The organism is Chitinophaga sp. YR627 (genome assembly GCF_900114995.1).
GTDB lineage: Bacteria > Bacteroidota > Bacteroidia > Chitinophagales > Chitinophagaceae > Chitinophaga.
The window spans coordinates 115,344-346,029 of the sequence record NZ_FOUX01000007.1 but is presented as its reverse complement, the minus strand read 5'-3'; the positions used below and the strand labels follow the sequence as shown (position 1 = coordinate 346,029).

Below are 230,686 nucleotides of genomic sequence, written 5' to 3'. Positions count from 1 at the left end.
ATCCTGCCACCATTAAATAAGATCGTTTGTCAATGTGCGTATTTCAGCCGGACGGATGGTTTAGAAAAGAAAACAGAGATCTCGCTACAGGCCATCGGACTGGATCCGCTGGACCTCCTGTATATGCTGAATGCGCTGGATACGCAATCACTCAATGAGCTGGACGACCGTCTGCTCTTCTACATACATACAACTGCCGATCCGATCATTGACAGTGCGATCACCTTTAACTATATCGAAGAACCAGCAGATACCAGTAAACTGTCTGTCTTCCAGGTCATGCCGCTGGTGAAGAGTCTGCGTGCACTGATCATTGAATCGAGTCCGCTGACACCCGGAGACGTTGCACTTCCGAATGAAGTAGATAAAAATGATCTGCCGGCGCCGGAACTCGCTTCACAAAGAGTGACGGGCTTACGCGATAAACTGGCTGGTGATCTGGCTGCTGCCAAAGGAGCTGGTGGCATTCTCAAAGCCCTCCAGGACCTTCCTGTTTTTGATACGCTAACCGATCCGCAGGCAGAAACGATCCGGCAGGATGCGGATACCACCATGCAACGCTTTGCGGCATTCCTGCTGACATTAAGTAGCTATGGATTACCGCAGACCAGCATTGGCGGCATCTATGCACAGCAGCAGCAATGGTACGTATCTTTAAAAAATAAGGTAAAGGAACTGGGAGACCGCTGGGCACAGAAAGCAACTGATTATACAACTTTGCTCGCTGCCAATCCGGTACCAACCGAAGAGGTGTTACTCAACCTTGAAAGATTGATTTCTTCTACTACCACGACGGGTGTGACCTTAGCGGTTGTTCAAGGTAAAAAGAGTCTGTTCGATGCGGAACTGAGTAAACTGGCGAACATTCTTAGTACCCGGTACAATAGTGTGTTTGCGCTTATACAGGACATCCGGAACGTCAATACGGAGCCGTTTGATAACGTGACACTGAATATCAGCGATGAACTGCGGCAGATACCCGTATTCATCTATGACTTGCAGGCCCGCGCAACAGCATTGCTGACTGAACTGGAAACAAAGAAAATCCCTGCTATCAATACCATATTGGGAGCTCTGCCGACATTGAGTCCGGCAGACCAGGCAAAACAGGTAGAGGCGGCTGTCCGTATCATTCTCGGTGATCAGTTCAAGCTGTTCCCCCGTTATGCATTGCCCCCTTCCCAGCAGACAGAGATCAGCAATTCCTGGAATGATACCAACGCCCTGCTGAATCATCTGACCACTACCGCGGGCTATCTGAATCCGGTAGAGGATTGGTTGCACGGTATGGCGCGTGTACACGATAAAATGAAGCACCTGGAGAACTGTGTGCTCATACGGGAGGCTTTTGGTATGGCAGAGGGAGATATGCTTCTTCATCCCGTGCAATTGCCTTATCTGACTGAAAAGTACCACTGGATGGCGATGCCGTTCCCGCAGGCGGATGTAGACCTGGAAGCACAGAATATCCTACTGTATACGGCTTACACACCGACTTTGGCAATGGCGCCGAATGAGGTCTGCGGAGCGCTGGCAGATGAATGGACAGAGATCATTCCCGCTACGGAAGAGACGACAGGCATTACTTTCCATTATGACCGTCCGAATTGTGAAGCGCCACAGACCCTGCTGCTGGTGACACCATCCCGGCATACGGGCAACTGGGACTGGAATGACCTGGTTGATTCACTGACGCACACACTGGAATCAGCCAAGTTGCGCGCAATAGGACCAGAACAGTTCAAGGACACCGCGTTTGCTACCTTATTGCCAGCCGTTATTGCTGTAGAGAGCCTGTTTCCCTACTCTATTGTGCTGGATAACAAATTACATTACACCACTACCGCTTAACCTTCGTTTATGTTAATACCTGCCGAAGTCGAACTGAAACAGATCACCAAAGCAAAGGCATTCCCCATCTCCTACTCCTGGAGCCGGCTGGAAGGACGTCCTGTTACTGATAACTTTGACCGTGCGTTGAAAGCGGAGGTAAGAGACGCCCTGTGGATGCTGACCCGGCAATGGCAGCTGGGTGAGTTTGAAGGAGATGATGCAGGATCGCCTGTTACCGCGAAACTATGTACATCTACGATTGAAGTGAATAAATACAAGGCGGATGATCAGACCGTGCAGTCATTCAATAAGAATGTACCTTTTGAAGCGACCGTTGAACAACGCCCTGTTCCTTTCAATACGTTGCAACAGGACCTCTCTCTGGACCTACGGCTCATCATGGGACGACGCTGGTTACAGCTGCTAAAGAACAAGAGCTTGTTAGACGCGCCGATGAAACAGTTCTTCCTCGACCATTACAGCATCCGTAAACCTGTGCCTACCAATACCGCTGATGCCGGTATCTGTGCACATCCGGAGACCTGGCAACAATATGCAGCGGTCGCCGGTCGCATGATCGATGGCGGTAAATTGTATCTTGAGCTGAAAGATAATACTGTTCCACACTACTACGACCTGCCTGATTTTCCGCCTGCAGATCATACCGTATTGGATGGAATAGAAAAAGATTTCCGCGCCTGGTTTTCGAATCTGTTATACCAGCCGGAAGATCCCATCAATGATGCCTGGAAACCGGAACAACTGGAATACCAGTTTGCTATTTCTGCTCCTGCGGGTAATGGAGAAAAGGTGCTGCATGCGGAGGAATATTATCATGGTCACCTGGACTGGTATAATGTCGATGTAGCAAAGGATACGCCTACTTTAGGCGAATTACCGCCCGATGCACCACCCGCACCGGTACCGGTTAAAACGACGCAATCATTAATCCCCGCACCGGTTCAGTTTGAAGGCATGCCGAATACACGTTGGTGGGCATTTGAAGACTCACGGACAAACTTCAGTTATGTCAAACCAGATACAGCGGAACTGGCAAAACTCCTGCTCATCGAGTTCGGGCTGATCTATGCCAATGACTGGTACCTGATCCCTTATAAACTACCTGTAGGCACCCTGACCAGCATCAAAGGTCTGACGCTAACCAATTCTTTTGGAGAGAATTTCTGGATAGACGCTGCCGGTAAAGGGGACACGAATGATTTCCTACGCTGGAATATGTTCTCCATGAAAGTGGATAGTACGACTCCTGTGCCTACGGATAATGATCTGCTTTTATTACCGACTGTCGCTAAAATACAGGAAAGTAAAGCCCAGGAAGAAGTCCTTTTCATCCGGGACGAAATGGCTAATATGGTGTGGGGGGTAGAAACGATCATTCCTCTGCCTGGCGGTACCAGTAAATCAGGCTTCGAAGCTGCCGCAGAGTATCATTCCTTCCTGCAAAAACTGATCGATGATAGTGGTGTGGTACTGCCTCCTGGTCCGCCGGTGAAGGATGGCGATGAAGAAGCCCGCATACGATATGAGGTCATGAACGCCATACCGGAGAACTGGATCCCATTCGTACCTGCGCATGTGGAAGGGAGTAACCGGGAGGTGCAGCTGCAAAGAGCCGCTATGCCAAGGATATTGAATAATGACCCTAAAACAAGGCCGGATAAGATCCGTCCGCGGACGTCATTGTTGCAGTATAAACTGGCGGAGAAAGGGGCTTATTTTATTCATGAGGAAGAAGTGCCGAGGTCCGGCGTGAGGGTCGCACAGTCTTATCAAAGGACGCGGTGGAATGATGGGAAGGTGTTTGTGTGGTTTGGGGTGAGGAAGACTACGGGGAAAGGTGAAGGTAGTAGTGGGTTAGGGTTTGACAGGATTGTGAACAGGCCGGCGGATACCCCCTGATATGGATGCACAGCTTTCTTCAGGACTCATATTAAAGAATAATTCAGGATCAGCTGTATTGATCACCATTTCCTGTAGTTTATCTGCCGGATAGATCTTAGGTCTGTTCTTTTGCGCATCATAGCAAAAGATGAAACTCTTTGTTCTGCCTACATAGTAAAATGTGCTATCGGAAATAATCCTATTTCCGTCAAAAACCATTTCTGTTCCGCTGTACAAATAACGATCCTTTACAAGTCTTGCATTTAACATGCTATCCAGGCTGGTTAATAAAATGGATGAGATAAACATAAACACCAGCAATTTCCATTTATAGACCGGATGTTTCCGGAAGAATTGCAGTTCACCTTTGGCTGTGTGATTGAAAAAAACAAGTGCCACAGGCAGGTATAATACTATACAGATTACCAGGAATTGCCCTCTTGCCTGCGTATTTGTATCAGATGTGATAAGATGTATTAACAGCAGGAAAAAAGAAAGTAATACATTGAATGAAAAGCGCCATCCGGATAAAAGTACAATCAACGGGATCAGCAATAAGAGATAGTTCGGGAGCTGATGCAGGAACAGCGAGCCTATTTCGGAAATATCGACGTAGTCAATAATGGGTATATTGAAAGTGTAATAATAAGTGACAAGGTTCACGACGCTTACGAGGATCATGAGGAATGAACACTTCAGGAAAAGGTCGAGTGAAGAGGACACCTGTTCCTGATTATCGGTAGGTTGTTGGGGGTATTGTGTGTAGATACTCATTGGTTAATTAATATTCATGCAGATCATACAGTTCACTTAACGTTACCTGCAGTGATACAGCAAGCTTTATTAAAGTAGTAAAGGCAACATTGATCTTACCATTTTCTATTTGGGATATATCCCCTGCAGTTATTCCACTGACCATTTCCAGGTCAAGCTGAGTCATATTTTTGCGCTTTCTTATTTGCCGGAGGCTATTTCCCAATGTTTGTAATATTACCTTATTATCTTTCATTGCGAAGAAAATTACGGATATCCTCTCAATTGCTCAGCTAAGCACAGGCTTCAACTCTCTTAAAAAAAGCCGACAACTCAAGATTAAAATAACTGCATAATGCTGATAACGTACTAACACCTAGATTAGCATTCGCTGTTTTTATTCTTCCAATATGGATATTAGTATCATTATATACATCCTCTTGAGTGAAACCGTTTTCTTCCCGGAGCTGCTTCAACACAATGGCAATTTTCTTTAATAATTTGATGTCACGTATATGTGCCAAAGGACAATGAAAATGAGAATAAAGATCCTTTTGTTTAATGACAATAATGTCATTATTTTCTTTTTTTACAAAAAAATGGTATCGATATAATTGATTACTACTATCCCAAATACACAGTTCCCTCCTTAATAAAGCAAGTAAAAAATATATTAGCCATCAATCATTTACCTATCCTTCTATGTAACAAAATATGTGAAGAATGTGGATAGAGCATTCCCACACGACTACACCCCTGAAAACACGGGCCACTCCGGCTATAAACGTGGACTTGTACCGGAGTTAATATGCTTGCCTGGCCCGGCAGATATTGATAGTAAATAAAGGAGAAAACGCCCCTTAAGGCAATAGAAGATTATTACAGGGACCCTGTTTAATAAAATAGTATATCATTCACGTACAACAATCAATAGTAAAATTCAACCCAAATACATGCCTATAGCGAATACCCGCTATTCCAGCTGAATAAACGTCTGCCCGCAACCCTCATATGCAGAAAAGACCATCAACGACGGGACTTCATCTAATCTTTTATATTGCGGAGACACCACATTGTTAGTCACCTCTTTCGGCTCAGGCAGCTCCACCCCAACAATATCCGCCGCCATATGCTTCCTGTTACCGGAAGGCAATTCATTGTACAATCCTCTAACTTGTACAGTTACTATCAATACACCGTCTCCCGGCACATCCAAAGGCAACTCAGCACCAGCAAACGCCTCCCCGGTCCTGATAACCAGCCGGACAGCATCGGTAGCTATTATTTTATGTTCCGAAAAACCGATACGGGCGCCCATTACTTTCACCTCCAGCGCCGTTATTCCCTCCAGCGCCGGTAATACCTGGGATGGAATAGACAAAGTGCTGTTGTTGACGTAAACCGGCATTTCGATGAAGAAACGATCTATCCCCGTACTTTGATTAAAACGGAAGCCTTTCAGGCGTGTAATACTCCCCGTTTGAATAAGCGCCTTATTCAGTCTGTTCACCCGGGTCGTATCGCAACGAATATCCAGTTCCTCCGCAAAAGCCCTGCGGATCAATGCGCCTTTTTTACTCGCCAGACCGAAGCGTTGCGCCGCCCGGCGGGTAGCCGCTGTTTGTCTGACGGTTTCCGGTTTACTACGCAACAGGTATTGCCCTTTGCGTTCATAGCCGATCATGTTGCCCAGTTTACCGGTAAACGTGATCAGAGAAGTTTGTTTTGCCATATTACATAAATTCGGGTGATGGTATGAAAATACGACATTCCCAAGGGCAGGGTCTGCCTGTTTACTGAAGACTTTTTAACTTTATTCGAAGTATTATTCACATTTCTTCAGAAATATCAGTTGCAACACCCATTCGTATCCAATGCGGGGCGAACAAACATTAACAAATTAGAAAATCCGGGGCATGACGCATGCTGATAAAAGGTTTCAGCGCGAAAGTGGCCAAACAGTAACACCGGAATCTCCCCGGCCTCATGCGTTGATAAAAAAAATAATACATAATTAAATAATTTAGACATAAATTGGGTGAGGATTCTTTGATTTGAGTATTTTGCTTGCGAACTATTTTTGCTATTTTAATAGTAACTAATCCTTCTCATCTTTAGCTCTCGCCTTAGTCTTCTTTTTTACGTTCAATCTTATATGTCAGGAACTATTCAAGCCTACAAATATTATTACTCAGGGGATTTTGCCTGTAAAAATCCTGTGCTCACTTATTAAATACAACTTAGAAGCATGTCCTTTATCGAAAACGTATTGGCCCGTCCCAGTTATGGATGGAAGAACGAAGATGGTTCATTTATCAAACCAACGCCGAAACAACTGTTTTCTGAGTTCTTCAGCAGATTGGACATTACCGCATCGCGTAAGAACTGGTTACCATTTTTCTCATGGCTGAAGATCCTTAGTCTGTGTCCGTTCTTCTTCATATTCATTGCAATGGAAATAAACGACTTTAGCATCTGGCACCTGGTAGCGGGGTTCGTTTACGGTATGATATTTATGGGCACCCATGGCACTATCTGGTACCACCGCTATGGTACACACCAGGCGTATCAGTTCAGTAATAAATTCTGGCGCTTTTTCACCGGTAATCTGGTAATGAAGATGATTCCGGACGAAATCTATATTGTTTCGCATCATGTGCATCACTCTCTGTCCGACAAACCAGGTGATCCTTACAATGCAGAAGGCGGGTTCCTATATTGCTTCCTGGCCGATGTAAACCATCAGCCGATCGCAAAGGACCTGAGCGAAGAAGATTATAAAAAGGCTGTAGGGCTGATGAGCCACACCGGCATCAAAGCAAACAGCTATGAAGAATACCAAAAGTGGGGCTCTATTGCCCGTCCGGTAAATACAATATTGGGAACGATCGCTAACTGGGCTTTCTGGATCACCGTTTTCTATCTGATCGGTGGACTTTATCTGACAGCAGCGATATTAACCGGCGTCTTCATCTGGGGTGTGGGTGTAAGAACCTTTAACTATGAAGGACATGCAAAAGGTGAAATAAAACACGTAGAAGGTTTTGATTATCATTTCAAAGATAAATCTATCAATCAGTGGTGGCCTGGTATCGTTGCCGGTGAATGGCATAACAACCATCACCTCTACCCTGCCAGTGCAAGATCAGGTTTTCTGAAAGGACAGATCGATTTCGCCTGGTATTATATCAGAACATTGAAGTTCATCGGTGGTGTAAGCTCTTTCAGAGATTCAAAGCAGCAATTCATGGAAAATTACAGGAAGCCTTACCTGGAAGAATTAGAGCGCATGAAAGCAGCTGCAAAACAGCCCGTAATAGCAGAATAAATAAAAAGTTATAACGAAAGGTGTTTGGCAACAATAGAATATTTTCTATTTTGCGAAACACCTTTCGTATTTTAATTAAATAATCCAAAATGTTCGACACCCTTACCAGTCTTATAGGACTGCCTATCTCTGATGACCGTATCATAGCATTTATTGAAAAAAACGGATTCAAATATCCCAAAAAGCCAACTATCTCTAACCGCTCTACTGACACCACCTATTGGGTAGAAAATAAGAAACTCGGCTTCGACCTCTTATTCAGTGCACAGGTTTTCCTGGATAATTATCCTTTAATAGCCGGAGATAAAAAAGGTATTTTTATTCCCATACTGAGCAGTGTCAGATGGCATAATAACAAATCAAAAACTCGTTTTCCCCATGACCTGGATTTCAGCTTCAAATTTGATGCATTGAAAAACATACTGGGAGAACCAACCCTGAAAAGTAGTGATATTGCACGGGTATGGATAAATGATGACGGGAGTGAGAGTTTTTACCGTTGGTATTTGCCCGTAGACACTGAAAAAGATATTTACTGGGGATTACAGTATGACGATGATGACAGCATCCGCGATTTTAGTCTGGGTCTGCCATACGACATGCCTGTTCTTGAGTTTTATGATAAATTCATGAGTGAAAACTTCGCTACCTTCTCAAAAGCAACAGGATTCTACAGAACCGCTAAGTTAATGTTCCTCCAGTGGGCTATCGAGCGGGACCTGCTGAAACTCGATACTGAAAAGGCGAAAATCGCAACTGCCATTAAGGAAAGAAAAGCTCCCATAACAGACATGATCAAAGCGCTTGACAGAGGCTATGTGCTAGAAGATGACTTTTCCGCAGAAAATAGCTTTGCCCGTATCTATACGCATAACTTAAGTGGCTTTAATATACTCTATACGCAGGACGTGGCATTTACGTACCTCCAGGATGCTACGCTGAGAGAGAATTACTTCGGAGAAGCTGCCAGAGAGGTACTGAGTACGTTCGTGTATAATGAGGAGAATTATCAGATCGTAAAAGGCATCATTGACAACCGGCTGGCAGAATATAAAAGCCATAAATTCAGTAAAAGTAAACAGCTGGCTTAATTACCAGCTCAATAACGATATCAGCTATAAGCCATCTCCTACCCACGGGGATGGCTTATTTTATGAGAAGAAATGTAAATTGCAGGCATGAAAGAAAAAACGATCAGGGCGCTATATGATGAGGAATCGATCACTGTATATCAGGCATACAATGGCCTCATTGCAAAAAGAGCGGTAGAAGCGCAGACATTCACAACGCCTCCGTTCAAGAGGGATAGAATGACCTGGATCAAACCTTCTTTCTGCTGGATGATGTATCGTTCCGGATGGGCTACTAAAGAAGATCAGGAGCATATCCTGGCGATTAAAATAAAGCGTAGCGGATTTGAATGGGCCTTCCAAAATGCAGTCCTGTCTAAATTTGACCATAAGATCCATGGCACCACTAATGACTGGAACAGGTTACTGAAAGCATCTCCGGTAAGGGTACAATGGGATCCGGAAAGAGATATTTATCTGCAACCTACCGATCAACGTGCTGTTCAGATTGGCATATCAGGTACTGCCGTTGACCAATATATTAATGAATGGATCATCGGGATAGAAGACATCACCGCTTATTCGCAAAATATCGGACAGCTAGTGAAGGCACGCAAGATAGATGAAGCGATGGCACTGCTTCCGGAGGAACGCCCTTATCCTTTGCCAGAATAAGGCATTTTGAGCGCGCACCATCGCATACACATGTTATATTCTTACTTTATCAAGCGTAGTTGTATTTTACACCGTCAATGCACCACGGAAGCCTCTTGCCGCATAGTAAGATTCCGCACCATTGTGATACGTGAAAATATGGTCGTAACGGCGATCACAGAAGATGGCGCCACCTAGTTTTCTGATCTCAGCAGGTGTTTTTACCCAGCTGGAGGTCTTCAGATCAAACTTTCCCAGTTCCTGTAAAGCACGGTATTGCTCTTCCGTCAGCATCTCTATGCCCATCTCTTCCGCCATATTGATGGCACTATCTTCAGGTTTGTTTTCCTTCCTGGATGCCAGCGCCTCACTATCATAACAGGTGCTTCTGCGTCCCTTCGGACTTTCAGCTGAACAATCAAAGAATGTATATTCGCCGGTCTTCTTATCATGTGCTACTACATCCGGTTCACCACCTGTTTCTTCCATTGCATTGAGCGACCACAATTTAGCTGTACTGGCTTCCAGTTTAGCGGCCACCGCTGCCCATTCAATTCCTTTATGGCGGGCTGTATTCTTCTCAAAACGCGCTTTCAGTGTTTTGAGCAACTCTTCCTGTTGTGCGGATGACAATTTCTTTTTGGTGTTCATAGCTTGAAATTTATTGTTGATAAGATAGACCCGGCATTATGTAGTCAAGTGACTACAAATATACATGTAGCTATTTAGCTACGCAAATTTTTCTAAGAGAAACCAGTAAATTAATTGAAATACGAGTAAATAATCCTGCTCAGGACGGACGAATAATCCTTGTATAAACGTCATATTGGGCTGCTTCCTCTATCACACGGGCAGGACCAGCGCTCCCCACATTCCTGACTTCGTTCCATACCAGCATCAGGGTCATGTGCTCGCTTCCGTTTGTCAACGCATCGTGCAACATGCGGACGTTCAGTTGCTGGAAAACATTCGTTTTACGTTGTTCTGCTGCCTGTTTATCCAACATGACTACCGGCAGCATAGACAACAAGCGGTCAAAACGCTGATCCCATTGCTGTCCGGCAAATGATACTGATTTCTGTTTAAATACGGCAGGTGTCATTGGCAGATACAATGTAGCCGGAATACCCAGTTCCAGACATACCTCCAAAAAAAGAATATCACCACCGCAGGCACCGGAGGCAATGCCGTGTAACTGTTCCCGCTGTACTAATTCTTCTTTCAATTGTGCTGTAATGTCTGCCTTCACCCGCTGTTCGTTGGATGCCGGGAATCTGGGTGTCAATGTTCTGTCCGGGCCATCGATCATGTGTCCCGAAAATAAAATACGATGGGTCATTGTTATTGCTATTGCTGATGCAGCATCACTGCTGTGACAATCTGTTTAAAGATACAGATAACTGATCCAGTCGCCAAACACGTTATTGGTGCAGGAAACCACGGCCGCTATTGCTTGAAATCAGCCGCTAAATGCCTATATTAGAGACAGGTATTACCCAAGCCAGCGATGATTGAAATATTTCAGAATATCCGGGAGATCTATGACTTTAAAAAGCCAGCTGAAGAACTGGCCCACTTCGTCGAATTCTTCTCAGAATCATCTCCCTCCGGCTTTGACCAGTACTTTGCCAAAGGGCATTCCCAATCGGGCATGTTTGCCAGCTGGACACCCACTTTTTATATTAATCTGGGCGCTCCCTACCAGATCGAACTGGATAAGGTTTTTCATCATATCGGTGCCACAGACGATATACTGATCCTGCGAAACGGTCAGGTGACAAGACATATCCTGCCGACAGACCGGATCTTTACGGTGAAGTTCTATCCCGGCGGACTGGAAGCTGTTCTTGGTATCAGTCAGACCAGACTGGATGACCGGGTCATTCCCCTGGAACAGGTATTACCTCCTATCTTGCTGATGAAGATGAAACAACCCATCTCCTTTACAGAACGGGTGCTCATCATACAGGAATATCTCCTGCTGCAAAGGGCCAAACGCACGAAGAAAGACCATTACCTGAAAATAGTCAATGACGCTATCGGAGAGTACCATACGACCGGTATGTAACTCAACACTTCCCAGGTAGCCGAACGGCTGTTCCTGACCTCCAAAAGCATCAACCGCTATTTCTCCAAAGTGATCGGTCTCCCGCCCAAGGCCTACTTTTCCATTCTGCGAACGCGTGCTGCCCTGACGGACTTTATCCAGGCCAGGGAAACGTTTGACCCATGGGACTATGGTTATTATGACCTCAGCCACTTCTCCAAAGATGTGGCCAAACTCACAGGTCAACGCCTGAGCAACGCCCTGTAAATTGTCCGTTTTTTACTTTCTCAGCGATCCCCTTGTTACGTTCTTTGTGTTATGAAAAAGATATTCCATACGCTATTTATCCTTTTGGCGATCAGCCAATTATCATATGGCCAACAATATCCTGTTTCCATTACGCCTTACCCGCAACTGATAAAGGCCGATCCCCGGCTCATACTGCAAACGGGTTATCTGGTGGTACCCGAGAACCGCAGTAAACCCAATGGCCGTAAAGTGAAACTACCTTTCTTCTTTGTACGCCGACCCGACCAGGATGCCAGTAAAATGGTAAGTCTGTATATGACAGGAGGCCCCGGCTACAGTACAATCGACTTTATCGACAGTATCAGCTATAATTCCGGTTTCCTCCGTTATGGTGGTTTCATCGCTATTGATCAGCGGGGCACCCGTAAAGCACAACCCTGCCTGGAATGCTTCGAAGTAGACGCCGCCATCAAACAAAGCTACCGGGAAAACAAAAATAAGGACAGTCTGATACGGATAGCAGCCAGACAATGCCGGGAAAAACTGCTCCGACAGGGCATCGATCTGTCAGCATATAATACCACAGAAACAGTAGAAGACATTAACGATCTCCGCCTGGCCCTGCATATAGACTCCCTCAATCTTGTCGGTATCTCCTACAGCGGAGGCCTGATGATGGCAGTTGCCAAAAACCATCCAGAAGCAGTACGCGCCCTCATCCTGAACTCTCCGCTACCCAGCTTTACCCGTTATGAAGAAGAAGCTATGCTCAATATCAATGAAGCACTGGAACAGGTGTTTACAAACACCGCGACCGATTCCCTGAACAAACCGGCATACGCAGACCTGCGTAACCGTTTTCACCAATACTTTACGGATATACAGGGCAGGAAGTTTAGCATCCGGTACCAGGAGAAGGGACATAGTGACAGCATTGACATTACCTATACAAAAAATGAATTGCTGGATGCTGTCTTAGGTCATATGAATAACGCACAGATAAATGCCGTTCCTGCCGTGATGAATGACATTATCAATGGCCAGCATCAGCCTTATATAAAAGAAGTCCTGGATGGCTATTTTACGACAGACACACATCTTTCAATGGGGATGCGCTATTCTGTCTACTGTAGTGAACAGATCCAGTATTCAAACCCTGCATTGATCAAAAAACAGGATGAGGTACTCCCCTGGCTGGCGGGTTATGCCTTTAACAATGTCGATCACTCTGTGTGTGATTGCTGGAAGGTCAATCCGGCGCCTAAAACAATGAAAGACCCTTTGTATTCATCGGTACCCGCGCTGATCTCTGCCGGTGATATTGACCGCTGGTGTCGTCCGTTTTACAACCGGCTTATCAAACGTTATCTGCCTAACAGTCAACTGCTGATCCTGCATAATAAAGGACATGGCGCTGGTTTCGCAATAGATGGGGTTTCCTATGTTGACGGTTTTATCAGTGAGCCTTATAAAAAGCTGGTCTCTCAGTCTAAAAATCTGATCGTGGAATAAAGAACTATAACAAAAGGGTAGTATTTTGACTGATGGAAATAGCTTTTGAATCAAAAGGTAAAGTCCTGTCCAGAAATGAACTGTTTTCGTTCGCTATCGAACAATCAGACAATCGCCAATCCCACTATGCATCAGAGAGATAAGCCTTTCGGGAGGTGGCATGAGTCTTGAGCGAGCTCAGAAACGTCATCCGCTATGCTGAACAACTACTTTAAAATCGCCTGCCGGAATATTGTCCGCAATAAAGCCTTCTCCGCCATCAATATCATGGGGCTAGCCCTCGGTATTGCGTCAGGTCTGATACTGTTGTTATGGGTACAGGATGAATTACGCACCGGCAGACAGTATGCAGATATCGGGCGTTTGTTCCGCATTATGGAGCATGAAATAGCCGATGGAAGGATCGTAACTGATGAGGACACACCGGGTCTGCTGGCAGATGAAGTCAAATCAAATATACCGGAAATTGCCTACGCAGCAGGTATCTCTTCAAATGAAGAACATGTGCTGAGTGCGGGAGAGAAATCCTCCCGCTTAACGGGTTGTTTTGCAGGAGCGGACTGGTTCCATATCTACAATATCCCTTTACTCGCCGGGACCGCTACATCTGCACTGAGCATGCCTGATAACATTGCAATTTCCCGTAAGGTAGCTGCTGCGTTCTTCAATGAGCCCCATACTGCCCTTGGAAAGAATATCCGTTTTGACGGTGCAGATTATAAAGTAGCGGCTGTCTTTGAAGATCTGCCGCAGCAATCAACTGATAAATATGATTATCTGCTGAACTGGCAACGTTACCTGAAAAGAGAACCCTGGCTCACCGTATGGGAGAATACAGGACCAGGCACACGTATTCAGCTGAAACAAGGTACTGATCCTAAAAAAGTGGAAAGTAAGTTAAAGACCTTTCTGAAAGGACGCAATAAAGATATCAGTGCCGCTTACAATATCGAATTGTTCTTACAACCTGAGGCAGACGTATACCTGTATTCCAATTTCAGCAACGGACAACGCGATGGCGGCCGTATCGGATATGTACGGCTCTTTATTATTGTAGCCGCTTTTCTGCTGCTGATCGCCACCATCAATTTCATGAACCTCTCTACTGCACGTTCCATTAAACGGGCAAAAGAAGTAGGTGTCAGAAAAGCGATTGGTGCACAACGCCTGTCACTGATCTGGCAGTTTATGCATGAAGCATTGCTAATGACGGTGATTGCCACCATCCTGGCAATTGGTATTGTATGGTTAAGTTTACCTTTCTTCAACCAGCTGACCGACAAAACGCTGTCATTACCTTTTGGAGATCCCTCTTTCGGCCTATTGCTTTTAGGAATACTCATCGTCACAGCCCTGTTATCCGGCAGCTATCCGGCATTCTTCCTTTCTGCCATCAAACCTGTACGGGTGCTGAAAGGAACACTGCAAACAGGTCCCCGGGCACAATTATTCCGACGGGGACTGGTGGTCTTTCAGTTTGTATTGTCCATCCTTATGATTGTCGGTACGATCGTCGTTTATCAGCAAATGAAATATGTGCAGCGCAAGAACCTGGGATTTGATCGTGAAAACCTGATCATTATGCGCGGTGAAGGTTCTATCGCGATGCACTTCCAGACCTTTAAACAGGAACTTCTGCAGCAACCGGGCATTCAATCCGTCTCACATATGCAAACCAATCCCTTGCGTAATCGCAATACCACGGATGTCGTAAGCTGGCAGGGGAAAGACCCTGGTCTGGCGATTCAGTTCAATAATACGGCGGTAGGATATGATTTCGTTAAAACGATGCACTTACAAATACTCCATGGAAGGGACTTTTCACCTGCCTATGGCGCCGATTCGGCTAATTACCTGATCAATGAATCAACAGCGAAACGTCTGGGGTATAAAGACCCTATCGGGCAACCATTGACATTTGGCAAACAGGCAGGTACTATTGTAGGCGTATTGAAGGACTTTCACTTTAATTCACTGCATGTACCCATCCGGCCTATTATAATCCGTTTGAATGAAAAGCAGATCTATGATAATATCCTGATCAAAACACAACCGGGTCAAACGAAACAGGCGCTTGCCAGTATTGAGGGGCTTTGCCGGAAAATGAATCCTGATTATCCATTTACATATTCATTCCTGGATAGTGACTTTCAGAACAGCTATAAAAGTGAAACCATTGCCGGTAGCCTCATCGCCATCTTTGCCTGTCTTTCGATATTTATCGCCTGTCTGGGTTTGTTTGGTCTGGCAGCATTCATGGCCGAACAGCGGACAAAGGAAATCGGTGTGAGAAAGGTACTGGGCGCTTCCGTAACAAGTATTGTCAGACTGCTATCCGGTGATTTCCTGAAACTTGTCTTCGCCGCTATTATCATTGCGTCTCCCTTAGCCTGGTATACCATGCATCAGTGGCTCGATACATTCAGTTATAAGATATCCCTGTCCTGGAGCGTGTTCCTGCTGGCAGGATGTATCGCCATAATAATCGCGATACTAACAATTGGGTTTCAGAGTGTAAAAGCGGCGTTACTGAATCCGGTAAAGAGTCTGAAAGAAGAATGAGATGGATGAATACTACCTCCTATGGCTGAAAAGTTATACTTTTAGCCTACATTAAAATGTAACTCCATCCTATGAGTATGACCGTCAAGCTTCTCCGGGTAACACAAGCCGAATTTGAAGCTTACCAAAAAAACAGTTCCTTACTGGGAAACAGGTTCTACAGTGATTCAGAAACAGACTCCGCCCTGATTTACCTTGATAAATCCTGGGAAGGTATCCTCTTCCTGCTGACCGGCCAAGGCCTTAAGAAAAACCGGCATCCCATGTTAAAGGTTTTCTTCAGCGAACAAAACGTAGACGATAATATGGACCTGGGATATGGTCCGGCGGAATACCTGACAGCGGAAGAAGTAAAGCAGCTATATGCTGAATTATCCAAAATAACAGAGGAAGAACTGACAGCCAGATTCGACCCCGCGCGCATGACTGAATTACATATTTATCCGGAGATATGGGACGAAGAAGGTATCCTCCATTATCTGCTTGCTTTCTTTAATGAATTACTTGGTTTCTACCGGCAGGCCGCAGCGAACGATCAGATAGTTATCAGCGGGATACTGTAATCTTATCATAGAAGAAGGCTTGCTAATACAGCAAGCCTTCTTCTATGATAACTTATGTAATTAGATCTTATTTCTTAACGTTAATACAGTGTGTAACAATATGTGCTACCGTCTTGTATGACTTACCATTGTGTGTACCAGGCGTCTTTTCATTCGCAGATACCTCCAGCAGATACTGACCTGACTGCAATGGTGCAAAAGAAGCTTCGCCTTTATCATTGCTTTTGAATTCCTTTACCCAACCATCCGGAGAGATCGCTTCGATCTTGGCGGCAGCCAGTGGCTGTTTGTCGCGTAATACAGTCAGACCTACCGTACCCTGACCCTTTGCCTCTTCAACAGCTGGTACCACCGCCAGTGCGGTACTTGCTGATAATTGCGAAGGCGTTTCCTTCCCTACGATCACAGTAGCCGTTGCGTAATATTCTATTTTGGTTTCACCATAAATTGTTTCTACTGTATGGCTGATAGACAGTGTATAATTACCATCGGTCGCTGGTGTGAAGTTACCTGCCAGATGATTCCCGTTTTCTTTAATAGCAATTTCCTCCCGCTTGCCATCCGGCGCTGTCACATAAAGCTTTACATCCTTTAAATTGCTGAACCAGTGACTAACGGAGTCTCTTTGATTTTCTGCATATTCGCCTAAGTAGACGCGGACATCCTGCGACTTATTCTTTGTGCCTTTCAGCGCGGTTTCAATCCAGACTGCATGTGCGGAGGCAAGGAAAGCGCATAACATCAGCGCAATGCTCAATGTGATTTTCTTCATCTTATATCGGATTAGCATTATTAGTAGGAAGACCAGTCATGTATTGTGTACAAATGACCAGGCGATCCTGATTTACATTTTGCGGGGCAAAAATGCACTAATCCGGATGGAGCAGTTACGCGAATCGGAAATTTGTTTTACGCAAAAGGGAAATAGATGGATATATAGACGTTTTATCACATCTTTTGTTTGATCCGGTCCTGTGTAGACCCGATCAGGCCAATCGCCTCCTGCAGACGACTATAGGCTGCACCATTATCCAGGGCCAGCTCTTTCTTAGTTACTTCCTTCCCCGTCAGAAAAGCCTCCAGGTAAGACAGGAAGACCGTCCCATCACTGTTCAGCACATTATAGATCTGGTCATTCAGGCGATCGCCCTCTGCACGCAGGTCGTTATTGGTCAGGTCCGTCACACCCCGCATCTGGCGGAGCACTTCGCCCATCTGTGTTTTTAATACTTCTGTATTTCTGGGGTCCGGAGTACCGGGAGCAATATTCTTACGGAAAATACTGTCAGACAAGTTCTTCCTTGTCTTCGTATAAGCCGCAAGATAAGTTTTGAGCAATTCCAGGTTACGGACAAGCTCCGCCCCCTTATCACGGGTAAAGTATTTGTCTACATTGGAGTGGAGGTGCTGGGTCCAGGTCAACAGATTCTTTGAGACGTCTTCTACCGGAACAGACTGTGCATAGCTACCTGTTGCTGAGAACAGGATTATCATTAGTATGAAGAGTGGGCGTAACATCATTTTTATTTTGAAAATAAGAAAAATCCGGGAGACACTGTGAACCAGCAGTGGCAGTCACAGCTATTGCTATTTATCGGGTTGTAATGACAGGCGCATGAATGCTAAAACTTCCTCATTCACATCTTCTGCCGCCAGCATTCTGAAATGATGATTAAACTGATGCGCGTCTCCCGGTACAGGTGCTATCTTCTGAAAGCAAAGATTATCGCTGTAAGGCTGCGTAAAAGGGAATACCACGTGTACGAAGCTTTTACCCAGTTGTGTGATCCAGGCGACCCGTTTATCTCCTATCCCAATCCCCAGCATAGATTTGGTGGGATACAGGTAAATATCCCCCAATTGCTGATATTGCGTGATAAAATGAGATAACAACGTTAAGGTCTGTTCAGACTTGCCGGCAGTGAATGCCTGAAAAAGCGATTCCGTGGATTTATCCTGTATCAGTTTCGATAACATGTTTTTAAATAAATTTGCGGTTGACAAGACATTGTCTTATGCATCTCTGATCTTTGTAATAAAGATATCAAATTTGCAGCGTATCAGCGACAGGACCAGATAATGATCTCTTATTAAATGAAACAGGGTGCCTGGATGATAGGAAACGGGCAGCTATATAAAATACTAACATGCATGTAACAACGGAAAGACTGGTATTAAGACCGATCCAGGCTGACGATAAAGATCAGATCTTCGCATACAGATCAGATGCGGAGACCAATCAGTTCCAGGGTTGGATACCTGCTTCTCTGGAAGATGTAGAACGCTTTATTGACAAACAGCCAGCCGTGTTTAATACACCGGATACCTGGTTTCAGCTGGTGATCGTTGAAAAGCCCCGGGGCCTTATTATCGGCGATATTGGTATTCACTTTATCGGCAGTGAGCAGTTCGAATTTGGCATTACTATTCATAGACACTACCATCAACAGGGATATGCTGTGGAAGCACTCCGTGCAGTGATCAGCCACCTGTTCAATGACCTGCATAAACATCGGGCAACGGCTTCTATTGACCCGGATAACCATCATTCCATACGACTGGTGGAACGACTTGGACTCAGGAAGGAAGCACATTTTAAAGAAAGTCTCTTTTTTAAAGGCAGATGGGTAGATGACATGGTCTATGCCGTGCTTAAAAAGGAATGGACATCCAATCAACACTAACAAATGGAATTTACAATAACACCTGTCAGCAAAGCTGATTATAGCGAGATTATTACTGTATGGGAAAAGTCAGTACGTGCAACACATCATTTTCTGCAGGAAGAAGATATTCAATATTACAAACCGCTCATTCTGAATACCTACCTGGATGCCGTAGAACTACGCTGTGCAAGGAACACCGAGGGTATCGCAGGCTTTGTAGGTGTTGCAGAGAATAATATAGAGATGTTATTTATCGACCCGGCATACCGGGGTAAGGGAGTTGGTAAACAATTACTGGATTATGCGATCCGGACACTACATGCCGGCAAGGTAGATGTAAATGAGCAGAATGAACAGGCAGTAGGGTTTTACCTGCATTGTGGCTTTGAGATCATCGGCCGATCGGAGCTGGATCCAAGCGGGAAACCTTTCCCGATCCTGCATATGCAGTTGCGGCAGCGAGATTAAAACAAGCGGCACTAAGCTATAGCCTTAGTGCCGCTGTTGTTTTATGGTATATCAACGCGACACCTGAATATCAGGGCGCTCAATTCCTGTGATATCTGGAAATTATCGAAAGCCATATTCGCAGCATGTGTACGGATACCGGCCTTACCACTGATCAGCGGAGCCAGATCGGTATAATCGATCGCCGGTGCAGACATATCGTTCAGATAGACCTTGATATTAGCGCCATTCAGCACGGCTCTTAGTTTATAGGTTTGGCCCGGACTCAAGGCCTGTGTTTTGGATGCCAGGGAAGTCCAGTTATAGTTCTGTTTCCCTAACACGATACCACCAGCGTCTATGCCGGCATAATAGCCCTGGAAGTAGTCAGAACTAAGGGCATTGGAATTGCCGAATTCTGCGGCAGCCGGATTTCTCACCCGGAAGATCAGTCCACCGTTACCGCCTGAAGGACATTGTACATCCGCTTCTACTGTATAATCAGTCCATCCCACGTTACCCATCAGGCGTTTCCCAAATCCGTCAATAGTTGCCCTGCCGGATGTAATAGCGTAATTACCATTATCGTAATTCCACAAGCCGGAGAAACTACCGGAATTGAAGTTATCCGAACCATTGGGCGCTGTTGTTGTCCCTGATTCGAACTTCAATGAAGAGAAATCGAATTCTCCTTCTACTGTCTCCAGACGAATAGTATGATTACCTGCCGGGAGATTAAGATTCTTCAGTACTGCCGTACGCCAGGCAGACCAGTCACCGGTAGCAGGGATCGCCACGATACCGGATACATCAGCGCCGTCACAGGATACCCGGACTTTACAGGCCGTATAGGTAGTAGCGTACCGGAGCCCTAAATGGTAAGGACCGGCCGTCTGCACATTTACATTGTACTGGTACCATTCGCCGGTCTGATTCCAGCCGATATTCTCTCCGCCTTCTTCACAATCACGGATATCGACCCTGTCTGTCCGGTATTTGCCACCGGTATTTTCGATGGTCTGGTCGTGATAGCCCACGCCTTCTCCCCCTTCGTTATAATGCACAGCCGGGATAGTGCCAGGTACCGGTTTATAAAAACTGAATACGCCGCTGCCATTCACACGGTTACTGAAGGCTGTATATCCAAAGTCTGCGTGGTCGTTATATGTGCTTACCCCGATCTTACCACCGGCAGTAATATTAGCCGTACGGGTTGATTTCAGCATCCCATCCAGATAGATCCTGAAAGTAGTGCCCTGTTTTTCGATACGTATGACGTGCCATTTCTGGTAATCCCAGCCAGCAGGTAAAGGAATCGCACTTACGCCGATAGCAACACCATTCACCTTAATATCTGTTTCCAGGGTATTATTAAAACTACTCAGCATTGCGGAACCGAAGGTATTTTCATCCACGTAGGAAAACACCGCGCCAAAGCGTGCGCCATTACCGCCTCTGCTCATTTCTTTCATATTGAATTCAGCCGTATAGTCAGCCGCCGAAGTAGCAGTGGTTACCTGACGATACCATTGCGTAGTCGTCTTGTTATCCTGCCACATCAACTCCTGGTTGAAGATACCCCAGTTACCGCCATTGATGTTTGTCCAGTTACTACCAATAGCGGTACGGTCAAAACGGTCATAAAAGGCCGGTAATGCCGGTGAGGGTTGTGTCCAGTAAGTAGGACCATATACCAGCAGTTTGTCACCGTTAAAGCCCATAGGATCGATATTCAGCTTCCTGTTAGGCCCTACGATACTACTTTGCCCCAGGAGGTTGTGATAAGCGATAAACCAGGTGTCCAGGTCCGGACCGATCACGGAACCACTGTGTCCCAGTCCGAAGAAGCTTCCCTCCGTATTCAGGACAATAGGATTGTTTGCACCTCCTGTATAGGTACCCAGGGGCGCTGTGGAAGTCGCATAATGCACCCGGTAGCCTCTGCTGAAGACATGATTACCGGTATAGGTCATGTAATAGATACCGTTGCGTTTAAAAAGCGTAGAGCCTTCTGTCCAGCCATTCAGTGAAGTACCGCTCAACGTACTACCTGCGCCGGTGATCGCTAAAGGACCACTCATAGTAGCACCCTGTATACCGGAGCCGCCGGCATAGGTGAAGTACATTTGTGCATTGTCGTCAATGAATACGGAGCCATCGATGGTATGTCCGATGTTGCCGGTTTGTACAGTAAAAGGACCTGTAGGACTGGCGGCAGACAAAATATAATGTCCATTACCTGCCGGGGACGTGTACATGTAAAAGGTACCGTTCCAGTAGATCACCTCCGGTGCATAGGCCCCTTTGGTGATGGTGACGGTATTATCTACACAAAGTCCTTCGTAGGTCCAGTTGGCGAGGTCCCAGCTGCTCCAGCATTTAACCCCGCTCTGGTCATCGCGGGTGCTGCAATACAGATAGAACTTACCTCTGAACTTAAGGATATAGGGATCTCCTATACCGTATTCCCCCCATTCCTGTGGAAGTGTACGGGGATTGATGACCTGACTGTAAACCTGCGTGGAACAAAGGATAACACTACATAATAACGTAAACAGGTGTCTTACAATGGTATTTTTTCTCTGGATCGTGCACCTTTTGAGCCAGGCCACGAAAAAGTGTGAGGGCATAAAATAGGTTTTCATCAAAAAATGTGATTTCCCGGATAAGATAAATCTTTAAACCGACTCATTCTATCGAAATAGCGAGTATCCTGCCCCAATAGGTTAATCTTAATTTAACACCCGTTTTGTTTAACTCAATTAAACTTTGTTTAGTATTGCTATTATAGATAAAGCATTGATCATCTATCTGCATTGATCCATGAAGCCAACAATTTACTACTACCGCCTCATGACAATGGCAATCACAATCTGCTGACATGAAACAGTTTTTACGGTCTGGTCTTGAGAAATGGCCTTATAGTGTCGTGGCTGTTATTACAGCCCTTGCTGCATTTGGTGCATACACGAGCATGTATGCGTTCCGGAAGGCTTTTTCCGCAGCAACATTCGAAGGCGTACAATACCTGGGGGTAGATTATAAAGTATGGCTGGTCATTTTCCAGGTAATCGGTTATACCTGTAGTAAGTTTTATGGGATCCGGTTTATTGCGGGTATTGATGGGAGTAAAAGAGGTCGTGCTGTGCTTTTCCTGGTAGGCATTGCCTGGCTGGCGTTGTTGTTCTTTGCGCTTGTTCCTGCTCCCTGGAATATCCTGTTCCTCTTTGCCAATGGCTTTCCCCTGGGGATGATCTGGGGACTGGTGTTTGGTTACCTGGAAGGCAGACGGGCGACGGAGTTTATGGCAGCGGTCATGTCCGTCAGCCTCATATTTGCTTCAGGCTTTGTCAAAACTGTTGGCCGTACCTTATTAGATCAGTTTCACGTCAGCGAATACTGGATGCCTTTTCTGACGGGTCTTTTATTTGCCGCTCCGCTGATCATCTTCACTACTATACTGGATTGTCTGCCACCACCTTCTGCCCTCGATCAGCAATTACGGTCGGTAAGAAAACCCATGACTGCGGCAGATCGTAAAAGCTTCATTCACAACTTTGCACCAGGCATCGTATTAACACTGATCATTTATATCGTACTCACAGTCACAAGAGACTTACGTGATAATTTCGAAGTAGAGATCTGGCACGACCTCGGTATAAAAGATGTACATATATATACCCTGACGGATTCCCTGATATCGATACTGGTATTGATCGCACTGAGTCTGCTAATCCTTATCAGGCATAATTTCAAAGCCTTCAAGGTGATCCATCTGATGATCATCAGCGGGTGTATGCTCACCGGTATTTCACTGTTGCTGTTCCGTATGCACCAGATAGATGGTATCACCTGGATGAGTCTTGCGGGACTGGGTTTGTATATGGCTTACATTCCCTACAATGCCATCTTCTTTGAAAGGATGATTGCTGCCTTTCAGGCAAAGGGTAACGTAGGCTTTGTGATGTACATCGCAGATGCAGCAGGCTACCTGGGCAGTGTGACAGTCCTCCTTTACAAGGAATTTGGCAACAATGCAGGCGTAAGCTGGAGTCATTTCTTTCAGCAAAGCCTTACGGGTGTTGCCCTTATAGGTAGTATTGCCGGCATCTGTTCGCTTGCGTTCTTCGTACACAAAAAGAAAGTAAGAAATACGGACATGCCAATATTGGCAGCATAAATAAGATCCAACAGTACCGCAGCATATGAATAGTCTGAAACATACAATGACACTGCTCTTTGCGGCAGGCAGTCTTTCTGCTATTGCACAAAAAGACAATCAACTTTATCCCGAAGGGATTCAGCATGTGGTCGTAATAGGTGTAGACGGTCTGAGTCCGGATGGTATCCGGCAGGCAGCTACACCCGTTTTACACAGGATGATCACGGAAGGCAGTGTAAAATGGAACGTACGTACCGTATTACCCTCTTCCAGCAGCTCCAACTGGGCATCCATGATCATGGGTGCTGGTGTTGAGCAGCATGGTATCACAGACAATGACTGGGAACGTGAATCTCATTCATTGCCCGCGATCGTACGCAACGAGGAAGGTATCTTTCCGACGATCTTTGGCGTGCTACATAATAAATATCCCAAAGCAGATATAGGCGCGGTATATCACTGGGGAGGATTTGGCCGTCTGTTTGAAAAGCATGCGGTATCCTTCGACAAGACTTTCTCCACAGAAGATTCCACTACACAGGCTTTCGCTGCTTACCTGCAACAGAAACCCTTGTTTGCTTTCCTGCACCTCGACCATGTGGATGGCGCCGGTCATGAGTACGGACATGGTTCGAAAGAATATTATCAGGCAGTTGCCAAAACTGATTCCTTAATCGGAGAGGTATTGACCGCCATTAAAAAAGCAGGTATCGCACAGCAAACACTGGTCATCGTCACAGCGGATCATGGCGGTGTAGGATACGGACATGGCGGCGCTACGCCGGAAGAAGCAGAAATTGCTATGATCCTGCATGGTAAAGGCATTAAAAAAGGATATGTGATACCAGAGCAGGTAGCTACTTACGATCTTGCAGCTACAATTGCTTTTGCATTGAAAACAGTACCACCGTATGTCTGGATCGGCAGACCAGTCAAAAGTGCTTTTGAAGGCTTTACTGCTCCATCCAATCTCTGGTTGGGCAAATCACTGATCTCCACGCCGGTTATCGCACCCAAAAAGTACCTTTACCAGCAGGCAGGAGGTTTGTATATCAATACCAACGCAACTGTCAGCATCACAACTACCGCACCCGATGCAGTAACCCGATATACCCTGGATGGCACTAAACCGGATAGTGCCTCTCCCCGCTATACAACACCTTTTGAACTGAAGAAATCTACAGTGGTAAGGGCTGCCTCATTTGACAAAAAAGGGAATGAAAGCAGTACGGCTGTCGCTTACTACAGACTGGTGGATAGTACCCATGCTAATGGTCTGCGGGTACAACTCTATACCGGACAGGGATGGAAATATCTGCCGCTATTTAAAGACCTTACCCCCGTGAGAGAATGGCAGACATATGAGTTTGCGTTAAACCGCGAACAATTACTGTCTATCCTCGATAAACAAAACGGCGTTTTCGGTATTGTCTTCACCGGTTATCTGCAAATAGATATCCCCGGAGAATATACCTTCTACAACAGCTCAGACGATGGCAGTAAACTTTTTGTAGATGAAAAAGAAGTCGTAAATAACGACGGCAATCACGGCGTAACAGAACGCTCCGGGAGTATTCAGTTAAGTGCCGGCAGACATCCGGTACGTGTAGAGTTTTACAATGGCGAAGGTGGTTTCTGGCTGGATGCTTTCTATAAGGGACCAGGACTTTACAAACAACTGATTCCGGCAGATAAACTTTTCTTAAACAGACAATAACCATTCAAAATACAGACTTATGCAATTGAACAGACAGGAGATCGAAGCGCGTATAGAGAACATCTTCAATCTGTATAACAGGTACGGTCAGGAGGAATATGGAGAAGGCGTCACGCAATTAATGCACATGGTGCAGGCGGGTAAACTGGCGCAACTGGAAGGTTATGATGACGAAATGATCCTGGCAGCTTTTTATCATGATATCGGGCATTTCCTGGAACATGGTGAAAGCATGGGCGTATACGGGAAGATGGCACATGATCAACTGGGTAAACAATACCTGGCAGAAAACGGTTTTCCTGAGAAGATGGGCATTCTGGTCGCAAGCCATGTAGACGCCAAACGGTATCTGACTTACAGCAACGCCGCCTATTATGACCTGCTGTCCGAAGCTTCCAAAAAGACACTGGAATACCAAGGGGGGCCGATGACGGCGGAAGAAGCCGCAGAATATGAGAAAGACCCGCTCCTGGACAGCTATATCAAACTGCGTTACTGGGATGATCAGGCCAAAGAGATCGATGTACCTGTCGACCCGGCGGATGTACAAATGTTCCGGGAGCTGACGCTGAAATACCTGCTGGCCTATCATGGGCAGACGGCATAAAGCGACAAAACAGTCAACTTAGCAGACTTTTTCAGCAGGAGTATTTTGTTTACGAATGAGTTCTATTATATTGGAGGTTGAATTCACATCAACGTAAACAGATCCATGCTGAGAAACATCTTATTGTCAGGTCTGCTGTTGGGGACACCCCTTCTTGCCACAGCGCAGCAGCCTAAAACCCAAACCAATATCTATAACAGGTCGCCACTGTCCTCCGATAGCTATGTGCAGCTGCCACTGGGGAGTATCAAAGCCAAAGGATGGCTGTTGAAACAACTGGAGTTGCAGCGTGACGGCGCAACTGGTCATGCAGAAGAATTATATCCGGAAGCAGACAATCTCGGCCCCGCCTCTGACTGGCTGGGTGGTACCGGTTCCGGTTGGGAACGTGTCCCCTATTATGTAAAAGGGCTGATCGCACTCGCGTATACGTTGGACGACCCGGCACTAAAAGCCCGTTCTCTCAAATGGATCAGGTGGACATTGGACAACCAGCATGCGGATGGCTCTTTCGGTCCGGCGAAAATGAAAGACTGGTGGCCACGCATGCCGATGATGTACGCCTTACAGAGCTACTACGAAGCTACCGGCGATCAAAAGGTGATCCCTTTCTTTACCCGGTATTTCAAATATGAACTGGCCAACCTGGATTCCGTTCCATTGTACGAATGGAGTAAATCCAGGACCGGTGACAATATCGAAATGGTCTTCTGGCTGTATAATAAAACCGGCGACAAGTTCCTGCTGGAACTGGCTCAGAAGCTGGATAAACAAGCCTATCCCTGGGCGAATATCTATACGAATAACGCCTTTTATCATCTTGGAGGCGACTTCCATACGAAACATAGTGTAAGCGTCGGACAGGCCCTGAAATTCCCTGTGCTGTATGCACAACTGAACCATGATGATGTATACCGCCAGGCTACACAGAAAGGCATAGCCCATCTGTTGCGGGACCACGGACTGGCAGGCATCATTGCTTCCGGTACAGAATTCCTTTCGGGTAAAAGCTCCTTCCAGGGTGTAGAAACCTGTACAGTGGTAGAATGGATGCAAAGTCTGGAAACTGCCGGCAGGATCGTACATGATGCAGGGATCGGGGATCAGCTGGAAAAGATCGCCTTTAATACCTTACCGGCACAATTCAGCCGGGATATCAAATCTCATTTATACTATACCCAGCCTAATCAGCTATTCTGCAAACATGGCAACAGCGGTTTTGATGAAGACTATGATGGCGGTATCCTGCTGAGTCCTTACTCAGGGATGGGTTGCTGCCGTTATAACATGCACATGGGCTGGCCTTATTTCGTTAAGAACAGCTGGGCGCTGACGGCTGATAAAGGTCTGGCAGTGATCGCCTATGCACCGGTGGAAGTGAATACGTTTGTCGGACAAGGCGTTGCGGTTAAACTCAATGTGGAGACCAATTATCCCTTCGAAGAAAAGATCCGTATCCATGTAGATCCAAAGAAAGCAGCAACATTCCCACTGACGCTGAGAATACCCAACTGGTGTAAATCTCCGGAGGTAAGCATCAATGGCGTAAAACAAAACGGCGTAGCTGCCGGTAATATGCTCACACTAAACCGTGGCTGGAAAAAAGGAGATGTTGTATTGCTGCATTTCCCGATGGAAGTACATTTCTCTGACCAGGTCAATCAGTCGGTAACCGTGGAACGCGGTCCGCTGGTATATGCCCTGAAAATGGACGCTGCCTATTCCGTTCGTAAAGAACATCCGGTAAAGGGCTTCTTTGACTATGAAGTTAAACCCACCTCTCCCTGGAACTATGCACTGGCGGTCGACCGTAATCAGCTAGCCCAATCAGTAAGCGTAGAACAACAGGCGATGCCGGAAAACCCTTTTGTACAGGCGACGACGCCTGTACGGTTGAAACTGAAGGCACAAAGGCTGTCCTCCTGGAAAGTCTCTGATAATGAGATGCATGCGGAAGAAGTGCCGAATAGTCCGGTGAGCTCAACCGCAGCAGTGGAAGAGATCACCCTGGTCCCTTACGGTTCCGAGAATATCCGGATCAGTAATTTCCCGGTGACCGGTACGCCCGCGGCACCTGCGACCAGCTTCAATGAAGACTTTACAAATGCGACGCTGAATACCTGGATCAATTACGGACAATGGTTCATTAAGGACGGTGCTATCCACGCAGCCTCCAACAAAGGTTCCTGGGGATATGGTATCCATGGTGTAAAATGTATCCCTTCCAATACCTGGTTCGGCGATCTGCGTTATGAAGCATCCGTGAAATTAGGCTCTGCCGGCAATGCAGGTATCATTTTCCGCGTTTCTTCCCAGAACCTGGGTGCAGATGCCTATAATGGTTATTACGTCGGTATAGATGCTGAAAATGGCAGGATACAACTGGGTAAATCCTCCGGCAGGAAGTGGACCTTACTGAAGGAGTATCCGCAACAACTGGAAAAGGACAAAGCCTATACGATCAGGATACATGCCAAAGGCGATCAGATCATGGTTTACTTTGAACAGGGCAGTACGCCTGTGATCACGGTAACAGATAGTGAATTTGCGGCAGGAACGATCGGTGTCCGGTCTTTTGACTGTATGGCAACGATAGACGACATTAAAGTAACAGCTTTATAATAAGAGGCAAAGGCCCGGAAGCGCTATCCGAGCCCTTGCTTTTACGCTTTTTAACCCATTGATAGTCATTCCCTATACTATCAATTCATAAAAAAGACTCCACTGCGCAAAAACAGTGCGCACCCACGCTCTAATATTGCTATCATTAAAGCCATTGCGATGATCAGGAAATTTTTACAGCGTATATCCGGAACAAATAATAACCCAGCCGAATGGCGGACAGACAAGTCCCTGTTCGATTTTATTGCGACACACATCACACCGGATGGACGACTTGACAAGGCAGCCTACGATTTACCCGACCGGAAGAAAGAACCGGACCAGATCCAGTTTGCACCCGGCCTCCTGGATGCGATGGTCAGCGGAAATCAGTCTGAGGAGTCACAGGCACTGGTGGAAGAACTGATGGAGCACCTGAAGGCGATCGCTATCAGTGGCGATAAAACCAGCGAGCATGCTTTCTATACGCTCATTACCGCACATGAAGGGATTAATGATGTGGTGGATGATCTGCTGGAAGCGGCCGCGGAATCAGCCTTACCATTAGATCCATATCTGGTTCCTTTTGTGCTGGACCTGATCACAAGGTCCGGCCACCGGAATGCTGTAAAAATGGGTATTTCCATCGGCGGTTTATGCAGGGATACATCCATCCTGTCAGCCATCAAAATCCTGGCGCTGCATGATGAATTTACGCTCTATGCAGCCATTGCGCTCTTTAACGGCTCCGCAGCACCTGTTGGTGACCTGTGGGACCTGGCAAAGAAAGTGGACGGTTGGGGTAAAATTCAACTTGTCAGCAGACTGGCCACCCTGGACTTATCTGAAGAGATCAAAGACTGGCTTATTCTTGAAGGCTATAAAAATAGTATTATGATTGAGTATCTGGCTTATACCTGCGCGACCTATGGTCAGTTGCAGGAAAAACTAGCCGCATCAAATATCGATGATGCTCTTTTCAAGGCATCAAGTGAAATTATTGGCGCCATGATCTATGGCGGACCGGCAGAAGACATTTCTATGTATACGGACGCTCCGGCTACCGTAGAAAACTATATCCGGCACGCTGCCGAACATGCTGATGATATCACTGACTTTGTCGATCTGGAGAAGTTAAAACAATTCCTGACCAGACTGACAGAAGATATTGGCGAACATGCAAAAAACGGATGGACAGATGATATCATCTCCAACTGTCTGATCGATCTGTTAAAGATCCTGCATAACGATAAATGGAAAAGGCTTGCGATCGAAGCACTGGCAAGCGATAATGACGGTACTTACTGGCATGGTAAGATGGCGGCTGCTTCACTGGGTATCGATATCTGGGATACATCCTGGAAACGACTGCAGCAACAACCCCTGAATAGTTCCTGCTGGTATGACGTTGCTCATCAGGCCCCGGCTGATATGACTGATACCGTGATTGATTTTGCGCTGACACATCTGCCGTTACAGGCATGTGCAACCGGACCTAAAGATGCAATGGGCTTTGGCGAACATTTTGACAAATACCAAAGCCTGGAACATGTAGTAACATTCCTGGAAAATCATCCTCAAAAGGGGGAAACGATCATCCTGGCAGCACTGGATAGTCCGGTGACAAGGAACAGGAATATGGCCATCAGGACCCTGCAGCAATGGACGCCTGAATTTTGGTCTGCAGCTATATTGGCAAAGGTAAAACGTCTGAAAGAGATAGAGCCAAATACCAATACCAGAGAGACGCTGGAGAAACTGCTGCAGGAACATCAGCTGTAAGGCAGGATCAGACTTACAGGCCTCCTCCTGTACCAATAATACAACAGGGATCATTCCAGTGGGGATGGTCCCTGTTTTGTCTGGACCACTATCTGCAAAGAACTTAGATACATTATTTGTACTTTTACCACAGCAGGATAAGTATACACCTCGATGAAAAAGCCCGCAATCATAATACATACAGAAGAGCTGAATAACAAAGGCGTCGATATCAGTCCGATAGGCGAGCTACAGGACTATGCGCAGATCGCTCACCGGGATGATCATTATATGTTCATTCTCCAGCAGCAGGGGCGCTTCATATGGGAACTGGATTTCTCAGAAACACCACTGAAAGGCCCTACCCTGTGTTTTGTGACGCCGGGTCAGGTGCATAAATATATTAGCTACGCCAATTGCAAGGGATGGATGGTATTTGTCAATGCAGAACGCATCCCTAACCAATACCGGGAGATCTTTGAGACGTATGTGAATACACGCCAGTCTGTCGCTGTAAAGAAAGATGACGCGGCATTCCGCGTAGCGGCTATACTGGAAGAAATACTGGCGCAGCCGGCCTTACCATTAAGGGCTACGCTGATCGATTCAGTGGTAGACACCTTAGCAGGACTGATCGCTTCCGGCATTGTGCAATCGCAGCAGTCCCCTGCGTTGGTCGGCGGACAGAAATACAATACCGTCATCCGTTACAAGCAACTGATCATTGCGCAGTGCAGGACATTAAAACAGGTGAAAGCATATGCCTCCCTGCTCAATATTACACCGCTTTATCTCAATGAAGTCGTCAAGGAGATCACCGGATTTCCCGCGAGTTACTGGATCAATCAGGAAATACTGCTGGAAGCCAAACGGCTCTTATACTATACCCCGCTTGATGTAAAAGAAATCGCCTTTGACCTGGGCTATGAAGACCACGCCTATTTTTCCCGTTTTTTCAGAAAGAATACCGGTATGACGCCTACCGAATTCAGGGGATAAAACCATTATTTGTCCTATCATAACCATTGATCAGCTATCCTACCTTGTAAGCTGCTGTCCTAGTTTTGCATCGTTAAATTTATCTGAATGAATACGATACAAAACGTAAGCGACAAACAAAGCAGCCTGGCGCCGGAAACATTTCCCTCGTCTGGCGTACCTGCTGAAAAGACATTTTCACAGATCATCATCCCGATTATCACTTCGGTTTTTGCCATATATCTGACTATTGGTATGACACTGGGCTCCATACCAGGTTTTGTCAAAAACGACCTGCAGGCGGGTAGTCTGATAGTTGGACTGGCTATTGGGCTGCAATCACTGGCCACCTTACTGACCAGAGCCTATGCGGGCAGGATCACGGATACCAAAGGAGCTAAAAGAAGCAACCATCATGGCGTATTGCTTATTATGGTGGCAGGCCTCATCTATATGCTCTCAGCTGCTTTTAGTCAGCAGACAACTATTGCGCTTGCCCTGGTCTTCCTGGCGAGGATCATACATGGGATCTCTGAAAGTCTGTCGATAACCGGTGCACTTACCTGGGGTATTGGTCTGGTAGGTACTTCCAAATCAGGTAAGGTCATGACCTGGAATGGCATCGCCATGTATGCCGGCATAGCTATCGGGGCGCCTGTGGCGATATGGATGAAAGGAGCGCTGGGCGTCAGTTATGTATTCGGATTGATCATCTTACTATCTGTTATCAGCTGGCTGGCAACCGTTAAACTGGAAGATCTCCCGGTAGATGCCGCGCATGTAAGACCACCTTTCTACAAAGTGATCGGTCTGGTCACCGGACAAGGTCTCGGACTGGCATTTGCGTCTATTGGATTTGCCTGTATTTCATCTTTCATTTCACTGTTGTTTACAGAAAAGGACTGGGGCAATCCTTCGCTGGCATTCATAACATTCGGCAGTTTTTATATTCTGACCCGTGTGTTCTTTTCTTCTTTCCCTGATAAATACGGTGGATATCGCGTTGCCCTGGTATCATTATTAGTGGAGGCATTCGGTCAGCTGCTGATAGGCACTTCCTCCACTGCGATGATGGCTATTGCAGGTTGTAGTCTGACGGGAATGGGTTTCTCCCTGATGTTCCCTTCCTTAGGCGTACTGGCTATTAAAAAAGTATCGCCACAAATGAGAGGTACTGCCCTGAGCGCTTATTCCGCATTCTTTGACCTCTCGCTGGGACTGGCCGGTCCTATTGCAGGTCTTATAGCGGGATGGTTCAATTATGAAGCGATTTACCTGTTCGGTACTGTTAGTTGTCTGCTGGCAGTGATGATATTGTTCTTTAACAACAAAAAACGATAACATCATCATATCCGGGGTAAATAATACTAAAACATCCGGGGAGACATCTTATATTCGTTATAAGAAATTAGTCCCTCTATGAAATCAATGCTCATTGGTCTGCTGATGATGTTAACCTTATCGGCGGTTGCCCAGGAAACAAAGGAAGAGCTCCTTGCAACACTATTCAACGCAACACAGCAACTATATAAGGAAAAAAGATATGATGAAGCACTGTTCGTTGTAAACCGCATCATAAAGTCAGACGCTAAAAATGCAGACTATTATGACATGCGGGCCAGAATATACTATTATAAAAATCTTAACGATTCTGCCCTGATCAATCACAACATGGCAATACTGCTGGAGCCGGATCAGCCCACCTATTATGCTAACAGGGGATTATTCTTTTACAACATGCAGATGCCCGACGAGAGCATAGATGATCTCACCCTGGCGTTAAAGTATGAGAAGACCGATTCGCTCAGACATTTGATAATCTGTAACAGAGGCGCTGCCCGTAACATGAAAAGAGATTTTCAGGGCGCTTATAAAGATTTTAAATCAGTATATGATGAAGACTCGACGAATATTCAGGCTTTATCTAATCTAGGTATGGTACTTGACGACCTTGGGCGGATCAATGACGCCATCATGTACCTGGAAAAGGCACTCCACATCGATCCTAACGAGACAGCGGTCCTTTGTAATCTTGGTTATCGCTATATGGATCTGGGTGATTATAAAATGGCCATCAGGCAGTTTAAAAGAATGCTTGAAGTGGCACCTGACGATCCCTTAGGATACAATAATATGGGATATGCGAAATATAAAATGAATGATCTGAAAGGCGCACTGAAGGATATAGAGCACTCAATACAGCTACTTCCAGAAAATTCATATGCTTACAGAAACAGGGCGCTGGTCTATCTGGCCATGAAAGAAACTGACAAAGCATGTGAAAACCTGCATAAAGCTGTTGATCTTGGTTACACACCGATGTATGGCGATGATGTGCAACAGCTACTGGAGAAACACTGTCTCTTTAAAAACCTTTAGCTGTGGCCACTATGGCGAAATATTACTACTTTTGCCATCCAATCAACGACGAACTAAATTATGGCATCGGGCATTTTTGCAATTTTAGATGATATAGCCAGCTTAATGGATGATGTTTCTGTAGCGGCCAAAGTAGCAACAAGAAAAACAGCAGGGATCTTAGGAGACGACCTGGCAGTAAATGCAGAAAAAGCGACAGGCTTTCTTGCTTCCAGGGAATTACCAGTTTTGTGGGCCATCACCAAAGGTTCTCTGCTGAACAAGCTCATCATCGTTCCGATCGCCTTATTATTAAATGCATTTTTTCCCATTGCCATTAAGGTTGCACTGGTGCTCGGTGGATTTTACCTGGCGTATGAAGGTGTAGAAAAGATCATCGAATATTTTTTCCACCACGAAGCGGGTGGTCATGAAGAAGCTGAAGCGGTGAAGCTGAGTGACAGTGAAGCTGAAAAAGCGAAGATCAAATCTGCGATCGTGACGGACTTTATTCTCTCTGTAGAGATCGTCATTATTGCCCTGGGATCGGTACTGGAACAGGGACTGATCACACAGATCGTTACCGTTTGCATCGTTGCCATACTGGCTACGATCGGTGTATACGGTATCGTTGCCCTTATTGTCAGAATGGACGATGCCGGATTTAAACTGATCAAACATTCCGGTAATAAAGGCGCCTTATCTGTATTGGGTGGTTTGCTGGTAAAGGCACTTCCATTGATTATCAGGTTGCTGGCAGTTGTGGGAACCATTGCTTTAATCCTCGTTTCCGGTGGCATTTTCGTCCATAATATCGACTTTCTGCATCATCTGGTACCGTCCTGGCCATCCTTTATTAAAGAGGCGGCAATCGGTCTGCTGGCTGGTTTATTGACGGTGGGCATTGTTACCGGTGGCAAAAAGATCGTAGCTCTGGTAAAGCGCTAAGCTGCAAGGACATACGAAATAGTATTTCGCTGTAAATAAGTAGCCGGCTGCACATAGCAGCCGGCTTTTTTATGCACTGATCCCATAAGTTGGTTATATTTCCCGAAACATTGCAAATCAAATGACCACCGAAAAGCTTTCCTCTGATAACATCAACCACCTGATTCCCCTTGTCCTGAAATTATGGCCGGACTGTGTGGCGGAAGAAGAACATGTATATTTTAGCGGGATGATAGCTGCTGAGCAGGATGTTTGTTATCTGGTAAAGTTTGATCATGTATATATCGCATTCATACATGTGTCAGTCCGTAATGACTATGTGGAGGGCGCTGAAGATCTGCCGGTTGCATATATTGAAGGTATTTATGTAACACCGGATTATCAGCGGAAGGGCGTCGCAAAGCACCTTGTAAAGGTGGCTGAAGATTGGGCGCTGGAGAAAGGCATAAAGCAGATCGCGTCTGATACGAGTGTGAGCAATGATCAGGCGATTGCCTTTCACAAAGGTCTTGGTTTCAGTGAGGTGGAAAGAATTGTCTGTTTTATAAGAACTTTATAATATCTGTCAGATAGTGCTTTGATGATACTCATCCTTCATTCATCCTTCGTTTATCAACGAAGGATGAATGAAGGATGAGTATCATCAAACTATCATCAAAGCTTAGTTTTATAATATCTCTACATAGCCTTCTGTACCATTCACCCGGATACGTTGTCCATCTTTGATCAATTTAGTCACATTATCTGCACCTACCACTGCAGGCAAACCATATTCACGCGCAATCACTGCACCATGTGTCATCAATCCTCCGACTTCAGTGACCAGACCTTTTATCGACACAAATAAAGGCGTCCAGCTGGGATCTGTGAAAGCGGTCACCAGTATATCCCCTTCTTCCAGATCAGCGTCTTCCATGTTCAGTATCACACGTGCCCGCCCTTCTATTATGCCGGAAGAAACGGCCATACCCGCTATGGCATTGGCCGGAAGGTATGTATGTTTATATTTACCTGTAATGATCTCACCATCAGATGTTATCACACGCGGCGGTGTAAGCTTGTCATATAGCTTAAAGGCAGCCTTTCGTTCGGTGATGATTGCGGTATCCAGTTTAGATGTACGCACAACTTCCTGCAGTTCATCAAAAGAGAGGTACCAGATATCTTCTTTTTCCTGGATGACATTCGCCTGTACAAGGGTCTCTGCCGCTTTCAGTAATGCCTGTTTATAAATAAAATAGCGGTTGACCATACCGTATTTAGGATACTCTCGATAGCCGATAAAATTCCGGAGACGGCTGATCATTTCCTTGGTCTCTCTGGCTTTTCGTTTACCATTGGGTAATTGCAGTAAGCGGGCTAATAATTCCTGTTCTTTCCGGAGAGCATCCTGCTGACCTTCTTCAAATTTCCGCAGACCCGCACCAGGTTCAAAGTTTTTGATATTACTGAGAATGGCAGGCAATAATATCGCAGGCTTTTCACGCCAGCGGGTTTTTGTGATGTCAATTTCTCCGACACAGCGCATACCATATTTATCAAGGAAAGCGAGAATGGCCGTACGGGCTTCCTGTCCGCCGTCAATCGCAGGTAATGCGTCCAGAAAGTTATCGTCTTTTGTTTGTTGCAGATAAGCCACTACATCCGGATAAGGGCGGATAGCATCGGCAACATGCAACAGTGCCAGTCCCATTTCAGAAGTGATATTATTGGCAACAGACTGCGAGAGTATATCTGCGGCGCCTTTTTCACCCAACCACTTATTCATTTTATCATTGAGCCATTCCGTCGCATTGATCCCGGCCATGATCACTGCCATACTTTGTACTTTGAACATGGCTGCTTTTTGTTGCCGGATATCTTCCAGGATAAAATCCAGACTTTCTGCTACAGACAGGTGCTGTATATTTTCTTTTAAAGTTGCGATCGATGCCTGTGTGGTCCTGATCAGATCTGTAACAATTGCCGGATCATTTTCAATGGGTGTTTGCGCAGCAGCAAGCGGATGCACTTTAGCAGGTGCATTGGGATCATCAGGTAACATCCTGATAAAATCATTCCGCTTTGTTATTGTGAGGAGCGCATCTTTTATCAGCGGATGTGATTTTCCCAGCGTTTCTATTACACCTTTCCTGCTGGCCGGTTGCGAGAGTTGCCGGGTAATGTCTATAAAGATCCTTCCTCCTGCTACCCGCATAATGGCAGGCGTCATCAACAGGAAAAAAGAGAGTCCTAATGGCTTCATCGCATCCGTCATCATCTGGTTATGCCCGACAGAAACATAGACGCGGTTTTCGGTATCATCTGCCTGTGGGATTGGATACAAGGTGGTGATGGGGCGGCTCTGGACGATATAAAATGTACCGTTTGCCAGACACCATTCTATGTCCTGCGGCTGTCCAAAGTGTGCCGCGATCTTTTGTCCCAGCTCACTTAATGTGAGCACCTGCCTGTTGGTCAGTGAGGGAGTCTGTTGCTTTTCGGGATGGATTTCCTGTTCAGCAGTACCACCAGCTGCCAGCGAAAAAATGGCCTGTTTCTTTACAGCGATCTTTCTGCTGATCACCTTACCACCAAGTACTTTATAGTTATCCGCGTTAACGATACCGGATACCAGGGCTTCGCCCAATCCGAAACTGGCATCGATGGAGAGCACTTTTCTGCTGGACGTTACAGGATCGGCTGTGAACATAATACCGGCTACCTCAGGGAAGATCATCTGCTGAATAACGACAGCGAGAGATACCTGTTTATGATCAAAGCCATTTTGCAGCCGGTAGGTGACTGCCCTGTCAGTATAGAGAGATGCCCAGCAGCGGCTTATATGTTGCAGAACAGCCTCTTTTCCTATGATATTAAGATAAGTATCCTGCTGACCAGCAAAGGATGCAGTGGGCAGGTCTTCCGCAGTAGCACTGGAGCGCACCGCGAATGCCTGTTTATCACTAAATCTGTCCAGGTATGCACTGATTTCAGCTGTGACATCATCCGGGATGGCTGTATTTTCGATCAATGTACGGATCGCTTTACAGCTATCACTGATGCCTTTGCGGTCATCCGCTTTCAGGGTATTCAGCTGCTCCAGCAAATCACCAAGCTCCTGATTACCCGCTGTAACCGCCTTATAAGCCGCTGTACTGACACAACAACCTTCCGGCACATTAATCCCCTCCAGATGAGATAAAACGCCCAGATTGGCCCCTTTACCCCCTACAAATGCAAATGCCGAAGCATCTATCTCCTGCAATCCAAGTATGTAAGTATGCATATCCTGCCGCTTTTATGGTTATTTACTATTGAGTTGATCCGTCGTTTCCTGCATGATCTCAATCGCCTGGGAGAAATAACTTTCAAGGATGCTGCGTTCGCTCTCAGAAAAGGAGGCCAGGAGTTTTTCCGACTGACTGCGAAAGCTTTTATACAATGGCGTCAGTAGTGCCATGATATTTTCGGTGATGGGTTCAATCAGCACCTTACGCCGGTCGTCTTCTGCAAATCGCCTTTTTACCAGCTTTTTCTTTTCAAATCTGTCGATAAGACCCGTTACTGCACCGGTAGTCAAACCCGTCAATGTGGATAGCTCTCCTGCTGTCATCTGCCCCTTTTCCATCAGGAAACCGAGGTATTTATGGTCAGTACCGGAAAGTCCGGCTTTGCGGGCAACCGCCTCATGCAGCTGAATAGAAGTATATGCATACAGCTGGCTCAGCTTTCTTACCTGCCTTATCTGATCTTTATCCATATTATATCTTATTGACTAAATATCTTAGTCGCTAAGATAATATTATTTGGCAAATCAGGTGGCATAATTCCAGTTAATTATTGGGGTATTAATAAGCTAGATAATTTGAAAGCGTGCGGTTCACTGACACTCGGTTCGCATTGCTATAGGCAATCGCGGCATGCAGAAAGTTTTTATTTTCCAGTAGCAGCTCCGCCTGTTCAATCTGCTGGCTATAGGACCGGGCAACTACTATGGGTACCTGTACATAACAAACAGGCAGCCAGGAAACGGGAGATTTTCATATTCATAAAGATACCGTGAAATACTATTGGGTTATGAGTGTCTTCTTTCCGTTCCAATACTAGTTATTTCCCCAGTAACTTTATTATTCCCCATGCATAAGTATGCATTACCGGTATCACTACTATTCCGGAAACTAAGATGAACGCAACAGCTGCTGCTAAAAGTTTATTTTTGCAAAAGAGAACTGAAAAAAGATGCGTAAAACAAAGCAGTCCATTCCTGTCAATCACTTCGATGACGAGCATAATTCGGGGATGTCTATTGAAAAAATATTCATCAAAAACTTACGCTCTTTAGAAGAATTAGCCGAGGTCGAAGATATTGGTACGATTGAGGGAATCGCGCAGGCGCACCGGCATGACCGTCACTCCTTCTACCTGGTTGAAAGCGGTACCCTGTCGATGGATATTGACTTCGAGCATTATAAGATCAAGCCTTCCTCCATCATGTACATGCATCCTGATCAGGTACACCGTACGATGGAGTTTAAGAATGTAACGGTTGTCAGTCTGGCGATCAATAACGAGCACCTGCATCCTGAATATCTGCAACTCCTGGAGGATATGACTCCTGTAAAACCGTTGGTATTAAAAAAAGAAACGTTCACCGTCCTGTCAGAAGCGGCAGCGCTCTTCATAAAATTATCCGAACTATCTTTTAATAAAAAAAATCATACTTTATTAAAAGACTGTTGTAATGCCTTCGTGGGATTGATTATCGGACAATATCTGGAACAATCCAAACCAGCTGATAAACTCTCCCGCTTTGAAATTGTCACCCAATCCTTCAGAAAGTTATTAGACCGTGAATATGCGACGATAAAGCGTCCCACGGAATACGCACAACAATTAAACTTATCTACTCCCTACCTGAACGAGTGTGTCAGGAACACTACTGGTTACTCCGTTTCCCATCATATACAGCAACGTATTATTTTAGAAGCCAAACGGCTGCTTTATCATTCCGACAGGTCTGTAAAAGAGATTGCTACGATATTGGGTTATGATGATTATCCCTACTTTTCACGTCTGTTTACCAAGGTGACTGGTATGACGCCCCTGGCTTTCCGGAACAAAAACCTCGATTAGTCCAATACTTACTCCGTTTTACCATTTTACAGTCCGGCCATCGTTCGTTCCTTTACAGCGTAAAAATAAATGGTATAAGCAATGGACCAATTTAAACAGCAAAAAGTACTTGTTTCGGGTGCTAGTTTCGCCGGACTTTCAACCGCTTACTGGATGAATAAAATGGGCTACGATGTTACCGTCGTAGAAATCTCACCCGATCTTAAGAGAGGTGGCACACCTGTCAATATACGTGGGAACACGATCGATATCGCTCATCGTATGGGCATTCTTGAACAGATAAGGGCCAACAGGCTGCATCTGGAACTATGTGAATTCAAAGATGCGGATGATGTGACAGTAGGATCGATGTTGCTGAGACAGGCAGGTGAAACGCTGCCGGATGATGATTTAGAAATTGAACGGGATGTATTACTGGATATTCTGTTCAATACGATCAAAAACGATGTTACATTTATTTTCAGCAACAGCATTACTGCCATCGATGAAACTGCGAATGGTATCCAGGTGATATTTAAAGATGGTTCCCAGCATTCATTTGACCTGCTCTTTGGTTGTGATGGTATACATTCAGCGGTAAGAAGACTTTGGTTCGGCCCGGAATCTGATTACATCCACTTTCTCGGACAATACTTTTCTATTACGATCGTCAATAAACTCCTGATAAAAGAAAATACGGCGCAGTTTTATAATGTGCCAGACAAGGGCATTATGCTGAATGCGTATAACAATAAAACTGACATCATTTTCTGTTTCCGTTCGGATACCGATATCCCTTATGACTACCGGGATGAAGCGCAACAAAGGGCTATTATGGCTACACAGTTTGAAGGTGAAAGCTGGAGAAGTGCTGAACTCATGGAAGAAGTGAAGAATTCCAGGACCTTTTATTTCGACAAACTGTGCCAGATAAAAATGCCTTCCTGGACGAAAGGCAGAGTGGCCCTGGTCGGTGATGCCGCCTATTGTGCCTCTCCTGCTGCCGGTATGGGAGGATCACTGGCAATAGATGGTGCTGCTGCCTTAGCAGATGCAATGTATGCACACAAGGATGACCTTGCGCTGGCATTTCAGGAGTACAATACGAGTTTCCGTCCTTTTATTGAGGAAATTCAGGAAGAGGCGGTAACAAATGGATTAGAGTCCTTTGTGCCCAGAACCGAAGAAGCTATTCAGAAAAGAAATACGGTCGGCTTTTAAGATGGTATAAGCTACTTGACATTCCGATACGAAAAGCATATGTTTGTACATACATAATAATATTCCATGTACAGACATATATACATTATTATCGTTATAGTCTTCTTTGCTTCCTGTGTGAGTCAGCGGGAAAACCTGTCACAATACGTGGACCCGGGTATCGGAACTGCCCATAGCCGCTGGTTCTTCTACACGCCGGCGGCCTTACCACATGGTATGGCTAAACTGGCCCCTTCGACAAACGGGCATGATGGTAATCCCAGTGGATGGGAAGCCGTTGGTTATGACACCCGGCACCGGTCTATAGAAGGATTTGCCCATTTTCACGAATGGCAGGTAGGCGGGATTGTTGTGATGCCTGCGACTGGTCAACGGATACTGACACCAGGCACGCTGGAAGATGCGGAAAAAGGGATTAAAAACGGATACAGGTCCCTGTTTGACCATAAAAACGAAGTAGCCAGGCCAGGATATTACAAGGTAAAACTGGATGACTATAACATCACCGCCGAACTGACCGCCACTGAACGGGTAGGTTTTCACAGATATACCTTTCCGGCAGCCGCTGATTCAAGGATCATACTGGATATCGGCAATAAACAAGGGGAAAGCGGCGAGGTGCTGGATGCTGCTGTACATATGACCGACGAAAGGCATTTTGAGGGATTTGTGACTACCTATCCGGCGTATATCAAAAAGTATGATCCGCAGGGAAAGATATCCATGTATTTCTATGGAGAGATCAGCAAGCAACCTGCGACTGTAGGTGCATTTAATGCCAGTGGCGTACAGGAAAACAACCGGGAAAGTAAAGGCAAAGGTGCGGGCCTATTCCTTGAATTTTCCACTACTGATCAGGAAGTTGTTGAACTAAAGATCGGTCTTTCCTATACTTCTACCCTGCATGCACAAAAAAACCTCGAAGCGGAGGCTACTGGTCTTGACTTCAAAAAGGCACAGCAACTGGCAGCAAGGACCTGGGAGGGTGAACTGGGCAAGCTGAGGGTCAGCGGTAAGGATGTAAAGGATAAGACAAAATTTTACACCGGACTGTATCATGCACTTTTAGGACGTGGTATTATCAACGACGCCGGACAGCCTAATTTGTATAATACGGACGCTATCTGGGGCGCCTTCTGGAATCTGACACAGCTCTGGGCACTGGCTTATCCGGAGCATTACAATGACTATGTACGTTCACAGATGGACGTGTATCAAAAACGGGGTTGGTTTGCCGATGGCGTCTCCAATGGTCAATTTACCTCCGGCGTCGGTACCAACTTCGTAGGACTGGCTATTGCGGCTGCCTATCAATGTGGTATCCGGGACTATGACACCACACTGGCCTACAAGGCGATCAGGGCAAATGAAACTGATGGCACTGACAGACCTGTAGGGTCGGGAAAACTGGATGTGGCAGCTTTCAATCAATATGGCTACTCCCCTTATCTTGACGCCGATAATACTGATTCAACCGGTTCAAGGTTCTCTGCTTCCCATACACTCGAATATAGTTTTAGTGCCTTCGCTACAGCGCAAATGGCAAAGGCCATGGGTAAAACGGCGGACTATGACTATTTCATCAAAAAATCCAGGGGCTGGGAGCTGCTCTTTAATACGGCATCAAAGCTGATACAACCCAAAACGGCCAATGGTCAGTTTATTGACAAATTTGATCCATTGGAGCCTTGGCGGGGATTCCAGGAAGGAAATGCGGTACAGTATACTTTCTATGTACCGCAAAATCCGGCTGGTCTGATCGCTGCTATCGGCAGAGAGGAGTTTAACACCCGGCTTGACAACATCTTTACGGTTGCTCAGCAAAACAGCTTTGGAGGCGGGAAGACGATCGATGCATTTGCAGGTATCAAGGCTAGTTATAATCATGGGAATCAGCCTAACCTGCATGTCAGCTGGTTATTCAATTATGCCGGTAAACCCTGGCTTACACAAAAATGGACCCGGGCTATCTGTGATGAGTTCTACGGTACCGAAAATATACATGGCTACGGATATGGTCAGGATGAAGACCAGGGACAGCTTGGCTCCTGGTATGTGATGGCGGCATTAGGGCTGTTTGACGTGAAAGGATTAACAGACCTGCGACCAGTGATTCAGCTGGGTAGTCCGCTGTTTGACGAGGCCACTATCCAACTGGGTAAAAGCAGGACCTTACAGATCGTCACTGAAAATAACAGCAAAGAAAATGTATATGTGCAGGAGGCCCGCTTTAATGACCAGCCGCTTGACAAAGCGTGGCTGTATCGGGATGAACTGATGAAAGGGGGGAAACTATGGATGAGAATGGGCAGAACGCCCAATGAAAAATGGGGTAGTCAGGCGCCACCACCTTCTGTACAATAAGATGGCCTGACGCCTGTTGGATAAGTGACTATCGCAATTCGCTTTGATACTATTAACATTGTTAGCATTTTTTTCATTCTATACCAGGTAATTCAGGTTTCATCACATTTTGCATGCCTGATGGCATTTCCCCTATACATTTAGGTATCGTATTGCAGTTGTGAAACCTTTATTAACCTGATCATGATAGGAAGCTACATCAAAACCTCTGTACGCAACTTACTGCGCAACAAACTATTCTCATCCATCAACATCATTGGCCTTGCTATCAGTGTGTCTGTCGGCTTATTACTGATTGCGTTTGTCCTGGATCTGCACACTTACGACAGGTTCCATAAGAACGGTAAGCGGATCTATCGCATCTCCAGCGCGGCTACTTTCAAAGGAGAACAAGGTGGTAAATATGCCTCTGCATCGATAAAGACCGCACAGCTCATCCGGGAAAGGCTAACCGGGATTGAGGCAGTGAGTATTTTACGTAATGATTTCTCACAGGATGCACAGGTTGGCGACAACATTCTTCCTGTAAAGGGCTTTTGGGCTGAGCCCTCGTTGTTCCGCATCTTTTCATTTCCAATGCTGGAGGGTAATCCTGCAACAGCATTAAAAGACCCTTATTCGGTTGTGCTTACAGAAACGGCTGCCAGGAAACTCTTCGGCAGCAAAGATGCGGTTGGCAGGATGATCAGGTTTGATACACTTGATTATCGTGTGACCGGAGTCATGAAAGATGTTCCTTTCTTTTCACACATCAGTTTCGAAGTACTGGTATCACTGTCAACAGCAGAGCAGCTTAACAAAAACGATCCGCATTTCGGGGAATGGACAAATATATGGCCCAACTTCGTATACATCCTGCCGTCGAAAAATGCGGATATGGTTGCTATTCAGTCACAGCTCGACGCAATTGCAAAAGAGGAAAACAGGGCTGAGAAAGACACCAGAATTGAACTGGAACCGCTTCCTCTATATAATATTGTGGTTGGCGAAAATCTGCGTCGTTCAGAGGGAGGACCGGGCTTTACAGGACCGCACGTTTCGCCGGTTGTCCTCTGGATACTCGGAGGACTTGGATTCATAGTGATACTGTCGGCCTGCTTCAATTATACCAATCTTTCCATCGCACGTGCCATGCGCCGCTTTAAGGAAATAGGTATCCGTAAAGCAATTGGCGCCGGTGCCCGTCAGGTAAGGCATCAGTTTCTGGCTGAGTCGATACTTATCTCTCTGACAGCGCTTTTACTTTCATTCCTGCTCTTTCTTCTGTTACGCCCGCAGCTGATAAACCTGGCTCCGGAGATGCAGCGAACCGTGAAACTTGAGCTGACTCCGTCCATGATCGCGGCATTTATTGTCTTTTCGGTCATCATAGGCATTATTGCCGGTTTTATGCCTGCGATCTTCTTTTCAAAAGTCAATGCTATCAATGCACTCAGGAATGTATCATCTGTTAAGGTCTTCAAACACCTGACGCTCAGACGTGCTTTAGTCGTCATTCAATACACCGTCACATTGATCTTTATTACCACGACCTCAGTGGGCTATGTACAGTATAAAAATATCCTTTCATTCGACCTGGGATTCCGTACAGCAAACATTCTGAACATCTATACGCAGGGGAATAAACCCGATGTACTGCTTAATGAACTGGAAAAGATACCTGAAATAACAGCACTATCCAGGTCTTTAATTGTGACAGGAATCGGGAATTACTGGGGTGGCAATATGAAGTACAAAGATGCCAACGACTCTACCCTTGTCATGACCAATCATGTTGACGAAAACTATCTGTCGCTGCATGGATATAAACTTGTTGCCGGTGGGAATTTTATTGCAAGACCCAAAACCGCGGAAGCTGTCAGTGAGGTGATTGTCAACGAACAGGTATTGAAGCGATTCAATATAAGCTTCCATGCACCCGAAAAAGCGATCGGAGAGCAAATAATCCTGAATGGACGTACATTGACGATTGTTGGCGTCATGCAGGACTTTCATTATGGTAAGGTTGAGAACCTCATCGGACCTGTGGCATTTACCTGCTGGACACCGGAGGACAGAACAGTCATTAATGTAAAGATACAAAGTGATGATATGCCGGCGACGATGGCGAAGATAGCATCCACGTGGAAAAAGATCGATCGTGTCCATCCATTCAGTGCTGAATTTTATGACCAATCGATAGCAGATGCCTATAGTGAATTTTCGATTATGATCAGGATCATCGGCTTCCTTTCGTTTCTTGCCATTTCTATTGCTTCGATGGGATTGTTTGGAATGGTGGTATTTACTACCGAGACGCGACTCAGGGAGATCAGTATCCGGAAGGTGATGGGCGCCAGCTTCAGCAATCTTATCTACTTATTGAGCCGTAGCTTCTTCGTGCTACTATCAATCGCGGCAATCATCGCGCTGCCTGTTACCTATCTTTTCTTTGAAAACGTTGTACTCAGTCATTTTCCGTACCATACACCTGTCCAGCTTATGGAGTTGTGCATTGGCTTACTGACAGTGTTCCTGATCGCAATTATTATGATTGGATGGCAGACGATGAAGGCAGCAGGGACGAATCCCGTTGAAGTACTGAAAGGTGAATAAGGAAATTCAATTTCGACCTCAGAACAGACAAAAGACCTCGTAAATCTTACGATCTACGAGGTCTTAACGTTTTGTATCCCAGGCATCTGCACCTCGGACCAAATCATACAAAATTTACTTCCTTCATTTCTACAAATAAGCCAGCATAAGGTTTCCTGCTGATTTACCATTTGGCATCGCTAACTTGAACAAAATTATTTGCCAAATCTATCAAACTGCGTAGTTACAGATGACAATTAGGGCAGGTTGTTTGGTCCAGGGAAGTCAGACAAACATCTCCTTTAGGTTTTGGTTGACTGAGATTAGCAATTTTGATTTTCACGAGCTGGAGTTTCTTTGGAGTTGTCTTCTTTTTCATGGTGATAATGTTTAATAAATAATCCTCTCCTGTCTTTAGCTGGGAAGCGATGCCATGGAGTGGTTGTTCGGCATATAATCGGAGGGCTGAAGCATTTCAGCTTTAGTTATTACAGGTAATATGCAGAATGATGGGCTAATACCAGGGGTAACAGCAAGTGGACATTATCCTTTATCGGGTTAAACATTTAGGCGACTAAAAAGAATAATAGCCATTACTAATTTAGGGGAATTTTTTCAATATTGAAGACCGTTCCTAAAAAGACCAGCAGGTAGATTCCCGGGGTAGAATAAACCGTTGATCAGGAAAAGCAGCAAGAATCGCTACCTATTGATTAACAGATCGTTAACCGATTTAACGAAATAACAATGTACCTTTGCACTCAGGAAGATACATGGATCACCGATTGCCACAAATAGTCACCTGAATCGTTCCGACATCCCAACAGCCAACTACCAATATACAAATCCTGTATCTATTTTAACACTGAGTAATACCGCCACCACGTCTTAAAAATCACAAAGATGCAATGTGAGAAATGCCGTCAACCAGGATCAAAGCAATATCTCCTGCTGCTGCTTATACTAGCGTTTTCCTTACCGTCATACGGACAACTCCCCAAGGTGCTCAAAGATGCCGGAGATGCGCTTAAAACCGGCACAGAAACCATGAGAAGTCTTAACGTGTTTATCGACGCTACCAAAAGAACTACCGCACAGTTCAACAAATCGGTCAAGGTAGTAAAGAGTAATAGCCCGGCGCCAGCTGTTCCGGCGGATCAGGTTACAAAGCCTAAATACAAAAAAGGAGAATTTACCAATTTCAAGTGGGAGCCTATTGCTTATTTTGACGGGCAGATATTTCCATCTATGGTCATCAGTATGGCCAATTACAATGGGGATATTGATAATGCTTTCATGAACTCCGTTAAGAGCAGTGCGCTTGGCTTCCGGTTTCTGAGTGACAAATCATATATTCCTGTGAAATGGGAAATCGAAAGCAGTGATAAGTCCTATTTCGATAAAGTAAGTGGTGATTTCATGTCACAACAGGCAGGTCAGGAAGTCTATTTTATGCCCAATATTCCCTGGAATATGTCGACGCTTACCAAACAGATTTCCAGTTCCCCGATCAACATTATATTCAGGGTATTTGATGAAGATGGTAATAAATCAGAAAAATCTATTCCACTGTTTATGCGCAGTATCAACGACTGCATTTACCGTTACCATGAACAAAAGTTTGATTTCCTGTTCACTGCCTTTATCCAGGAACAGCATCCGGAGATCGACAAGATCCTGAAAGAGGCATTGAATACCAAACTGGTTTCCGCGATCAGCGGCTACCAGGGGGATGATGTGAACACGATCCTCCAGGTAGCAGCCATCTGGAAAGTATTACACGACAGGGGTTTTCAATATAGCAGTGTCACCACCACCTCTACCAATAGTACCAATATTATCGCCAGTCAGGCTGTTCGTACATTTGACAACTCCATGAAGACCAATCAGGCCAACTGTGTAGATGGAACGGTGGTCTTCGCTTCTCTGTTAAGGGCCATCAATATATCCACCGTCATGGTGCTCACCCACAATCATTGTTTCCTTGGGTTTTATACCAGCAGAAAAAAGAATAAAATCCTATACCTGGAGACGACCATGCTTTCCAATGCTGACATTATTGATCAGGTCAAACCCCCTTCCAAAAAGAACCAGGCGTATGTTGATCAATTTATGCAGGCAGTCAAATATGCTTCGAATAAAGAATATCCGGAGTATAAGGCAGCGAATGATCTGGTAGAGATTGATGTTGATTACTATAGGAATTTTGTCAGACCGCTACCCTTCTGAGCATATAACGCACAATCCATTCATGCGTCTTCAATATGAGCAGTGAGCTGTTTAGTGTTGTAGTTATCTTTTCAGGGCATTTCTGGTGTGATGCAGGATGATGTCCAGGGGCTTCATCACAAGTCTTTGGCGACTTATCTTGCCTTTTCCTGTAATCCGGTGAGTGTTTTCAGATTCCTTTGCTTTTCCTCTTCTTCTGTGAGCAAATCTGCTGCGGTTAGTTGCAGGAACTGCGTATTACACTCCCTCAAAAAGTCCTTTAGATCATCCAGATAAAGCGTTGCATTCTGAGGATGACTATTTACATAATCCGATAACCATTTTCGCTTTGCTCCGCAATTCGTAATCAGTTTGCTTTCCGAGTCAGCCGGAATTTCCAGGCTTCCATAAGTTATGTCATAAGTGGCATAATATTTATCTTTCAAATACCTGAAAGATTGTCCATATGTGGCATCCGGGATAATGTATACGATGCGTTTCATACGTGTTACCAGCAATGCAGATGTGCAAAACGGGCAGGGCTCCAGTGTGGTATAAATAGTCGCCCCTTTGGTAAAATCACCTGCTGAATTGGACTGATTGAAGAGTTCATCACGATAGTAACTCTCTACTGATTTTTCCTCTGCATCCCTGGGCCGTTTGATATTTAATCTTTCAATAGCCTCTTTTAATGTCAATTGTTCTGCATGTAACATTGGGTTGCATTCCGCATGAATATGGTTCTGCCGTTGTCCGATAAGCTCTCCATCACAGTTATCTATAATTGCGGCAAAAATATTCAGGCCGTCCTTATGCGTCGGCTTGCCATCTTTGTGAATAAACTGTGTATCAAAATTTTTAAAAGCAATTGCCATAAGGCCTAAAAATACAATTGCATCTTTTTCAATGATAGGAGTAAGCATAATTTTGGTGTTAGTTTTACCTGTTAGCAATTATTGGGGTATATGGAATTCGAAATAATCAGGAGGGCGGTCTTTTAACTCAACATCTTCCGGCATCGGCCTACAGATAATAAACTTAGTTAATTATCTACAATAAAAAAAAGATAGCTTCTTATTATAAATCCGGCATCGAAATATCATGCCGCACTTAACTATTGAACCACCACAATAAATAGCTTCGCTTTTCGAGTAGTTTATTAGCTGAAATTATCGCATATTGCAGCCCAATTACAACTTTAACGATTAAACTTTTTTTCATCAAAGAAGTGTACAATAAAAAAAGAATATGCCAGCAGAAGAATGATTATCAGACCGTATTGACGCCATATCCCCGTCTATCCTAAGGACTGTACCCAGCATCCACATCACATACCATCATTTAAATTTTTAATACAAGCCAATTAATGAAAGAGAAAAAATTAATATCCCTCGTCGTTACAGCAGCGCTGGTAATATTTATAACTTGTGTAAGGCTACGTGAAACATCCGCTAATAAGACGACAGATAAACCGAAAAAAACCAATACCGAAAAAACATCGCACAATACAACAACAAAGTCTTCCCGTAATACAACAAAGCCATCTCAGGGAACAACTGCTTCACGGACAATTGTACCTTCATCATCCGACAATTGCGATACCCGTGTAAAGAACACCAGTGACAACAATCACCTGCTGTTAGGTAATCCGTCTGATGCACAGCCCTGCATGGCACTTATCAGCAATTATCTCATCGACAGAAGTTACTATGTAGCCTCTTACAACAGTCAGCGTGGTATCCCTAACTGGGTAAGCTGGCACCTGGATGCCAATGATCTCGGCAAAACTAACAGAACCGATAACTTCAGAGCAGATACTGAGTTACCCAACAACTTTTATCAGGTAGAAGGCACCGACTATGTCAACTCCGGTTTCGATCGCGGACATAACTGTCCTTCCGGCGACCGTAGCAATAATACCAGTGCCAATGAATCTACCTTTCTGATGAGTAATATGATTCCACAGGCGCCCAGAAACAACAAACGTGCCTGGGCCGGCTTTGAGGAATATACAAGAAATACACTCGTGAGACCCGGTAATGAATGTTACATCATTATGGGAAGCTATGGTATTGGTGGTACCGGATCAAAAGGCAAGGTTAAAACGATCGATCAGGGAAAAGTGACAGTACCTGCACGCATCTGGAAAGTGGTAGTGGTTATTCCTGCCGGTGATAATGACCTGGAACGTCTCAGCAGCAGCGACGTTACTGTGGTAGCTATCGATACACCGAATAATAATAAAACAGTTGATAACAGCTGGAGGAAATATATTACTTCTGTGAGAGCTATTGAAGATTCAACAGGCTATCATTTGTTATCAAATCTGCCGAAGAAAGTACAGCTGGCACTGAAATCAAAGGTATATGTGCCGTAGTTGGGGTATATCAATTACAAATACATATAAAAACGGCCTGGATCAATGATCCAGGCCGTTTTTATATGTATCCAGGGAAAACTTTATTCGAATCTTCGAATAACCAAAATCAACAAAACTATTGAAACTTTCTGTTCAGACAGAAAGGGCGACACCGAATACAACCGTATTTCCATCGGGATCGTTTACGGCGAAATCACGCAACCCATATATGCGGTCTTCAGGTGCATTGAGAATAAGGGCACCCCGCGCGCTCAGGATGCCATGAAAACGATCTACTTCGTCACATTCAATACATAACAATGTGTTACCCGGCATCTTTTTAATGCCCTGGTTTTGGGGCCCGCAAAGATGAATGAGGATGTGATCATAGTACAAACCGGCATAATCTCCCAATATGAAATCTTCTGCAAATCCTAAAATCTCTGTATAGTATTGTAAGGATAGCCTTACATCTGAGACATGAAAGACTGTCGTGCAGCTTAAAGCTTTCATAATATTGGTTTTAATGATGTTAGATCTTGCTGTGAGACTGACATATGACTATCTTCTCCATTCTGGCAAATTATCCTTATCAAACCATGTTTGTATTGTTATCAACCCATGGTTTTTCTCCTTCGGAAAATATGAGAATAATAACTCCACTCCTAACTCAGGCATTTCAAAGAAAACTATCTTATCCATTGCTATTTTAAAACGCCAGTTGATTTCACGCTTGTTTAGGAATGCCGCCATCTGATCAACTTTTATTTGTTTCAAGCTCAGTTTTTTCCCGCTCTGTTTAATAATATGCCGCCCTTTCTGATCATGCAGGTATATCGTAAACGCTTCTATCTTTTTATCCGGTGTTACGCTCACATTTACGGCGATACCTTCCAACTCTCCTTTATACAAAGAAGGTTCCCCATTTTTATGTGTATGTGTAGATACCAGCCAACCTTTACGCTCTTCCCAGGCCATTCCAATCTGCAAATGTGCGAGTTTACCTGTCGTGATAAATTGAGCTAACAATCTACTTTTCTTCATAGTATTACTGATATGCATTTACCTCAATTAATCACTCCATTGCTAATTTTCCATTCCTGAATATACCTGTCCATTTCTTTAGCAGGTCGTCAGATATCACAGGCTGCGTAACCATAACACTGATCATATGTATAGAAGAATCTGTCAGCAATAAATAATACAATCCAGATTCTGACGTCGGCGTATCCGGCTCCACCTTAAATATACTCCAATTATCTCCTTTCGACAATACGGTAAAATGCGCCTTGCCATTTTGACCTTTTATCTGATCCTTATAGGTAGAAAGTACCTGCTCAATACTTTGCTGCGACTTTTGTTTAACTGTTTCCAAATTGATAAAGATCGTCCATTTATCTGCTGTTTCATCAGAAGGCATTACCTGCATAAAGTGCGCCGTTGAATCATCGGTTTCATTCTGGATCTTCCATGCTCTATCCGCAGGGAAATCTATTTTTAATGATTCATGCAGTGGAGGAAGGGGAACTTTGAAGGACTGTGCGACCTGATGAAACAATTCCCGGGATGTGAAAAATCGTGAAGCAGCTGCCGTACAGGTAATCATATATACTTTACTATCATGGTATAGAATAAAATCACTTGCACATAGTGTATCTGTGACGTTTTTGACTAAATGGACTCTGTCGGCTTTACTATGTCCTTGCATTAAAGCCTACGTCCTATCCTTTCGAGGTCTTTTTATCTGTAACTGGACAAGAACAGAATAATGACGATTACTTCTTTCTTAACTAATCGGTAATAATGGTACAAAAAACGGTAATCTGTATACTAATTTGCCTACCAGGCTACAGATCTTTGAGAAATCTACGTTCCGGTATGTAGGAGCAGAATTGTATTATGAGAGATACTATAATTGATAAAAATGGAATAATTGCAAAGGAAATATAATTATTCTTTAATCGCTCTATATAACCGCTCAAGACTATTCAGTTAAAAAAATACGAAAAATGACCCATCAGAAAACTCCGATGAACAGGCGATCGTTTTTAAAATCATCTACACTCGCTGGTGGCGGGCTGATGATAAGTTTTACCTGGTTGTCAGCATTTAAGTATGATGATAAATTGAATGAATCAGACCTTCCCCAATGGAATGAGTTAAATGGATATATCAAAATTACCTCGGATAACCTTATTAAGATTATCAATCCAAACCCGGAATTTGGACAGAATGTGATGACTTCGTTCCCAATGATCGTAGCGGAAGAACTAGATGTAGACTGGGAAAAAATAGTGGTAGAGATGGGGCCGCATGACAGTGTTAAACTAGGGCCGCAATTTACTGGCGGAAGCAATTCCGTAAGGATGTACTGGAAACCGCTTCGTCAGGCGGGGGCAACAGCCCGGCGTATGTTAATGCAGGCGGCGGCGCAAACCTGGTCTGTACCTGTTGAGGAAGTAACCACTGAAGCAGGAATGCTCTATCACAAAAAAAGTGGCAAATCGGGTACTTATGGTCAGTTCGCGTCAACAGCGTCAGGTATTCCCGTACCAAAAGAGATAAAACTGAAAGATCCGAAGGAATTTAAAATAGTACGGAATTCAAAGAAAAACGTAGAAGGGGCGAAAATTGTAAGCGGTCAGCCACTCTTCGGACTGGATTACAAACATGAAGGAATGCTGATCGCTATGATCGAACATCCACCGGCTTTTGGTATGAAATTGAAATCTTTTGATGCCTCTCAATCATTGAAAATGCCTGGTATCAAAAATGTTTTCCGCCTTGAATTATACCCGGAGGGTTTCGAACAGGGTGGTTTCGACACAAGAACATTCAATGACTTACTGGTAGTGCTAGGTAATACAACATGGGAGGTTATGCAGGCCCGTAAAAAATTGGTAGTGACGTGGGAGCCTAAAGGGGATACCGTTGATACTATGGGGAGCAGAAATGGGAAAAAAGCAGTTAATGTACCGGGACGGCTGGAGAGTACAAGCGCTCAGCTTTCAGAGATGAAGCAATATGCGGACAAACCAGCACAACAATTGAGAAAAGACGGTGATCCGGAAACAGCTTTTAAAAATGCAGCCCAGATTATAGAACGTACATACAATGCGCCGTTTTTAGCGCATAACTGCCTCGAGCCAATGAATTTCTTCGCCCATGTAACAGAGGAAAAGGCCTTATTAGTAGGTCCGTTACAAGCTCCAGGATGGACAGAACCTACATTATCAAAAATTCTGAACCTGCCGGCTGAAAAAATAGAGATTCAAATGACCCGCATGGGCGGTGGTTTTGGACGCCGTGCATATGGACACTATTTGGTAGAAGCTGCGCTGATTTCAAGGCAAGCCAAAGCACCAGTTAAGCTTGTTTACAGCCGTGAAGACGATATGACATACGGCATCTACCGTCCTATGTATACAGCTACTTACCGTGCAGCATTAGATGCAGATAAGAATCTTTTGGCATTGCATATAAGAGGCGGCGGTATTCCAGAGAATGCGATTCATCCGAACAGATTTCCAGCCGGTGCAATTGATAACTACCTCGCTGAAGGATGGCAGATTCCTTCCAATATAACGATTGGAGCATTCAGAGCCCCACGCTCGAACTTTAATGCTGCGGCTGAGCAGTCCTTCCTGGATGAACTGGCAGAAGCAATGGGAAAAGATCCGATTGAATTAAGGCTCGAACTTTTAAAAAGGGCGAAGGAGAATCCTGTTGGCAAAAACAATGAATACGATGCTGACAGGTATGCAGGCGTATTGAAACTTGTCAAAGAAAAATCTGGCTGGAATAGTCCGACTGATAAAAAGTACAAGCGTGGCGTAGCCGCCTATTTTTGTCATAATTCCTACGTGGCACATGTTGCCGACATGGTGGAAAGAGACGGACAACCTTATGTAGAAAGGGTATTTAGTGCAGTTGATTGTGGCATCGTTGTGAATCCCGATGCAGCCACTAATATGGTTCAGGGGGCAGTTATCGATGGAATAGGGAATGCGCTCTACGGAGAGTTAACGCATAAGGAAGGAGCTGCAGTACAGAAGAATTTTAGTCAATATAGAATAATTAGGTTTCATGAGGCGCCTAAGAAGATTGAAGTGCATTTTGTGCAGAATGATATTGACCCTACCGGATTGGGTGAACCGCCCTTCCCTCCGGTATTCGGAGCGGTGGCCAACGCATTATATAAAAGCACGGGTAAGCGATTCTATGATCAGCCCTTTATTACGAAACTGAATGAACTTTCAAAATCTTAATTATTTAACCTTCATTGTTTTATGCAACTATGATCTCATTAAATATAAATAATAAAACTTACAGCCTGGAGGCAGACGCTGATACCCCTTTGCTTTGGGTACTCAGAGATATTGTAGGTCTTGTTGGCACAAAATACGGATGTGGTGTGGCACAATGTGGCGCATGTGTTGTTCATTTAAATGGAGAAGCCGTACGGTCTTGTGTAACGAAAGTGAGCAGGGCTATCGGACAAAAAGTGGTAACGATTGAAGGGTTATCCGAAAAAAACGATCATCCATTACAAAAAGCATGGTTGGAATTGGATGTTGCACAATGCGGATATTGTCAGGCGGGACAAATCATGGCAGCAGCAGTACTGCTTAAAGAAAATAAACAGCCAACGGATGCGGATATTGACATTGCGATGGCAGGTAATATTTGCCGTTGTGGTACTTATTTACGTATTAGAGAGGCCATTCACCTGGCTGCTGATATTCAACAAAAGTCCAAAAAGAGATAAACATGGCTAAAAGATATTACTGGCCTAAGAAAGCCATATTTTTAATAACGACATTATTAATTTTTATGGTGATAGTGATGTCCGCTTTTGACAGAGAAGTTCCATATACCAAAGATGATCAGACACATGATAGTATAGCTTCTGTAACTGCATTTACACAAGTGTATAAAGTGCTGATGAGTCCACGATGTATGAATTGTCATCCTTCAGGAGATGTGCCTCTACAAGGTGATGATAGTCATTTGCACACAATGTTGCCACGTAGGGGAAAGGATGGGAAAGGATTGTATGCTATGAAATGCACGAATTGTCACCAGCCGGAAAATACACCTGGTGTGCGTACGCCTCCCGGCAACGCTAACTGGCATTTGCCTCCGGCTGATATGAAAATGGTGTTTCAGGGCAAGACTGCCCATGAACTTGCGAGACAACTGGTTGATCCCAAACGTAATGGTCGCAAGAATATGGCGCAGCTGATAGCGCACGCTGATGATGATCTTGTACTTGCAGGGTGGAATCCCGGAGAGGGAAGAACTTTACCACCTATTAGCCATGCGGAATTTAAGAAAGCCTGGCTTACCTGGATCCGTAACGGAGCTTTTGCGCCAGCTCCTTAGTTAATTTAATGTTCTAAACTCATTTGGTGTTAGCCCCACACGTTGTTTAAAAAAACGATTGAAATGCTGAGGGTATTTGAATCCTAATTCATATGCAATTTCTGTTACGGTTTTTGTGCTGCCGTATATTTTATTCTTAGCAACTTCAATAATTTTATACTGGATATATTCCTGTGCGGTTTTACCCGTTTCCTTCTTAATCATATCTCCAAAATACTTAGCAGAGAAATGTAATTGATCAGCACAATATGCGACAGACGGAAATCCAATAGTATATGGTTGTTCAGATGCGAAGTAATTATTTAACAATTCTTCAAATTTCTCAATCACACCTTTGTTGACTGTTTCCCTGGTGATGAATTGCCGGTCATAAAAACGATCGCAATAGTTCAGTAACAGTTCAATGCTGGATGCAATAACCCGTTTGCTGTGTTTATCAACCGGCTGCTGGAGCTCAACATCAATCTTTGCAAAAAGATCCAGTACCAATTGTCTTTCTTTGACAGAAAGATGCAGTGCCTCACTCGTATTGTAGCTGAAAAAATTATATTCTGCAATGCTTTTACCTAAAGAGGTACCCAGAAGTATATCAGGGTGGAATACCAGGCCATGCCCCATTGGCTGATAATAATCTATTTTATTTTGTACATCGATCACCTGCCCCGGTGATATAAAAACGAGGGTACCTTCCTGATAGTCATAGTACTGACGACCATATTTCAAATCACCACATTTTACATCTTTTAAAAAGATGCAGTATACGTCAAATAACATTTTTGAACCTGTTCTTTCCTTTGCTTTGGAAAAGTCCAGGACGCTAACCAGCGGATGGTTAGTCTCATGGTTATTGAAAGCGTTGTATTCGCTGATTGACTGAAAGTGGTATTCCTTTTCCATAATCCTGCATTTGATGATACAAAATTACTGATTAAAGATGGGCCTTCTGCCTGCGAGATGCCAGATCGGTAATATTGGTAGTAAAACCCGGAATCTGTCCACAGTTCCCCCCACTTTCAGGTGGATATTTGTATCCGTGAATTGTATTGACATACCCCTATTAATGTTAATCAGTCTGAAAGTTAATATATTATGAGAAGGATTCTAGTAATTATCATGTTATTTATCACACACGCGGCGTATGCCAGGCAAACGGCAAATGAACAGCATAACCGGCAGGTTACGGGACCGCTTGTTCGTACAGCTTCCGGCATACTGCGTGGCACAACTGAAGGAGACATATCAAGTTTTAAAGGTATTCCTTATGCTGCTGCACCCACAGGCGCTAACCGCTGGCATCCGCCTCTGCCATTTCCAACATGGAAAGGCGAGCGTGATGCAACGAAGTTCTGTGCAGACTGTGCGCAGATGGGATGGCCACGCACCGGTACCTCCATTTCAAAAAGCTCGTCGGAAGATTGTCTGTTCCTGAACATATGGAGACCTTCAGGCATATCAAAAGGTGCAAAATTACCCGTGATGGTATGGATACATGGTGGCGGATTTGTTGGGGGCAGCGGTGCCTTACCAGACGCCTCAGCTGCTTCATTTGTAAAACAGGGTGTAATTCTTGTTGCGATTAATTACCGTCTGGGACGGCTCGGATTTTTCGCTTTTCCCGCATTAAGCAATGAGAAACCGAATGAGCTGAAAGGTAACTATGCTTATATGGACCAGATTGCAGCACTTAAATGGATAAAGAATAATATAGCCGCTTTCGGTGGCGACCATAGCAATGTGACTATTTTTGGGGAGTCTGCCGGCGGCGTATCTGTTCATTCACTGCTTACAATTCCCCATGCGAAAGGGTTGTTTCAAAAGGCCATTATTGAGTCTGGCGGCGGCCGCGATGGTGTGCTCACCGGACGACCAATCAATAAAAATAATGCGGATAGCTATTACCCTGTATCAGCAGAGGTCATAGGCGTCAACTATGCAAAGAAGCACGGAATAAATGACACGGATGCTCAGGCACTTGAAAAACTACGCGCTTTAAGTGTGGATGAAATTATAGACGGAGGCCAGGAAACCGATGGAGCAGGCGGAGCTTTAACCTATTCCGGTCCGATACTCGATGGCAAATTAGTTGTGGAAACGGCTCAGACAGCTTATGAAGCCCGTCAACAACCACGCATTCCACTAATAATAGGGTCGAATAGTGCAGAAGTTCCCGCCGGATTTGTGAATGCTGGTTCGAAAGAAGAATTATTGTACTTGTTTGGGAGTATGAAAGCAGAAGCAAAAGCAGTGTATGATCCTGATAACAATACGGAATTTGCCAAAATGCTTTCGATGGTTAACACTGATAAAGTATGGGCAGAACCCGCACGATTTACAGCGCGAGCATTTACTGCTAACGGTTCTCCGGCATACGTCTATCTTTTCTCCTATGTGTCCCCATCAATGCAGCAATGGATGCCATATGGTGCGGCACATGCGTCCGAAATAGCGTATGTGTTCGGTAACCCTGGTAGCAGGAATGGCGGCACTATTGCAACAAAGGACCTGGAGGTTGCTAAGTTGATGAATACCTACTGGTCAAATTTCGCTAAAACCGGCAATCCGAACGGAAAAGGATTACCTGAATGGCCACTATATAATGCTTCAAAAAACGAACTTCTTGAGTTTAGGTCTGATGGCTCAGCGGTTGGTAGCCCGGACCCGAAGAAGGCGAGAATGGACCTGATAGAAAAAGCGGTTACAACTAAAAATTTGCATTAAATAACAGAACAATAAACCAATGAAGACTGTAAAATTGAACAATGGTGTAGAGATGCCAATCTTAGGATTTGGCGTGTTCCAGGTTACCGACCTGGAAGAATGTGAAAGAAGTGTAGTGGATGCGATTGAAACGGGCTATCGCCTCATTGATACTGCTCAGTCGTATATGAACGAAGAAGCAGTTGGACGCGCAATCAAACAAAGCGGTGTAGCAAGAGAGGACCTATTCATCACTACGAAGCTCTGGATACAGTCAGAAGGATATAAAGGTGCAAAAGATGCTTTCGAACTTTCTTTGAAAAAACTGCAACTGGATTATCTCGACCTTTATCTGATACATCAGCCGTTCGGCGATGTGTATGGTGAATGGAGAGCAATGGAAGAACTGTACAAAGAGGGCAAGGTCAGAGCCATCGGAGTAAGTAACTTTCACCCTGACCGCCTGATTGATCTGATTATTCATAACGAAATTGTTCCGGCTGTTAATCAGATAGAAACACATCCATTTCACCAGCAATCAGATACACAGGACTTTCTGAATTCCAACAACGTGCAGATCGAATCCTGGGGGCCCTTTGCTGAAGGTAAGAATAAAATTTTCTCTAATCAGCTGCTGGGTGAAATTGCTGCGAAGTATGGTAAAAGTATTGCTCAGGTAATATTGCGCTGGCTGATACAACGTGGCATAGTAGCAATACCAAAATCAGTACGCAGGGAGCGTATGGCTGAGAACTTCGACATTTTTGGTTTTCAGTTGAGCACTGAGGACATGGAATCAATTAAAACATTGGATACGAAATCCAGTGCCTTTTTCGATCACCGTGATCCAGCAATGGTAAAATGGCTGGGCGAAAGAAAACTTAATAATTGACACCGTAAACAGTAACAAATGAGAAAGAGAATATTAGGTAATAGTGGATTATAAGTGTCTGCATTAGGGCTGGGATATATGGGCCTAAGCTTCGGTTATGGCCCTGCTGCTTTAATTTTTAGTGGCCAGTTGGCATATGCACAGACGTCTTCCACTACAGATTTTACTACCGCTGAACAAAACATCGTTAATCTGTCTAAAATGAAGTGGCAATGGATGTCATAAGAATGTTGACTCGCTGTCTGCCCTTTTTCAGGAAAAATCTGTCTTTGTTCATATGGGAGGACGCTGGGAAAGGAGCAGGAGATCAAAATCATCAAGAATGGGGGGATTCATTACAAAAAAGCCGACATCCATTCGGTCAGTCAATATAATCGGGAATACTGCTATTTTGTTAAATAACATCACATTATTGGCCGTAGCAGGAGGAATGAAGTGACAAACCCATTCATCGTAACCGAAGTGTATATCAAAGAAGATGGAAAGTGGACGATGGGATCACCATTTACCGATCCGATTAATATGGAGGTAGCTGATGTCCTGTCTAAATGGCTGAAACAAAAACAGCCGGATAAGTAATTCTGGTAGTCATTTCCGTAATCCATCTACAATTGCGGTCTCTTATCTCCGGAACCTTGTGTCATAAAGCAATGCAGATGAAAAAGATCATGGTTTATTGTGGCCTCATTACCCTATTCAGCTGTGTGCTGTCAGGTTGTTCGAAAGCGCAGAAGCGCCAGGAAGAACGGCAAACAGCTTCAGCTGTGAAGAAAGTACTGATTGTTTACCTCTCACGTACGGGCAATACAAAAGCTATCGCCGAAATTATATATAAACACGTTGGTGGTAATTTGGTTGCACTTGAACTGGAAAAGCCATATCCTCAGAACTACCAGGCAACCGTGCAGCAGGTTGCGCTGGAAAACGAATCCGGTTTTCTGCCACAGCTAAAAACAAAAATTGATAGCATTGAGGGCTATGATGCTGTGTTTGTGGGGTTCCCAACCTGGGGCATGCAATTACCTCCACCAATGAAAAGTTTTCTTCACAGCTATGATCTGAGTAATAAGATGGTCATTCCATTTAATACAAATGGCGGCTACGGCATTGGGAGTAGCTTTGACAAAGTAAGAGAACTGTGTCCTGATAGTGATGTGCCGGAAGGGTTCACGATGACGGGGGGATCGGAACGAGATGGCAAGTTGCTGGTGATTACAGGCAGTAAAGTTGTTGAAGCTGAAACCGAAGTGGTTAAATGGCTGCGAAAAATCAATCTAATAAACTGAAATGATGATGAAATTTCAAAGGATAAAAATAATGATGTTGCTGTTTTCTGCTGCTTGGAGTAGTACGACAGCATACGGACAGCACAACGACGAAAATATATTCAATGCGAAAGACGAAAGTATCGTGCCTATTGCGGCACACATGGCTACCGGTGATCTGAACGTTCTTAAAGAAGCATTGATTCAGGGGCTCGATAAAGGAATAAGCGTAAGTGAGATTAAGGAGGTACTTGTTCAACTGTATGCTTATGCTGGATTTCCCCGTAGTCTGAATGCAATAAGCACATTAGAGAATGTGGTGAAGGAACGGAGAGAGAAAGGCGTATATGATGTAGAAGGCCGGGTTTCATCAGCGCTCACATTCAAATCATCCAGATATGAATATGGGAAGGATGTCCAAACCAAATTGACTGGTAGCACGGCTATAGGTCCGCCACAGAAATTTATGCCTGTTATAGATACATTTTTAAAGGAACACTTGTTCGCCGATATTTTTGGACGGGATGTTCTCGACTATAAAGCGCGGGAGATCGCAACAATATCAGCACTGGCTAGTATAAGTGGGGTGACAGGCCAATTAAGATCACACCTGAATGTGGGTAGGAATATTGGTCTTACGGAGCCACAGTTAAGACGAATTGCCTTTTTAATAGCCACGAAAATAGGCTGGCAACAAGGAAGAACTATGTCACTATATCTGGACACCATTTTTAAAACTGAAACCAGCAGGGCCGTTGCAGGAAATAACGACGTAATTGTAGAGAAGGTAGTTTTTCCAAACCGAACAATCACTGTTGTTGGCAATCTATTTTATCCAAAGAATTTCCAGAAAGGCAGAAAATATGCCGCAATATTGATTGGGCACCCTGCTGGTGGCGTGAAGGAACAAACAGCAGGAATTTATGCACAAAAACTGGCAGAACAAGGCTTTATTACTTTAGCATTTGATGCTTCCTATCAGGGTGAAAGCGGCGGTGAACCAAGGTTCCTGGAAGATCCGGCCATCCGTGTGGAGGACTTCAGGGCAGCAACTGATTTCCTAAGCGTTCACGCTGCTATTGATCCGAACCGCATTGGTGTTCTGGGGATCTGTGCAGGTGGCGGTTTTGCGATTAAAGCAGCTGAAACAGAGCACAGGTTGAAAGCAATAGCGACAGTAAGCATGGTTGACCTGGGACAGCTTCGCCGGGAAGGTCTTGCAGAAGTGCTAAAGCCCCAGATACAACAGCGACTGGATTCTGTAGCGAAACAGCGCATACGGGAGGCCAATGGTGAGCCGGTAAAGTATGTGAATTATGTTTTTAATTCCCCTGCCGAGATACCCGCTGGCGCAACCGGCATGTACAGAGAGGGATATGATTATTACCGGACTCCACGCGGCCAACATCCCAACTCACAAAATAAGTATGTCTTCACAAGCTTAGATAAGCTGATGAACTTTACAGCATTGGATCATGTAGAGATGATCGCTCCACGCCCTCTGTTGCTAATAGTAGGTAAAGATGCGGATTCACGTTACTTCAGTGACAATGCATATCAAAAGGCTACCGGGCCAAAGGAACTATTTGAGGTCACCGGCGCATCTCATATTGACATGTATGATAGGCCCGAATATGTACCACAAGCTGTTAAAAAGTTGAGCGATTTTTTTAATGAGCATTTACTATAGAAATATGATAACAAGAAGAGGATATGTTTACTGTGTAATTGCATGCTGTTTTGCTTTTGCTGCTTGCCGCGGAAAAAAAACCAGCACCACAGATATCAATCCTGATAATAAGACATTACCATTCGACCAGGGAGGCAGGATCGTAAGCAAGTATTTCACAGGTGAAGTCCATTTGAATATGTTAGTTGATGCAGATTCCATATACAATATGAATGTAGGCAATGTGTCTTTCCAACGGGGAGCCAGAACGAACTGGCATTCCCATCCCGGAGGACAAATTCTGATGGTGACGAGCGGAACGGGATTTTACCAGGAAAAAGATAAGCCGAAACACATCATCAAAGCTGGTGATATAATAAAATGCGCCCCGAACGTCCTACATTGGCATGGAGCAACTCCTGAAGACACAATGACACATATTGCGATTGGACCAAACCTGAATAAAGGCAGCGTTTCCTGGCAGGAAGCTGTAACTGACAGCGTCTATCATTCGGTATTAAAATAAAGAATACAAATTCATTGATAACAATACCTAAAAAAATAAGCATGAAAAAATTAAGTTGTCTGCTGTTGTTCCTTATTATTTGGCACAATTATGCATCTGCACAGGACGCTTCGCCCTATTCACACAACGGAGTAGCCATACCTGTACGGAATACAGGAAACAATACACTTATCGAATTGATTAAAGCTGACAGCATCTTCAATTTTAATATAGCTGTTGCGTCTTTTGAGCCCGGAAAAAGGCTGGCGTGGCATTCACATCCTGCAGGGCAGATTCTCATTATTACCGAAGGAATTGGTTATTACCAGGAAAGAGGAAAACCGAAACAGACAGTGCGCAAAGGAGAGATAATAAAATGTCAGCCCGGGATAGAACATTGGCATGGTGCCTCAGCGAATACTGGGGTCACTTATATGGCTATATATTCCTCTCAAAAAGGTAATACAGTATGGCTACAACAAGTAACCGATGCGGAATACTCAAGTGCGAAGTAATTTTCACGTTTTTTACTTCTTCGTTCTGAAAATAGGTTTATGAAACCTCCATTTGTACTGGCCACTATTCTTTATTATGACTATCCTGAGCGAGATAATAATGCTGAACGTAATGAATTATTGGATCAACTAGAACCTTGCCCTTTAAATGCCTCGAACCTGGAAAAATACATTGAATTTGCTACTTAGCATGTCACGAAATCCGCTCTGATGTGGAATCTTAGCAGTTATCAGGAAAAACAAAGATTGCAGAAAACGATATTTGCGGAAGGTATCTATTATAATAAGGAAAATGACCAACCTCGAAACACAAAATTTAATCCTTTATTTGCGCTCGTTGCAGACCTGACGGGCACTTCATACAAAGAAGAAACCCGACCTTTTGAGACTATTCTCAAGAAGTCGGGTTTGGTGATCCCGCTGGGACTCGAACCCAGGACCCATACATTAAAAGTGTATTGCTCTACCAACTGAGCTACGGAATCATTCCCGCTGAACGGGGGTGCAATATTACATTTAAAGATTTACAATTCCCATTTTTTTTAAATTTTTTCTTCGCGTAAACTTTTTTACGCTCCCTGGAAGTACTTCAACTCAGCCTCCAACCGCAAAAACGGATGTTCTTCCATCAACTGCTTTGTCTTTCGGGCATACGTCTGTAAGAACTGCTGATGCTGCGCTCCGTCTGGATTAAACGGCCTATGCTGCATTGCTCTGATGATCTCTGCTACGCGTGGTAAGAGGTGTTTGTCTGACTCCTGCAGACAATTTGCTGTAAAATGATCCCACACATAATTTACAGCCTGTTCATTCGGATGTACCAAATCTTCTTTATAAAACCTGTAATCACGCAGGTCATCGATGACCAGTTCGTATGCCGGGAAATAAAACAGTCGGTCGAATTTATTCACCAGGTGGTGCACCGTCTGTATCAGCACAGCTTTACTGAGGTTGTTCTCCACTACGCCGTCGCGTGCATAACGTACAGGGCTGATGGTAAACATAATCTTTACTTTCCGGTTGCGGAAAAACAAACGGTGCATCAGGTTATCCAGTGCGGAGATGGCGTCTGGCGGGGATAAGAGTTTCTTATGGAAGGACGCTGCGGGTACTTTATGGCAGTTACCTACCACATAGTTATTGCTGGTCAATGAATAAGTAAATGCAGAACCAAGGGTGATAATAAGCCAGTCTGCTTCTTCCAGTTGTCTGGCAGCAGCTTCCTGTGCTGCATTAATTCCTGCGAGTACTTCTTCGGGATTGATACCGGAGAAACGGCTGTGATGATCCCAGCTATGCCATAAGTCATTTTGCCGGAACAGATCAGCCGTTGTATATTTTTTTCCGTCGAGATAAGTATGTAGTGCCTGTGTGATGCTGATGGGATTATAAAGGATCCCATGAGGATTGATCAGGGCATCGAAATGATATTGTTGTAAGCGCTCTCCTATTTCTTCTGCAAAGCAGGAACCTATCATCAATATCTTATCGGTATAGCTGACGGGTGTTGCAAGCGGAGAAACGGGAAAGGTCAGACGAAAGTTTGTCATGATACAAGACTAATAAAAAATACGGTCTGCTAACTGCTGAGCGGTCTGTAATGCAGCGAAGTCCAGGCCGAGCTGTTCGTGACGCTGCATACTGAAGTCGAGCAGGCGCTCGGTGGCGAGATTGCCGACCAGTTCATCTTTGGCCATCGGACAACCACCAATGCCTTTAATGGCGCTATCAAAACGTCTGCATCCCTGGTCGTAGGCAGCAGCTACTTTTTCCTCCCAGTTATGGGGAGCGGAATGAAAGTGTGCGCCGAATTCCACTTCCGGGTAAGCAGGTATAAGCGTAGAAAACAGTTTGGTGATGATCTCCGGATTGGCAACACCAACCGTATCAGCCAGCGAAATTGTTGTAATGTCCCGCTTTACTAATTCTTCCACCCACTGTAAAGCGATGGAAGCATCATATGGATCCCCGTAAGGGTTGCCAAAGCCCATGGAAATGTAAACCACCAGCTGTTTACTGTTTTTGATACACAGTTCCTGCATGGTATCTACCAGTTCCATGGAAGCGCTGATCGTTTTGTTGGTATTACGCAACTGGAAAGTCTCGGAGATAGAGAAAGGATATCCCAGATATGAAATTTTATCGAACACCACCGCCTCTTCAGCTCCCCGCTGATTGGCGACGATCGCCAGCAATTTGCTTTTAGCACTGCTCATATCCAGACGGGATATCACATCAGTGGTATCGGCCATCTGGGGAATGGCTTTGGGCGACACAAAGCTGCCAAAATCAAGGGTATCAAACCCAACTTTCAGCAGGGCATTCAGATACTCAACCTTTTCATCCGTGCTGATTAACCTGTGCCAGCCTTGCATGGCATCACGTGGACATTCGATCAATTTCATTTACTGGAGATTTTTTATGCGCCTCTCTGTTTCATGGCTTCATACAGGATGATGCCCGCCGCAACAGAGACATTGAATGACTCAAAGTTTCCGGCCATAGGAATGTGGAACAGGGTATCCGAAGCTTTTATCAATGCCGGGAACACGCCCTTATCTTCCGATCCCATAATTACCGCTACCGGCTCCTGTAACTGACAGTCATAGAGCTTGGTTTCAGCTTCCATTTCGCTGGCAATCACCTTGATACCATTCAGATGGAGGGTATCGATCGCTTTAAGCAAACTGTTCACCCGGCATACGGAGATCGTTTCCAATGCACCTGCGGAAGATTTAATGGCTTCCTCATTCAGGGCAGCGATTCCTCTATCAGGGATAATGATTGCCTGGGCGCCGCAACAAACCGCACTACGGGCAATGGCCCCGATATTACGGACGTCGGTAATACCATCCAGGATCAGGAACAAAGGGGTCTGACCCTGTTCTGTTACATGTGATATCACATCCTGGAGATCCAGGTAGTTGATATTGCCGGTAATGGCCACACAGCCCTGGTGATTAGCGGAGGTTAACCCATTCAGCTTTTCTACCGGGACCAGATTTATAGGAATATTATATTGTTCTGCTAACTGTCTGATCTGAGGAATGATCTCCCCTGTTGCACCACGCAACATAAAAATACGCTCGATGGCCTTGCCTGCTTTCATCGCTTCCACAATTGGCTGTCTGCCAATCACCAGAGATGAGGCCTTTGGCCTGGGAGCATGCTGGCGGAAACCGCCAGGCTTCTTAAATTTTCGTTGTTCCATTACTGCAAAGAACGGAATTTATAACCAATTAGGAATTACGAATTAGGAATTAGGGGGCTCCCATTCCTGACGGATGGCTATAAATGTCCGGATCTCCAGGCTTGATGGACCGGCTAAATCTCACCTTCCAGCATCATCAGTTTCAGCTTCAGAATAGCTGCAACGGACATGGAATCGGTGATTTCATGGTTTTTCACCATCTGATAAGCGGCCTCAAAGGGCACCTTTTTAGTGAACAGTTGTTCAGTTTCCTCTGGTTCAGCCTCCCGTTGCTCCAGGTTACGGGCCAGAAATATGACAGCGGCTTCATCTGATACTGAATTAGACAGGTGCATATGTACAATGGGTTGCCAGTCCGCCGCTACCAGACCGGTTTCCTCCAGCAGTTCCCGTTGAGCGCCCAATAAAGGATCTACACCTAATGGGCCACCACCTTCCGGGATCTCCCAGCTGAATTGCTCAAGTGGGAAGCGGTACTGCCCTACCAGGTATATATTATTGTGTTCATCCAGGGCGACTACTCCGATCGCGGCGTTCTTGAAGTGTACCACTCCATAGATACCGTTGCCGCCTGAAGGGTTGATCACCTGGTGTTCTGTCACTTTGATCCAGGGATTGTCGTATTTCTTCTCGCTGGACAAGATCGTCCAGGGGTTCTGTTGCATTTCCATACGGGGACGAAAATAAAAAAAAACCGCCTCGTTAAGAAACGAGACGGTGTCAACCAGATGTCGGCGGTAAATACCTTTTGAACATCATACCTAAATCTAAATCGTATCTTTTATAATATTATTTTCACTTGTGTCAGGTGGTGTTTTAAATGATGCAAATAATCCGTCACCACATATTGCAGTGTGACAGGTTCTTTCTCATTAATACTGATAAGGTTGTTTAGTGCTCCAGCGGGTATGGCGCGTATTGTTAACGCCAGATGTCTGTTCATCCCCGCCCATAATTCGATAATTTCCTGCCAGCTGCTCAACTGCCAGGCTTGTCCCTTTACCCAAAATTCCTGTGCATAACCAGGAATTTCCAGCAAAGATATTTGTTGTGATCGTATAAAACGAACATTATTATTAATTGCTGAATCAATTAAATGTCCGATGATCTCCTTCGGGCTCCATTTATACCTGGAAAACCGCTCTGCTGCTGTCATTTCGGATATCTCACGTAAAAGTGGCAACGCCGTATTTATCGTCTTTAAAAGTTCTTCCGCGATGATATAATGCGGGTTTTCCTCCGCCAGGATGATCTCCATCTTGATATCACTCCGTACATAACGTCCTTCTTCCACTGGAATTTCCCTGAATCCGAGCTTCTGGTACATGGTAATGGCAGGCGCCAGTCTTGTATTGGAATACAATATTACCTTCTCTAATCCCTTCTTTCTGGCCAGTTCCAATATTCCCTTTGCCAGTTTCCAACCTATCTTGTGCCCCTGATAAGCTTCGTCCACGGCCATCTTAGTCATTTCCGCACTAACGTCATCTATTGGTTTCAAGGCTACGGTCCCAACGATATTTTCACCTACAGCGGCGAAAATAATGTCTCCTCCCTTAGCTATAATATGCTTATCAGGATTACCCAGCACGTCTACGTCTACCGGCTCAACGGTAAAGTACTTTTCTATCCACCACCGGTTCAGTCGTTCGAAATGCGGCTGATAAGCCGGGATGTAGTCTATCAGACTAACCTCATGATTTAGTGGTTCCATATTCTTTTTTATTTCTGTTTACAGCCATATTTACCATATAAACGCCACCCAATGTTACCAGACAGGAAAGTCCTGTTGTCCAGTTCAGGTGTTCCTGCAGGATCAGCCAGCCCAGGAGTACCGCCACAATCGGATTAATATAGGCGTATACGGAAGCCAGGGAAGTCGGCAGGTTGTTCAATGCGAATACATAAGAGGAGTATCCCAGTATGGAACCGAAGAAGACCAGATAAACGATACTGCCCCAAAGTTCCTTATTAAAACCGTCTAACGGTAAAGAATACCCCATAAGTATAGCTGTCCCCGTCATGACAATACCACTGAACAGCATCTGAAAACCGGCGCCGTATAAAAAGTTTATCCTGAGCGCCCATCTTGCCGTCAGTACTGAACCGATCGCCCAGCTGATACAGGAGATCAGGGTCAGGAAAATACCAAACCGGAATTCCGGATTTGCAAGGCTGGGCAGATAATCATAAAAGATCCCTCCTACCCCGAGTAATCCAACCAACATGCCAGCGATCAGCAAGATGGTAAATTTTGTACGTTGTACCAGAAAATAACTGAATATAGTTATCCAGATAGGCACTGTTGCGACAATAATTGCACAGAGACCACTGGGAATATATTGCATGGCCCATGTAATTAAACCATTGCTCATACAAAGCATCATGACGCCAATCACAAAGAGGCGTGACAGCATGATCTTTTCCGGAAATTTAAACCCTCTCAGTAAAAAGAAACCTGTTAAAAGGACGCCGGCAATTGTCTGTCTGACGCCAGCCAGCATTAATCCATGTGTGTGGCGTACGCCAATCCTGGAAGCCAGATAGGTGGTACCCCAGAAAATACTTACCAGCACCAATGCCATATAGGCATTCGTGTTTGACTTTTTCATACTCCGAAGTTGTTATGGTGAATTAATAATAGATCAGTCCTCTCCTACAGTCGGTCCTGCTGCCTGTTGCAACATATCTTCCCATGCAATGGTCAGATCCTTTTCTGTAGTACGCCAGTTGACCAAAGCTGCCCGGATAGCCGGAACGCCCTGATAAACGGTTGGCGTCAGCATGACTTTACCGCTATCGTTCAATGCTTTCAGGAATGCATCGATGGCTGTCTGTTTCTCTTCATCCGCTACGTTCAGCGTGAAACAAACAACACATAATCTGACAGGGGCCAATAAGCGGAAAGCATCATTCTCACTGATCAATGTTCCCAGCTGACGGGCTAACTGTATATTATTATTCACAATAGCTGTATATCCTTCGGCGCCATAGGCCACCAATGTGAACCAGGCTGGTAATGCACGAAGTCGTCGTGAATTTTCAGGTGTATAATTGCTGTACTTAAAATCTTTTTCGGGGTCGCCCAGGTAAGCGGCGCCTACATTCTTAAACGTATCCAGCTGCAACTGCAAATGACGGGTAAATACCATCGCTGCATCATACGGCACATTGAGCCACTTGTGTGCATCAATTGTAATACTGTCCGCCCATTCCCATCCATCCAGCAGATGTTTATATTCAGGCACACAGGCTGCAAATGCACCAAAAGCGGCATCTACATGCAACCAGAAATTGTATTCTTTCTTCAATGCTACAATCGCCTGCAAATCATCAAAGTCAACTGTATTTACGGTACCGGCACTTGCCAGCACAATCAATGGCTCACCTTTATGTGCCTGCAGGTATTCTTTCAATGCATCAATATCAAATGCTTCCCGTCCCGGTAATGCAGGTAACTTCACCAGTGCATTTCTTCCAAAACCCAGCATGGCCATTGATTTTACACTACTGGAGTGTGGTGTACAGGAAACGATCTTTGCATTTGCCAATGCTGCCATTCCTTCCTGCGCCACATCAACGCCCAACTGCTTTCCTAACCATTGTCTCGCAATGGCCAGTCCGGAGAAATTTGCCATGGTGGCCCCTGTCACAAAGTTTCCGGAAAATGCATCCGGCAACCCAAACAGTTGCCGGAGCATTGAGATGGTTTCTGTTTCTATTTTGAATGGCGGTATGTCTCTGTCAGATGCGTTCATGTCGAAGACGGATGTCAGCCAGTCTCCTGCGATCGCTGGTATTGTTGCTCCTCCTGTTACAAATCCCCAGTTACGCGCACCGCTATTGCCCGCGAGATGTTCCTCATATCTCTTTCTGAATTGTGACAGGGTATGCATGGCCCCCATTCCCTTTCGCGGAAGATCAAATGGCTCAAATGAAGCAGTCGCTGCCTTGACTGGCAATGTCTCTATGCTGGATAAGAATAACACGCTGTAGTCCTTAATCTCCTGTAAGAAATTATCTAATTGCTGCAGATCCTGGTTCAATAACTGATTCATCTGAGTGGATTTATGGTGAATGGGTATCAGACTTCAAAATTGTAATAATTCCGGGATATAAAACAGATTCAGTTTTGTAATTTTCGACCAGATCAGATTTGAAATTTCAGGGGCTGGATCAGTTGATACTTTCGGTATGTTTTGTTTCGTTTTATTTCAGTTTTGTTTTCTTGCGGAATATTATTGTTGTATCAAAACAGCTCCAGTGATCCGAATTTTTGTTTTATCTCATGCTCCAGCAACCACTTCTTACGCCACAATCCACCTGCATATCCTGTCAGCGAACCATCACTCCCAATCACACGATGACAGGGTACTGCGATCGCAATCCTGTTCTTGCCATTAGTAGTGCCTACCGCACGGATACTCTTCGGATTATTGATACGTTTAGCCAGTTGCAGATAAGAGACCGTCTGACCATAAGGGATATCCCTCAGTTGTTGCCACACTGTTTGTTGGAACTCTGTTCCTGGTTGTGCAACAGGAAAAGTAAATCCCTGTGCACTACCTGCGAAATATGCATTCATCTCCTCCACACACTGCAGCATGACATCGGATAACGGTTCCTGTGTGGGCATTCGCCCTTCTTTAAAAGTGAGTGTATTGATCTCCTGTTCATCTCCAATAATAGTCAGCGCCCCTACCGGCGTATTAATGATATGGATATGTTCTATTGTCATAATAATCAGTATTGCGAATGTTATAATACTATTGCATCAGTGACCTCCACAGATAAAACGTAGCATAGCCAGCGTATTCACCCCAATGCCCTGTATATTCCTTTACGTCTGTCAGCGAAGGTTTGGTTGTCAGCTGTAGCTGTTGTTTCAACGCATTGTGTAATCCGGCGTCCTCCAGCGGCAATGCCTCGTGATGACGATGATACTTCATCAGTACATAATTGGCGGACCAGTTACCGATTCCCCTGAAAGAGACCAGATGAGCTTTTGCCTGCTGGTAATCCATCTCCCATAACTGTTTATCCGTCAGCAAGCCATCGGTCATCGCTTTTGCCAGTCCTATAATATAGTTCGCCTTACTACGCGAGAACTGCATGGCCATCAAAGAAGCTGGTTCCAGCGATGCCACAACTGCCGGATGCGGATAGACATAATAGTCATTTCCATCTATCACTGCATGATGCCCAAATGCCTGGATAAACCGCTGGCGCAATGTGTAGGCAAATCCCAGGTTGATCTGCTGTCCGGTAATACTCCAGGTCAGCGCTTCAAACAGATCAGGAATACCGATCAACCGCAAACCTTTGTAACGGGCAGCTAATGGCTTTAAAACGGCGTCTTTGCCGGCGAACTTATAAAATGGACGCAGGTCGGCCTTCAGGTGCAACCAGTGACTGATATACCTTATTATATGCGCTTCATCGATATCGTCATCTGGTCCGTTCAGTACCTTTGCTTTGAGCCCCTTTGCAGCAGGATCATCGCTAATTTCCAATAATACGGGGTGTCCGTTGGATATCACCATTTTCTGCACCGCATTATCCTGTACGTAATGCAGGCATTCTTTATCCGATCTGCTCAGAAATACCAGGCATTCTGCGAATGAGAAATTATCATGATCCGTAACGGGTATCTGTATCACTCTGCTGTTCTCCATGTTTTCCTTTTCTTAGGGCTTGCAACGTTTGCAGGCACGATATCCGTTCTTCAATGCCTCTTCCCTGGTGATGTAAAATGTTACGTTGTCCGGACGCGGGTTGGCAGCGCAGGAGGGTTTGCAGAAGATACCTGTTGTCCTGACTGCGTTGTAGAATAGTCCGTCGAATTCTTTATCCTTGCTTAGCATCGCCTGTAGCATGACAGGCTGCGTGAGCGGTGATCCCTGCTTGTAAGCTGCCTCTTCCAGAAATACGCCGTGGTCGTTCTCCAGCGAGCGTTCTCCCCATGTCAAATAGCCGTCCAGCCAGTCTTTTAAGGCGTAGAATGCGGCCTTGTTTAAATATCCGTAGCGTTCTCTGCCTGCCTGGTAGATCTTGATCCAGCCGCTTTCCTCCAGGAATTGCAGGTGTTTGGATACTGCCTGGCGGGTGATATCATTGAAGTGCTCGTTGATCTGGTTCACGTTTAAAGGCTGCAAGCGCAGCAGTGACAGGATTTCTCTTCTTACCGGATCGGCGACTCCTTTAAACAGCTCTTCCATTATGCAATTTTTCAGTTGCGTAAAATTATGCAATTTTAGAGTTGCGCAAAATGTATTTTCCGGGAAGTTTTCTTGTAGATGGAATGATAGCAATTTTTGGGTGTTGGCTGATGCGCTATTGGATAGGGAGGATATCTGATTGGGGTGTTGCTTTGGGTTCCAGATGGGCCGACGGGCTGACGCCCTTTTTCGGGGCTTGCTATTGGGCGATGAGGGTCGTGTGGGGCGGTGGGGGTGGATTTAACCCCTATCAAGCGTGTGGGGCCCGATAAAGGGCTAAGGCCCTTTGGCTCCATCTGAAACCCGCCGCAGATAATGTCGGCCAATTAGGTTATTAATTTCATTCGCAGTATGCCCTGAGCCTCGCTTGGTTAGTACTAACTATCCCTATATCTAGTTGTTATATAGCTGTTATATAGCTGTCTATTTAGTGAGTATCGTTACAACTACAGTATTTAAGGGCTATAAAACAGACTAAACAAATTGGTTTAAAGTAGCTGTACCGCTACAGTGTATAGAAAGAAATGACCCAAACGCATTGATCTTTTAGTTGAAGAGTAAGCGCTATCAAAAATGGTGGTGAGCTGGGCAAATATTATCCTTACCTGTAGTTGTGTTTTCATTACGTCAATATCGCTACGGCCATATAGACTGGGCGGGGTGTGTAAGACAGAAAAATGCGTTACCAAATATGCAAACCATATCAGTTTAAATTTCCTTACATTTGAACCAGATCAGTTCAACCAATAGCCATGTTAAAAACCGCTGAACATCTTTATCTTCAGATTGCTGACAAACTGGAGCAGCTTATTGCCAAAGACGTATTAAAGATTGGGGACAAGCTTCCGTCTGTTCGTACGATGAGTGAGGAACAGGGCGTTAGTATGAGTACTGCGTTTCAGGCGTACTATCATCTGGAAGCAAAGGGACTTATTGAATCCAGGCCTAAGTCGGGGTATTATGTCATCTTTAGTCCGCGGAGGATGCCGGAGATGCCTAAGGTTTGTGAGGCCGTTAAAAAGCCTTCGGAGGTTACTGTGCATGAAATGGTGACACAGGTTTCTCAGGATATGCGGCTGGAAAATATTACCAGATTTGCTTCTGCTGCACCACCGGAGTCAATGCTGCCCGCTGCCAAGATTTCTAAAGCGCTGATACAGGCCCTTAGGAAGACACCTTTTGCGGGTGTGGGATATGAACCTGTGCAGGGGAATCCTGATTTAAGGAGGCAGATCGCCCGTAATTCTATCTTATGGGGTGGTGCAGTCAGTGAAGAGGAGATCGTTACGACCAGCGGTTGTATGGACGCGCTAACGCTCTGTTTGTCGGCTGTTACGCAGCAGGGAGATACGATTGCGATTGAAAGTCCGGCGTACTATGGGTCCCTGCAGTTGGCTGAAACACTTGGCCTGAAGGTGCTGGAAATTCCTACGCATCCGGGTACAGGGGTTGATCTGGAATACCTGGATAAAGCCATTCCAAAGTTTAAGATCAAGGCGTGCCTCTTTGTAACCAATTTTACCAATCCGCTGGGCGCCTGTATGCCAGATACGCATAAGCGCGAACTGGTGAGGCTACTGGAGAAATATGAGATACCGTTAATAGAGGATGATATCTATGGGGATATGTACTTCGGTAAAGAGCGTCCGGGTGTCTGTAAGACTTTCGACACCAACGGACTTGTGCTCCTCTGTAATTCCTTCTCCAAATCTGTAGCACCGGGCTACCGTGTAGGCTGGACGATCCCTGGCAGATACCTGGAGAAAGTACTGAACCTGAAAAGGCATCACTCTATCTCCTCTCCTTCCCTTCCAGGTGCAGCGATTGCCTGTTTTCTGGAAAATGACCGTTATGAACATCACCTGAGAGGTATGCGTAAAGCCCTGCATACGCAGTATATGCGGCATTTACAAGCGATCAGGGAGTATTTTCCGGAGGATTGCTGTGTGTCTCGTCCACAGGGAGGGTTTGTGCTGTGGGTGGAACTGAATCCGAAAGTGAATACATATGAATTGTATGAACAGGCGATCAAGCATAAGATCTCCTTTGCACCAGGCAGGATCTTCTCTTTGCAGGACCGCTATACCAACTGTATGCGTATCAGCTATAGTAATCCATGGAGTAAACAGATGGACGACGGACTCAAAACATTAGGAAGACTTATCAGAAAACTATCATAAATAAAAGGACCGGGATAAGACTATCCCGGTCTCCTGTTAAACCTACAACTGTATATACTAAATAGAGATTTTATGCTGTCTTACGATAGTTCCAGATAGCCCAGCCATTCAATACCACCGCAAAGGCCAGTTCGTACAGGAACTGCATTTTTATATCTGCAAAGCGACTTCCCTTCAACACCACCATCCTCATCACATCTATAAAATGCGTCACAGGTGTCAGGTTAGCGATCATCTTCGCCCATTTCGGCATATTATCTACCGAAACAAAGAGTCCGCTCATCAGCATGAATATCATGATGAAAAAGAAAGCCACAAACATGGCCTGTAACTGGTTATCGCTGTAAGTGGATATCAACAGACCAAATCCCAGTAATGCGACCAGATAAACCGCCAGAAAACCATATAAAAGCAACAGACTGCCCAGCGGAATAATACCATAGACAAATCTTGCCAGTAACAATCCCAGTGTGAAGTCTACCATACCAATCACCCAGAAAGGGATCAGTTTCCCAAGAATAAACTGCCACTTTTTAACGGGTGTTACGTTGATCTGTTCAATGGTGCCAATCTCCTTCTCCTTTACGATATTCAGGGCAGCGATAAAGCCTCCTACCATCGTCACCAGTAATACCAAGATACCCGGCACCATATACAAACGGTAGTTCATATTCGGATTGAACCAATTAGAAAATGTCACATCTATGGTACCTGGTCGTGGTGCTGCATCAGGCAACCATTTCATCCGGATCTCATTGTTAAAGTCCGTCAGGATGGTGTTGAGATAAGCGCTTCCCAGTCCGGCCTTTGTACCATTGATCGCATCCGCAGCAACATATACGGATGCCTTATTCTCCTTCACCAGGTCTACTTCAAAGTGTGCTGGTATTTCCAGGATAATGTCGGCCTTTTCCCGTTCTATCTGTTGTCTTGCAGGCGTATAGTCCGTATAATAACCGGTAACATGAAAATAACCGGAGGAGGCGATCCTGGATACCATCTGCTGTGTGTAAGTAGAATGGTCCCTGTCAACAACCGCCAGATTGATATTCTTCACATCAAAATTTGCAGCCAGTGGCATGATCAGCAACTGCATCATTGGCATCACAAAGATGATCGGCAGTAGCCCTTTATCACGGAAGATCTGCCTGAATTCCTTTTCCAGTAGTAATCGTAATGTTCTCATGACAGCCGTGTTTTAAAGCTTTTAATACTGATCGTTAGTAATACCAGGGTCATGCCTGCCAGTATGAGGGTTTCTTTCCAGACCACACCAATACCAAGTCCTTTCAACATCACGGCTTTTACAATGACATAAAACCAGCGGGATGGCAGCAGATTGGAAATCAACTGCAGGGGTAAAGGCATGTTCTCTAATGGAAAAATGAAACCTGTAAAGAGGATGGTGGGAAGCATCATGCCCATCATGGATACCATCATTGCGGTCTGCTGTGAACGGGTCACGCTGGAGATCAGTAATCCGAGAGAAAGACAGCTGATAATAAACAGTGTGCTTTCAAAAAACAGCAGGGCAAGGTTTCCTCTGACCGGCATTTCCAGTGCCAGTACACTTAGGATCAGGATGATGATGAAGTCTACCATCGCCAGTGCCAGATAAGGCACTGCTTTTGCCAGTACGACATAAACTGGTTTGAAAGGTGATACCAGTAGTATTTCCATGGTACCCATCTCCTTTTCCCTTACAATAGACACAGAGGTCAGTGTGGTACAGATGATCATCAATACAAGCGCCATTACGCCGGGTACAAAGTTCATTGAGCCATTCAACTCCGGATTGTAGAGCATACGGGTAACCGGTTCGATACGCATCGGGATATTAGCTGTTGGATTGACCTGTTGCTGGTAATCCGCCACTATAGCCGTAATATAATTGGTCAGGGTCCTGGCCGTATTCGGATCGGAGGCGTCTGCTACCACCTGTAACTGTGCCACCTGTCCATTCAGCAGATCATTACCGAAGCCTGTCGGGAATACCACCGCACACTTTACCTTCCCCTGTTTAAATGCTTTATAAATGTCTTCATCTGATGCGGTACTGCGGTTAATATCGAAATATTTGCTGGCAGCGATCATAGTGGTCAGCTGTTGCGAAGCGGCATCTCCGGCATGATCTACAATGATGATCTCTGCATTTTTGATCTCAGTAGTGAGTGCATAACCAAACAACAGGATCTGCATGATCGGCAGTCCGAAGAGTATCAGCAACGTGCGCCTGTCCCGGAAGACATGATAAAATTCCTTTCTGACAAATACCATGAATTGTTTCATGTGTATAATAAATTTTAGTCGGCAGAGCGTTTTGCGCTTCTGGCCAGTGCATAAAATACTTCATTCATGGAGGTGGCACCGAATTGCTGACGGAGGTTGGCTGGTGTATCCAATGCGTCAATGCGACCGTCAACCATGATGGAGATCCGGTTACAGTATTCCGCTTCATCCATGTAGTGCGTGGTGACGAATACTGTGATCCCCCGTTCTGCTGCATCATAGATCAGGTCCCAGAACTGTCTTCTGGTAACAGGATCTACTCCACCGGTCGGTTCATCCAGGAATACAATGCGGGGCTGGTGGATAATGGCCACAGAGAATGCGAGCTTCTGTTTCCAGCCCAGTGGCAGACTCCCGACCATCATCTTTGCCTCCTGCTGCATGCCTAACTTTTCGATCAGTTCGTCGCCTTTCTCTTTTAGCTGTTTATCTGACAAACCATATACCCCGCCATAAAAACGAATGTTCTCCCGGACTGTCAGACTCTCATACAACGAGAATTTCTGACTCATATAACCGATATTCTTTTTGATCTCTTCCTGTTGTTTGAACACATTAAAACCCGCTACTGTCGCTTCTCCTGAAGTAGGGTAAGACAGTCCGCAGAGCATACGCATAGCGGTTGTTTTACCTGCGCCATTGGCCCCGAGGAAACCGAAGATCTCTCCCTGTTCCACTTCGAATGAGATATGGTTGACTGCAAAGAAGTCTCTGAAACGTTTGGTAAGGTCTTTACAGGTGATTGCCTTGTTGTTCATGTCCGCACTATTTCGGGTTACTTAATTTTTCAATAAAACAATCCTCGATATCCGGCCTGATTTCCTGTATTGCTACTGTCTGATGACCTTTGCTTTTGAGGTAGGTCAGTAGTTGAGCAGGATGATCCTTTCCGTCTTCTTTAAAGGCTACGTGCAGTTTTTCACCAGCAGCATAACACTGGCGGATGCCTTCATAGCTTCTGGTATCAGGCAATAACAGATGTACTTTGGGTGATCTGAGTGCGTATAGTTTACCAGGGTAAGCTGCCACTATATTATCCGGTGTATCGATGGAGAGGATGTGCCCTGTCTGGATCAATGCGATCCTTTCACAAAGGCTGGCTTCATCCATATAAGGGGTAGAGACAACGATGGTGATCCCTTCATTTTTCAGACGTTTCAGCATATCCCAGAACTCCTGACGCGATACGGCATCTACTCCTGTGGTAGGTTCGTCGAGAAAGAGTACTTCCGGGCGGTGTACCAGTGCACAGGAAAGCGCCAGTTTCTGTTTCATCCCACCTGATAGCTTACCGGCACGTCTGTTTTTAAAGGGTGCGATCTGTTCGTAGATGTCTTTGATCAATGCATAGTTTTCAGTGATCGTAGTACCAAACAGTGTGGCGAAGAAGTTCAGATTTTCCTCTACGGTCAGGTCCTGATAAAGTGAAAACCTGCCAGGCATGTATCCTACACAACTACGGATCTGATGGAAGTCTTTTACGACGTCATATCCGGCTACGGTAGCCTTACCGGCATCTGACAGGAGTAAGGTGGTCAGTATGCGGAAGATGGTGGATTTACCCGCGCCATCCGGCCCTATCAGTCCGAAAAGCTCTCCTTTCTTTACAGAGAAGGAAACGTTTTCCAGTGCCGGAGGTGCATCCTTTATGTATGATTTACTGATATTTTCCAGTACGACTGTATCCATGATCAATGGAATTGAGTGAGCGCAAACATGCCTATTTTCAGATATCCATCATTGGGAACACGTACCTTGATAGCATAGACGAGGTTAGCGCGTTCTTCTTTTGTCTGGATGGTCTTTGGTGTAAATTCCGACTTGCTGGAGATGTAAGAGATCACGCCCGGATAGGACTTATACTCTTTCTTACCGGCATCGATCAGTACTTTCACCTGTTGGCCCAGTTTGATCTCTGGTAATTGTGTGCCTGTGATATAAGCCTTCAGCAGCAGCGTATCGGTATTGGCGATCTTGTATAATGCTTTCCCGATCACGGCCATTTCGCCCTGTAATGCATAGCGGGCGAGTACGGTACCTTTTACGGGATTGACCACTATGCCTTTGCTGATCTCATCATCATACCGGGCCAGTGATTTCTCCAATGGGCCTTTTTCACTCAATACGCTTCTATTCTGATTAGCGACGTTGGTTTCGCTGACAGTGAGCTGCTGACGCGTAGCCAGGATCTGTTTCTGCATCTGGTCAATAGAGGCGTTCATATCATCCAGTTGCTTAGGTGTAGCGGCATCTTCTTTTACCAGATTCTCTGTACGTTTCTGTTCATGCAGTAACTGTTTCAGCTGTGCTTCCTGTATAGCGAGTTGTTTGCGTACGAGCACCAGTTGTGGCTGAGGATCAGTGGTCTTCTCGCGGAGTGCACTGATAGTAGCGGCGGTCTGTTCTTTCTGGAGTGTGAGTCCGTTGACGTCTATTTGTCCGACGATAGCGCCTTTTGCAAGTGTATCCCCTTCATTCGCAGTAAAAGACAACAACTGTCCGTTCTGCTGTGCAGAGACGATCACTTCATCCGCTTCAAAATTGCCCTGTGCATCAGCTTCTGTTTCCCGGCCGGAACAAGCTGCCAGGCAAAAGAAAATTACGGGGATGGCTAAGTATTTCATATCTCAAATGACGATTTTATTAGTTACCTGATGTGTTTTTATGATTGTACTGTGCCTGCAGCAATTGTATCTCATGCAGGACGAGTGATAGTCTGGCCTGGTTTTCTGCATTCACCTGACTGATATAGTCGTGAGAGGTGATAACACCATTTTCCAGTTGTGCGACTGCTGCTTTTTTTACGGAAGTCCGCAGATCGATGATCTCCTGGTCTTTCTGTATAAGATCGGTGTACTGGGCCACTTCCATCTGCTGACCGATCATGGTCTGCTTAGTATTAAATAGGAAGGTTTCCCTTTGTACATCCAGATCCTGGCGATTGATGTGCAGCAGTTGTTTGCTGTTCTTATTGGTATATAAACTACCCAGGGCCCAGCTGAAGCGGACGCCACCTATTCCATAAAAGCCAAAGTCGTTGCTGACTATATTCAGCGTAGGCCGGCCATAATTGCCCTGTATGAACGCATTCACTTTAGGCAGGTAACTCACTTTCAGCTGTTTTTCCTGAATCGCCAGGCTTTTCTGCTGATAGTCATAGAGTAATAATTCCGGGCGGCGTATTTCGGGGGATAATGGCGCCTGTGCGGGACGTACCAGCTGCACCAGGTTATCAAGTGACTGGTTAATAAAGAGTCCCAGCATTTGTAAATAAGCCTGCCGGTTGGTTTTCAGCTGTGTAGTGGACTGATCCGTGTTAAGGATCTCTGCTTTGAGTTCGTCGAGGCTGCTACGTAAGGCGGACCCGTTGTTGACAGCACCTGCTGTTTTATGTGCGCCGCTCTGGATATCCTCTTTTCTGAGCTGATTCTGCTGGAGTTGTTCATCTATCAACAGGATACCAAAGAAGAGCTGACTCACCCGTTCGCGGATATTAAACAGGTTGACTTCCAACTGTTGTTGCTGTACAACGGTGTTGGCTTTACTGAGTTCCTGCTGATAATGAATGTTCCCCCCATCAAAAATGGTTTGTGTGACTTCTGCCTGGACCTTATACTGGTCTTTACTGATTTCCGGGGCGCCGGGAATGGGGATGGCCACAACCTGCGTCTGATAGGTGGCTTGTCCGGAGAAGTTCAGCTGTGGCAGATAGCCTTTAGCCGCATTAGCCACGTTATAGGCACCGGCTTTGCTGATCAGTTCCCGTTGCCGGATGAGCGGGTAGTTCTTTTGCGCCAGCTGATAACAGTCTTCCAGCGTCAGGGAAGTTTGCGCCATGGCAGGTATACTGCATAATAATATGGCCCATACGAGATACTTCATCATTACTAACTGTTTATTTTAACCAATTGGTTAATTCAGGTTCTAAAAAAAAGCCTGTTAAGGCTTTAACCAGGCAAGTATTACATCTGCCACCATCTTTTTCCGTTCCTCTATCATCATATCAAACTGTATATTATCCTGTTGAAAGATCCCCTGTATGAGTGGCCGGGCCACGAAGGGGAATATACAGAGTGCAACTATGTTCAGGAAGAGCTGAATGGGACTGACTTCCTTTATTTTACCATTTTTACCGGCTTCAATGACTTCCTTCATGAAGTTCATCACGCTGCCAAAAGATGGCTGGGAATTGAGTCTTTTTATCATGATCTCCGGGCGCTGATTAACCTCACTAAATATAAATATCGGCAGGTAAGGCACCTGGGAGATCCCGGTAATATAGTGATCTATTAGCTCTTTAATCTTCTCCTCTATTGGTTTGGAACCTTCCAGGATATGTCCCAGTGGCGTCACTACCTTAGAGAATGCCTCAGCAAATACGATCTCAAACAGTTTGTCTTTGCTGCGATAATAGTAATGCAGCATGGCTTTGTTGATACCGGCTTCATCTGCAATATCCTGCATACGGGCTCCATCGAGTCCACGTTTTACAAAGATCTTTCTGGCGGCTTCTATGATCTGTTCCTCTGTGTTTTTTTCCTGTGCCATCTTAAACTATCCGATTTAACCATTTGGTTAATCAAAGGTAATATGCAGATATGAATCTGCAAAATGTTTTAAAAAAAATGATCAGCTTAACTGTCCGAAGAAGGAAGAGAGGTGTTTCATCATCTCTTTGTTAATGGTTAACTGAACATTGCGTCCGGTTTTGTCATAAATGAGTATCCCACTGTCTACCAGGATCTTAATATGGTGAGACACAGTGGGTTGAGACAAACCGGTGAGTTCGGTGATTTCGCAGCATTGGATAGCAGATTGCCTGGAGGCTGCCAGTATAATGGATAACCGGTGCTTATCAGCGATTGCGTTTGCTGCTTTCTCTATCGTTACTGCGTCCATTCTGTAAAAATAGATATTTTTCGAAGCCTGCGAAAATACGGACGGGAAATAGCGAACTCATATTTATAAATATTTTCATCATTAACAAAAATTAACAACCGTATACGTCTGACGTCCGTATATCAGAGACACCTTATTGCCAGCTATGAAGAGTTACAGGCATGTGCAGATCCAGTTGTCGTTCAACAAGAATGAGCCGATATACCAGCAGATCAAAGCATATATAATTAATGAAATCGTGAGAGGCAGACTTCTCCCCGGGGCTTTATTGCCAGGTTCCAGGGTTTTGGCTCAGCAACTTAAAGTTAACAGGAATACGGTCATGCTTGTGTATGACCAGCTTATAGCCGCGGGATGGCTTACTTCTCATTATAAGAGTGGCACCCGGGTAAGTGATAGCATGCCTTCAGGACATACGGGGCCACCGGGACAGGATAGTCCGTCAAAACAGCCCCTCCAGATCCCTTTCCGTCATGTGAATATCTCTCTCCCCCCATCCAATCCGAGTGGTAATTACGATATAATATTTGATGATGGTCTGCCAGACCTCAAACTGATCCCTGTTGCGGAAATCACCAGGGAATGCAGGAGGCTTGTGCAGCAGGATGACCAGCGTACTATATATAATAACAATAGTGAGCGGGGGAATGAGTATCTGTTGCAGGAGATCAATGCGATGTTGAATAATGACCGCGGACTGGCAGTGACTACAGAGAACATCTGTATTACACAGGGCGGACAGATGGCTTTATACCTCACGGCTCAAACACTGTTATCTCCGGGCGATCATGTAGCTGTTGAGCATCCGGGCTATCAGCCGGCATGGCAGGCATTTGCGATGGCAGGTGCGCAGTTACACTATGTTCATTCTGATGAACAGGGTATTAATCTCGATGAACTGGAAGTACTTTGTCAGCAGACACCGTTGAAGGCATTATATATTACGCCACATCATCAGTATCCTACCACGAGTACATTATCCGTAGAGAAGCGTCAGCAACTGCTGGCCCTGAGTGAGCAATACAACTTTATGATCATAGAAGATGACTATGATCACGAGTATCATTTCCATACACATTATATACCGTTGGCCGGGATGCCGCATGCAGACAATGTGATCTACATAGGATCGGTCATGCATACACTACCGATCAGTTTTGTGTGTGGTCCGGCGGACTTTATTAAGTCCCTGGCTGCTTATCGTAGTATTGTGAACAGAGAGGGTGACCCGGTATTACAACAGGCGATTGCCAACCTGATGATAGCAGGTGATATCAGGAAACACATTCATAATACCCGTTACGTCTATATGAAAAGACTGGATCTGGCCCACAATATTATACACTCCGTCTTTGCCGGACAGGCGCATTATACGCGTCCGCAGGGAGGCCTGGCCATTTGGCTACAGTTGTATAAACAGGTGGAACCTGAACAGTTATTACAAAAGATGCAGTCAGCAGGTGTGAATGTAGTGAATCCGTTAAGTTATTATAATCCTAAGTACAGTCATGCTCCGGGTTTGCGTCTTGGTTACGCGTCAATGGATGAAACGGGCATTATTAAAGGTTTAGGGAAACTGGCAAAGGTGATTCAGCAATTATAATGATCCGTTATTATCGGATGATGATATGACTCTGGCTGGTCCTGATAAGCTGGAATGATCTATACAATCGATCTGTAATTCTGCGGATGACAACTTTTTCTTAAAGAGGCGGCAGTAATGCTGCCTTTTTTTGTTGCCCTCATAATGCGCACAGCTATAACACATACGTTGCATACCACCTTTCTCCTGATCATATAGTCCGGCGATGATAGTATAAACAGACTGGTATAAGCTGCTTTTCTCCTGTAAAGGTCTCTTTTGCAGGATGGTATCCAGTTCACTGATATAATGTTCTGCCTGTGTCAGCACTTCTCTGCCTGTATCTGTCAGCAGGAATGAATAGCTACGTCTGTCACGCATATCTTCCTCCATCCGCAGAAATCCCTTGCTCACAAGTGCTGCGGCTGCATCACTTACTGTAGGACGACTTAGTTGCAATTCGGTGGCGATATAGGCCACTTTGTTCACTTCGGCTGTATGATAACCTGTGAATAATAAGATCTGTAATTGTAAGGGTGTTATACCCAGCATTCTCGCCTGCTCCCACTGCATTGCCTTAAGCATATCACTCAGTCGCTGTAAGGACAGCAAGAGTCTTGCGTCCAGCGAGGTAAGTTGTTGCTCAGGACTGAAGCCTGATGTTTTTTTCATTGTCAAATGTAAAAGGAGGACAAAAATAGATTGTAGATAATACTGATATAAGTACCAGATATTAGTTTTTTTTGAATAGTCTGGCCCAGTCCGGGGGGCCTGCAGCAGGAATTAAGCAGCAGGAATTTTATCAGCGATGTTACTGTGAGGCAGAAGAGGTAACAATATGCAGGTGTATGGCCAGCCCCGGATATTCGTCGTATAAGGTGTCAGGCAGGTCCTGATTCTTAATTCCTAATTACATTTATCTTATCTTACGTCATAACTGTTACAACGGCCCCGCCCCATCACGTATTTATACGTTTTATTTTCAGCATTTCTACCCGGTACAAAGCCGGTCATATCTATTAGCTTACATATTCATTCATTATAAAACCGCTATTATGAAGCACCGTAACATGATACGTTTCTTTTTCATGGCCATCCCCATTGCCACACTTTCAGCATGTACTCATGGTCCTTCCACCCCACAAGGAGAAATTCCCCTGGACAAGAGCAGAGCATTTGAGCACGTTATTACCGTTGAAGAAGCCCGCAGTCTGCGACAGGGTTATCTGGCCGGCAGAAAAGAGTTGCAGGCTAAACTGGGAGGTAATTATCTCGACAGTGCTTTCAATATTCCTGAAGGAGAAACGTTTAACCGCCATGCCATTGCCGCCATCCTCAATGCCAAAGGAGCTGACGGGCTTCGCATCTATTTCGGCAAAGATCAGAAGGGCCAGGTAAGACTGGTATTATTACCTGTGGATAAGGAGGGAAAAGACATTCTGACTACCCTTGTCGCAAGGGAGAAAGCTGCCAACGTACCAGGCGTTTCGTCTGCCAAAGCGGGTTCAATGGACCAGGCCATGGAAAGTGGTCAGCGTTGTCCTCCTCTCTGTAAAAGTGCATTATAATCATCCATCATTATCCTTGTCCTGATGAATAATATAGGCGCCTTTCTGGTAAGCCAGCTGGTCATTATTCCTCTGGCAATAGGGCTGATACGCTTCAACCGGACGGTTGCAAGCTTTCAGCCCTTCCTGCTACTCCTCTCACTGGCATTCCTGTCGGAAACGATCGGCTTTATCTGCATCCGTGTACTGCATACCAGCAATGCTGTTCCCCTCAATCTGTATGGTCTTGCAGAATCTATTGTGATCGTGTACCAGTTCTTTGTATGGGGTACGCTAAAGCGAAAGCGTTTGCTGTTTATCGGATTATTATCCGGTTTGGGAGGGATATGGATCACAGAGAATATCATCTTCAATAAAATAGAAACCTTCAGTCCTTATTTCCGGGTGATCTATGCCTTCGTGACGGTGTTGCTCAGCATCAACGAGATCAATTATCTGATCGTAAAAGACAACAAGTCATTGTTCAGGAATGCCCGGTTCCTGGTTTGCATGGGATTTATCATCATCTTTATCTATCAGATCATCTATGAAGCTTCGATGTTTATAGGTTCGGATACGGTGCTCTCGCTGCGTATTATTTTTATGTTTAATTATATCAATGCTTTTGTAAATTTGATCTACGCAATAGCAGTGCTGTGCATACCTGTTAAGCCATCCTACTATTTCAACAAACATTTCGACGCATAGCCGAAAGCCACAACGCCCCCAAAATGATGATGCCCCATGGACGACAAAATATTTTATATCACCATATTTATCTCGCTGCTGATAGCCATCATCATTCTGTTTTTTGTCATCTCTATTGTATTGTATCATCGCCGCTACATACAGCTGCAACGCGAACGTATCGTTGCGGAAATTACCATTCTGGAGAATGAAAGAAAGCGGATTGCCGCTGATCTGCATGATAGCATGGGGCCTTTATTATCTACCATCAAACTCAATATTCATAGTATTGAGGTGACAGATGAAAGAGACCATCAGATCATTGCCCGTTCTTCCGGTTACATCGATGAGGTGATAAAGGGACTCAGACAGATATCGCACAACCTGTTGCCAGCTACACTTGAGCGTAAGGGGTTGACCGAGGCATTACATGAATTCATCCGTCAGTTGTCCGGTAAGCAGGATCTTGAGATTAAGTTCCACACTTCCGGTAAGATCGACATTACCCCGGAAAAACAGATCCATATCTTCCGCATCATTCAGGAGATCACGCACAATACCCTGAAACATGCCAAAGCCACACAATTACAGATCGTGCTGACGAGAGAAAACGGATTCTACCTTGTACTGATAAAGGAGAACGGGATCGGGTTTGATGTAAAAAAAGCCAGAAATGAATCTGCCGGACTGGGTATGAAAAGTCTGGCGATCCGTACAGACATCCTGCGGGGTTCACTGTCTATTGATTCTGCGCCGGGCCAGGGGACCAACTATTTCGTAAAAATTCCGGTGGGATAATGTAACTTTACAGCACGTTTAATCCCGGTCACACAACTTACCCCAATTCTAACAATCAATGAATCACGACATCCGATTAGTGATAGCTGACGATCATGAGATATTCCGTGACGGACTTGCATTAATGCTTTCGAGACAACCTGACATTACCCTTGTAGGGCAGGCCAACAATGGCAGGGAATTACTGGAACTACTGACAAGCGTCGAAGCGGACGTAGTCATGACCGACCTTAAAATGCCGCTGATGGATGGCATTACGGCTACCCGCGCACTCTTACAACGCAATCCTGACATTAAGATCATTGCTTTATCTATGTTTGATGAGGAAGAACTCATCGTGGAAATGCTGGAAGCCGGTGCAAAAGGTTATCTGTTAAAAAATGCGGATAAACAGGAGATCATCGAGGCCATCAACAGTGTGTATGAAGATCATATTTTCTATTGCCGGCAGACTTCGGCCAAGCTGGCGTCGATGATCGTCAAAAGCCGTTTTAACCCCTCCAGGGAGAATAATCCGATCACATTCACCGACAGGGAGAAAGAGATCATCCGGCTGATTTGCCAGCAATTTACCGCCCAGGAAATTGGTGACAAGATATTCCTCAGCAAACGGACGGTAGAAGGACACCGTACCCGCATCCTGGAAAAAATGAATGTTAAGAATACCGCCGGGGTCGTGGTTTTCGCGCTGAAAAACAATCTCATCAGTGAGGCTGAACTGCTCTAGGGTTTTCATTCCTGCGGATCTGTGCGTATATTTGCGGCAACCAACACAAGAGTGCCTATGACACGTATAGCCCTGATCCGTCACGGAAGTACAGCATGGAACAAAGAAGGGAAAATGCAGGGTAGTACAGATATTGCCCTGGATAATGAAGGACTTGAACAGGCCAGAAAACTGGGCATACGCCTTTCTGACGAACCCTGGGATATCATTTACACCAGTCATTTATCCCGCGCCAGAAGGACGGGAGAAATCATTGCCGCCGAACTCGGCATTGAAGATGTACGTGAAGACAGACGCATTATGGAAGTTTCCGGTGGCCAGACGGAAGGAACAACTGAGGCAGACAGGATCGCCAAATGGGGAGCCGGTTGGCGTCAGCTGGAACTGGGCATGGAAACTGAACAGGCTGTTTTAACACGTGGTATGGCTTTCCTGGATGATCTGATGCAGGAGCATGCCGGTAAACATATCGTAATTGTAAGCCATGGCAGCTTTATTCGCTATTTACTTAAAAAACTGGCGCCAGGTCTGATACAGGAATCTAACCTGAAAAACACCTCCGTTACGCGTTTTACAGTGAATGATGATATATGGGAGTGCGAACTGTACAACTGTACCGCTCACCTGGTCTAGCAGATATTATTGTGCCGGTCCTGTACCGGCACTTTTTTTTGCCTTTCAGGAGGCTTTAGCCGGAATACCCCCTATTTCCACTAAAAATAGCATTGACATGCTTCATACACGACGTATATACGACGCATATACGACGCATCTATACCGGAACATCCTCACAAACCGGTGTTTCTATAGCCAAATCACCACCTTAATGAGGGTAATTTTACAACTAGTCCTCTGTTAAATAAGCAGGTGTCCGTTATTCAGGGGCTGAATGGCCCATTATACCGTCATTTCGCCGTTATTATGCCGCTATTTGTCCGCTTCTGAGCGAAGAAATATGGTCGTAATAGCGGCGTAATAAGGGTATACAACGAAGAAAAAGCTGATATAACGGCTACAGATAAGCATTTAACCCCTGCAGACAATTATTTTTTGCATCACGGTTTCATTTAACTACTTTTGTTACCCGCAGAACGAAAAGAGGAATCATGGAAAAGACATCAGAAAGACATAAGGAGAATAGTCATGCTTACGAAATGAAGTGGGATGCAATCGGCATAGGGGCCTCTCTGGCCTGTGCCATACACTGTGTGCTCCTGCCGGTCATCTTCACTACACTGACCCTGTTTGATATAGATATTCTAAAAAATGTAATGCTGGAAGTACTGACGATCATCGTGTCGATGAGCATAGGCGGCTGGGCTATCTGGAAGGGATATAAACGGGTACATGGACAAAAATCTGTGGTCGTATATTTCGGGATTGGCCTGACGCTGATGATTGCGGCGAACTTTATTCACGGCAGCGCCTTTGAAATGGGGTTAAAGCTGATCGGGGCCACGTTACTGATCACCGCACATATTAAAAACTGGAGGGGTTGTCGCAATTGCGAAGTACATACCACCTCCAATCATACTGCTGCCTCTTCTTCTTCTATGGCAGCCTGACCCGCCAAACGCGGACCGTACTACTGCTAACGCAGCAGTACGGTAGTTCCTTTCTTAAATACTTTCTTACCGGTATCTGTGATCGTATATCGTAACATCCAGACATAGGTGCCGATATCAGCAGGTAATCCCTTCACGGTGCCATCCCATTTCTGGGTCCAGTTCGTAGAGTGGAATACCAGTTGTCCTACACGGTTATATACTGAAAAGTCGAGGTCTGTGGCCTTATATGCGCTTAACGGATAGAGAAAATCATTCTTACCATCATTGTTAGGCGAAAATGCTGTTGGCACATCAATATAACAGCTGGTCACGGCTTTGATCACATGATCTGCTGTATCCAGACAGTTCTGTGTATCCAGGACGATCAGGCGGATGCGATAATCCTGTTCTTTTCGTGTAGGATAGTATGTTTGGGGCATTGGTGTGGCATCTATACTGGTGATACCATTCCCATAGTCCCACAGATAAGAGATGATATTACCAAAGCTTTCATTCTTAGGCGATACTACATCCATCGGACAATAAGGTCCGGGATCCACGCTAAAGATCGCTCCCAGTGTTCTTTCCAGGTTGATCTCCTTATAAACGGAATCTCTGCAAACACCGTTGGAAACTACCAGGGAAACCTTCTTTATACCAAAATCGCCGTATACTTTATTTACATTCTGTGTGTAGCGGTTGTCTGTACTATCAAAATTCCAGTGCCAGTAGTTCACGCTATTAGTGCCGTTATGCGTCAGATCCAGCACGCTTAGCTTACAGTTCCTGTTCAGACCAAAATCAAAATCCGCTGACACTGTATCGACTGTATGAAAATTCACCACCTGACCCAAAGGAGCAGGCTGACCACATTCTCCTAATATCGGCGTACCGTCGCTACCGGTAGTCAGCGTAATAGAATAATTACCCTGTCTGTATAAAGGTTGCGTAAATTCTATCACCACGGTATCTGCCAGATTGTTACCATTACAGATCCCTGTAGCACTACGGATAGCCGCTGCCGGCGATCCGCTCAGTCTTAAGTCACTACCATTAGGCGCAATAGAACCACAACGTACAGGCACAGACAACGGAATCTTTATCTTATCCGGCGCACAACCTGGCGCGACTACACCGACCAGCATCACATCTGGTGGTACTTCTACCCGGAAACTTGCGTTCTCTCCTACTGCCACTCCGTTACCACAGATATCCAGTATTGTATTCCCATCACTACCATTCTTCACAGCGATCGTATAATTTCCAGGTGCCAGCGGAGCCGCGGTCTTCACCAATATTGAATCCGCATCAAACCCATTGGTACAGTTCACTCCTGTAGCGCCCACAATCGTACCGGTACCGCTGGTCAGGACGAACTCCGTACCATTAGTACTCAGCGTCTTACACAATGTTTCCTTACTGAGTTTAATACCGATGGTATTATCATGGCAATAATAACTGGCCCATTTAACTGCCGGTATACCCGGACTGGTGATATCAGCCGTGCCGCCACTGAACTCCAGGTCATACCCTGACTGGGTCTGTGTAAAGTGACTCAGCAATAACAGGTATTCATGTCCTTCTATCAGGGTCGGCATCTTACTAAACAACGGCATCCCCAGACCGCCACAAACATCAAAAGAGGTTCCTGCTCCGGAAGCGCCCGTTACACCGCCCTCCCCTGACCAGTTCATACAGACATACAGGCTACGGTCAGTATAAGCGTCATTGGGGTTACGTCCGGTGATATCAAAGATCTGCCAGTCATAGTCATCTTCCAGGACCTTGGGTGTGATCTTAAATCCGAGCGTACCGCCTTTATAACAAGTGAATTTATACCAGAAGGGGTTGATATCTGTATGTCCGCCGTCACCACTGCCATTACAACCGGGGCCGAGAATAGGTCTGCCGCCACAGATAGGAACGGACTCCTGACTGAAGACTTTTGTTCCACAGACGGGGAAGGCCGTGGAAGCATTCTGACCAATCCCTGAGCAAGTGGTCTGAGCCTGCGTTGTAACAATGTTGGCAAACAGCAGGATAAAAATTGGGTACAGGAAGCTGAGTTTAGATTGCATGTTTATGGTCCGTACTGGGTATCTGTAATGCCTAAAAATAGTTTTTTTTCCCGAGCAAAACCAATCTGACAAAGGATTTTAAATAGATGAATATGTAACTTTAAAAGATTTTTTTTGAAAGTTCGGTCAGTTTTATACTTTTGCAGCGGAGAAATGGCAGAGCGGTCGATTGCGGCAGTCTTGAAAACTGTTGACTGTAACAGGTCCGGGGGTTCGAATCCCTCTTTCTCCGCAGGAAACAAAAAGCCTTCAGATGATGTCTGAAGGCTTTTTGTTTGCGGTAGTCTTTGAGTAAATGATTTTGACTGTAACAGGTAAGGGAGGGCGATCCTTCTTTTTCCTGAGGGGACTATTCATTTGAAAACTTAACATACAAGGTTATACTGTTTGTCCTTACTTTTTATCTGGAATACATATTACTACGGCGCAGGTTTTCCATAAATATTCCACTTCATATCCTGAGTATAAGGGCAGTCCGGAGTTAATGCGAGTGCTATACGGACACTTAAATGAGATTGCGTATAGTACTAATTGCCATCAAATAGACAGAGACCGACTGGCTCACGGAAAATGATCCGATTTACATAACATCAATGATAAAACTTTGAATAACTTTTACTAATTTCACAATACTTCAAGCCTCAACTTTAAATAGTATTGTTAAAGAAGATCTATTTATACAACCTCCGCTTAGGTTTACATAACTAAAATGTGCCGCGGCGGTAATTAGGGACGAGACTGTAGAGCAATACCTGTACTCTTTATTAAAACCAAACTGAAATATTATCTGATAAACAAACAGATATGTCATGGTGCTATTAGAAAAAGAGTCTCAGGATTCCAGTTAATCATTAGGCTCAATAATATATTAGAGTAAATGTAATGGCTAATACGGCTTCGGAAAAAGCTCACCGGTAAGCCGGCTAAAGCATGGTACCTCATTAAACGCCGGAAAGCAAGGCCCTATTTATAGAGTTACCAACATTCATTATAAAAATCAGCAGCTGAATGTATTAGAGAATAATATAAAAATATTCCCACAGCTTTGCTTATATAAAACACATATAAGATTCAGAATTGCATAACCCTGTATGTAAATAGAAAGAAATGGACTTACAGACACAGCATTATGACGTTGTCAGACCCGATCCCGAAAGCCTTCTTCAATCAGCGAGATCATTTGGGTATTCCATCGAAACAGCGATTGCTGATCTGATTGATAACAGTATAACAGCAAAATCCAGCAAAATCCAGATCAGTTATGGGATTGATCTATACTCGTCATTTGTAAGAATTGAGGATAACGGCACTGGCATGAATGAAGCTGGACTTCTGAAAGCGATGAAAGTCGGCAGCTTTAATCCCCTTGCAAAACGAAATGAAGAAGATCTGGGACGGTTTGGGCTTGGATTGAAGACAGCCTCTTTTTCCCAGTGCCGGCGTCTGACTGTAAAAACCAGAGATAAATCCGGGAAAGAATTTATACGGTGCTGGGACCTCGACCTTGTAGCAAAAGAGAAAGATTGGGTACTACTCCGTACCTGTGCAGATAAAAACTCTGAAAATAATATTGGAAAGTTCGCTGAGCCGGGGTCTGGCACCATTATTTTATGGGAGAAACTTGATCGTCTGGTTGAATCCCTGGATAGTAATGCTGATAAAGAACATTTTTACCGAAAATTTGATAATGTACGGAAGCATCTTGGATTGGTTTTTCACCGGTATATTGAAAGTTCAGCTATCTCCATCTCTATTTTGGGCAACGAACTGGAACCGATTAATCCCTTTAATATTTCGAAAAAGTTCCCTTCGACAGAGTTGGCAGAGGAGCAATTATCAATAAATGAACAACATATTCAGATACAACCATATATTCTCCCTCATGAATCTAAGCTTTTGGATAGAGACCATAAGAATGTAGAAATAATAAGAGGATGGACAGAGCATCAGGGTATCTTTCTTTATAGGAATAAACGGTTGATTTCGGATGGCACATGGCTGGACCTTGATTTCAAGAAAAAGGATAGTCAGCGTCTTTGCAGAATAAGAATTGATATTCCGAATACACTTGATCAGGAATGGCAAATAGATGTAAAGAAAGCATCTGCTAAAATTCCTGACATTATCCGTAAGCGTGTCAAAAATATTTGCCTGACTTCTATAGATAAAGCTATTAAGGTTTATACACACAGGGGTGCCTACATAAGACGCAAAGGTGAGAAGAAGGAAATCACCTATCTCTGGATGGCAAAACAAAAACAAGGTAAAAAGTATTATGAACTCAATAAAGCACATCCTATTTATCAGCTGATAAATGAGTATCTGGATGAAAATGCATATGTATTCAATGATTATATGAAGCTGATTGGAGAGACCCTGCCTGTTAATATCATTGTATCAGATTTTGCTGATCCATCAACAGTGATGAAGGATTTTTTCGAAGACTCAAAAGATGATTTAAAAAAAATCTATCAAAATATGCTCAATGCATTGACTGATGCTGGAATCCCAGAGATTGAAGCCAGGGAAAAAGTTAACGGTCTTGAATGTTTTCAGCAATTAAATTCAATCTGAAATGACGCGATCTTACAACATTATAAAGAGCATAGTTAAAGACAATTACGACCTGTTAAAAGACGTGATGCCCTATGAGCAAGCTATCGAAACTGCAATAAGAAATGTAGTCCCACATATTGATCATACCCGGATTTCCCATCCGAGTATTGTATTCAATTCAAATGAAGATATCAGGGAATTACTCCTGTCTGAACTTCAATATGAAGTAAATATCAATCAGGGAATTGAGGCTGGTACCTATCAGTCACTCACGGATAATACAGGCCACATTCCATGGTATCGTGAAAAAATTGCTGCAGATGAGATCAATTTCAGATTCTGGAACCGTTATAAAAAATATCTAAACAATATCAAGGGCTGGTCTCCTAAAACGGTAGATGGCCTTGGCGACATTACTGACGATATACTGGAAAGGTTAGAGGATCCGAAAGTAAAAAACAGACCATTTGACAGACGAGGTCTGGTTGTAGGAAATGTGCAATCAGGAAAGACTGCTAATTTCACAGGACTTATTAATAAATCTATAGATGCTGGTTATAGAATTATCGTTGTTCTGAGTGGTTTACATAAAAACCTCCGAAGCCAAACTCAGATGAGGATAGATGAAGAGGTAATTGGAAGGGACACAAGTGACCAGGCACATGTAAAGAAAATAGGTGTTACTACATTGCCGAATGAGGGTTATATCCATGTTGATACTTTCACGACGCAGGATGATCGTGGTGATTTTTCCAGAAGCTTTGCGCAGAAAATAGGAGGAATTCAACCAGGCTCAGACCGACCAATGGTACTGATTATAAAGAAGAATGTTCCTGTACTTAGTAATCTGATAAAATACTTCTGTGAATGCCGCGATACACTGGGAGGTGAATTTGTTTATCATTCACCTAATGGTGATTTGATGATAAACAACCTTCCTATCCTTCTAATCGATGATGAAGCTGATCAGGCATCTCCAAATACCAGACCGCTCAAAAATGATAATGGTGAGCATGATCCTACATCCATCAACGGGAAAATAAGAGAGCTGCTCAACCTGTTTAATCAGAAAGCTTATGTGGGTTATACGGCTACTCCTTTTGCCAATATCTTCATGCATCCCAAAATAGATGACCATAAATTTGGTAAAGATTTGTTTCCGTCTTCATTTATAATTTCAATGGAGGCACCTTCCAATTACTTCGGTCCGGTTCGGGTATTTGGCTTAAATGAAAGTGATACAGAAACAGGACTTCCCATTCATATACCAGTAACAGATGCATCACTACCTGATTCTTCCTTTCTCCCTTCCGGCAAACGTTCACCCGAACCGCCGGACCACATACCAGGTTCAATGAAGGAAGCCATCAGGTCATTTATTATCAGTTCTGCTATAAGAAGACTACGAAATCAGGGCAATAAGCATAACACAATGTTAATTCATTGTACAAGGCTTAACAATATTCAGGAGGCTATCGGAGTGCATGTTAAGGATGAATTCGATCGTTTACGAAGAGGAGTTCTGAATGATGATCATGATATTCTGGAAGAATTCCGGTTACTATTTGAACGTGATTATGTTAGAATCACCAAACAAATGGAAGGGGTATTGAACACCTGGAATGAAGTAAAGGATAATTTAAAACCTGCCATCCTTAAAATAGAAATGAAACCTCATATAGTTAATGGAAGTGCTGGTGATATTCTGGACTATAAAAATAGAGAAAGTACAGGATTGAGTGTAATTGCTATAGGAGGAGATAAATTATCAAGAGGGTTGACCCTGGAAGGATTAACTGTAAGTTACTTTACAAGAGCTAGTTCTCTGTATGATACACTTATGCAGATGGGACGATGGTTTGGGTACAGAACTGGCTTTGAGGACTTATGCCGGATTTATACAACCAATGATCTGTTCAGTTGGTACCGGCATATTTCGACCGCGTTTGAGATCCTCAAAAACGAGTTTTTAGAAATGAGCAGACAGAAATCAACTCCAATGGATTTTGGATTAAGAGTACTGTCTCATCCGGATATGATGGCTACAAGCGCTTTGAAAATGAGACACACTTCGGAATTACCATTAAGTTATAAAGGGAAATTAACAGAAACCCATACATTATCCGAAGACAAATCTATCCTTATCAATAATTATAATGCTGTTGAAGCATTTATCAGTTCCATGAATAATTATTCTTATGATCCAGGAAGAAGGAGAAATGGCTATCTGTGGACTGATATTCCAAAAGATCTTGTAGTAGCCTTCCTTAGAAAATATATATCATTCAGAGGGGCACCTGCATCAAATACTAAAAGGATTGTTGAATTTATAGAGCAACAAAAAAAAGGTAACAACCCTAATAACATACTTGACTTATGGAATGTAGCATTGAGATCATCAACAGATGTAGATGAATCTGAGGTAGAATCAATTGCCGGTCTTACAGTTAGTCCATTCCATAGGTCAATTAAGGATAAAAACAAATCCAATCAGCTTTATATTAAAAAACTGGTAAGCGCTAGCGATGAGAAAATAGATTTCGAAGGCAATCCAACAGAAACCAGTGAAGATTTGAGGAAACTATTGCCGAGACTTAACAGACCATTAATTACAATTTATCCTTTAATCATCCAGGACTATAAAGAAACTAATGATAGTCCAGTTACAAAACTGGCTTTTGAAAAAATGCCATTCGGATTTGCTATCAGCTGGCCTAATAATGATGACCTGAAGGAGTCAAAATATGATATTAACACTATTTATGAAGAACTAGAACTGGCAAGTTATGAAGATTGACTATAAGGCAATATGGGATTCTATCAATGAGGAGTCGCAAAAAAAACAAAATTTGGCAACTTCACAAGTGACCCGACGCATACTAACAAATGGGTTGTTTGATGTATTTCTGGCCACAGATATTCGTAAAAACATTCGTTTATTACATATAAGACTTGAGGAAGGATGTGATATTAATGTTGATAATCTGCCTGGTCTGAGAGGGCTGAAAATTGAGACATCTGTAGGCACTCTGGCTAACATTCACAATTCACTATTTCTGACGTTCACACAATCGATAGTTAATACCAATAATATTTTTGAATTATTTATATCTGATTTATGTGACAGGGTCATAATTCTGCAGGATAGGAAAAACTTACTTTCTACTATTTTAAGCACACTTTCTGAATGGGAATTCTTCTTTGAAAAGCAGGATGATGAATTGATGTCCCTTGAAACGCAGAAAGGCCTTGTTGGAGAATTATATTTTCTAAAGGACTACCTGTTTCATAAATATACATTTTTAGAATCAATAGATTACTGGACAGCACCTAATGCAACTAATCATGACTTCCAGATCATTGATAGAGCTATTGAATTGAAGACTACTTCGGGAAAACAGCATAAAAAAATCACTATTTCGTCTGAGAAGCAGCTTGATAATGCAGGGCTTGAGCATTTATTCCTGGCCATTTATTCTTTAAACCTTCATCATAATATGCCTGACAAAACATTACCGGCACTCATAAATGATATTTATTTTCTAATAAAAGATGATCCGATTGCTGCATTTCATTTTCAGTTGAAACTTGCCAAATATGGTTATGCAGCAGCAGATGCTGAAAGATATCTAACTGCATTTTCAATATCAGAGATGAGTTTTTTTGAAGTAGGAGAAGGTTTCCCAAGACTAACCGGAAGCGATTTGCCCGATGGTATTGGAGATCTGAAGTATTCAGTAGCAGTTGCAGCATGTACCCCATTTGAAATTAATACTGACATTTTAACACATTTATAGTATGGAATTATCAGAATTTGCTATTGACTTTCTAGAAGGAGCATTAATTACAGTTGACGACGAAGGTATTTCACAAGAGGATGCCATTACAAATGATATTCTTGAATACTCGATTGATTCGGGAGAGGTAATTGCACACGAGATATGTCATTACAAGTCAAGAGGTATCAAGATCAATGCATGGAACTATGATGAAGAAAATGAAGCAATTGATCTATTTGTAACCATTTTCAAAAGTGAGCAAAGACTTTCCAAAGTCTCAGATAAAGATATAAGTGATTCATTTCAAAAAGCAGAGAACTTTTTCTGGCAATCCTGGGAGGGCAAACTTTCCGAAAAAATCGACGAATCCGACACAACAGTATTCGATTTGATTCAGATTATCGAACAAAAAAAAGATGAAATCAAAACAGTAAGGATCTTTGTTCTTACAAATGGGCAGGCTTCTAATGAAGTGGTTCCAAATGCTATTGAGAAAAAAGGTGTTTATATAGATTTCCAGTTATGGGATATTGAAAGAGTTTATCAGCAATATCTGATACGCTCAGGCAAGCAAAAAATTGAGATTGATTTTAAACATGATTTCAATCATAAATTGCAGTGCCTTCGGATGGACAATATTAGTGATAACGTAGATGCATATCTGGCAATCATTCCAGGGAAAATACTTGCACAGATCTATGGGAAATACAAACAAGGCTTATTAGAGAAGAATGTCAGAACATTTTTACAGTTTAAAGCAAAAGTAAATCAGGGGATTCGTGATACCATCCGGAACTCACCCGATATGTTCTTTGCTTATAATAATGGAATTTCTACCACGGCAGAGAAGGTATATACAGAGTTTGAGGATGGTAATGCATATATTACACGTATTGAAAACTGGCAAATAGTTAATGGTGGACAGACCACGGCTTCAATATTTGCGACCTCTACTGAAAAAGAAATTAATCTGTCAAAAGTTTTTGTGCAAATGAAGGTTTCTGTTGTAACAGATTCCAGTAAGATGCCAGAAGTTGTTCCTAAAATATCAAGGTATGCAAATACCCAGACTATCATCAAGGATTCTGACTTTAGTTCTAATAGCGACTATCATGTGGCCATAGAAAACTGCTCCCGTACTGAATGGGTACCTGCAAAAACAGGAGGAAAAGCTACCAATAAATGGTATTATGAAAGAGCCAGAGGTCAGTTTCTCGATGAAAGAGCCAGAATGACAGTCAAAGACATGAAGATTTTTGATATTCAATATCCCAAAAAGCAAAAGTTCTCAAAAACTGATTTAGCCAAATACGAAATGAGTTGGTGGCAGCGCCCATTTGATGTTGGAAAAGGTGCAGAGAATAATTTCAGGGTTTTTAGTAAAGAGTTGTCAAATCTGAAGCTTGATGTAAATAAAACATATTATCAAAGATTGATAGCTAAAGGAATTCTGTTCAGGGAGATTGATAAATTAGTTGCAAAGCGGGATCTGGGCGGCTATAAGTCTAATATGGTCTCCTATATTATGGCTCTATTATCCTATAAAACAAATAAGAAGCTTAACCTTGATAAAATATGGGAAAGTCAGTCTATAGGAGAAACATTAAATAATACAATTGCATCTACTATTGATGTAGTATGGAATCATATTAATATTCCATCCAAACAGGGGACAAACATAACAGAATGGTGTAAAAAACAGGAGTGCTGGGCGACGCTGAAAGACAAGTTTGTCAATATGGATGCACTTAATGATGAAATCCGTTCAGAAGTTGATAAATATTCAGAAAATGAGCAGGCTGGTCTCGATATTTCTCCTCAGGAATTAAAGTTAATTGAAGAAGCTGGAAGTATCGATAGTGCAATCTGGTACCAGATTGCCAAATGGGCAAAAGAGCATAACCATCTTACACCTTTTGACAGGAAACTTTCGTATAATCTGGGAGTGCTTGCAAATCGTAAAGCTCCTTTAAGCCCCAAACAGGCTAAGAATGCATTGAGAATACTAAAAGATGCTGAGAAACTGGGATTCAGTGCTAATTAATTTATTGTGTTAAAAACAAAACCTTCAGATTACTTCCGGAGGTTTTGTTCTTTAAACTTACACCACAGTGCTTTTGCATTGAAGCAGGCGGAAAGTGGAACATTTGCAGAGGAGGTTTGTAGGAAGATGGGATTAGCGAAGCAACGTTTTACAATTGGGAAAAAAAGTTTGGTGGACTTGGTGTGAGTGAGCTAAGACGTCTCCGGCAGTTAGAAGAGGAGAATAATAAGCTGAAGCAAATGGTAGCGGATTTATCATTTGATAAACAAATACTGCAGGATGTAATGAAAAAAACACTGAGAATTAGTCAGCTAAAGGTATTAGTTAATACAACAACGGAGGATTACCCTGTTTCTCAAAGGAGAGCATGCAAGCTTGGTATTATGAAATCAATATCTTCTTGTCTAACAGGCAGATTGTGAAAGTCATTAAGCCCTGGTCTAATTAAATTCATCTATATAAGATTGCTCAATATTGGTGACTAACTTTTTTGATATATTACTACTACTGAAAACGGTTATGCTGGATTTATGATATTTTTTAAATTTCTGATAAATACTATGTATATATATACATCTGCTTCAGATGTGAGCTGGGCGATTAAGTGATTTCTTGATATGTTATCTGGAATTAAGAAGCTTATTCATATTGAAGTGAACTACCTGGACTTTCTCGCAAGGTTTACACCAATATTGGAAATTCATTTATAACGCATCTTATTACAGATATATATAATACAACAAATTCTATTAAATGTTTGTCCTTTTATAAAATAAATATAGTATTTCCCTTCATAAAATCCTCAATTCCAGATAAATCGTCTCCCAGTAAGTTCGAAATTTGTCCCCTCCACCTCTACAGCAAACGGGGAATCGATCTGTGTAAAGAGATAATCCCCAATTGGTAATTGCTGATCTTTGTGGATATTCCCTTTCGAACTTTTATAAAACTGCTATGGAATGGATTTATCAAAAATCTGATCATAGGTCACATAGATCCTTTGGGACCACAGTACGATAGCGTTTCTTTGAAATAATGCACTATACATGCAGACCGAAGAATCGTAAAAGCTGAAGTTTCCGAACTCACACAACTAACATGATTAATTAATACAAAACTTCATCGTCTCCTCATGGGTTAAACGCAGTTGCTAACAGTTCCTGTTACTATATCCGATTCTGGAGGCTTATTAAGGATATAATTAGAAAATTAAGACTGGGTTGCTGCTATCCGGTACATAGAAACGTAAAAGCAAAGCCACAAAATACTTAATGTATTTTGCGGCTTTGCTTTTCTGCTCCCTTAACAGATAAAGGTAATCGACGTTTTAAAACATCCAACTATTAATATCTGGGTCTAAATCCAGAGCCTGGGCCGGATCTGGAGAAACGATTATTTTCGGGTCTTTCAGGTTTTGGACGAGCCTCATACACAACTATTTTCTGGCCAGCAACTATTGAATTATTCAATTCCTTAATTGCCAGTACTGCATTGGAATCGTCTGGCATTTCAACGAATGCAAAACCTTTAGAACGGCCACTGTACTTATCATAAGCCACATTAATACTATATACAACTCCAAATGGGTCAAATAAAGACCATATCTCATCTTCAGTTGTTCTGTCACTTATATTACCTACAAAAATATTCACAAATATAATTTTTAATTAAATATGCATACTACTGAAAACCAGGGTATGACAAGAAAAAGAGCTCAACCTGAATCAGAATAAGCCAAATATAACCTTGTTAAAGTTAGAGCTATAAATCGAGTATTACAGGATTAATTTTTATGGGTTTGGATTATTAGCATTAGCACATAATCTGCGCAAAAAGCAGCTGAGAATGGCTGAAGGATATTTATTTTGATGAAATGATCTCTTCTATCCATCAATTTCTGAACATGTTATGATCTAGAATATTAAGCCAGATTGTAGTATCAGTTTGAGGATGAGGCAATATTACACCTTTTATTTATCTATGCCTGTTGTTCTTCTTTTTATCAATTAATTACCCATTCCAAAAACAATTTAAGTGGAAATTTAGGTTTATCGTTAAAATTATTGGATCCATGGAGGAGCCACAAATTTCTTAAAAGAAGTTCATCTTTTATAAAATACTGAATTTCAATTAGATTATCCAATAACTGGTTCGAACATTGTCCCTCCCACCCCGCAGGAAATTAAAAAAACGTCAGAGTGACCTGAAGTTTTTTTGTAGTTGATGATCAATGCCGGGTCGACCTCCATGGCGTTCTACCCCATCGCACGCGGTAATCCCTATTCTTGCTTTAGTATTGTTAGTCTTTCTGAAATCATATTCCACCATATTGATTTAGGATGTGTTATATCTTGTCTTATGGCGAAATCAGTTAACCGTTCTCTATAAAAAAAATCGGGCGCGTAAAGCTGAATGCTATAACCTAACGAATGACTTATCCAAATTTCAGATTTCGGGTCACTTGTTACCGTGTCAAGTCTGTTTATAAAAAAGTAATCAATTAACTCCTTTGAATCAAATGAAATGACTTCATTGCTTGTTGGCTCATGCCTTGAGTTATTGAAGTACGACTTTACATATCCATGCCCATTATCAACCCATAAAACAAATCCTTTCTCCCCAGGCAGGGAGCCATTATCAAAGATGTATTTACAAAGCATAACTGTGTCAATCTCTTTTTCTATCAAAGAACAAGCAAAATCCTCTGACTGCTTGTCAATATTGTTTAGTCCAGCTCTACTCCAGCGATTGTTTATGTTTCTAATTTTGAATTTACAACCAGCGGCATCCTTTACATTGGTTAGGGAATCATTTATCCAATCCTGCTCGGATTGCTTATGACAGTCCAGCTGATCATTACCTGTAATGTAGGAGCAGGCAACCGGAACATAGTTGTCTTCAATTTTAAGTAAATAAATATGTTTATTTACTCCAGACTTCTCCGTGAAGATATCCACAACAATACCGACATCACCAGCCTTGGGCCGGAATGTACCCCAACCACTTTGTCCACCTTTTTTCCTTATCTCTTCAGATGGCCACTTCATTTCTTTCATCATGTTAAGTGTCGGATAAACGCCGCCCTCATGCCAGATCTTCACAAGTTTTCCAATAACATCTTTTGCATCAATCGAATCTTTTAAACAATAGTCTGGCTTAATAACTTTTTTGTAGTGTATCAATGCCTGACCTTTTAATGTCATGTTTGAAAAAAATATCAGGCTAAAAAATATAATTACCGTTAGATGTTTCATCATTTTATATTATGATGTGGCGCGAAAAGGATTTTATAATATTAATCGATAATAATCAACAATGATTGAATAAGCGTGCTTTAAAATAATATAATTCTATGTAAATCATCAATAAGGCGGTTCGAAGATTGTCCCCACGATTAAAAAGCCATCAGATGATGTCTGAAGGCTTTTTAATCGTGGGGAAGTCTTTGATTAATGATTTTGACCGCAACAATTTCCGGAGGATATTTCTCTTAAAGCCATGAGCCTGGAGACTTAACCATTCATTCTCTAACCCATTGAGCCCGAAGCAAGCGCTGCTGGTGTCAGTCCAAACAATTTCTTAAATGCAAACGAAAAATGGGATATATTTTCAAAACCGACTTCAAGATATACATCCGAAGGACGTTGCTTTTTCTCTAAAATTAAATAATAGGCCTGGTGCAAACGCTTTTGCTGCAACCATTTTTCGGGTGTTGTTTCAAATATTTTTGTAAAATCTCTTTTAAATGTAGAAAGACTACGCCCGGTGAGTTTAGCAAACGATTGTAAGGGAATATTATACTTATAATTATGGTTCATATACGTCTCCAGGTCTATCTTATGTGATTCGCCGAAATCAAACAAAAAAGCCTGAAACATATCCCCTTCCTGAAGCAACAACTCAATTGCTTCAAAAGCTTTAAGTTCCGCAATTTTTGCAGTAAGTTTTTTCGGGTTATCAATATACGGTAACAATGAGTCAAAAAAACCTTTCACAAATACATTTTCTGTCAGGTCAATCATAGCTCTATTTTTATATACACTTTGTTTGGGGACATTGTTTTCGACGGCGTATTGATGTAAAGTGTTCTGGTCAAGAAATATGCTGATTAACGAAGGTGCTTTCCCATTAGGTCCTGCTTTCTTTAGTTTTTTGAATAGCTGATTTCTGCGCATTAAACATATTGTTCCTTCTTCCATTACGAATGTCCCCTCATCTGAAAAATAATGCGATTCCCCTGATAGCATTATTCCTAATGCGTGTTCTGGAAAGTAATGTTCGCTGCTTTGTACTTTTTCATAGCCACATGAATACAGGAAATTATGTTGGAGAATCATTTTTTCTTTCATGGTGCACTATTTTATCTGGCTCATTATTAATCTATCCATTAGCTTATCAGAAAGTATCTTTCTCAGGAACAATAAAACCCTGGAGTTCATTTCCTTACCTCTATACCTTGTTTTGGGCTTTCTTGCTTTTATGCTCCTTTCAACAAGTTTTGCTATAACGATTGGTTCCGGTATACCATCGGATAGTTGAGTAAATAACTTATGCGCTTTAGTTGCCAGATCTTTATAAGCTGTTTGTCCTGAAATTTTCATCAAACTATCCGTTGCAATAGTTCCCCATTCCGATTTAGTAGCGCCTGGTTCTATAACTACAACATCGATACCAAATTCCCTGACTTCATTTCGCATACTATCGCTTAGCGCTTCCAATGCAAACTTGCTGGCATGATACCAACCTCCTAACGGGAAAGCGATCTTGCCTCCAACAGAAGAAATATTTACAATTTTACCGTATTTATTTTCCCTCATTTTTGGCAACACTAACTGCACCAAACGCATTGCACCAAATACATTTACTTCCAGTTGATAGCGTGCATCTTCAATTGGCACATCTTCAATAGCCCCTTCCAAACCAAAGCCCGCATTGTTTACCAATATATCGATGCTTCCAGCTTCTCTTAAAATCCTGTTTATAGCATCCTCAACACTTTCCTCACTTGTAACATCCATTACAACCGGTTTTATACCATAGACATTAAGGTTCTGCATTTTCTCAATTCTGCGTGCAGCACCATAAACGTTGTACCCATTTTGTGCTAATAATATAGCCGTTGCCTTTCCAATTCCCGCCGAAGCACCTGTAACTAAAACTGTCTTTTTCATTTATATAAATTTACCGTGTAAATATAAATGAGGCCAACAAGGTGTCGCCTGGTGAAAAGTCCAAATTTGCATGCTGAAAAGGTCAATCAGCAACAAATTTCTGAATAATGCCCATACTGAAAACTCGGGCAGACGGATTTTCAGTAATTTTTAGAATTTAACGAGATTCTCCGCTAAACTTCCCAATACAAAAGATCTGAAGGAAAGATCTCAAAGACACATTAACGGATACATCTTATTGATTGTTCGTTTCCCTGCCATAAAGCCGGCTCAGTACCCAAACCGCCCAGGCCATATAAAGCAACAGGATTGCCAGCTCTATGATAAATAATGGCAACGAAGGCTTGGACGGCTGTGCAAAAGTATCCATTAAAGCTAATACGCCTCCCTTGTTTACCGGCGGCACATAATTTTTATATTCTCTCACAGCCTGTTGATAATAACTTATTCTTGTTGGAATCGACATGAGGATCGATACCAAAAGAATACAACAAGCGATTTGTAGCGGCAATTTCTTTCCGTTATCACGGAATTGTACAAAAGCAATAAATAGAAAAATGGCAAACAAAATTGAAAAAACCGGTATGTAGGAAAGGCTAAGACTCCTGGTCCACGTAGCCAGAGGGTATTTTATCGTGTCAAGGACTTCATGTGGGAAGCACAGGTACAATGTTATACGTGCTGCATAGGGCTGGTTAATCGCCAATAGATTCAGGAGCAGGGGTAAGATCGATTTTACAAGGATGATCACAGTTATCACTGCCGCCGATGTTGCAACCTGTTTTTGCTGGCTAGTCTTCATAGGTGTAGGTATATTTTAAGACGAAAATAGAAAATAGCCCGGTGTAAAGCAATACACGCGGCTATAATAATCACTAATTTTGACTCGATGAACAAGATGATTGAATACTTATTGCAATTTGGCTCCCTTGACAGCGAGCAAATTCAATTTATTTCCGATCGGGGAAAAGTGACAACGCTGGTGACAAATGAATATTTCTCGGAAGCGGGAAAGACGCCCAGGTATGTCGGTTTTATTCTTAAAGGTATTTTTCGGACTTGTTACTATAATAACAAAGGTGATGACATTACGCATGATTTTATTGATGAGAATAATTTCGTGACCGATATGCAAAAGTTCGAAGCACAGACTGCCGCTACCGAATATATACAGGCGATTACCGACTGTGAGGTGATCGTTTTTACAAAGAAAGACTGGGATGACATTGGCAAAACCATTATCGGTTGGGATGCTATCACCGGGCAAATATTAAGAAAATGTGTAGTTGAAATTTTAGAAAGAAGAAACTTTCTGGTGACAGAAGATGCTACCACACGTTATTTATCCTTTATGAAAAAGTTTCCCTCTTTCATCAATCGTATCCCGCTTTCGTATATCGCGTCCTATTTGGGTATGGCACAACCCTCGCTCAGCAGGATCCGAAAAAATATCAGTTAGAAAAACGCTTTTTAGCATTTGTTAAATGTCCTGGTGTAAGATATACGAATCTTTGCGTTCATCATCTTAAACAATCAGCAATGAATAGCAAAGTTGTATTAATAACAGGCACAAATAGTGGATTTGGATATGTAACGGTAAAAACACTTGCGGCCTTAGGACATCGTGTGTACGCCACGATGCGGGATATACAGGGAAGAAACGCAGACCAGGCAAACGAGCTTTCTGCCATACCAAATGTATCGGTATTAGAAGTGAACCTCACGGATGACAACAGTGTTAATAATGCGATTGACACCGTGATCGCAAAGGAAAGTACGATAGATATACTGATCAATAATGCAGGTTTTTCAATGGTCGGTTTCGCAGAAAGTTTTACTGTTACAGATGTACAGGAACTTTTTGATATCAACGTCATCGCACCCTGGCGCTTAATAAAAGCGATACTACCGGCGATGCGCAATCAGGCTGACGGGCTTATCATCAATATCACCAGTGGATTTGGCCGGTTTTCATCTCCTTTCTCAACAATATACAGTGCTACGAAATTCGGTTTAGAAGGTATAAGCGAAGGTTTACATTACGAATTGAGACCTTTAGGCGTGGATGTTGCCATTGTTGAACCCGGCCCTTTCCCTACGGGCATGATGAATAATATCAGATACGGTTCCGACCAGTCCGTTACCCCTGCTTATGAATATTTTGCAGAACTGCCCAATAAGGTAGGTGCTGCTATTGGTAATTTGTTGCAAACAGTTCAACCTGACCCACAGGAAGTAGCAGATGCAATTAACAATCTGATCAATCTATCAAAAGGACAAAGACCACTACGCACTGTGGTGGACAGAGCAACCGGCGAATTTGTAAAAGCAGCCAATGATGCGGTTCAGGTGCAATATGAAAAAGGACTGAGAGCTTTCGGAATGGGTGATTTGCTGATTTCCCAATAATTCTCTTTTAATCTGTTTTATGCAAGGATAGATAACTGTATGATGCGTTGCATTGTCCGGTGCCGGACAAGAAATGCCCGTTTGCGGACAGTTACAAGCATGTTATTGCGCATAAAGAGGCTGTTTCTAACTGGAAACAGCCTCTTTAGTGATTTGGCACCGCCTTTGTACGACAAAATAGAAACTAATAACCTGAACATATGCAGAGGACATATTTGGGTGAATTCGAAGAGATGGTCTTACTGATGGTTGCCATCCTGAATGGAGAAGGATATGGCGTAACTATAAGTGAGGCGCTCGCAGCGCATACAGGACGTATCGTTGCATTCGGCACGGTGCATAACACGCTGATCCGTCTGGAAGAAAAAGGAGTTGTGACATCTGAACTGGGTGGAGCCACGGCCGAACGCGGGGGACGACGTAAACGGCTGTTCCGGATTACGGCACCGGGAAGTCGGGCGCTCCGGGAAATTCAACAGCTCCGCCAAAACCTCTGGTTATTATTACCGCCTGACATGCTTCAACCTGGTAACTTATGAAATCACCTGTTCAACCACCGCGCTGGGCGCGATGGCTACTCATCAAACTACATCCTGACAATACGCTGGAGGAAGTAACAGGTGATCTGGATGAGTTATATACCTACTGGTATAACCGTTCAGGTAAAACCCAGGCCACACTACGTTATCTTCTGAATGTAGTGTCGGTGTTGCCGCCATTTGTACGCAGAAGGCATACGGATAAACACTATTACCGACAACCGGATTACCCGGCCACATTCAGTCTACAATTCATGATGATCCAGAATTATCTAAAAATCGCATTCCGGAATTTAAAACGTCAAAAGGTATCAACCAGCATTAATATAGTTGGTCTGGCTATCGGATTGGCTACCTGCATACTGATCCTGCTTTATGTACAGGATGAATTATCGTATGATCGATATAATGAGAAGGCAGACCGGATTTTCCGTGTTGCACTTAATGCGCGGTTAAACGGTGAGGATGTTGGTGGCCCCATGTTAGGCCCGAATGCTGCCCGGGACATACAACGTGAAATTCCGGAAATATCAAAAGCAACACGCATACTGAGGGGAGGTGAATTTGTCAGCAACGAAACCAGTTCATTTAAAGAAGATAATCTGCTGTATGCAGACTCCAATTTTTGTGAGGTGTTCACCATTCCATTTCTGAAAGGAAATCCAAAGCAGGCATTGACCGAGCCTAATACGGTGGTATTGACAGAAGAAACTGCACGGAAATACTTCGGCAATCAGGACCCGGTTGGAAAAGTCTTGCTATTCAGCCGTGAAAAGACACCTCATCGAATTACAGGCGTAGTCAGAAATGTACCCACGAACGCTCACTTTCGGTTTGATATGCTGGTGTCCTCAACTGATTATGATGAGCAGCATATAGGATGGCTATACAGCATAAACTTTTACACTTACGTGCTTCTGTCTGAGAAATACAATTATAAACAGGCAGAGGCTAAAATTGCCCGACTCGCTGAAAAGCAGATTGGAGGTGAATTGGAAGGATTTCTGCACCTCACGCCAAAACAATTTCGTGAGAAGGGTGATGATTTCGGGGTATTTCTTCAGCCGCTCACCGATATCCATTTATACTCCACATTTGGCAGAAATGAATTAACCCCGGGTGGAAATATCCTATATATATACGTGCTGATGGCCATTGCAGCATTTATGTTGCTGATAGCCTGCGTGAACTTCATGAACCTGACGACAGCAACAGCAGTACGGCGTTCACGCGAGATAGGGGTCCGTAAAGTATTAGGATCTGTAAAAGGACAATTGCGGCAACAGTTTTTGACCGAGTCGGTCCTGCTGGCGATTGCTGCACTGATAGTCGGATTGATGATTGTAGGCCTGTCTTTACCCTTCTTTAATCTGTTGACAGGCAAGACACTTACATTGGGTTTGCTAACCAACGCATTCGTAGCCGCCGGTTTAGTAGTGGGAACTGTGCTGGTAGGCCTGTTGGCAGGTAGCTATCCGGCTTTTTACCTGTCTTCGTTTAAGCCTGTCGCGGTGCTGAAAGGCCGGATTACAGCTGGACGCGGAAACTTTAACCTGAGAAGTGGTTTAGTAGCATTTCAATTTTTCATCACCATTTCGATGATCATTGCCACTGTTACCGCAGATCGGCAACTACGTTACATGCAAAGGCAGAAAATTGGTTTCAATCGTGAACAGGTACTGATCATTCATAATACGCAAATGCTTAGCAAAAACGAAACCCTGTTTCGTGATAAGATCATCCAATCGCCGCAGGTAATCACGGGAAGTATTTCAGGACAGGTACCCATTGGAAATTCAGCACTCGATAACACGCCCATAATGTCCAGGGAAAATCCTGATAAAGCTGTAATGAGCCGATTCTATAAAGTAGATGATGAATATATTCCTACATTGGGGATGCAAGTGGTGCTGGGACGTAATTTCTCTAAAAATCTCTCTACCGATTCCTCAGCTGTTATTCTGAATGAAACGGCCGTACGGGCGCTAGGCTGGCAGCAGAACCCGATCGGGAAAGAACTGATTGGTCACATTGATGATAATGGTGTAAAAACGTATTACCGGGTCATTGGAGTCGTAAGCGACTTCCATTTTGAATCCCTACGACAGAAAATCGGGCCTTTAGCCATGTTCCTGGGTGGCAATTCAGGCAATATTCTGGTCAAAACGCGTCCAGGTGAACTTCCGCAGTTTCTCGCATCACTGAAACAGCAGTGGGAGTCATTTTCGCCCGCAGCTCCTTTCTCCTATTCATTTTTAGATGATCGGTTTAAGCAGGTTTATCTCGGCGAGCAAAAAATAGAACAGGTATTAACGCTCTTCTCTGGCCTGACTATCTTTATTGCCTGCTTAGGGTTATTCGGATTGGCGACCTATACTGCCGAACAGCGGACAAAAGAGATTGGCGTCCGGAAAGTGTTGGGCGCATCTGCCGGTAGTGTTGTGGCGTTGCTTTCCATGGATTTTCTCAAACCTATTCTAATAGCGTTGGTGCTGGCCTCCCCTGCCGCCTGGTGGGGTATGAATCAATGGCTGAAGGAATTTGCCTATAAGGTTACGGTTGACTGGTGGTTTTTTGCATTGGCAGGATTACTGGCAATCGGGATTGCTTTGCTGACGGTGAGTTTCCAGAGTATCAAAGCCGCGCTTACGAATCCCATAAAAAGCTTACGCAGCGAGTAGAAGACGCAAGCCTTCAGATGTTTCTGAAGGCTTTTTTATTGAATGCTTAAAGTAATTGAAAATTACTGATCTACTTATTATATTCATGGCGTAAAAACTGAGCGAATCGTATCAATACCTGCAGATTAACAATAAAGCCACATGAAAAAACATCTACTAATATTACTTGCCATCATCCTCCTGTGCTCATTCAGAGAGAAAGAATTAACCTGGGTAGCCATAGGCGATTCCATTACCTATCTCAATGACCACCTGGATGAAACAGGTCACAGGGTATCCAAGGGTTATTTAACCCGTGTGAATGAGATGCTACCCAACTTAAAATATATTAACCAGGGACATAATGGATGGACATCAGGTGGGATCGCCGGTAACATTGATGGTCTTGGTCTGATCAAAGCGGATGTATATTCTGTCTTTCTTGGTACCAACGATTGGTGGCAGGGCAGACCAACAGGTAAGATCGATGACTATCAGCATGACAATGGCAATACGACGGTTTATGGCTCCTTCCGGATCATTATCAGTAAGATCCGCCAACTGAATCCCGATGCAAAGATCGTATTGATCACCCCCATGCAGCGTAACGATTTTGTTTATATCGCTGATGCTAAAAATAATGCGTTCGGTTCCTATCAGCAGAAAAATGGGCAAACACTGGAAGAATTTGCAAATGTGGTTTTAGCCATCGGGCGATACGAACAGATTCCGGTTGTCGACCTATATCATCATCCGCTACTAAAACTGGAAAACATGGTAAAGTTCAAACGTCTGAAAAATCCCAAAACCGGTAAATATGTTAATTATACTTACCCGGCATTTATACGTATACCATTCAATCCTGAAAATGATGAATACCCCTATCCACCGGAAGCAGTAAAGCTTACGTACGACGGATTACATCCATCAGATAAAGGAAATTCCATCATCGCATCTGCGTTAGCAGACGTATTCAGGCGACTTGGTTTGTCTCTTCAATAAATTCGCTTACACCAGTTTTCACTCCCACTATCATTTCCCAGGCCTTCATTAAGGTATATTTTATTTTAAAGACAACGTTTTATGTGTAGAGAGAGATGGGGTTCGATATTCCGTCTTATCCTTGTAAGAATCTTTCAATTGATAAAAGATAAAGTTGTTATCATTATCCACATGCAAAAACTCATGATGATCTTCTCTCATCGGGGACTTAAAATCAATTAAATACCATGAGTTAGATTTAAATGCAGAAGGGTATGTGTCATATTGTTGTTGATATGAGTAGTCATCCATGCTTTTCCCTGATATATTTCCTCTATACTTGTAGGCCACTACACTGATATTATATATTGCCCATGCGGAGTCATTCTCCCAGTAATAACCCTGAACAGGCCGATCGAAAAAAATCAGGTTCCTTATGTGATCTTTATTGCGTATATCAGGACGCATTTTTAAAGAAAGGCTTTGCTTTAAATAAAACTCATAAGGAATACTATCTTTTGAAAAGGCTGTGACTACTAATTCATCAATTTTCACTCCATTTATCAGGGAAAAATTTGCTTCCAGATATTGCCCGGTCATCGTAATCTGATAATCATTTGGTTTTCTTTTACATGCACAAATGGATAAGGCGCAAATAACAATAACGTAAAATTTTATACTTCTCATATTTCTATTTTTTAACGTCCGGCATTATACTTCCACTGCTATGCGCTCCGCTCCTTTTTTATCTGTTAAGGCAGTATCGAATTATTAAAATTGAAGTTGGTTGTCAATCACGGTTGCTCATATTAATGTAGATGTTTGTCTGAACTGTCATACAAGTGGTCATAAAACTCACCTCACACTCACCAGTAGCTGTGAGATCAGGTACAAGCAGTTCGTTACCTAAAAAGCTGGTCCTTTTTTAATCGAATAACATTTAAGCAGACAGAAAAGGTCAACAGAATAAGTAAGGGAAATAGTCTCACGTTGTGGAAAGTTGTCTAAAAGATACATAATAAACACAGCAATTTCAGATATCCTCTGTAAAAAAGTTCGAATTCTATCCTTTCAGGCAGTTTTCCGGCTATCTTCCTTTTTGCTTTTATCCTGATTTTCAATTGGGTTTGATTGTTCACGCCCTGTATTACCCTGCTCAGGATCAAATACGTCCACTTGGACACATTGCTTATTTACCCGGCGCTTCTCCACGTGTAATTTTGTCGCATCACCAGAAAACAAATCTTAAACTCTAAATTAATAAAGTAATGATAACCAAAATATCTACCATCCTGCTGGCAGCAACCTTTTCACTAAGTATCCCTGCAATTGCTGATGCACAGACAACCGGTACAAAAACGGTAGCGGCAGCATCCGATACAAGTATCAGGCCTTACAAGATCAACATTCCTCAGGCAAGACTCGATGAACTTAAAAGGCGTATTGCTGAAACCCGCTTTCCGGATAAGGAAACAGTCAGGGATGAATCTCAGGGTATTCAACTGGCGCAATTAAAAGAACTCATCAACTATTGGGGAAATGGTTACAACTGGAGAAAACTGGAAAACAGGTTAAATGCACTGCCTCAGTTTGTGACCAAAATTGATGGCTTAGATATCCAGTTCATCCATGTACGTTCCAAGGAACCGAATGCACTGCCTGTAATCCTTACCCACGGCTGGCCAGGTTCTCCTCTGGAGTTCATTGATGCCATAGGCCCGTTAACTGATCCGGTAAAATATGGTGGTAAAGCAGAAGATGCATTTGATGTAATAATACCTGCAATCCCGGGATATGGTTTTTCAGAAATACCCAAAGAAGTAGGCTGGAATCCCGACCGTGTTGCCAAAGCATGGGATGTTCTGGTAAAACGTCTTGGTTACAAAAAATATGTGTCCGAAGGTGGCGACCATGGTTCCGTGATCTCCGACGCTCTGGCAAAACAAGCGCCTGCAGGACTTCTAGGTATACATCTTACCATGCCTGCAACAGTTCCTGCTGAACTTGTAAAGCCAATTAACGCAGGAGATCCTGCACCATCAGGTCTTTCTGCTGCCGAAATCAAGGCATACAATGCTTTAAGTACCTTCTTTGGAAGAAATGCGGCTTATGGTGGAATGATGGTGACCCGTCCACAGACTACCGGCTATTTACTATCAGACTCCCCAGCTGCATTAGCCGCATTCCTGTACGAAAAAATTGCAGAATGGACAGAAAGTGACTTAAAACCTGAAAAGGTAATCAGCAGGGACGCGATCCTTGATGATATCACGCTCTATTGGCTGACCAATACAGGCGCTTCCTCTTCCCGCTTCTATTGGGAAAACAATAACAATAATTTCAGTTCCGAGCATCAGCAAACAAAGAATATAAAAGTTCCCGTAGCCATTTCTGTTTTTCCACATGAAATTTACGAGGCTCCTGAAAGCTGGTCAAAAAAAGCATATCCATCATTGTATTACTATCATAAAGCGCCTAAAGGTGGACACTTTGCAGCATGGGAGCAGCCACAGATCTTTACTGAAGAACTTAGGGCGGCATTCAGATCTCTGCGATAAGAAAATGAGCAGGCGGCATTCGAACCCGCTGTAATAAAAAAGCCTTCAGGTTAATCTGAAGGCTTTTTTATTACAGATAACCGATGCACGGTCTTTCATGATTACAGTATGCAGTATGACCTTCGCCATCACATCCGCTTTCCTATCCAAGCGTGGAATCTTCCTTTGAGGGATTTTGAGCTTACCACCTCCCCTTTTCTATTAATATGGAACATTCGTATAATTGCTTAGATTGAAGTAAATTCATACTTATGGAAAAGATTGTTTATACCCAGGACATATTTACTATTAATGATTTCCTCAGTCATGATGAATGTTCCGCCCTCATCGGGAAAAGTGAAGAGATGGGCTATGAAGAAGCTACTGTTGATGTTGGTGGTGGCCAGCAACGTATGATCAAAGGTGTACGGAATAACGAGAGAGTATTATACAAAGACGAGTTGTATGCCGGTCTTTTATGGGATCGCCTGAAAGCATTCGCCCCGGAGGGTAAGTCCGGCGAAAGTGCCTGTGGACTAAATGAATTATTCCGTTTTTATAAATACAGTCCAGGTCAGCGCTTTAAGATGCATAAAGATGGCTCCTTCACCAGAGATCCTTATGAGGCCAGCCAGTATACTTTTCTGATCTACCTCAATAATGAATATGAAGGAGGAGAAACCATTTTTGCTTCCGGAGAGACAATCAGGCCGCAGACAGGATCAGCCCTGATATTTCATCATCCTTTAAGACATGAAGGGGCACTATTGGAAACAGGTGTGAAGTATGTGCTGCGTACAGACATTATGTACACTAAACAAAGTTTATAATAAATGCAAAAGGAAGGATCATGTTATGATTCTTCCTTTTGCATTTATATCATTACATACTCATTTCATACTCACACAATACAAATCCTCCAGCTTTCAGATGTGCCTTCGCCTCTTCTGAGAGATCTTTAAATCCTTTTTCATCATATTCTCCGGGATAAATTACGGTCAGCAGGCGCCTGCCGTCAAAATCCATGATATGACTCAGTTCACCGATAGCAGATAAATCCTCCAGGTATAATTCCTGTTTCCTGCGGTCGGCATAGAAAAACCTGAATTTGCGTTTATCCCACAACCGGCCTAAAGCATAATGCTCATTGATATAAGTGAATTCGGACAGTAACCGGTAGTTATCGTAATTACTGACCTTTTTCTCTATATCTTTTTTGTCCTGCTGTGGTACGTTCATTTTACCGAAGTCAAAGGTATATCTCTTCCGGACGTCCCCCGCCGGAGAAAATGTATATACATCGTTGTCCAGTGGCTTATTGTAAAAAATCTCTTTCTCTGTTTTTAAAAACCGGTATCCGGTGATCCAGAAATCATCATCTACAAAATCATCATAAGAAAGAAAGGTACTCTCCGTTTCCAGAAAACCGTTTGCCCGGATCAATTTGTCATGTTTGTTTTCTCTATCGTTCCAGGAAGCCAGTCCGAATAAAAACCCACCATCAGGCAGGCAATCAATAACATCTATATCATACGGTGCATCCCGGAAGGATAATAAACTAAAAGCAGCTGAATAACGCAGAATACGGTTGGCTCTGCCATCAATTAAATAAACGGACCCGGTCTTGTCAATGTCAAAGTCTGCAATGTTTGTAAATTCATGACTGGTACTATTAACCTTCGTTACGTACTTTCCTGTTGTGTCGTATGCGACCAGTGTTTTTCCCCGTTTATCTAAAACATAGATCCTGTCGCGTGTATTAATCACCTTGTCAACAACACTTATATAATTCAACTCTTTCTGCATCTCCAGATTGATATATCTCCTGCTTTTGACAAATACTGATGGCAGACTGTCAGTCACCTGTTCCCTGAATGCCGAAAGATCAATTTTTTCTGTAGGTATATCTAGTTCCGCTTTAGGTTTTTCTGTCGCGCAGCCAACGGCGAAAAGCGCTATCAATGACAGGGACAATATTATTTTCATACCTGGACAATTTGTTGAAACGGATATATTAAAAGAAGAGAACCAGGGTATCCCTGATTCTCTTCAATAGGGGAAAAACTATCTTGCTACTGCTGGTGTTTCTGGTACTTCAGGCGTATCAGAATCACCACATGCATGGTTATTTCTGGACTCGCAATGTCCACCCTGTGGTCTTGGGCCGGTATATCCTGGCACCTGCTCTATTGGAACCAATGCTTTAATGTTAGCAGTAGCACTGGCAGAAGCAGTTGTTTTTTCTGAACGAAGAGAGAATGCAGCAATCATAGCGATAGTCATAGCAGCAAAGGCTATAGAGAAAATTCCTTTTTTCATAAATTTAAATTTGATTTCGATTAATAAATGGGTTTGGTCTGTGTTTATCATTTCAACAGATGCATAGGGTTGTTCATACTTATCTATAACATGGTACCTCCTTTATTTTTTAATTGTTTCAGCAAATAACTTCCATATATTGGCATTTAATGTCGGATTACCTACCAGTAATACTTTATCATCCTTATCCAGTAAAAAACACTGATACTGCATATCCCTGGGCAAGTCATTCAGTTTGTTCAGGGCATCCTCCTCATCGATATGTACTTTCTTTCTGAAGTTCTCACGCTTAAAAAGCTCCGCCAGATTGCTGTTCTTTTTGGGAAAGAAATAAAATTGAAAATCCACCTCATTCGCTACTGAACTGTCCAATTCCTGTTCAAAGCGTTTCCATTCATCTATGCGCAGGTTACAACTCACACAGCCGATAGAATCAGTATATACCAGGATATTATACTTTTTTGGAAACCTGATCTTACAGGGTACGATTTCGCCTAGTTCCTGGCAGATCGTATTAGGGGGGAATTTGATTGTCTTACCGATCCAGGTAGTGACAACTTCTTCCCGTTCCTGTTTCTGAGCATGCGATTTGCAGGCATAATAGGTCGTGGTCACAAATAGCAACAGGCAGATTACTTTGAGATGATGACTGTATTTCATAAAGAAATTGGATTATGTGGCTCAAGGTTAATACGTTCTTATCTCTCCTTCATTTTTCGTACGGTAACTTTGCAGTTTGAATTTCTGTCCGAATGGGAAACTATATAGTAGTTGTAAAGAGAACCTCCGGTTATTGGTCAATGCGTCTATCGCCTCTGCCTGACCAGGAAACCTACTGACCGACTTTACCTTTTCCAGGCCAACAGGATCTGATACAGAGACCTGCAGGAACAACTTATTCTTCAGTAATATCCGCTTGATAGAGCAGGATGTAACGAGTAACGGATTATACATACTGTATTCCAGGTACATCCGGGCATTATAATATGCAGATATCAGGATTCTCGTTTTCTTACCTATCGTCCATTCATTATCCAGACTCACTTCGAAAACATTTGTGCTGCCATTAAATGGGCCGGATTGCAGATATTGAGAATAAGAATAGTCTACCGTAATATTGGAAGTAAAGTATTTGGAAAGACGCAATGCCTGACTCAGCGACATTCCCAATGTCTCGAACCGTGTCATATTTGTCGCCTTGTATACAAAAGGGTCGGCCGTTGGCACAAAAACTCTTCTGTTGTTCAGGCGCTCATACCTTAGCGTTACTATCGAACTTTTGTACATCAATTCGCCTTCTATCCTATCGACATATGATGGTATGAAATCTATATTACCGCCCTGGGTCATGAAGGCATTAGTCGTCCGTCGTGCCGGATTCATATCACCCATGAATGGACGCCTCACTCTTTTTGTATATCCCAGGCTAAGGTCTAAGGCATCTTTAACATTATACTGCACAAGCAGATTGGGATACATCTTCCAATAATCTCTGCGGATGCACTGATCCTCACTCTCTGTCTGTTTATACCTGGTATCTGACCGTAGTAGTTCACCTCTCAGTTCGGTTGACATCAACCACTTACCCAGTTTCCACCTGGCTGTAAAAAATGCACTGCTGATCCGTTCATTGTAGTGAAAGTTCGTCCAGGTACTACTATCGTATTGCTGATCACTATTATTCCTCAGATGATTTGATTTTATGCCAAACTCAGTGCTGAGATACCTGCTTTTTATAACATCGCTGAAGATGGCAGATGCAGACAGCATATCTGTATTGCTGCTAATAATATTGCGACTAACGGATCCAGCATCTGCGGCAGATTGCAGGAGTAAAGTATTACGATTATCATCGGGATTCACAGACCAGGTAGCACTTATATATAAGGTGCTCTTCTTTGCCGTATCCAGTAAATATTTATAGTTTAGTGTGCTTTGAATAGTACGTTGCTCCCTGACATTAGTATTATCTACTTCAGTAACAGAATCCTTCTGAAAATTATAACGTTCAATGGTATGTGTCATACCGGATGGCACGTAACGCATGTTGACATTCAGTCCCATACCGGAGCGGGAATTGACGGCATAGTCGAGGTTCAGGTCCTGTGAAATCCTGAAATTAGCAAGGTTTGATTTCCGGATATCATCATACCGGAATCCTTTATCAGTTTCAAACCAGCCAGCTGATTGTGTCGTATTGAGCGTATTGTCTGCACTCAGTATCCAGACACAATTAACAGCACGTATTTTAAAGTTCAGGTTTGCAGCACCTGTACCGGATGCATAGCCAAATCCTGCATCCTTAGCGGTCATATAGAATGGCTGCGAATAACTTGCCCGAACGTTGGAATTCCCCCGTTCCTTTTTAGTGACCACATTGATCACGGCATTCACACCGGCATCATATTTCGCTGACGGCATTGCCATGATTTCAACTTTATCGAGATGATCTGCGTTCAGAGAGGCCAGTATAGCTTGTTGCTGACTGGACGTTCTATGCTCTCCTTTTCCATCAATCAGTATCAGTACCCCTGTCTGACCATTGAGTTTGACCTGCTCTCCGACTACAATTACCCCAGGTAATTTCGCTAGTAACTCCGTTCCGCTCTGTCCCTTTGAAAACTGATCCTGCCTGACTTTGTAGACGAATTTCCCGGCATCGCTGACAACCTGTTTATCGACTATATCGACAGATTTAAGCTGTACCATTTTCTTATTGAGCCAACACACAAGTGTATCGTTAGTGTATGACGAAAGCGCCGAAGTATATACAACATAGTCAGCTGCTTCGCAATGGATCTTTGCTGCACCAGTTACGTCAAGAAGACAAACACCATCTTTACCGGTAATACCTTCCCTGAGCTTGTTTCCAGCTGTTCCGGCAAGTATGACAGTAGCATTTGCAATTCCGGTGGAATCACGCTTATCCTTTACCAATAAGATCAGATGGCGCTGTTGGGCCGACAATGAAAGTAACGGGATTACAAGTAGCGACAATATGAGTACGTAGATCTTTAATTGCAAAGCTCTATCATCCCATAAGCTGTTACACGCAATTTGCATGTCCCTTTGCATAGGTACAAGAGTTCCAGACATTCTTAGCTGTTCGCAAATAGTTAACAATACCGTGAATGGCAAGCATAAAGCTGTCACTACATGACCTGTTATGTCACGCATTCACAGTTGATGTACATTGATTTTTTTTCTTACAAGTTCAATAGGGCACAGTCATTAGGGCATATTGGTAAAAGGCTGCTCGACTACAATAAGACTTAGGGTTTGTTGACTTAACGCTATGCTTTCCTGGTTTAATTGATTTGGGTTGTGATTTCTAAAGTAGGAAAAAATATACAATTCCAAATATTTTTTTTGATCAGGTGATGTAAGATGTATCACCCACTTACAATGAGATTGCAGTGGGTCGAACCTAACTTACTCATCCTCCTATAAATAGTTTAAATAACATACGCGTATGGTAGATATTATATCTAAACCTGAATCCAGGATATGTATATACAGCAATTTGGTTAGAGTCTATGTGATTGGTTGCATAACCTGTAGAGAAGTGCATATAAGACAGTAACACCAGGCTATCTCTTACAGCGATGCCTGTATAGATCGGATTGTCTCCATCGAGATCAGCAAAACAGCTGGACAGATTTTGGTAGAGTCATAAAGAGAGTGTCCAGACCAGCCTCCGCATTTGAAACCTGGCTATTGGAGCAATTTAGGTTGTATTGTCCCATAAATTACACAGATAGTATAAAATAGGCGCTGATTTCCTATTCCTCAATTAATCTTAGTATGAGATCACGCGTATTAGCTCAATGTATCCATTTGTGGTACGATTAGTGATTAACTTAAATATCCTTCTGTTTATAGTTATCCTTCTGTTTACAGTACTGTATACCCCGAACAATTGTGAAATATCATGATATTAAGAATCCGTACAGAATTCACAGGGTTTGGGCATATTCAAAATTTCTTCCTAATATGAGCATCGGAAAAATAAATAGAGTTAAGTTTGCCCCCAAGGGGAACAACAGTTTCATCGATGCTCTGACAATAAACGTCCGTGCCTATTTTGAAACGAATGGTATTTCCCCTTATGCAAATGCCCGCATGTGGATAAAAACAATAGCAATGTTGCTCTGTTATTTCGTGCCTTGTGCATTTATAAATTCGCGGCTTGGCGCAAATGACCTTTTACTATTCTGGCTTTTCTGGTTTGTAATGGGATGGGGAATGATAGGCATAGGCGCTTGCATCATGCACGACGCTAATCATGGGACCTATTCTCCTAATAAAAATGTAAATACATTTATTGGCCATATTCTCGAAATAATTGGTGGGTATTCCATTACATGGAAAATACAGCATAATATTTTACATCATACTTACACTAATATTGACGGCCTTGATGAAGACGTCAGCGGCTTTGTATTTTTACGTTTATCGCCCAGACAGCGCTGGCGTTGGTATCATCGTTATCAATATTTGTATGCATGGTTTTTTTATATGCTGATGACCCTCTTCTGGATGACGGTAAAAGATTACCTTCAGATAATCCGCTACAAGCAACATAACCTGCTAAGTAATCAGAGGATCTCTTTACGCCGGGCTGTATTTCAGGTCACCTTTTATAAGATAGTCTATTACTCATATATTCTGGTATTGCCATTGCTGTTTTCAGGTCAGGCGTGGTATTATGTGCTTGGAGGTTTTTGTGTCATGCATTTCACGGCAGGGCTTGTTCTTTCCTGTATTTTTCAACCATCTCATATAATATCCACCTCCCCCTTTTCACTACCAGTGATTGTTGATAGTACACATCTCATGGAAGACAGCTGGGCGGTCCACGAATTGGTCAACACCACTGATTTCGCCCCAAAAAGCCGCTTATTTTCATGGTTTATTGGTGGTTTGAACTTTCAGATCGAGCATCACCTGTTTACCGGGATATGCCATATTCATTACAAAAATATTTCCGCTATCGTAAAGAAGACTGCTGAATCATTTTCACTTCCATATCATGTGCAACCGACATTCGCAAAAGCGCTGCTGGAACATGCAAAAATGCTTAAAATGCTGGGAAAAAAAGACTATCCAACTACTCGTCTTCTCGCTTAAGAACCTTGTTTAACTTTAGATCATCAACATCCAGTTCCTGTTCCAGCTGCTTAATGGTTTGATGATCGAACGAACCATCTTCGTGCAGCCTGATTAACAATTCACGGCGAAATTTACTTATTTCTACCTCTGCTGTCATAATAGGCGCCAGTGGGATCAACAACCTGTGCGCTTCTGAACTTTCGGCCAGATCATTTTCCGTTTCTGCTTCTTTTAACAACTGATTGACAGTGGCCTCATATCTTGCTTTTACCTGATCTTTCAAGTTGGTATCCAGGTGAATCAGCAGATCATTCTCTATGAAATGGATGATACTTTGTGCAAGAAACAATTGCAATTCAAGTTTATTTTTATAGGAACGATTAGTGGGAGTTACACCTAAAATACGTATCAGTATCGGAAGAGACAAACCCTGAATAACAAGCGTTACGAAAATAACTACAAACGTCAGAAACAAAATCAGGGATCGTTGCGGAAAGGGAATTCCTCCTTCCATCGTCAGCGGCAGGGAAAGTGCCGTTGCCATCGACACAATACCTCTTGTTCCGGTCCAGCCTACGATCAACACATTTTTCCAGGTGTTCACTCTCTCAGAGTGTATATTTTTAAAATCCGCTCCCCCCATTTTGTATTTAAAGATGTGCTGAGAATATGCGGTGGCAAAAACCCACATCAGCCGTACTGTAATAACAACCAAACTGATGATCAAACCATAAAAAATCAGTATTTCAAAAGAATATTTTTCAAGGTCTCTTAAAACCATAGGCAGTTGTTGCCCTATCAGTAAAAATATAAATCCGTTTAGGATAAAAATTAACGTATCCCATACAGATTTTGATCTCATTCGTGTCTGATAAGAAAATATCCGCGGAGACCTCCACGATATAAACAAACCAGTGCTTACCACTGCGAGCACACCTGAAGTATGCAGCATCTCTGCCAGTAGATAAGAAACGAATGGGGTCAGCAAAGTAAGACTGGTACTTACGATAGAATTACGCTTAATCTTCTCGTGCATCAATACGAAAATGAATCCTGTCAATGCACCAGATAAAGCACCGCCACAAACAAGCAATAAAAACTGTAATCCGGCTTCCCAGAATACGAAAGAGCCCGTCACAATTGCGATATATGAAAACCTATAAGCTATCAGGGCGCTGGCATCATTAACAAGACTTTCTCCCTCCAAAATTGTTGTAACACGTCTGTTCAGTTGCAACCCTTTAGTGATACCAGTGGCTGCCACCGCATCGGGAGGGGAAACTATGGCCCCCAATGCGAAAGCCAACGGCAAGCTGAATTCCGGAATAAAATAATAAGCAGCCCCTGCAACAGTTATAGTAGTAAAGAAAACAAGCGCGATCGCCAAAGTTGAAATGGGCAGCATTTCGGCCTTGAATTCATGCCAGGAGGTATGAGAGGCCGCATCATAAAGTAAAGGAGGCAAAAATAGTAAAAAGACTACTGGCGGATCTAACACAAGAAGTGGGAATCGAGGTATTATCCCTACAATCGCCCCGGTAATCACCAGCAGAATAGGAAATGGCACTTTAACCTTATCCGCAATGGCGGATAAACCAACCAAGATAGCTAATATCAAAATTACCGCCTCAAAATGCTGCATTTATCAGATTTAATGATCTCTCCTATCATGTCAGTCCAATATTGGAAACTTACGCTTTCCAAGGTAATGCTATATTCGCAGCAAATGAACTGATTATCGAAAAGATAGCCGCTTATTTTTGCGCTGACCCGTTCTCAAGAACATCTTCAAAAATAACAGTCCTATTCATCATCCAGGTGTAGAAATTTTTGCCGATGGTAAGTCGGGAGAAACTACATGGTTAACCACAAATAACAGGGGCTTTTCCATAAAGAAAAGCCCCTGTAGTTAAATTAAAGTGGTATTTCTGATACCATCAGACTTTAGCTTAGAACCCATAAATACCACCGGAAGCAGCAAGCAGCTCTCCTGTGATCCATGCTGAATCATCAGAGGCTAAGAACGCGGCTACTTTAGCAATATCTTCAGGCTGTCCCATACGACCAAGTGGTGTATTTGCAACCAACACTTTCTCAAAATCACTACCCATCACGCCTGAAGTATGTGTACCTTCAGTATCTGTAGAACCAGGCAAAAGGGAATTGATCCTGATATTCCTTGCGCCCAACTCTTTTGATAAAGCAACGGTGATGGCGTCCAATGCAGCCTTTGATGCAGAATACACCGATCCGGTTGTCATAGGCATTTTACTGGCGGCAGAACTGACATTGATAATATTCCCGCCCTTCTCACCAAACAATTTTAATGATGCCTGTATGGTAAGAATAGATCCCCATACGTTGATATTGAACTGCTGATGAAATGAGTTCGCCGATACCTGTTCAATCGGTTCGTATTGATAGATCCCTGCATTGTTGATCAACACATCCAAACCACCGAAAGCATTTTTTGTTTCGTCAAACAACCTGTTGACATCGGCTTCATTAGCGACATTAGCCTGCACAGCAATAGCTGTACCGCCATTATCAGTAACTGCTTTTACCACCTTTTCTGCACCTTCTTTATCGGATGCATAATTCACAACTACCTTTGCGCCTTCTGCTGCAAGGTGTTTTGCAATAGCAGCTCCGATTCCTTTTGATGCACCTGTTACCAGTGCGACCTTGTTATTTAATTTTCCCATTTTTCTATTGATTTAATTCCTGACTACAAAGTTAGATGAGGGAAGTTACTTTTGGTAACTTTATAACCAAAAGTAACAGTAACATAGAGGTAACAAGGTAACATAGATGATACAAGGCAATAGTGAGGAATAATAAAAGGAGGTGTTAGAATATGACGCAGCTTATCTGCTATATGTTCATACCACCGGATACCTCGATACGTTGTGCAGTGACCCATCTGGCCGCATCTGAGCATAAGAAGGCTACTACTCCGCCGATATCTTCTGCTTCTCCCACACGACCCAAGGCGGTCAATGCTGTTACATTCGCTCTGAACTGCGCGTTATCCTTTACAATGCCGCCGCCAAAGTCAGTAGCAGTCGGTCCGGGAGCTACTGCATTCACCCGTATACGTCTTGGGCCCAGTTCTTTCGCCTGATATCTTGTAAGCGTTTCAACAGCCCCTTTCATAGAGGCATATGCTGAATACCCGGGTACACCTGATTGTGCCAGTCTGCTGGACAGGTTAACAATAGCACCACCATCCCGAAGGTAATGAAGCGCCTGCTGGGTAAAAAAGTAGACTCCTTTGAACAGGACATTCAGCAGCAGATCAAATTGTGCTTCTGTTGTATTTTCAAAAGCCATATGTAATCCGATTCCGGCATTGTTGATCAGATAGTCAAAACGATCGGTTTGAAAGTCTGCATGCAGTATATCAGCTAGTGTGGCAAAGAATTCGGGAAACGCAGCTGTATGCTCTGTACTGAGTTGTAATGCAACAGCGTGTACGCCGGTCTGCTTTATCTGCTCAACAACTTCCAGGGCTTCTTCTCTCCTGGTATTATAAGTGATAATAACAGCTGTTCCCTGAGCAGCTAATCTTAAAGCGATGTCTCTGCCAAGGCCACGGCTTCCACCGGTGACCAGTGCTACGGTCTTTGATACTGACATTTTCTATTGTTTGATTGTAGACACAAAACTATAGTAGCCTGTAAGACTCAAGGGTAGCCATTCAATGGTTATGATAGGACAAATGATGGTTTTAAGTTGCCAGATACACCTATACTTCAGGGTATAAAAAAAGGGAACACTTATGTAAGTGCTCCCTTTCTGTTTTAAACGCGGCCCCCCATTATAAAAGGTCTTCTATGATCAGCAATAACTGATCTATTAATGTTCTTTTCTACGGACACCCGTAGTTGTAAAGCCGGCCAGATTACCTTTCACATGATCCTCATCAACCGGATCTATTGTGAGGGTAACATCATAGTCCTGAGAGGTAAAGTCGATTGCTGCTGTTTTCCCGTTTTCAGTCACTTTTGTAATCTTCGTCAATTCTGCTCCGGTCGAGTCTTTTATTACCCCGCCCAGTTTGCCTTCCTTTCTTTCAAGTACAAAAGTCCTTTTCACATCACCGTAAGGAGTACCAAATATCATGACGTCCCAGGTGCCCGGGTAAAAATCTTTTGTTTGCGCTTTTATGCCAGATACGGCAAAAAGGCTGATAAACAGCACAAGCGTTGCTTTCAGTTTTTTCATGTGGTATTAGTTTTGGGTCTTTGGTATTATATGTTTTTATAATTAATCCTTCACATGGCTACAATATGATTATCGGACTGATAATCTAACAGTTATATCATTTAGTACATTTCACTAAATGAATATAGATACAATATTTCATTATTTAGTAAATTTTACTAAATAAATTTAAAAAAGGGGCTTTCCGCCGTTGGAAAATGTTATTTTTGGAGATGCAAACAGAAGAAGAATTCAGGGATTTTATACTCAACGGGCACCTGTATTATATTCCTCATGTTACTATCGACTGTGCTATTTTTGGTTATCATGCGCAGCAACTCAAATTGCTTCTTATCAGGCATAGAAATATCGATAACTGGTCCTTACCAGGGGGATATATTAAACGTGCTGAGAAACTGGTAGATGCTGCCAATCGTAATATAAAAGACCGTACAGGCGTTGACAATCTGTTTTTGCAGCAGTTCAAAACTTTTGGTGATCCGAATCGAATTCAGTTTGACAAATTCGATAAAAAGAAGTGGCTGGAACAAACCGGACTGCCATCCTGGGAGGGCAACTGGCTTATCAATCAAACGATATCTGTTGGCTTTTATGCCATCACAGATTTTTCAAAAACTAAACTACAGACGGACTACAGTACGGAGGCCTGTGCCTGGTTTGACATCAATGATTTACCGCCACTGGAATATGACCATGACGAAATGGTACGGGAGGCGATGCATACTATGCGACTGCATCTGTATCACTATCCGATCGGACTCAATATGCTGCCGGCAAAGTTTACCCTGAGCGAGATCCATGCTTTATATGAGACATTATTGGGGAAAAAACTGGACGTCAGTAACTTTCCTAAAAAGCTGATTGCGCTTAAACTATTAAAAAAACTGGATGAAAAGCGGAGCATTGGTGCACACCGCTCACCACATTTATATAGCTTTGATAAAGAAATGTATGAACTGGCTTTGAAAGAGGGACTGGTACTAAGTTAAAAAAAGTAAGACCTGATAAAACAATCTGACAGGCGGTCGGGACAATTTATACCTGCATCAGGTAGTAATTATATGGATAGACTATCAACCAACATCATGCGCACCAGTCAAAAGGGGCGATAAATAGTGAACTCAGCAACAACGAACAGCAGATAGCTGATCAGGCATTATAAGAGGACTTTCTCTCATGACACTTTCATTTGAAAGTGACTGTTAAATTTAATTATTATATTGTTCGGGACAAGATGACGTATTATAATAAGCTCACGGATCCGGAGTTGGCCGACCTGTTAAAGGCGGGCAACGAGGCTGCTTTTAAAGTGGTCTATCAGACGTATTGGGATAAATTGCTTGTTATTGCCGGCAAACGTCTGGGAGATATCAACGAGGCAGAAGAAACCGTTCAGGATATCTTCCTGAATCTCTGGAGGCGTAGGGAAAAGCTGGAGCTGAAAGTCAATTTTGAACATTATTTCGCCGTAGCCGTTAAATTTGAGGTCATCAACCGGCTGGCAAAAAGATCCAGGGAACAACAAAGAAATGACGCTTTTGCAAAAGAAATACCCTTACAACAGCTTCCCGTAGACATCCGTTTCGACCTGGAAACCCTCCGGCAGGAACTGGAAACAACAATCAGTACACTTCCCCCCAAATGTCAGCTGATCTTCAGAATGAGCCGGGAAGGCAACCTCACGAACAGGAAAATCGCAGAGGCCCTGCATATTTCAGAAAAGGCCGTCGAAAAACATATCACTACCGCACTTAAAGTGCTCAGGTCCCGTTTTGGATCGCGTTTTACCATTGTATTGCTGTTATTGTCCGGCATGAAACACTAATCTCCCCTTCCATAGGGCTGTGTACCTATAATTTCACTTCTTTTAATAATTTCTTAAAATGAAGGTAGGGTATCTCCGATTCTAATTGGCTATATATAAAAGGGGCCGACATGCATCAACCAAACAACCCAGATCGGATTAACCTTCTCGCCCAAAAATGGCAGGAGGGCACTATAACAAAAGAAGAACGGGAGGAATTCGAAAAATGGTACAATAATTTCGACAACTCCCTGGAAATAAACTCGGATGAATCGCAGACAGAAATGGAGCAGCGACTATATAGCCTTATTGCCCAAAAAGGAAACATCCGTACAAAACAGACTATCACTATCAAATGGACGCGCCTGGCAGCAGCGGCTTCCATACTCCTTTGCCTGGGTATCGGCAGCTATTACTTTATAAAGCAGGATGAAGCAAAACCAATCGCAAAGGCAGTACAGCAGGATGTATCTCCAGGCAGCAATAAGGCAACACTGACCCTGTCGAACGGTCAGCAGATCTCGCTGAATGACGCCGGAAATGGTCCATTAGCTGTCCAGGGAAATACTAACATCACCAAAACATCAGACGGAAACCTCGCTTATGAACCGACGGATGGACACTCACCCGCATCCGCCGCAATCGCTTACAATACAGTGAGTACACCACTCGGGGGCCAATACCACCTCATCCTTTCCGATGGAAGCGAGGTATGGCTGAATGCCGGTTCTTCCATTAAATACCCCACCAGCTTCAAAGGAACAGAACGAAAAGTAGAGATCACCGGCGAGGTCTACTTCGAAATTGCACATAATGCAGCCATGCCATTCCATGTTGTTACGGAACGGCAGGTGGTGGATGTGTTGGGGACACATTTTAACGTGAATGCATATAAGGATGAAACAGCTATCAGAACCACTTTGCTGGAAGGTTCGGTGAGAGTAACCGGATCGAATAATACCAAAATCATACAACCAGGAGAACAGGCTATTTTGAACAGCGACGGCCTGAATGTTACCAATGCAGACCTGGAAGAAGCCGTTGCCTGGAAAAACGGTGAATTCCGCTTCAATGACGAAAAGATCGGTAGTATCATGCGCAAACTCGCGCGCTGGTATGACATAGAGGTCACCTTCAAAGGTCCGGCGCCGGAAGAAGGTTTCAATGGAAAAATATCCCGGTACAAGAATATCAGCCAGGCATTAAAGATGCTCGAAAAAACAAAAGCAGTCCATTTTCAGATTGAAGGAAAGAAGGTAATCGTGATGCAGTAGCGCTGTGCTATCACCTTATCAGTTTTCTGAAAAGCCATTCCGGAGTTCGAGACCGGAATGACTTTATGAATGGATATTTCAATAGTCTTTAAACTATTTAAACCGCGAAGCACCCGGATCATCTGGACAATGCAAAGGTGCGACGCCTAAATCCATACTATACAAATGTACAAACTTCACGCTAAGATTCCCGTGCAGCCGCCCGGCTGTATGGCTAAAATGCTATTGACTATGAAGTTAACTGCACTTCTATTGACGGTATTTATTATGCAGGTCAGCGCGTCATCTTTTGCTCAAAAGATAACGTTAAAAGAAAAAAACACACCACTTGGGGAGGTCTTCAATAAGATCAGTAAGCAGACAGGCTATGATTTTCTGTACACGTCCTCTTTACTAAGAGGCGCCAAACCAGTAAACATTGAAGTAAAGAACACTGAACTGAACATCGTTCTTAAAGCAGTTTTTTCCGATCAGCCTTTTGATTTCAGCATTGAAGACAAATCGATTGTCGTCACGCCGAAAACCAAACAGGCTGCACCAGCCGGCGCTTCAAATATGCAGGCGCTGATTGAGATCAAAGGCACCGTTATTGATGCAGCATCAGGACAACCGATTTCAGGTGCAAGCGTTGTTATTAAAAATACTGCACAAGGCATCAGAAGTGCATCAAATGGATTCTTCATCTTAAGCGGTGTCGACGAGAATGCGACGATTATCATCACCGCTGTTGGTTATGCATATAAGGAACTCCCTGCAGCTAAAAATATGGGCACTATTGCACTGGACATTCTTACTAAGAACCTTAAAGAAGTAGAAGTAACCGTGAATACAGGTTATCAGCGCATCAAGCCAGAGCAAAGCACAGGTGCGGTAGCCCAGATCAGTACCAAAGCGTATGAGTCCAGGGTTAGCACCAACTTTCTGGACGGCCTGGTAAACCGTTTGCCGGGTCTGATGATTAATAACAGTGTGTCTTTTACCAGTACAACACCAGGCAGTACCGGGTCTACTTCCAGAAGCCTGTTCAACATTCGTGGTATATCAACCATGTCAGCCAATCAGAGCCCATTGATCGTAGTGGACGGCTATCCAACGGAGCTGAGTCTCAATATGATAGATCCCAACGAGATCAAAAGTGTCACTATATTATCTGATGCAGCAGCCGCTACAATTTATGGAGTACGGGCATCCAACGGCGTGATCGTGATTGAACGCAAACAGGCTATGATCGGTAAACCAAGATTCGAACTCCGGCTTACCTCTAATATTACACCTAAAGAAAACTACAACCGATACAGGTACGCAGATGATGCCTCCGCCATTGTTGCAGACTACGAAAAAAGTATTTATTCAGGTAGTGTCAATTCAACTACCTGGCCACTGTTATCACTGATCGGCAGTAATGCCATTGTACCGAGAACACCAGTGTATTATCTGCTTGCTCAATCAGCGGGAAATGTTATTACACCGGAGCAATTTGCATCATCATATGCAGCATTACAACAATCCGACAACAAAAATGAATACCGTAAACTATTTTTGCGATCAGCAGTCACGCAGACCTATACTTTAAGTACTTCAGGTGGTAGTGACAGGGCGTTGTATTACATTAAAGCTAATTACACCAGAAACCGCTTTTCCCAACGCAATAATGATGACAACAACTGGTTACTTTCCGCAAGAACAATGCTGAAATTATCTCAAAGACTAACGCTGGAATTAACAACCGACTATGCAGAGTTAAGGAACAACAGTGCTCCTGTACCTGGTCTTGAAGACCTCTCTCCTTTTGAAGGCCTGCAGGATGTTAATGGCAATCCGCTCTATTCAACCAGAGGCTCTCAGGTCAATCCTTATTTAAATAACTCCCTAATGGGTAAAGGTTTGCAGGACATCCTTTATTATCCGTTGGTCGACGTCGATCAGATCAGTGACAAAGTAAAAACAGTCAATAATAAGATCACCGCGAACTTTAATTACAATATCGGAAAAGGATTCGGCTTGCTGTTTGGCGGCATTTATGAGAACTCAAATACTGACTCCCGGCATTATGCATCAGAATTCTCCTCTGAAGCAAGGGAGTATATCGCGCAATATGTTACTGTAAATACAGATGGTACATTGAACTATAACATTCCTAAAGGTGGTTATCTGAGACAGCAGGCAAGTAATTTCTTCAGCTATACCGCCAGGGCGAGTCTCACTTATAACAAAAAGATAGCTGCTGATCATTCATTTAATGCTATCCTGGGCGGAGAATTGCGGAACGTTGTTTCAAAAAGTAATCTGGCTTCTTACTTCGGGTATAGTGATGAAACATTACTACAACAACCAGTGAATTATGTAGGTATCACTGACGGATCAATAAGAGGTTCCTTTCTGACCAGCTCGCCTTTTGCTAACCGCTATAATTCACTTTTTGGTCAGCAGTACAATGAAGACAGGTTCCTGTCGGGCTTCTCCAATATCGTTTATTCGTACAGGGATATGTATTCACTCAGCGGAAGTATCAGGATTGACCAATCGAATCTTTTCGGCACAAATCCTAAATATAAATATAAGCCGCTATGGTCTATCGGAGCGCGTTGGAATGTTGAGAAAGAGCGCTTTATGCAACAACTCGACTGGGTAAATCAGCTAACTTTCCGTGTATCTTATGGCTTTAATGGTAACGTCGCAAAGCTCTCCCTCCCACAGGTTATCGCAGGGTATACGCTAACTCCTTATACAACTCCAAGAAGCACTGCCCTTGAATTACTATCCTATGCCAATAGCAGCCTGAGATGGGAGCAGACTAAGAATATCAACTTCGGAATGGACTACCGGATATTTACACATATCGATGGAACCGTCAATTATTATATCAAGAAGAGCACTGACCTGCTTGGTAATTCGTTAATAGACCCTACCATAGGGGTTAGTCCGTCCATTATCAATAATGCCTCTATTGATAACAGGGGTATTGAGCTCAGGCTGAATGCGGACTGGATCGCTCGTAAGAATTTTAACTGGAATACGGGATTTGTTATCGCACGAAATACCAGTAAAGTGATCGATGTTTACCAGCGGGTTGCCTATAACCCACAAACATTAAATTCACTAGGATATGTGAAAGGCTACCCGGTAGGTGCGATGTTTTCTTATCGTGATGCTGGCATAAGCAGTGCAGGTTTTCCACTGATAACAAATGGGAAAGGCAAAATCTATGAGGTCGATAATAGCTCAAATAACACTCCTCAGGGCCTCATGCTGACCAGTCTTCTTTCCAATGACACATCAGGCGTAACACGTTATGCAGGATCCTCTATTCCAACTATCAACGCTGGTCTGAGTAATCGGTTTGACATTGGCAGGTTCTATGTTTTTGCAATGGTGAATTATTATGGTGGGTTCAAAGTACGGGTTCCGGTACCTGATCCTTCCGTTCTCCGACCACTCGAAGGGTCCGGAAACTACTGGAAAAATCCGGGGGATGAAAATCATACAGATATACCAAATATCGCCACTTATAATAGCGGTAATCCAAACTTTGTATACAGATATTCTGATAAATATGTTGTCAACGGCGATTATATCACCTTGGGCGACCTTACGCTGTCATATAGTTTGGATAATCAGCCATTCGTAAAAAATATTGGATTTACGCACTTCGAAGTGAAACTGCAGGGATCTAATTTATGGACAAAGGGTTTTAATAAATACAACTACAGCGCAGCAGCTGGCAGTTTCCAGAAATCCTATATAACGCCGACATATTATCTGACAATTTTCACCAACTTCTAATAAGAAAACTAATGCACCGTTATAGTTATACCTTACTTTTTCTCATACTGGGTTGTTCGGTATTCACCGGTTGTGACAAGTACCTGGATATTCAACCGAAAGGAAAAACCCTTTTATCTACAGTGACCGATTATGACCAGTGGTTGAACGCTCCCTCACTTGTCAATGGTTTCGGGGCGCCTTTCGGGTATACCAACTTCATGACTGATAATGTCGATTTCGTAAACGCAGCGACACCCCCAACTACGCCACAGGAGCTACTGTATACCTGGTCACCACAGTTTACTTCAGACGTTGTTAGTGCTCCACTTTTGTGGGGGGAGCATTATGCACACATTAACCACTACAATACCGTTCTTTTAGGCATTGATGCAGCGACCAATGGAACAGGAAGCCAAAGGAAAGCACTGAAAGCAGAAGCGCTGCTCGGCAGGTCGCTGGAATACTTTTACCTGGTAAATGAATATGGAAATCCTTATGACTCAATGACGGCAGGTAAGGATCTTGCAGTTCCATTCGTGACATCCAATGATGTCACACAAACAGTACCGGGGAGAAGTACGGTTGACGAAATCTACAAACATATAATTGATGATACCAACGAAGCACTTGCTGATTTACCGGTAAATAACAGCATGAACAGACTGCGTGGTTCCCGTGCAGCAGCATACAGTTTATTGGCCAGGACATACTTCTACGCACGTAATTATGCCGAGGCCAGCAGGAATGCTGAACTTGCGCTGAATAATACGCAGGCAACAATGATCAACCTGAATGGTCCCCTTCCTACATCAGACCAGGTAGGCGTCCGTCCTGATGTTATATATGGCAGATTTGTTCTTGGCAACTTTCCCGTGGCTTTAGATTTCATGCGCTCTTTTGCCGGCAACGACCTGCGGGTGAACCGGATGTACTATAGTCTGGACAATTATCAATATACAACTCGAGGTGCAACCACGTTTATTCCGTTGCAGGTTACGCCAGCTCTTCAATATGTTAATAGCGGTACATCGGTGCAGGAGATGAAACTCATTATTGCAGAAAACGCGGCCCGACGTGGTGAACTGTCCGTTGCGTTGCAGCAACTGGATGACATACGGAAAAACAGAATTGCTGCATCAAGCTACGTGCCTTTTCAATCTGCTGATAAGGACGAAGTACTTGAGGAAGTATTGCTTGAAAGGAATCATGAACTGGCGTTTTCAGGACTACGCTGGTTCGATATGCGAAGACTGGATAAAGAAAACAGGATGGGAACAGTTAGCAGGTACGATGCCAACGGGAATGTCATTGCTACACTCCCCCCACACAGCAGCCGATACACGCTGCAAATACCAACGCAGGTTTTAAGTTTTAATCCGGGAATGCCACAAAACCCATAATATTTACAATTATGTCTAAATCTTATATCAACATATTATGCTGGCTGACGCTGCTCTTAGCTGCCTGTTCTAAAGAAAAAGGGGTTGAGGCATTGCCAGACAGCAGTATTGCTTTCGATTTAAAGGCAGGAGAAGATACCGTGGTTATGCCGCTGTCCATTCATGCTGATTCCATCATTACTGTCAATTTCAAGGCGGTTTTATCAGGCTCTCCATCCTCTACTGATCATTGGGTAAACTTTGCAGTGGACACATCAAAGATGAGTTCATACCGATTGAAATACGGAGCCGCATTACTGCTACCATCCAATTCCTATCTTTTTTATAAATCGCAGACCCGTTTACCTGCTGGCTCGTCCACCTCTGAGCCAACGCAGTTAAATATAGTCATGCAAACCAAGCTGACCGAATACACAACTTACGTGTTGCCTATCGTGATTCAGTCAGTCGACGGAGCGCTGGAAGGACCTGCTAAAACGGAAGTCTTGTATTATGTATTTAAGACAGGCGCCCCCCTGGTTATTAGCAAAACAGGGTGGACAATCGCTGGCGTATCTTCCATTTTCGGTTCATTTGTGGCACCCAACGTTATAGATGACAACAAAACGAGCACTTACTGGACCAGTAACATTACGCAGTCTATGCCGCAATGGATAAGCATCAATTTTAACAGAGATATTACGTTTTCTACTGTTAGTTATTCCGTTCCTACCTTATTAAACTATCCTGCTCAGGGCGGCTATCCAACTTCTATGCAGATTGAAACCAGCATGGACGGAAACACATGGGTGGACAAAGGAACATTTTCCGGTGACATTAATAACAATACACAGGCAATCAACGTAGGAGCTACTACAGCGAGATACCTCCGTTTTACATCATTGGCTTCCGTTAAATATGCAGGCGTTTATTCCGCCATATTCATCAGTGATATATCTCTGGTACCTTAAAGGAAACATAAATCAATAGCAAATGAAAACAATCAAATTTATATTAGGAACCATGTGCCTGCTTCCGCTTGGACTCAAAGCACAAAACAGTTTCACCGTTCAGGGTAAAATAGGTCCGAAAGCCACTCCCTCTATGGTTTTTCTGAATTATTATCAGGAAGGTAAGCCTGTCAAAGATTCTGTAATGCTGCAAAAAGGGCAATTCAGTTTCAAAGGCAAAGTGAATAGTCCGTCAGAGGCCATCATTTCCGTAAAAGAACAAGGTGCAAAACAAGCCGGCGGTGATGAGATCACATTCTACCTGGAAAATTCGAAGATCACTATCAGTTCAATGGACTCGCTCTGGAAAGCGACCGTTAAAGGGTCAAAAACCAACGACGAACAGGCAGCACTTCGGTTATTGCAAAGGCCCTATCGCAAAGTGGCAGACTCCATCATGCGTGTGTACAACAGCTGGACACCTGAACAGCGAAAAGATACGGCTTTGACAAAAACACTTGCACCTCCCATGCGGGCCTCTCAGGCGGGTTATGACAGTGTGAACCGCGTATTTATCAGCAGTCACCTTAACTCTTTTATTGCCTTACGTGTGTTCAAAGAACTGGAACTTGGGTATGATTTCAACCCGGATACTGCAGCAGTAAGATTCGCGCGGTTCCCTGCCAGACTGAGGGAATCCTATTCCGGAAAGAAAATGGCAGCCATGATTGAAATAGGTAAAAAGACCAATACGGGGGTAGTTGCGATGGACTTCACGCAAAACGATACGACCGGAAAACCTGTTAAATTATCCGACTTCCGTGGTAGATATGTACTGGTTGATTTCTGGGCTTCCTGGTGCAAGCCATGCCGTGCAGAGAATCCTAATCTGCTGAAAGCTTACAACAAGTTCAAAGACAAGAACTTCACTATTCTCGGTGTATCACTTGATGATGAAGACGGCAGAAAAGCCTGGCTGCATGCTGTGGCGAAAGATGGCATGCCATGGACACAGGTATCTGATCTGCAGGGCTTTAAAAGTAAAGCAGCAATTGATTACGGGATCAATGCCATTCCTGCAAATTTCCTGATCGCACCTGATGGAAAAATTATTGCCCGGAATCTTCGTGGCGATGAACTGGAAAAGAAACTGGCCCAGGTATTATAAACACATAAAAGATTAAACGTGAAACCATTTAGCTTAATTATATTTTCATTCGCTGCCTGTTGTCTGCCATTGACCATGTTTGCGCAGAAAGGCTATACGATCACCGGTAAAGTCGGACAATTAAAAGTTCCTGCAAAGGCCATGCTCCTCACTGTTCAGAACGGAGCTTTCAGAAATCAGGATTCTGTGACCGTTAAGAATGGCACCTTCCAGTTCAAAGGCAAGGTTGATGAACCCAAACAGGCGATCGTATCGATCGTCCGGGAGGGCGCAAAAGGTCCGGAAGCATCCGAAGACTATGTTTCCTTCTTTCTGGAGAATTCAAAGATCACTTTGAAGGGAACGGACTCCATAAAAAATGCAACCGTGGAAGGTTCAGTTGCTGAGAAAGAAAACAGCGAACTCGAAGCTTCAATACGACCATTCACCCGACTCATTATCAGGCTTAACGATGCCTTTCGCGGAAAGCCTAAGGACGACGCGTGGAAGAAGGCATCAGATAGCGTCACAAATGCTATCGCACAGATCAAATTGCTCAATACCAGGTTCGCTGAATCACATGCGAATTCCTTTATGGGTCTTTATGTATATCATTACAATGTGCTCGGCAGTAAATTCAACCCCGCAGAGGTAGAACCGATATTCCAGAAATTTTCACCGGAATTACAGTCCTCCCCACTTGGTAAACGCACATCGGAAAAATTAACCGCCAGCAAGAAAGGCCAGGCAGGTGTTAAAGTGACCGATTTTACACAAAACGACCTGAATGGCACACCATTTACGCTGTCCTCACTGAGGGGTAAATATGTACTGGTTGACTTCTGGGCCAGCTGGTGCGGTCCGTGCCGTGCGGAGAGTCCTAATCTGGTGAAGGCCTACGATGCCCTTAAAAACAGGAACTTTGAAGTTGTAGGTGTATCATTAGACGAGAACAAAGGCGCCTGGGCAGCAGCTGTAAAAAAAGACAGTCTCCCCTGGATACAGGTTTGTGACATGAAAGGGTGGAAAAACGAGGTAGCTGTACTTTACGGTGTAAACTCAGTACCGCAAAACTTCCTGATTGACCCTAATGGCGTCATCATTGCACGTGACTTACGTGGCGAAGGACTGACAGAAAAACTATCAGCGCTGATCAAATAAGCCTCAGCACGAACAATAACCTATTTATCCAATAACCAGCCAACCAGGGGGCGTCTTCCAACCAGAAGGCGCCCCTATCTTTTTACCTATCGCATATCTCCCATGGTCATCTGAAAAAACGTGTATCTTAGTGTAAGAATACATCTTACACAATAAGCCTCAACAACCGCTTTAGACTATGGAACAGGAGTTCCCCATTGCCACCTATATTGCCCTACAAAAGGACTACATGCAGAACGGGCCTCGCTTAAAAAAGAAAAAGTGGCCTGGAATACCATCAGAGCCCCCCTTAGCGAAGCTGAGACCGACGAATTAGATAAACAGTTCTGTGGAGATATTGAATATCTTATCAGCGCGATATACGATCCTGCTGACGCCCCTCCTTTACTGGAGTACCGCAATTCACTCAGGGCACTTGTAAAACGAGGAGCTTCTGCCAGATTAATGAAATGCAGAAGTACGGTAGAGAATACCATACAGTTTTTACGGCAGACAGGAATCTGATTGATTCCTTACACTGTTAGAATGGTTACCTTTGTGAGGACATTTTCAATAGAAAACGGACTTATGAAGAAAATAGGATTTTTATCGTTTGGACATTGGTCTGACCATCCAGCATATAAAACCCGTACGGCTAGTGACACATTGCTTCAATCCATTGATCTTGCTGTTGCTGCTGAAGAAATCGGTTTAGACGGCGCATATTTCCGGGTACATCATTTTGCTGCTCAGTTAGCATCCCCATTCCCTTTGCTTTCGGCCATAGGCGGGAAAACAAGCAGTATAGAGATTGGAACGGGTGTTATTGATATGCGTTATGAAAATCCCCTTTATATGGTAGAAGATGCAGGTGCTGCGGATCTGATTTCCGGTGGGCGGTTACAATTGGGAATAAGCAGAGGGTCACCCGAACAGGTGATCGATGGCTGGCGTTATTTTGGATATGAACCAGCAGCGGGAGAAACAGACACAGATATGGGACGGCGTAAAGCATTGCAATTCCTGGATAAGCTTAAAGGCGTTGGATTTGCCACACCTAATCCCTACCCCATGTTTCCTAATCCTCCCGGATTATTACGATTAGAACCACACTCCGAAGGACTAAGGGAACGCATCTGGTGGGGAGCATCATCGAATGCAACAGCGATTTGGGCTGCTGAAAATGGTATGCACCTGCAAAGTTCAACTTTAAAACTTGACGAAAGTGGCAAGCCCTTCCATGTGCAACAGGCAGAGCAGATCAGGGTATACAAAGAAGCATGGAAAAAAGCAGGCCATCAGCGGGAACCAAGGGTTTCAGTAAGCCGGTCAATTTTTGCACTGATCAATGATCAGGACAGATACTTCTTCGGACGGGACACCAACGGAGTGGATAAAGTTGGTAACATCGAGAAAGATCAACGCGCTATTTTTGGCAGAAGTTATGCTGGCGAACCAGATCAGCTCATCAGGGAGCTGGCGCAGGATGAGGCTATCAAAGAGGCTGATACATTACTTTTAACAATACCTAATACCTTAGGAGTCGACTATAATGTACACGTATTATCATCGATATTGAAACATGTAGCCCCCGGATTAGGTTGGCGTTAGTTCGTTATAGTTATCAATAAAAAAGGGAGACTTGCTAACGAGTCTCCCTTTTTATATTTGCACTATATTGTATGAAATGATTGATCCTTCTACTTTCCAGTCATTTTTTTCAGCGCGTCCTGCATCATTTTACCCGCCTCAGCCACTAACTCTTTATTAATTTTAGCTATTTTCTTCGTATCCTTCAGTACTGCCTTACCGGGTTTCAATACCAGATGCGCCAATACATTCTTGCCTCCCCAGAAATAATCATACACAAATGCCTCTCCCTCATCACCAGCTTCCATGTATAATGCGATGCTTTTCAATACCGCAAGCATCGGCAGTAACTCATAGTAGTTCTCCCCAAACATTCCGCTGGCGAAGTAATACACGCCATCTTCATGTTTTTCCAGGCTAAGTGTTTCGTCTGTATCTATATAAGATTCAAATACTTCGCCGTTCGTATCTTCTGATTCCATTCGAATTTCTTTCAATGGAGTTTTGGAGTACATCTCACGGCTATCCCACCATGCTGTCCAGTCTTCATCCACTTCTGGAGTTGTGAGTTCCGCTTCAAGGAAGCGTTCGAGGTTTTCTTTTTTAATCTTGAGTTTAACGAATAAAGATCTCAGTTCTGACATAAAATCCGATGTTAATTTGAGCTGTAAATACAACGGCTCTGTTTTTTGGGAGCCATTGCGAAATGAAGTTAACTAATGAAATATAGGTTATATCGGCCGCCAATATATAAAAAAACATTCAAGTCTTTATTCTTTTTCTCACTTACCATGCTGCACAAATTATCAGGCACTGACATCTTTCGTTTTTTTGATTTAGGCGATCCGCTTCGTAAGTTTGTAGCCGGTCACCTTTATAAATACAAGCGAATGTTTGATACACTATTTTTCCATATTGCGGCTAAGATCTCACTTCCTGACCCGGAAAAAGAAACGATAAAAACATTCTTTACGCAGAGAAAATTCAAACGCAAACAATTCTTATTGCAGGAAGGAGAAACCTGCCGGCAATTAAGCTTTATTTCCAAAGGACTGATCAAGTCTTATAACGTAGATGACAATGGCGAGGATCATATCAATCTTTTTGGATGGGAAGGCTGGTGGGTCTCTGACTTTTATAGCTTCCTGTCTGCCACACCCGGACAACTCAATATTGAAGCCATTGAAGATACCGAGGTATTGCAGATAACCCTGGCTGATTATGAAGCCATGCTGATCAAAGTGCCGGTGATGGAACGTTACTTCCGTATCTTATATCAGAACAGCATCGTCACAAAAGAACGAAGACTCATGAGCTCCATTACGCATACCGCGGAGGAAAAATACAGACACCTTCTGCAACATCACCCTGAACTCATCCAACGAATCCCCCAGACGCTGATTGCCTCCTATCTCGGGCTTGCTCCTGAAACGATCAGCCGGATTAAAAGGAATAAAACCCCTTAATCCAGATCAAGGGTATTTATTGACACAGATCAAGCCTTGTCTGATCAGGGCGGGATAGCTTTGCAATAAAACCAATTGATATGAGCAAGGATAAAATAGCACTTGTGGCAGGCGCCAGCGGTATTTCCGGCGGGAATCTGGCTGCATTGCTGATTGAAAAAGGATGGACGACCTATGGACTTTCCAGATCACCCAAAAACGATATCAAAGGCCTGATCCCTGTAGCTGCTGATCTGCTGGATGTAGTTTCGCTGACGGCGGCCTTAAAGGATATACAACCCACACATGTATTTTTTACGACCTGGATGCGGAATGATACTGAAGCTGAAAATATAAGGGTTAACAGTGCCCTGGTGCGCAACTTACTGGAGGTGCTTTCTCCACGCCGCTCTGTACGCCATGTAGGTCTGGTGACCGGTTTAAAACACTATCTGGGACCTTTTGACGCCTATGCAAAAGCAGGCGCGTTACCATTAACACCCGTTAGTGAAGAACACCCAAGATTGCCACTGGATAACTTCTACTACAACCAGGAGGATGAAGTATATGCAGCAGCAGCCCGTGATGGATTTACCTGGAGTATTCACCGTCCGCATACGATCGTTGGGAAAGCCGTAGGCAATGCGATGAATATGGGAAGCACCCTGGCGGTGTATGCCAGCATCTGCAAACAGGAAGGACTGCCATTTGTATGGCCGGGATCCGCGGCCCAATGGAATGGTATTTCTGACGTGACAGATGCCCGTATCCTTGCTGAGCAGATCATATGGGCAGCCACCACTCCTGAGGCCCAAAATGAGGCGTTTAATGTGGCAAATGGAGATGTGTTCAGATGGAGTGCTCTCTGGGGTGAAATAGCTGCGTATTTTGGCGTGGAACCTGTTGGATTCGATGGTGCTATTCATCCGCTGGACGAAAGACTGAAAACGTATGACAAGGCATGGGAAAAGATAGCAAAGGAGCATGGGTTAGTGCATACCGACATGGCAAAGGTTGCTTCAGCCTGGCATACAGACCTGGATCTTGGTCGGCCGATAGAAGTAATGACGGACATGTCAAAAAGCAGGAAACTGGGGTTTACAGCCTATAAGCACACCCGGGACTCTTTCTTTGAATTATTTGACCAGCTGCGAAAAGACAGGATCATTCCCTGAGTCTGTATACAAACAGGTGGTAAAATGATTTTACCACCTGTTTATCCAGCTTATGCTTCTACAGATAGCTGGCAATTGACTCCAGTCTCGGCACAGCAATCCCTTTACTCTTCGCTTCCGCCAATACATCCCGGCAAAAAGACCTCACTTCTTCCGGATTAGAATGATTCAGCAATGAATGCCTGAATGCAGGATTTAGCTTCATAATAGTCCTCATGAGTAAGCTCACCAGCCATGGTGGTAATTTGAAAAGAGCGGCTTCTCCCTGTACTTTTATTCCCCGTTGTTTTAATATAGGAAACAATTCACGTACATTCAGGACCACCTGTTGACCATGTTCCTTTGATGACAACAATGATCCTAAAGATCCTGCACGTAATGCCTGTGATAGTAAACCGGCATTCACCAGGAAATGAATGGATAACCATGTTTTAAAGTCCCTGTGTTCCATGATCTTAAATCCACTTGTTTTGAACAGCTGGCGGACAGCTATTTCCCGTGCTGTGGGTGTTGTGTCAAAAGTGCCAAAGTGAACCCGGCCAAACAATGCACCTTTCAATACGCCTTGCTGATCAACACCACCTGCTGCCATAGGAAAACCCCAGGCCAGCTGGTCTTTGGGCAATGCGGCTGCTTCAGTAACGGGGTCATTCCAAAAGTTATTGAAAATGAGTATTGTCGCGTTACTTACTTTGTCAGCTAAAAATGCAGCTACATTTTTGAATTGATAATGTTGTACACTCACAACGATCAGATCATAATCATGATCCGGAGGCAGATCTTCCCGCATGGTTACTTTCCAGGTGGTTTGAAGATGCTTTCCCCTATCATAGATATCCAAAGGAATTGTCGTTGCTTTCTTCCCTGGTCTTACATAAAATTCAACGGTATGTCCTGCCTGTTCCAGGGCATAAGCATATTGCACGGAGATAACCCCGCGACCAAACATCAAAATTTTCATTGGCTTATTGTAGTATGGTCGCTAAATTAGAACTAATATTAGTTTGTGAAAAGTAGGAACGCCGCCGTCCCTTAAGCACTTCGTAGTTAGAAATGAGCCAGACAATGGATGACAACAAAAAAAAATTTGAAAGATTTACAGCCCTGCAGGAAAAAATATCCGCAGGACCGGATGCATATAAGCATAGTATACTCTATGACTGCTGTTCCATATTCGCCAATAAATGGAACCTGTTAGTCGTGGTATCGCTGATGCAGGATACCAAACGGAACAGTGAATTATTGCAGCAGATCAATGGCATCTCTCATAAAATGCTGAATGAATCACTTAAAAAGCTGATCAGTCTGAAGATGGTAGAACGGAAGGTATATCCTGAAGTACCGCCAAGGGTTGAATATTCACTGACCGAATTTGGGCGGAGTTTGTCCGGTCCGCTGCTGGCATTTCTGGACTGGCATGAAGAATGGAAGGATAAATTTGAGACCCTATATCAATAATATTGTCATGAATAGTTACTGAATAGTAAAGTTAGCATCTTGTAATTTACTTTAGTAACTTTGTAACGAAAAGTAACCAGAAAGTAATAAATTAACCTTATGGAGTGCAGGAATGCTCAGGGAGAAGAACACAAAAGAGAAATGATGGCTGTTCAGGACTCAATGGATGTACTGAACGGAAAGTGGAAAATACCTATCATTTCATCTATTTGTTATTACAAACAAAGAAGATTTTCTGACGTTTTGAACGATGTAGACGGTATATCAAACAAGATGCTGAGTAAGGAGTTAAAAGAACTGGAAGTAAATAAACTGATCAGACGGATCGTTTTGGATACGCAACCTGTAACGGTGATGTATGAACTTACGGAGCATGGTAAAACCCTGCAGACGATCATTAATAATCTGACGGAATGGGGAATTAAACATAGGAAGGAAATTGTGGGAAGGTAAGTCAGGCTAGGACATCCACTTTGTAGCAAATTCATCTGCTTCTTTTTCTTTGATAAGGTCCTTATCAGAATACTCTACTTTCTCCAGGAAAATATCTTTTTTTCCATGTAAGAGAATATGTCCTGCTTCATGAAAAAAGGTAAACCAAAAGTCGTTATTATCTTTATACTGTTCTGTTAACTGAATGAATGGCGTATCATTTATCCATCGCGTTGAACCACTTATAGGAGCTTTGTTTATACGGGAAGTATGTACAACTTTAACACCTGCCTCCAGACAAATGTCCCGTAACTGATCTAAAAACCCGCAAGGATTATTTTCCTTCATTGCTTTCAAGACTGGCAGCGCTTCTTTGAATTTCTTTTCTGAATAACTTTTTGCCGCTAATTCCATTGCCTGTAGTTCTCCTTTACGAAGCCATGCAGAAATAGCATATGATTCGATAGTTTGCGCAAGAGAAATCCGGAAAGCTACTTTAAGTTGCTGATTAAAATAGTAATCCTCCCACGCCGTGTGAGTAGAGAATCCGAAAAAGGTGAGCATTTCCGTTGTTTTTTCCTGTATAGTAGTTACAGGCGGTAACCAGCCTTTTCTTATCATTTCTGCCAAAGGAAATTGCTTAGCCCATCCTACGGCTTCCTGAATGACAGCCTGTCTTTTTTTCCTTGCTATGAATTCGTCGTAGCTTCTTTGATGATTCATCCAAAAATTAGCGGGTATCCTTGTAACGCTCTCAAATTGAACAGCCATGTCAGGGGTAATCGAACTGTCTCCATTAATAACCGCTATTATTGTTTTTTCTGGCTTTCCTGTACGGAGAGCAAATTCTTTTGGCCCCATGACCATTTCAGCAAGTTTCTCTTTCAAGGTTTCTCCCGGATGTGGAACTGTTTGCGGAAAGTATCGATTTTGCTTTGTCATTACTATTTCTCTTTGTGATAATTGACGATTTCCCTGACTTCTACACCTGTAATTTCCATCCAGATATATTAACCTTGCTTACTGGCCTGGATAAGTTTCTCACGAAGTGTAAATACCAACCTGTAAGGTTGATCCAGGTCGCACGCCCACTGCCCTTTCCTGTTGTTCGTAAGTTCATAAAAATTACCAGGCAGATGTCTTACTTCTTCAAGATTTTCCGCATCTCTTAATTGTGCCAATCTGATCCTGATCTTCTCCGACCGGAGCTTGCCAAACTCCTTCAAACGTTTCCGGTCATTATTAGCCAATTCTTCTAATTTTTTATCCGAAAAAGTAATATCTACTACGAGGGTAATTTTATTTTAGTTAACAGAAAATGTAAATTAAAAAATACACGCAACGCACCTGCCCCTCTATAATATGGGGTCAGTGCCAGAAGCCAACTGAAAACAAGGAAACAACCAGAAGTACTATGTCCTGGAATCAGAAAATATTGAGATGAGAGAATTTACTGCATTCAGGCACTCACATTCACTGGTGTATTATCAAAACTAAATAAAACAGCATGTTCAGGTATAATTCAGGAAAGATGAACAGAAACTGAATAAATTACTATCATATTTGGGAGGAATGAACAAACTGCCTTAACACTATTAAAATAGAACACATGACAATAGCATTCGTTTAAGCAGGCCAGTAGTCTTTTATTTATTACATATCAAATTCTGCATAATCAGTATCTCCAGAAGAGAACTCATATTTCATAAAGAGTACACTCTTTCTCTACCGCCTCTCAATATTCTCCTTACAAACAGCTATCTGTTTCTTCATCGCATGCAACTCCTGTATCTTCTCATCAATCTGCAATAGCTTTTTATTCAGCACTTCAAGCTGCGCTTTTTTACTGATCTTTTTCAGATACCACGCATCAACCACCTCTTTAATCTCATTCAACGTAAATCCTACCGCTTTAGCCATTTGTATAAACCGCAGTTTATCTATCACATCATCGCCATAATAAACATAGTTGTTGGTCTTTACTTCCGGCTTCTTCTCTCCATTGATAAGTCCTGACTTCTCATAAAAACGGATGGTGCCGATCGGGATGCCTGTCTCCTTTGAAAGCTGGTTAATTAATCTCATTTAAAAAAATATATGAACTATGAAGTATACTGTATAGTTTCCAGTACCAAAAGTATTATTTAAGTTTGATCCGACAATTGATTTTAATAAAAGATATTCAGATGTATTCGGATCATGAATTACTGCAAAACCTGCCTGGTTTTGAAAATAAATATGCCGTGGTGAATGGGGTCAGATTGCACTATGTACAGGGTGGTAAAGGAGAACCATTGATCTTAATTCCCGGATGGCCGGAGACATGGTGGGCATATCATAAAGTAATGCCGCTGCTCTCTTCGCATTATAATGTAATAGTGGTGGATATAAGAGGAATGGGTAGTTCAGATAAACCATCAGCTGGTTATGATAAGAAAAACATGGGCAGGGATCTATATGAACTGATACAGCTATTACAGTATGAAAAAGTGCATATCTGTGGACATGACATTGGCGCGCACATAGCCTTCAGCTTCGCTGCCAGCTATCCTGCTGCTACCGGTAAATTGATCATGCTGGACACTCCTCATCCGGACGATTCCATGTATCAGTTACCCATGCTGCCTATACCTGGTTTAAATTATACCTACCCCTGGTGGCTGGCTTTTAATCAGGTAAAAGAACTGCCGGAAGCCTTGCTGGCAGATAGAATGCACCTGGTGATAGACTGGATCTTTAACACCATGCTAAAAGACGCCAATAACCTTAGTGCTTTCGACAGAGCTGTTTATAGCCAGGCGTACAATCAGCCGGAAGCTATCCGGGCCTCCAATGCCTGGTATCAGGCATTTACCCAGGATATACAGGATATTAAAACCTATGCACCAATTAGTACACCTGTTCTGGGGATCGCCTGTAGCAACAGCTATCAGCTGCTAACATCATCCCTCACAAAGTTCGCAACTGACGTAAAAGTGGAGGAAGTTAAAGACAGCGGCCATTTTCTTATGGCAGAACAACCACAGGAAATAGCCCGGCTGATAGCAGGTTTTTTGAAATGAGACCAGGATTATATCCTATCTTTGCGGCTTGAAAATGAATGCAAATCTCGCCGAAATTGCGGCCATCGCACAGCAAAAGGAAGCTGAAAATCAGTCTTTTAAATCATATTTAAAATCTCAGCCAGCTGATGATATAGATCAACTTGTGCAGGAACTCGATGCACTTGTTACGCCTCAGATCGATTGTACGGCCTGCGGTAACTGCTGCCGCTCTCTCATGATCAATGTGGAACCGGATGAAGTGACCCGGCTGGCAGCACACCTTAACCGGACAGAAGCGGATGTAATCGACAGCTATATTGAGACCGGGGTAAATAATAGCATGATGGTGATTAACAAAATTCCCTGCCACTTTCTGGAGAACAGCATGTGTACCATATATGAGCACCGGTTTGCCGGTTGCCGGGAATTCCCCGGACTGCATCTCCCGCAATTTACCAACAGACTATTTTCCATGATGATGCATTACGGCACCTGTCCGATCATCTTCAACGTACTGGAAGAAATGAAGGTAAGACTGGGCTTTAGTACCAATATGCAGACCACTTGAAAAGAAGCCGTAAAAAACACCATAGAAATCTGGTAGTTCGCTTGCTTTTGTGACAAATAGTTACGAATATAGTGACAAAGCGAACCCACGTCTATGAACCGTAGAGATTTCATTAAAAGCGCTGGTGCACTCACAACTTTTGCCCTCTTACCAGACACCCTACCAAACATTCCGGTAGCTAAATTTAAGCTCGGTCTGCAGCTCTTCACTATTCGTGAAGCCATGGACAAAGACCCGGAAAATACGCTGAAAAGAGTCGCCAAAATGGGCTACCAGGACCTGGAAACCTATGGTATCGGCGATAAAGGCCTAAGCTATTACGGCCTTCCCAACAAGGAGCTGAAAAGCCTGCTGGCTGATTTAGGCCTGTCTACATCAAGTGGGCATTATGATCTGTACCGTTTTAACAATAGTCCGGAAAAAGAGTTGCTGAATCATGTAGACGAATGTATCACCGGTGCTTTAGCCCTTGGTCAGGCATATATCACCTGGCCCTGGCTGCCTCCTGAAGACAGGTCCCTGGAAAAATTCAGGTCACTGACGTCTAAACTGAATCTTATCGGTGAACACGTTAAAAAGGCCGGACTTACACTGGCCTATCATAACCATGAATATGAGTTTATTGATTTCGAGGGAAAGAACGGCTACGATATCATCATGGAAGAAACCGATCCCGCATTGGTGAAACTGCAAATAGACCTGTATTGGGTAGTTCGTGCATCAAAACATACTCCTGAATACTATTTCAATAAACAACCCGGCCGTTTTGAGATGTGGCATATCAAAGATATGGACCGCGTATCGCACGACTATACAGAATTAGGGAACGGCGTGATAGACTACAAACCGATACTGAAACATGTCAAACATTCGGGGATGAAGTATTATTTCCTGGAACAAGGCAGTAATTTCAAAACCGGCGATGCGATGAATAGTATTGCAGAGAGTATTCAGTACTTCAAAAAAAATCTACAGAAACTGGTATAATAGTCCCTGATAAAGCATTCAGATCATCTTTACAATTATGCAACAGGTTGTTGCATAATTGTAAAGGTCCTATCAACTGAAGATCATTTCGGGTGCATCCACTACGATAAATGCTTCCGATACATCTGAGTATAGAAATCCATTTTCCCGCAGCTTCTGCACCTGCTGGATAAACAGATCAAAAAAGCCGTTAGAATTAATAACAAAGATTTTCTTATTGTGAATGCTCAGGCTGTTCCAGGCCATCACCTCTATCATCTCATCAAATGTGCCAATACCACCTGGCAGAATGATCACTGCTTCTGCTAAACTGTACATCAGCTTTTTCCTCGCATGCATATCCTCCACCACGTGTAATTGCGTTAACCTGTCATGCCTGAACTCCCTTTGAATTAACAGATCCGGCATCACTCCTACGGCCTGTCCGGCATTATCCAATACTTCATTTGCAACTACTCCCATCAGACCACTATTACCGCCTCCATAAACAAGCGTCACCTCATGTTGAGCTAACAACTTTCCAAGACTGGCCGCATGTTGCGCAAAAATAGGATCAAGACCGAATTTAGAGCCACAGAATACTGCGGCTGATTTAAATGGTAAAAACATCCCCAAAAGTAGCAAATCCCCGGGCATTATTAAGGGGTTTCCAGTTTCCACAACTGTGCATCAGCGCCATTCCAGGTCCACGACCGTACATCCGCTCCCGGTGTAGGATCACTATTGGCCACATCCATCACGTTATTACTGCCTTTCGCCATGATCCGGTAATATCCGTTACCAGTTGCTTCAAGCCGCCACAACTGGCAGTCATTTGACAACACATCCCATACCTGAATATTCGCCCCTCTGTCCAGGCCACAGGCATTTAGGTCCAGTGCCTTATGATTCGGTAATGCGGAAATAATCTTATAATAACCATTATTCTGATAGGTAAATGTCCACTTCTGACCATCGCAATTGGTTCGTGTCCATGTTCTTACATCCGCATTGCCAGTGGCGCATCCTGCAATATCGAGATATAGACCCGCTCCTGCAGTCGTATTGACCTTTGACCTGACAACGTATTGTCCATCTGGTACAGGATTAGGCGTATAACAGATCCCATCATATTTCACCACACCTGAATTGGTGATATTGACCGGCAGGATATTCCCCGCACCATCAAAAAATAACCGGTCGATAGCGACCTGCCTTTCATCGACATTGGTGCTTGTTCTGCGGTGGTAGACAAAATAATATTCATCACTGCAACCTGCCTTTCGGATCACCGCATTATGACCCGGTCCCTTCACAGGGCCTGATGGGGAAGTAATGCGTCCTTTGTAGGTCCATGGCCCCATAGGACCGCTGGCTGTTGCATACTCTACATGGTAATCATCATTCCTGTAATCATTAATGGAATACATGAAGTAATAGATACCATTTCGTTTTATCATATAAGGTGCTTCAAAATAATTGGATGGCTTATCATGACTGCGGGTACCGGTCAGTGATATCATGTCATTATTCAGCCGCTGGATATTCAATGTAGTATTACCCCAGTACAGGTAGGCCTGTCCGTCTGTATCAATAAAGGCCATCGGGTCAATAGGATCAGTACCATCTCCCGTAGCCAGGGCACTTCCCCGGTCTATAAACGGTCCTGTTGGACTCGTGCTTACCGCAACCCCTATTTTCTTGGCAGCCGTAAAATACATATAGAAATTGCCATTACGGACCACTACTGATGGTGCCCATCCCCCCGTATGTGCCCAGCTGACGTTATTCAAATCCAGCACAATACCTTCATCATTCCAGCTGAGCAGATCAGCGGAAGAATAAGCGTGAAATTGGCTATTATTAGGCCCAATAGCCGTAGTATAGACGTAATACTTACCATTGGCATAAATGATGTCAGGATCGGCTGTAGGAACCGGTAAAACAGGGTTTCCGCTCATCAGATCAAGGGCGGCAAAAACTACCGGATTGGCATCAGGATCAGCAACAGCTATGGCAGATGGACGATGTAAATTATTATCATGCGAACAGGCACAGATACACATACTAACTACGACTGCATACAGCAGTAATCTGGTGTAATTTTGATCAGGTTTTCTCATGGGTTTTCAATTTAGTGGTAATGAAAAAAATATACGTCGGGTATAAACGTAATATTGCGCTGGCAATGGAGATGGGCGGGTTTAAGTGGAATTCTCTGCAATATCTAAATTTAACGAAAATGTCCGGTATTTTTGCTGCGAATGGTCAGTCAATTACAGGAAATTTGGGCTATCCAATAGTCTGACTATAGTTACTCTCCGTTAATGCTGCGTTCAAAAGCCAGCACTACCGAAGCATCACTATAGAATAAACACTACTGACATAGGGTTGTCACTTCCTCCTGCTACATTTGCTGCAAATAATCAAAAACACAAATCATGGATATTCAACAGTTTAAGGTAATTGGCATCAGCATCGTCACTACAAACGAAAACGGACAGTCAGGACAGGACATTCCTGCATTATGGCAACGCTTCTTTTCTGAAAATATACCGGCGTTGATCCCTAACAAGATCGATGATACGATCTATAGTATTTATACGGATTACGAAAAGGACCATACCAAACCATATACCACCATTCTGGGATGCAGGGTATCTTCCCTGGAGCTAATCCCTGAAGGCATGACGGGAAAAACAATCAATGGCGGAAAATACCACCTCCAGGTAGCAAAAGGTAACGTCTCCCAGGGAGCCGTTTATAATGAATGGGTGAAGATCTGGAATTCAGACCTGAAAAGAACCTTTACGGCTGATTTCGAAGTATATGGGGAACGTGCACAAAACCCGGAAATGGCAGAAGTGGATATCTTCATCGCTGTTGAATAATATCAGCATACATACTGAAGGGAGAAAGATTGCCTATATTGTACAAAAGAATACTACTGTTACCGATGACCAATGAAGAGTTAAAGCTGCGTTTGCTGCAATATGCGAAAGCTATTTTCAGTCCGGGAGATTTTCACGATCAGCTGGCCCCCGCTGTAATGGGCTATTCAGATCTTTTATCAACGCACTTTGTGATAGATAAGGAAAAGGGACAACAACATATCAAAACACCCAACGGAAACGCAATCGGCTCTATCTGGGCAGCACAATGCGGCCGGGAAGTGTTGAGGACCCAACGCTTTTCAAGGGGCCTTTCAGATGCGATCTCTGTTGCGTTGAATAAAAGCAAAAAACCAGTACACGTTTTGTATGCAGGAACTGGTCCGTATGCCACTTTAGCCTTACCCGCAATGCTGACGTTCAAACCGGAAGAGGTGCAGTTTACCCTTCTGGAGATAAACGGGGAAAGTATTGGTATCTTAGATCAGGTCATAGAGGCTTTAGACCTGCATGCCTACGTGAAAGCCATTCATCAGTGTGATGCATCTGTATGGGAACTTGTTTCAACTGATGTCGATATCGTTATCAGTGAGACCATGTATAAGGCGCTCTCCGCAGAGCCACAGGTAGCGATCATGCTTAATCTGGCCAGCCAGCTACCCCGGGAAACAGTTTTCCTGCCTGAAGAAATTAAAGTATCACTCTGTAAATGGAATCAGCGGGATGAAGCACCGCAGCTCCTCACGGAACTTATTTCTTTTGATAAGGAATACATGTATGCTATTATCAAAAACTCCTCCAATAGCAACTGGGTATTCGATCACCAGCAAATACAGGTGCATTTGTCGGAAGATGAACAACTCTATCTGACAACAGATATCCGGGTAAATGAGGGGAATACGCTGCACCTGAATGATAGTTCGCTGAATCTCCCGGCAAAGGTAAATGTTCCCAGGAAACATGGCGCAATAAGCCTGAACTGCCAGTATAGTTTACAAAACCCCACCGGATTCCGGATCAGCGGGATTTAACAACATCTTTATTGAACAATAGGATCGCTCCCCTATATGAGAATAAGTAAGTATTATCTGCAGGCAACACTCATTCCATTCCTGGTTACAGTTGGCATTACCGCTATCTTTACCATCATAGAAAACAGGCAGTTGAGCAGTCAGGGGCTGACGCAGGAAACTGCAATAACAACAGCCATTCTATCCAGTATTTTATACTGTCTGTTGCTTAATGTACTATGCCTCACTATTTTCTTATGTAAACTGGAAGTGGTAAAAAACAGCCTGTTACTGACTGTTTTAAGCTGGTTTTTATTACCCTTATCCCCTGCTTTAGTTATCATCCTTAAAGATTTCAACTACTACCTGGACATAGGATTATCATCAGCGAGTGGTGACCTGTTGTATTTAGCATTTTTAAATGGACCACTTATCGTAGGATTAACCTGGTCGTTCATATCTTACAGGAAAGCATTGGCATCTCCTTAAACAGATAGGTAAATAACTTAAACAGCCGGACTAATGTCCGGCTGCACAAAAAACACAACTACTAAAACCAACCATAGTTAGTCTCCTTTATAAATACAGCTATCACTTTACCTGAATCACTTTGGTAAAGTGAATATTATCAGCTGCTGCACCTATCTGTAATTCAAATGCGCCTGGCTCCACTACATATTTCATCCTCTCATTGTACAAACCCAGTTCTGACACTGGTATTTCCAACTGCACCGTTCTGGTTTGTCCTTTCGGGATCAATTCCTTACTGAATGCCTTTAACTGTTGTACAGGCGTCGCTACCGAACTAACTCTATCACGCACATATACCTGTATCACTTCTTTCCCATCCCTGTTGCCGGTGTTTTTTACATCAACAGCAATTTTAATCACATCTTTTTCTGTCAATATGGTATCCGCTATCCTGCAATCCAGGTATTGAAAAGTCGTAAAACTCATACCGGTACCAAATGCCCAGAGCGGATCGGGACGATCAAAGATATAATGGCCTTTAGGGTCCTGCGGACTACCAGGTCTGTCGAAAGGCTCATTACGGTCGGTTACAAAATGATTGTAATAGATCGGCGTATTGCCTGTGCTACGCGGGAAAGAGACATTCAGTCTTCCGGAAGGATTCACCACGCCCGTCAGTATATCTGCCAGTGTATTACCTTGTTTTTCTCCGCCATACCATTGTACCAGTACAGCATTGGCATTTTCTTTTACCCATGGCATTGCCAGTGGTTTACCGGCAATAAACACAACGATAAAGGGTTTACCGGTAGCTTTAATGGCTGTCAGCAGTTCCTGCTGTACACCCGGTAGTTCCAGCGAACTAAGATCAAAGCCTTCTCCTGCGGTAGAATACTGCGGACTACGGCCCAGAAAGGTACTACGGGTGCCTATCGCTACAATCGCCAGATCACTTGCTGTCACACTTTTTACAGCGGCAGCGATACCGGAAGTATCTCTGCTCCACCAGTCACAACCCTGCGTATAATGCAGCTTTACCTTATTGCCAATCGCTTCCTGCAGCCCTTCCAGTAAGGTAGTACCCTCCTTGGTATCACGACTGGTCCAGGAATAATCACCAAACACCGTCTGATCTGCATTAGGCCCCACCACCGCGATCGATTTATATTTCGATATGTCCAGCGGGAGGATGTTGTTATCATTCTTCAGCAGAACAGCACTTTCATCTGCCACCATTTTAGCTATTTCAACGTGTGCGGCACTGCGTACTACTTTACTAACCCTGGCAGGATCACCAAAGGGATTATCAAATAAACCCAGTTCAAACTTAACGGTCAATACATGACGAACTGCCTCATCCAGATACTTTATATCAACGAGACCGCTCTCTACTGACTTTTCCAGTGTGCCCTCATAAGCGCCATCCACGTCCAGATCAATACCTGCGATCAATGACTGAATAGCTGCCTGCTCACGGGAATCAACTGCATGATGAAAGCTCTGCAGGCGCTCTACCGATCCCCAGTCGGAATAAACATAGCCTTTAAAACCCAGTTCTTCACGCAGGATATCCGTCATGTAATAACGGGAACCACTTACCGCTACACCATCATATGCACTATAGCAGGACATCACGGATAAAGGATTCGTATTTGCGATCACCTTTGCAAAAGGATACAGGTACAAACTTCTCATATCCCGCTCTCCCCCGCTTACGTTGGCACAATTCAATCCGCCTGAAGGCGAACCATGTGCCACAAAGTGTTTAGGTGTACACGTGATCCTGAAAGACTGATAACCTTTTATAAAAGCTGTTCCCATTTCAGCAATCAGAAAGGGATCTTCTCCGAAGGTTTCTTCTACACGTCCCCAGCGAAGCTCACGTGCGATATCGAGTACAGGAGAAAGGATCTGGTGAATACCTATTACCTGTGCCTCTTCTCCGGCAGCAGTGGTCATCTTCCTGATCAGTGCAGGATTGAATGTACTACCCTGCGCCAGTTCATGCGGGAAGATGGTACAATTATTCTGCAGGATACCTTCGATCCCCTCTACAGCAGTCAACACCGGAATACCCAGCCGTGTTTTCTTCAGCATGTAGGTTTGGAGCTCCTGGTACATATTCGCGCAATCCTGCGCATTCATGCCCATTTCATGTGTGCAACCAAAACTCTCTCCCTTAAAAATATTCGCTATTTCATCGGTCTTTCCAGCGCCCCGGTTTTGCAATTGCAATACCTTTTCCCGTAAGGTCATGCGTTTCAGCAGGTCTTCCACACGTGCAGGAACAGGGGCCTTTTTATTTTTATACAAAGCCGTATCCAGCTGTTGACCTACGGCAGCAGATATGCCGTAAGTCAACAGTAAGGTGCTAAGAATGATTATTTGCTTCATTTCCGTACGATATGGTTATTAAATGGTTCTGCTGTGAGCCTGAACCCATCTTTACCCACTGCATTGCTATCAAACTCGATCGTTACCGTTTTTGTCTCGCCGTTCATCAGGGAGAAATAATTATCACTGATGATGGCAGGAAGGATCTGCTTACCATCTGCTGCACCTGTCAGCATTAGTCTGATACCAAAAGCGGCGCTTGGCGATGATGCAGGATTATTGATCGTAGCAGTCACATAAGTCTTTCCGTCTGCCTTGGTCGTCTTGTATTGTAATTTCAGGTCAGACTTTCCAAGCGTGTTTAAGGCGCTATAGTCCTTGCGCTTATTGCCACGCCAGTAGAAATTCTCAGATATCGGCTGACCATCCTTACCGGCAAGTTTCAGTTTGATAAAATGTACATCACTCAGTCTGGCGCTGGCTACATCACCCTGGTATACTTCAAAATCAAACAGTGAATACCCCCACCAGCTACCACGCTCTATACCATGCATCCTTACATAACGTGCAGATACTTCCGGGAAAACGATCTTCTGCTGACCAACACGCCCCTCATCGGTACGATATACCTGATGCCATCTTGTGTTATCATCAGAAACTTCTATTTTAAAGGATTTCGCATAAGCTTCCTCCCAGTTCAGTCCTACACCATTTACTACTTCTGTTTTTCCCAGGTCTACACAAAGCCATTCATCATCATTGTACCTGCTGGCCCAGCGTGTCTGTGCATTACCATCATTGGTCGCAGACGGATCACCATCCTGGGAAGAAGAGGCGAACATCTTTTTGCCTCTTGCCAGATCTGTCTGATCTGGTGTCAGATCGAGTTTGAATGCCTCACCGGCACTGTAAGCAGGAGAAGAAACACTGGCGGACTTGCTGTATTGTTTAACAATATGTCCATCCAGGTTATAAATTTCTGCACTGGCAGTAAGATCAGTTACATCGCTACGGGTCGTGTTTACGACCTTGACAGCATTGGTAACCGGGTTCCATTGGATATGTAATGGCTCACACGCCTTTTTAGCGCCAAAATAAGCACCTGTGAGGTCGTAGTAATAGTCATAGGTCTGCCATACCATACTCGGATATGCGGACTGGCTCATCCAGGTCATCACACCGGAAGCATCCTCCCCAATGTGATCCAGCCAGCCTTCATACATCGCTTTATTGCTCTCCAGGTTGACAAACTGCGCCTTACGGCAATAGTCTTCAATACCTTCCGGTTTACCATATCCACGGGAGATCATCTGGTCATATTCGTCCGGACCAGCATTAAAGGCATTCGGACCAAAAAAGTGCTGGTTCCACATTTCATTACGTGGCCACTGCTTCTCCTCTGGCATGAATTTCCTAAAGCTCTCTATATTCACAAAAACGGCAGTGCCGATCTCACTACGCAGTCCCCAGCCTTTGTTGCCACCAAGACCTGTGGGATAAGCGGTAAAGTAATACCTTGGATCTTTTGCCATCCACGGACCACTTCCTGTCAAACCTTCCGCATGGGAATTGGGTTGATAGAATCGGTCGCCCTTATCAAAAACACGTACATCTTCCCTTAACCAGTTATTCAGTGGCGGCTCCGGCCAGCCTTCGTTATCGGCACACCAGATAGCCACAGCAGGATGATTTCTGACACGTTTGATCTTCTCGATCGCGTTGGCATTGAAAGCCTGGAGATCAGCAGGCAGATTCGGATTTGAATTCAGCCAGAATTCATCCCATATCATGATACCATACTTATCACATGCTTCGTAAAATTCTTCATCAGTCGTCAAACCGATCCAGTTACGGATCATGTTAAAGTTCATTTCCTTATGCAGACGCACCTTTGTATCGTATTCCGCACCCCGGCAACGCAGCATGTATTCTGACATCCCCCAGTTACCTCCTTTGATAAACACCGGCGTACCATTGATCGCAATGTGCAATACATCACCGGTCGTATCATAGCTATAGCGTTTAACACCAAACTTCACCTGCTTTTCATCGGAGACATGATCCCCTACCATTAGCTTCAGATCCAACGCATATAGATTAGGTGCGCCATAACCATTGGGCCACCATAAACGGGGGTTGTTCAATACCAGTTGCTCAAAATCGCGTTTGGTAAAGCTGATATCCTTGGTGCTGTTACGATTCACACGCACTTTCTGTGAAAACTGAATATTACCCGGCATGATAGTTCCCTGCAAAGTACCCTCCACATCCTGCGGGGCGCTGTTCTTTACCTGCATGGATAGAGACACGTAAGCCTTTGCATTGGTAGGCAGGTCAGTGCGCACCCATGGGTCCTGTATAGAGAGATCTCCGCTACAGCTAAGGAAAACTTTATCAGTAATACCGGAGTTTAATCCAGGCACATAGGGAATCCAGTCCCATCCTGCGCTCGCCACATAATTGGGACTGCCTACATTCGCAAGCGGCTGAACAGGGATGCTTACAAGTACCGCTAATACATTATCGCCATCAGCGTTTGCATCATTGGTAATATCAAAACGACCACGGTCCATAAACCCATCCAGGTTGCCGATCAGTTTTCCGTTGAGATAAACAGACGCCTTTCTGTTGACGCCATTAAAGTTGAGCCAGACCCTTTTCCTTGCATAATCCGCAGGTACCTTAAACGTCGTTCTATACCAGAAATCTCTGTCGTATTTACTGCGATCTACCTTATAGATATTATCACCGAAGTTGGGATCTGCTTCTTTACCAGCAGCGACAAAAGAAGAAAAGGTGGTACCAGGCACGATGGCTTTCGTCCAGTCCGGTGTTTGTAACTGCGGATCTTTTCCTTTTGTACCGGTTTCGGCATCTGATCTTACATACCAGATCTGCTGATCTGAACTACCGAGACTGACAGTGCTTACCTGTGCAGCCACTACTGTTGGAAATCCGAGGGCAGCCATTACAACCAGCGCCCTGCCTAATAAATGGTTCATTCCCGTCATTAGAAAATTGAGCTTTTTAAAATATATACCTGTAACAAAATCTTATCTTATCCTGAGTGCTACTTTTTTAAATTGCAGATAGGTGTAAACTGATCCGTTAACCACCCATCCGAAAGTAACCGTGGTTTGCTGTGTCAGTGTGAATGTAAGCGTATGTGTTCCACCAATAGAACCGCCATCACCATGGTATAAAGCCAGTACGGTATTATTTCCGCTCAGATTATCAATATCAGGAAGCGTGGTACCTGTGGCCACTACTTCATTGGCGTCGATGGTACCACCATTACCCGCTGTCACAACATCCAGGTCGTAGGTACCAGCTGGCAATGTAAATGACTGATACACCTTACCATTCACCAGTGGCGCATCTCCCCAGTTCTTTGACTCAAAGTGAATACAGCCGCCGTTATCTGTAGACCATCCGCCTCCCTGATCATTATTCTGGTTCCTGGCATTTGCATTCACCTGCCAGTCTCTTGGTAAGCCCCATTTGCCTGTTCCATTATCACTTCTGTAAAAAGGATCACCCGGATTCTTAATGAATACAGCGGTTACATCACCGGCACGTGTGATCTGCGCGAAATTGCTGACATCTCCTACAGTAAAGGTATCCAGGGCGTTCCGCAGGGGGATATAACTGGATTGGTAGGTAACAGTAGTACCGAATTTGAAATTATCCAGGGTGATGGCACTGCTATCAGGAGATAACAGCACCGTCTTCAGCACATCGTTATTATCGGTGTATTGCAGCTTTGTAGTAGTATTGATAGAATCAGGTGTATTGAACTGTACCCTGACACTACCATTGAGCAGGTCCAGCAGATAAGGTGTAGCCGCGTTATAGGGCCGGTTAAAGAGACCGCTCCGGTATTTGGTACCATACACACGCACACCGTTCAGGTTCACCGCTATGGAGGTTCGTTCCTGTCCGTCGATAGAATATATATTGAAATTATACGTACCCTCACTCAGTCCCGGCACGATCACAGAGGCTGTATCATTCGGATCATGACTATCCGCTGTAAGCGTCAGTGAATCCTGTTTATTATTCCAGTAGATCTTATAATGCGTGATCTTTGGATCAGGACTGGGGTTCCAGTAAAGCATCGTACGCAGGTTACCGGCCCTGTAACCGGCATTCTGGATAATGCCGGGATAATAGATCTCACCATCCTTTACCAGGTCTCTATAAGCTTCGTTCTTTTTGGAACAAGCCCCCATCGTCACTGCCAATAGCAGCCAGCTGATATTTTTTATGTTCAGTTTCATTGCGTTGCTCATTGTTGTGGTTATTGCGGAATGCCGGAAAAGGTGACTTCTCTGATAATGGTGTAATCAAGTCCGAACCAGGTATCTTTCACCACGATACGGACATACTTTACCGGCGGGATACCTGTAGGCATACTAAAATCAATACCGTTATTCACATAGGCTCTGTCAGCTGCATTGGTCTGTCCCTGTGGTAAACCGGAAGGAGGATCCGGCACACGGAAGTTACCCAGACATATCCAGTCTCCGCTTTGCGTACCTTGTGGTGCTCCTCCTGGCGTGGTCGCATCCGCAGGATTGTCAACATTAGAACCGTAGACCGTAAAGTTCTTCGGATTGTTAGCCCCATAGTCCCTGAAATACATCATAAAGTGGGTAAGCGTATAACTTCTGCCAATACCAAAAGAACACTGCATCAGTCGCTGGCTGGTACCAATGGTCGTCTGCCAGGCATTAGCGCTGTTATCTTCTGTGATATTGCCATCCCACATATTCTGTACAACACCGCCATAACCGATGACGGCGTCGCTTGGCATCAGGTAAGGAAAGAAGTTCCTTTTGTTCAGCACTTCTTCATATCCGGGCGTGACCGTCACTACCATGGTATCGGATATATTACCATACCTGTCGGATATATACACGCCAAATCTGGTAGGCTCCGGTTTATATCCTCTCAAGGAATAATTGATGGTGTCCAGATTGGTATAGTTCTCATTGGCAATGGCAAAGTTGCCTGTTACCGGGTCTATCGTCAGCGTATTGATCGCAATAGCGTTTCTGGCTGTATTGGTAGCTTTGATATTAATACCGCCATAGTCACTGCCTATTTTCAGTGATTTCCTGATCAATGCGTAATAAGGCGTGTCAGGATGTACAACCACCGTTACCGGATCAGAAGCGATATTGGAACGGGTCACTGCCTTCAGCGTTACCGTATATTCCTTGCTATCATGAAATCCTTCCAGGCGGAGCGTATCAAAGAAATAACTCGACTTGATCTCTCTGGATACGCCGTCGCGGATCGTGTAGTTAGCTACTACGTACAGCAGGTCCTGGTCGCCGGGCAGGTCATATTTCACCACAGCTGCACCATTATAGTTGGTCACTTTTACATTGGTGACAGGCCCTGGTTTATTCTTATTGGTATTATCCGGTTGCCGGTAAACATCGTCTTTGTTGCAGGCGCTCAACATACCCGCTGTCAGGACGATCAGCAGGATGGCGGTTATATTATAATTTGCTTTATTCCAGTTCATAAAATAACGTGTAATTAGTTTATCAAAATCATACTACCAGGCCGGATTCTGCACAAGATTGCTGTTTACAACAAGGCTGTTCGTTGATATCGGCCACAGGTAATCACGGGTGCCAAACACCGGTATCTCTACGTTCTTTGCCCGGTAGTAGTTGATCGCCTGATCTTCATACACACTCCATCCTTTCAGCGGAGCGCTTAATACCATCTGCAGCTCTTTCCATCTTCTCAGGTCCCATCCGCTCTGACCTTCAAAACATAATTCGATGCGGCGTTCCTGGTGGATGATATCTCTTAAACCATCTTTACTGTTTGGTTTGTTAGGATCTTTCGCGAACCTGGTCCAGGAGTCGGTTACACCCAGCAGACCGGCACGTGCCCTTACCCTGTCAACATAGGACAAAGCCTCCGCCGTCGGGCCGTTCACTTCATTAAGCGCTTCCGCATACAACAGGTAGAGACCTGCCATACGCATAACCGGCATAGAGAAATCCGTCCAGTTAAATCCGTTGTCATATACGGTGAGGTAGTTGGCCAGTTTTTTAGGCCAGTAACCAGTGATATTGGTTTTCTGCAATGTCTTCGGACCAGCAAGGGATGATTGTCCGCGTGCTTCCACATAATGCGGGTTAGCACCATCCAGAATACCATTTCCAAACCATATACCGCCATCAAACCCGATGCTGGCATAAAACCTTGTCTCCCGGTTAAAATGAGCTTTAATCGTTGTATAACCCTGTTTAATATAAGGTGCATTATCGGCGTCTCCCATCTGCAACTGATTACGGCCACCGTAATCCCAGTTTTTATCCTGTTCTATCGGTACGCCGTTATTGGTGTAAAACAGATCGGTAGTGGAGATAGGCACGGCAAAATAGGCCGGGTTATCGTTGTCATTCTGATTGGCGCGTTGCGTCATACGTGGTATACAGTATTCCTGTCCGTGCCATATCGCGTTTAAAGACCAGATCAGCTCTGTATTGATATCCCAACGTTGTGTCAGCGAAGTCTGGAATACCAGTTCCTGCCTGATCTTGTCCGGTAAATTGGCAACACCTGGTGCAGGTATAAAGGTGTTATTCAATTTCAGACCAGCTCCTTCGCAAAGGTCGATCGCTGCTTTACATGCAGTAGCTGCCTTTTGCCATTTGGTAGCGTCATAGGGAGAGAAAAGCGCGGTACCGTCTTTGTCTTTAAAATTGGAATAGTCAGGATTTCCGTTGAATAATGGACTGGCAGCCGTCATCAGCAGTTCTGCTTTAATGGCCATTGCTGCCGCTTTTGTTACTCTTCCCAGCTCTTTGGCAGGGTTATCGATCGTAGCAGGCAAATCTGGTATTGCTTCATCCAGCAATGTGGTGATGTAATTTACCACTGCATCTACCGGCTGGCGTTTTACTTTCACTTCCTCCGGACTGGCTTCCACCGGCAGGTTCTTATCTACGATCGGTATAGGTCCATAGAGACGCAGCAGATAGTAGTGGTAATAGGCTTTTAAGAACTTGGTTTCTGCAATCCATCTGGTCTTTTCTTCAGGTGACAGATCCGCAGGTTTATCAATATTTTCCAGCATGGTGTTACACTTCCGGATGGCCTTGTACATCGCAACACCGTTACCGCTGCCATCCCAGTAGTTTAATCCCGGGTTACCGGCGTTCTGTGTGCCGGTAATCAATGCAAAGCCGGTTATATCGATCGGATTGCCCGGCAGATTCATTGGAAAGATGATCTCTGAAGACATGGTGAAGCCCGGACTTCTGTTAAGGTCATTGAGATTCTGTATGGCATTATAACAGGCGAAGAGATAGTTTTCCGCTTCATTTCTGCTTCTGAATGCGTAATCCAGCGTACCCACATCAGGCGGTACCACATCCAGGTATTTTTTACAGGCGTTGCCGGAAAGCAACAAACCGATCAGGCATAAATATTTATATAATGATTTCATGTTGTTTGCGCTTGTTTTAGAGATTGACATTGAGACCTGCATTGAATACTTTCTGGATAGGGTATGCGAAGCCGCTGCCACCCAGTTCCGGATCCCATAGCTTAAAGGAGCTCCAGGTCAGCAGGTTCATTCCATTCACATAAAACCGGCATTTCTGGATACCCAGGCGTTTGATGATAGGTGCCGGTAAGGAATATCCTATTTCTGCGGATTTAAGACGCAGATAGGAACCGTCTCTCAGCCACCAGGTACTTGCCTGCAGGTTATTCTCGATATCGTTACGATTGATCCCTAAACGGGGATACAGCGCGTATATATCCTGGTTGTCTTCTGACCAGTGGCTATCTGCAAACTGTTTTAGTAACTGTGTATTGCCATACACATAGGAATCCGGACTCTGTACAAAAGGACTTACCCTTTTAGGATCGATAAAGAAGGAAACCCTTGCCTGTCCCTGGAAGAATGCGGAGAGATCCCAGCTTTTATACTGTACGGAGAAACCACCGCCGTAGATAATTTCCGGTACCATCGGATAACCTACAAAGGTCTGATCTCGCTCATTGATCACGCCATCACCATTAAGGTCATAATATTTGATATCTCCTCCTCTCGGCGCTTTACCTGTGGAAGAAAAGATCTGCGAAGGAGAACTCTGGGCTTCCGCATCATCTACGAACAGACGCTCAGCGATATAGCCATATCCTGAACGGATCGGGTGACCAACAGTACGGCGCCATGGCTCCGGATAATCCGGTTCTTCATAATAGGTGTATTTACTGGTAGCCAGTGTGAAGTTACCACGACCGGATACCAGCAGGTTTTTACCCAGCTGACTTCTGTAATCGGCAGAAAGGTCAATACCTTTTGAGCGGGCTTTACCCAGATTGGCATAGATATCCGCTTCCAGTCCGTTGGTAGTAGGAATATAAGAGCGCTTCTGCAAAATATTATAACGGTTGTAGTTGTAATATTCCGCGGTGATGTTCAGGTTTCGGAGTGTTGTAAGCTCCAGTGCGAGGTTCAGTTGTTTCGATGTTTCCCAGGTCACTTCAGGATCGGGATAGTTGTTAATGGCAACGCCAGGCCGGCTATAGCCACGGTTGATACCGAATTCAGCTCCACCTCCTCCAGCAAGGTTGACATTGGAACTATAAAAGAACCTTCTGTCGCTGATCGCATCGTTACCTACCAGGCCATAGCTTCCCCGGACTTTTAACCTGTCAAAAATGTTATGTAATGGTTGAAAGAATTTTTCTTCAGATATGATCCAGCCACCACCAATTGTTGGGAAGAAACCAAAACGATGTTCTTCAGAAAATCTTTCGGAGCCGTTGTAACCGAAGTTAAACTCTGCGAAATACTTTCCTTTGTAGTTATAGGCTGCACGGCCTGCAAGACCCATGTTTCTGTGCGGCAATGCATCCACCAGTTTACCGGCATTGGAATAAACGACCTGCTGTCTTGTCAGGACGAGTGTACCGGACACGTTGTGATCTTTGAACTGTCTGCTATAATCAAGGTTACCCTGTATGTATACGTTGGTATTGATCGTTGAACCGCCAGGAAAGTACTCCAGGTATTCGATCGCATCTCCCGGATTCTGGTTCAGCCAGCTAAGAGAATAACTGTTCTTTGCCCTGTCATAGGAAGCAACGTTGTAATAGAAAGGTTTGTACCCCAGATTAGCATCAAAATAAGCATACCTGTTGGTCTCGAATAAACCATGGAAATGCAGTCCTTTCGTCAGAAAATCCAGTTTCTGATTCAGTTCCAGTTGTGCCAGTACCCGGGACTCTGAAGAGGTCTTGTGGCCTCTTAATAACAGCGCATAAGGATTATTAAACGGGATACTGTTAAAAGTACCCTGTGGTGCGCCGAAAAGAATATGTTGCGTTGTAAGGTTTGCTGAATCAGCCGGGAAATAAGCCGGGAACAGAACGGGACTGGTATGTAAAGCCAGATTGTAGATATCTGAATTAAATGAACCATCGGTTGTCAGCGGACCCTGATAGGAACTAAAAGTACCGCTGAATCGTAAGATCACCTCTGTTGTTTTGGTGAGGTTCAGATTGACATTGGAACGTAACTGGTAGTTCTGAAATTTGATATTGTTGTTATTGTTGTTGTTCCTGTCCTCTGCGAGGTTACCATGGTCCAGGTTATAGGAACCTGCCACATAGTATCTTGCCAGCGGACTACCACCACTGATACTCATATTCCCACGCTGGGTGCTTGTACGCTTCTTGAGCAGTACACTTAACCAGTCAACCGCAGGATATACATATGGATTGTAACCTGGTGCTTTATTGATAGTATTGATGGTGTTATTGATCTTATCCTGGTTAAAAGGCAGTGGCTGCGTCGGATCACGGGTCAGTGTGCCTTCATTGAATAACTTCATATAGGTAACAGGATCGGCGATCTGAAGCGACTGTGTATTCTGGGAGATCGCATTTTCCAGCCTTACGTTGATAGCGAGCTTACCCATCTTACCTTCCTTTGTATTGACCAGGATAACACCATTCGCACCACGGGCGCCATACAATGCAGTAGCACTGGCATCTTTCAGGATAGAGAAGCTGGCGATATCATCTACGTTCAGTCTGGCCAGGTCATTGGTACTGAGTTCAATATTATCGATCAATATCAGCGGATCAACCTTATAACCAAATGTGGTAACACCACGGATAAAGAACTGGGCATTATCCTGACCAGGTTGTCCGGTAGGCTGATAGGCGATAATACCGGCCGCCTGTCCACCCAATGCCATCGTCAGGTTACTCGCAGGGATCTTCAGATCAGCAGGTCTTACGGAGGTTACGGATCCTACCACCGCTTCTTTGCGTTCCTTTTTACCAAAGGCCGTGATCACCACTTCTTCTGCACGTCTGATATCATCCTGCAAAACAACTTTCAGTGCTTTATTGGTACTGGTGACAGTAAAGTTCTGGCTGACAAAACCAACATAGGAAATTCTTAAAACAGTGCCTTCTTTTACGGTCAGCACGAAGTTGCCGTTTGCATCCGTAACGGTACCTATTTTAGGATTATCCGCGACAGTAACCGTTACACCTGGCATGGTCTGTCCTTTGGAATCCCTGACATTACCTGTTACGGTAATGTCTGCATCAGCTGCTTCTATATTGTTCTTTTTAACAGCGCCACTTTCATGCGCCATCCCGATACTGATATTTTTATCCTGGATGGTGTAATTCAGCGGCGTATTTTTTAACGCCTCTTTCAATGCAGCTTCAAGCGGTGTATTCTCAAAGTCGGCATTAAAGTGTGGTACGTCTTTGATCATCTTCGCTGACCATACCACATTGTATCCGGTTTGTTTATTCACTTCCACAAAGAACTGTTTCAGGGAAATATCCCTTTCGTGGAGCGTCATTTTTTGTGCGAACACTGAGGCGTTCGCGTGTAACAGAGAGAAGAAGAGCAGTACTGTAGTGATCTTCATAAATCGCAGAATTTTTCCTGCCAGACCGGGAGGCCTGCAGGTGTTGACAATAAAAAACTGTGGCATCTGATTTAAAGACGGTTTAAATAAATAACGTGTTGAATCGCCCAAAGACGCAACAGGACGGCCTCTCCTGGTAGCCTCTCTTCAGCATAGTTGGTTATAAATGATATTTTTTGGCTGCTTACTTTCTACTGATAATAATGGTGGTTCCTTCCTGCCGGAAGCGCGCGGCCCCGGTATTTTCCAGGAGATTAAGCAGTACAGAGATATTACCCTGGCGGGTTGCTACCACACCAAAAGTTTCACTACGCAGGCTTTCATCTTCGAAAATATATGTGACATTGTACCAGCGGGACATTGCTTTCATAATGGTTTCCAGCGACTGGTCATCAAAGCGGAAATAACCATCTTTCCAGGCAATCACGTCATCAATATTCACTTTGGATACTTTCAGCGCGCTTTGATAATTCGCCTGTTCTCCTGGTCTGAGTGATGCCTGCTGCTCACCGGCAATCACCCGGGCTGCACCACTGACCAGGGTTGTGCTGATACCTGGTTCATCTCCATAGGCTTTGACGTTAAACTCCGTTCCCAGATCTTCTGTAATGACTGATCCGGTGACCACTCTGAAAGGCTGCTTTTCATCATGCGTTACCTGAAAATACGCTTCCCCTGTTAACGTTATGCGCCGCTCGGTAGCATTTGCAAATGTGACAGGAAACTTCAGACTGGACATCGCATTGAGCCAGACAGTGGTCTTATCCGGCAGCACGACCATAAACTGGCTACCCGCAGGTGTACTGATCACGTTGTAGGCGATTGCACCATTTACGGTGTCCTGTTGTTCCCCTCCCTTAATATTATAGATCAACTGACCATTGGCCGCCTTTGTAACGGTCACATTTCCCTGAGTGGCAATATCACCGTTTGCTGCATCTGAAAGCAGTACCTGGCTCCCGTTGGAAAGCGTCAGGATAGCACCCCCTGCTGGTTGTTTACCAGGTGTATCGGTTCCCTTTTGTGCAATCTGCTGATTTGGCCGGTATTTGATCAGGTATACGCTGGTAGCTGTAATGGCAATAAATGCCACAGCAGCAGCAACCGCCCATTTTTGCCAGTTCCGGGAGGAAGTGGTCAAACCGGTCGCCTCATGGATACGGGACAGCATTTCATGGTACACCTCGTCCTCCTTTTCATAGGATACAGCATCATGGTATGACTTTTCCCTATACCAGGCATTCAGCTCCTCCTCTTCGGCTTCGGTCGCTGTGCCATCGGTATACTTCTTTATTAACTCATTAATTCTCTGTAAATCCATATGTTAGTTTGCCAGTGGAATTATTCAACCTGATCGTATATTGCAACGATGGCTGCTTTCATAACGTACTATATATAATAGTGTACATGAAAAGGGTGCTGCACCCTATGGGAAGAAAAAATTATTTTCGGAGCAATAGGATCTGGGCAATCGTCAGTAATGGGATACCATGGTTCCTCAGTTTACCACGGATAATGCGCAATGCCCTGTTAAGCGTGTTTTCAACCGTTTTCTTAGTAATACCGGTCCTCTCGGCGATTTCTTCATTCTTAAGCCCCAGGTTCCGGCTATAATGGAATACCAGGCGGCATTTTTCCGGCAATTCTTCTACAATACCATCAATCATATCTTTTAAAAAGCGGGCATGTAGTTGCCCCTCCTCTTCGTGGCGGTCGTCAAAAACATAGTTTTCCTTTGCGAGCAGGGCACGACGCTGCTCTTTCCGGTAGTATTTAAATACCTGGAATTTAACGGCAGTGGCCAGATAGGCAGGGAGATTCTGGATCTCATAGCTATTACGCTTCTCCCAGAGTTCAATGAATACCTCCTGCACAATGTCTTTGGCAGTATAATCGTCCTCACTGTGATTCAATGCGACGATGAGCATCCTCTTCCAATACCTGTTGTAAATCTCGTTATAGGCGCCTTTTTTGCTTTGTTGAAGGCCTTGCAACAGTTCTTCATCTGTGTATTGTCCGTATCCCATAATCAACCATCTAAGAAGAAATAACGTGTAATTATCCTCGTTTACATGACATTGGCAGAGCTTTTTACAGGTATAAGCAGCCCGGTACCTGTGTGGATCTGTAGTACAATTGCCGACAAAGGTATAAATAGTTATTGGCTTGTGGTAGTCATCTGATGATTTCGTGCTGATGGGACCCGAAAGAGGAGAAAAACCGCTCCTCCCTGAGCAGGAGAAGCGGTTTGGCAGGTTCAGTCTGCTATTGTTTGATAAATTTTAAGACCTGATCGGTCTCCGCTGATTTCAGCTGTATGAAATATACACCCGTTTGCAGGCGGTCAACTGCTACAGACTTCCCGAAAGATGTCAGCTGTAACTGACCTGAATTATTATATATTTTAATACTTACAGGTGTCTTAATCCCACTTATATAGAGTGTAGTCCGGGCCGGATTAGGATATACAGCAATACCGGTTGCCGCCGTCTCCTGATGGGCATCGGTCACCGCGAGTGGCGCAACAGCAGCTACCTGCTTTACCGTATTGGTACTCTGTGCCAGATTTACGACCGGATTGGCACTAAATACACCCGCACCATCCAGGGGTGCATAAATTTCAAGACTCGATTTAAGTAAATTACCATCCACCATCGCATTCACTTCCTCTGCCACCATACCGGAACGATAAAGGAGTAAAGTACTATAAGTCGCTGCCGGCGCATTGGCTCCATTTAAGTCGAATAAGGTGGGTACTATTTTTTCAGCTACCGAACCCTGTAACACCTTATCGACATATAAGAGTGTTTTGCCCATTGCATAATAATGCGTCAGGGTTACTTTATGCCATTGGTTGTTATTCAGCACAGTAATGCCCGGAATACCCGCAGAAGAAGCGGAAGTATAATCTATTTTACCGGCAGCATTGATCGTCAGTTTATTTTGTCCTGCCGCTGTTGTGATGACAGTCACCTGTCCTGTTGATCCGGTTTGTATATCATAAGAATAGGTAAAGGAATGCAGGATCTCTTCCGGTTTGATCTGCAATTTGTATCCGCTCGCAGGACTTAAACTCAACGAAGTACCGTTTATTTTATAGGGCTGGGTTTTACCTGCCTTCAGGGCATCAAATAAAGAAGGTACAATGGCATACTTAAACTCCTGATGTCCCGCATCATTAGGATGGAGATCATCGCTTTTATATCCGGTGGCCCATTTACCTGCTCCATTGTCAAGTGCACCCAGCAAATTTACACTGGCCACATTCCAGGAGTGGATCAACAGATTCATCTGCTTGATAAAGTTATACTCTGTTGCGGTATAATCTTCCCGACTGTAGCAATTGGTAATGATAGGTTCGATACCCTGCTGTCTTGCCTTATTGATCAGCAATTTCAGATTATCCCTGAATTGATTGAAGGTGGCTTGTCCGCCGGTAGTGATCCCTTCATTCCCTAATGACAGCGCATAGATCACATATTTACCACAAACCGGCAACAGGTCTTTATCCCATCGGTTGATGACACTAATAGTGTTATTTCCCGGTATAGAGATATTCGACACATTCCATGTTTGTCCGACGCCGCTGCCGGCACGGGCAGTCAGCAGCTGCGCATATAACTGAGCATATCCCTGGTTGTTGGTCGCGCCTGTACCGGAAGGAACAGAAGAACCCATAATGGCAATGCGGCTGGCATCTTTCGTAAGACAAGCGGGTTCAAATGCAACAGGAGTCACTTGTTCCATTTTCATCACACCCAGATAACCAAAGGAACCCTCGGTTCTGGTAACCGTCAGGTTGATATGCCCGTTGTCATCAGGCATGATGATATCTGAGGTCCAGATGGTTTTTGTATTACCATTGTAACCCGTTCCGCCCAGATCAGTTCCGGAGGTCTGTAGTGTTCCGTTGTAGAAAGTAGCACCTGTCAGCGCATACGTAGTAACGCGTTTTTCAGGATCATTCCGCGTACCGAACAAATTGAAGACATAGCCTTTTGTTTTATCCAGACCTCTTATAGAAAGATCGGATGATCCGGTTGTATAAAAATAGTCCTGAGTAGCGGTAGGAATTGCCAGATCACCCAATAACGCGGCATTCGGTGAGAGTAATCCACCATTCTGAATGCCATTGGAAAGAAAGCTGGTCGTGATCGTCATATATGCTCCTGTAGCGGCATTTGTTTTGTCTACAAAATTGACCTGCGGAGCAGTTGTGTTGATATTGGTGACATTGTTCCAGTAGTTGCCATTCTGATCGGGACTCGTTGTAATATTTCCATTGGTAACATCATTGGGTCCGAAATCAACATACACTGTTTTTAAAGGGGTAACAGGTATCCTGACCTCTTCGATCTTCAGTATACCAATGTAACCGAAAGCGCCTGCCTCTCTTTTCACTGTAATGGCGATCTGGCCTTTTACATCCGGCGCGATCGTTCCCGTAGTCAGGATGGTGCTATTATTACCATTATACCCTGTTCCGCCTAAATTAGTGCCGGAGGTCTGCAAGGTCGCGCTATAGGTTGTTTTCCCCACAAGTGTATAGTTAGACCTGCGCACTTCGGGATCATTGCGCGTAGCAAAAAATTTAAAGACATAGCCTTTACTGACATCCAGTCCCTTAATGACAAAGGAGCCCATATTGTCCGTGTGAAAATAGTCCTGCGTAGCGGTATTGATCGCAAAGTCCTTCAGCAATGCGGCATTAGGTGATAACAGGCCTCCATTCTGAATGCCGTTGGAGCTGAATCCGGCGGTAATATTGATAAATACCCCCGAAGATGCATTCCTGTTCGTTACCAGGTACACTGACGATGCTGTTGTAGCCGTATTGGTAACATTATTCCAGTAATTACCATTGACGTCAGGACTGTTGGTAACGTTCCCATTCGTGACGTCATTCGGGCCGAAATCTACATAAAAGGTTCTGAGGGCCTGGGCATAGGCGCCAGTGCTGATAACACAAAAAAGTAAGAGATAGAGCAATAGTTTTTTCATGGTTTAATTTTTAGGTGAGTGGACAGACCGGTATAATCTGATGAAGGGCAGATCCGGTCAGAAACGTGGTACTGGGAGGGTTGCTTTCATATGGCTAACGACCATAAAGTGGAATCTCATGTAGCGGCAGTACGGGTAATATTGCCTCCAAATGACAGATCAAGATAAGTATTTAATGGAGTAAATAGTAAAAAATCTAAGCCCCAGATCCTGTATTAACAAAAAAGCCTCCAGCGTTAGCTGAAGGCTTTTATTATTCATTTCCTGTTATCAGTAGCTATTCGGCCCGAAGGCTTTTAACCGGATCTGCTATTGCAGCCTTTACAGACTGATAACTCACTGTCAGCAAAGCAATTGTTATAGATAAAAGACCGGCGAGTACAAACACCCACCACTGTATCCCTACCCGGTAAGAATAGCTTTGCAGCCATTGGTCCATACCCCACCAGGCGACAGGCGCCGCCACGAAAAAGGAGATGGTCACCAGTTTCACAAAATCCTTTGATAATAATCCCGTAATACTCAACACAGAGGCACCTAATACCTTTCGTACGCCAATTTCCTTGATCCTGTTTTCGGCCATATAGGTCGCCAGACCAAATAAACCAAGACAGGATATAAAAATGGTCAATCCACCGAACAAACCAGCGAGTATACTCTGGCGTCTCTCGTTTTCAAACTTCCGGGCATATTCCTGATCAACCATCCGGGGGTCAAACGCATATTCAGGATTGTATTTTTTGAATATGGTTTCTGCTTTCCGGAGATTTTCCGCTATAGCGATCTGCTTATTTAGTTTGATCTGCATCACGCTAAAACGCATAAAACTGCTTTTCGCACCGCATATCAATATCGGTCTGGTCGGTTCATAAGGACTGGTAAGAATAAAATCTTTGATCACCCCTACTATATGCCACTGAATCCCCAGATCATCTACGGTCTTTCCTATCGGGTCCTTAAATTTCATGACCTTCAATGCCGACTCATTTATAATCAGACCGGTTGAATCTGTAGAGAATTTTTGCAGATCAAAATCACGTCCCTGGGTAAATTGCAATCCCGCGGTAACACCCAGACCTTCGTCAGCTAAATACCGGTCGAAAGACGTTTTATCATTAGGGTCTTTCCCTTCCCAGTTCTGTCCCCAGCCATTACTCCATCTCTCTGTCAGCGGAGAGTTTGTTTTTGTCACAGAACTGGCCACGCCTGAACTGAGTAGCTCGTTTTTAATCAGTGCATAATTCTTAGGTATATCTCCCGTCATAAACTGGTAAACGAGATGCTCTTTATTATAACCGATATTGCGACTGCGCGCGTAGTCTATCTGTTGTTTAACAATGATTGTACAGATGATAAGAATGGTAGAAAATGTGAACTGTACCACCACCAGCAACTTCCTCGGCGTTAATACCGTATTCGCGTTCCTGAAAGTACCTTTCAACACCTTAATGGGTTGGAAAGAAGACAAATAAAAGGCAGGATAACTACCAGCCAGTAAGCCAGTGAATAATATAAACCCGATAAATGCCAGTATCGCATAGACATTCGTAAAGTCAATAAACAGCTGTTTGTCGGTCAACTGGTTATAGGCTGGCAGACATAACTGCACAACAAAGAGCGCAATACAACCAGCCAGGAAAGCCAGACAGATAGACTCCCCGATAAAATGACCGATCAATGAAGATTTCTGTGCCCCAATTACCTTTCTTATCCCTACCTCTTTTGCCCTTTTCTCGCTTCTTGCGGTGCTCAGGTTCATAAAATTGATACAGGCGATGATCAGTATAAACGCAGCTATAATACTAAACAGTTTTACAAATGTCCCACGGCCACCATTATCCTCTGCCCCATTGGTAAAGCTTGAATATAAGCGCCAGCGGTCCAGTGGATAGAGGAAAAACTGCCATTTCAGGGTTTTGGCTTCATCACTGTAACGTTGCTTCAGATCTCTTGCCTTCTGTGAAGCAGCCGCATAACTTACATTCGGTTTCAGCATCACAAAGGTGGGCGTACTGTTATCACTCCAGCCCAGGTTCTGCCCTTCTTCATATGTCAGATTGCCCCAGGGCAACAGGAAATCAAAATCAAACCGCGTGTTATTAGGCAGATCTTTGAGGATACCTGTAATGGTAAAATTACCCAGTTCTCCGACCTTTATAATTTTACCCAGTGCGTCCTCGTTATTGAATAAACTCTTCGCTGTTCTCTCCGTAACGACCACCCCGTGCACATCATTCAATGCTGTTAGCGGATTGCCTTCCAGCATCGGAAAACTGAACATTTGCAGAAACCCGGTATCAACAATATTCCCCGATTTCATTACTCTCGTCTCTCCGTGTGACAAGAGCTGGGATTTATTATTATTGACCCTTACCACACGTTCCACTTCCGGCAGATCCTTTTCGAGCGCAGGCCCCGCCGGTGCAGATACCGTATTCCAGCATGACACGTTCCCTTCTACAGATACCCTGTTCCATACTTCGTAGATCCTGTTTTTGTTTACATGGAACTGGTCATAGCTGACCTCATTTTGTATCCAGAGCAGGATCAGCATGGTGGCAGCCATCCCTATAACCAAACCGGTAATATTGATAATGGAAAAGCCTTTATTGCGGAGCATATTCCGGTAGACTATCCGAAAGAAGTTGTTGATCATAGTATGTCGATGATGTGAACAGGGCAAATTGATGCGAAGAGAGAGCCAAAAAAGTGCCAGTTCGCCTTTCTCTATGATTTACAGGACTATACCATCTGTATAAACGCAGATCTGTTCATTTTCGTCACAAAATCTGTCCGGTATTGGACAGTCTTGCATTTTCTCTCTCTTAAAGAATAATAAGATTTTATCCAACCCATTTCCAGGGAATTGGGCGACGTCAATCTCATCTAAAATGATTTGACAATTAAATATGGCGGATAAAGCTAACCAATTTCACCATTAACTAGACGGTAGAATATTCAAGCAAAAGCGGGCCTGATGTCCACATCAACTACCATATTAACCTCCTTATGACAATATTACTCCGTATATTACTATATCATGGCAGTCAATCAAATGATAATTAAAGTTTGCTATCAATTTTGTCATCGGGTAATTAACCGTGTTGCTGTTTATTGATAAAATATCATTATTTTAATTTATTTTTATTTACCCCTTTTATCTAAATCTTACAGTTAGATATGCTACCAGATATTACGAAAATTATCAATTCAGATATATTGAAAAAAAAAGTGTCCGAAACTCTCAAGAAGTTTAAACCTGAGGCCTTAGGATACAGCAAAAAAGAATTTGATAAAACAAAAATCAAATTTCCCGAATTATATGAGGAGCATTTTAAAGAAATTTGTAAATGGGCAAGTTCAATACCTTTTATAGATCTTGCAAAACCTAAGAAAACAAACGACTCCACTATAGAGTTGATAATTGCATCAGACATTGTACAATTTAATAATGGCAAGCCCGTTAAAATACAAGAAGCTGATATTTTAAATTCGGAGGACAACATTCTCCTCGTAGGTGCTCCAGGTGCAGGCAAAACAACAACATTGAAACGGCTTATTTTAAAACACCTATCCAATTTTCAATCTGCTGACTATGGAGGTCTTCCTATTTTAGTTAGGCTCAGAGATATTCCAGCTGATACTCCTTTATTTAAGTACATACTAAATATATTCAATATAGATTCATTTTATAAAACAGTCGTTTATGAAAAAACAGTAAAGAAAACAAATAAAAAAACAGGAGAAATAACTAAGAACACAATTAAAGAAGAAAAGCTTGAATTATTTGTAGGAGAAGTTCCTATTCGCAATTTCGCAGTCAATTTTCTAAACCAAGTACAATGTGTTTTAATGTTGGACGGTTTTGACGAATTAAATCAATCAGTAAAGGCAGACACGCTTAGAGAAATAGAAAATGTTGGTTTAAAGTTGCATCACTCGAAAATACTAATGACAGTACGAAAATCTGAATTAAACAAAGTAATTAATAATTTTACTTCATATGAAATCGCACCATTAACACTAAATCAAGTTAAAGAGATATCTCAAAAGTGGCTAACCAATCATCTGGGATTCCTGGAAGAACTGCAAAAAAAACCTTACAAGGACCTAGCCAACCGTCCAATATTCCTAACATTTCTGCTTATCCTATTTGAGAAATACTCTTACTTACCTACACAGCCTTCAGAAATATATGAAGATGCCACCTATTTAATTCTCAAAGAATGGGATGAACATCGAGATATTATAAGGCATTCGAATTATACAGATTTTAATACGCGAAAAAAATTAAAATTCATTTCTGAACTTTCCTATTTACTAACATATAAAATTAAACAAAAAGTATTCTCTACAAAGGACCTAGAATTCATCTATTCTGAAATTAGTGACAAATATGACTTGCCTACAAATGAGATGAAAAAAGTAGTATCTGAAATAGAATCTCATACAGGTATTATAGTTGAATCGAGCTACCGAAATTTTGAATTTAGCCACCTATCTATTCAGGAATTTCTTTGCGCTAAGCATTTAGTCAACTTACCTTATTCACAAGATACTATTAAATATTTTTTAGAATACCCAGAACCATTGGCAATTGCAATATGCATTTCCGGAGAGCCCAGTATCTGGTTTTCAAACCTAATTTTAAATAATTCATTTAGTATAGCGAAATTTGAAAGGAATAAATTAGAATACCAGTCATCCCTCAATAAGTTACTAAACCGGTTAATAATTGAATCTCCGCTATTTAAGATTTCAAAAGAATTAGGGTTTTCTTTCTTCTACCTCATTACAAACCTTTACCATGTACGGTTTTTCAAATCCATTTTGAATCAATGGTTCCAGTATAAAGGAATAAAAGAATCATTAAGCTTAATTCTAAAGGAATGTGAGGTCAAGAATACATTACGGGGAAGTTATTTAGTAAACAGAAAAAATCCCGTGCCTAGCCCTTACTTTATAGATATTCCAATCTTTGGCGAGTTACCTGAAATATTCATTGAGGAACTAATCAATAAAAAACTCATAAAAATCGATAGTAATATAGTTGTTTAGCTGACAAAAAACAACAAGGCACTATAAAAGGGAATGAAAGTCTGTCATCGCATTTCATTTTCTTCGTTTAACCTTGCATTTATTCCAATACGCTCTAATACTCGTGCCTTATAGGCTATAATAGCACATTCATACAGTGTATCAATCAATTTTGAAATGGAGAATTCAGAATTAGAAAATACCATTTTTTTATTTACAAATTCAGTTACTGAATTGTCAAAATATAATTGGCTCCCATCATATTGATTACTAAAATTCCATTTCAAATTAATTAAACAATCAATCCCGTGAATCCTCACAGTTGGAAAATAAACTTTACTCACATAGTTTGTCCGATCTAAATCATCATGTTTGATAACTTTAGTAATAAAAAGACTATCATTTCTAGCAGACAATAAATGAAATTGTTCTGCTACAAAAAGAAATACCTCCGAAATTAATTCCCATTGTGCTTTTTTCCCAATCAATTGTTTTGACATAATCTCTAATGCCCTTAAAAATGAAGAAAAATCACCATATACTAAATTCATTAACTTGAAAAATCTGAGGATTTTGATTTCTTGAGAATGAACAACCAGCTTGCTTGTTTGCAAAAAGTCAGGATGACTATTTATTGACCATAGTACGCTATCGTCTAGTCCATTTTGCTCATAATAAATAAAATCTTTTAGTTCAAATGACAAACTATATTTAACTAATTTCCGCAGAGTTATTTGATTCGATTCAATTAAATTAGAAAATATAAAACGATAGAACTCTTCCTCTCTTTCATTTTTTAGTCTCAAATCTGCTTCTCTTATAAATAGAGAAACTGCATCCATATTGCTATAGTAGAAAATATCGTAAGAGTAAAATTTATCAACATATCCATGAAAATCAACTTTCGGACCATACTTATGATGATAAATATGTTTAATATTTTCGATATCGCATACTAGTATTATATGGTCAAATTCAAACTTATTAGTTTCTAATAAGTAATCATTATGTGCCGACATTATATTCATTATCCTAAATATGTGCTCGGGGTCTATTCTATCTAAATCATCAATTATTAGGACATTTTTTTTATTATTTTTTTTTACTCCCCTTAATTCAGCGATAATAGTTCTCGTGATAAAATTATTTTCAAAGAAATTCCCCTTAATATCTAAAGACCGGTCAAGGTATTCACTCAAAACTTGACTATTTGTCTTTTTCTCCATTATTTCTTTCTCATAATCCTTATAAGACTGCAAAATCGATTCAAATATATTCCAGTTAATAAAACTTCCTATTGGATCAATATTTTTAAGTGCAACTAAAAAGAACTTCGACAAATTGAACGGCAATTGATTCAAAAAATTAGTTATCAGTTCAACTTTAGAGGTCTCAAATTTTGTAATTGAAAGATCATGGTTACAAAATAGATTCATAATTATATCCACCTTAATCAATTCAAAAATATCCTCATTGGCTGAAACGGTGTATTTGGATGGAGATATTGTTATTGCATTATATTTTTCAGAATAAGCTGAAAAAAACTCTTTGATAAAAAAGGTCTTACCTACCCCAAACTTACCGGAAAAAATGATTCTATTATTATTTTCTAATTCTAAGTGAGCCTTGAAATGAGTTGAAATATCAAGTGTATCAATTTTCCCGTGCATGTTGAATATTTAAGTTATAAAACAGATATATATCCATCTCAATATCGCAAAAATATCAGTGATAGTGCTACAGCTAGTGTATTTTTGCCTTAAACTTAATCACAAAAAAATTCATACTTAAACTGCCAATTGTAAATATTTAGAATTACATGCTGATGAACAACACATTTTTTTTAAAATGTTACCAGAAAACAAGCCACCAATTGTTAACTATACCCTTCTTGCCTAGAAAAAGCATTTATCCAAGACAATAATCGATTTTTTATTATTAACAAAAATATAAGACCTGCCAGTTATTACCATTCATAGACCAATATTTCATATCCTTAACATTATGCCTCAGATCCTTTATGGCAAACATTCTTATCATTACCCACCCTTCAACAGATCATCCACCTCCGACGTACCTGGTTTAGTCTTATTATCGGCATATTCCTTCGGTGTAACCTTAAACTGCTGCAGGAAGCATTTGGAGAAATAAGACGGCGAACTAAAGCCCGTCATATAAGCTACTTCTGTGACCGTATGCTCACCGTTCAACAGGAGCTTGGCAGCATGTTTCAACCTGACGAGCTTTATCAGTTCGTTGGGGACATAACCAGACAACGACTTCAGTTTTTTATGCAGATTCGAACGACTCATCGCCATATTGCGGCTTAGTTCTTCTACAGAAAGCTGCGGGTCGATGATACGTTCTTCAATAATGCTCACCACCTTTTCCATGAATGCTTTATCCCGGCTGTTGGTCGCCAGCACACTTACATCGCTGCTCGGTTGCTCTGAAAATTTCAGGCGGAGGTTTTCCCTCGATGCAATCAGGTTCTTTGCCACCGCCACAATATGCTTGAATTTAAACGGCTTTATGATATAGGCATCCGCACCTGCCTCTATGCCTTTCAGCTCCGATTCACTATTGCCCCTGGCAGAAAGCAGCATAAAAGGAATATGGCTGTACGCGATATTCGTTTTTACCTGCTGACATAACTCAATACCATCCATCTCTGCCATCATAATATCAGAGATTATCAGGTCGATGGAATGAGCTTCGATCAGGTCCATGGCAGCCTTCCCATTGGACGCCTTTAACACATTATAGCCTGTATCGCGAAAACTATCGGCCAGGAACCGCTGTATCGCCAGATCATCCTCTACTACTAAGATCAATGGTCTTTCGTCATCGGCGATATCGTCTTCCTGTTGAGGCTCCTGCTTAGGTCTTTGCGGTGCCGTAACCGGTAATTCCAGGGTAAAGATGGTCTGTTCTCCTTCCCTGCTCTCGACAAGCAGCTTTCCGCCGTGTTTGTCTGCCAGCGAACTGGCCAGTGCCAGCCCAATACCTGTACCACCCGGATGACGATCTTCCTGTCCTTTTCTGACGGTGGTAAAGAACTGCTTAAAGATGTTCTTCAGATCGTCTGACGGTATACCTATCCCATCATCTTCCACACTGATACAAAGCCGGGCAGACTCATTTTCAGTACCCGTCAATTCATAAACAGAGATGCTCACTTTCTGCTTTGCATACCTGAATGCATTGATCAGGAGATTGCTCAATATTTTATTCAGCACCTCAGGATCGGCAGGTAATGACAAACTGCTCACCCGGAGGCTTAATGTAAATTCAATATCCTTCTGATAAGGCAACGCGGAAAACCGGGAATAAACAGACTGCACCAACGATACTACTTCTACCTCCTCTTTCCGGATCTCATAGGCATCGCTTTCGATCCTTCTGAAGTCAAGCAGCTGATTCACCAGGTCCATCAATCTTTCTGCATTCTCATCCATTACAACCAGTTGCTGCTTTTCCTCCTGCTGCCACTTATTCATTGACAGCAGTTTCTCCAATGGTGCAATGATCAGCGATAAGGGCGTTCTTATTTCGTGCGCCATCACTGTAAAGAATTCGATCTTCCTGGCATAAAACTCCTGCTCTTCCTTATTCTTCAGGCGTTCTAATCTGATCTGGTGTTTCCTCCGGATATAGGCAGAAGAATACAGATAAACACCATAAGCAGCACCCAATGCCAGCAATACAAAAATGATGTATGCTACTGTCGTCCTGTAGAAAGGCGGCTTTATGACCACTTTCATCGTGGATTCGGTCACATCCCAGTTACTCTTATCTTCTGTTGCCTTTACACGGAACGTGTAAGTGCCTGGTGACAGATTGGTATAAGTAGCCTTTCGCTGATCGCCTACATAATTCCAGTCTGCATCAAAACCATCCATCTTATACGCATAACTTAACTTCTCCGGCGCACTGAAGTTCAACGCAGCAAATTCAAAACTGATCACTGACTGATCATGCTGTAAGACCAGTTTACGCGCATAATTGATCTGTCTGGACAGGGGGCCATCTTCCTGTATCGGCACATTTCTGTTGAACAACTGAAAGTTGGTAAAAGAGACACGGATCTTATCCGTTACAGTAGATACTTTCTCCGGATAGAATGCATTGAATCCCTTGATGCCACCGGCAAACAACTTACCATCTGACATTTTATAAAATGACTTATAGTCAAACTGGCGGCTTTGCAGATTGTCCTGTGGTGTAAAATGCCTTGCTTTATGTGTTGCAGGATCTATACTATAAATGCCGTTATTTGTGGTGATCCAGATCAGTCCTGCGTCATCCTGTCTGATGCCATACACCACATTGGCATTAATACGCGCTTTATCATTATAGGCTTCTACCTGTCTGGTACGGAAGTTATACTTATGTAATCCGCCACCGTCTGATCCTATCCAGAGATTCCCCTGGTGATCATCATATAAGCTGGTCAGCTTAACCATCCCATCTGCCGCTACGCTGTCCCATTGGTCAGTCTTTTTATTATAACATATCAGGCCATTGTTGTAGGTAGCAAACCAAAGGGTTTTATTATCATCTTCATAAATATCATAGATGATGGTGTTACTGACCCCTTCGCGGAGCACACGTGTAAAATCACGCCGTCCGCTGTCATACTGGTCCAGTCCTTTGTCTGTCCCTATCCACATGACACCGTCTCTGTCCTGATAAATACAGAAAATGTTGTCACTGTTCACGGAATGAATATCTTCCGTATGATGCTGAAAATAGGTCACCTTACCCGTCCGCGGATCAAGTACATTGATACCGCCGGCAAACAATCCAATCCAGATATTGCCTGCTTTGTCCCGCAATAAGGTGTGAATATTGTGATAGGAAAGTTTTTGCTGGTTGGGAAGAAACGGGTATTGCTGAAAGTTATGGGTAATGGTGTTAAAATATTGTAGTCCGCCGTCTTCTGTACCGATCCACAACTTTCCGGGACCGTCCTCCAGGAAAGAGCTGACAGCACGACCGGCTAAACCATTTTGCTCTCCTGTCGGGTAATACAGTTCAAAAACAGGCCCCTTCTCATTAAAATAACTGGCGCCGCCAAAGAACGTTCCTATCCACATGGTACCCGCTCTGTCAGGAAATAATGAATAGATGGCATTGTCGCTGATACTGAACGGATCGTTGCCTTTGTTGATGTACGCCGTAAATCTGTTTGTCGCAAGATCCAGCACATTCAGACCTTTCTCTGTCCCCACATATAGCTTATCAGGAGACACCTGACATATTGCGCGTACAATATCATCATTGATAGCAGCCGGATTTCCTGTATTGCGGTAAACCTGAAAACTACGCTCCACCGGATCCCATTTACACAAGCCACCATTCATGGTACCTACCCACATAACACCATCCTGTCCTTTATAGATGGCATTGATGAGATCATTACTGAGTCCGCTGTTACCTGTATACAGATGAGTAAATGTTCCGCTGGAAGGATTATAGATATCTATTCCATCTCCGTATGTGCCTACCCAGATATTCCCATCATCATCCTGTGCCACCCGGGTCACCTGATCACTGGAAAGATGTGAATTGCCTGCTTTAAAATTATGCAGGGCTTTTTTCTGCGGATCATAGCTATATAAACCATTCAGCCGCGATGTAAACCAAATGATGCCATCCTTATCCCGGATAATATCAAAAACAGTTTTCTCTTTCGGCGGACCGAAATGAGAAAACTGTTCTTTTTCCAGATCAAGTATGTAAATCCCGCTTTCAGTGCCTATCCAGAGATGTGTACTGTCTATACGGGTAATGCAATGCAAAAAGTTATTGCCGAGGGAAGTGGAGTCGTTCTTTTTATACTGAAAGTTTCTGAACTGGTATCCATCAAAACGACTGATCCCGTTTTTAGTACCAAACCAGAGATAACCCTGATCATCCTGTGCGATTGTACGCACCGTACTGGAGGGCAGGCCTTCCGCTACGGAATAGTTCCGGAAACGTATCTGCTGTCCGCTGGTCTGGTAGTAAAGGAAAATCAGGCAATAAAAGATAAACTGCTTCATCGGCACATATCTGTCCATTTCATACTGGCGGACAACACCTCATTGTAACATTCACGTATTTATCTGCACAGCTTTTTGATAAAGGCTTCTTCATCTTTACTGAAAGGTGTTCCATCCTTTCTGTAGATATCATGAAACCAGAGCTGTGGTTCTTTACCATCAGGCATTGGCGTATCCCAGGCATAGATCGTATTGGTTTTACCACTTACGAATCCCCAGTTGATAGCACCTACATTTTCAGCTTTGAGTAATGGCAGGATCAGTTGAAAGAGACTGGCATTTCTCCTGGCCATATATTCCGTACAGATCAATGGTCTGTCATACTTTCTCAATGTATCAATAGTATGCTGATGATTATCAATGTACGCATAATTATGGTAAGTGATCACATCAGAATGCTCCAGCTGAAACCTGTTCAGTTCTTTGAATGCGGGCCCGTCATTCCACACACCGGCGGATATCGGTTGTGATGGTCTTACTTCACCTGCCCATTGAAATACTTTTTGCAACAGCGGCATACTTTTCCCCAGCTGTTTGTTATTACCGGGTTCATTGTAAAGGTCCCATAATAATATACGGTCATCATTTTTGAATGTAGTCAGTACATCTTTTACATATGCCTCCAATACTTTCAGGGTATCAGGATGCGTATATATCATCGTACCCGGATCTCTTACCCAACCCGAATTATGTACACCTGTTTTGGGTTCCGGCTGTTTACCCAGCCAGGCGGTATCATTCCAGCAATCATCAAAGAACACAAACAGGGTTTTGATATGGTGGCTGGAAGAGATGGTCAGATAAGTATCCAGCCTTTTCTTAAACCCGGCCTTATCGGCAGTCCATAGCAGGTGATGCAGATATACCCGCATCACATTAAATCCCAGGTTTTCTGCCCAGCCCAGTTCACGGTTGATAGTAGCTGTATCAAATGTTTCCGGCTGGAACATTTCCAGCTGATTAATGGCCGTAGATGGCTGGAAATTACTTCCTTTCAGCCATCCCTGTTTTGCATACCATTGCTTTGCCTTTTCGGCGGACCATTTACTTTGTGCGGTGGCCATGTTAGCAGAGAACAGGCTACAGGCGATCAATATGAGGACGTTTCTTATGAACATACGTGTTAGGTTTGATGGTTTATCAATCTGCAAAACAGATCTATTGGTTTACTTTTTACCCGGTTTAGGAAACACATTGTGTGTATTTGCCCATTGCCGCCATTGTGCTGACATACGGGTCACTACATCCGGATGCCGGGCAGCCAGATCGTTCAGCTCTGTTTCGTCCTGATTGATCTTATATAAATGCCAGGTGGAATCACCTGACAAAGAGACCAGCTTCCAGTCTCCTTCCCGTACATAGCGGGCGTTAAAATGTTCGTTGTACAACACATCATGTCCTGCTACTTTTTTGCCTTCGAATGCAGGCAGCAGACTAACACCAGTGGAAGGCGTAATAGCATGCCCTTTATACGTTTGCGGATAGCTGGCTTTGGCCACGTTCAGGAAGGTGGGCATAAAGTCCATAACGTGCCCCAGCTGGTCTGCAAACGCTCCTTTTGCCTTAATACCTTTTGGCCAGTAAGCGATCATCGGCGTACGTACGCCGCCTTCATAGGATTGTGCCTTTGCGTACTGATAAGGTGTATTCACCACATTGGCCCAACGCTCGCCGATGGAAGCAAAAGTAGTCTGCGGACCCGGCAACACATCTTTCTTTACCGGGTAACTGATCTCTTTTCCATCCCTGGTTTGTCCGGGGCGGTCAAAGCCCGGGCCATATCGCATACAGTTTTCAGGACTCGCGCCATTATCACTTAAGAAGATGATGATCGTGTTGTCAAGTTTGCCGGTTTCCCGCAATGTCTGAATCAGGCGGCCAATGCCCTGGTCCATACGGTCAACCATCGCTGCATGTACTGCCATCGCCCGTGCATCCCATTCCTTATCCGGGTTCTTATCCCAGCTCAGCTGATTATTCATACGGGGTGATAAAGGAGTAGTTGCAGGATCGATCAATCCCTGTGCGACCATCCTTTTATAACGGGCTTCCCGGATAGCATCCCAGCCTCCCTTGTAAGTCTGTTCGTATTTCTTTATATCTTCCGGCAATGCCTGCAATGGCCAGTGCGGAGCTGTATGTGCAACATACAGGAAGAAGGGTTTATCTTCCTTACTAAGCGCTTTCACATAACTAACAGCTGTATCGTTGATGGCATCTGTATGATAATAATCACTGGGGACGGTTTCAACCGGCGTTGTACCATTTACCAGACTAAAAGGATCAAAGTAGTCCACCACACCGAAGATATTGCCGTAATACTTTTCAAATCCTCTGTTGACAGGGTATTGTTCCACCGGTGAGAAATACGGATGTGATGCCTGGTGGTTCAGCCATTTCAGTTGTGCTGCCGGTGTGGATTGTTCAACCGTATTGGATACATGCCATTTGCCTGACATTGCCGTATGATAACCGGCATCTTTCAATACCTCTGCCAGTGTAACCGTGTTCTCCGTGATATACCCGCGATATCCGGCCTCTGGTCTTGCCGTTGTCATTTCACCGATACCTGCCTGCTGGTTATATAAACCAGTCAGCAGGGAAGCCCTGGAAGGACAGCAACGTGAAGTATTGTAGAAATGCCTGAAGCGCAGACCATTTGCTGCCAGATAATCGAGATTGGGTGTTTGTATCTCCCCACCGTAGCAGCCAAGATCAGAGTAGCCAAGATCATCCGCCAGTATCAGTACGATATTGGGTCTGTCATCTTTACTGACGGTTGTCTTGTTGTTCTTACGGCTTCCCGTACAGGAAGATAGAATGATCAATGATGATAATAATACGTTCCGCGCTTTCATAGTGTCAGTTTTTTCAATTCAGCTTTCAATGTCTTTATGATTTCCGGATGCTGGCTGGCGAGATTATGCGTCTCTCCCGGATCCTTTTGCAAATCGTATAGTTGTTCTACAGGCGCCAGTCCGGTAGCTATTTTCTTGTTTTTCATCCAGTCGGGCGTTGGTGTCGTCTGTGGAGCAATATATTTCCACCGCTTATCCCGCAGCGCAAGTGTATAAGACTCTTCCAGCAGGTATTTTCTGCCCTGTACAGACTTCCCCAGCCAGACGTCCAGCGCATTCCGGCTATCCGGTGCGGCGCCTGCCGGTAACTGTTGCCCTGTCAATGCTGCAAAAGAAGCCATCAGGTCAACCTGTGAACACAAAGCTGCTGAAACACCCGGACGTATTGTGCCTGGCCAGTAAGTAATGGTAGACATTCTTGTACCGGCTTCAAGGGCACTGTATTTTCCGCCGCTGAATATCCCCGCCGGTTTATGGCCGTTGTTCAGTTGTCCGGCCTGATCTTCGTAGCCATCATCTAATACCGGACCGTTATCACTACTGAATACGATCAGTGTATTTTTCGCAATCCCCAGTGAATCCAGTAAATGCGTAATCTCTCCTACTAACCAGTCCATCTCTGCAATCACATCTCCACGGGCGCCTAATGTAGTTGTACCGGCAAATTTCCTATTCGGTGTACGCGGCACATGTATGTTAGGAAAAGGATAATAAAGGAAAAATGGCTTGTCCTTATGCCCTGTTATGAAGTCTTTCGCCTTTCCGTTCAATACCATGGGAATCTCTTCATCTACCCATCTCGCACGTTTTCCACCGGTCATAAAACCAATCCTGCTGATGCCGTTTATAATCGTATTACTATGCTGTGTGTCCGCCCGCTGCTTCAGCAGTTGCGGGTCAGAGAGTCCGGTAGGCTCATCCCCGATCATTGCTGCATAACTCACAGCGATAGGGTCGCTGGGATCCAGATTAGGCACCCTGCCATTCTCCACAAAAACGGTAGGTACCCGATCTGTGGTAGCCGGAATGATAAAAGAATAGTCAAATCCGATCTCATTCGGACCTGGACCAATGTTATCATTCCAGTTAATGACGCCATTCCCCAAACCCAAATGCCATTTACCGATCACGGCGGTCGTATACCCCGCCTGTTGTAACATGCGTGGTAAAGTATGCGTCTCCGGTTGGATCAGCAAAGGTGCATCACCTGGCAGAATAGCTGCTTTCTTTCGGAAGGCGTAGGTACCTGTCAGTAAGGAGAGCCTGGACGGCGTACAGGTGGCCGCTGTACAATGCGCATCCGTAAACCGCAATCCCCTGCTGGCAAGACGGTCTATATTTGGCGTCTTTACGGCTGATGCGCCGTAACAACCTACATCGCCATATCCCAGATCATCTGCATACAGCAGGATGATATTCGGCTTTGACTGGGCAACGACATCCCCTCCGGATAAGCCGAATAGCCCAGCCAGCAATAGTATGATACGGTATTTATTTCTTTGCTCCATAATGCACAATATCTACAAAATCATTAAACCATAAAGGATTAGGTGTATAAGATCCATCTGCCTGCTTTTGCAGACTCTTCATCGGAAAGATCGGATTCACAAACCATATGCCGGTACCAGGCGTGACCTTTGCCGGTGCGGACTGACTGAGATAACCATAAGTAGCCAACACCACGCCATATTGCCGGAAGTACCTGTAATAGGTCTTCATAAAATGTGGTGGAAACCAGGAACGGGAAGCAAACATCTCCGCCCATTCCGCTGCACTGACCTTCTCTGTATTGGCTTTACTATACCATTCATACAACTTCATTCCGGACGGGTAATTGTATTTACTGGCAAAGGCAATACCAGCATCACTGCTCCCCAACTCATCGGATACATGCTGGTTATACAACCGGAAAAGAGAATACTCCGGAACAATAATCGGCTTATCCGGCATAATAGTACGCACAAAACGGAATGCTTTTTCCATATCAAGAGAATCACTGATATGGAGATGGATAGCCAATCCTTTGATACGGCTGTTCTCCTGTGCCAGGCGGATCAATCCTGTTACTCCTGGTTTCTCTTGCTGTTCTTTCTCAAACAACGCAGGCAATGAACCGACATACACATCCGGACGTGTCAGTTGTGTATGCTCCCGGTAATAAGGCTCCACCACTTCATTCAATAATCTTTCTGTAAATCTGACCAGGGGCACTACTCCTTCTGCATTCAGCTGCAGGTCCTGTTCCATCGTTTCCAGATTAGGCTCATTACCTAACTTGAAGATATCCACATAAGCACCCACCCGATTGAGGATAGCTGTCACTGTTGCAAAATACTTTTTCTCTTCAGGCGATCCCGGCGCCGGGATCGGTAATTTAAACTTCCTGAAGTCCCAGCGGAAACCAAAAGCCACTTTATAACCGGCCTTCTTTGCATCGATCAGTTTTTCCAAACCTGGTTCGGTAGCAGGATCTTTCTCTCCATTGATATATTGAAAAATATAAGGCGTGGTACGGATCCATTTTACCGGCGTTTTCCGCAGATAGACCAGATCAATGATCTCAGGATCATGATTGAAGTTAGCGCCTATCTCCTGGGCATGTATCGCGACAGGCAACAACATTATCAGCGCTGCGCATATTTTTCTGATCATGTTTAGTTTGATTTAAGAGCGTCATAAAATTTAGCCGCACGGTCTGTATCCGGTCTAAGTTTTCCATCTGTCCATTTTACAGGCACAAGTCCTGGTCTGCAGGTGACCGTAAACTTCGTACCCATGATCCCTCTTGGGTTGAAGAAGGTGGTTGACCACCAATAACCCTCCTGGTCTTTAAATATATTGTTATGCCCACCCTGTAAGATAGCGGCATAACGCGGACCATAAGGACCGTAAATATTGTCTGCTTCTGCCACGACCACATCATAACTGTACAGGGAGTCCTTTTTGTTCTTATCATCCCGCAGGTAAGAAAAAGTACCGTCTGCTTTTTTCACCGACCAGATGGTTTGCAGGAGCTGGTATTTCCCTGCATGCCTGGTAATAAAAACCCCTTCGATATAAGGTTCCTGTTGATACGGCGTTTCTTCCATTCTGCGGAAAGGCTCCGCCACATCACTCAGATCAGCCTTCATCCTGGCAATAAAATGATTATGACCGATCAGATAGACGGCACCATTATCATCTTCAAAAAGGCTGAGATCAATATTGGGAAAGAGGGCTTTTTGCCTGTTTCCTTTTATGTTCCTGTAAGGCCCTTCCGGTTTGCCTGAAACACTTTCCAGCACAAAAGAACCGATGCCACCATTGATACAGGCGATCAGCAGCCATTTCTTTTTACTTTTGATGTAATGCAGCTCAGGAGCCCATACGGCACGGTAGAAAGAATCAAGCCGATCCCTGTTAGGTGACATGGCGCCCGGCTCCAATGCTTTTCCTTTCTGCTGCCATGCGGCGGCGTCTTTATCAAAGCTCCAGATCCTTCCCATCGACTCCCACTGTTGCATATTTTTTGATCTCCACAGATATAGTCCGTCGTTGTAATCCCAGCAATGCACTCGTCCCGCGGGAAATACCCGGCCAGGTGTAGCTGTGGTACCGGTCATATAGTAATATCCATCTGGTCCCGTCATGACGTAGGTATCCCGCATCCATTGATCCATAACCGGCACTACGGATGCAGGTACGGTTAAAGCAGGGTCGCCTACCGGCGCCGTTGGGTTACTATATCTGGTTGTCTGTCCATAGGATATCAGTGCAGACAGGCATACAAACCATGTGATGGCAATACTTCGTTTCATCATAATGAATACTTCCTTTAGCGTATACTATTGATCAATAATCCGGGTTTTGCTTACATGCCGGATTCGCATCAATTTCCGTCTGAGGTATCGGGAACAATTTATGCTTGTCTGCAGCAGCAGTGATCCCTCTTGCTTTCGCCAGTGAAATGAATTTATCATGTCGTAACAGGTCTTCTCTTCTCAGGCCTTCACTATAAAACTCCCAGGCTCTTTCCCGCAGGATCAGGTCTCTGAGTACCTCTTTACCCGTCGCATCGGCCAGGGTCAGATTGCCGATACCCGCTCTTTTTCTCACCTGGTTGATCAGGTCCAGCGCTTCCTGTGTAGGGCCGTTCACTTCATTCAATGCCTCTGCACGACTCAGTAAGATATCCGCATACCGGATAATAGGCACGTCGTTGCCGCTATGGTTACCTACCGTGGCATTATCCCAGTATTTCAGACTTCTCACGTTGTCTGGTGTGGAGAGCAGGTTCACCCAGGCATTGGATGTATTTATATAATGACGCAGCAGCAGGATCGACCGCTGGTCATTGATGGTATCGAATGTGTTGGTAAATGAAGAACGCATTCTGTATTGTGTGGCAAAATTGGCCATAGAAGCGGTCCAGGTAAAAGCAGGCACCTGCGCAGATGTTTTGAAACCCGGCGGTAAAGCACCAGCTGAATACCAGTTACCAAAGCCCTCCTGATTACGGCAGGGATGTACCATGATCATCTCCTTGTTACCTTCATTCTCCACAGTGAACAGACTCTGATAAGTGGGGAACAACTGGTAATACCCGAAATTCATTACCTGCTGACAAGCATCCGCTGCCTTCTGCCATTGACGGGTATTGAGATAGAATTTAGCGAGCACGCTCCAGGCAGCACCTTTGTTAGCTCTTGCAAAAGCTTCTTCCTTACCAGGATCAGGCAGATCAGTAATAGCAGCCGCCAGTTCGGTCTCAATAAAAGACTTCATCTGTTCATCAGTAGCCCTTGCCAGCACGGCTTCAGAAGTACTGGATGTACGCAGTGGCACAGGACCAAACCAGATGTAGAGCAGATAGTAGCCATAAGCTCTCAGGAATCTGGCTTCTGCAGCATATCCTTTCTTACCTGCATCCGGCGCATTTACATTGCCGATATTTTCCAGTACGATGTTCGCATCGCGGATCGTGCGGTAAGTAGGCGCCCATACGTCTGCCTGCAAAGTACCCAGCGAAGCATCCCAGGTAAAATTGATCAGCTGTACCAGTGTGAGGTTCTCTGCACCACCGGTATTGTAACCAACATCAGTAGTTACTTCCGCATTGTTGATCAGGTAGCGGGTAGGTGTTGGATTTTGGATACCGGCATAAGAAGAAAACAGGACAGACCTGATCCCTTTTTCTGTTGTTAATACATTACCAGGAGCAAATTCTCCCGGAGGCGTAACATCCAGCGCTTTTTCACACGCTGTTTGAGTCAGTATAGCGACGATTATTAAAGACAGTATGATAAACTTTTGCATAAAATCATTTTTAGAATTGAACATTTAACCCGAATAAGAAACTGCGTGTCATCGGGTAAGAGCTATAGTCTATTTTCAGGATATCATCACCAATAGAATTGACAGCAGGATCAATACCTGAGTATTTGGTGATGGTAAACAGATTCTGGCCGGTCACATAAGCCTGTAGCCCTTTTATCACTTTATTATGCAAATTGAAATCGTAGCTGAGTCTTACAGATTGCAGACGCAGGTAAGAAGCATCTTCTACGGTTCTTGAATTCACGGTTTGTTGTCCCTGTGAGGTTGGATTGACGAATGAAGGATATTCATTGGTCGGATTCTCCGGTGTCCAGCGGTTCAGGTAAGGTTTCGCCAGTTTATTCCTTCTGAAGCTGATAGGGAAATAACTGTCAATAGCCGCATTGTTCAATACACTGCCTCCCTCTGATCCTTCCAGGAATACAGAGAGAGACACTCTTCTGAAACTGAAGGTATTGGTGATACCATAGGTAAAATCAGGTAATGATTTACCAAGAATGACACGGTCATCTGCATTGATCTGTTTATTATTATCCAGGTCCCTGAACTTCAGATCACCTGGTTTAACACCCGTTGGCGCATTGGAGAAATCATCATGTGTCTGCCATACGCCCAGTACGTCATATCCATAGTAGGAACCCAGGGATTCACCGGGTTTGATGATACTGGCATTGGTAATGAAGCCTGCACCTCCGGTAATGATCTGTTTCAGCGGACCGAGACTTAACACGCGGTTCTTTACTGTAGAGAGTACGGTACCGATGTTCCAGTTAAAACCTTGTTTACTGCGGAGTACATCAGCGGCAATGTGCAGGTCAATACCGGTATTTTTCATACGGCCGATATTCTGTGTTTTTACGGCAAAGCCAGTGCTCAAAGGTTGTGGCAGATCGAGCAGCAGATCGGAAGTACGTCTTTCGTAATATTCAAGGGAACCGGTCAGACGGCTATCGAAGAGTGCAAAGTCAATACCGATGTCCGCCTGTTTAGCAGCCTCCCATTTCAGGTCAGGATTGGCTACACGGGAAGGCGCCAGAGAGGTATAGCGATTTCCGCCAAATACAGCGTCTCCTCCGCCGGAGAAAGTAGTGATATAAAGATAATTGGCGATCGACTGGTTACCGATCACGCCATAGCTGAGTCTGAATTTCAGTTCATCGATAAAGCTGACACCTTTCAGGAAAGACTCTTCATGCATTTTCCAGCCCAGTGCCACAGAGGGGAAATAACCGAAACGGTTATTCACACCGAACCTGGACGATCCATCTGCCCGGAAACTGGCCGTCAGCAGATAACGGTCCTTATAACTATAGTTCACCCGTCCGAGGAAGGAAATGATCTTCGTAGATGCACGGCCGCTACCGATCTGATTCAGGGTACTGTTACCGGTACCGATGGCATTGTAGGTAAGATCGGGTAATGCATATCCACGACCGTTACCACCAAAGGAATTAGACCCGAAGTGTTCAGAGGTTGCACCTGCCACTGCACTGATAGCATGGTCCTGACCAAAGTCCTTTTTATAGTTCAGCGTCGCCTCTCCCATGTAATAGTTCACGTTACCGGTATTAATAGAGGCGATACCTCCTGTAGGAGCACCCAATATCGTAGAGGGGTCCAGCCAGGTATTGCGCTGGGTAATATTTACATCCCCGGAGCCTCTTACTTTAAGCGAAAGTCCCGGTATGAAAAAGTACTCTCCGTATATGGTACCGAAAGTCCGGAAACCATCACTATTGGCATACTGTCCGTTTGCCAGGATCAGCGGGTGATCCATGGTGGTCATAAATGGTGAACGGTTATAGTTGCCATTGGCGTCATATACCGGATAGCTCGGATCGTAGTTGATAGCCGCATATAAGGCACTGGCGTTTTCATTCACACCGATCCCGACAGAGTTGAAGTTATCCCGTATATAAGAGGTATTGAAATTGATGCCAAATGCGTACTTCTGTGCCACGCTGTTTTCCAGGTTCAATCTGGCGGTATATCTTTTTACGGAAGAATTCTGCAATACGCCTTCCTGGTTGAAATAACCTAACGAGGCATAGAACCGTGTATTATCCTTTCCGCCGGATAAAGAGAGGTCATGACTCTGCACATTGGCGGAGCGGTACAGTTCCTTTTGCCAGTCTACATTTACCGGGTCATTGGTCACCCTTTCAGAGGCGACCCCACCTCCATCATCAATAATGGCGTTTAGTACGTCTTTATATTGCTGACCGGTCAGCATCTCCAGTGAATTGGAGGCTTTCTGTACGCCATAGTAAGTGCTATAATTAACACTTAACCTGCCACTCTTTCCCTTTTTAGTGGTGATCATTACTACCCCGTTAGAACCACGGGAACCGTAAATAGCCGTAGCAGAGGCGTCTTTTAATATTTCGACAGACTCAATATCCGCCGGATTCAGACTGTTCAGCGGGTTACGTGGATTGGGCGTGGCTACGAAACCTGCGCCACTGCCTGTTACCGGAGACAGGTTATTTACCGGCATTCCGTCAATGACATATAAAGGGTCATTTCCGGCGGTTATGGAACTGGCGCCTCTGATCTTTACACTCATCGCACTGCCGGGTTCACCGCTTTTCTGATAGACCTGGACCCCGGAAGCGCGGCCCATTAATGTCTGCTCGACGTTGATGTTGGCGCCCGGTGTAAGATCTTTTGATTTCAGGGATACAACGGCGCCCGTCACATCCGATTTTTTCACTGTTCCATATCCGACAACGACCACTTCTCCCAGGTTCTCATTCTTTAATTCCAGGGTGACGTTCAGTGTACTGTTGTCCGATACAGGTACTTCCCGGGTGGTATAATCCACTAAATAGAACAATAAGACGGCTTTGTTATCCGCTACCTGGATAGAAAAGTTACCATTGGCGTCGGTGGAGGTCCTGGTATTTCCCCCTTTTAATAATACGGTTACGTTGGCCAGTGTAGTCCCTTTGTCGGCTGACGTAACCTTCCCCCTGACAGTTCGGTTCTGGGCATTCGCCAGCAACCCAAAAAATAATAGCAATTTGATCAGCAGCAAACGTGCAGCAAGCGTTGGAATTCTCTTCATTTGAAATTGGTTTTAACGGGTCTTGGCAAACCAGGGATGCAGGAATGAGTACCTGAGGCTCAGTGGTGGAATTGCCCCTCAGTGTTCCTGATGTATTTAAATATTGCGGCCGTAAGGTGGGTGGGCCAGATAAGAAATGATGCCGCAGGAGCATACGATCGCCCTGCCGGCGTTTTTGAAAAACGTAACGTACTCTTCATGATGGAATTTATATTGGCTGCTATAAAGTACCGATCAATCAGTCGTCAAGACTGTAAGTTTTGTAGCAAAAAATGAGAATTATGTAGTGATGGAGACGAAGACAAAAAAACCATCTGTTTGATTTACAACGTCTTACATTCTTCGGTATTGCTAAAGCGTGTCTTAACAGATCTTCCAAAAACAGGTGACGCTTTTCTGATCTGTGTAAATATTTATGCCTGAATCAGCTAATATGACTGCCGGCATCATTGCCGGTATTTTCTTCGATGTATCCCCTTATTACACCGCTATTACGCCGTTACTTCTTCGCTCATGAGCGGATAGATAACGGCGTAATAGCGGCGTAGTAAGGGTTTAATCGAAGAAACAGGCCGGAAATACGGAGAAATATTGACCCCTGGCCTGTACCTGCCATCGGTAATTTTTCCGTTTTGCGTAAATTCTTTTCCCGATTGTTAAAGGACTAATACCGCTGACTGCGCCAATTTTGCGGAAATTACACCCATCACACCATGAGGCAATTTCTACAGATTTTCCTCTTTTTGTTACCTTTCTACTGTTTGGCATCTGTGAATGAAGAGAATGATTTTGGTACCATTAAAGGCAAAATAACAACCAACGACAACCGCCCTGCATCCGCGGTAACTATTATGATAAGAGGTGCAAAGAAGACAACACTTACAAATGAGGATGGTACATTTACCATCGCGCATGTTCCCGCCGGCAGCCATCAGCTGGAGGTATCCCTGGTGGGCTATGCCCCTATACAGGAGGAAGTAAGTGTGGAAAAAGGAAAAGTGACAGAGGTTGCGCTGCAATTGCAGGTATCCAGTACACAGTTGAAGGAAATCTCCATCACCTCCAACCAGAATAAATTCAGCCGCAGGGAAAGCGAGCAGATCGCCCGCCTTCCTATTAAAAATCTGGAAAACCCACAGGCATACCAGGTAGCGGGTAAAGAACTGATTGAAGAACAGGTCATTACCGAAAGAACTGATCTCTACCGTAATATCCCTGGCGCAGTACCCAATTTCGCTGCCGGTGGTTCCCAGGGTCTGACCATCCGTGGTTTTGCAAATGCTACAGGTATGCGTAACGGTATGGTTACCAGCGCTATCGTCCCATTAAACCCGATCATTCTGGAAAGAGTGGAAGTGATCAAAGGCCCATCCGGTACTTTGTTTGGCAGTAACCGTAATACCACCTTTGGCGGTGTATTTAATTATGTCACCAAAAGACCTTACGATGCCTTCGGTGGTGAGATCAGCCTTACAGGCGGTAGTTTCCAGTTCGGCCGTATAACCGCCGATATCAACGCTCCCCTTAATAAGGAAAAGACCCTCCTGTTCCGCCTGAACGCAGGCGCCCAGACAGAAGGTTCCTTCCAGGACCAGGGTTATGCGAAAAACTATACGATTGCACCGACCATTACCTATCAGCTGACCGACCGTCTGAAACTGACGCTGGACGTTGAGCTGACAAGGGCTTCCTATACCACTACTTCCTTTGGTATAGACTCCATGAGCAAAGTGACCGCCCGTAATTTTAAAGACCTCCCGATCGGCTACAAACGCTCTTATATTAATAATAGCGTAGATGTATCGAACGGCATCAATAACATCCAGGCACAGGCAGAATACAAGATCTCTGATAGCTGGACATCCCAGACCAACTACCTGTATTCCGAAGGCTTTTACAAACACCTGTTATGGACGACCCTGTCACTGGTAAGTGATTCCATGATGAACCGTACTGTCAGGAACCAGACACCGGAGACATTTGGTAACATCCAGCTGCAACAGAACTTTATCGGTGATTTCTACATCGGTTCCTTCCGGAACAGGGTGGTTATCGGCCTGGACTACAACTATAACTACAATCAGCTCTACCGCGCCACTGTATCATATGATAAGGTAAATATCAACAATCCGTTGCCGGATATCAGTGCGGAGAAGATCAATGCCCTGGCTTACCAGAAAGGATTTGTCGGTACTACTTCCAAGGCGTACAACTACAGTGCTTATATTTCAGATGTATTTAATATCACGCCTTCCCTGATGGCGATGCTGAGTTTACGTGCGGACCGTTTCACGACGGATGGGACCTATGCGATCGCCACCGGTAAATACACCGGAGAGTATAGCCAGAATTCCCTGTCTCCTAAATTCGGATTGGTATACCAGGTCGTAAAAGAGAAAGTATCCATTTTCGGTAACTATATGAATGGGTTCGTGAACCTGGGACCTGTAACACAGCCGGACAACACCATTCTTACCCTGAAGCCGCAATATGGCAATCAGTGGGAAGGTGGTGTAAAGGTGGACTTAATCGAGGGTAAACTGAGTGGAAGCGCCAGCTATTATGATATTGCTGTAACAAACTCCACCCGTACAGAGGTACAGGATGGTAAGACCTTCACCCGTCAGGACGGTACACAACACAGCAAGGGATACGAAGCCGATATCACCACCAGTCCTGTACAGGGCCTGAATATCGTAGCCGGTTACGCACATAACGAAAACAAGTATACCAATGCCACCCCTGCCCTGCAAGGCAAATATGTGACTGCCAGTCCTAAAGATGTAGCCAACATCTGGATCAGCTATCACCTGACACGCGGTAAGGCAAAAGGTCTTGGTTTTGGCGCAGGTGCTAACTATATCGCCGACTCCTGGTTTGAGGCTACCAATACCTTTGTGCTGCCAGGCTATACGCTTGTCAATGCCACTGTGTATTATGATCAGCCTAAATTCAGATTGTCTGTGAAAGCCAATAACCTGCTGAACCAGGAATACTGGAATCCGGTAGGTACACCACAAAAACAACTGAACTTCCTCGGTAGCATCTCGGTGCGATTCTAAGCTGTCTGATTAAGATAAAAGAGAAAGGGTGTCCGCCAACAGATGGCGAACACCCTTTCTCTTTTTATGAGCAGTGATCAATGCTGTACCTGCGGAATATCCTGTTTTTGTAAAGCCGTATAGTCTAACTTCCCATTGGGCGTCAATGGAAAATCTTCAACCAGCTGTGCTTTAAAGGCTGTCGGATGCAATCCCAGCTTTTTAGACAGCAATGATCTTATATAACTTTCCTCCAGTCCTGTGATCCGGTGAAACACCAGCAGGTGTTTATCCTCAACTCCGATACAGGCAAACGTTTCTCCCTGTATTTCCTGCTTTAAAATGCTTTCCACTTCATCGAGGTTGATACGGGTGCCAAACAACTTTACAAATCGTTTTAAACGGCCTGTAATGTAATAATACCCATCCTCATCACAGGTAGCCACATCACCGGTATGTAACACCGGTAAACGCTCAAAATTCGTCAGATCGGCTGCGGTTGTTGCATAACCACCAAATACATTCGGTCCGCTATATAATAGCTCATGGGTATCAGGCGCCAGTGTGAACTGACCTCCCCTGATGGGCTTACCAATGGAGCCGTTTTTAGTCAGCAGGTCTTGCGGTGGCATATAAGCCATACGGGCAGTCGCCTCCGTCTGACCATACATCACGAAGAACTGTTTGTTCCTGTCAGCCAGGTATTCACCAAAGGCTTTGATCAGTGTTCCATTCAGTTTTCCACCGGCCTGTGTCATGTATCGTAATGAAGGATATTCTTTACGATTAAACCCGATCCGGTGCAACATCTCATAGACATAAGGTACACCAGCCACAGAGGTATAGCCATAACGCTCCATGTCCTCCCAGAATTCCTTCTGTATCACATCCCGGTTACCACATACGATCTGTCCGCCGGCAATGCTGTTCGTCGTAAAAACAGATAATCCGTATGAATAGAATACCGGCAGGTTCAGGGGGGTAACATCGTTGCTGTTAATGGGCAGATAGTCAAGAATGGACAGGGCATTCTGCTCCAGATTATCCTCTGACAACTTTACAAATTTAGGCGAACCCGTAGTGCCGGAGGTACTCAGCAACACCTTAATATCGGGATGTATTACATTCCGGATACCTTTCCTGTTACAGAAAAGCATATTATCCTGTAAGTCCCGGTCGGGTATCTCGGTCCTGGTTACATCATAAATGTAATAAGGCTCATATACTTCCTCCAGCCGCTGCTTATAATCCAGGTGTAACTTCGGACTTAACAGCGCCAGGGTTAATCTGCTATTCAGACATTGTAATAACAGCTTGACAGATGCGATGGAATTATCCAGGTACAGAAAAGCCAGTGCAGGTCTTTCTGTAATATCCCAGACGTCTTTCATCAGATCCGGCAGCGTATAACTGTCCCCTGTAACTGCATCGAGATACCGGAGACTTTTATTCTGTGCGATCAATCCGTATAAACTCATATCTCTATGTTATGCTTTCTAAGGGTTTCCTTTACTTGTTCCACGCTGCTCATTTCCAGTACTTCTTCCGTATCAATGGTGATGCCGAAAGCAGCTTCCAGTTCGGTAATGAGATAGATATGTGATACAGAGTCCCATTCCGGGATACTCTGATAACTAAGATCATCTGTTACCTGTTCTGCGGGTATAGATAATGCAGCTGCGATAATATCGTGTAGTGTTTGAGTTGTGTTCATGAGACAAAATTTTTAGATCAGATCTTTACTTTTTTCCATTTACCGCTACGGAAGACAATAAGACAAGCAGCGGCTAATACGATTTCAGATGCGAGAATTGCGATGAATATACCCTGCGGCCCCCAGTTGGAATGTATACCCAGGAACCAGGCCAGCGGCAGCTGTGTTATGTAGAACATCAGCACATACAACAGGGTTACCACATTTACGGAACCAGCCGCGTTGAGTGAGCGGGAGATCACCATGGTATATCCAAAGAAAAAATAGGCGATGGACATGTAACGGAGATAGAGTGCCGCATTCTGTGCAACCGTCTGTTCACGTGTAAAAATGTGCACGATACTTTCACCTGAAGCCAGCAGAAATAATGCGATACTACCCAGGAAACACATATTGAAGGCGCCCGTTTTCCAGACTGATTGCTCTGCCCTTTCCGGCTGTCCCGCACCCAGGTTCTGTCCTGTCAGTACGCCGGCGGCATTCGCAATCCCCCAGGCGGGTAGTACGGTGAACATGATGATACGGTTAGCCACAATATACCCCGCCAGTACACTCTCTCCCAGTTTAGCAACGATGATGATCATCAGGAAACGGCTGGAAGAAGGTATAATATACTGTAGGGTGCCGGAGGCGGCCAGTTTGCAGATACGTTTAATGATGGATGGAACCAGCATCAGTTGCTGTCTGCCGATCTGGATCACCTTCTCCGCTTTTGCAAAATACCAGCACTGATAACTGACACCTACGAGATTGGCGATACCTGTAGCCATTGCTGCACCTAATAAACCAAAGGAAGGAATGGGCCCTACACCAAAGATGAGTACTGCACACAATACAGCATTCACAGCATTGGACAATAACAGCGTACGCATCGCCATGGCCGCATTACCTGCACCACGAAAGATCCCGTTCATTAAAACGCGCATCACGACCAGCAGAATACAACCAAACATAATACGCGAGAACAGATCGCCTTCATGTACGAGTTCAGCAGAGGCGCCGGCCAGGTGCAGGATACTTCTGTTAAAAGTGATCGATAGTATACTGAAGATAACAGAGATCGTCACGCCCAGATAGATGGCCTGCATTGCTGCCAGACCGGCAGTACGTGGTTTCTTCTCTCCTACTCTTCTGGATATGACAGCGGTGGCCGCAATACTTAACCCCATTGCCACAGAGTGGAAAATGATGATCACAGAATTGACGACCCCCACAATGGTGATAGCCCTTTCTCCCAGACTACTCACAAAAAGAAGATCTACCATCACAAATAATGATTCCATCGCCAGCTCCAGCATAGAGGGTACTGACAAAAGAAAGGTGGCACGATTGACACTTCCGGAGGTAAAGTCTTTCTCCGTACCGGCAATCGCACTTCTGAACAGATTCAATATAGAACGGGCTCTCAGCAGCACAGCATTCATTCGTAATAATGGTTTAACATTAAAGGATGGCTAAATCATTAGCAGTTTCTTTGACATTGATAACACCGAAATCCTGGTAGGCAATGCGCTCTTCTATCTTATACACTTCTCTGCCTGCGATCGCATTAATGATATGTGAATTGCGATAAGCACCCATGCCCAGATCCGGCGTTACAAAACCATGTGTATGCAGTTCTGCGTTCTGTACGAAGATCTCGCTGTTCTGCACATCTATGGTGTAGTTACGGTGCACATCCATCAGGTTGTCAGATGTACGACGGATCCGCTCTTCTATACCACTGACGATAGCAGGTTCATTGTATTTATATCCTGTCGCCAGTATAACGGACTTTGTATCCAGGGTGAAACGGCGTTGCTGCTGTACGTGATTAAAATGTAAGGTATATACGTCGTTGCCGGTACCCGGTGTAATAGCTGTCAGCTCACTATTGGTATTCAGCTGTACATTGAGCTTTTTACCACCTACACTCATCTCATACATGGTATCAAAGATCTCGTTGATAAGATCGTAGTTGATGCCTTTAAAGAGCGTATTCTGAGCTGCAAGTATCTTTCTGCGGCGTTCCGGAGGCATTTCATAGAAATAGTCTACATACTCCGGAGAAGTCAGCTCCAGCGTCAGTTTTGAATATTCCATCGGAAAGAATCTGTCAGCCCGTGTAAACCAGTTCAGTTGTAAGCCGTTCGCCGTTTCCGGTAACAGCTCATAAAAGATCTCTGCAGCGCTTTGTCCGGAGCCAATGATCGTTACATCTCCTTTCTTCAGTATATCTGCCTTATTAGGCAAATAAGCAGAGGTATGTATAACGCCAGGCAGTTGTTCTCTGTTTACAAAAGAAGGCGTGTAAGGCTGTGTACCTGTACCGAGTACCAGCTTTTCTGCATACCAGGTGGTCACGTCGCCTGTTTTGGTTTGTTGTACGGTCACTTCATACAAACCGTCCTTATAGGCCAGGCGGGACACTTTATGCGAGAAACGGCAGGAGGGCAATTGTTTTATTGCCCACTGACAATAAAGGTTATACTCTCTGCGCAACATATAATAACTCTCTCTGATAAAGAAAGGGTATAAACGACCTGTCTGTTTCAGAAAGTTGAGAAAGCTGAACCAGCTGGTAGGATCGGCCATCGTTACCAGATCGGTACCCATGAATGGTGTTTGTAAGGTGGCGCTTTGCAACATCAGACCAGGATGCCAGTCGAAGCCTTCTGACTGATCAAAAAATACAGCGCTGACATCTTTTACAGGATGCAGCAGGGCAGCAAGCCCCAGATTAAACGGACCAATGCCGATACCAATAAGATTATATACGGGAGACTGTTTCATGAGTTGTTTGTTTAATTGCTGTGATGGATAGTGGCGCGAGATGCTGGTTTTCCGGGAACTTCGCCCAATACCATTCACGGTAACAGAAATTGAGATTGGCCTTTTTATGTGGCAGCTGAATGACCTTCTCTACACGGAAACCAACGTGTGCTTTGTTCATCAGTGCAGCCAGTGATTCAACAGACCCTTCTCCTACCATTTTACCTACTTTTGGCTGTGCAAATACCCAGTCGAGCATACATTGGGTGGAGGGAGATGAAAACTTCAGTTTAGGGTCTACCGGCGCGATAAACTGATGAGTGCCATAATCCATTGGCAAAGCATCGTAATAGTCCGATAACATATCCCGCACCACCCAATACACTTCAAAGTTGTAACTGGGTATACCGTTGATCTCTCCGATGTAGCTATGCGACCAGTTCCCTGGCAGCATCGTACGGTAGTATAATTCCAGCTCACGCAGGGGCCAGTCCATCTTCCAGATCTTCTTTGCATGTTCACGGTTAAACCATTCATGCACCATTTCCAGATCACGGTCAATATCAAATGGCCGTATACTAACGGTGATATCTTCTTTCGGGAAATACCGGCTATATACGGTTCCCTTCCCGGCAGGCTGAATAAGTGTGGCAGAAAAGAAAGCCTTGTGTAACGGGTTCGGATAAGGACGTGTCACCTTCTCTTCGCCCAACAGAAAGGATAACAGTTCATTGGTAACTGACAGTTTATTGCTGTTTAACAAAGGATGATCTACCAGTGATTGCTCACACCTTTCGTAGATAGCGCTTAACAGTTTTGTTTCATCTGCCTGTTGCCGGTAACCCAGACAAGCTACCATCGGTAATACGTCCTGTACCAGCCATTGCTCCGGTACCGGTTCACTGTTTATATCCGCAAGCGACAATAAGGTATTGAATGCTTCAATACTGCCTCCCTCGATCTTCGACGGACAAGGAAAAGCAGATAGCTTATCCAGTGCCTGTTCCAGTTGTATGGCCGGATATTCCTGTTGCAGATGATCCGCTATTATAGTCAGTAAGCGTGCAGCATCGATCGTATTGATCTGATCATCAGCAAGCGTTCTTTCTATTGCCGGATAGTCAAATACATGATAGCCGCTTTCAGAGAAATAGCGGAAAGGAATAAACACTTCGCGTCCATTTGCACTAAAGTCCAGCCGTAAATGCAGCTGATGCCCTGTTGTAATGAAGTAGTCTGCAAGTACCTGATCATATTTCGGGATGCCTTCATAACAGCTCCAGTTGGCGAACCCTCTGCAATAGCTGTTAATGATGGCGGTCATAATAGGTGTGTTCATTTTTATTGTTTTACCTGTGACAGCCATTGACGTATTTCCTGTACAGCCAGTTGCACACGCAGCTGACCAAACAGTCTGCCCTGTTCGGGTGTTGCCAGACAGGGATCTCCGGATACACCGGCAGCATCCAGCGGACCGTTACCCAGGTGCGTCGTATCGCCCGCAGCCAGATAAGCTGTGCGTACGGCAGCAGGTAATACGGCCCATGTTTCTGCCGTATCCCACAAACCGCCATGACCACCGGGTACTATTCCCTGACGGGCAATACCGGCTTCTATCTGCGCTCTTGCTTTCGCATATCCATCACCCGAAAAGAAAACCCGTACACCTTTTGGACGGAGTGTACTGTCCAGTCTTGCAGCCAGTGTTTTTAAAGGCCGCTGACTGTTAAAGTGATCGCTCATCAGGATGATATAACGAAAGCCGGAATTCACCATACTCCGTACCAGCTGTTCATTCACATCAGAGAAGGTCTGATCGGTCAATGAAATGGTACCGGGATAACGTTCAAGTACCGGACTATTAGGTGCAAAAGGAAGCACGGGGGCTACAAGCGTATTACCCAGACTATCCGCGATCTGTGCGGCATAGCGGTATACACGATAGTTATGTTTACCTAATGCCAGATGCGGCCCGGATGCCTCTGTACCTCCGCTGAAGATCAGTACCGTGTTTGCTCCTGCTGCCATACGCGCGGCCAGTTCCCGTGAGGTCATGGCCTCCATCAATACCTGTTCCGGCGTTTGCGCCAAAACACGGATACAGATAAAAGAAAGCAGACAAATAACAACGGCTATCTTTCTCATACGGTCGCCATTTTAGTGTAAGATGGAGACGGACTGAAAGCCGCTATCGGGTTTTCAACGATACCTACTGATGGCACATCAAAAGGATTCGCCCTGTTGCGTAACTGACGGTTATTACTGATCTGTAAACGGTTTAATGCATCCGGACTGATCTCCTTTACAAACAGGTCAAACTGCTGAAACTTCTGTTCCAGTTGCGGATGTCTTTGCCGGTAAGTCAATATTACCTGCGCAACCAGTTCCCAGAAGCGTTTCTCAGGATAATCCATATGCTCTTCAAGAATGGCTGCTATAAAGCGGAAAATACCATCAAAGATCTGCGTGAATAAAGGCAGCGTCCTTACTTCATCTGGTACGCTCACACGCAAACGGCTGGCGATTTCCGGCAATGGCACATCTACACTCAGCACGGAGACTTCCTCTCCGATGTCCTTCATGATCGTACGTACCGGTACATGATTCTCCAGTACCAGTATAATGTTCTCACCATGCGGCATAAACACCATATCGTGCTGGTAGAAACAATGCAATAAAGGACTCATGTAGACGTGTATATACTGTTGTAACCATACATCTGCATCCAGACCGGATAACTGAATCAGCTCGGGTAATAAAGCATCTCCCTGCGTATCAATATGCAGCAGGGCTGCCATGGTCATAATACGCTGACCAGGCTGTACTTTGGACAAAGGACTTTCTCTCCACAATGCTGCCAGCATTTTCTTGTAGGGATTATCTGTCTTTGTCGCCTGCTCATAGTAATGATTAGAGTAACCGGTAGTGGCGATCTCACGCAGTGTACAGAAGCCTGTCTCCTGGAGATAAGCATCTTGTAATACCACGTTATTCACCCATTCGTTGATACCTGGTGTCGTACGCATGAAATAAGGCGATAAGCCACGTACATACCCCATATTCAGAATAGAAAGGGCGGTCTTGACATAAAACTTACCCGGATTATCTATGTTAAAGAAGGTACGGATAGACTGCTGTGGCAGATACTGATCCTGACCATAACCCAGTAATACCAGTTTATCAGCCACTACATCAGGTGCAAAGATGTTGGCCAGTTTGTTATACCATTGCCATGGATGCACTGGTATGTAGATGTATTCCGCTGGCTGTAATCCTTTGCCGGTGAGTATTGCATCAAATTCAGCGGCCTGACTACCCAGTTCCTGCTGCTTTACCTGTGCATATTCCAATGAAGCAATGCTGGTAAACTCCGTACAACTCTGATGTCCTGCCAACCATAGCAAAGGCATTGGCTGTGCTGCTTCCGGTGCAAAGCTCCGGTAATCACTGGCATCGAAACCCACCCTGCCATTATTGGCAATAAAGCGGGGATGCCCGGTCATGGCATGTTCTATTTCCTGGTAATCCGCGCCAGCCAGGTATACGGAAGAAGGACCACCCTGCACATGCATATAAGCACTACCATACAGGGTTGCTGCCACTTCTTCCATGTATACCGGCAGCATGGCAGGATCCATATTCAATTGTTCACTGAACTCTACGATGAATGCCAGTGCATCCAGCGGAGCGGGTTGTCCGTTCACCATCTTTTCAATGGACTCCGTCAGGATGTACCAATGGTTAAGGCGTAATATTTTTGCGCGAAAGCGATATTCTGTATTGGGTTGATCGGAAGTCAGTACATACACGACCCATCCCTGTTTTACATGTCTGTAGGAAGGTTGTATGATCTGTTCATGTGCATATTCCGCAATCATCTTACGGATGTGCAGACGGTTGACACGCGCCCATATATCCGGTTGCAGGTGTGCCACTGCTTCCCGGGGAGTAACTGTATTAAACATGTCAGTATCTTTAAATAGTTAAACGACCGCTACCTGTCTGTGCTTAAAGGCAGCCAATGGATTTTTAAACGTACCGGCAAACTGCTGGCTTTTGAAAGGGTTATCAGGCTCGATCATGCGCTGATTATTACGGATCTGTAGCCTGTTCAGACAGGTTTTGATGATCTCATCCGCAAACAGATCGGTGCGTTTGAACTTCTCTTCCAGCTCAGGGTGTAACTGCTGATAACGTTGGATACATTCCGCCGCCAGTGCCCAGAACTGTTCTTCCGGATAGTCCGCATGCTCTACCAGGATAGGCGATACAAAACGGAAGAAGCAGTCAAATATCTGCGTGAAAATGGAGAGTATCTTCAGCTCTTCCGGTACTGGAATGACGATACGTTTTACATTCTCCGGCAGATCCAGTTCACTGTTTACCACCGCTACTTCTTCTGCGATATCCTTCATGATCGCTTTCACCGGTACATTGTTTTCCAGTATGAGGATCACGTTTTCACCGTGTGGCATAAAACGCAGATCGTAGTAGTAGAAACAATGTAACAGCGGACTCAGATAGCAATCCATATATTGCTGTAACCAGCTGCTGATATCCAGCCCGGAAGCTTTGATCAATGCAGGCAGCATCGCCTGACCATGTGCATCTACATGCAGTAAAGCGGCCATTGTCATCAGGCGTTGTCCCGGTTGTAATTTACCCACCGGACTTTCCCGCCAGAGTGTGGCCAGCATTTTTTTATAGGCACTTTCTCCCTTGATCGCTGTTTCAAAGTAATGATTGGTATATCCCATGGTCGCGGCTTCCTTCAGCATGGTGAATCCCTTTTGCTGGAGATAGGCATCCCCTTCGATAATACCAGCTACCCATTCATTGATGCCAGGGGTCGTACGCATATAGTAGGGAGAAAGACCACGCATAAAGCCCATATTCAGTATGGACAATGCCGACTTCACATAGAAGCGTTCAGGAGTCGTGACGTTGAATAAAGTGCGCACAGATTGCTGTGGCAGATATTCATCCTTTCCATATCCCAGGCATACCAGGTTATTCGCAGCGATATCAGGTGAGAAGATGCTTGCCAGTTTATTGTACCACTGCCATGGATGGATCGGCATCAGGTAGTAATCATCCGGTTGTAATCCTTTCTCTTCCAGGATAGCATAAAAACCGGCGATCGTATCGGCGTCCAGTTCCTGTTGCAACACCTCATCATATTGCAGGGTGTCTATACCGGTAAATACTGTCCTGCTTTTATGACCTGCCAGCCAGATCACCTTGAAAGGAGTGGCAGCCTCGGGAGCATATTTCCGGTAATCAACCGTATCATACCCTATACGGCCATTATTAGCCACAAAACAAGGATGTCCGGCCATCATGGCATGCTCTATATCCTGGTAGTCCGCAGCCGTTAATTCAGCCGCTGTAGTGGTATTATAGGTATGCATATAGGCACTCCCATACAGGGTACTGATGATCTCTTCCAGATAGGTGGGTAACAGTACCGGATCAAAGCCCAGTTGCTCACTGAACTCTGTAATAAAATGTACTGCATCCAGCGGTACGGATACTCCGTTCACTTCCTTCTCAATAGAACCGGTGTCGATGTGCCAGTGGTCCAGGCTCAGTATCTGTGCACGGAAGCGATATTCGATACCGTCCGCAGGCGACAGGGTATAATGTCCCCAGCCGGCTATTGTGGTCTGCAATACAGGCGTTATCAGTAGTTCATGTGCAAATTCTGCAATGATCTTACGCAGATGCAGTCTGTTGACTCTCAGCCACGTCTCCGGTTGCAGATGTGCAACCGCTTCTGCTGCTGATATATTGTTAGTTTGTGGATTCATAAACTCGGGCTTTTATTGGCGCCATGCAGCACCGGTCTCTTTAATGGTGTTCAGGATGAAGTGTACATCGTCCAGGGTGGTCAACGGATTCAGCATCGTGAATTTCAGATAGAAGTTGCCATTGACACGCGTACTTGCCACTAATACCAGTCCGGTATTGAACATCGTCTTCTTGATGTATTGATTGAGGGCATCCAGATCAGCAGGATTATACTGTTCCGGTGCATATCTGAACAGGATCACACCGATATCTGAATAACTCAGTAATTCCAGTTCAGGGTCCAGTCCGATAACTTCTGCTGCCTTTTCCGCTGTTTCAATGATCGTTTCCGTATAGGCCCCCAGTTTCTGTTTGCCCATCAGTCGTAAGGTGAACCACAGCTTGAGCGCATCAAAACGGCGGGTACTCTGCATGATGGATTTATTGATCTGATTCAGATCATCATAATCTTCATCCTTTGGATTGAGGTAGTCAACATGCATGCGTAACAAGCGCAGGTATTGTTTATCCTTTACGATAAAAGCACTGCTGCTGATGGGCTGGAAGAAAGATTTATGATAATCGATCGTTACAGAATGGGCGGTTTCCATGCCGTTCAGTAAATGCCGGTACTTCTCCGTCAGCAACAGACCACATCCATAGGCGGCATCTATATGATACCACAGGTTGTATTTTGCTGCAATACGGCCTATATCAGCGAGCGGATCGAGGTTACCGAAATCAGTGGTACCAGCGGTAGCTACGACCGCAATAGGAATATTACCCTGTTGTATTTCTCTGGCAATCGCTGCTTCCAGCAATTCCGCATCCATACGGAAGCGTGCATCTGTTTTTATTTCTACCAGTGCCTGCTCTCCCAGTCCTAACAATGCAGCACCTTTATGGTTACTGAAATGCGCTTTTTCCGAGATGAATATGCGATAACGGGATGCATCCGCAGGTAATCCCGCTTTCTTAATATTATGACCACCATTTGTAATGGCGTAATGGTCTCTTACAAGCAATAAACCCATCAGATTACTCTGTGAGCCGCCTGCTGTAAATACACCATCCGCTACTGTCCCGAAGCCGATCTCACGGGCCGTCCAGCTGATCAGCTGTTGTTCCATCAATGTGCCACCTGCACTCTGGTCCCAGGTATCCTGAGAAGAGTTGATCGCAGCGATCAGTACTTCAGCAGCAACTGCTGGTATCACTACCGGACAATTCAGGTGAGCGATGTAGGCGGGCAGATGAAAAGCAGTAGCGTGTTTTACATATAGCTCCTGCACTTCCTGCAGCAGACTTTCGTAATCAGGTAATGGAGTATCAAAATCTACTGCTGCAAATGCCGCTTTCAATGCAGTAGAAGAGACGCCGCTGAAAGGCTGACGATTCCTGTGCAGGAAATTAGTGACCAGTTCCCGCGCACCATTGATGGCGTTTTCATATTCAGCGGCTGATCCCTGGTGAAAAATATCTTTATAGGTCTCTTGTACAGGCAATACAATGTCCTGCAGCGGCTGTTCCCAGCCTGCAAATGCGGTAGTACTCATATGTGGATGCTATTTTTCCGGGTTTGATTAAAGGTTTGCCAGGTGAGAGCTGTATACTTTTCCGTAGTGCTCTTCCATGATGAGATAAGGATTTTCGGGGTGGGTTACTTCACGGATGTTAATCAGGCTGGTTTTGCTCATCATACGTAACATAAGACGGCGTTCGCATTTCACCAGCTGACCATTCTCTTCTCTGAAGCCCGCCAGGAAAGCATTCCGGCCATGGGCGCAAAGATGATTATTAACAAAGATCAGGTCTCCTGATGCAGGAACGAAGTCGTTATAGATCAGTTTGCGGGCTTCTTCCCAGAATCTCTTCAGATTATTCAGGGCTTCAGGATCCTGCCTGGCGTCTTCATTATAGATCTGTTCCGCCGCATCAAAGCGCATAAAAGGAGCCGATCTGCTACCATATAATACAGAAGTGCGGATATCTTCTCCAATCGCTTCATCAGCAGCATAGTTCGCATCCTTCGGACACTTATATATCGGCTTGAAAAGCTCCTGCAGGATGGCGTCCGGCCGGCCATGAGAGCGGATAGAATACAAGGTGGAAGGTACGCGTTCTTCATTGCGCAGGAAGAGAAAACTCAGGAAATCAGCCGCATTATGCAGGAAAGCATCTTCTGTATGTACAAAAAGATCTGTGCGGGAACCTGATCCTGTTTGTGTAAAGCTCATATTCTCATCAGGAATGATAGCGTGCATTAAACCTCCGCCTTTTCGCTGTGCGAAATACTCTACGGGTTTGGATGGCACTGCTCCATGTAACAAGGAGGAAATGAAGCCATACTCCATGATCTTCTCATAATCGGTTTCCTGCCAGGAACGTGGTGTAGGGCCTAATTCATCCTGACCTATTTCTATTAATCCACGCAATACGACAGCTCCGTATTGCTGGTCGGAAAAGTCTGTACCAAAATTACTCAGCACCTTTGCTATACGCTCCGGTAGCAGCGTGTAGGCATTTAAGTGCAGCATTGAAATGAAACCGGGATCATCATAGCTTTTATACTTTCTTTTGAGCTTTTTCCCGATGTAGGTAATTTCCAGTTTTTCTTCTTCAGTGATATCTATTATCAAAGGCTGTAAAGGAGGTGCAGCAGCAAAATGCATTACGCGGGGCTCCTGCGCTCCTGGGCTAATTGTGGGTGTCACGTCTAAGGGTCTCATTCAATAAAATGTTTTAACGTCAAGGTTGAAGAATGAAATGATTAAATAAGGGTCTGACATATGTTGTTACAGAATCGGGTAACAACAACATGCAAAAAGTCGTCTTTTAATGCTATAAAATGCTTAACGGATTAACTAAGCGTCACAAATTTGCATCATCTGCGTTGAGTGCGGTAATCAAAAGCGGAAAACATTTTACGCAATCAGGAAAACACATCTGGTGGCGGGTTTCGGAGGTCAACAATATTATTTTTTCATTAAAGCAGCTAAAACGGAATAAGGTAAATAGTAATTTTTTGTATGTCCATTTTCAAAAAATTCAATGGGGGCAACTAACTATACGAAAGTACACATATTTTTCCATCTCTGCAACCCCGATGCAGGAGAAAATATCCCATAATGATCACTTACAGTTGACATAAAAATAGCCTTCGAATTGATACGAAGGCTATTTATAAATGAGCGTGAAGCATTTAACTTATCCAAGAAAATCCATTTCCTCTTTTGAAAGTGATACATTGGCTGCCGCAATATTTTCTTCCAGGTGTCTGATAGATGTTGTACCAGGTATTGGTAATATCCATTCCGATTTATGCAGCAGCCAGACAAGGTTCAGCTGCGCCACGGAAAGACCATGCGCATCTGCTACCTGTTTGAGTTTTTCCTGTTCAGTGGGTAACGATGTTTGCAGTGAGAAGAATGGAATGAACGCTATCTCCTGCTGTTCACAGTATGTCAGTACTTCGCCCCCCTGAAAAGCATAAGGACTTTCCGGATCAGTAACCCGCTGGGTATAACTATATAAATTCTCTACCGTGGCGATACTGGTTTTCGCTGTGGCATATTTAAATTGTTCTACATTCACATTGGTCAGTCCAAGATGCAGGATCTTTCCTTCTTTTTGCAAGGCTATCATCGCATCTAAAGATGCTCCATAGTCCCCCGTACTACCCTGTCGTTTTCCCAGGTGTACTAAAGGCAATTGCTCCAGTTTTAACTCCTTTAAATTATTGTCAACACTTTTACGCAGTTCTTCTGGTCTGGCATATGGTTGCCAGCTTTTATCTGCTCCGCGGATAGCGCCTACCTTTGTCGCGAATATGAGATCGCCGGAGTAAGGATAAAAAGCATCCGCCAGCAACTTATTGGTAATACCCGGACCATAGAAATCCGCTGTATCAAAAAAGTTGACGCCCAGGTCTGCTGCTCTCCTTAATAATTGAATAGCACCGTTCCGGTCTGCCGGTTCTCCCCACACATCCTGTCCGGTCAACCGCATGGTACCGTAACCAGGCTTTCTGACAGTTAGTGGAGATGAGGTATGTTTTCCGATGATAATTTCTGATTGATTCATCCTATTGATTTGTTTTAATTGTTTGTCGCTCAGCTATCTGATAATGACTTTCTATATGCGGAAGGGGTTTGTCCGGTAAATCGTTTGAAGAACTTGGTAAAATTGGATACATCGTAGTCCAGCCGATGTGCTATATTTTTAATGGGCAATGAAGGATCTGCCAACAGCTTTTTTGCTTCTTCCAGGATACGCTGTTCATAAAAGTAGCAGGCGTGATGCCCGGTGTGTAACTTCACAATATGACTCACATGTCCGGGATGCAGACACATCACCTGGGCAATCTCTTTCAGTTCATACATCTTATGGATCCGTCCTGCCATAAAATCATCTATATGGTTATTCAGTACCTGCATGAATTGTGCAGCTATTTCCGCTTTCCGGCTTAAATAATTCTCTGGAATGCTTTTTCCCATATCAACCCTGTTAAGTATTACTTACTGCAAATATCAGTCATGGGATATGGAATAAATGGTGAAGTATCTAGTTTTTAGGATCGTGGTGTAAAAAGTCCTGCAACAAAAATCCCGGCTACTGAAGTAACCGGGATCGCCATCGATATGTTTGTCCGCCACGGGCGCACGCTTCCTGTTTATAAGTGCTGTTGGGGCTGTCTTGTACCTGCTTTATAGTACAGTTCGGCCAGTTTCTTCTGATAACCTGATATAATGCTCTCCCGCTTTATTTTCATGTCAATCAGCTTGCTTTCGCGGCTATTGATCAGAAATAGCGTACTCTCCCCCAGATCGAACTTCTGTAACTCACCGGTCAGCAGGATCTGCTGATTGTTGATACTCTGGATCTGAACGGTCATTTGAGATTTATAGGCCGTCAGACTGTTATATGATGCCGTAATGGTATTACTGATCTCCCTGCCGGACTGCAAAAGGTCATAATCTACCTGTTGCTGTTTGATCTTTACTTCTTTCAGTTTACCCCGCTCTGAGCGTAAAAACAGCGGAAATGCGACCTCTACGCCTACCTTGTAGTTACTCCAGTTAAAGTCGTAGTAATCCGGTATATGGGAACCGAAGTCCCTGCGTCTGGACAATAATGCACCACTGATGTTTACCTTAGGTTTCAGCAGTTCCTGCCGGTAACGGCGTTCAATATCCAGCTGATCGCCCTTCGCCCGCAGCTTTACCAGTTCCGGGTGCTGTCTGTCAGCCTGCCCTAATAAAGTATCCAGCAGGTTCCTGTTGGGCAGATTCAGGTCCTGATCTACCTCCTGCGGGATGGCAGTAAGGGGTAGTTCCAGCGGTGCCCCGTTTTCATTCCACAGATGATTGGAAAGTATCAGCATGGCATTCTGCACTTCTATGACGCTTTTTGCCAGCTGTATCTCTCTGTCCTGAACAGTAATACCCGCCTCTATAGAATCAATGGGAGGTTTGTCTCCCATGAGCGTCTGACTGCTTACCGCACGAAAGCGTTTCATAGCCAGATCAACCCCTTCTTTAACGAGCATATATTCCCTGTAGGCATAATACCAGTTCCAGTAGTCCTTAACTGCCTCAAACCATACGCCGTTGATCTGCTTCACCTTGTCCGCTTCTGCGTAATTAACCATTGTTCTGGCCTGCCAGAGGGTACTGCGGCGCGCATCTATCAGGAGGCCCTGCCCTAAAGGTATACTCAGACCGACTGCGGTAAGTCCCGATGTCCCGGTATATGTTTCGGGTGCTGTATAGGGCCCCACATTGCGTTCATGCCCTACCTTCAGGTCTGCCCCTGCCACATAGAGTGGTACTTTCAGTTCGCCACCCCAGTTATTATAGTATTCTGTATTGCCAAATAACTTACGTCCCAGTGACGCTTTCAGTGCCGGGTCAAAATACCCGAGGGACTGCAACACATTGGCCTTTGCGATATCGCTTAGTAATGCCGCCTGTTTTACGATAGGATGATGCCTGAAAACAATTCCTTCGAGGTCTTCCAGCGAAAACATCCTGCCAGTATCCGCCACCGGCGTGGTCTGCGCAAAGGCGCTTACCCGCAACAGCAGTAATACGAACAAGCCGGCAGCTAAATAACGTTTTAGTTTCATCTTCATATTTATAAAGTGTACACCGGCTTTATCATTTCTTACCCGACTCTTTCTCAGCAGGTTCTTTCTCCAGACTTGGCGGGAAGCCATTCAGCTGTCGCCAGATCTCATACCATAAGGGTACAGAGCGGAGAATAATACGACCATACACGCCTGAGCCCTGTCTGAGCTGTATAGGCCATGGTTCATCGTTCGTTGGTACCGGAGCTGCCTGTTTGATCAGCAGACGGTATTTACCGCCATTGCTGCTCACACGGTCGATCGCCCATACCTTACCGGCGAAAGTACCTACCGCTACTGATGGCCAGCCCGAGAACTGCACAGAAGGCCAGCCCTCAAATTGCAGACGTACATCGCTGGTATCCAGGATCAATGGTACGTCCATCGCATTGACATACAACTCTGCCGCCACCTGTGGATGCAGGGGTTGCAGTGTGGCGATGGATTCTCCTTCCTTGATATTCTCACCAATACCTGCCTTCAGCGTCTTCACCACAAATCCGTCCTGTGGTGCACGCACGATGTAGAGTGCCCGGCGGATAGATATATTGGAGATATCATTACGCAACTTGGCGATCTCTCCGCGTACACTCGCACGACTGGACAAAGCCGAACTCATATCGGATTGTGCTTTTGCCAGTGATTCCTGGTACTTGGCTTTAATATTATCCAGGTCGATCAGGGCATTCAATAACGCCTGTTTTGAGTTATTGAGCTTGTTTTGCTGCCCGATCACTTTGGCCTGGTCTTCCTGTAATTTCAGGCGACGGGTTTCTATATCTGTCAGAGAGAACAATCCGTTTTTATAACCGGACTCATAACGCTGTAAACGCGCTTTTGAGGTCTCATAAAAGTTCTGCACGGCCACAAGATCAGCGCTGTCTATCTTGACATAGTTCTCCGACTGATGTACTTTGTTTTCGGCAGCTGATAACTGATAACGGAGTCCGCTGCCCAGCGCCTGTATCTGTGCATTGGTGGCATCCATTTTCTGTAAAGCGGCTGCTTCGCTACCTTTCTTTGCTTCCAGCTGTTCATCCAGACGTAGAGGTAGTTCCGGATCGAAATAAGACTGGCTTGTCTCTGATATGACAAGTATGGTATCCCCTTTCTTCACTTCCTGTCCTTCACGTACGGCCCAACGTTCGATACGACCACCGATCTGGTTCTGTACGGTCTGCGGACGGTCCTCCGGTCTTAACGCTGTTACCGTCCCTTTACCGGGGATCGTCTGCCGCCAGGGCAGGAATAAAATAATGATCAGCAGGATGAGGCAAACGGTGATGATCCTGCCCAGTATACGTGAACCTTTTACTTTGATCAGTTCTGACTGTGACTGTGGCGCCAGTGTTTCTATCTGCTTATCGTGTAAGCTGGTATGTGCTAATTTCCCCATTTTATTTTCCCTCCTCTAATTCAAGATCAGTTACTACAGCCAGTTTCTCGCTACCGGTAACCATGTCAAAAACAGTGTTCAGGTTCGTCATCAGTTTTTCTACTGCGTAGCTGATCTGTACAATGATCACTTCCGCAGCCACAAACTGTCCGAAGGTCATTTGTCTTTCTACTACGAAAAACGAACCCAGGAGCAGCAATCCACCCATTAAAATGGTACGCAGGGCGATAGAACTGATAAAGAACTTCTTCAGTACACTAAAATGGTCATTACGGGCCATGAGATAACGGGCGGTGATCTCGTCCGTGGTCCTCGCCACTTTCTCCATCATTTCAGGCTTACCACGGTATTTATCCAGGTCAGCAGCTACATCCTCCAGGTGTGCCACCAGTTCGTATTTATGCCCTGATTCTTCTATACTGGTCTGTACCCCCTGTTTGTAATACAACAGGATCACCAACGCAATCGCCAGTAAGGCAAAGAGTCCTACGGCCATGAATACAGGATGATAAAACGAAAGGAGTATCGCACTGAAAAATATCTGAACAGCAGCAGCGACAATGTCCACCAGCAGTTTTGTCAGCCCTTTCTGAATAGTGAGGATATCAAAAAAGCGGTTCACCAGTTCCGGCGGATGTTCACCGTGTAACTCTTCTTTTTTAATACGCGGCAAACGGAAGGCGAACTCCATCGACGCCTTTGCAAATATTTTCTGTTCGATAAACTCCACCAGTGTGAGCTGGCCAATTAAAAGTGCGCCCACAATCACCACACCTATCAATACTACAGCTATCAGTATGTAGGTTGAGCTATACATAGATCCATTGGACAACAGATTATATACCGCCGTCGTTCCCAAAGGCAGTGTCAGTCCGATGATACCGATCAGTACGGCATAAATAAAGATGTAGTTAATGGAACTACGCTCATGATGTAACAAACGCACCAGTCTTTGCCAGGGCGAAGGAGCATTGGCATGCTTCTTATTCTTCATAAAAAGATATTAATATCCGGTAATAAATAAACTACTTAGCGTGTGATACTACAATGTTGCATACGCTTGTCTGCGGGATCTATACACATGACAATCCCCTTACGCATAGACATTACTGTTATGCGCCAAAACAAGCTAAAACATGGCATTATCAGCCAATACGAACCTACCCGGTGTACGGGAAAGCACGTTGCGTCCTTACATGTAATATCAGGCTATATGGAGTGGAGGTGGCGTGAGAACATCCCTGAGCGGTTCTTTAAAGATTGTGTAGCTGTACACACACCTAAAAGTGGATGGAGGAGTTGCCCAGGTAACTGTAAAATTTAAGTCGTTCTCAAAATAAGAAAAAAGCTTTTTTGCGCTTTTATTGAAACAGTCCTCGTTTGTATCGGGACCGCGAGTTTCGTCGTTATTCGTATTCTCGATGTCACAAGACTTATAAGCGGTATAGTAATCAATAAGAAACTCGCAGGATTTAACGGTGAACACCGTCATCAGCAGCATCCATATTATCCCCTTTGTTGATTTGTTTCTTAAACTGTTCACTATATCCACTTTCGCAAATATAGTGACTCGGGGCCTTTTATACAAACCTGAGGGATTTCTTAACAATCACTTTAACAAAAAATTACTATTAAATATGCATTTAAACATGTAAAAAAGAAGGCATCTAAAATAGTAGTACTAACTAAAAAAAGCAATATAGTGTCATTCCCAACCCCCATTTCTACCATATATTCTCCGATTAGTACCGTTATATTAAATGCTAATGCAGGATCTTTGTACCGTTTTTTTAAGTAATTTAAAGTATATGACCTTTACGGAATATCAGGCGCTGTTTGATGATATTTTATCTAAAAGCGCCGAAGAACATACCGCACCATACAGCAATCATGCATATCTTGAATATGTGAAACTGAACCGCTCGCGCATGAGCCGCTGGTTTAAAACAGGGAAACTATCTCCTAAACTGATTGAACTGGTGAAGAAGATCACAACGCCACAGCAGTGGATCGTGATTACAGAGGCCTGGTGTGGTGATGCCTCACATAGTGTGCCTTTCATGAAAATGATGGCAGACCTGAACCCACTGATCGATCTCTCATTTGAATTAAGAGACAGCGAACCATACAACATTGAGCATTACCTGACCAATGGCACCCGGTCCATTCCAAAGCTCGTAGTACGTGATGCAGATGGAAAAGACATCGGTACCTGGGGACCACGGCCGAAAGATTGTCAGATCATGTATAAAACGTTATTAAGCAACCAGGCGTCTTCTGAAACGATCAAAGTAGAAATGCAGAACTGGTATAATAATAACAAAGGCGTTGACATACAGGAAGAACTGTATGAGATGCTCAGCATGGCACTGCAGCAACAGGAAGCCTAAGTATCTTTACTTATTACTGAACCTGCAACTGTTTTAACAGGCGATATTTAATATTTAGTAAATAAAATACGAATATCCGCTTGTTCTGATGGCAATATGCCATATATAATAAAGACTATAGTAGCTTTGTCTTACAATCATACAAGAAAACTATGGATAAGTTTGATAGTAAGATCCTCCGGCTACTGATAGAAAATGCACGCATCACCGGCGCCGATATTGCCCGGAAAATAAACCTCTCTCTCCCCGCAGTTACAGAAAGACTCCGAAAGCTTAGCCGGTCGGGTATCATTGACAGCTACACCATCCGGGTGAACAGAGAAAAGCTTTCCCTGCGTTTACTCGCTTTTATCAATGTCTGGATCGACCACTCCAAAAATACCAACGTAAAAGACCAGCTCACCGCAATAGATGAAGTGTTGGAGTGTCACCATGTGGCAGGTGATTATGACCTGCTGTTAAAGGTCCTGGTAACCGATACTGCGGCACTAGAAAACCTGCTGGTCAATAAGATAAAAACCATCAAAGGGATTACACGTACGAGTACTACCATCATCCTCAGAAGTTATAAAGAAGAAATTAACTCCAAAGCATGCTGATATGAACGTCACTCAACTCGGTTTACTGATTGAAAAATTTGAAGCCTGTACACTGCCCAAAGAAGAATGGACACATGTCAATCATTTTGTCATGGCACTCTGGTACTGTACGCAATTGCCTTTACCACAGGCTATTGAAAAGATAAGAAGCGGGATCAAAAGATACAATGAAAGCATAGGCGGGAAAAATACGGCAGATGCAGGTTATCATGAGACGATCACCCTGTTCTACACCCGTACGATTGCGGATTATTTGCTAACAGCCAAGGTCTGCGAACTTACCGACAAGACACTATCTACCTTTATGCAGCAGGCATTTCTCAGAAAGGAGTATATCCTCCGGTTTTACAGCCGGGACCTGCTCATGAGCAAAGATGCCCGGCTGTATTGGAAGGCTCCTGATAAAGCAACGATGTATTCCGTTGAATAGCGTTTTTAATATACTGCACTGGCGGTTGGTCCGCTGGAGGGTCTGTTCAGTAAGGTAAACGACTGGTTATGATCTATCAGACGGGCGAAATAAATCGCCCCTGCACGGGTCAGGTGCCGGGTATCCTGACTGATGAACATACAGCTATCTGTAAATACGGGTACCTTGCCCTGTTCATCGATCACCATGCTGATCAGATCGATGTATCTGCTGCCCCATTGTGATTTCAGGTCATTGTTAATTTTAAGCGCCTGCTGACGAATATTCACCCGTTGGGTACAATAGTTATTGTCCCCTCTCCTTCTGTAGAAGATCCCGTTATTGGTACCAAAATTTTTATTACCAACGATCCATACTTTCGTCGTGTCAATATCATAGCGTTGTGTCAATGCCCGGAAAGTATCTACTCTTATTTCTGTGAAGAAAATAACATCTGCTTTAGCAAGACGTTCCTTAATATTCTTACAGGCATTGATATCGTATGTATAACAGATATCCAGGTCCTGTCCATATTTGGATTCCAGCAGGATATTCGACCAATCCCGCGCATAGCTGTTGCCGATCACCAGGGTCTTGATCTTTCTGTCACCTGCATATAGTTTATCCAGGTCATAGATCCTGGAATTATAGGCCTGGTGTAAATGCCCCTTCGCAGCTCCTTCATCATTTCCCGCATATAATCCCAGTTCCGGCACATCTCTAATGATACCTGCTCTCATATACAAAAAGAGAGAAGACACAGACGTCAATATCAGCAACACCGCAGAAACAGATAGGAGCATCCTGCTGCCAACCTTTGCCTTGTTTCTGAAGGGCTGTTCTATGAACTGATAAGATAAAACAGACAATAGCAATATGATCAGAAAGAGTACCACCGCACTGGCAATATCAATTCTATCCAGTACGAAGTAACGGCTATAGGCTAAAACGATCTGATGCCACATATACAGACTAAAACTGATCTTGCCTATCCAGACCATATATTTATTCTCCAGAAAAGTATTCGTCAGTCCTTCACTTGTATTGCCGGGTAATAGTAAGCCGACCGCAGCAACCACTACTAAGAGCAGATTAAGCACCGGTGGGAGATACACACCAAACAGCAGCACGCATAATATAATAAAAAGAAAACCAATTTTATACCGGTTATCAATCGTTCTGTTACTAAAAAAGATCGCTCCCAAACCACCCAGTGCCAGTTCAAAAAAACGGTACTGGATCAGATAAAACCGGGAGGAGACATTGGAGGTTGACAGAAAGAGCAACAGGGAAACAACCGTTAGGGTGATCAGCAAAGGCAGTATCCATTTCTTTCTTGCACCGGTGAGGAAGAGGAAGATCAGGGGATAGATCACATAAAACTGTTCTTCCACACCCAGACTCCAGGTGTGCATAAGGGGTTTATAATCATTGAAGATATCCCAGTAGTCGCCGACTGTCTTTAGCAATAAGATGTTATTGGCAAAGAGGTTGGTTGCGATGACGGACTGGCTGAGATTTTCCAGATCATCTGGTAGCATGACCAACATCCCTATTACCAGGGCGATAAAGGTGGTAAACAACACCAGTGGTATGATACGCCTGATCCTTCTCATATAGAAATTGACAATAGAGAAGCGGTCTTCAAGGGCTTCATTGTAGACGATCTTTGTGATTAAGTAGCCGCTGATCGCAAAAAAGATGTCAACACCCAGATATCCGTTGGGGAGATATCCCATATGAAAAATGATTACTGACAGGACAGCAACCGCTCTGAGTCCGTCAATGTCTTTCCGGTAGTGCTCCGGTTGAATGGTAGCCATGGACAATGTTTTTAAGTTGAGTCAAGAAAGAAATGGTTCGTTAAGCTCCAATGGAACTAAGGGGGCTGTCTGAAATCAGATTTCGTGTCTTTGGTTTACTAAAAGCCTGTCGGTAGATTCAATTGTGGTCATCTTCAATGTCCGGAAGAACTGGGGTTATCCGGGCTAAAACGTTCTTAATGTATTCGCATTAACGGAAACAATAGCTGTTAATAAAGTGTCGAAAACGTAAAAGGTTGATATTGTGTCTGGCGCCTGAGACGCCGCCTGTCTGGTTATTGATAGAATAACCTAAAATAATGCTAAAAGCCGACTCCGGAAATGCCTCATTTAAGCAGTTTCCGGCAATCAGCCTACTATAACTTTATGATTTTCTTTAATTTATGACCGACCCTAAATCGTATGGGGATCTCTTATCGGAGATCTGCAGACAGGGGTTGAACTGCGCTGATCTCCTTATCAGCAGGCGTAAGCGCCCGTGCTTTCTTATGAATATAGAGGCAGGATAAAGCAACAAGAAGTGCCGCTGATACACACAGGATGATATAATAAGGCATTCCCACAAGACTTAACAGATCCTGCTTGTCGCCGGGAAAAAACAGGAATAAAGCCGCCATTCCATTGTTGGTAGCATGTACAATGATGCCGGGAATGATGGAATTGGTCTTATAGAAGATCCAGCCCATAAACAGGCCGATGCAGAAAGCGGGTAAAGCCTGCCATGGATTCATATGTACCAGCCCAAAGAACAAAGCTGAAATGATAATTGCTTTGCGTGCAGGATAGCGCTGCAGTAATCCTTTCAGGATGATACCACGACAAAGGATCTCTTCCAGTAAAGGCGCTGCTATAACAATCGTAATAATGGAGAAAACATCTTTTTTAAAGAGGTCTTCAAACATCTTCTCTACAACTTTAGGCATCGGTATCAATGTCGCCAGTCGCTCCATTCCAACGATCAAACCCAGGGTACAAATGATCAGTACAGGTATCAGTACAGGCTGGATGCTGTTAAAACTCAAATTCACAGGTCTGTGCTGCCATTTCCCGCTACTTTTTGCTGCATATCTGATCGTGAGTAATAAGCTGATGGTATAAGACAGTAAACCCAACAATGATCTGATGGCAGGCGAAATACGATCTCCCGCAAGAGTTGTTATAATAGCCCCCACTATTCCGATACCTATTGTGTAAACAAGCAGTATCCCGAATATCCTGCAAAGTGATTTTATATCAGGATAAGCTGCTTTTACCGATGACTGAGCGCCATTGGAAATATATATGCTATCATTTTGAAATCCCTGTTCCATTCATGAATTGTTAGATATGGTAAATTAAGACATTTCCCTGTTATCAGGTGACTGTACAATAACTGGCATTGATATTTTGTTCAATTTGCGGGAATGATTTACATTGTGTCTGCAGACAATACTTCTTCTATACTTAGCTATTAATCATGTTCCGTTAATGCTGCGTACAGAACGAAACATCAATGAAGGATGACTATAGGTTAAGTATACACTAACTGACAACAAACAGTTATCAGCAGCCAAAGACAAGCTCCTCATATAGCTTTCCTTATAAATAAAATTCAGTCCGACACTAAAAAACCGGTATAATATCATACCTTACGCATGACATTTTTTTAACCCGTACCCAAACCCTCGATTATGAAGACACATCTCATGTACCTGTTAGTACTCTGCTTTACCTTTTTTGCAACTGCCCATGCTACTGACAAAGTTAAAGCCTCCAAAAAAGCGGATTCCAGCTGTAGTTACTTCAATGACCTGAACGGTAAGTATTACTGTGTAGAAACCAGTTCCACCTGCGACATTGCCCATGCCTGGTACAAAGAATCAGGTTCGACCGCTCCGGCCCAGCTGATCGTGCTGTCTAAAACCGGTGGTTCTACCTGTACGTTGTTTGAAGGCTCTGCTACACTTCCCGGCGGCGGTTACATTGTCGTATATGTACAGACCTGCAATTGCGGCAGTACCCTGACAACAAATGTCAATTTCCATTAATTAAACTTTTTCCGGCAGCTGTACCTGCACAGACGGGTGCAGCTGCCTCCCATATATCCTATACCCGCCTCATTTCCCTGGACTACCTGGATTTATACATTGTGGCATTGTGAAGATATCCCCATATTCACCTAATTTTGCATCCGCAAAAGCTATGATAACTGTGGTTACCAGCTCAACAGCAGCTGCTTGTAAATCTTTCTGATAATTGAAAACCAACCAGATAGATCATTATCAGCAGATCATCCAGGTCACATTACCATAAATCATAAGGAGTAGCCGCAGCAAACAATTACAGATAAAATAAGCAGGGATACATACATGAATCTTTCTGATCTTCTTATAAATGACAAGGAACAGGTATCGCTTGAAGATGTACTGTTAAGTCAGGACAATAAAACGAGACTCGGGCAACTCATTAAAGAGCATTTTTACATCGTAGAACTGCATAACGCAGGTTTGCCGGTGAACAATAAACTGCTCCTGCATGGTAGTTCAGGTTGTGGCAAAACCACCACCGCCAAGGCAATTGCAAGCGCCCTGAAAAAGCCTTTACTGATCCTCGACCTGAGTAGTATCGTATCTGCCCGTATCGGTGAAACCTCACAGAACATCAAACAGATCTTCGATAAAGCCATCCGGGAGAAAGCAGTACTTTTTCTGGACGAGTTTGACCAGGTAGGCAAAGCGCGCGGGAATGACGATAAGGACGTGGGAGAAATGAGACGCCTGGTGAATACGCTCATACAGCTGATCGACTATTTCCCTGACAAATCATTGCTGATAGCAGCCACCAACCATGCACATATCATAGATAAAGCCCTGATGAGGCGTTTCCAGCTGCATATCTCCTATGAAATGCCGACCGCCTCAGAACTGGACCATTACTATGATAAACTGTTAAGTAAGTTTCCAGCCGATATGCAGGCCATTACACGCAGGTATGACATCTCCTATGCAGAAGCGAAAGATGACGCCTTTACGCAGCTAAAAGCGGCCTTTATCCGTAAGCTGGAGCAAAGGGTGGATGTATCCGCATAACAGGACATTACAAGCTGATATAAACAACGAGCGCCGATGCATTATTCAAATGCACCGGCGCTTGCCATTTATGGTATATATGCCTTAATCCTGCACCCTGATCGCCTCCTCCAGATTATCGATCGGGGCCTGATTAAACTCATACCCTGAATAGCCAAAATTCTGATTCAGTCTGCCATTTCTATTGGCATCAATATCAGATTGTGGTACAGGCCATAAGATATGGTAGGGACTCGCCGTAAACTGCGTACCATATACTGTCTTTACACCCTTATTATAGAAGTTATTATACCGGGTGATCCTTTCAAACCAGTAACTGCTTTTTGAAAGATTATCTACCTGGTAGGTTTTCCCGAATTCATCAGGGATATTCGTAGTAGCGAAAATGTAGGAGATCCGGCTTAATTCCACATGCCTTAATTCTTCATAATACAGCTCCCTTGCTCTTTCATCCAGGATCACACCGATGTTGATCTCACCAGCTGTAAACATTTGCGTACAGTGTGCACGGCGACGGATGGTATTTACATCTTCTGCGGCCTCCGCATATCTGCCTTTCCAGAAATACGCTTCTGCACGCAGCAGATAGGTCTCTGCGAGGCGGTAGATATACCAGTCACTGGCCCCACCGTCATAGTTGTCTATTGTTTCAGAACGCGGGGTTTCTACCCATACCTTATAATGCGGCCAGTCAAACCAGGTCCTGATCGTATCCGTCACCAGCAACTTACCGGCACTATTGTACTTTTGCAATTTCTGTCCGTAATACGGGTCGCCACTGCTCAGCAGCGTTGGATGGTTATACACCATATCTTCCATATGCATCCAGTTACCAACGGTACTGCTGTGACGAAGATCGCTCGTATCTGTCCAGATCGTATTGCTGCTATACCAGGTAGGTCTTGTTTTGGCAATACCTCTGCCATAGGTCTTACGCAGGTCTATCTTATCTTTTGTCTGGCTATAACTGGTGCTCATACCCTGCTTACCGGATGGTGTACTGATCAGCTGATTGCCCGTACCGGAATAGAAAGGAAGCGCATTTCGCATGGTCACCATGTTCTGTCTGCTATTGGCAAATTCTTCTCTGCTGATCAGGTTGAAGATCGTTTCCCTGTTTGTCGCAATGGATTTATTCTGTCCGCGATGCAGGTCCCATATCACATTCCTGGTGATATTATGAATGGCCGGCGCCGGATTGATAAATGTCCCAAAAGGCTGTGTCATCAGGGAATAACCTGCACTGTTAATAAGGTCATTCGCCACTGCAATTGCCTTGTCAAACTCACCTGCTGCCAGGTAACATTTGATCAGCAGCTGCTGACAGGCGCCTTTCGTAACCGTACCATAATCGCCGTTAGCGGGTACATGTTTTACGGCAAACTCCATATCTCCCACCAGTTGCTGGATGATGACGTTCCTTTTGGTGGAGCGGAAATTGAATTTAGGGGAAGTGATCTCTTTCGTCAGTAAAGGCACATCTCCGAAATCAAATATCAGCCACATATAGCGGAAGGTGCGGTGGAAGTAAGCCATCCCCATCATCTGGTTACGCAGTGTGGTATCGAGTCCTTCCACACGGGGCAGATTGGTCACGATCGTATTGGCATATTTAATCCCTTTATAGCCTTCAAACCAGAAGAAATTGATCTTATTGGTATTGACATCGTTGTTATTGGAAGTAGGCGTGATCATGGCATTCAGGTCCTGTGCAGGGCCTGATTTATCTGTCGTCCCTTCTACCGCTACATCAGAAAACAGCAGGTCAGTCAGCAAAGGCGCGCCTTCCCCGGTCCATACGTAAGTAAGGTTTCTGTTACAACTGGTGATAGCAGCCTGCAATCCCTCTTTCGAAGTAAAGGTGATAGAAGGCTCATAGAATGACTGCGGATCCGGCTTCAGGAACTCTTTGGAACATCCCTGTGATAAGTGCAGGGCCAGCGTCAGCAACAATATCCTGGTAACTTTATTTATCGTGATCTTCATATAAATCAGTTTGAAACATTAAAATGAGGCGGTAACTCCCACAGTATAATAGCGGGGCATCAGTGAAGTCGTTTCGGGATCCCAGTATTCCCAGTCTTTCGCCCATACCGCTACGTTACGTATACCTGCATATATTTTCAGCTGGGCCATATCCATTCTCCTGGCTACATCAGCAGGGAGTGAATAAGACACTGACACGTTATCCAGGCGGATATATGTTTTGTCGATCACACGTGATGGCGTGATGTTCTGCACATTCGTGGAATTGAGTCTGGCGTAAGTATTGGAAGGATTTTCAGGCGTCCAGTATTTTCTCACATAAGAGTTGATCCTGTCTGTCTGTGAACCAAAGTTATTCAGGTAATCGGTGGAAGTGGCCTTATGCCCCCAGTTCGCATAGATATTAAAAGAGAAATCGAAGTTTTTATAGATGGTAAAGTCATTGCGCAGCGTCCAGCGGAAACGTGGCGTGGTCATACCCATAAATTTCTTATCCGCATTGGTGTATTTTCCATCTCCATCCACATCTTCCACTTTCACATCCCCTGGGATCTCTCCGTATTTGGCGGCCTGTTCCCGCTCATTTTCCTGCCAGATGCCCTGTACATTATATGTCCATATAGAAGAGAGATCGTGACCGATGAACCAGCCGTTGGAGATATCATCGATCTCTTTGGAACCGACTAATTTACCATCGGCATTCAATACGTCTTCATAGGTATAGTACAGGTGTTTCACCTTATTTCTATTGAAGAAGAAACCAAATGTGGTACTCCATTCGAAGTTCTTTTTCTGGATATTCTGCGAAGTGAGGCCCAGTTCAAAACCCCTGTTCACTACTTCGCCCAGATTGGTCGTTACGGTACTGAAACCGGTGAAATCAGGCAGGGACTGGTCCATCAGGAGGTCGGTCGTCGGCATATAGTATACCTCCATATTACCGGTGATCCTGTTATTCAGGAAACCGAAGTCCAGACCGGCATTCCAGGAGGAAGTCGCTTCCCATTTCAGCCCATAGTTAGCCATACGGTCTACGTACAACTGGGACAGTTCATACACTGTTCCATTCGATTGCACATAGGGATAACGGCCTGCACCGGTGGTCAGATTAGACAAGGCCTGGTAGATACCGATAGAGCGGTTACCGTTCATCCCCCATGACAAACGCAGTTTACCAGTACTCATCGGTGAAAAATGGAAGAAGCGTTCATCTGCAAAGTTCCAGGCAAAGGCCAGGGATGGAAAGGTCGCTCTGGGATTGGAAGCACCAAAAGCAGAATAGCCATCGCGGCGTACGGAAGCGGTGATCATATACCTGTTATTATAGGAATAGAACAGACGGGCCATTAATGCATCACCGGTGCTATGCTGGTCATTGCTGCTGACAGTTGTCTTTAAAGGATTGGCTGCGCCGATATTATGGAAGCCTAAAGCATCTGTAGGAGAAAAGTCCCTGGCGGTAATGCTTTCATTCCAGGAACGGTGTTCTTCTGCGTTCTGGAGCAGGGTCACCTTCACTTTATGTCTGCGGGCGAAGGTATAATCCCATGAGATGATATTATCGATCTGCCAGTCAAAGTTCTTCGTGTTTTCCCTGATCACCTTTCCGTTATCAGACCATAACGGGTTCTGTGAGGATTCATGGTATCTGTTATAGAACCACTGCATCCTTGGAGAGAAGTTCAGCTGATAGGTAATATTGAAAGGCAGCTTGATGGTCTGGTAGATGGTGGTATTTAACACCGTAAAACCTTTCTCCAGTTGCTTGAACTGATTACCATAAGCAGTATTGGTACCCTGGTTCACACTGGCGCCCATTGGTTGTCCGTCAAGGAAACCATTGGAGTCCAGCGGAGCCGCATACGGAGAGTTATTAATGATCTGTCCTTCCCAGTCCGCCGCCAGATTACCATCTGACCTATCCTGGAAGTTGATATTCACACCTGTGTGCATCCATTTATTCACCTTACCATCTACTTTGATATTGGCCCTGTATGCACGGTATTTATCGCCCACCACGATACCTTCATTATTGAGGTATCCCATAGAAATGTAGTAATTAACAACATCTTTATTTCTTCCTGACAGACTTACGTTATAATTCTGTTGTACTCCGTGCTGGAAAGAGCCGTCAAACCAGTTATAGGTTCTGCCCTTGGCATAGTTGAGGCGTTCTTTTTCAAAAAGACCGATACGAAGCAGCCAGATCTCTTCAGGCGTTCCGGTCAGCGCATCATAGGCCAGCCAGTCATCCAGAGAGACGCCGTATTTATTCAGATTTTCCGGCGTAGGATTGACATATTTAGCAGGCGTGGCCCATCTGGTACCGCTGTTAAAGAGATCAGATCGGAATTTCAGATAGCCCTCAGCATCATAGACCTCCCGTTTTTTGCCCATGGCAGCGACACCTCTGTTGGCGTCAAAACGGATCGTAGGTTTATCAGAAGTACCTTTTTTTGTGGTGATGATCACGACGCCGTTGGCTGACTTTGCACCATAGATAGCGGCTGCGGAAGCGTCTTTCAGGATATCAAAATGTTCAATATCCTGTGGATTGATCTCTGATAATTCACCGAAGAAGATCACGCCATCTAGTACGATCAGGGGATCATTGCTGGCTTTCAGGGAACGTTGTCCGCGTACCAGCATGTCTCCCCCACCCTTTGCGGAAGTATTCTGTCCGACGTACAAACCAGGTACCCCGCTACGCAGCAGGTCCTGTATAGAACGCGGACTTTCCTTTTCCAGCCGGGCTGTTTTCAGCTGACTGATAGAACCGGTAAGGTCCTTTTTCTGCATGGAGCCGTACCCGACCACCACGACTTCATTTATCTTCTGTTCGCTGTTTTTCAGATCCACCCGCAAAGAGAATTCGGCGCCTGCTTTCAGGTTATAGCCTGAAAGGGTTTGTCGCTCATATCCCATAAAGGAAAAAGAGAAGGTATACCCCGGACCGGCCGGTAATCTGGTGAAGGTGAAAAAACCTGTACTATCAGTTTGTACAGAAGCGGTAAAACTGTTGGTTGCATTTTTAACGGTGACACTAACACCCCAGAGCGGTGCTCCGTCCTCTTCACTTTTGACGATACCCGATACATCTGACCGGCTTTGCTGGGCATGCAGCAATAAAGGAATAATACTTAGGATGACTGCAATGCATAGCAGTACACACGTGGAATTACGCTGTTTCATTTTCTTTGTAATGTCTGAGATTAGGCAAATAAGGTCCCTTTCGTTGATTCGCTCAACGACCCGATAGTTTACGTGCTATATGTTCTTGCTATTTTTTCTCCCTTATGATATAACGATTCTGGTCTTTCTCAATAATAAGTTGGTTTAGTATTGCTATATCGTTCAGTATAGTTTCTAATTTGTCCGTTTTACGCATCCTTCCTGAGAAGTATTTGTTATTCATCTCAGAAGGATAATAATAGATCTCTATCTGATAGTAACTGCTGAGCTGATCAAATACTTCTGACAGTGGTGATATGTCAAATGTATAAGAGTCAGGGCGGCGCACATTGTAATCAGCACCACCTGCAGGCACAACCCTAACCATCTGTTCGGCCGGTGCATTACGTTTGATACTGGCTACCATGGTTGCTTTGTCATAGATCAGTTCATCGCCGGGACGGAGTATTTCTTTTCCATTCCACTGTTTTGTCAGCGTATCCGCAGCGGTTACCTGTACTTTCCCTTTATGCAGTTGTACCCTGATCACATTACTTTCTTCGAATGCATCTACCGTAAAGGAGGTACCGAGTACCGTGGTTGCGAGCATATCTGAGTATACAATGAATGCCCTGCTTTGATCTTTCCCTACATCAAATAAGGCCTTTCCCCACAGGTACACCAAGCGGTTCCGTTCTGCTACAAATGGTTCATAATACCGGATATAGCTATGCGGTTCCAGTACGACAAAAGAGCCATCTTCCAGTTGTACACGTAATTGCTTACCTGTATTATTCCGTTTCTCCGTCATCTGCTCCTGCATTCCGGCGCTGGCGATACCATGCTGAACACGGGATTCCCTGACGGTCAGATAGCCCCATAAGGACGCCACCAGCAGACTGACGATCACGGCTGCAGCTGCCAGCCTGAACATCATTCTTGTCCGGGACTTTCTGAAGGTTTGTCTGCTGACCCGGTCGAACAGATCCTCCGAAAGCTCCTGCGGGAGCTCCTCATTTACTACATATTGATCCCAGTCATCTTCATTCATATAGCGGTTCCACTCTTCGGGATTATTCCTGAAATATTCCAGTACCTGCTGTCTTTCATCATCAGAACATTCATTCCTGAAATACTTGTCAATCAATTCCCTTTGCATGGTGTCGAGTTAAGATAATGGGACTTTGTTATTAATATCGTTTGAGAAAGGGGGAACCCCTAATGGGAGGAGAAATTTTTTTCAGATAAGGTACAGGAGGAGGAATAACAGTAACAGAACGCTCCTTAAATAACTGATAGCTAAAGACATATGATTCTCCACCGTTTTAACGGAGAGTGACAGTTGTGCGGCAATTTCTTTATAGGAGTTGAATTCATAACGGCTCAGCTCAAAAACTTTTCTTCTGACAGGGGGCATACTATTTACGGCCTGGCGGACCCTTATCAGCTGTTCCCGGGCTTCAATGGTATCGGATATATTGACCGTATCTGATCCCGCCGGCTTTTCCTGTTTCAGAAAGCGACCTTTAACGGCTTCCTTTCTGAGCAGATCGATGGAGGTAGCCCGGGCGATGTGAAAGATCAGGCGGCTGACCGGTTCTGATTCGTCCAGGTTATGCCGGTAATCCCATAGTTTGATAAAAGTGATCTGTGTGGTTTCTTCTGCGATATAGGGCGAGTGAGTCTTGGAGAGCACGTAGAAATACACCTTCCGGTGATATTCATTGAATATATCACTGAAAACGGAAGGATCTCCTTCTTTCAGCGCGGAAATAGTATTAAACGTGGACATGCACTAATATAAAAATAAATTACCGATAGTAATTCAAAAATTTCTATCGATTGCATGCAAGACAGCAGCGGGCCGCCAGTAGATGGTATTTTACACTGTTATCCGTGAACTTATCAACCTGTATGATCTTGCCGGTGTACCGATACAAACGTCCCCGCTGCCATATAATCATGATAATCAGCAGTATCCGTATGACCGGACGCCCAAAAGAATCACCCACATGATTTTATTATTTTAACTATATTTAGTTAAGATTTACAGGGACAACGGGGTTTATTAACCTCTGACAAAACGTTATGGTAACAACATTCAATTGATCTATTATCAGCTCCGTTTGCCTCTCTCTGATATCGTTAATTCCAAAATTCAAGCATTCCGGGAATGTATCTAAATGACTTATACCGAACACCGGTTGTAAAAACGACCGCATCCTGTTTCCGCGGAAAGCGCAGGTAATAATTGCGTCCATTGCATCCGCCACATGGATCCGGGCCAACACCGGATACGAGACACTACATCTTTAATCACACATAACATTAACCTCATGAATCTCAAAGACATTTTTACGAAGAAATCTGAAATATGGACTTATGCCCCTTTGACGCCTGACCAGGTGCCCGATGAACCTAAAACCGTAGAAGATATTCCGATGAATAAAGGGTATCTGAATATTACCGTACGTTCCATGCATATTACCGATGTGCGTAAGTTCACCTCAACTTATTATGGTGTCGTACACAGTGTTGTAAAGCTGAATCACCAGGGTGGTAAAGATGCGGTTTTCCAGAACGTCACCTCTCCTTCGGAACTCAAAAAACTGGATGGCAAACACCTCGACAGAGTCATCGTTAAGAATATACCTATTGTCAGTCTGGTACCTTATCGTGGAGAAGAAGTCAGTCTCGAACTGGGGCTCTTCTCTGTGAAACAGTCCGACCTGGCAGCTCCATTCATCGACCTCCTGGAAACCATGGCTTCCACCGCCGGTGTATCCGTACTGAGTGCAGCTGTACCTTTTGTAGAACCACTGAAAAAAGGTATTGACGGCATTATCGGAACAGATGCTGACTCGGCACTGGAGATCGGTATTGCCACTACCTTCAATCCGCCTAAAACAGGCTGGTTCGTTGTCATGCGTACGCCTAAACAAAGCAATATTATCCCTACACTGGAGGTAACGCCATCTGACTATGTACTCGTGGATAAAAACTCCAAAGAGCCGATGAAAGACTATCCATATGTGATCTATTCCATCGCATATACAAGAGAAAGAAACGACTGGTTTAAACTGCCTTATCTGATGGATAGTTATCAGGCTATCCAAAAAGCGATTCAGGATGGAAAGGATACAGATGCACAGGATAGTCTGAAGGTATTTAAGCGCTATGCTATCACCAGTCCGGATATTTTAAGAGAAGATGCGATCCGTATCTGTAAACTGGTAGAAGAGGAATTACAGAGTGTGCTTTCTATTACGCTGGAGACGAAATCAATTGCACCGGCTAAGCAGCTGCGTGATCTGGAGACTTATCCTTTATATCAATAAGGACGGCCTTCAGCGGGTGGTTTTATCTTCCTGATTTCAGATTATTTTAATATACCTACAGCGTATTCTCAACAATATGAGGGTACGCTGTGTTTGTGTTAACGACTACTAAAATATAATACCCGTTAAAAAAAGATCACAATTTATCAATAACATCCTTATACCCTCTTCCGATCGGAATCGGGATCCCTTTAATCTCGACCATCTCCGCGGTATACGCATCGATCTGGTTAACAGAGACGATAAATGAGCGATGTATCCGTTTAAAGATCTGCTCCGGCAGGAGGTCTTCTATTTCATTGGTACTCATCTTTGACAGGTACTCCCCTCTTGTGGTAACGATCTTGATATATTCCCGCTGACTTTCGATATACAGGATCTCCGAAAACAGGACCTTGACCTTTCGCT

At 44.0% G+C, this 230,686-nt stretch carries 183 protein-coding genes, 2 tRNA genes and 1 pseudogene (2 of these 186 only partly in view); 87 read left to right on the top strand and 99 right to left on the bottom strand.

Annotation, left to right across the window (positions count from 1 at the left end; translation table 11 throughout):
• Both BMZ72_RS33615 and BMZ72_RS33610 read left to right on the top strand, forming a co-directional pair.
• A protein-coding gene (locus BMZ72_RS33615) for a hypothetical protein (RefSeq protein WP_089815453.1) crosses the window boundary here: on the top strand, positions 1-1,851 show its 3' portion. 3,729 nt of this gene lie to the left of the window's left edge; only the last 1,851 of its 5,580 coding nucleotides appear in the window; its start codon lies beyond the left edge, outside the window; the stop codon is at positions 1,849-1,851.
• A gap of 9 nt (positions 1,852-1,860) precedes the next feature.
• Entirely contained in the window at positions 1,861-3,753 is a 1,893-nt protein-coding gene (locus BMZ72_RS33610) for a hypothetical protein (protein WP_089815451.1), read from the top strand.
• On the opposite strand, the gene BMZ72_RS33605 is transcribed toward BMZ72_RS33610, so the two are convergent.
• The 3 genes from BMZ72_RS33605 to BMZ72_RS33590 all read right to left on the bottom strand — a co-directional run bounded on the left by BMZ72_RS33605 (position 3,709) and on the right by BMZ72_RS33590 (position 6,220).
• The gene (locus BMZ72_RS33605) at positions 3,709-4,509 is read right to left on the bottom strand and encodes a hypothetical protein (protein ID WP_089815449.1); all 801 of its coding nucleotides are present in this window, start codon (positions 4,507-4,509) and stop codon (positions 3,709-3,711) included. The two genes, BMZ72_RS33610 and BMZ72_RS33605, sit on opposite strands and share 45 nt — an antisense overlap.
• 7 nt (positions 4,510-4,516) lie before the next feature.
• Positions 4,517-4,744: a helix-turn-helix domain-containing protein gene (locus tag BMZ72_RS33600; RefSeq protein ID WP_089815447.1), complete on the bottom strand. Its 228-nt coding sequence runs from the start codon at positions 4,742-4,744 to the stop codon at positions 4,517-4,519.
• 717 nt (positions 4,745-5,461) lie between these two features.
• A complete protein-coding gene (locus BMZ72_RS33590) occupies positions 5,462-6,220 on the bottom strand; it encodes a hypothetical protein (RefSeq protein WP_089815445.1) in 759 nt (252 codons plus the stop codon).
• A gap of 516 nt (positions 6,221-6,736) precedes the next feature.
• On the opposite strand from BMZ72_RS33590, the gene BMZ72_RS33585 reads away from it, so the two are divergent.
• From BMZ72_RS33585 to BMZ72_RS33575, 3 genes are all read left to right on the top strand, one after another.
• A complete protein-coding gene (locus BMZ72_RS33585) occupies positions 6,737-7,816 on the top strand; it encodes a fatty acid desaturase family protein (RefSeq protein ID WP_089815442.1) in 1,080 nt (359 codons plus the stop codon).
• Positions 7,817-7,905: 89 nt separating this feature from the next.
• Positions 7,906-8,907, top strand: coding sequence for a hypothetical protein (locus BMZ72_RS33580; RefSeq protein WP_089815439.1), 1,002 nt, complete (start codon positions 7,906-7,908; stop codon positions 8,905-8,907).
• 87 nt (positions 8,908-8,994) lie between these two features.
• Positions 8,995-9,561, top strand: a complete 567-nt coding sequence (locus tag BMZ72_RS33575) for a DUF4291 domain-containing protein (RefSeq protein WP_089815437.1) — start codon at positions 8,995-8,997, stop codon at positions 9,559-9,561.
• A gap of 66 nt (positions 9,562-9,627) precedes the next feature.
• On the opposite strand, the gene BMZ72_RS33570 is transcribed toward BMZ72_RS33575, so the two are convergent.
• Both BMZ72_RS33570 and BMZ72_RS33565 read right to left on the bottom strand, forming a co-directional pair.
• Positions 9,628-10,191 (bottom strand): DUF4256 domain-containing protein, encoded by a 564-nt coding sequence (locus BMZ72_RS33570; protein WP_089815435.1) that lies wholly within the window; start codon positions 10,189-10,191, stop codon positions 9,628-9,630.
• Between the two features lie 139 nt (positions 10,192-10,330).
• Positions 10,331-10,879 carry a hypothetical protein gene (locus tag BMZ72_RS33565; RefSeq protein ID WP_143087852.1) on the bottom strand — a complete coding sequence of 183 codons (549 nt, stop codon included), beginning with the start codon at positions 10,877-10,879 and terminating at the stop codon, positions 10,331-10,333.
• 168 nt (positions 10,880-11,047) lie between these two features.
• On the opposite strand from BMZ72_RS33565, the gene BMZ72_RS33560 reads away from it, so the two are divergent.
• The 5 genes from BMZ72_RS33560 to BMZ72_RS33545 all read left to right on the top strand — a co-directional run bounded on the left by BMZ72_RS33560 (position 11,048) and on the right by BMZ72_RS33545 (position 16,473).
• Positions 11,048-11,608, top strand: a complete 561-nt coding sequence (locus tag BMZ72_RS33560; RefSeq protein ID WP_218155321.1) for a hypothetical protein — start codon at positions 11,048-11,050, stop codon at positions 11,606-11,608.
• A 27-nt stretch (positions 11,609-11,635) separates the two neighbouring features.
• Complete coding sequence (locus BMZ72_RS36880; RefSeq protein WP_218155324.1) at positions 11,636-11,854, top strand: helix-turn-helix domain-containing protein; 219 nt, start codon at positions 11,636-11,638, stop codon at positions 11,852-11,854.
• Between the two features lie 51 nt (positions 11,855-11,905).
• Positions 11,906-13,348: an alpha/beta fold hydrolase gene (locus BMZ72_RS33555; RefSeq protein WP_089815432.1), complete on the top strand. Its 1,443-nt coding sequence runs from the start codon at positions 11,906-11,908 to the stop codon at positions 13,346-13,348.
• Between the two features lie 195 nt (positions 13,349-13,543).
• Positions 13,544-15,910, top strand: coding sequence for an ABC transporter permease (locus tag BMZ72_RS33550; protein ID WP_089815430.1), 2,367 nt, complete (start codon positions 13,544-13,546; stop codon positions 15,908-15,910).
• A 71-nt stretch (positions 15,911-15,981) separates the two neighbouring features.
• Positions 15,982-16,473, top strand: a complete 492-nt coding sequence (locus BMZ72_RS33545) for a YfbM family protein (protein WP_089815428.1) — start codon at positions 15,982-15,984, stop codon at positions 16,471-16,473.
• 67 nt (positions 16,474-16,540) lie between these two features.
• Here BMZ72_RS33545 and BMZ72_RS33540 read toward each other — a convergent pair whose 3' ends face one another.
• The 3 genes from BMZ72_RS33540 to BMZ72_RS33530 all read right to left on the bottom strand — a co-directional run bounded on the left by BMZ72_RS33540 (position 16,541) and on the right by BMZ72_RS33530 (position 18,450).
• Positions 16,541-17,245, bottom strand: a complete 705-nt coding sequence (locus tag BMZ72_RS33540; protein WP_177223010.1) for a DUF4198 domain-containing protein — start codon at positions 17,243-17,245, stop codon at positions 16,541-16,543.
• Between the two features lie 176 nt (positions 17,246-17,421).
• Entirely contained in the window at positions 17,422-17,967 is a 546-nt protein-coding gene (locus BMZ72_RS33535; protein ID WP_089815424.1) for a hypothetical protein, read from the bottom strand.
• Between the two features lie 93 nt (positions 17,968-18,060).
• Positions 18,061-18,450, bottom strand: a complete 390-nt coding sequence (locus tag BMZ72_RS33530; protein ID WP_089815422.1) for a hypothetical protein — start codon at positions 18,448-18,450, stop codon at positions 18,061-18,063.
• 170 nt (positions 18,451-18,620) lie between these two features.
• Here BMZ72_RS33530 and BMZ72_RS33525 point away from each other — a divergent pair, with 170 nt between their 5' ends.
• Positions 18,621-19,157 (top strand): GNAT family N-acetyltransferase, encoded by a 537-nt coding sequence (locus BMZ72_RS33525; protein ID WP_089815420.1) that lies wholly within the window; start codon positions 18,621-18,623, stop codon positions 19,155-19,157.
• Between the two features lie 3 nt (positions 19,158-19,160).
• Entirely contained in the window at positions 19,161-19,607 is a 447-nt protein-coding gene (locus tag BMZ72_RS33520; protein ID WP_089815418.1) for a GNAT family N-acetyltransferase, read from the top strand.
• A gap of 41 nt (positions 19,608-19,648) precedes the next feature.
• Here the strand turns inward: BMZ72_RS33520 and BMZ72_RS33515 are convergent, their stop codons facing one another.
• The gene (locus BMZ72_RS33515; RefSeq protein ID WP_177223009.1) at positions 19,649-22,216 is read right to left on the bottom strand and encodes a family 43 glycosylhydrolase; all 2,568 of its coding nucleotides are present in this window, start codon (positions 22,214-22,216) and stop codon (positions 19,649-19,651) included.
• 251 nt (positions 22,217-22,467) lie between these two features.
• On the opposite strand from BMZ72_RS33515, the gene BMZ72_RS33510 reads away from it, so the two are divergent.
• From BMZ72_RS33510 to aac(6'), 10 genes are all read left to right on the top strand, one after another.
• The gene (locus tag BMZ72_RS33510) at positions 22,468-23,766 is read left to right on the top strand and encodes a DUF5690 family protein (RefSeq protein WP_089815414.1); all 1,299 of its coding nucleotides are present in this window, start codon (positions 22,468-22,470) and stop codon (positions 23,764-23,766) included.
• A gap of 25 nt (positions 23,767-23,791) precedes the next feature.
• On the top strand, positions 23,792-25,465 hold the full coding sequence (locus tag BMZ72_RS33505) for an alkaline phosphatase family protein (RefSeq protein ID WP_089815412.1): 1,674 nt from the start codon (positions 23,792-23,794) through the stop codon (positions 25,463-25,465).
• A 19-nt stretch (positions 25,466-25,484) separates the two neighbouring features.
• Positions 25,485-26,072, top strand: a complete 588-nt coding sequence (locus tag BMZ72_RS33500; RefSeq protein WP_089815409.1) for an HD domain-containing protein — start codon at positions 25,485-25,487, stop codon at positions 26,070-26,072.
• A 105-nt stretch (positions 26,073-26,177) separates the two neighbouring features.
• The gene (locus tag BMZ72_RS33495; protein WP_089815407.1) at positions 26,178-28,694 is read left to right on the top strand and encodes a beta-L-arabinofuranosidase domain-containing protein; all 2,517 of its coding nucleotides are present in this window, start codon (positions 26,178-26,180) and stop codon (positions 28,692-28,694) included.
• Between the two features lie 159 nt (positions 28,695-28,853).
• Entirely contained in the window at positions 28,854-30,455 is a 1,602-nt protein-coding gene (locus BMZ72_RS33490) for a hypothetical protein (RefSeq protein WP_089815405.1), read from the top strand.
• Positions 30,456-30,608: 153 nt separating this feature from the next.
• Positions 30,609-31,433 carry an AraC family transcriptional regulator gene (locus BMZ72_RS33485; RefSeq protein WP_089815402.1) on the top strand — a complete coding sequence of 275 codons (825 nt, stop codon included), beginning with the start codon at positions 30,609-30,611 and terminating at the stop codon, positions 31,431-31,433.
• A gap of 87 nt (positions 31,434-31,520) precedes the next feature.
• Positions 31,521-32,753, top strand: coding sequence for an MFS transporter (locus tag BMZ72_RS33480; protein ID WP_089815400.1), 1,233 nt, complete (start codon positions 31,521-31,523; stop codon positions 32,751-32,753).
• 78 nt (positions 32,754-32,831) lie between these two features.
• Positions 32,832-33,791: a tetratricopeptide repeat protein gene (locus BMZ72_RS33475; RefSeq protein ID WP_089815399.1), complete on the top strand. Its 960-nt coding sequence runs from the start codon at positions 32,832-32,834 to the stop codon at positions 33,789-33,791.
• A gap of 60 nt (positions 33,792-33,851) precedes the next feature.
• The gene (locus BMZ72_RS33470) at positions 33,852-34,718 is read left to right on the top strand and encodes a DUF808 domain-containing protein (RefSeq protein WP_089815397.1); all 867 of its coding nucleotides are present in this window, start codon (positions 33,852-33,854) and stop codon (positions 34,716-34,718) included.
• A 121-nt stretch (positions 34,719-34,839) separates the two neighbouring features.
• Entirely contained in the window at positions 34,840-35,277 is a 438-nt protein-coding gene (gene aac(6'), locus BMZ72_RS33465) for an aminoglycoside 6'-N-acetyltransferase (protein ID WP_089815395.1), read from the top strand.
• 108 nt (positions 35,278-35,385) lie between these two features.
• Here aac(6') and ppsA read toward each other — a convergent pair whose 3' ends face one another.
• Together ppsA and BMZ72_RS33455 are read right to left on the bottom strand one after the other, a co-directional pair.
• Positions 35,386-37,986: a phosphoenolpyruvate synthase gene (gene ppsA / locus BMZ72_RS33460; RefSeq protein ID WP_089815393.1), complete on the bottom strand. Its 2,601-nt coding sequence runs from the start codon at positions 37,984-37,986 to the stop codon at positions 35,386-35,388.
• Between the two features lie 18 nt (positions 37,987-38,004).
• Complete coding sequence (locus tag BMZ72_RS33455) at positions 38,005-38,460, bottom strand: MarR family winged helix-turn-helix transcriptional regulator (RefSeq protein WP_089815391.1); 456 nt, start codon at positions 38,458-38,460, stop codon at positions 38,005-38,007.
• Positions 38,461-38,939: 479 nt separating this feature from the next.
• Here BMZ72_RS33455 and BMZ72_RS33450 point away from each other — a divergent pair, with 479 nt between their 5' ends.
• The 5 genes from BMZ72_RS33450 to BMZ72_RS33430 all read left to right on the top strand — a co-directional run bounded on the left by BMZ72_RS33450 (position 38,940) and on the right by BMZ72_RS33430 (position 48,200).
• Positions 38,940-39,833 carry an AraC family transcriptional regulator gene (locus BMZ72_RS33450; protein WP_089815389.1) on the top strand — a complete coding sequence of 298 codons (894 nt, stop codon included), beginning with the start codon at positions 38,940-38,942 and terminating at the stop codon, positions 39,831-39,833.
• Between the two features lie 81 nt (positions 39,834-39,914).
• Entirely contained in the window at positions 39,915-41,033 is a 1,119-nt protein-coding gene (locus BMZ72_RS33445) for an FAD-dependent monooxygenase (protein WP_089815387.1), read from the top strand.
• Positions 41,034-41,099: 66 nt separating this feature from the next.
• Positions 41,100-43,397 carry a GH92 family glycosyl hydrolase gene (locus BMZ72_RS33440; protein ID WP_089815385.1) on the top strand — a complete coding sequence of 766 codons (2,298 nt, stop codon included), beginning with the start codon at positions 41,100-41,102 and terminating at the stop codon, positions 43,395-43,397.
• 183 nt (positions 43,398-43,580) lie between these two features.
• Complete coding sequence (locus BMZ72_RS33435) at positions 43,581-45,992, top strand: ABC transporter permease (protein WP_089815383.1); 2,412 nt, start codon at positions 43,581-43,583, stop codon at positions 45,990-45,992.
• An 882-nt stretch (positions 45,993-46,874) separates the two neighbouring features.
• Positions 46,875-48,200: a hypothetical protein gene (locus BMZ72_RS33430; RefSeq protein ID WP_089815381.1), complete on the top strand. Its 1,326-nt coding sequence runs from the start codon at positions 46,875-46,877 to the stop codon at positions 48,198-48,200.
• 134 nt (positions 48,201-48,334) lie between these two features.
• Here the strand turns inward: BMZ72_RS33430 and BMZ72_RS33425 are convergent, their stop codons facing one another.
• A complete protein-coding gene (locus BMZ72_RS33425) occupies positions 48,335-49,102 on the bottom strand; it encodes a cytidine/deoxycytidylate deaminase family protein (RefSeq protein WP_089815380.1) in 768 nt (255 codons plus the stop codon).
• A 443-nt stretch (positions 49,103-49,545) separates the two neighbouring features.
• Between BMZ72_RS33425 and BMZ72_RS33420 the strand changes: the two genes are divergently transcribed.
• Positions 49,546-50,556, top strand: coding sequence for a DNA/RNA non-specific endonuclease (locus BMZ72_RS33420; protein WP_089815379.1), 1,011 nt, complete (start codon positions 49,546-49,548; stop codon positions 50,554-50,556).
• A 135-nt stretch (positions 50,557-50,691) separates the two neighbouring features.
• On the opposite strand, the gene BMZ72_RS33415 is transcribed toward BMZ72_RS33420, so the two are convergent.
• Genes BMZ72_RS33415 through BMZ72_RS33405 form a run of 3 tightly spaced genes read right to left on the bottom strand, consistent with a single transcriptional unit; the run spans position 50,692 to position 52,144 of the window.
• Entirely contained in the window at positions 50,692-51,051 is a 360-nt protein-coding gene (locus BMZ72_RS33415) for a VOC family protein (protein WP_089815377.1), read from the bottom strand.
• Positions 51,052-51,099: 48 nt separating this feature from the next.
• Positions 51,100-51,582: a hypothetical protein gene (locus BMZ72_RS33410; RefSeq protein WP_143087851.1), complete on the bottom strand. Its 483-nt coding sequence runs from the start codon at positions 51,580-51,582 to the stop codon at positions 51,100-51,102.
• Positions 51,583-51,613: 31 nt separating this feature from the next.
• Positions 51,614-52,144, bottom strand: a complete 531-nt coding sequence (locus BMZ72_RS33405; protein ID WP_089815372.1) for a hypothetical protein — start codon at positions 52,142-52,144, stop codon at positions 51,614-51,616.
• Positions 52,145-52,547: 403 nt separating this feature from the next.
• Here BMZ72_RS33405 and BMZ72_RS33400 point away from each other — a divergent pair, with 403 nt between their 5' ends.
• The 3 genes from BMZ72_RS33400 to BMZ72_RS33390 are packed head-to-tail and all read left to right on the top strand — an operon-like array spanning position 52,548 to position 55,923.
• Positions 52,548-54,806: a xanthine dehydrogenase family protein molybdopterin-binding subunit gene (locus BMZ72_RS33400; protein WP_089815370.1), complete on the top strand. Its 2,259-nt coding sequence runs from the start codon at positions 52,548-52,550 to the stop codon at positions 54,804-54,806.
• A 29-nt stretch (positions 54,807-54,835) separates the two neighbouring features.
• Entirely contained in the window at positions 54,836-55,306 is a 471-nt protein-coding gene (locus tag BMZ72_RS33395; RefSeq protein WP_089815369.1) for a (2Fe-2S)-binding protein, read from the top strand.
• A 2-nt stretch (positions 55,307-55,308) separates the two neighbouring features.
• On the top strand, positions 55,309-55,923 hold the full coding sequence (locus BMZ72_RS33390) for a hypothetical protein (RefSeq protein WP_089815366.1): 615 nt from the start codon (positions 55,309-55,311) through the stop codon (positions 55,921-55,923).
• Here the strand turns inward: BMZ72_RS33390 and BMZ72_RS33385 are convergent, their stop codons facing one another.
• Complete coding sequence (locus BMZ72_RS33385; protein WP_317043505.1) at positions 55,924-56,646, bottom strand: helix-turn-helix domain-containing protein; 723 nt, start codon at positions 56,644-56,646, stop codon at positions 55,924-55,926.
• A 366-nt stretch (positions 56,647-57,012) separates the two neighbouring features.
• Between BMZ72_RS33385 and BMZ72_RS33380 the strand changes: the two genes are divergently transcribed.
• From BMZ72_RS33380 to BMZ72_RS33350, 6 genes are all read left to right on the top strand, one after another.
• Positions 57,013-58,641: a carboxylesterase/lipase family protein gene (locus BMZ72_RS33380; RefSeq protein WP_089815362.1), complete on the top strand. Its 1,629-nt coding sequence runs from the start codon at positions 57,013-57,015 to the stop codon at positions 58,639-58,641.
• 19 nt (positions 58,642-58,660) lie between these two features.
• Positions 58,661-59,512 carry an aldo/keto reductase gene (locus tag BMZ72_RS33375; RefSeq protein WP_089815360.1) on the top strand — a complete coding sequence of 284 codons (852 nt, stop codon included), beginning with the start codon at positions 58,661-58,663 and terminating at the stop codon, positions 59,510-59,512.
• A gap of 656 nt (positions 59,513-60,168) precedes the next feature.
• Positions 60,169-60,798: a flavodoxin gene (locus BMZ72_RS33365; protein ID WP_089815665.1), complete on the top strand. Its 630-nt coding sequence runs from the start codon at positions 60,169-60,171 to the stop codon at positions 60,796-60,798.
• Position 60,799: 1 nt separating this feature from the next.
• Complete coding sequence (locus BMZ72_RS33360; RefSeq protein ID WP_089815359.1) at positions 60,800-62,467, top strand: alpha/beta fold hydrolase; 1,668 nt, start codon at positions 60,800-60,802, stop codon at positions 62,465-62,467.
• A 4-nt stretch (positions 62,468-62,471) separates the two neighbouring features.
• Positions 62,472-62,972, top strand: coding sequence for a cupin domain-containing protein (locus BMZ72_RS33355; RefSeq protein ID WP_089815663.1), 501 nt, complete (start codon positions 62,472-62,474; stop codon positions 62,970-62,972).
• 41 nt (positions 62,973-63,013) lie between these two features.
• Positions 63,014-63,466 (top strand): cupin domain-containing protein, encoded by a 453-nt coding sequence (locus BMZ72_RS33350; RefSeq protein ID WP_089815358.1) that lies wholly within the window; start codon positions 63,014-63,016, stop codon positions 63,464-63,466.
• Positions 63,467-63,875: 409 nt separating this feature from the next.
• Here BMZ72_RS33350 and BMZ72_RS33345 read toward each other — a convergent pair.
• The 11 genes from BMZ72_RS33345 to BMZ72_RS33295 all read right to left on the bottom strand — a co-directional run bounded on the left by BMZ72_RS33345 (position 63,876) and on the right by BMZ72_RS33295 (position 72,895).
• Positions 63,876-63,951: transfer RNA gene (locus BMZ72_RS33345), tRNA-Lys, on the bottom strand.
• Positions 63,952-64,035: 84 nt separating this feature from the next.
• Complete coding sequence (locus BMZ72_RS33340; protein ID WP_089815355.1) at positions 64,036-65,016, bottom strand: GSCFA domain-containing protein; 981 nt, start codon at positions 65,014-65,016, stop codon at positions 64,036-64,038.
• Positions 65,017-65,025: 9 nt separating this feature from the next.
• On the bottom strand, positions 65,026-65,871 hold the full coding sequence (locus BMZ72_RS33335; RefSeq protein WP_089815354.1) for a hydroxymethylglutaryl-CoA lyase: 846 nt from the start codon (positions 65,869-65,871) through the stop codon (positions 65,026-65,028).
• A gap of 14 nt (positions 65,872-65,885) precedes the next feature.
• Complete coding sequence (rlmB, locus tag BMZ72_RS33330) at positions 65,886-66,677, bottom strand: 23S rRNA (guanosine(2251)-2'-O)-methyltransferase RlmB (protein ID WP_012790584.1); 792 nt, start codon at positions 66,675-66,677, stop codon at positions 65,886-65,888.
• Between the two features lie 113 nt (positions 66,678-66,790).
• A complete protein-coding gene (locus BMZ72_RS33325; protein ID WP_089815352.1) occupies positions 66,791-67,348 on the bottom strand; it encodes an NUDIX domain-containing protein in 558 nt (185 codons plus the stop codon).
• Between the two features lie 110 nt (positions 67,349-67,458).
• Complete coding sequence (locus tag BMZ72_RS36750) at positions 67,459-68,391, bottom strand: GNAT family N-acetyltransferase (RefSeq protein WP_177223008.1); 933 nt, start codon at positions 68,389-68,391, stop codon at positions 67,459-67,461.
• Positions 68,372-69,289, bottom strand: coding sequence for an EamA family transporter (locus tag BMZ72_RS33315; RefSeq protein WP_089815350.1), 918 nt, complete (start codon positions 69,287-69,289; stop codon positions 68,372-68,374). The genes BMZ72_RS36750 and BMZ72_RS33315 overlap by 20 nt, the downstream gene beginning before the upstream one ends.
• Positions 69,290-69,322: 33 nt before the next feature.
• Positions 69,323-70,735, bottom strand: a complete 1,413-nt coding sequence (locus BMZ72_RS33310; protein WP_089815349.1) for a pyridoxal phosphate-dependent decarboxylase family protein — start codon at positions 70,733-70,735, stop codon at positions 69,323-69,325.
• A gap of 191 nt (positions 70,736-70,926) precedes the next feature.
• Complete coding sequence (locus BMZ72_RS33305; RefSeq protein WP_089815347.1) at positions 70,927-71,415, bottom strand: methylated-DNA--[protein]-cysteine S-methyltransferase; 489 nt, start codon at positions 71,413-71,415, stop codon at positions 70,927-70,929.
• A gap of 28 nt (positions 71,416-71,443) precedes the next feature.
• Entirely contained in the window at positions 71,444-72,352 is a 909-nt protein-coding gene (locus BMZ72_RS33300; RefSeq protein WP_089815346.1) for a DNA-3-methyladenine glycosylase family protein, read from the bottom strand.
• 12 nt (positions 72,353-72,364) lie between these two features.
• A complete protein-coding gene (locus BMZ72_RS33295) occupies positions 72,365-72,895 on the bottom strand; it encodes an ArsR/SmtB family transcription factor (RefSeq protein ID WP_089815344.1) in 531 nt (176 codons plus the stop codon).
• Between the two features lie 752 nt (positions 72,896-73,647).
• Here BMZ72_RS33295 and BMZ72_RS33285 point away from each other — a divergent pair.
• Complete coding sequence (locus BMZ72_RS33285; protein WP_089815339.1) at positions 73,648-75,075, top strand: aminotransferase-like domain-containing protein; 1,428 nt, start codon at positions 73,648-73,650, stop codon at positions 75,073-75,075.
• Between the two features lie 70 nt (positions 75,076-75,145).
• On the opposite strand, the gene BMZ72_RS33280 is transcribed toward BMZ72_RS33285, so the two are convergent.
• From BMZ72_RS33280 to BMZ72_RS33245, 8 genes are all read right to left on the bottom strand, one after another.
• Positions 75,146-76,261 carry an ABC transporter permease gene (locus BMZ72_RS33280; RefSeq protein ID WP_089815337.1) on the bottom strand — a complete coding sequence of 372 codons (1,116 nt, stop codon included), beginning with the start codon at positions 76,259-76,261 and terminating at the stop codon, positions 75,146-75,148.
• A complete protein-coding gene (locus tag BMZ72_RS33275; protein WP_089815335.1) occupies positions 76,258-77,364 on the bottom strand; it encodes an ABC transporter permease in 1,107 nt (368 codons plus the stop codon). The genes BMZ72_RS33280 and BMZ72_RS33275 overlap by 4 nt, the downstream gene beginning before the upstream one ends.
• 14 nt (positions 77,365-77,378) lie before the next feature.
• A complete protein-coding gene (locus BMZ72_RS33270) occupies positions 77,379-78,122 on the bottom strand; it encodes an ABC transporter ATP-binding protein (protein WP_089815333.1) in 744 nt (247 codons plus the stop codon).
• Positions 78,123-78,129: 7 nt separating this feature from the next.
• On the bottom strand, positions 78,130-79,053 hold the full coding sequence (locus BMZ72_RS33265) for an ABC transporter ATP-binding protein (RefSeq protein ID WP_089815331.1): 924 nt from the start codon (positions 79,051-79,053) through the stop codon (positions 78,130-78,132).
• A 2-nt stretch (positions 79,054-79,055) separates the two neighbouring features.
• Positions 79,056-79,988, bottom strand: coding sequence for an HlyD family secretion protein (locus BMZ72_RS33260; RefSeq protein WP_089815329.1), 933 nt, complete (start codon positions 79,986-79,988; stop codon positions 79,056-79,058).
• A 19-nt stretch (positions 79,989-80,007) separates the two neighbouring features.
• Entirely contained in the window at positions 80,008-81,249 is a 1,242-nt protein-coding gene (locus BMZ72_RS33255; RefSeq protein WP_255373361.1) for a TolC family protein, read from the bottom strand.
• A gap of 54 nt (positions 81,250-81,303) precedes the next feature.
• The gene (locus BMZ72_RS33250; RefSeq protein WP_089815327.1) at positions 81,304-81,912 is read right to left on the bottom strand and encodes a TetR/AcrR family transcriptional regulator; all 609 of its coding nucleotides are present in this window, start codon (positions 81,910-81,912) and stop codon (positions 81,304-81,306) included.
• An 81-nt stretch (positions 81,913-81,993) separates the two neighbouring features.
• Positions 81,994-82,263 (bottom strand): ArsR/SmtB family transcription factor, encoded by a 270-nt coding sequence (locus BMZ72_RS33245; RefSeq protein WP_089815325.1) that lies wholly within the window; start codon positions 82,261-82,263, stop codon positions 81,994-81,996.
• A 145-nt stretch (positions 82,264-82,408) separates the two neighbouring features.
• On the opposite strand from BMZ72_RS33245, the gene BMZ72_RS33240 reads away from it, so the two are divergent.
• The gene (locus tag BMZ72_RS33240) at positions 82,409-83,866 is read left to right on the top strand and encodes an aminotransferase-like domain-containing protein (protein WP_089815324.1); all 1,458 of its coding nucleotides are present in this window, start codon (positions 82,409-82,411) and stop codon (positions 83,864-83,866) included.
• Here BMZ72_RS33240 and BMZ72_RS33235 read toward each other — a convergent pair.
• The gene (locus BMZ72_RS33235; protein WP_089815322.1) at positions 83,861-84,517 is read right to left on the bottom strand and encodes a MarR family transcriptional regulator; all 657 of its coding nucleotides are present in this window, start codon (positions 84,515-84,517) and stop codon (positions 83,861-83,863) included. The two genes, BMZ72_RS33240 and BMZ72_RS33235, sit on opposite strands and share 6 nt — an antisense overlap.
• A gap of 383 nt (positions 84,518-84,900) precedes the next feature.
• Between BMZ72_RS33235 and BMZ72_RS33230 the strand changes: the two genes are divergently transcribed.
• The 6 genes from BMZ72_RS33230 (at position 84,901) to BMZ72_RS33205 (ending at position 89,169) form a co-directional block, all read left to right on the top strand.
• The gene (locus BMZ72_RS33230; RefSeq protein ID WP_089815320.1) at positions 84,901-85,413 is read left to right on the top strand and encodes a hypothetical protein; all 513 of its coding nucleotides are present in this window, start codon (positions 84,901-84,903) and stop codon (positions 85,411-85,413) included.
• Between the two features lie 24 nt (positions 85,414-85,437).
• Entirely contained in the window at positions 85,438-86,100 is a 663-nt protein-coding gene (locus tag BMZ72_RS33225; protein WP_089815319.1) for a hypothetical protein, read from the top strand.
• Between the two features lie 36 nt (positions 86,101-86,136).
• Positions 86,137-86,877 (top strand): sensor histidine kinase, encoded by a 741-nt coding sequence (locus tag BMZ72_RS33220; protein ID WP_089815317.1) that lies wholly within the window; start codon positions 86,137-86,139, stop codon positions 86,875-86,877.
• Between the two features lie 58 nt (positions 86,878-86,935).
• On the top strand, positions 86,936-87,604 hold the full coding sequence (locus tag BMZ72_RS33215; protein ID WP_089815315.1) for a response regulator transcription factor: 669 nt from the start codon (positions 86,936-86,938) through the stop codon (positions 87,602-87,604).
• A 57-nt stretch (positions 87,605-87,661) separates the two neighbouring features.
• Positions 87,662-88,237 (top strand): histidine phosphatase family protein, encoded by a 576-nt coding sequence (locus BMZ72_RS33210; protein WP_089815313.1) that lies wholly within the window; start codon positions 87,662-87,664, stop codon positions 88,235-88,237.
• A 473-nt stretch (positions 88,238-88,710) separates the two neighbouring features.
• On the top strand, positions 88,711-89,169 hold the full coding sequence (locus BMZ72_RS33205; protein ID WP_089815311.1) for a MerC domain-containing protein: 459 nt from the start codon (positions 88,711-88,713) through the stop codon (positions 89,167-89,169).
• Positions 89,170-89,195: 26 nt separating this feature from the next.
• On the opposite strand, the gene BMZ72_RS33200 is transcribed toward BMZ72_RS33205, so the two are convergent.
• Positions 89,196-91,229, bottom strand: a complete 2,034-nt coding sequence (locus tag BMZ72_RS33200) for a gliding motility-associated C-terminal domain-containing protein (RefSeq protein WP_089815309.1) — start codon at positions 91,227-91,229, stop codon at positions 89,196-89,198.
• 147 nt (positions 91,230-91,376) lie between these two features.
• Here BMZ72_RS33200 and BMZ72_RS33195 point away from each other — a divergent pair.
• From BMZ72_RS33195 to BMZ72_RS33170, 6 genes and pseudogenes are all read left to right on the top strand, one after another.
• Positions 91,377-91,461 (top strand) — tRNA-Ser (locus BMZ72_RS33195).
• An 875-nt stretch (positions 91,462-92,336) separates the two neighbouring features.
• Positions 92,337-93,803, top strand: coding sequence for an ATP-binding protein (locus tag BMZ72_RS33190; RefSeq protein ID WP_089815307.1), 1,467 nt, complete (start codon positions 92,337-92,339; stop codon positions 93,801-93,803).
• A 1-nt stretch (position 93,804) separates the two neighbouring features.
• Complete coding sequence (locus tag BMZ72_RS33185) at positions 93,805-96,582, top strand: Z1 domain-containing protein (protein WP_089815306.1); 2,778 nt, start codon at positions 93,805-93,807, stop codon at positions 96,580-96,582.
• A complete protein-coding gene (locus BMZ72_RS33180; protein ID WP_089815304.1) occupies positions 96,572-97,582 on the top strand; it encodes a PD-(D/E)XK motif protein in 1,011 nt (336 codons plus the stop codon). The genes BMZ72_RS33185 and BMZ72_RS33180 overlap by 11 nt, the downstream gene beginning before the upstream one ends.
• Position 97,583: 1 nt before the next feature.
• Positions 97,584-99,608, top strand: coding sequence for an AIPR family protein (locus tag BMZ72_RS33175; RefSeq protein ID WP_089815303.1), 2,025 nt, complete (start codon positions 97,584-97,586; stop codon positions 99,606-99,608).
• Positions 99,609-99,686: 78 nt separating this feature from the next.
• Positions 99,687-99,985, top strand: a pseudogene (locus BMZ72_RS33170) (transposase); the annotation flags it as partial.
• Between the two features lie 966 nt (positions 99,986-100,951).
• Here the strand turns inward: BMZ72_RS33170 and BMZ72_RS33165 are convergent.
• The 5 genes from BMZ72_RS33165 to BMZ72_RS33145 all read right to left on the bottom strand — a co-directional run bounded on the left by BMZ72_RS33165 (position 100,952) and on the right by BMZ72_RS33145 (position 105,581).
• Positions 100,952-101,260, bottom strand: a complete 309-nt coding sequence (locus BMZ72_RS33165; protein ID WP_089815301.1) for an RNA recognition motif domain-containing protein — start codon at positions 101,258-101,260, stop codon at positions 100,952-100,954.
• A gap of 627 nt (positions 101,261-101,887) precedes the next feature.
• On the bottom strand, positions 101,888-102,862 hold the full coding sequence (locus BMZ72_RS33160) for a hypothetical protein (RefSeq protein ID WP_218155320.1): 975 nt from the start codon (positions 102,860-102,862) through the stop codon (positions 101,888-101,890).
• A 273-nt stretch (positions 102,863-103,135) separates the two neighbouring features.
• Positions 103,136-103,957 carry a helix-turn-helix domain-containing protein gene (locus tag BMZ72_RS33155; protein ID WP_089815297.1) on the bottom strand — a complete coding sequence of 274 codons (822 nt, stop codon included), beginning with the start codon at positions 103,955-103,957 and terminating at the stop codon, positions 103,136-103,138.
• A gap of 6 nt (positions 103,958-103,963) precedes the next feature.
• Entirely contained in the window at positions 103,964-104,779 is an 816-nt protein-coding gene (locus BMZ72_RS33150) for an oxidoreductase (protein ID WP_089815295.1), read from the bottom strand.
• A 235-nt stretch (positions 104,780-105,014) separates the two neighbouring features.
• Complete coding sequence (locus BMZ72_RS33145; RefSeq protein ID WP_089815293.1) at positions 105,015-105,581, bottom strand: hypothetical protein; 567 nt, start codon at positions 105,579-105,581, stop codon at positions 105,015-105,017.
• 87 nt (positions 105,582-105,668) lie between these two features.
• Between BMZ72_RS33145 and BMZ72_RS33140 the strand changes: the two genes are divergently transcribed.
• From BMZ72_RS33140 to BMZ72_RS33120, 5 genes are all read left to right on the top strand, one after another.
• On the top strand, positions 105,669-106,238 hold the full coding sequence (locus BMZ72_RS33140; RefSeq protein WP_089815291.1) for a Crp/Fnr family transcriptional regulator: 570 nt from the start codon (positions 105,669-105,671) through the stop codon (positions 106,236-106,238).
• A gap of 80 nt (positions 106,239-106,318) precedes the next feature.
• The gene (locus BMZ72_RS33135; protein WP_089815289.1) at positions 106,319-107,188 is read left to right on the top strand and encodes an SDR family oxidoreductase; all 870 of its coding nucleotides are present in this window, start codon (positions 106,319-106,321) and stop codon (positions 107,186-107,188) included.
• A 200-nt stretch (positions 107,189-107,388) separates the two neighbouring features.
• Positions 107,389-107,727 carry a PadR family transcriptional regulator gene (locus BMZ72_RS33130; RefSeq protein WP_089815287.1) on the top strand — a complete coding sequence of 113 codons (339 nt, stop codon included), beginning with the start codon at positions 107,389-107,391 and terminating at the stop codon, positions 107,725-107,727.
• Positions 107,724-110,408, top strand: coding sequence for an ABC transporter permease (locus tag BMZ72_RS33125; protein ID WP_218155319.1), 2,685 nt, complete (start codon positions 107,724-107,726; stop codon positions 110,406-110,408). Before BMZ72_RS33130 ends, BMZ72_RS33125 begins: the two co-directional genes overlap by 4 nt.
• A gap of 141 nt (positions 110,409-110,549) precedes the next feature.
• A complete protein-coding gene (locus BMZ72_RS33120) occupies positions 110,550-111,389 on the top strand; it encodes an SGNH/GDSL hydrolase family protein (RefSeq protein ID WP_089815286.1) in 840 nt (279 codons plus the stop codon).
• Positions 111,390-111,449: 60 nt separating this feature from the next.
• On the opposite strand, the gene BMZ72_RS33115 is transcribed toward BMZ72_RS33120, so the two are convergent.
• A complete protein-coding gene (locus tag BMZ72_RS33115) occupies positions 111,450-112,055 on the bottom strand; it encodes a hypothetical protein (RefSeq protein WP_089815284.1) in 606 nt (201 codons plus the stop codon).
• A gap of 581 nt (positions 112,056-112,636) precedes the next feature.
• Here BMZ72_RS33115 and BMZ72_RS33110 point away from each other — a divergent pair.
• Together BMZ72_RS33110 and BMZ72_RS33105 are read left to right on the top strand one after the other, a co-directional pair.
• On the top strand, positions 112,637-113,926 hold the full coding sequence (locus tag BMZ72_RS33110) for an epoxide hydrolase family protein (protein ID WP_089815282.1): 1,290 nt from the start codon (positions 112,637-112,639) through the stop codon (positions 113,924-113,926).
• A gap of 251 nt (positions 113,927-114,177) precedes the next feature.
• On the top strand, positions 114,178-114,735 hold the full coding sequence (locus BMZ72_RS33105) for a 2OG-Fe(II) oxygenase (protein ID WP_089815281.1): 558 nt from the start codon (positions 114,178-114,180) through the stop codon (positions 114,733-114,735).
• A 52-nt stretch (positions 114,736-114,787) separates the two neighbouring features.
• Here BMZ72_RS33105 and BMZ72_RS33100 read toward each other — a convergent pair whose 3' ends face one another.
• The 4 genes from BMZ72_RS33100 to BMZ72_RS33085 all read right to left on the bottom strand — a co-directional run bounded on the left by BMZ72_RS33100 (position 114,788) and on the right by BMZ72_RS33085 (position 119,191).
• Positions 114,788-115,891 carry a 6-bladed beta-propeller gene (locus BMZ72_RS33100; protein WP_089815279.1) on the bottom strand — a complete coding sequence of 368 codons (1,104 nt, stop codon included), beginning with the start codon at positions 115,889-115,891 and terminating at the stop codon, positions 114,788-114,790.
• A 78-nt stretch (positions 115,892-115,969) separates the two neighbouring features.
• Positions 115,970-116,224 (bottom strand): hypothetical protein, encoded by a 255-nt coding sequence (locus BMZ72_RS33095; protein WP_143087850.1) that lies wholly within the window; start codon positions 116,222-116,224, stop codon positions 115,970-115,972.
• 102 nt (positions 116,225-116,326) lie between these two features.
• Positions 116,327-116,884: a hypothetical protein gene (locus tag BMZ72_RS33090; RefSeq protein ID WP_089815276.1), complete on the bottom strand. Its 558-nt coding sequence runs from the start codon at positions 116,882-116,884 to the stop codon at positions 116,327-116,329.
• Positions 116,885-116,911: 27 nt separating this feature from the next.
• Positions 116,912-119,191, bottom strand: coding sequence for an outer membrane beta-barrel family protein (locus BMZ72_RS33085; RefSeq protein ID WP_177223007.1), 2,280 nt, complete (start codon positions 119,189-119,191; stop codon positions 116,912-116,914).
• Positions 119,192-120,217: 1,026 nt separating this feature from the next.
• Here BMZ72_RS33085 and BMZ72_RS33080 point away from each other — a divergent pair.
• Positions 120,218-121,354: a fatty acid desaturase family protein gene (locus BMZ72_RS33080; protein ID WP_218155318.1), complete on the top strand. Its 1,137-nt coding sequence runs from the start codon at positions 120,218-120,220 to the stop codon at positions 121,352-121,354.
• On the opposite strand, the gene BMZ72_RS33075 is transcribed toward BMZ72_RS33080, so the two are convergent.
• The 4 genes from BMZ72_RS33075 to BMZ72_RS33060 form a co-directional block, all read right to left on the bottom strand.
• The gene (locus tag BMZ72_RS33075; RefSeq protein ID WP_089815272.1) at positions 121,335-122,978 is read right to left on the bottom strand and encodes a Na+/H+ antiporter; all 1,644 of its coding nucleotides are present in this window, start codon (positions 122,976-122,978) and stop codon (positions 121,335-121,337) included. The two genes, BMZ72_RS33080 and BMZ72_RS33075, sit on opposite strands and share 20 nt — an antisense overlap.
• A 307-nt stretch (positions 122,979-123,285) precedes the next feature.
• The gene (locus tag BMZ72_RS33070; protein ID WP_089815271.1) at positions 123,286-124,041 is read right to left on the bottom strand and encodes an SDR family NAD(P)-dependent oxidoreductase; all 756 of its coding nucleotides are present in this window, start codon (positions 124,039-124,041) and stop codon (positions 123,286-123,288) included.
• Between the two features lie 169 nt (positions 124,042-124,210).
• On the bottom strand, positions 124,211-124,975 hold the full coding sequence (locus BMZ72_RS33065; RefSeq protein WP_089815269.1) for an SDR family NAD(P)-dependent oxidoreductase: 765 nt from the start codon (positions 124,973-124,975) through the stop codon (positions 124,211-124,213).
• Between the two features lie 219 nt (positions 124,976-125,194).
• A complete protein-coding gene (locus BMZ72_RS33060) occupies positions 125,195-125,563 on the bottom strand; it encodes a hypothetical protein (protein ID WP_089815266.1) in 369 nt (122 codons plus the stop codon).
• A 212-nt stretch (positions 125,564-125,775) separates the two neighbouring features.
• On the opposite strand from BMZ72_RS33060, the gene BMZ72_RS33055 reads away from it, so the two are divergent.
• The 10 genes from BMZ72_RS33055 (at position 125,776) to BMZ72_RS33010 (ending at position 138,633) form a co-directional block, all read left to right on the top strand.
• On the top strand, positions 125,776-126,552 hold the full coding sequence (locus BMZ72_RS33055) for an NUDIX hydrolase (protein WP_089815655.1): 777 nt from the start codon (positions 125,776-125,778) through the stop codon (positions 126,550-126,552).
• A gap of 245 nt (positions 126,553-126,797) precedes the next feature.
• A complete protein-coding gene (locus BMZ72_RS33050) occupies positions 126,798-127,388 on the top strand; it encodes an RNA polymerase sigma-70 factor (RefSeq protein ID WP_089815265.1) in 591 nt (196 codons plus the stop codon).
• Positions 127,389-127,498: 110 nt separating this feature from the next.
• Positions 127,499-128,641, top strand: coding sequence for a FecR family protein (locus tag BMZ72_RS33045; RefSeq protein WP_089815263.1), 1,143 nt, complete (start codon positions 127,499-127,501; stop codon positions 128,639-128,641).
• A 231-nt stretch (positions 128,642-128,872) separates the two neighbouring features.
• On the top strand, positions 128,873-132,424 hold the full coding sequence (locus BMZ72_RS33040) for a SusC/RagA family TonB-linked outer membrane protein (protein WP_255373360.1): 3,552 nt from the start codon (positions 128,873-128,875) through the stop codon (positions 132,422-132,424).
• 11 nt (positions 132,425-132,435) lie between these two features.
• The gene (locus tag BMZ72_RS33035) at positions 132,436-133,806 is read left to right on the top strand and encodes a RagB/SusD family nutrient uptake outer membrane protein (protein ID WP_089815259.1); all 1,371 of its coding nucleotides are present in this window, start codon (positions 132,436-132,438) and stop codon (positions 133,804-133,806) included.
• Between the two features lie 11 nt (positions 133,807-133,817).
• Entirely contained in the window at positions 133,818-134,756 is a 939-nt protein-coding gene (locus BMZ72_RS33030) for a discoidin domain-containing protein (RefSeq protein ID WP_089815257.1), read from the top strand.
• A 22-nt stretch (positions 134,757-134,778) separates the two neighbouring features.
• Positions 134,779-135,903, top strand: coding sequence for a TlpA disulfide reductase family protein (locus tag BMZ72_RS33025; RefSeq protein ID WP_089815255.1), 1,125 nt, complete (start codon positions 134,779-134,781; stop codon positions 135,901-135,903).
• An 18-nt stretch (positions 135,904-135,921) separates the two neighbouring features.
• Entirely contained in the window at positions 135,922-137,043 is a 1,122-nt protein-coding gene (locus BMZ72_RS33020) for a TlpA disulfide reductase family protein (RefSeq protein ID WP_089815253.1), read from the top strand.
• 261 nt (positions 137,044-137,304) lie between these two features.
• On the top strand, positions 137,305-137,547 hold the full coding sequence (locus tag BMZ72_RS33015) for a hypothetical protein (protein ID WP_089815251.1): 243 nt from the start codon (positions 137,305-137,307) through the stop codon (positions 137,545-137,547).
• 63 nt (positions 137,548-137,610) lie between these two features.
• Positions 137,611-138,633 (top strand): LLM class flavin-dependent oxidoreductase, encoded by a 1,023-nt coding sequence (locus tag BMZ72_RS33010; protein WP_089815249.1) that lies wholly within the window; start codon positions 137,611-137,613, stop codon positions 138,631-138,633.
• An 89-nt stretch (positions 138,634-138,722) separates the two neighbouring features.
• On the opposite strand, the gene BMZ72_RS33005 is transcribed toward BMZ72_RS33010, so the two are convergent.
• Positions 138,723-139,256, bottom strand: coding sequence for a hypothetical protein (locus BMZ72_RS33005; RefSeq protein ID WP_089815247.1), 534 nt, complete (start codon positions 139,254-139,256; stop codon positions 138,723-138,725).
• A gap of 246 nt (positions 139,257-139,502) precedes the next feature.
• On the opposite strand from BMZ72_RS33005, the gene BMZ72_RS33000 reads away from it, so the two are divergent.
• Positions 139,503-140,078, top strand: a complete 576-nt coding sequence (locus BMZ72_RS33000; protein ID WP_089815654.1) for a Crp/Fnr family transcriptional regulator — start codon at positions 139,503-139,505, stop codon at positions 140,076-140,078.
• An 80-nt stretch (positions 140,079-140,158) separates the two neighbouring features.
• On the top strand, positions 140,159-141,232 hold the full coding sequence (locus BMZ72_RS32995; RefSeq protein ID WP_089815245.1) for an SDR family oxidoreductase: 1,074 nt from the start codon (positions 140,159-140,161) through the stop codon (positions 141,230-141,232).
• A gap of 58 nt (positions 141,233-141,290) precedes the next feature.
• Here the strand turns inward: BMZ72_RS32995 and BMZ72_RS32990 are convergent, their stop codons facing one another.
• Positions 141,291-142,193 (bottom strand): ketopantoate reductase family protein, encoded by a 903-nt coding sequence (locus tag BMZ72_RS32990; protein WP_089815243.1) that lies wholly within the window; start codon positions 142,191-142,193, stop codon positions 141,291-141,293.
• 104 nt (positions 142,194-142,297) lie between these two features.
• On the opposite strand from BMZ72_RS32990, the gene BMZ72_RS32985 reads away from it, so the two are divergent.
• Positions 142,298-142,690, top strand: a complete 393-nt coding sequence (locus tag BMZ72_RS32985; RefSeq protein ID WP_089815241.1) for a winged helix-turn-helix transcriptional regulator — start codon at positions 142,298-142,300, stop codon at positions 142,688-142,690.
• Positions 142,691-142,789: 99 nt separating this feature from the next.
• Entirely contained in the window at positions 142,790-143,143 is a 354-nt protein-coding gene (locus tag BMZ72_RS32980; RefSeq protein ID WP_089815239.1) for a winged helix-turn-helix transcriptional regulator, read from the top strand.
• Between the two features lie 6 nt (positions 143,144-143,149).
• Here BMZ72_RS32980 and BMZ72_RS32975 read toward each other — a convergent pair whose 3' ends face one another.
• From BMZ72_RS32975 to BMZ72_RS32965, 3 genes are all read right to left on the bottom strand, one after another.
• Entirely contained in the window at positions 143,150-144,064 is a 915-nt protein-coding gene (locus BMZ72_RS32975; protein WP_089815237.1) for a HigA family addiction module antitoxin, read from the bottom strand.
• A gap of 68 nt (positions 144,065-144,132) precedes the next feature.
• The gene (locus tag BMZ72_RS32970) at positions 144,133-144,372 is read right to left on the bottom strand and encodes a type II toxin-antitoxin system RelE/ParE family toxin (protein WP_218155317.1); all 240 of its coding nucleotides are present in this window, start codon (positions 144,370-144,372) and stop codon (positions 144,133-144,135) included.
• A 475-nt stretch (positions 144,373-144,847) separates the two neighbouring features.
• Positions 144,848-145,207 (bottom strand): MerR family transcriptional regulator, encoded by a 360-nt coding sequence (locus BMZ72_RS32965; RefSeq protein WP_089815235.1) that lies wholly within the window; start codon positions 145,205-145,207, stop codon positions 144,848-144,850.
• Positions 145,208-145,308: 101 nt separating this feature from the next.
• Here BMZ72_RS32965 and BMZ72_RS32960 point away from each other — a divergent pair, with 101 nt between their 5' ends.
• From BMZ72_RS32960 to BMZ72_RS32950, 3 genes are all read left to right on the top strand, one after another.
• The gene (locus BMZ72_RS32960) at positions 145,309-146,184 is read left to right on the top strand and encodes an alpha/beta fold hydrolase (protein WP_177223006.1); all 876 of its coding nucleotides are present in this window, start codon (positions 145,309-145,311) and stop codon (positions 146,182-146,184) included.
• 34 nt (positions 146,185-146,218) lie between these two features.
• Positions 146,219-146,734 carry a YkgJ family cysteine cluster protein gene (locus BMZ72_RS32955; protein ID WP_089815233.1) on the top strand — a complete coding sequence of 172 codons (516 nt, stop codon included), beginning with the start codon at positions 146,219-146,221 and terminating at the stop codon, positions 146,732-146,734.
• A 93-nt stretch (positions 146,735-146,827) separates the two neighbouring features.
• Positions 146,828-147,721, top strand: coding sequence for a sugar phosphate isomerase/epimerase family protein (locus BMZ72_RS32950; protein ID WP_089815232.1), 894 nt, complete (start codon positions 146,828-146,830; stop codon positions 147,719-147,721).
• A gap of 72 nt (positions 147,722-147,793) precedes the next feature.
• On the opposite strand, the gene BMZ72_RS32945 is transcribed toward BMZ72_RS32950, so the two are convergent.
• Together BMZ72_RS32945 and BMZ72_RS32940 are read right to left on the bottom strand one after the other, a co-directional pair.
• Positions 147,794-148,330 (bottom strand): LOG family protein, encoded by a 537-nt coding sequence (locus BMZ72_RS32945; protein WP_089815230.1) that lies wholly within the window; start codon positions 148,328-148,330, stop codon positions 147,794-147,796.
• A gap of 29 nt (positions 148,331-148,359) precedes the next feature.
• The gene (locus BMZ72_RS32940) at positions 148,360-149,823 is read right to left on the bottom strand and encodes a family 43 glycosylhydrolase (RefSeq protein ID WP_089815228.1); all 1,464 of its coding nucleotides are present in this window, start codon (positions 149,821-149,823) and stop codon (positions 148,360-148,362) included.
• Between the two features lie 318 nt (positions 149,824-150,141).
• Here BMZ72_RS32940 and BMZ72_RS32935 point away from each other — a divergent pair, with 318 nt between their 5' ends.
• From BMZ72_RS32935 to BMZ72_RS32925, 3 genes are all read left to right on the top strand, one after another.
• The gene (locus BMZ72_RS32935) at positions 150,142-150,591 is read left to right on the top strand and encodes a GyrI-like domain-containing protein (RefSeq protein WP_089815226.1); all 450 of its coding nucleotides are present in this window, start codon (positions 150,142-150,144) and stop codon (positions 150,589-150,591) included.
• Positions 150,592-150,656: 65 nt separating this feature from the next.
• Positions 150,657-151,622 (top strand): SAM-dependent methyltransferase, encoded by a 966-nt coding sequence (locus BMZ72_RS32930; protein ID WP_089815224.1) that lies wholly within the window; start codon positions 150,657-150,659, stop codon positions 151,620-151,622.
• Between the two features lie 36 nt (positions 151,623-151,658).
• Positions 151,659-152,090, top strand: coding sequence for a hypothetical protein (locus BMZ72_RS32925; RefSeq protein WP_089815222.1), 432 nt, complete (start codon positions 151,659-151,661; stop codon positions 152,088-152,090).
• Positions 152,091-152,192: 102 nt separating this feature from the next.
• On the opposite strand, the gene BMZ72_RS32920 is transcribed toward BMZ72_RS32925, so the two are convergent.
• The 10 genes from BMZ72_RS32920 to BMZ72_RS32875 form a co-directional block, all read right to left on the bottom strand.
• Positions 152,193-154,466 (bottom strand): glycoside hydrolase family 3 N-terminal domain-containing protein, encoded by a 2,274-nt coding sequence (locus BMZ72_RS32920; RefSeq protein ID WP_089815220.1) that lies wholly within the window; start codon positions 154,464-154,466, stop codon positions 152,193-152,195.
• Entirely contained in the window at positions 154,463-157,408 is a 2,946-nt protein-coding gene (locus tag BMZ72_RS32915) for a discoidin domain-containing protein (RefSeq protein ID WP_255373359.1), read from the bottom strand. Before BMZ72_RS32915 ends, BMZ72_RS32920 begins: the two co-directional genes overlap by 4 nt.
• Before the next feature lie 51 nt (positions 157,409-157,459).
• A complete protein-coding gene (locus tag BMZ72_RS32910; protein WP_177223005.1) occupies positions 157,460-158,686 on the bottom strand; it encodes a DUF4998 domain-containing protein in 1,227 nt (408 codons plus the stop codon).
• 20 nt (positions 158,687-158,706) lie between these two features.
• Positions 158,707-159,942 carry a DUF4959 domain-containing protein gene (locus BMZ72_RS32905; RefSeq protein WP_089815215.1) on the bottom strand — a complete coding sequence of 412 codons (1,236 nt, stop codon included), beginning with the start codon at positions 159,940-159,942 and terminating at the stop codon, positions 158,707-158,709.
• 33 nt (positions 159,943-159,975) lie between these two features.
• Positions 159,976-161,886 carry a RagB/SusD family nutrient uptake outer membrane protein gene (locus BMZ72_RS32900; RefSeq protein ID WP_255373358.1) on the bottom strand — a complete coding sequence of 637 codons (1,911 nt, stop codon included), beginning with the start codon at positions 161,884-161,886 and terminating at the stop codon, positions 159,976-159,978.
• Positions 161,887-161,902: 16 nt separating this feature from the next.
• The gene (locus BMZ72_RS32895) at positions 161,903-165,349 is read right to left on the bottom strand and encodes a TonB-dependent receptor (protein ID WP_089815650.1); all 3,447 of its coding nucleotides are present in this window, start codon (positions 165,347-165,349) and stop codon (positions 161,903-161,905) included.
• Positions 165,350-165,533: 184 nt separating this feature from the next.
• Positions 165,534-166,670 (bottom strand): FecR family protein, encoded by a 1,137-nt coding sequence (locus BMZ72_RS32890; RefSeq protein WP_089815211.1) that lies wholly within the window; start codon positions 166,668-166,670, stop codon positions 165,534-165,536.
• Positions 166,671-166,791: 121 nt separating this feature from the next.
• Positions 166,792-167,376 carry an RNA polymerase sigma-70 factor gene (locus BMZ72_RS32885; protein ID WP_089815209.1) on the bottom strand — a complete coding sequence of 195 codons (585 nt, stop codon included), beginning with the start codon at positions 167,374-167,376 and terminating at the stop codon, positions 166,792-166,794.
• Between the two features lie 238 nt (positions 167,377-167,614).
• Positions 167,615-170,350: an SGNH/GDSL hydrolase family protein gene (locus BMZ72_RS32880; protein WP_089815207.1), complete on the bottom strand. Its 2,736-nt coding sequence runs from the start codon at positions 170,348-170,350 to the stop codon at positions 167,615-167,617.
• Positions 170,351-170,627: 277 nt separating this feature from the next.
• Positions 170,628-173,006, bottom strand: a complete 2,379-nt coding sequence (locus BMZ72_RS32875) for an ABC transporter permease (protein ID WP_089815205.1) — start codon at positions 173,004-173,006, stop codon at positions 170,628-170,630.
• 524 nt (positions 173,007-173,530) lie between these two features.
• Here BMZ72_RS32875 and BMZ72_RS32870 point away from each other — a divergent pair.
• Positions 173,531-175,408, top strand: coding sequence for an NACHT domain-containing protein (locus BMZ72_RS32870; RefSeq protein WP_089815203.1), 1,878 nt, complete (start codon positions 173,531-173,533; stop codon positions 175,406-175,408).
• Between the two features lie 44 nt (positions 175,409-175,452).
• On the opposite strand, the gene BMZ72_RS32865 is transcribed toward BMZ72_RS32870, so the two are convergent.
• The 9 genes from BMZ72_RS32865 to BMZ72_RS32825 form a co-directional block, all read right to left on the bottom strand.
• Entirely contained in the window at positions 175,453-177,057 is a 1,605-nt protein-coding gene (locus BMZ72_RS32865) for a P-loop NTPase fold protein (protein ID WP_089815201.1), read from the bottom strand.
• A gap of 369 nt (positions 177,058-177,426) precedes the next feature.
• Positions 177,427-181,434 carry a hybrid sensor histidine kinase/response regulator transcription factor gene (locus BMZ72_RS32860; RefSeq protein WP_177223004.1) on the bottom strand — a complete coding sequence of 1,336 codons (4,008 nt, stop codon included), beginning with the start codon at positions 181,432-181,434 and terminating at the stop codon, positions 177,427-177,429.
• Between the two features lie 59 nt (positions 181,435-181,493).
• Positions 181,494-182,552: a glycoside hydrolase family 2 TIM barrel-domain containing protein gene (locus BMZ72_RS32855; protein ID WP_089815197.1), complete on the bottom strand. Its 1,059-nt coding sequence runs from the start codon at positions 182,550-182,552 to the stop codon at positions 181,494-181,496.
• Positions 182,553-182,600: 48 nt separating this feature from the next.
• Positions 182,601-184,292, bottom strand: a complete 1,692-nt coding sequence (locus tag BMZ72_RS32850) for an arylsulfatase (RefSeq protein WP_089815195.1) — start codon at positions 184,290-184,292, stop codon at positions 182,601-182,603.
• Positions 184,289-185,800: a sulfatase-like hydrolase/transferase gene (locus BMZ72_RS32845; RefSeq protein ID WP_089815193.1), complete on the bottom strand. Its 1,512-nt coding sequence runs from the start codon at positions 185,798-185,800 to the stop codon at positions 184,289-184,291. Before BMZ72_RS32845 ends, BMZ72_RS32850 begins: the two co-directional genes overlap by 4 nt.
• Positions 185,784-186,944 (bottom strand): hypothetical protein, encoded by a 1,161-nt coding sequence (locus BMZ72_RS32840; protein WP_089815191.1) that lies wholly within the window; start codon positions 186,942-186,944, stop codon positions 185,784-185,786. Before BMZ72_RS32840 ends, BMZ72_RS32845 begins: the two co-directional genes overlap by 17 nt.
• A 2-nt stretch (positions 186,945-186,946) precedes the next feature.
• On the bottom strand, positions 186,947-188,092 hold the full coding sequence (locus tag BMZ72_RS32835; protein ID WP_089815189.1) for a family 43 glycosylhydrolase: 1,146 nt from the start codon (positions 188,090-188,092) through the stop codon (positions 186,947-186,949).
• 31 nt (positions 188,093-188,123) lie between these two features.
• Positions 188,124-189,587 (bottom strand): RagB/SusD family nutrient uptake outer membrane protein, encoded by a 1,464-nt coding sequence (locus BMZ72_RS32830; protein WP_089815648.1) that lies wholly within the window; start codon positions 189,585-189,587, stop codon positions 188,124-188,126.
• Between the two features lie 10 nt (positions 189,588-189,597).
• Complete coding sequence (locus BMZ72_RS32825) at positions 189,598-192,675, bottom strand: SusC/RagA family TonB-linked outer membrane protein (RefSeq protein WP_089815187.1); 3,078 nt, start codon at positions 192,673-192,675, stop codon at positions 189,598-189,600.
• Positions 192,676-193,388: 713 nt separating this feature from the next.
• Between BMZ72_RS32825 and BMZ72_RS32820 the strand changes: the two genes are divergently transcribed.
• A complete protein-coding gene (locus BMZ72_RS32820; RefSeq protein ID WP_089815185.1) occupies positions 193,389-195,737 on the top strand; it encodes a TonB-dependent receptor in 2,349 nt (782 codons plus the stop codon).
• Positions 195,738-195,814: 77 nt separating this feature from the next.
• Here the strand turns inward: BMZ72_RS32820 and BMZ72_RS32815 are convergent, their stop codons facing one another.
• The 15 genes from BMZ72_RS32815 to BMZ72_RS32740 all read right to left on the bottom strand — a co-directional run bounded on the left by BMZ72_RS32815 (position 195,815) and on the right by BMZ72_RS32740 (position 214,488).
• On the bottom strand, positions 195,815-197,194 hold the full coding sequence (locus BMZ72_RS32815; RefSeq protein ID WP_089815183.1) for an AMP-binding protein: 1,380 nt from the start codon (positions 197,192-197,194) through the stop codon (positions 195,815-195,817).
• The gene (locus tag BMZ72_RS32810; RefSeq protein ID WP_089815181.1) at positions 197,191-197,430 is read right to left on the bottom strand and encodes an acyl carrier protein; all 240 of its coding nucleotides are present in this window, start codon (positions 197,428-197,430) and stop codon (positions 197,191-197,193) included. The genes BMZ72_RS32815 and BMZ72_RS32810 overlap by 4 nt, the downstream gene beginning before the upstream one ends.
• Before the next feature lie 17 nt (positions 197,431-197,447).
• Entirely contained in the window at positions 197,448-198,854 is a 1,407-nt protein-coding gene (locus BMZ72_RS32805) for an MATE family efflux transporter (protein WP_089815179.1), read from the bottom strand.
• A 19-nt stretch (positions 198,855-198,873) separates the two neighbouring features.
• Positions 198,874-200,202 carry a lysine N(6)-hydroxylase/L-ornithine N(5)-oxygenase family protein gene (locus BMZ72_RS32800; RefSeq protein WP_089815177.1) on the bottom strand — a complete coding sequence of 443 codons (1,329 nt, stop codon included), beginning with the start codon at positions 200,200-200,202 and terminating at the stop codon, positions 198,874-198,876.
• Positions 200,180-201,520 (bottom strand): GNAT family N-acetyltransferase, encoded by a 1,341-nt coding sequence (locus tag BMZ72_RS32795; protein ID WP_255373357.1) that lies wholly within the window; start codon positions 201,518-201,520, stop codon positions 200,180-200,182. The genes BMZ72_RS32800 and BMZ72_RS32795 overlap by 23 nt, the downstream gene beginning before the upstream one ends.
• 2 nt (positions 201,521-201,522) lie before the next feature.
• Complete coding sequence (locus BMZ72_RS32790) at positions 201,523-202,326, bottom strand: creatininase family protein (protein WP_089815646.1); 804 nt, start codon at positions 202,324-202,326, stop codon at positions 201,523-201,525.
• Positions 202,323-204,146: an IucA/IucC family protein gene (locus BMZ72_RS32785; RefSeq protein WP_089815173.1), complete on the bottom strand. Its 1,824-nt coding sequence runs from the start codon at positions 204,144-204,146 to the stop codon at positions 202,323-202,325. Before BMZ72_RS32785 ends, BMZ72_RS32790 begins: the two co-directional genes overlap by 4 nt.
• A gap of 18 nt (positions 204,147-204,164) precedes the next feature.
• Complete coding sequence (locus tag BMZ72_RS32780) at positions 204,165-205,991, bottom strand: IucA/IucC family protein (RefSeq protein ID WP_089815171.1); 1,827 nt, start codon at positions 205,989-205,991, stop codon at positions 204,165-204,167.
• 12 nt (positions 205,992-206,003) lie between these two features.
• Positions 206,004-207,527 (bottom strand): pyridoxal phosphate-dependent decarboxylase family protein, encoded by a 1,524-nt coding sequence (locus tag BMZ72_RS32775; RefSeq protein WP_089815169.1) that lies wholly within the window; start codon positions 207,525-207,527, stop codon positions 206,004-206,006.
• Between the two features lie 27 nt (positions 207,528-207,554).
• Positions 207,555-208,700, bottom strand: a complete 1,146-nt coding sequence (locus BMZ72_RS32770) for a Fe(II)-2OG oxygenase family protein (RefSeq protein WP_089815167.1) — start codon at positions 208,698-208,700, stop codon at positions 207,555-207,557.
• 478 nt (positions 208,701-209,178) lie between these two features.
• Entirely contained in the window at positions 209,179-210,054 is an 876-nt protein-coding gene (locus BMZ72_RS32760; protein ID WP_089815163.1) for an aldo/keto reductase, read from the bottom strand.
• Positions 210,055-210,083: 29 nt separating this feature from the next.
• Positions 210,084-210,467 carry a helix-turn-helix domain-containing protein gene (locus BMZ72_RS32755; protein WP_089815161.1) on the bottom strand — a complete coding sequence of 128 codons (384 nt, stop codon included), beginning with the start codon at positions 210,465-210,467 and terminating at the stop codon, positions 210,084-210,086.
• A 176-nt stretch (positions 210,468-210,643) separates the two neighbouring features.
• Positions 210,644-212,104 carry a TolC family protein gene (locus BMZ72_RS32750; RefSeq protein ID WP_255373356.1) on the bottom strand — a complete coding sequence of 487 codons (1,461 nt, stop codon included), beginning with the start codon at positions 212,102-212,104 and terminating at the stop codon, positions 210,644-210,646.
• 25 nt (positions 212,105-212,129) lie between these two features.
• Positions 212,130-213,494, bottom strand: coding sequence for an HlyD family secretion protein (locus tag BMZ72_RS32745; protein ID WP_089815159.1), 1,365 nt, complete (start codon positions 213,492-213,494; stop codon positions 212,130-212,132).
• A 1-nt stretch (position 213,495) separates the two neighbouring features.
• Positions 213,496-214,488, bottom strand: coding sequence for an ABC transporter transmembrane domain-containing protein (locus tag BMZ72_RS32740; RefSeq protein ID WP_089815157.1), 993 nt, complete (start codon positions 214,486-214,488; stop codon positions 213,496-213,498).
• Positions 214,489-215,302: 814 nt separating this feature from the next.
• Between BMZ72_RS32740 and BMZ72_RS32730 the strand changes: the two genes are divergently transcribed.
• The 3 genes from BMZ72_RS32730 (at position 215,303) to BMZ72_RS32720 (ending at position 216,913) form a co-directional block, all read left to right on the top strand.
• A complete protein-coding gene (locus tag BMZ72_RS32730) occupies positions 215,303-215,884 on the top strand; it encodes a thioredoxin family protein (protein WP_255373355.1) in 582 nt (193 codons plus the stop codon).
• 152 nt (positions 215,885-216,036) lie between these two features.
• Positions 216,037-216,483, top strand: coding sequence for an Lrp/AsnC family transcriptional regulator (locus BMZ72_RS32725; protein WP_089815151.1), 447 nt, complete (start codon positions 216,037-216,039; stop codon positions 216,481-216,483).
• A 1-nt stretch (position 216,484) separates the two neighbouring features.
• Positions 216,485-216,913 carry a hypothetical protein gene (locus BMZ72_RS32720; protein WP_089815149.1) on the top strand — a complete coding sequence of 143 codons (429 nt, stop codon included), beginning with the start codon at positions 216,485-216,487 and terminating at the stop codon, positions 216,911-216,913.
• A gap of 5 nt (positions 216,914-216,918) precedes the next feature.
• Here BMZ72_RS32720 and BMZ72_RS32715 read toward each other — a convergent pair whose 3' ends face one another.
• Together BMZ72_RS32715 and BMZ72_RS32710 are read right to left on the bottom strand one after the other, a co-directional pair.
• Positions 216,919-218,715 (bottom strand): acyltransferase family protein, encoded by a 1,797-nt coding sequence (locus tag BMZ72_RS32715; protein WP_089815147.1) that lies wholly within the window; start codon positions 218,713-218,715, stop codon positions 216,919-216,921.
• A 413-nt stretch (positions 218,716-219,128) separates the two neighbouring features.
• Complete coding sequence (locus BMZ72_RS32710) at positions 219,129-220,025, bottom strand: CPBP family intramembrane glutamic endopeptidase (RefSeq protein ID WP_089815145.1); 897 nt, start codon at positions 220,023-220,025, stop codon at positions 219,129-219,131.
• 360 nt (positions 220,026-220,385) lie between these two features.
• On the opposite strand from BMZ72_RS32710, the gene BMZ72_RS32705 reads away from it, so the two are divergent.
• Together BMZ72_RS32705 and BMZ72_RS32700 are read left to right on the top strand one after the other, a co-directional pair.
• Positions 220,386-220,742, top strand: a complete 357-nt coding sequence (locus BMZ72_RS32705) for a hypothetical protein (protein ID WP_143087849.1) — start codon at positions 220,386-220,388, stop codon at positions 220,740-220,742.
• Positions 220,743-221,063: 321 nt separating this feature from the next.
• Positions 221,064-221,783: an AAA family ATPase gene (locus BMZ72_RS32700; RefSeq protein ID WP_089815141.1), complete on the top strand. Its 720-nt coding sequence runs from the start codon at positions 221,064-221,066 to the stop codon at positions 221,781-221,783.
• A gap of 84 nt (positions 221,784-221,867) precedes the next feature.
• Here the strand turns inward: BMZ72_RS32700 and BMZ72_RS32695 are convergent, their stop codons facing one another.
• The 4 genes from BMZ72_RS32695 to BMZ72_RS32680 all read right to left on the bottom strand — a co-directional run bounded on the left by BMZ72_RS32695 (position 221,868) and on the right by BMZ72_RS32680 (position 228,732).
• Entirely contained in the window at positions 221,868-223,769 is a 1,902-nt protein-coding gene (locus BMZ72_RS32695; protein ID WP_089815140.1) for a RagB/SusD family nutrient uptake outer membrane protein, read from the bottom strand.
• 18 nt (positions 223,770-223,787) lie between these two features.
• Positions 223,788-226,961 carry a SusC/RagA family TonB-linked outer membrane protein gene (locus BMZ72_RS32690; RefSeq protein WP_089815137.1) on the bottom strand — a complete coding sequence of 1,058 codons (3,174 nt, stop codon included), beginning with the start codon at positions 226,959-226,961 and terminating at the stop codon, positions 223,788-223,790.
• A gap of 88 nt (positions 226,962-227,049) precedes the next feature.
• Entirely contained in the window at positions 227,050-228,099 is a 1,050-nt protein-coding gene (locus BMZ72_RS32685; RefSeq protein ID WP_089815135.1) for a FecR family protein, read from the bottom strand.
• 81 nt (positions 228,100-228,180) lie between these two features.
• On the bottom strand, positions 228,181-228,732 hold the full coding sequence (locus BMZ72_RS32680) for a sigma-70 family RNA polymerase sigma factor (protein WP_089815133.1): 552 nt from the start codon (positions 228,730-228,732) through the stop codon (positions 228,181-228,183).
• Between the two features lie 544 nt (positions 228,733-229,276).
• Here BMZ72_RS32680 and BMZ72_RS32675 point away from each other — a divergent pair.
• Entirely contained in the window at positions 229,277-230,278 is a 1,002-nt protein-coding gene (locus BMZ72_RS32675; RefSeq protein WP_089815131.1) for a hypothetical protein, read from the top strand.
• A gap of 136 nt (positions 230,279-230,414) precedes the next feature.
• Here BMZ72_RS32675 and BMZ72_RS32670 read toward each other — a convergent pair whose 3' ends face one another.
• Positions 230,415-230,686: the end of a LytR/AlgR family response regulator transcription factor gene (locus BMZ72_RS32670; protein WP_089815129.1), read on the bottom strand. 406 nt of this gene lie beyond the right edge of the window; 272 of the gene's 678 nt are visible here — the last part of the coding sequence; its start codon lies off the right edge, out of view — the gene reads right to left on this strand; it ends in the stop codon at positions 230,415-230,417.

Excerpts from the sequence above, each read along its gene's own strand:
- BMZ72_RS33610 (WP_089815451.1), top strand. The coding sequence starts at position 1,861 with ATGTTAATACCTGCCGAAGTCGAACTGAAACAGATCACCAAAGCAAAG.
- BMZ72_RS33605 (WP_089815449.1), bottom strand. The coding sequence starts at position 4,509 with ATGAGTATCTACACACAATACCCCCAACAACCTACCGATAATCAGGAA.
- BMZ72_RS33600 (WP_089815447.1), bottom strand. The coding sequence starts at position 4,744 with ATGAAAGATAATAAGGTAATATTACAAACATTGGGAAATAGCCTCCGG.
- BMZ72_RS33590 (WP_089815445.1), bottom strand. The coding sequence starts at position 6,220 with ATGGCAAAACAAACTTCTCTGATCACGTTTACCGGTAAACTGGGCAAC.
- BMZ72_RS33585 (WP_089815442.1), top strand. The coding sequence starts at position 6,737 with ATGTCCTTTATCGAAAACGTATTGGCCCGTCCCAGTTATGGATGGAAG.
- BMZ72_RS33580 (WP_089815439.1), top strand. The coding sequence starts at position 7,906 with ATGTTCGACACCCTTACCAGTCTTATAGGACTGCCTATCTCTGATGAC.
- BMZ72_RS33575 (WP_089815437.1), top strand. The coding sequence starts at position 8,995 with ATGAAAGAAAAAACGATCAGGGCGCTATATGATGAGGAATCGATCACT.
- BMZ72_RS33570 (WP_089815435.1), bottom strand. The coding sequence starts at position 10,191 with ATGAACACCAAAAAGAAATTGTCATCCGCACAACAGGAAGAGTTGCTC.
- BMZ72_RS33565 (WP_143087852.1), bottom strand. The coding sequence starts at position 10,879 with ATGACCCATCGTATTTTATTTTCGGGACACATGATCGATGGCCCGGAC.
- BMZ72_RS33560 (WP_218155321.1), top strand. The coding sequence starts at position 11,048 with ATGATTGAAATATTTCAGAATATCCGGGAGATCTATGACTTTAAAAAG.
- BMZ72_RS33555 (WP_089815432.1), top strand. The coding sequence starts at position 11,906 with ATGAAAAAGATATTCCATACGCTATTTATCCTTTTGGCGATCAGCCAA.
- BMZ72_RS33550 (WP_089815430.1), top strand. The coding sequence starts at position 13,544 with ATGCTGAACAACTACTTTAAAATCGCCTGCCGGAATATTGTCCGCAAT.
- BMZ72_RS33545 (WP_089815428.1), top strand. The coding sequence starts at position 15,982 with ATGAGTATGACCGTCAAGCTTCTCCGGGTAACACAAGCCGAATTTGAA.
- BMZ72_RS33540 (WP_177223010.1), bottom strand. The coding sequence starts at position 17,245 with ATGAAGAAAATCACATTGAGCATTGCGCTGATGTTATGCGCTTTCCTT.
- BMZ72_RS33535 (WP_089815424.1), bottom strand. The coding sequence starts at position 17,967 with ATGATAATCCTGTTCTCAGCAACAGGTAGCTATGCACAGTCTGTTCCG.
- BMZ72_RS33530 (WP_089815422.1), bottom strand. The coding sequence starts at position 18,450 with ATGTTATCGAAACTGATACAGGATAAATCCACGGAATCGCTTTTTCAG.
- BMZ72_RS33525 (WP_089815420.1), top strand. The coding sequence starts at position 18,621 with ATGCATGTAACAACGGAAAGACTGGTATTAAGACCGATCCAGGCTGAC.
- BMZ72_RS33520 (WP_089815418.1), top strand. The coding sequence starts at position 19,161 with ATGGAATTTACAATAACACCTGTCAGCAAAGCTGATTATAGCGAGATT.
- BMZ72_RS33515 (WP_177223009.1), bottom strand. The coding sequence starts at position 22,216 with ATGCCCTCACACTTTTTCGTGGCCTGGCTCAAAAGGTGCACGATCCAG.
- BMZ72_RS33510 (WP_089815414.1), top strand. The coding sequence starts at position 22,468 with ATGAAACAGTTTTTACGGTCTGGTCTTGAGAAATGGCCTTATAGTGTC.
- BMZ72_RS33505 (WP_089815412.1), top strand. The coding sequence starts at position 23,792 with ATGAATAGTCTGAAACATACAATGACACTGCTCTTTGCGGCAGGCAGT.
- BMZ72_RS33500 (WP_089815409.1), top strand. The coding sequence starts at position 25,485 with ATGCAATTGAACAGACAGGAGATCGAAGCGCGTATAGAGAACATCTTC.
- BMZ72_RS33495 (WP_089815407.1), top strand. The coding sequence starts at position 26,178 with ATGCTGAGAAACATCTTATTGTCAGGTCTGCTGTTGGGGACACCCCTT.
- BMZ72_RS33490 (WP_089815405.1), top strand. The coding sequence starts at position 28,854 with ATGATCAGGAAATTTTTACAGCGTATATCCGGAACAAATAATAACCCA.
- BMZ72_RS33485 (WP_089815402.1), top strand. The coding sequence starts at position 30,609 with ATGAAAAAGCCCGCAATCATAATACATACAGAAGAGCTGAATAACAAA.
- BMZ72_RS33480 (WP_089815400.1), top strand. The coding sequence starts at position 31,521 with ATGAATACGATACAAAACGTAAGCGACAAACAAAGCAGCCTGGCGCCG.
- BMZ72_RS33475 (WP_089815399.1), top strand. The coding sequence starts at position 32,832 with ATGAAATCAATGCTCATTGGTCTGCTGATGATGTTAACCTTATCGGCG.
- BMZ72_RS33470 (WP_089815397.1), top strand. The coding sequence starts at position 33,852 with ATGGCATCGGGCATTTTTGCAATTTTAGATGATATAGCCAGCTTAATG.
- ppsA (WP_089815393.1), bottom strand. The coding sequence starts at position 37,986 with ATGCATACTTACATACTTGGATTGCAGGAGATAGATGCTTCGGCATTT.
- BMZ72_RS33455 (WP_089815391.1), bottom strand. The coding sequence starts at position 38,460 with ATGGATAAAGATCAGATAAGGCAGGTAAGAAAGCTGAGCCAGCTGTAT.
- BMZ72_RS33450 (WP_089815389.1), top strand. The coding sequence starts at position 38,940 with ATGCGTAAAACAAAGCAGTCCATTCCTGTCAATCACTTCGATGACGAG.
- BMZ72_RS33445 (WP_089815387.1), top strand. The coding sequence starts at position 39,915 with ATGGACCAATTTAAACAGCAAAAAGTACTTGTTTCGGGTGCTAGTTTC.
- BMZ72_RS33440 (WP_089815385.1), top strand. The coding sequence starts at position 41,100 with ATGTACAGACATATATACATTATTATCGTTATAGTCTTCTTTGCTTCC.
- BMZ72_RS33435 (WP_089815383.1), top strand. The coding sequence starts at position 43,581 with ATGATAGGAAGCTACATCAAAACCTCTGTACGCAACTTACTGCGCAAC.
- BMZ72_RS33430 (WP_089815381.1), top strand. The coding sequence starts at position 46,875 with ATGCAATGTGAGAAATGCCGTCAACCAGGATCAAAGCAATATCTCCTG.
- BMZ72_RS33425 (WP_089815380.1), bottom strand. The coding sequence starts at position 49,102 with ATGCTTACTCCTATCATTGAAAAAGATGCAATTGTATTTTTAGGCCTT.
- BMZ72_RS33420 (WP_089815379.1), top strand. The coding sequence starts at position 49,546 with ATGAAAGAGAAAAAATTAATATCCCTCGTCGTTACAGCAGCGCTGGTA.
- BMZ72_RS33415 (WP_089815377.1), bottom strand. The coding sequence starts at position 51,051 with ATGAAAGCTTTAAGCTGCACGACAGTCTTTCATGTCTCAGATGTAAGG.
- BMZ72_RS33410 (WP_143087851.1), bottom strand. The coding sequence starts at position 51,582 with ATGAAGAAAAGTAGATTGTTAGCTCAATTTATCACGACAGGTAAACTC.
- BMZ72_RS33405 (WP_089815372.1), bottom strand. The coding sequence starts at position 52,144 with ATGATTACCTGTACGGCAGCTGCTTCACGATTTTTCACATCCCGGGAA.
- BMZ72_RS33400 (WP_089815370.1), top strand. The coding sequence starts at position 52,548 with ATGACCCATCAGAAAACTCCGATGAACAGGCGATCGTTTTTAAAATCA.
- BMZ72_RS33395 (WP_089815369.1), top strand. The coding sequence starts at position 54,836 with ATGATCTCATTAAATATAAATAATAAAACTTACAGCCTGGAGGCAGAC.
- BMZ72_RS33390 (WP_089815366.1), top strand. The coding sequence starts at position 55,309 with ATGGCTAAAAGATATTACTGGCCTAAGAAAGCCATATTTTTAATAACG.
- BMZ72_RS33380 (WP_089815362.1), top strand. The coding sequence starts at position 57,013 with ATGAGAAGGATTCTAGTAATTATCATGTTATTTATCACACACGCGGCG.
- BMZ72_RS33375 (WP_089815360.1), top strand. The coding sequence starts at position 58,661 with ATGAAGACTGTAAAATTGAACAATGGTGTAGAGATGCCAATCTTAGGA.
- BMZ72_RS33365 (WP_089815665.1), top strand. The coding sequence starts at position 60,169 with ATGAAAAAGATCATGGTTTATTGTGGCCTCATTACCCTATTCAGCTGT.
- BMZ72_RS33360 (WP_089815359.1), top strand. The coding sequence starts at position 60,800 with ATGATGATGAAATTTCAAAGGATAAAAATAATGATGTTGCTGTTTTCT.
- BMZ72_RS33355 (WP_089815663.1), top strand. The coding sequence starts at position 62,472 with ATGATAACAAGAAGAGGATATGTTTACTGTGTAATTGCATGCTGTTTT.
- BMZ72_RS33350 (WP_089815358.1), top strand. The coding sequence starts at position 63,014 with ATGAAAAAATTAAGTTGTCTGCTGTTGTTCCTTATTATTTGGCACAAT.
- BMZ72_RS33340 (WP_089815355.1), bottom strand. The coding sequence starts at position 65,016 with ATGACAAACTTTCGTCTGACCTTTCCCGTTTCTCCGCTTGCAACACCC.
- BMZ72_RS33335 (WP_089815354.1), bottom strand. The coding sequence starts at position 65,871 with ATGAAATTGATCGAATGTCCACGTGATGCCATGCAAGGCTGGCACAGG.
- rlmB (WP_012790584.1), bottom strand. The coding sequence starts at position 66,677 with ATGGAACAACGAAAATTTAAGAAGCCTGGCGGTTTCCGCCAGCATGCT.
- BMZ72_RS33325 (WP_089815352.1), bottom strand. The coding sequence starts at position 67,348 with ATGGAAATGCAACAGAACCCCTGGACGATCTTGTCCAGCGAGAAGAAA.
- BMZ72_RS36750 (WP_177223008.1), bottom strand. The coding sequence starts at position 68,391 with ATGGAACCACTAAATCATGAGGTTAGTCTGATAGACTACATCCCGGCT.
- BMZ72_RS33315 (WP_089815350.1), bottom strand. The coding sequence starts at position 69,289 with ATGAAAAAGTCAAACACGAATGCCTATATGGCATTGGTGCTGGTAAGT.
- BMZ72_RS33310 (WP_089815349.1), bottom strand. The coding sequence starts at position 70,735 with ATGAATCAGTTATTGAACCAGGATCTGCAGCAATTAGATAATTTCTTA.
- BMZ72_RS33305 (WP_089815347.1), bottom strand. The coding sequence starts at position 71,415 with ATGACAATAGAACATATCCATATCATTAATACGCCGGTAGGGGCGCTG.
- BMZ72_RS33300 (WP_089815346.1), bottom strand. The coding sequence starts at position 72,352 with ATGGAGAACAGCAGAGTGATACAGATACCCGTTACGGATCATGATAAT.
- BMZ72_RS33295 (WP_089815344.1), bottom strand. The coding sequence starts at position 72,895 with ATGGAAGAGCTGTTTAAAGGAGTCGCCGATCCGGTAAGAAGAGAAATC.
- BMZ72_RS33285 (WP_089815339.1), top strand. The coding sequence starts at position 73,648 with ATGTTAAAAACCGCTGAACATCTTTATCTTCAGATTGCTGACAAACTG.
- BMZ72_RS33280 (WP_089815337.1), bottom strand. The coding sequence starts at position 76,261 with ATGAGAACATTACGATTACTACTGGAAAAGGAATTCAGGCAGATCTTC.
- BMZ72_RS33275 (WP_089815335.1), bottom strand. The coding sequence starts at position 77,364 with ATGAAACAATTCATGGTATTTGTCAGAAAGGAATTTTATCATGTCTTC.
- BMZ72_RS33270 (WP_089815333.1), bottom strand. The coding sequence starts at position 78,122 with ATGAACAACAAGGCAATCACCTGTAAAGACCTTACCAAACGTTTCAGA.
- BMZ72_RS33265 (WP_089815331.1), bottom strand. The coding sequence starts at position 79,053 with ATGGATACAGTCGTACTGGAAAATATCAGTAAATCATACATAAAGGAT.
- BMZ72_RS33260 (WP_089815329.1), bottom strand. The coding sequence starts at position 79,988 with ATGAAATACTTAGCCATCCCCGTAATTTTCTTTTGCCTGGCAGCTTGT.
- BMZ72_RS33255 (WP_255373361.1), bottom strand. The coding sequence starts at position 81,249 with ATGATGAAGTATCTCGTATGGGCCATATTATTATGCAGTATACCTGCC.
- BMZ72_RS33250 (WP_089815327.1), bottom strand. The coding sequence starts at position 81,912 with ATGGCACAGGAAAAAAACACAGAGGAACAGATCATAGAAGCCGCCAGA.
- BMZ72_RS33245 (WP_089815325.1), bottom strand. The coding sequence starts at position 82,263 with ATGGACGCAGTAACGATAGAGAAAGCAGCAAACGCAATCGCTGATAAG.
- BMZ72_RS33240 (WP_089815324.1), top strand. The coding sequence starts at position 82,409 with ATGAAGAGTTACAGGCATGTGCAGATCCAGTTGTCGTTCAACAAGAAT.
- BMZ72_RS33235 (WP_089815322.1), bottom strand. The coding sequence starts at position 84,517 with ATGAAAAAAACATCAGGCTTCAGTCCTGAGCAACAACTTACCTCGCTG.
- BMZ72_RS33230 (WP_089815320.1), top strand. The coding sequence starts at position 84,901 with ATGAAGCACCGTAACATGATACGTTTCTTTTTCATGGCCATCCCCATT.
- BMZ72_RS33225 (WP_089815319.1), top strand. The coding sequence starts at position 85,438 with ATGAATAATATAGGCGCCTTTCTGGTAAGCCAGCTGGTCATTATTCCT.
- BMZ72_RS33220 (WP_089815317.1), top strand. The coding sequence starts at position 86,137 with ATGGACGACAAAATATTTTATATCACCATATTTATCTCGCTGCTGATA.
- BMZ72_RS33215 (WP_089815315.1), top strand. The coding sequence starts at position 86,936 with ATGAATCACGACATCCGATTAGTGATAGCTGACGATCATGAGATATTC.
- BMZ72_RS33210 (WP_089815313.1), top strand. The coding sequence starts at position 87,662 with ATGACACGTATAGCCCTGATCCGTCACGGAAGTACAGCATGGAACAAA.
- BMZ72_RS33205 (WP_089815311.1), top strand. The coding sequence starts at position 88,711 with ATGGAAAAGACATCAGAAAGACATAAGGAGAATAGTCATGCTTACGAA.
- BMZ72_RS33200 (WP_089815309.1), bottom strand. The coding sequence starts at position 91,229 with ATGCAATCTAAACTCAGCTTCCTGTACCCAATTTTTATCCTGCTGTTT.
- BMZ72_RS33190 (WP_089815307.1), top strand. The coding sequence starts at position 92,337 with ATGGACTTACAGACACAGCATTATGACGTTGTCAGACCCGATCCCGAA.
- BMZ72_RS33185 (WP_089815306.1), top strand. The coding sequence starts at position 93,805 with ATGACGCGATCTTACAACATTATAAAGAGCATAGTTAAAGACAATTAC.
- BMZ72_RS33180 (WP_089815304.1), top strand. The coding sequence starts at position 96,572 with ATGAAGATTGACTATAAGGCAATATGGGATTCTATCAATGAGGAGTCG.
- BMZ72_RS33175 (WP_089815303.1), top strand. The coding sequence starts at position 97,584 with ATGGAATTATCAGAATTTGCTATTGACTTTCTAGAAGGAGCATTAATT.
- BMZ72_RS33160 (WP_218155320.1), bottom strand. The coding sequence starts at position 102,862 with ATGAAACATCTAACGGTAATTATATTTTTTAGCCTGATATTTTTTTCA.
- BMZ72_RS33155 (WP_089815297.1), bottom strand. The coding sequence starts at position 103,957 with ATGAAAGAAAAAATGATTCTCCAACATAATTTCCTGTATTCATGTGGC.
- BMZ72_RS33150 (WP_089815295.1), bottom strand. The coding sequence starts at position 104,779 with ATGAAAAAGACAGTTTTAGTTACAGGTGCTTCGGCGGGAATTGGAAAG.
- BMZ72_RS33145 (WP_089815293.1), bottom strand. The coding sequence starts at position 105,581 with ATGAAGACTAGCCAGCAAAAACAGGTTGCAACATCGGCGGCAGTGATA.
- BMZ72_RS33140 (WP_089815291.1), top strand. The coding sequence starts at position 105,669 with ATGAACAAGATGATTGAATACTTATTGCAATTTGGCTCCCTTGACAGC.
- BMZ72_RS33135 (WP_089815289.1), top strand. The coding sequence starts at position 106,319 with ATGAATAGCAAAGTTGTATTAATAACAGGCACAAATAGTGGATTTGGA.
- BMZ72_RS33130 (WP_089815287.1), top strand. The coding sequence starts at position 107,389 with ATGCAGAGGACATATTTGGGTGAATTCGAAGAGATGGTCTTACTGATG.
- BMZ72_RS33125 (WP_218155319.1), top strand. The coding sequence starts at position 107,724 with ATGAAATCACCTGTTCAACCACCGCGCTGGGCGCGATGGCTACTCATC.
- BMZ72_RS33120 (WP_089815286.1), top strand. The coding sequence starts at position 110,550 with ATGAAAAAACATCTACTAATATTACTTGCCATCATCCTCCTGTGCTCA.
- BMZ72_RS33115 (WP_089815284.1), bottom strand. The coding sequence starts at position 112,055 with ATGAGAAGTATAAAATTTTACGTTATTGTTATTTGCGCCTTATCCATT.
- BMZ72_RS33110 (WP_089815282.1), top strand. The coding sequence starts at position 112,637 with ATGATAACCAAAATATCTACCATCCTGCTGGCAGCAACCTTTTCACTA.
- BMZ72_RS33105 (WP_089815281.1), top strand. The coding sequence starts at position 114,178 with ATGGAAAAGATTGTTTATACCCAGGACATATTTACTATTAATGATTTC.
- BMZ72_RS33100 (WP_089815279.1), bottom strand. The coding sequence starts at position 115,891 with ATGAAAATAATATTGTCCCTGTCATTGATAGCGCTTTTCGCCGTTGGC.
- BMZ72_RS33095 (WP_143087850.1), bottom strand. The coding sequence starts at position 116,224 with ATGAAAAAAGGAATTTTCTCTATAGCCTTTGCTGCTATGACTATCGCT.
- BMZ72_RS33090 (WP_089815276.1), bottom strand. The coding sequence starts at position 116,884 with ATGAAATACAGTCATCATCTCAAAGTAATCTGCCTGTTGCTATTTGTG.
- BMZ72_RS33080 (WP_218155318.1), top strand. The coding sequence starts at position 120,218 with ATGAGCATCGGAAAAATAAATAGAGTTAAGTTTGCCCCCAAGGGGAAC.
- BMZ72_RS33075 (WP_089815272.1), bottom strand. The coding sequence starts at position 122,978 with ATGCAGCATTTTGAGGCGGTAATTTTGATATTAGCTATCTTGGTTGGT.
- BMZ72_RS33070 (WP_089815271.1), bottom strand. The coding sequence starts at position 124,041 with ATGGGAAAATTAAATAACAAGGTCGCACTGGTAACAGGTGCATCAAAA.
- BMZ72_RS33065 (WP_089815269.1), bottom strand. The coding sequence starts at position 124,975 with ATGTCAGTATCAAAGACCGTAGCACTGGTCACCGGTGGAAGCCGTGGC.
- BMZ72_RS33060 (WP_089815266.1), bottom strand. The coding sequence starts at position 125,563 with ATGAAAAAACTGAAAGCAACGCTTGTGCTGTTTATCAGCCTTTTTGCC.
- BMZ72_RS33055 (WP_089815655.1), top strand. The coding sequence starts at position 125,776 with ATGCAAACAGAAGAAGAATTCAGGGATTTTATACTCAACGGGCACCTG.
- BMZ72_RS33050 (WP_089815265.1), top strand. The coding sequence starts at position 126,798 with ATGACGTATTATAATAAGCTCACGGATCCGGAGTTGGCCGACCTGTTA.
- BMZ72_RS33045 (WP_089815263.1), top strand. The coding sequence starts at position 127,499 with ATGCATCAACCAAACAACCCAGATCGGATTAACCTTCTCGCCCAAAAA.
- BMZ72_RS33040 (WP_255373360.1), top strand. The coding sequence starts at position 128,873 with ATGAAGTTAACTGCACTTCTATTGACGGTATTTATTATGCAGGTCAGC.
- BMZ72_RS33035 (WP_089815259.1), top strand. The coding sequence starts at position 132,436 with ATGCACCGTTATAGTTATACCTTACTTTTTCTCATACTGGGTTGTTCG.
- BMZ72_RS33030 (WP_089815257.1), top strand. The coding sequence starts at position 133,818 with ATGTCTAAATCTTATATCAACATATTATGCTGGCTGACGCTGCTCTTA.
- BMZ72_RS33025 (WP_089815255.1), top strand. The coding sequence starts at position 134,779 with ATGAAAACAATCAAATTTATATTAGGAACCATGTGCCTGCTTCCGCTT.
- BMZ72_RS33010 (WP_089815249.1), top strand. The coding sequence starts at position 137,611 with ATGAAGAAAATAGGATTTTTATCGTTTGGACATTGGTCTGACCATCCA.
- BMZ72_RS33005 (WP_089815247.1), bottom strand. The coding sequence starts at position 139,256 with ATGTCAGAACTGAGATCTTTATTCGTTAAACTCAAGATTAAAAAAGAA.
- BMZ72_RS33000 (WP_089815654.1), top strand. The coding sequence starts at position 139,503 with ATGTTTGATACACTATTTTTCCATATTGCGGCTAAGATCTCACTTCCT.
- BMZ72_RS32995 (WP_089815245.1), top strand. The coding sequence starts at position 140,159 with ATGAGCAAGGATAAAATAGCACTTGTGGCAGGCGCCAGCGGTATTTCC.
- BMZ72_RS32990 (WP_089815243.1), bottom strand. The coding sequence starts at position 142,193 with ATGAAAATTTTGATGTTTGGTCGCGGGGTTATCTCCGTGCAATATGCT.
- BMZ72_RS32985 (WP_089815241.1), top strand. The coding sequence starts at position 142,298 with ATGGATGACAACAAAAAAAAATTTGAAAGATTTACAGCCCTGCAGGAA.
- BMZ72_RS32980 (WP_089815239.1), top strand. The coding sequence starts at position 142,790 with ATGGAGTGCAGGAATGCTCAGGGAGAAGAACACAAAAGAGAAATGATG.
- BMZ72_RS32975 (WP_089815237.1), bottom strand. The coding sequence starts at position 144,064 with ATGACAAAGCAAAATCGATACTTTCCGCAAACAGTTCCACATCCGGGA.
- BMZ72_RS32965 (WP_089815235.1), bottom strand. The coding sequence starts at position 145,207 with ATGAGATTAATTAACCAGCTTTCAAAGGAGACAGGCATCCCGATCGGC.
- BMZ72_RS32960 (WP_177223006.1), top strand. The coding sequence starts at position 145,309 with ATGTATTCGGATCATGAATTACTGCAAAACCTGCCTGGTTTTGAAAAT.
- BMZ72_RS32955 (WP_089815233.1), top strand. The coding sequence starts at position 146,219 with ATGAATGCAAATCTCGCCGAAATTGCGGCCATCGCACAGCAAAAGGAA.
- BMZ72_RS32950 (WP_089815232.1), top strand. The coding sequence starts at position 146,828 with ATGAACCGTAGAGATTTCATTAAAAGCGCTGGTGCACTCACAACTTTT.
- BMZ72_RS32945 (WP_089815230.1), bottom strand. The coding sequence starts at position 148,330 with ATGTTTTTACCATTTAAATCAGCCGCAGTATTCTGTGGCTCTAAATTC.
- BMZ72_RS32940 (WP_089815228.1), bottom strand. The coding sequence starts at position 149,823 with ATGAGAAAACCTGATCAAAATTACACCAGATTACTGCTGTATGCAGTC.
- BMZ72_RS32935 (WP_089815226.1), top strand. The coding sequence starts at position 150,142 with ATGGATATTCAACAGTTTAAGGTAATTGGCATCAGCATCGTCACTACA.
- BMZ72_RS32930 (WP_089815224.1), top strand. The coding sequence starts at position 150,657 with ATGACCAATGAAGAGTTAAAGCTGCGTTTGCTGCAATATGCGAAAGCT.
- BMZ72_RS32925 (WP_089815222.1), top strand. The coding sequence starts at position 151,659 with ATGAGAATAAGTAAGTATTATCTGCAGGCAACACTCATTCCATTCCTG.
- BMZ72_RS32920 (WP_089815220.1), bottom strand. The coding sequence starts at position 154,466 with ATGAAGCAAATAATCATTCTTAGCACCTTACTGTTGACTTACGGCATA.
- BMZ72_RS32915 (WP_255373359.1), bottom strand. The coding sequence starts at position 157,408 with ATGAACCATTTATTAGGCAGGGCGCTGGTTGTAATGGCTGCCCTCGGA.
- BMZ72_RS32910 (WP_177223005.1), bottom strand. The coding sequence starts at position 158,686 with ATGAAACTGAACATAAAAAATATCAGCTGGCTGCTATTGGCAGTGACG.
- BMZ72_RS32905 (WP_089815215.1), bottom strand. The coding sequence starts at position 159,942 with ATGAACTGGAATAAAGCAAATTATAATATAACCGCCATCCTGCTGATC.
- BMZ72_RS32900 (WP_255373358.1), bottom strand. The coding sequence starts at position 161,886 with ATGAAATCATTATATAAATATTTATGCCTGATCGGTTTGTTGCTTTCC.
- BMZ72_RS32895 (WP_089815650.1), bottom strand. The coding sequence starts at position 165,349 with ATGAAGATCACTACAGTACTGCTCTTCTTCTCTCTGTTACACGCGAAC.
- BMZ72_RS32890 (WP_089815211.1), bottom strand. The coding sequence starts at position 166,670 with ATGGATTTACAGAGAATTAATGAGTTAATAAAGAAGTATACCGATGGC.
- BMZ72_RS32885 (WP_089815209.1), bottom strand. The coding sequence starts at position 167,376 with ATGGGATACGGACAATACACAGATGAAGAACTGTTGCAAGGCCTTCAA.
- BMZ72_RS32880 (WP_089815207.1), bottom strand. The coding sequence starts at position 170,350 with ATGAAAAAACTATTGCTCTATCTCTTACTTTTTTGTGTTATCAGCACT.
- BMZ72_RS32875 (WP_089815205.1), bottom strand. The coding sequence starts at position 173,006 with ATGATCAACAACTTCTTTCGGATAGTCTACCGGAATATGCTCCGCAAT.
- BMZ72_RS32870 (WP_089815203.1), top strand. The coding sequence starts at position 173,531 with ATGCTACCAGATATTACGAAAATTATCAATTCAGATATATTGAAAAAA.
- BMZ72_RS32865 (WP_089815201.1), bottom strand. The coding sequence starts at position 177,057 with ATGCACGGGAAAATTGATACACTTGATATTTCAACTCATTTCAAGGCT.
- BMZ72_RS32860 (WP_177223004.1), bottom strand. The coding sequence starts at position 181,434 with ATGAAGCAGTTTATCTTTTATTGCCTGATTTTCCTTTACTACCAGACC.
- BMZ72_RS32855 (WP_089815197.1), bottom strand. The coding sequence starts at position 182,552 with ATGTTCATAAGAAACGTCCTCATATTGATCGCCTGTAGCCTGTTCTCT.
- BMZ72_RS32850 (WP_089815195.1), bottom strand. The coding sequence starts at position 184,292 with ATGAAAGCGCGGAACGTATTATTATCATCATTGATCATTCTATCTTCC.
- BMZ72_RS32845 (WP_089815193.1), bottom strand. The coding sequence starts at position 185,800 with ATGGAGCAAAGAAATAAATACCGTATCATACTATTGCTGGCTGGGCTA.
- BMZ72_RS32840 (WP_089815191.1), bottom strand. The coding sequence starts at position 186,944 with ATGATCAGAAAAATATGCGCAGCGCTGATAATGTTGTTGCCTGTCGCG.
- BMZ72_RS32835 (WP_089815189.1), bottom strand. The coding sequence starts at position 188,092 with ATGATGAAACGAAGTATTGCCATCACATGGTTTGTATGCCTGTCTGCA.
- BMZ72_RS32830 (WP_089815648.1), bottom strand. The coding sequence starts at position 189,587 with ATGCAAAAGTTTATCATACTGTCTTTAATAATCGTCGCTATACTGACT.
- BMZ72_RS32825 (WP_089815187.1), bottom strand. The coding sequence starts at position 192,675 with ATGAAGAGAATTCCAACGCTTGCTGCACGTTTGCTGCTGATCAAATTG.
- BMZ72_RS32820 (WP_089815185.1), top strand. The coding sequence starts at position 193,389 with ATGAGGCAATTTCTACAGATTTTCCTCTTTTTGTTACCTTTCTACTGT.
- BMZ72_RS32815 (WP_089815183.1), bottom strand. The coding sequence starts at position 197,194 with ATGAGTTTATACGGATTGATCGCACAGAATAAAAGTCTCCGGTATCTC.
- BMZ72_RS32810 (WP_089815181.1), bottom strand. The coding sequence starts at position 197,430 with ATGAACACAACTCAAACACTACACGATATTATCGCAGCTGCATTATCT.
- BMZ72_RS32805 (WP_089815179.1), bottom strand. The coding sequence starts at position 198,854 with ATGAATGCTGTGCTGCTGAGAGCCCGTTCTATATTGAATCTGTTCAGA.
- BMZ72_RS32800 (WP_089815177.1), bottom strand. The coding sequence starts at position 200,202 with ATGAAACAGTCTCCCGTATATAATCTTATTGGTATCGGCATTGGTCCG.
- BMZ72_RS32795 (WP_255373357.1), bottom strand. The coding sequence starts at position 201,520 with ATGAACACACCTATTATGACCGCCATCATTAACAGCTATTGCAGAGGG.
- BMZ72_RS32790 (WP_089815646.1), bottom strand. The coding sequence starts at position 202,326 with ATGAGAAAGATAGCCGTTGTTATTTGTCTGCTTTCTTTTATCTGTATC.
- BMZ72_RS32785 (WP_089815173.1), bottom strand. The coding sequence starts at position 204,146 with ATGTTTAATACAGTTACTCCCCGGGAAGCAGTGGCACACCTGCAACCG.
- BMZ72_RS32780 (WP_089815171.1), bottom strand. The coding sequence starts at position 205,991 with ATGAATCCACAAACTAACAATATATCAGCAGCAGAAGCGGTTGCACAT.
- BMZ72_RS32775 (WP_089815169.1), bottom strand. The coding sequence starts at position 207,527 with ATGAGTACTACCGCATTTGCAGGCTGGGAACAGCCGCTGCAGGACATT.
- BMZ72_RS32770 (WP_089815167.1), bottom strand. The coding sequence starts at position 208,700 with ATGAGACCCTTAGACGTGACACCCACAATTAGCCCAGGAGCGCAGGAG.
- BMZ72_RS32760 (WP_089815163.1), bottom strand. The coding sequence starts at position 210,054 with ATGAATCAATCAGAAATTATCATCGGAAAACATACCTCATCTCCACTA.
- BMZ72_RS32755 (WP_089815161.1), bottom strand. The coding sequence starts at position 210,467 with ATGGGAAAAAGCATTCCAGAGAATTATTTAAGCCGGAAAGCGGAAATA.
- BMZ72_RS32750 (WP_255373356.1), bottom strand. The coding sequence starts at position 212,104 with ATGAAGATGAAACTAAAACGTTATTTAGCTGCCGGCTTGTTCGTATTA.
- BMZ72_RS32745 (WP_089815159.1), bottom strand. The coding sequence starts at position 213,494 with ATGGGGAAATTAGCACATACCAGCTTACACGATAAGCAGATAGAAACA.
- BMZ72_RS32740 (WP_089815157.1), bottom strand. The coding sequence starts at position 214,488 with ATGAAGAATAAGAAGCATGCCAATGCTCCTTCGCCCTGGCAAAGACTG.
- BMZ72_RS32730 (WP_255373355.1), top strand. The coding sequence starts at position 215,303 with ATGACCTTTACGGAATATCAGGCGCTGTTTGATGATATTTTATCTAAA.
- BMZ72_RS32725 (WP_089815151.1), top strand. The coding sequence starts at position 216,037 with ATGGATAAGTTTGATAGTAAGATCCTCCGGCTACTGATAGAAAATGCA.
- BMZ72_RS32720 (WP_089815149.1), top strand. The coding sequence starts at position 216,485 with ATGAACGTCACTCAACTCGGTTTACTGATTGAAAAATTTGAAGCCTGT.
- BMZ72_RS32715 (WP_089815147.1), bottom strand. The coding sequence starts at position 218,715 with ATGGCTACCATTCAACCGGAGCACTACCGGAAAGACATTGACGGACTC.
- BMZ72_RS32710 (WP_089815145.1), bottom strand. The coding sequence starts at position 220,025 with ATGGAACAGGGATTTCAAAATGATAGCATATATATTTCCAATGGCGCT.
- BMZ72_RS32705 (WP_143087849.1), top strand. The coding sequence starts at position 220,386 with ATGAAGACACATCTCATGTACCTGTTAGTACTCTGCTTTACCTTTTTT.
- BMZ72_RS32700 (WP_089815141.1), top strand. The coding sequence starts at position 221,064 with ATGAATCTTTCTGATCTTCTTATAAATGACAAGGAACAGGTATCGCTT.
- BMZ72_RS32695 (WP_089815140.1), bottom strand. The coding sequence starts at position 223,769 with ATGAAGATCACGATAAATAAAGTTACCAGGATATTGTTGCTGACGCTG.
- BMZ72_RS32690 (WP_089815137.1), bottom strand. The coding sequence starts at position 226,961 with ATGAAACAGCGTAATTCCACGTGTGTACTGCTATGCATTGCAGTCATC.
- BMZ72_RS32685 (WP_089815135.1), bottom strand. The coding sequence starts at position 228,099 with ATGCAAAGGGAATTGATTGACAAGTATTTCAGGAATGAATGTTCTGAT.
- BMZ72_RS32680 (WP_089815133.1), bottom strand. The coding sequence starts at position 228,732 with ATGTCCACGTTTAATACTATTTCCGCGCTGAAAGAAGGAGATCCTTCC.
- BMZ72_RS32675 (WP_089815131.1), top strand. The coding sequence starts at position 229,277 with ATGAATCTCAAAGACATTTTTACGAAGAAATCTGAAATATGGACTTAT.